The 225,565-nt window shown below is 69.1% G+C and carries 216 protein-coding genes, 6 tRNA genes, 1 other RNA gene and 1 pseudogene (2 of these 224 only partly in view); 152 read left to right on the top strand and 72 right to left on the bottom strand.

Going from position 1 to position 225,565, the window contains the following annotated elements:
* A protein-coding gene (locus SK224_RS10810; RefSeq protein WP_320434665.1) for an ATP-binding cassette domain-containing protein crosses the window boundary here: on the bottom strand, positions 1–200 show its 5' end (the start). The gene continues 724 nt to the left of window position 1, outside the view; the window shows 200 of its 924 coding nt (coding positions 1–200); the start codon lies at positions 198–200; its stop codon lies off the left edge, out of view.
* A gap of 83 nt (positions 201–283) precedes the next feature.
* On the opposite strand from SK224_RS10810, the gene SK224_RS10805 reads away from it, so the two are divergent.
* The 6 genes from SK224_RS10805 (at position 284) to SK224_RS10780 (ending at position 6,246) form a co-directional block, all read left to right on the top strand.
* A complete protein-coding gene (locus tag SK224_RS10805) occupies positions 284–940 on the top strand; it encodes a TetR/AcrR family transcriptional regulator (RefSeq protein ID WP_320434664.1) in 657 nt (218 codons plus the stop codon).
* Positions 937–1,452, top strand: a complete 516-nt coding sequence (locus tag SK224_RS10800; protein WP_320434663.1) for a hypothetical protein — start codon at positions 937–939, stop codon at positions 1,450–1,452. The genes SK224_RS10805 and SK224_RS10800 overlap by 4 nt, the downstream gene beginning before the upstream one ends.
* Before the next feature lie 47 nt (positions 1,453–1,499).
* Entirely contained in the window at positions 1,500–2,621 is a 1,122-nt protein-coding gene (locus tag SK224_RS10795; protein ID WP_320434662.1) for a VanZ family protein, read from the top strand.
* A gap of 145 nt (positions 2,622–2,766) precedes the next feature.
* Positions 2,767–4,383 (top strand): ATP-binding protein, encoded by a 1,617-nt coding sequence (locus SK224_RS10790; protein ID WP_320434661.1) that lies wholly within the window; start codon positions 2,767–2,769, stop codon positions 4,381–4,383.
* A gap of 95 nt (positions 4,384–4,478) precedes the next feature.
* A complete protein-coding gene (locus SK224_RS10785) occupies positions 4,479–5,459 on the top strand; it encodes a phosphotransferase family protein (RefSeq protein WP_320434660.1) in 981 nt (326 codons plus the stop codon).
* A gap of 136 nt (positions 5,460–5,595) precedes the next feature.
* The gene (locus SK224_RS10780; RefSeq protein WP_320434659.1) at positions 5,596–6,246 is read left to right on the top strand and encodes an NAD(P)-dependent oxidoreductase; all 651 of its coding nucleotides are present in this window, start codon (positions 5,596–5,598) and stop codon (positions 6,244–6,246) included.
* 15 nt (positions 6,247–6,261) lie between these two features.
* Here SK224_RS10780 and SK224_RS10775 read toward each other — a convergent pair whose 3' ends face one another.
* The 3 genes from SK224_RS10775 to SK224_RS10765 form a co-directional block, all read right to left on the bottom strand.
* Positions 6,262–7,035 carry an alpha/beta hydrolase gene (locus SK224_RS10775; RefSeq protein WP_320434658.1) on the bottom strand — a complete coding sequence of 258 codons (774 nt, stop codon included), beginning with the start codon at positions 7,033–7,035 and terminating at the stop codon, positions 6,262–6,264.
* Positions 7,036–7,127: 92 nt separating this feature from the next.
* Positions 7,128–7,352, bottom strand: coding sequence for a hypothetical protein (locus SK224_RS10770; protein ID WP_320434657.1), 225 nt, complete (start codon positions 7,350–7,352; stop codon positions 7,128–7,130).
* On the bottom strand, positions 7,346–8,827 hold the full coding sequence (locus tag SK224_RS10765) for an SDR family NAD(P)-dependent oxidoreductase (protein WP_320434656.1): 1,482 nt from the start codon (positions 8,825–8,827) through the stop codon (positions 7,346–7,348). The genes SK224_RS10770 and SK224_RS10765 overlap by 7 nt, the downstream gene beginning before the upstream one ends.
* 47 nt (positions 8,828–8,874) lie before the next feature.
* On the opposite strand from SK224_RS10765, the gene SK224_RS10760 reads away from it, so the two are divergent.
* Entirely contained in the window at positions 8,875–9,273 is a 399-nt protein-coding gene (locus SK224_RS10760) for an NUDIX domain-containing protein (RefSeq protein ID WP_320434655.1), read from the top strand.
* A 46-nt stretch (positions 9,274–9,319) separates the two neighbouring features.
* Here SK224_RS10760 and gnd read toward each other — a convergent pair whose 3' ends face one another.
* Positions 9,320–10,381, bottom strand: coding sequence for a phosphogluconate dehydrogenase (NAD(+)-dependent, decarboxylating) (gene gnd / locus SK224_RS10755; protein WP_320434654.1), 1,062 nt, complete (start codon positions 10,379–10,381; stop codon positions 9,320–9,322).
* Positions 10,382–10,485: 104 nt separating this feature from the next.
* A complete protein-coding gene (locus SK224_RS10750; RefSeq protein WP_320434653.1) occupies positions 10,486–10,920 on the bottom strand; it encodes a ribonucleotide reductase stimulatory protein in 435 nt (144 codons plus the stop codon).
* Positions 10,921–11,002: 82 nt separating this feature from the next.
* On the opposite strand from SK224_RS10750, the gene SK224_RS10745 reads away from it, so the two are divergent.
* The 9 genes from SK224_RS10745 (at position 11,003) to SK224_RS10705 (ending at position 17,426) form a co-directional block, all read left to right on the top strand.
* Positions 11,003–11,674, top strand: a complete 672-nt coding sequence (locus SK224_RS10745) for a GTP cyclohydrolase II (RefSeq protein ID WP_320434652.1) — start codon at positions 11,003–11,005, stop codon at positions 11,672–11,674.
* Between the two features lie 59 nt (positions 11,675–11,733).
* Entirely contained in the window at positions 11,734–12,162 is a 429-nt protein-coding gene (locus SK224_RS10740; protein WP_320434651.1) for a MarR family winged helix-turn-helix transcriptional regulator, read from the top strand.
* 149 nt (positions 12,163–12,311) lie between these two features.
* Positions 12,312–13,337: an FUSC family protein gene (locus SK224_RS10735; protein WP_320434650.1), complete on the top strand. Its 1,026-nt coding sequence runs from the start codon at positions 12,312–12,314 to the stop codon at positions 13,335–13,337.
* A gap of 10 nt (positions 13,338–13,347) precedes the next feature.
* Positions 13,348–14,340: an aldo/keto reductase gene (locus SK224_RS10730; protein WP_320434649.1), complete on the top strand. Its 993-nt coding sequence runs from the start codon at positions 13,348–13,350 to the stop codon at positions 14,338–14,340.
* Entirely contained in the window at positions 14,337–14,744 is a 408-nt protein-coding gene (locus tag SK224_RS10725; protein ID WP_320434648.1) for a DUF2809 domain-containing protein, read from the top strand. Before SK224_RS10730 ends, SK224_RS10725 begins: the two co-directional genes overlap by 4 nt.
* Positions 14,745–14,749: 5 nt before the next feature.
* The gene (locus tag SK224_RS10720) at positions 14,750–15,535 is read left to right on the top strand and encodes a glycosyltransferase family 2 protein (RefSeq protein ID WP_320434647.1); all 786 of its coding nucleotides are present in this window, start codon (positions 14,750–14,752) and stop codon (positions 15,533–15,535) included.
* Positions 15,535–15,834 carry a DUF1905 domain-containing protein gene (locus tag SK224_RS10715; protein WP_320434646.1) on the top strand — a complete coding sequence of 100 codons (300 nt, stop codon included), beginning with the start codon at positions 15,535–15,537 and terminating at the stop codon, positions 15,832–15,834. The genes SK224_RS10720 and SK224_RS10715 overlap by 1 nt, the downstream gene beginning before the upstream one ends.
* Before the next feature lies 1 nt (position 15,835).
* Positions 15,836–16,315 (top strand): A24 family peptidase, encoded by a 480-nt coding sequence (locus SK224_RS10710; RefSeq protein WP_320434645.1) that lies wholly within the window; start codon positions 15,836–15,838, stop codon positions 16,313–16,315.
* Between the two features lie 61 nt (positions 16,316–16,376).
* Positions 16,377–17,426, top strand: coding sequence for a YihY/virulence factor BrkB family protein (locus SK224_RS10705; protein WP_320434644.1), 1,050 nt, complete (start codon positions 16,377–16,379; stop codon positions 17,424–17,426).
* Here SK224_RS10705 and SK224_RS10700 read toward each other — a convergent pair.
* Positions 17,414–18,145: a glutamine amidotransferase gene (locus tag SK224_RS10700; RefSeq protein ID WP_320434643.1), complete on the bottom strand. Its 732-nt coding sequence runs from the start codon at positions 18,143–18,145 to the stop codon at positions 17,414–17,416. The two genes, SK224_RS10705 and SK224_RS10700, sit on opposite strands and share 13 nt — an antisense overlap.
* A 66-nt stretch (positions 18,146–18,211) precedes the next feature.
* Here SK224_RS10700 and SK224_RS10695 point away from each other — a divergent pair, with 66 nt between their 5' ends.
* Together SK224_RS10695 and SK224_RS10690 are read left to right on the top strand one after the other, a co-directional pair.
* On the top strand, positions 18,212–18,430 hold the full coding sequence (locus SK224_RS10695) for a response regulator (protein WP_320434642.1): 219 nt from the start codon (positions 18,212–18,214) through the stop codon (positions 18,428–18,430).
* Entirely contained in the window at positions 18,427–19,053 is a 627-nt protein-coding gene (locus SK224_RS10690; RefSeq protein ID WP_320434641.1) for a CYTH domain-containing protein, read from the top strand. Before SK224_RS10695 ends, SK224_RS10690 begins: the two co-directional genes overlap by 4 nt.
* A 60-nt stretch (positions 19,054–19,113) precedes the next feature.
* Here SK224_RS10690 and lpdA (SK224_RS10685) read toward each other — a convergent pair whose 3' ends face one another.
* Entirely contained in the window at positions 19,114–20,514 is a 1,401-nt protein-coding gene (lpdA, locus tag SK224_RS10685) for a dihydrolipoyl dehydrogenase (protein ID WP_320434640.1), read from the bottom strand.
* Positions 20,515–20,523: 9 nt separating this feature from the next.
* The gene (locus SK224_RS10680; protein ID WP_320434639.1) at positions 20,524–21,183 is read right to left on the bottom strand and encodes a copper resistance protein CopC; all 660 of its coding nucleotides are present in this window, start codon (positions 21,181–21,183) and stop codon (positions 20,524–20,526) included.
* Between the two features lie 148 nt (positions 21,184–21,331).
* Between SK224_RS10680 and SK224_RS10675 the strand changes: the two genes are divergently transcribed.
* From SK224_RS10675 to SK224_RS10665, 3 genes are all read left to right on the top strand, one after another.
* The gene (locus tag SK224_RS10675; protein ID WP_137416707.1) at positions 21,332–21,820 is read left to right on the top strand and encodes an FHA domain-containing protein; all 489 of its coding nucleotides are present in this window, start codon (positions 21,332–21,334) and stop codon (positions 21,818–21,820) included.
* Positions 21,820–22,512: a MerR family transcriptional regulator gene (locus SK224_RS10670; protein ID WP_320434638.1), complete on the top strand. Its 693-nt coding sequence runs from the start codon at positions 21,820–21,822 to the stop codon at positions 22,510–22,512. Before SK224_RS10675 ends, SK224_RS10670 begins: the two co-directional genes overlap by 1 nt.
* Positions 22,513–22,609: 97 nt before the next feature.
* The gene (locus SK224_RS10665; RefSeq protein ID WP_137416709.1) at positions 22,610–23,155 is read left to right on the top strand and encodes a MerR family transcriptional regulator; all 546 of its coding nucleotides are present in this window, start codon (positions 22,610–22,612) and stop codon (positions 23,153–23,155) included.
* Between the two features lie 108 nt (positions 23,156–23,263).
* On the opposite strand, the gene SK224_RS10660 is transcribed toward SK224_RS10665, so the two are convergent.
* Positions 23,264–24,076 (bottom strand): ParA family protein, encoded by an 813-nt coding sequence (locus SK224_RS10660; protein WP_307318734.1) that lies wholly within the window; start codon positions 24,074–24,076, stop codon positions 23,264–23,266.
* Positions 24,077–24,182: 106 nt separating this feature from the next.
* Between SK224_RS10660 and SK224_RS10655 the strand changes: the two genes are divergently transcribed.
* The 3 genes from SK224_RS10655 to def (SK224_RS10645) are packed head-to-tail and all read left to right on the top strand — an operon-like array spanning position 24,183 to position 29,609.
* The gene (locus SK224_RS10655; RefSeq protein ID WP_320434637.1) at positions 24,183–27,590 is read left to right on the top strand and encodes a pyruvate carboxylase; all 3,408 of its coding nucleotides are present in this window, start codon (positions 24,183–24,185) and stop codon (positions 27,588–27,590) included.
* A 49-nt stretch (positions 27,591–27,639) separates the two neighbouring features.
* Complete coding sequence (locus SK224_RS10650) at positions 27,640–29,121, top strand: MinD/ParA family protein (RefSeq protein WP_320434636.1); 1,482 nt, start codon at positions 27,640–27,642, stop codon at positions 29,119–29,121.
* Positions 29,118–29,609 carry a peptide deformylase gene (gene def / locus SK224_RS10645; protein ID WP_320434635.1) on the top strand — a complete coding sequence of 164 codons (492 nt, stop codon included), beginning with the start codon at positions 29,118–29,120 and terminating at the stop codon, positions 29,607–29,609. The genes SK224_RS10650 and def (SK224_RS10645) overlap by 4 nt, the downstream gene beginning before the upstream one ends.
* A gap of 54 nt (positions 29,610–29,663) precedes the next feature.
* Here the strand turns inward: def (SK224_RS10645) and SK224_RS10640 are convergent, their stop codons facing one another.
* On the bottom strand, positions 29,664–31,499 hold the full coding sequence (locus SK224_RS10640; RefSeq protein WP_320434634.1) for an AMP-dependent synthetase/ligase: 1,836 nt from the start codon (positions 31,497–31,499) through the stop codon (positions 29,664–29,666).
* A 171-nt stretch (positions 31,500–31,670) separates the two neighbouring features.
* On the opposite strand from SK224_RS10640, the gene SK224_RS10635 reads away from it, so the two are divergent.
* From SK224_RS10635 to SK224_RS10625, 3 genes are read left to right on the top strand one after another with little or no spacing between them, the layout of a single operon-like run.
* Positions 31,671–32,621, top strand: coding sequence for an ROK family glucokinase (locus SK224_RS10635; RefSeq protein ID WP_320434633.1), 951 nt, complete (start codon positions 31,671–31,673; stop codon positions 32,619–32,621).
* A 2-nt stretch (positions 32,622–32,623) separates the two neighbouring features.
* The gene (locus SK224_RS10630; protein WP_320434632.1) at positions 32,624–33,346 is read left to right on the top strand and encodes a lysophospholipid acyltransferase family protein; all 723 of its coding nucleotides are present in this window, start codon (positions 32,624–32,626) and stop codon (positions 33,344–33,346) included.
* Between the two features lie 4 nt (positions 33,347–33,350).
* The gene (locus tag SK224_RS10625) at positions 33,351–34,688 is read left to right on the top strand and encodes a class II 3-deoxy-7-phosphoheptulonate synthase (protein WP_137416717.1); all 1,338 of its coding nucleotides are present in this window, start codon (positions 33,351–33,353) and stop codon (positions 34,686–34,688) included.
* A gap of 72 nt (positions 34,689–34,760) precedes the next feature.
* On the opposite strand, the gene pknB is transcribed toward SK224_RS10625, so the two are convergent.
* A complete protein-coding gene (gene pknB, locus SK224_RS10620; protein WP_320434631.1) occupies positions 34,761–36,701 on the bottom strand; it encodes a Stk1 family PASTA domain-containing Ser/Thr kinase in 1,941 nt (646 codons plus the stop codon).
* Positions 36,702–36,769: 68 nt separating this feature from the next.
* A complete protein-coding gene (locus tag SK224_RS10615; RefSeq protein ID WP_320434630.1) occupies positions 36,770–37,720 on the bottom strand; it encodes a LysM peptidoglycan-binding domain-containing protein in 951 nt (316 codons plus the stop codon).
* 153 nt (positions 37,721–37,873) lie between these two features.
* On the opposite strand from SK224_RS10615, the gene SK224_RS10610 reads away from it, so the two are divergent.
* Positions 37,874–38,218 (top strand): Rv2175c family DNA-binding protein, encoded by a 345-nt coding sequence (locus SK224_RS10610; RefSeq protein WP_320434629.1) that lies wholly within the window; start codon positions 37,874–37,876, stop codon positions 38,216–38,218.
* Between the two features lie 12 nt (positions 38,219–38,230).
* Here the strand turns inward: SK224_RS10610 and SK224_RS10605 are convergent, their stop codons facing one another.
* On the bottom strand, positions 38,231–39,319 hold the full coding sequence (locus SK224_RS10605) for a polyprenyl synthetase family protein (protein WP_320434628.1): 1,089 nt from the start codon (positions 39,317–39,319) through the stop codon (positions 38,231–38,233).
* Positions 39,320–39,384: 65 nt separating this feature from the next.
* On the opposite strand from SK224_RS10605, the gene SK224_RS10600 reads away from it, so the two are divergent.
* From SK224_RS10600 to SK224_RS10555, 10 genes are all read left to right on the top strand, one after another.
* Positions 39,385–39,750, top strand: a complete 366-nt coding sequence (locus SK224_RS10600; protein WP_320434627.1) for a DUF3040 domain-containing protein — start codon at positions 39,385–39,387, stop codon at positions 39,748–39,750.
* Between the two features lie 165 nt (positions 39,751–39,915).
* Entirely contained in the window at positions 39,916–40,347 is a 432-nt protein-coding gene (gene mraZ / locus SK224_RS10595; protein ID WP_234073091.1) for a division/cell wall cluster transcriptional repressor MraZ, read from the top strand.
* A gap of 100 nt (positions 40,348–40,447) precedes the next feature.
* On the top strand, positions 40,448–41,401 hold the full coding sequence (gene rsmH / locus SK224_RS10590) for a 16S rRNA (cytosine(1402)-N(4))-methyltransferase RsmH (protein ID WP_320434626.1): 954 nt from the start codon (positions 40,448–40,450) through the stop codon (positions 41,399–41,401).
* Positions 41,398–42,006, top strand: a complete 609-nt coding sequence (locus SK224_RS10585) for a hypothetical protein (RefSeq protein WP_320434625.1) — start codon at positions 41,398–41,400, stop codon at positions 42,004–42,006. The genes rsmH and SK224_RS10585 overlap by 4 nt, the downstream gene beginning before the upstream one ends.
* Before the next feature lie 4 nt (positions 42,007–42,010).
* Complete coding sequence (locus SK224_RS10580) at positions 42,011–43,792, top strand: penicillin-binding protein 2 (RefSeq protein WP_320434624.1); 1,782 nt, start codon at positions 42,011–42,013, stop codon at positions 43,790–43,792.
* A 17-nt stretch (positions 43,793–43,809) separates the two neighbouring features.
* On the top strand, positions 43,810–45,222 hold the full coding sequence (locus tag SK224_RS10575; RefSeq protein ID WP_320434623.1) for a UDP-N-acetylmuramoyl-tripeptide--D-alanyl-D-alanine ligase: 1,413 nt from the start codon (positions 43,810–43,812) through the stop codon (positions 45,220–45,222).
* Positions 45,219–46,328 carry a phospho-N-acetylmuramoyl-pentapeptide-transferase gene (mraY, locus tag SK224_RS10570; RefSeq protein WP_320434622.1) on the top strand — a complete coding sequence of 370 codons (1,110 nt, stop codon included), beginning with the start codon at positions 45,219–45,221 and terminating at the stop codon, positions 46,326–46,328. The genes SK224_RS10575 and mraY overlap by 4 nt, the downstream gene beginning before the upstream one ends.
* Positions 46,310–47,869, top strand: a complete 1,560-nt coding sequence (gene murD / locus SK224_RS10565) for a UDP-N-acetylmuramoyl-L-alanine--D-glutamate ligase (protein ID WP_413816780.1) — start codon at positions 46,310–46,312, stop codon at positions 47,867–47,869. Before mraY ends, murD begins: the two co-directional genes overlap by 19 nt.
* On the top strand, positions 47,820–49,064 hold the full coding sequence (gene ftsW, locus SK224_RS10560) for a putative lipid II flippase FtsW (protein WP_413816779.1): 1,245 nt from the start codon (positions 47,820–47,822) through the stop codon (positions 49,062–49,064). The genes murD and ftsW overlap by 50 nt, the downstream gene beginning before the upstream one ends.
* Positions 49,061–50,131: a UDP-N-acetylglucosamine--N-acetylmuramyl-(pentapeptide) pyrophosphoryl-undecaprenol N-acetylglucosamine transferase gene (locus tag SK224_RS10555; RefSeq protein WP_320434619.1), complete on the top strand. Its 1,071-nt coding sequence runs from the start codon at positions 49,061–49,063 to the stop codon at positions 50,129–50,131. Before ftsW ends, SK224_RS10555 begins: the two co-directional genes overlap by 4 nt.
* 5 nt (positions 50,132–50,136) lie before the next feature.
* Here SK224_RS10555 and SK224_RS10550 read toward each other — a convergent pair whose 3' ends face one another.
* Positions 50,137–50,502: a GntR family transcriptional regulator gene (locus tag SK224_RS10550; protein ID WP_320434618.1), complete on the bottom strand. Its 366-nt coding sequence runs from the start codon at positions 50,500–50,502 to the stop codon at positions 50,137–50,139.
* 104 nt (positions 50,503–50,606) lie between these two features.
* Here SK224_RS10550 and murC point away from each other — a divergent pair, with 104 nt between their 5' ends.
* The 9 genes from murC to SK224_RS10505 all read left to right on the top strand — a co-directional run bounded on the left by murC (position 50,607) and on the right by SK224_RS10505 (position 58,220).
* Positions 50,607–52,013, top strand: a complete 1,407-nt coding sequence (gene murC / locus SK224_RS10545; RefSeq protein WP_320434617.1) for a UDP-N-acetylmuramate--L-alanine ligase — start codon at positions 50,607–50,609, stop codon at positions 52,011–52,013.
* 2 nt (positions 52,014–52,015) lie between these two features.
* Positions 52,016–53,020 (top strand): FtsQ-type POTRA domain-containing protein, encoded by a 1,005-nt coding sequence (locus tag SK224_RS10540; protein WP_320434616.1) that lies wholly within the window; start codon positions 52,016–52,018, stop codon positions 53,018–53,020.
* 183 nt (positions 53,021–53,203) lie between these two features.
* A complete protein-coding gene (gene ftsZ / locus SK224_RS10535; RefSeq protein WP_320434615.1) occupies positions 53,204–54,373 on the top strand; it encodes a cell division protein FtsZ in 1,170 nt (389 codons plus the stop codon).
* Positions 54,374–54,438: 65 nt separating this feature from the next.
* Entirely contained in the window at positions 54,439–55,128 is a 690-nt protein-coding gene (locus tag SK224_RS10530; protein ID WP_320434614.1) for a YggS family pyridoxal phosphate-dependent enzyme, read from the top strand.
* 31 nt (positions 55,129–55,159) lie between these two features.
* Positions 55,160–55,630 carry a cell division protein SepF gene (locus SK224_RS10525; protein ID WP_137416736.1) on the top strand — a complete coding sequence of 157 codons (471 nt, stop codon included), beginning with the start codon at positions 55,160–55,162 and terminating at the stop codon, positions 55,628–55,630.
* Positions 55,631–55,636: 6 nt separating this feature from the next.
* Positions 55,637–55,936: a YggT family protein gene (locus tag SK224_RS10520; RefSeq protein ID WP_309732051.1), complete on the top strand. Its 300-nt coding sequence runs from the start codon at positions 55,637–55,639 to the stop codon at positions 55,934–55,936.
* A 93-nt stretch (positions 55,937–56,029) separates the two neighbouring features.
* On the top strand, positions 56,030–56,629 hold the full coding sequence (locus SK224_RS10515) for a DivIVA domain-containing protein (RefSeq protein ID WP_320434613.1): 600 nt from the start codon (positions 56,030–56,032) through the stop codon (positions 56,627–56,629).
* A gap of 8 nt (positions 56,630–56,637) precedes the next feature.
* On the top strand, positions 56,638–57,300 hold the full coding sequence (gene lspA, locus SK224_RS10510; protein WP_320434612.1) for a signal peptidase II: 663 nt from the start codon (positions 56,638–56,640) through the stop codon (positions 57,298–57,300).
* Positions 57,300–58,220, top strand: a complete 921-nt coding sequence (locus SK224_RS10505) for an RluA family pseudouridine synthase (protein WP_320434611.1) — start codon at positions 57,300–57,302, stop codon at positions 58,218–58,220. The genes lspA and SK224_RS10505 overlap by 1 nt, the downstream gene beginning before the upstream one ends.
* A 108-nt stretch (positions 58,221–58,328) precedes the next feature.
* Here the strand turns inward: SK224_RS10505 and SK224_RS10500 are convergent, their stop codons facing one another.
* Positions 58,329–58,916, bottom strand: a complete 588-nt coding sequence (locus SK224_RS10500; RefSeq protein ID WP_320434610.1) for a cyclodeaminase/cyclohydrolase family protein — start codon at positions 58,914–58,916, stop codon at positions 58,329–58,331.
* A gap of 17 nt (positions 58,917–58,933) precedes the next feature.
* Complete coding sequence (locus SK224_RS10495) at positions 58,934–59,404, bottom strand: NUDIX hydrolase (RefSeq protein WP_320434609.1); 471 nt, start codon at positions 59,402–59,404, stop codon at positions 58,934–58,936.
* Positions 59,405–59,515: 111 nt separating this feature from the next.
* On the opposite strand from SK224_RS10495, the gene dnaE reads away from it, so the two are divergent.
* The 5 genes from dnaE to SK224_RS10470 all read left to right on the top strand — a co-directional run bounded on the left by dnaE (position 59,516) and on the right by SK224_RS10470 (position 66,994).
* Entirely contained in the window at positions 59,516–62,986 is a 3,471-nt protein-coding gene (gene dnaE / locus SK224_RS10490; protein WP_413816786.1) for a DNA polymerase III subunit alpha, read from the top strand.
* Between the two features lie 87 nt (positions 62,987–63,073).
* Positions 63,074–64,072: a hypothetical protein gene (locus tag SK224_RS10485; RefSeq protein WP_320434607.1), complete on the top strand. Its 999-nt coding sequence runs from the start codon at positions 63,074–63,076 to the stop codon at positions 64,070–64,072.
* A gap of 42 nt (positions 64,073–64,114) precedes the next feature.
* A complete protein-coding gene (hisD, locus tag SK224_RS10480; protein ID WP_320434606.1) occupies positions 64,115–65,416 on the top strand; it encodes a histidinol dehydrogenase in 1,302 nt (433 codons plus the stop codon).
* Between the two features lie 12 nt (positions 65,417–65,428).
* Positions 65,429–65,914 carry a transcriptional regulator NrdR gene (nrdR, locus tag SK224_RS10475; RefSeq protein WP_234073071.1) on the top strand — a complete coding sequence of 162 codons (486 nt, stop codon included), beginning with the start codon at positions 65,429–65,431 and terminating at the stop codon, positions 65,912–65,914.
* Positions 65,915–65,956: 42 nt separating this feature from the next.
* Entirely contained in the window at positions 65,957–66,994 is a 1,038-nt protein-coding gene (locus SK224_RS10470) for a quinone-dependent dihydroorotate dehydrogenase (RefSeq protein ID WP_320434605.1), read from the top strand.
* A 47-nt stretch (positions 66,995–67,041) separates the two neighbouring features.
* Here SK224_RS10470 and SK224_RS10465 read toward each other — a convergent pair whose 3' ends face one another.
* Positions 67,042–67,608: a DUF3043 domain-containing protein gene (locus SK224_RS10465; RefSeq protein ID WP_137416748.1), complete on the bottom strand. Its 567-nt coding sequence runs from the start codon at positions 67,606–67,608 to the stop codon at positions 67,042–67,044.
* A 47-nt stretch (positions 67,609–67,655) separates the two neighbouring features.
* Here SK224_RS10465 and SK224_RS10460 point away from each other — a divergent pair, with 47 nt between their 5' ends.
* From SK224_RS10460 to SK224_RS10435, 6 genes are all read left to right on the top strand, one after another.
* Positions 67,656–69,047, top strand: a complete 1,392-nt coding sequence (locus SK224_RS10460) for a dipeptidase (RefSeq protein ID WP_320434604.1) — start codon at positions 67,656–67,658, stop codon at positions 69,045–69,047.
* 114 nt (positions 69,048–69,161) lie between these two features.
* Positions 69,162–69,527, top strand: coding sequence for an iron-sulfur cluster insertion protein ErpA (gene erpA / locus SK224_RS10455; RefSeq protein ID WP_307318652.1), 366 nt, complete (start codon positions 69,162–69,164; stop codon positions 69,525–69,527).
* Between the two features lie 154 nt (positions 69,528–69,681).
* Positions 69,682–70,575, top strand: a complete 894-nt coding sequence (gene coxB / locus SK224_RS10450) for a cytochrome c oxidase subunit II (protein ID WP_320434603.1) — start codon at positions 69,682–69,684, stop codon at positions 70,573–70,575.
* A 2-nt stretch (positions 70,576–70,577) separates the two neighbouring features.
* Entirely contained in the window at positions 70,578–72,338 is a 1,761-nt protein-coding gene (gene ctaD, locus SK224_RS10445) for a cytochrome c oxidase subunit I (protein WP_137416752.1), read from the top strand.
* Positions 72,339–72,773 carry a cytochrome c oxidase subunit 4 gene (locus SK224_RS10440; RefSeq protein ID WP_137416753.1) on the top strand — a complete coding sequence of 145 codons (435 nt, stop codon included), beginning with the start codon at positions 72,339–72,341 and terminating at the stop codon, positions 72,771–72,773.
* Between the two features lie 3 nt (positions 72,774–72,776).
* Positions 72,777–73,568, top strand: coding sequence for a PP2C family protein-serine/threonine phosphatase (locus SK224_RS10435; RefSeq protein WP_320434602.1), 792 nt, complete (start codon positions 72,777–72,779; stop codon positions 73,566–73,568).
* Between the two features lie 11 nt (positions 73,569–73,579).
* Here SK224_RS10435 and SK224_RS10430 read toward each other — a convergent pair whose 3' ends face one another.
* The 6 genes from SK224_RS10430 to SK224_RS10405 form a co-directional block, all read right to left on the bottom strand.
* Positions 73,580–73,987, bottom strand: a complete 408-nt coding sequence (locus SK224_RS10430) for a rhodanese-like domain-containing protein (protein WP_320434601.1) — start codon at positions 73,985–73,987, stop codon at positions 73,580–73,582.
* Positions 73,988–74,058: 71 nt separating this feature from the next.
* Positions 74,059–75,237 (bottom strand): FAD-dependent urate hydroxylase HpxO, encoded by a 1,179-nt coding sequence (gene hpxO / locus SK224_RS10425; protein ID WP_320434600.1) that lies wholly within the window; start codon positions 75,235–75,237, stop codon positions 74,059–74,061.
* Positions 75,238–75,353: 116 nt separating this feature from the next.
* The gene (locus tag SK224_RS10420; protein WP_320434752.1) at positions 75,354–77,138 is read right to left on the bottom strand and encodes a cytochrome bc complex cytochrome b subunit; all 1,785 of its coding nucleotides are present in this window, start codon (positions 77,136–77,138) and stop codon (positions 75,354–75,356) included.
* Positions 77,139–77,182: 44 nt separating this feature from the next.
* Complete coding sequence (locus tag SK224_RS10415; RefSeq protein WP_234073063.1) at positions 77,183–78,262, bottom strand: ubiquinol-cytochrome c reductase iron-sulfur subunit; 1,080 nt, start codon at positions 78,260–78,262, stop codon at positions 77,183–77,185.
* 37 nt (positions 78,263–78,299) lie between these two features.
* On the bottom strand, positions 78,300–79,103 hold the full coding sequence (locus tag SK224_RS10410; protein WP_320434599.1) for a cytochrome c: 804 nt from the start codon (positions 79,101–79,103) through the stop codon (positions 78,300–78,302).
* Between the two features lie 19 nt (positions 79,104–79,122).
* Positions 79,123–79,764: a heme-copper oxidase subunit III gene (locus SK224_RS10405; protein WP_137416759.1), complete on the bottom strand. Its 642-nt coding sequence runs from the start codon at positions 79,762–79,764 to the stop codon at positions 79,123–79,125.
* 176 nt (positions 79,765–79,940) lie between these two features.
* On the opposite strand from SK224_RS10405, the gene trpD reads away from it, so the two are divergent.
* From trpD to SK224_RS10390, 3 genes are all read left to right on the top strand, one after another.
* Complete coding sequence (gene trpD / locus SK224_RS10400; protein ID WP_320434598.1) at positions 79,941–81,005, top strand: anthranilate phosphoribosyltransferase; 1,065 nt, start codon at positions 79,941–79,943, stop codon at positions 81,003–81,005.
* A gap of 101 nt (positions 81,006–81,106) precedes the next feature.
* Entirely contained in the window at positions 81,107–81,595 is a 489-nt protein-coding gene (locus tag SK224_RS10395; RefSeq protein ID WP_320434597.1) for an aromatic ring-opening dioxygenase LigA, read from the top strand.
* Positions 81,596–81,650: 55 nt separating this feature from the next.
* Positions 81,651–82,952 carry a CynX/NimT family MFS transporter gene (locus SK224_RS10390; RefSeq protein ID WP_320434596.1) on the top strand — a complete coding sequence of 434 codons (1,302 nt, stop codon included), beginning with the start codon at positions 81,651–81,653 and terminating at the stop codon, positions 82,950–82,952.
* Here SK224_RS10390 and SK224_RS10385 read toward each other — a convergent pair.
* Positions 82,883–83,791 (bottom strand): 5'-3' exonuclease, encoded by a 909-nt coding sequence (locus SK224_RS10385; RefSeq protein ID WP_320434751.1) that lies wholly within the window; start codon positions 83,789–83,791, stop codon positions 82,883–82,885. The genes SK224_RS10390 and SK224_RS10385 overlap by 70 nt on opposite strands.
* An 87-nt stretch (positions 83,792–83,878) precedes the next feature.
* On the opposite strand from SK224_RS10385, the gene SK224_RS10380 reads away from it, so the two are divergent.
* Genes SK224_RS10380 through SK224_RS10365 form a run of 4 tightly spaced genes read left to right on the top strand, consistent with a single transcriptional unit; the run spans position 83,879 to position 86,340 of the window.
* A complete protein-coding gene (locus tag SK224_RS10380; RefSeq protein ID WP_320434595.1) occupies positions 83,879–84,874 on the top strand; it encodes a PHP domain-containing protein in 996 nt (331 codons plus the stop codon).
* Positions 84,875–84,919: 45 nt separating this feature from the next.
* Positions 84,920–85,510, top strand: coding sequence for a nucleoside deaminase (locus tag SK224_RS10375; RefSeq protein WP_320434594.1), 591 nt, complete (start codon positions 84,920–84,922; stop codon positions 85,508–85,510).
* Between the two features lie 52 nt (positions 85,511–85,562).
* Positions 85,563–85,970 carry a hypothetical protein gene (locus SK224_RS10370; RefSeq protein WP_320434593.1) on the top strand — a complete coding sequence of 136 codons (408 nt, stop codon included), beginning with the start codon at positions 85,563–85,565 and terminating at the stop codon, positions 85,968–85,970.
* A 4-nt stretch (positions 85,971–85,974) separates the two neighbouring features.
* Positions 85,975–86,340: a TraR/DksA family transcriptional regulator gene (locus tag SK224_RS10365; protein WP_320434592.1), complete on the top strand. Its 366-nt coding sequence runs from the start codon at positions 85,975–85,977 to the stop codon at positions 86,338–86,340.
* A 6-nt stretch (positions 86,341–86,346) separates the two neighbouring features.
* Here SK224_RS10365 and SK224_RS10360 read toward each other — a convergent pair whose 3' ends face one another.
* The 3 genes from SK224_RS10360 to SK224_RS10350 are packed head-to-tail and all read right to left on the bottom strand — an operon-like array spanning position 86,347 to position 88,822.
* On the bottom strand, positions 86,347–87,381 hold the full coding sequence (locus SK224_RS10360; RefSeq protein ID WP_320434591.1) for an FUSC family protein: 1,035 nt from the start codon (positions 87,379–87,381) through the stop codon (positions 86,347–86,349).
* Entirely contained in the window at positions 87,381–87,869 is a 489-nt protein-coding gene (locus SK224_RS10355) for a hypothetical protein (protein WP_320434590.1), read from the bottom strand. Before SK224_RS10355 ends, SK224_RS10360 begins: the two co-directional genes overlap by 1 nt.
* A gap of 29 nt (positions 87,870–87,898) precedes the next feature.
* Positions 87,899–88,822, bottom strand: coding sequence for a VOC family protein (locus tag SK224_RS10350; protein WP_320434589.1), 924 nt, complete (start codon positions 88,820–88,822; stop codon positions 87,899–87,901).
* 87 nt (positions 88,823–88,909) lie between these two features.
* Between SK224_RS10350 and SK224_RS10345 the strand changes: the two genes are divergently transcribed.
* From SK224_RS10345 to SK224_RS10330, 4 genes are all read left to right on the top strand, one after another.
* Positions 88,910–89,320 (top strand): YchJ family protein, encoded by a 411-nt coding sequence (locus tag SK224_RS10345; RefSeq protein WP_320434588.1) that lies wholly within the window; start codon positions 88,910–88,912, stop codon positions 89,318–89,320.
* A 35-nt stretch (positions 89,321–89,355) separates the two neighbouring features.
* A complete protein-coding gene (locus SK224_RS10340; protein ID WP_320434587.1) occupies positions 89,356–90,000 on the top strand; it encodes an NAD(P)H-binding protein in 645 nt (214 codons plus the stop codon).
* 38 nt (positions 90,001–90,038) lie between these two features.
* A complete protein-coding gene (locus SK224_RS10335) occupies positions 90,039–91,157 on the top strand; it encodes an NAD(P)-binding domain-containing protein (protein WP_320434586.1) in 1,119 nt (372 codons plus the stop codon).
* 61 nt (positions 91,158–91,218) lie between these two features.
* On the top strand, positions 91,219–91,800 hold the full coding sequence (locus SK224_RS10330) for a flavin reductase family protein (protein ID WP_320434585.1): 582 nt from the start codon (positions 91,219–91,221) through the stop codon (positions 91,798–91,800).
* A 61-nt stretch (positions 91,801–91,861) separates the two neighbouring features.
* Here SK224_RS10330 and SK224_RS10325 read toward each other — a convergent pair whose 3' ends face one another.
* Positions 91,862–92,347, bottom strand: coding sequence for a Dps family protein (locus tag SK224_RS10325; protein ID WP_274287956.1), 486 nt, complete (start codon positions 92,345–92,347; stop codon positions 91,862–91,864).
* 148 nt (positions 92,348–92,495) lie between these two features.
* Between SK224_RS10325 and SK224_RS10320 the strand changes: the two genes are divergently transcribed.
* The 3 genes from SK224_RS10320 (at position 92,496) to SK224_RS10310 (ending at position 97,651) form a co-directional block, all read left to right on the top strand.
* Positions 92,496–94,640 carry an acyltransferase family protein gene (locus tag SK224_RS10320; protein WP_320434584.1) on the top strand — a complete coding sequence of 715 codons (2,145 nt, stop codon included), beginning with the start codon at positions 92,496–92,498 and terminating at the stop codon, positions 94,638–94,640.
* A gap of 9 nt (positions 94,641–94,649) precedes the next feature.
* A complete protein-coding gene (locus SK224_RS10315) occupies positions 94,650–95,180 on the top strand; it encodes a gamma carbonic anhydrase family protein (RefSeq protein ID WP_320434583.1) in 531 nt (176 codons plus the stop codon).
* 152 nt (positions 95,181–95,332) lie between these two features.
* The gene (locus SK224_RS10310; protein ID WP_320434582.1) at positions 95,333–97,651 is read left to right on the top strand and encodes a DUF2510 domain-containing protein; all 2,319 of its coding nucleotides are present in this window, start codon (positions 95,333–95,335) and stop codon (positions 97,649–97,651) included.
* 114 nt (positions 97,652–97,765) lie between these two features.
* Here SK224_RS10310 and SK224_RS10305 read toward each other — a convergent pair whose 3' ends face one another.
* Both SK224_RS10305 and SK224_RS10300 read right to left on the bottom strand, forming a co-directional pair.
* Positions 97,766–99,139, bottom strand: a complete 1,374-nt coding sequence (locus SK224_RS10305) for an HNH endonuclease signature motif containing protein (protein ID WP_320434581.1) — start codon at positions 99,137–99,139, stop codon at positions 97,766–97,768.
* Between the two features lie 332 nt (positions 99,140–99,471).
* Positions 99,472–99,542: transfer RNA gene (locus SK224_RS10300), tRNA-Gly, on the bottom strand.
* A gap of 123 nt (positions 99,543–99,665) precedes the next feature.
* On the opposite strand from SK224_RS10300, the gene SK224_RS10295 reads away from it, so the two are divergent.
* The 7 genes from SK224_RS10295 to SK224_RS10265 all read left to right on the top strand — a co-directional run bounded on the left by SK224_RS10295 (position 99,666) and on the right by SK224_RS10265 (position 105,191).
* A tRNA-Pro gene (locus tag SK224_RS10295) sits at positions 99,666–99,739 on the top strand.
* A gap of 67 nt (positions 99,740–99,806) precedes the next feature.
* The gene (gene tig / locus SK224_RS10290) at positions 99,807–101,255 is read left to right on the top strand and encodes a trigger factor (RefSeq protein WP_320434580.1); all 1,449 of its coding nucleotides are present in this window, start codon (positions 99,807–99,809) and stop codon (positions 101,253–101,255) included.
* Positions 101,256–101,320: 65 nt separating this feature from the next.
* A complete protein-coding gene (locus SK224_RS10285) occupies positions 101,321–101,854 on the top strand; it encodes a tetratricopeptide repeat protein (RefSeq protein ID WP_320434579.1) in 534 nt (177 codons plus the stop codon).
* 33 nt (positions 101,855–101,887) lie between these two features.
* A complete protein-coding gene (locus SK224_RS10280) occupies positions 101,888–102,472 on the top strand; it encodes an ATP-dependent Clp protease proteolytic subunit (RefSeq protein ID WP_137416779.1) in 585 nt (194 codons plus the stop codon).
* A 28-nt stretch (positions 102,473–102,500) separates the two neighbouring features.
* On the top strand, positions 102,501–103,178 hold the full coding sequence (locus SK224_RS10275; RefSeq protein WP_137416780.1) for an ATP-dependent Clp protease proteolytic subunit: 678 nt from the start codon (positions 102,501–102,503) through the stop codon (positions 103,176–103,178).
* 146 nt (positions 103,179–103,324) lie between these two features.
* Positions 103,325–104,593, top strand: coding sequence for an ATP-dependent Clp protease ATP-binding subunit ClpX (gene clpX / locus SK224_RS10270; RefSeq protein ID WP_137416781.1), 1,269 nt, complete (start codon positions 103,325–103,327; stop codon positions 104,591–104,593).
* Between the two features lie 100 nt (positions 104,594–104,693).
* A complete protein-coding gene (locus SK224_RS10265) occupies positions 104,694–105,191 on the top strand; it encodes a hypothetical protein (RefSeq protein ID WP_320434578.1) in 498 nt (165 codons plus the stop codon).
* 4 nt (positions 105,192–105,195) lie between these two features.
* On the opposite strand, the gene SK224_RS10260 is transcribed toward SK224_RS10265, so the two are convergent.
* From SK224_RS10260 to SK224_RS10245, 4 genes are all read right to left on the bottom strand, one after another.
* Complete coding sequence (locus SK224_RS10260; RefSeq protein WP_320434577.1) at positions 105,196–107,232, bottom strand: M3 family metallopeptidase; 2,037 nt, start codon at positions 107,230–107,232, stop codon at positions 105,196–105,198.
* A 44-nt stretch (positions 107,233–107,276) separates the two neighbouring features.
* The gene (locus SK224_RS10255) at positions 107,277–107,528 is read right to left on the bottom strand and encodes a hypothetical protein (RefSeq protein WP_137416784.1); all 252 of its coding nucleotides are present in this window, start codon (positions 107,526–107,528) and stop codon (positions 107,277–107,279) included.
* 1 nt (position 107,529) lies between these two features.
* Positions 107,530–110,115, bottom strand: a complete 2,586-nt coding sequence (gene valS / locus SK224_RS10250) for a valine--tRNA ligase (protein WP_320434576.1) — start codon at positions 110,113–110,115, stop codon at positions 107,530–107,532.
* A gap of 133 nt (positions 110,116–110,248) precedes the next feature.
* A complete protein-coding gene (locus tag SK224_RS10245) occupies positions 110,249–110,617 on the bottom strand; it encodes a VOC family protein (RefSeq protein WP_320434575.1) in 369 nt (122 codons plus the stop codon).
* A 57-nt stretch (positions 110,618–110,674) separates the two neighbouring features.
* Between SK224_RS10245 and SK224_RS10240 the strand changes: the two genes are divergently transcribed.
* From SK224_RS10240 to ndk, 5 genes are all read left to right on the top strand, one after another.
* Positions 110,675–111,136, top strand: a complete 462-nt coding sequence (locus SK224_RS10240; protein ID WP_320434574.1) for a MarR family winged helix-turn-helix transcriptional regulator — start codon at positions 110,675–110,677, stop codon at positions 111,134–111,136.
* A gap of 411 nt (positions 111,137–111,547) precedes the next feature.
* Entirely contained in the window at positions 111,548–114,934 is a 3,387-nt protein-coding gene (gene ileS, locus SK224_RS10235; RefSeq protein WP_320434573.1) for an isoleucine--tRNA ligase, read from the top strand.
* The gene (locus SK224_RS10230) at positions 114,931–116,295 is read left to right on the top strand and encodes a folylpolyglutamate synthase/dihydrofolate synthase family protein (RefSeq protein ID WP_320434572.1); all 1,365 of its coding nucleotides are present in this window, start codon (positions 114,931–114,933) and stop codon (positions 116,293–116,295) included. The genes ileS and SK224_RS10230 overlap by 4 nt, the downstream gene beginning before the upstream one ends.
* Positions 116,292–116,699 carry a DUF4233 domain-containing protein gene (locus SK224_RS10225; RefSeq protein ID WP_320434571.1) on the top strand — a complete coding sequence of 136 codons (408 nt, stop codon included), beginning with the start codon at positions 116,292–116,294 and terminating at the stop codon, positions 116,697–116,699. Before SK224_RS10230 ends, SK224_RS10225 begins: the two co-directional genes overlap by 4 nt.
* A gap of 6 nt (positions 116,700–116,705) precedes the next feature.
* On the top strand, positions 116,706–117,122 hold the full coding sequence (gene ndk / locus SK224_RS10220; protein ID WP_243228034.1) for a nucleoside-diphosphate kinase: 417 nt from the start codon (positions 116,706–116,708) through the stop codon (positions 117,120–117,122).
* A gap of 63 nt (positions 117,123–117,185) precedes the next feature.
* On the opposite strand, the gene SK224_RS10215 is transcribed toward ndk, so the two are convergent.
* The 6 genes from SK224_RS10215 to SK224_RS10190 all read right to left on the bottom strand — a co-directional run bounded on the left by SK224_RS10215 (position 117,186) and on the right by SK224_RS10190 (position 120,945).
* The gene (locus tag SK224_RS10215) at positions 117,186–117,638 is read right to left on the bottom strand and encodes a hypothetical protein (RefSeq protein WP_320434570.1); all 453 of its coding nucleotides are present in this window, start codon (positions 117,636–117,638) and stop codon (positions 117,186–117,188) included.
* Positions 117,639–117,688: 50 nt separating this feature from the next.
* The gene (locus tag SK224_RS10210) at positions 117,689–119,245 is read right to left on the bottom strand and encodes a hypothetical protein (protein WP_320434569.1); all 1,557 of its coding nucleotides are present in this window, start codon (positions 119,243–119,245) and stop codon (positions 117,689–117,691) included.
* Positions 119,242–119,565: a hypothetical protein gene (locus SK224_RS10205; protein ID WP_320434568.1), complete on the bottom strand. Its 324-nt coding sequence runs from the start codon at positions 119,563–119,565 to the stop codon at positions 119,242–119,244. The genes SK224_RS10210 and SK224_RS10205 overlap by 4 nt, the downstream gene beginning before the upstream one ends.
* Positions 119,562–119,861: a WXG100 family type VII secretion target gene (locus SK224_RS10200; protein ID WP_320434567.1), complete on the bottom strand. Its 300-nt coding sequence runs from the start codon at positions 119,859–119,861 to the stop codon at positions 119,562–119,564. The genes SK224_RS10205 and SK224_RS10200 overlap by 4 nt, the downstream gene beginning before the upstream one ends.
* Positions 119,862–119,865: 4 nt before the next feature.
* Positions 119,866–120,264 carry a YbaB/EbfC family nucleoid-associated protein gene (locus tag SK224_RS10195; RefSeq protein ID WP_320434566.1) on the bottom strand — a complete coding sequence of 133 codons (399 nt, stop codon included), beginning with the start codon at positions 120,262–120,264 and terminating at the stop codon, positions 119,866–119,868.
* 78 nt (positions 120,265–120,342) lie between these two features.
* Positions 120,343–120,945, bottom strand: a complete 603-nt coding sequence (locus SK224_RS10190; protein ID WP_320434565.1) for a vitamin K epoxide reductase family protein — start codon at positions 120,943–120,945, stop codon at positions 120,343–120,345.
* Positions 120,946–121,225: 280 nt separating this feature from the next.
* Between SK224_RS10190 and SK224_RS10185 the strand changes: the two genes are divergently transcribed.
* Positions 121,226–123,688: an Rne/Rng family ribonuclease gene (locus SK224_RS10185; RefSeq protein ID WP_413816778.1), complete on the top strand. Its 2,463-nt coding sequence runs from the start codon at positions 121,226–121,228 to the stop codon at positions 123,686–123,688.
* Positions 123,689–123,696: 8 nt separating this feature from the next.
* On the opposite strand, the gene SK224_RS10180 is transcribed toward SK224_RS10185, so the two are convergent.
* Complete coding sequence (locus tag SK224_RS10180) at positions 123,697–123,969, bottom strand: DUF4031 domain-containing protein (protein ID WP_320434564.1); 273 nt, start codon at positions 123,967–123,969, stop codon at positions 123,697–123,699.
* A 231-nt stretch (positions 123,970–124,200) separates the two neighbouring features.
* On the opposite strand from SK224_RS10180, the gene rplU reads away from it, so the two are divergent.
* The 17 genes from rplU (at position 124,201) to SK224_RS10095 (ending at position 141,334) form a co-directional block, all read left to right on the top strand.
* Positions 124,201–124,509, top strand: a complete 309-nt coding sequence (rplU, locus tag SK224_RS10175; protein WP_320434563.1) for a 50S ribosomal protein L21 — start codon at positions 124,201–124,203, stop codon at positions 124,507–124,509.
* Positions 124,510–124,529: 20 nt separating this feature from the next.
* Entirely contained in the window at positions 124,530–124,787 is a 258-nt protein-coding gene (rpmA, locus tag SK224_RS10170) for a 50S ribosomal protein L27 (RefSeq protein WP_137416800.1), read from the top strand.
* A 75-nt stretch (positions 124,788–124,862) separates the two neighbouring features.
* On the top strand, positions 124,863–126,353 hold the full coding sequence (gene obgE / locus SK224_RS10165) for a GTPase ObgE (RefSeq protein ID WP_320434562.1): 1,491 nt from the start codon (positions 124,863–124,865) through the stop codon (positions 126,351–126,353).
* A complete protein-coding gene (gene proB / locus SK224_RS10160) occupies positions 126,350–127,177 on the top strand; it encodes a glutamate 5-kinase (protein WP_320434561.1) in 828 nt (275 codons plus the stop codon). The genes obgE and proB overlap by 4 nt, the downstream gene beginning before the upstream one ends.
* A gap of 9 nt (positions 127,178–127,186) precedes the next feature.
* Positions 127,187–128,446, top strand: a complete 1,260-nt coding sequence (locus SK224_RS10155) for a glutamate-5-semialdehyde dehydrogenase (RefSeq protein ID WP_320434560.1) — start codon at positions 127,187–127,189, stop codon at positions 128,444–128,446.
* 50 nt (positions 128,447–128,496) lie between these two features.
* Positions 128,497–128,721 (top strand): hypothetical protein, encoded by a 225-nt coding sequence (locus SK224_RS10150; RefSeq protein WP_307318542.1) that lies wholly within the window; start codon positions 128,497–128,499, stop codon positions 128,719–128,721.
* An 11-nt stretch (positions 128,722–128,732) separates the two neighbouring features.
* Positions 128,733–129,329, top strand: a complete 597-nt coding sequence (nadD, locus tag SK224_RS10145) for a nicotinate-nucleotide adenylyltransferase (protein ID WP_234073027.1) — start codon at positions 128,733–128,735, stop codon at positions 129,327–129,329.
* The gene (locus SK224_RS10140; RefSeq protein WP_320434559.1) at positions 129,326–130,282 is read left to right on the top strand and encodes a hypothetical protein; all 957 of its coding nucleotides are present in this window, start codon (positions 129,326–129,328) and stop codon (positions 130,280–130,282) included. Before nadD ends, SK224_RS10140 begins: the two co-directional genes overlap by 4 nt.
* Positions 130,279–130,656, top strand: a complete 378-nt coding sequence (gene rsfS, locus SK224_RS10135; protein WP_137416807.1) for a ribosome silencing factor — start codon at positions 130,279–130,281, stop codon at positions 130,654–130,656. Before SK224_RS10140 ends, rsfS begins: the two co-directional genes overlap by 4 nt.
* A gap of 67 nt (positions 130,657–130,723) precedes the next feature.
* A tRNA-Ala gene (locus SK224_RS10130) sits at positions 130,724–130,796 on the top strand.
* Positions 130,797–131,021: 225 nt separating this feature from the next.
* The gene (locus SK224_RS10125) at positions 131,022–133,928 is read left to right on the top strand and encodes a glycoside hydrolase family 3 protein (RefSeq protein ID WP_320434558.1); all 2,907 of its coding nucleotides are present in this window, start codon (positions 131,022–131,024) and stop codon (positions 133,926–133,928) included.
* A 97-nt stretch (positions 133,929–134,025) separates the two neighbouring features.
* Positions 134,026–136,440, top strand: a complete 2,415-nt coding sequence (locus SK224_RS10120; RefSeq protein ID WP_320434557.1) for a glycoside hydrolase family 3 C-terminal domain-containing protein — start codon at positions 134,026–134,028, stop codon at positions 136,438–136,440.
* Positions 136,437–137,072 carry a hypothetical protein gene (locus SK224_RS10115; protein WP_320434556.1) on the top strand — a complete coding sequence of 212 codons (636 nt, stop codon included), beginning with the start codon at positions 136,437–136,439 and terminating at the stop codon, positions 137,070–137,072. The genes SK224_RS10120 and SK224_RS10115 overlap by 4 nt, the downstream gene beginning before the upstream one ends.
* Positions 137,069–138,109: a glycosyltransferase family A protein gene (locus SK224_RS10110; RefSeq protein WP_320434555.1), complete on the top strand. Its 1,041-nt coding sequence runs from the start codon at positions 137,069–137,071 to the stop codon at positions 138,107–138,109. Before SK224_RS10115 ends, SK224_RS10110 begins: the two co-directional genes overlap by 4 nt.
* Before the next feature lie 141 nt (positions 138,110–138,250).
* Entirely contained in the window at positions 138,251–139,282 is a 1,032-nt protein-coding gene (locus tag SK224_RS10105; RefSeq protein WP_320434554.1) for a glycosyltransferase family A protein, read from the top strand.
* A gap of 25 nt (positions 139,283–139,307) precedes the next feature.
* Positions 139,308–140,030 carry a LytTR family DNA-binding domain-containing protein gene (locus SK224_RS10100; RefSeq protein WP_320434553.1) on the top strand — a complete coding sequence of 241 codons (723 nt, stop codon included), beginning with the start codon at positions 139,308–139,310 and terminating at the stop codon, positions 140,028–140,030.
* Positions 140,027–141,334, top strand: a complete 1,308-nt coding sequence (locus SK224_RS10095; RefSeq protein WP_320434552.1) for an ATP-binding protein — start codon at positions 140,027–140,029, stop codon at positions 141,332–141,334. The genes SK224_RS10100 and SK224_RS10095 overlap by 4 nt, the downstream gene beginning before the upstream one ends.
* A 10-nt stretch (positions 141,335–141,344) precedes the next feature.
* Here SK224_RS10095 and SK224_RS10090 read toward each other — a convergent pair whose 3' ends face one another.
* The 4 genes from SK224_RS10090 to SK224_RS10075 are packed head-to-tail and all read right to left on the bottom strand — an operon-like array spanning position 141,345 to position 144,670.
* A complete protein-coding gene (locus tag SK224_RS10090; protein ID WP_320434551.1) occupies positions 141,345–142,235 on the bottom strand; it encodes a 3-methyladenine DNA glycosylase in 891 nt (296 codons plus the stop codon).
* On the bottom strand, positions 142,232–142,939 hold the full coding sequence (locus SK224_RS10085; RefSeq protein ID WP_320434550.1) for an SOS response-associated peptidase: 708 nt from the start codon (positions 142,937–142,939) through the stop codon (positions 142,232–142,234). The genes SK224_RS10090 and SK224_RS10085 overlap by 4 nt, the downstream gene beginning before the upstream one ends.
* Positions 142,940–142,944: 5 nt before the next feature.
* Positions 142,945–143,985, bottom strand: coding sequence for an App1 family protein (locus tag SK224_RS10080; RefSeq protein ID WP_320434549.1), 1,041 nt, complete (start codon positions 143,983–143,985; stop codon positions 142,945–142,947).
* Between the two features lie 4 nt (positions 143,986–143,989).
* On the bottom strand, positions 143,990–144,670 hold the full coding sequence (locus SK224_RS10075; RefSeq protein ID WP_320434548.1) for a DedA family protein: 681 nt from the start codon (positions 144,668–144,670) through the stop codon (positions 143,990–143,992).
* Between the two features lie 42 nt (positions 144,671–144,712).
* Between SK224_RS10075 and SK224_RS10070 the strand changes: the two genes are divergently transcribed.
* From SK224_RS10070 to holA, 5 genes are all read left to right on the top strand, one after another.
* Positions 144,713–145,996 (top strand): anthranilate synthase component I family protein, encoded by a 1,284-nt coding sequence (locus SK224_RS10070; protein ID WP_320434547.1) that lies wholly within the window; start codon positions 144,713–144,715, stop codon positions 145,994–145,996.
* Positions 145,997–146,059: 63 nt separating this feature from the next.
* The gene (leuS, locus tag SK224_RS10065; protein WP_320434546.1) at positions 146,060–148,648 is read left to right on the top strand and encodes a leucine--tRNA ligase; all 2,589 of its coding nucleotides are present in this window, start codon (positions 146,060–146,062) and stop codon (positions 148,646–148,648) included.
* 95 nt (positions 148,649–148,743) lie between these two features.
* Entirely contained in the window at positions 148,744–149,331 is a 588-nt protein-coding gene (locus SK224_RS10060) for a ComEA family DNA-binding protein (RefSeq protein WP_320434545.1), read from the top strand.
* Positions 149,331–151,733 (top strand): ComEC/Rec2 family competence protein, encoded by a 2,403-nt coding sequence (locus SK224_RS10055; RefSeq protein ID WP_320434544.1) that lies wholly within the window; start codon positions 149,331–149,333, stop codon positions 151,731–151,733. The genes SK224_RS10060 and SK224_RS10055 overlap by 1 nt, the downstream gene beginning before the upstream one ends.
* Positions 151,649–152,674, top strand: a complete 1,026-nt coding sequence (gene holA, locus SK224_RS10050) for a DNA polymerase III subunit delta (RefSeq protein WP_320434543.1) — start codon at positions 151,649–151,651, stop codon at positions 152,672–152,674. The genes SK224_RS10055 and holA overlap by 85 nt, the downstream gene beginning before the upstream one ends.
* A gap of 64 nt (positions 152,675–152,738) precedes the next feature.
* Here the strand turns inward: holA and rpsT are convergent, their stop codons facing one another.
* Positions 152,739–152,999, bottom strand: a complete 261-nt coding sequence (gene rpsT, locus SK224_RS10045; RefSeq protein ID WP_137416832.1) for a 30S ribosomal protein S20 — start codon at positions 152,997–152,999, stop codon at positions 152,739–152,741.
* Between the two features lie 117 nt (positions 153,000–153,116).
* The gene (locus tag SK224_RS10040; RefSeq protein WP_320434542.1) at positions 153,117–153,854 is read right to left on the bottom strand and encodes an alpha/beta hydrolase; all 738 of its coding nucleotides are present in this window, start codon (positions 153,852–153,854) and stop codon (positions 153,117–153,119) included.
* Between the two features lie 52 nt (positions 153,855–153,906).
* On the opposite strand from SK224_RS10040, the gene lepA reads away from it, so the two are divergent.
* Genes lepA through hemW form a run of 3 tightly spaced genes read left to right on the top strand, consistent with a single transcriptional unit; the run spans position 153,907 to position 157,667 of the window.
* Positions 153,907–155,751 carry a translation elongation factor 4 gene (lepA, locus tag SK224_RS10035; protein ID WP_320434541.1) on the top strand — a complete coding sequence of 615 codons (1,845 nt, stop codon included), beginning with the start codon at positions 153,907–153,909 and terminating at the stop codon, positions 155,749–155,751.
* A gap of 51 nt (positions 155,752–155,802) precedes the next feature.
* On the top strand, positions 155,803–156,453 hold the full coding sequence (locus tag SK224_RS10030) for a DUF1990 family protein (protein ID WP_309731880.1): 651 nt from the start codon (positions 155,803–155,805) through the stop codon (positions 156,451–156,453).
* Positions 156,453–157,667, top strand: a complete 1,215-nt coding sequence (gene hemW, locus SK224_RS10025; protein ID WP_320434540.1) for a radical SAM family heme chaperone HemW — start codon at positions 156,453–156,455, stop codon at positions 157,665–157,667. Before SK224_RS10030 ends, hemW begins: the two co-directional genes overlap by 1 nt.
* 1 nt (position 157,668) lies before the next feature.
* Here hemW and SK224_RS10020 read toward each other — a convergent pair whose 3' ends face one another.
* Positions 157,669–159,084 carry a carboxylesterase/lipase family protein gene (locus tag SK224_RS10020; RefSeq protein ID WP_320434539.1) on the bottom strand — a complete coding sequence of 472 codons (1,416 nt, stop codon included), beginning with the start codon at positions 159,082–159,084 and terminating at the stop codon, positions 157,669–157,671.
* Between the two features lie 102 nt (positions 159,085–159,186).
* On the opposite strand from SK224_RS10020, the gene hrcA reads away from it, so the two are divergent.
* The 9 genes from hrcA to leuA all read left to right on the top strand — a co-directional run bounded on the left by hrcA (position 159,187) and on the right by leuA (position 168,117).
* The gene (hrcA, locus tag SK224_RS10015; protein ID WP_320434538.1) at positions 159,187–160,224 is read left to right on the top strand and encodes a heat-inducible transcriptional repressor HrcA; all 1,038 of its coding nucleotides are present in this window, start codon (positions 159,187–159,189) and stop codon (positions 160,222–160,224) included.
* Positions 160,225–160,268: 44 nt separating this feature from the next.
* Positions 160,269–161,378 (top strand): molecular chaperone DnaJ, encoded by a 1,110-nt coding sequence (gene dnaJ / locus SK224_RS10010; RefSeq protein ID WP_320434537.1) that lies wholly within the window; start codon positions 160,269–160,271, stop codon positions 161,376–161,378.
* 4 nt (positions 161,379–161,382) lie between these two features.
* Entirely contained in the window at positions 161,383–162,120 is a 738-nt protein-coding gene (locus SK224_RS10005; RefSeq protein ID WP_320434536.1) for a 16S rRNA (uracil(1498)-N(3))-methyltransferase, read from the top strand.
* 23 nt (positions 162,121–162,143) lie between these two features.
* On the top strand, positions 162,144–162,491 hold the full coding sequence (locus SK224_RS10000) for an HIT domain-containing protein (RefSeq protein ID WP_320434535.1): 348 nt from the start codon (positions 162,144–162,146) through the stop codon (positions 162,489–162,491).
* A gap of 31 nt (positions 162,492–162,522) precedes the next feature.
* Positions 162,523–163,554, top strand: coding sequence for a PhoH family protein (locus tag SK224_RS09995; protein ID WP_320434749.1), 1,032 nt, complete (start codon positions 162,523–162,525; stop codon positions 163,552–163,554).
* Complete coding sequence (ybeY, locus tag SK224_RS09990) at positions 163,551–164,027, top strand: rRNA maturation RNase YbeY (protein WP_320434534.1); 477 nt, start codon at positions 163,551–163,553, stop codon at positions 164,025–164,027. Before SK224_RS09995 ends, ybeY begins: the two co-directional genes overlap by 4 nt.
* A complete protein-coding gene (locus SK224_RS09985) occupies positions 164,024–165,334 on the top strand; it encodes a hemolysin family protein (protein ID WP_320434533.1) in 1,311 nt (436 codons plus the stop codon). Before ybeY ends, SK224_RS09985 begins: the two co-directional genes overlap by 4 nt.
* Positions 165,331–166,227, top strand: a complete 897-nt coding sequence (gene era, locus SK224_RS09980; RefSeq protein WP_309731868.1) for a GTPase Era — start codon at positions 165,331–165,333, stop codon at positions 166,225–166,227. The genes SK224_RS09985 and era overlap by 4 nt, the downstream gene beginning before the upstream one ends.
* Positions 166,228–166,359: 132 nt before the next feature.
* Positions 166,360–168,117, top strand: a complete 1,758-nt coding sequence (gene leuA, locus SK224_RS09975) for a 2-isopropylmalate synthase (RefSeq protein ID WP_320434532.1) — start codon at positions 166,360–166,362, stop codon at positions 168,115–168,117.
* Between the two features lie 91 nt (positions 168,118–168,208).
* On the opposite strand, the gene SK224_RS09970 is transcribed toward leuA, so the two are convergent.
* Positions 168,209–168,910 (bottom strand): trimeric intracellular cation channel family protein, encoded by a 702-nt coding sequence (locus SK224_RS09970; RefSeq protein WP_137416846.1) that lies wholly within the window; start codon positions 168,908–168,910, stop codon positions 168,209–168,211.
* Between the two features lie 35 nt (positions 168,911–168,945).
* Between SK224_RS09970 and recO the strand changes: the two genes are divergently transcribed.
* Positions 168,946–169,674, top strand: coding sequence for a DNA repair protein RecO (recO, locus tag SK224_RS09965; RefSeq protein WP_320434531.1), 729 nt, complete (start codon positions 168,946–168,948; stop codon positions 169,672–169,674).
* Positions 169,671–170,474, top strand: coding sequence for an isoprenyl transferase (locus SK224_RS09960; RefSeq protein ID WP_320434530.1), 804 nt, complete (start codon positions 169,671–169,673; stop codon positions 170,472–170,474). The genes recO and SK224_RS09960 overlap by 4 nt, the downstream gene beginning before the upstream one ends.
* A gap of 7 nt (positions 170,475–170,481) precedes the next feature.
* On the opposite strand, the gene SK224_RS09955 is transcribed toward SK224_RS09960, so the two are convergent.
* On the bottom strand, positions 170,482–171,516 hold the full coding sequence (locus SK224_RS09955) for a PIG-L family deacetylase (protein ID WP_320434529.1): 1,035 nt from the start codon (positions 171,514–171,516) through the stop codon (positions 170,482–170,484).
* Positions 171,517–171,752: 236 nt separating this feature from the next.
* Here SK224_RS09955 and SK224_RS09950 point away from each other — a divergent pair, with 236 nt between their 5' ends.
* Entirely contained in the window at positions 171,753–172,427 is a 675-nt protein-coding gene (locus tag SK224_RS09950; protein WP_320434528.1) for a DsbA family oxidoreductase, read from the top strand.
* Between the two features lies 1 nt (position 172,428).
* Here the strand turns inward: SK224_RS09950 and SK224_RS09945 are convergent, their stop codons facing one another.
* Complete coding sequence (locus tag SK224_RS09945; RefSeq protein ID WP_320434527.1) at positions 172,429–172,932, bottom strand: glutathione peroxidase; 504 nt, start codon at positions 172,930–172,932, stop codon at positions 172,429–172,431.
* A 51-nt stretch (positions 172,933–172,983) separates the two neighbouring features.
* Between SK224_RS09945 and dusB the strand changes: the two genes are divergently transcribed.
* The 6 genes from dusB (at position 172,984) to SK224_RS09915 (ending at position 179,873) form a co-directional block, all read left to right on the top strand.
* On the top strand, positions 172,984–174,144 hold the full coding sequence (gene dusB, locus SK224_RS09940) for a tRNA dihydrouridine synthase DusB (RefSeq protein WP_320434526.1): 1,161 nt from the start codon (positions 172,984–172,986) through the stop codon (positions 174,142–174,144).
* Positions 174,116–175,495 carry a deoxyguanosinetriphosphate triphosphohydrolase gene (locus SK224_RS09935; RefSeq protein ID WP_413816777.1) on the top strand — a complete coding sequence of 460 codons (1,380 nt, stop codon included), beginning with the start codon at positions 174,116–174,118 and terminating at the stop codon, positions 175,493–175,495. Before dusB ends, SK224_RS09935 begins: the two co-directional genes overlap by 29 nt.
* On the top strand, positions 175,495–177,348 hold the full coding sequence (gene dnaG, locus SK224_RS09930) for a DNA primase (RefSeq protein ID WP_320434524.1): 1,854 nt from the start codon (positions 175,495–175,497) through the stop codon (positions 177,346–177,348). The genes SK224_RS09935 and dnaG overlap by 1 nt, the downstream gene beginning before the upstream one ends.
* A 32-nt stretch (positions 177,349–177,380) precedes the next feature.
* Positions 177,381–178,151: an ATP-binding cassette domain-containing protein gene (locus SK224_RS09925; RefSeq protein ID WP_320434523.1), complete on the top strand. Its 771-nt coding sequence runs from the start codon at positions 177,381–177,383 to the stop codon at positions 178,149–178,151.
* 52 nt (positions 178,152–178,203) lie between these two features.
* Positions 178,204–178,276, top strand: a tRNA-Asn gene (locus SK224_RS09920).
* A 190-nt stretch (positions 178,277–178,466) separates the two neighbouring features.
* Positions 178,467–179,873: an SPFH domain-containing protein gene (locus tag SK224_RS09915; RefSeq protein WP_320434522.1), complete on the top strand. Its 1,407-nt coding sequence runs from the start codon at positions 178,467–178,469 to the stop codon at positions 179,871–179,873.
* A 3-nt stretch (positions 179,874–179,876) separates the two neighbouring features.
* On the opposite strand, the gene def (SK224_RS09910) is transcribed toward SK224_RS09915, so the two are convergent.
* Positions 179,877–180,443, bottom strand: a complete 567-nt coding sequence (def, locus tag SK224_RS09910) for a peptide deformylase (protein ID WP_320434521.1) — start codon at positions 180,441–180,443, stop codon at positions 179,877–179,879.
* 44 nt (positions 180,444–180,487) lie between these two features.
* Between def (SK224_RS09910) and SK224_RS09905 the strand changes: the two genes are divergently transcribed.
* From SK224_RS09905 to SK224_RS09890, 4 genes are all read left to right on the top strand, one after another.
* Positions 180,488–181,483, top strand: a complete 996-nt coding sequence (locus SK224_RS09905) for a DMT family transporter (RefSeq protein WP_320434520.1) — start codon at positions 180,488–180,490, stop codon at positions 181,481–181,483.
* 14 nt (positions 181,484–181,497) lie between these two features.
* Positions 181,498–181,571, top strand: a tRNA-Ile gene (locus SK224_RS09900).
* An 80-nt stretch (positions 181,572–181,651) separates the two neighbouring features.
* The gene (gene alr / locus SK224_RS09895; protein ID WP_320434519.1) at positions 181,652–182,809 is read left to right on the top strand and encodes an alanine racemase; all 1,158 of its coding nucleotides are present in this window, start codon (positions 181,652–181,654) and stop codon (positions 182,807–182,809) included.
* Positions 182,806–183,765: a D-alanine--D-alanine ligase gene (locus SK224_RS09890; RefSeq protein ID WP_320434518.1), complete on the top strand. Its 960-nt coding sequence runs from the start codon at positions 182,806–182,808 to the stop codon at positions 183,763–183,765. The genes alr and SK224_RS09890 overlap by 4 nt, the downstream gene beginning before the upstream one ends.
* Before the next feature lie 51 nt (positions 183,766–183,816).
* On the opposite strand, the gene SK224_RS09885 is transcribed toward SK224_RS09890, so the two are convergent.
* A complete protein-coding gene (locus SK224_RS09885; protein ID WP_320434517.1) occupies positions 183,817–185,439 on the bottom strand; it encodes an MFS transporter in 1,623 nt (540 codons plus the stop codon).
* Between the two features lie 241 nt (positions 185,440–185,680).
* Here SK224_RS09885 and SK224_RS09880 point away from each other — a divergent pair, with 241 nt between their 5' ends.
* Entirely contained in the window at positions 185,681–186,184 is a 504-nt protein-coding gene (locus tag SK224_RS09880) for a DUF3145 domain-containing protein (RefSeq protein WP_320434516.1), read from the top strand.
* 134 nt (positions 186,185–186,318) lie between these two features.
* Here the strand turns inward: SK224_RS09880 and SK224_RS09875 are convergent, their stop codons facing one another.
* From SK224_RS09875 to aceE, 6 genes are all read right to left on the bottom strand, one after another.
* On the bottom strand, positions 186,319–187,557 hold the full coding sequence (locus SK224_RS09875) for a beta-ketoacyl-[acyl-carrier-protein] synthase family protein (RefSeq protein WP_320434515.1): 1,239 nt from the start codon (positions 187,555–187,557) through the stop codon (positions 186,319–186,321).
* Positions 187,558–187,612: 55 nt separating this feature from the next.
* Positions 187,613–187,861, bottom strand: coding sequence for an acyl carrier protein (locus SK224_RS09870; protein WP_019182110.1), 249 nt, complete (start codon positions 187,859–187,861; stop codon positions 187,613–187,615).
* 68 nt (positions 187,862–187,929) lie between these two features.
* Complete coding sequence (locus SK224_RS09865) at positions 187,930–188,934, bottom strand: beta-ketoacyl-ACP synthase III (RefSeq protein WP_320434514.1); 1,005 nt, start codon at positions 188,932–188,934, stop codon at positions 187,930–187,932.
* Positions 188,931–189,851 carry an ACP S-malonyltransferase gene (locus SK224_RS09860; protein ID WP_320434513.1) on the bottom strand — a complete coding sequence of 307 codons (921 nt, stop codon included), beginning with the start codon at positions 189,849–189,851 and terminating at the stop codon, positions 188,931–188,933. The genes SK224_RS09865 and SK224_RS09860 overlap by 4 nt, the downstream gene beginning before the upstream one ends.
* An 85-nt stretch (positions 189,852–189,936) precedes the next feature.
* Entirely contained in the window at positions 189,937–191,160 is a 1,224-nt protein-coding gene (locus tag SK224_RS09855; protein ID WP_137416865.1) for a PucR family transcriptional regulator, read from the bottom strand.
* Between the two features lie 2 nt (positions 191,161–191,162).
* Positions 191,163–193,889: a pyruvate dehydrogenase (acetyl-transferring), homodimeric type gene (gene aceE / locus SK224_RS09850; RefSeq protein WP_320434512.1), complete on the bottom strand. Its 2,727-nt coding sequence runs from the start codon at positions 193,887–193,889 to the stop codon at positions 191,163–191,165.
* Positions 193,890–194,059: 170 nt separating this feature from the next.
* On the opposite strand from aceE, the gene SK224_RS09845 reads away from it, so the two are divergent.
* Positions 194,060–194,132, top strand: a tRNA-Val gene (locus SK224_RS09845).
* Between the two features lie 94 nt (positions 194,133–194,226).
* Here SK224_RS09845 and SK224_RS09840 read toward each other — a convergent pair.
* From SK224_RS09840 to SK224_RS09820, 5 genes are all read right to left on the bottom strand, one after another.
* On the bottom strand, positions 194,227–194,760 hold the full coding sequence (locus SK224_RS09840; protein ID WP_320434511.1) for a PKD domain-containing protein: 534 nt from the start codon (positions 194,758–194,760) through the stop codon (positions 194,227–194,229).
* 596 nt (positions 194,761–195,356) lie between these two features.
* Positions 195,357–195,518: a hypothetical protein gene (locus tag SK224_RS09835; protein WP_320434510.1), complete on the bottom strand. Its 162-nt coding sequence runs from the start codon at positions 195,516–195,518 to the stop codon at positions 195,357–195,359.
* Between the two features lie 239 nt (positions 195,519–195,757).
* Entirely contained in the window at positions 195,758–196,576 is an 819-nt protein-coding gene (locus tag SK224_RS09830; protein WP_320434509.1) for an ABC transporter permease, read from the bottom strand.
* A 28-nt stretch (positions 196,577–196,604) separates the two neighbouring features.
* On the bottom strand, positions 196,605–197,609 hold the full coding sequence (locus SK224_RS09825; RefSeq protein ID WP_320434508.1) for an aliphatic sulfonate ABC transporter substrate-binding protein: 1,005 nt from the start codon (positions 197,607–197,609) through the stop codon (positions 196,605–196,607).
* Positions 197,610–197,658: 49 nt separating this feature from the next.
* On the bottom strand, positions 197,659–198,465 hold the full coding sequence (locus tag SK224_RS09820) for an ABC transporter ATP-binding protein (RefSeq protein WP_320434507.1): 807 nt from the start codon (positions 198,463–198,465) through the stop codon (positions 197,659–197,661).
* Between the two features lie 143 nt (positions 198,466–198,608).
* On the opposite strand from SK224_RS09820, the gene SK224_RS09815 reads away from it, so the two are divergent.
* The 3 genes and pseudogenes from SK224_RS09815 (at position 198,609) to rnpB (ending at position 201,383) form a co-directional block, all read left to right on the top strand.
* Positions 198,609–199,340, top strand: coding sequence for a zinc ribbon domain-containing protein (locus SK224_RS09815; protein ID WP_320434506.1), 732 nt, complete (start codon positions 198,609–198,611; stop codon positions 199,338–199,340).
* Positions 199,276–200,913: pseudogene (locus SK224_RS09810) on the top strand (bifunctional 3'-5' exonuclease/DNA polymerase); the annotation flags it as partial. The gene SK224_RS09815 and the pseudogene SK224_RS09810, both read left to right, overlap by 65 nt.
* Before the next feature lie 109 nt (positions 200,914–201,022).
* Positions 201,023–201,383: RNase P RNA component class A (gene rnpB / locus SK224_RS09805), an RNA gene on the top strand.
* A gap of 17 nt (positions 201,384–201,400) precedes the next feature.
* Here rnpB and SK224_RS09800 read toward each other — a convergent pair.
* Entirely contained in the window at positions 201,401–201,688 is a 288-nt protein-coding gene (locus SK224_RS09800; RefSeq protein ID WP_320434505.1) for a DUF6966 domain-containing protein, read from the bottom strand.
* Between the two features lie 15 nt (positions 201,689–201,703).
* Positions 201,704–202,501 carry a polyphosphate--glucose phosphotransferase gene (gene ppgK, locus SK224_RS09795; RefSeq protein ID WP_320434504.1) on the bottom strand — a complete coding sequence of 266 codons (798 nt, stop codon included), beginning with the start codon at positions 202,499–202,501 and terminating at the stop codon, positions 201,704–201,706.
* A gap of 68 nt (positions 202,502–202,569) precedes the next feature.
* Here ppgK and SK224_RS09790 point away from each other — a divergent pair, with 68 nt between their 5' ends.
* The 9 genes from SK224_RS09790 to SK224_RS09750 all read left to right on the top strand — a co-directional run bounded on the left by SK224_RS09790 (position 202,570) and on the right by SK224_RS09750 (position 212,731).
* The gene (locus SK224_RS09790; RefSeq protein WP_320434503.1) at positions 202,570–202,755 is read left to right on the top strand and encodes an SPOR domain-containing protein; all 186 of its coding nucleotides are present in this window, start codon (positions 202,570–202,572) and stop codon (positions 202,753–202,755) included.
* A 61-nt stretch (positions 202,756–202,816) separates the two neighbouring features.
* Positions 202,817–204,154: a glutamine synthetase family protein gene (locus SK224_RS09785; protein ID WP_320434502.1), complete on the top strand. Its 1,338-nt coding sequence runs from the start codon at positions 202,817–202,819 to the stop codon at positions 204,152–204,154.
* Positions 204,155–204,161: 7 nt separating this feature from the next.
* On the top strand, positions 204,162–207,161 hold the full coding sequence (locus SK224_RS09780) for a bifunctional [glutamine synthetase] adenylyltransferase/[glutamine synthetase]-adenylyl-L-tyrosine phosphorylase (RefSeq protein ID WP_320434501.1): 3,000 nt from the start codon (positions 204,162–204,164) through the stop codon (positions 207,159–207,161).
* Between the two features lie 48 nt (positions 207,162–207,209).
* Positions 207,210–207,827: a hypothetical protein gene (locus tag SK224_RS09775; protein WP_320434500.1), complete on the top strand. Its 618-nt coding sequence runs from the start codon at positions 207,210–207,212 to the stop codon at positions 207,825–207,827.
* A 107-nt stretch (positions 207,828–207,934) separates the two neighbouring features.
* The gene (locus tag SK224_RS09770; protein ID WP_320434499.1) at positions 207,935–208,531 is read left to right on the top strand and encodes a copper resistance protein CopC; all 597 of its coding nucleotides are present in this window, start codon (positions 207,935–207,937) and stop codon (positions 208,529–208,531) included.
* 34 nt (positions 208,532–208,565) lie between these two features.
* Positions 208,566–209,108: a copper chaperone PCu(A)C gene (locus tag SK224_RS09765; protein WP_320434498.1), complete on the top strand. Its 543-nt coding sequence runs from the start codon at positions 208,566–208,568 to the stop codon at positions 209,106–209,108.
* Positions 209,108–210,334 (top strand): Dyp-type peroxidase, encoded by a 1,227-nt coding sequence (locus SK224_RS09760; protein WP_320434497.1) that lies wholly within the window; start codon positions 209,108–209,110, stop codon positions 210,332–210,334. Before SK224_RS09765 ends, SK224_RS09760 begins: the two co-directional genes overlap by 1 nt.
* Positions 210,331–211,764 carry a PepSY-associated TM helix domain-containing protein gene (locus SK224_RS09755; RefSeq protein WP_413816776.1) on the top strand — a complete coding sequence of 478 codons (1,434 nt, stop codon included), beginning with the start codon at positions 210,331–210,333 and terminating at the stop codon, positions 211,762–211,764. The genes SK224_RS09760 and SK224_RS09755 overlap by 4 nt, the downstream gene beginning before the upstream one ends.
* Before the next feature lie 151 nt (positions 211,765–211,915).
* Positions 211,916–212,731 (top strand): hypothetical protein, encoded by an 816-nt coding sequence (locus SK224_RS09750; RefSeq protein WP_320434496.1) that lies wholly within the window; start codon positions 211,916–211,918, stop codon positions 212,729–212,731.
* 71 nt (positions 212,732–212,802) lie between these two features.
* On the opposite strand, the gene glnA is transcribed toward SK224_RS09750, so the two are convergent.
* The gene (glnA, locus tag SK224_RS09745; RefSeq protein WP_137416890.1) at positions 212,803–214,227 is read right to left on the bottom strand and encodes a type I glutamate--ammonia ligase; all 1,425 of its coding nucleotides are present in this window, start codon (positions 214,225–214,227) and stop codon (positions 212,803–212,805) included.
* Positions 214,228–214,362: 135 nt separating this feature from the next.
* Here glnA and SK224_RS09740 point away from each other — a divergent pair, with 135 nt between their 5' ends.
* Positions 214,363–214,797 carry an RDD family protein gene (locus SK224_RS09740; RefSeq protein WP_320434495.1) on the top strand — a complete coding sequence of 145 codons (435 nt, stop codon included), beginning with the start codon at positions 214,363–214,365 and terminating at the stop codon, positions 214,795–214,797.
* A gap of 3 nt (positions 214,798–214,800) precedes the next feature.
* On the opposite strand, the gene SK224_RS09735 is transcribed toward SK224_RS09740, so the two are convergent.
* Positions 214,801–215,511, bottom strand: a complete 711-nt coding sequence (locus SK224_RS09735) for a DUF4191 domain-containing protein (RefSeq protein WP_320434494.1) — start codon at positions 215,509–215,511, stop codon at positions 214,801–214,803.
* A gap of 118 nt (positions 215,512–215,629) precedes the next feature.
* Here SK224_RS09735 and SK224_RS09730 point away from each other — a divergent pair, with 118 nt between their 5' ends.
* Positions 215,630–216,895 (top strand): hypothetical protein, encoded by a 1,266-nt coding sequence (locus tag SK224_RS09730; RefSeq protein WP_320434493.1) that lies wholly within the window; start codon positions 215,630–215,632, stop codon positions 216,893–216,895.
* 12 nt (positions 216,896–216,907) lie between these two features.
* Here the strand turns inward: SK224_RS09730 and sucB are convergent, their stop codons facing one another.
* From sucB to SK224_RS09715, 3 genes are read right to left on the bottom strand one after another with little or no spacing between them, the layout of a single operon-like run.
* Positions 216,908–218,578 (bottom strand): 2-oxoglutarate dehydrogenase, E2 component, dihydrolipoamide succinyltransferase, encoded by a 1,671-nt coding sequence (sucB, locus tag SK224_RS09725; protein WP_320434492.1) that lies wholly within the window; start codon positions 218,576–218,578, stop codon positions 216,908–216,910.
* Positions 218,579–218,633: 55 nt separating this feature from the next.
* Positions 218,634–220,004: a dihydrolipoyl dehydrogenase gene (gene lpdA / locus SK224_RS09720; RefSeq protein WP_320434491.1), complete on the bottom strand. Its 1,371-nt coding sequence runs from the start codon at positions 220,002–220,004 to the stop codon at positions 218,634–218,636.
* Positions 220,001–221,470 carry a leucyl aminopeptidase gene (locus SK224_RS09715; protein ID WP_320434490.1) on the bottom strand — a complete coding sequence of 490 codons (1,470 nt, stop codon included), beginning with the start codon at positions 221,468–221,470 and terminating at the stop codon, positions 220,001–220,003. Before SK224_RS09715 ends, lpdA (SK224_RS09720) begins: the two co-directional genes overlap by 4 nt.
* 81 nt (positions 221,471–221,551) lie before the next feature.
* Between SK224_RS09715 and SK224_RS09710 the strand changes: the two genes are divergently transcribed.
* The 4 genes from SK224_RS09710 to SK224_RS09695 all read left to right on the top strand — a co-directional run.
* Positions 221,552–222,481 carry a PAC2 family protein gene (locus SK224_RS09710; RefSeq protein WP_320434489.1) on the top strand — a complete coding sequence of 310 codons (930 nt, stop codon included), beginning with the start codon at positions 221,552–221,554 and terminating at the stop codon, positions 222,479–222,481.
* Between the two features lie 200 nt (positions 222,482–222,681).
* Positions 222,682–224,025 carry an RNA polymerase sigma factor gene (locus SK224_RS09705; protein WP_320434488.1) on the top strand — a complete coding sequence of 448 codons (1,344 nt, stop codon included), beginning with the start codon at positions 222,682–222,684 and terminating at the stop codon, positions 224,023–224,025.
* A 7-nt stretch (positions 224,026–224,032) separates the two neighbouring features.
* The gene (locus tag SK224_RS09700; RefSeq protein ID WP_320434487.1) at positions 224,033–225,328 is read left to right on the top strand and encodes a MurT ligase domain-containing protein; all 1,296 of its coding nucleotides are present in this window, start codon (positions 224,033–224,035) and stop codon (positions 225,326–225,328) included.
* On the top strand, positions 225,325–225,565 hold the 5' portion of the coding sequence (locus SK224_RS09695; RefSeq protein WP_320434486.1) for a glutamine amidotransferase. Its footprint extends 506 nt past the window's final position; 241 of the gene's 747 nt are visible here — the first part of the coding sequence; it begins with the start codon at positions 225,325–225,327; the stop codon falls past the right edge of the window. The genes SK224_RS09700 and SK224_RS09695 overlap by 4 nt, the downstream gene beginning before the upstream one ends.

Below are 225,565 nucleotides of genomic sequence, written 5' to 3'. Positions count from 1 at the left end.
ATGGTCGCTGCTCCCGATGACGGTCGATCGAGCCCGAGGAACATGCGCAAGGTCGTGGACTTTCCGGCGCCGTTCGGGCCGAGGAAGCCGGTCACGACGCCAGGTCTGACCTCGAACGACAGAGCGTCCACGGCGGTGATTGCGCCGTGGCGCTTGGTGAGGGCATGAGCCTGAAGGGAGAGAGGAGAGCTGAGGACCATGAGTGGCACACTACACCGTGTGGTGTAGCTTCTACACTCATCAGTGTAGAGTTGACGGCGCCGTCACAGGAAGGGGCCGCCGAATGTCCGATGCCCAGGTCAAGCCGGTTCGGGAGGGTCAGGCCCACAAGCGCTCCGCTATCGTCACCGCCGCCCGTGAGCTCTTCGTGCGCGACGGCGTCGAGCGCACCAGCATGGACGCGGTGGCGGCGCGCGCGGGTGTATCCAAGCGCACCGTCTACGACTACTACGGAGACAAGCGACGACTTCTGCTGGGCGTCGTCGAGCAGGCGGGCGAGGCGGCTCTGATCACCCTCCGCCTGCTGATCGAACGTCACCTTCCGGCGGCGCTCGCCGACGCCGACCGGGCCGGGGTCGAGCGCGCGCTGACCGCTTTCGCCCTCGACCTCGGCCGCTCCCAGCTCGCAGCCTCCGATTACGCCGCCGCCGTGCGGCTCATCACCGAGAACGAGACGCTGCTTCCAGAACTCGACGATCACCCGCTCGAAGTGGCGCACAACGGGGCGCTCGCCGAACGCCTCGACCTGTTGTCGCGAGCCGGCCTCCTCGACGCCCCCGATCCCGAACTCGCCGCCGATCACTTCCATGCCCTCACGACCCTGCGAGTGCTGAACGAGCACGGAGCGCGCCGCGCCGATCTCGAACGCGTGGACCGGATCATGGCGGACGGCGCGCGCGCCTTCCTGCGCGCCTACGCGTCGAGCGGGAACCGGGGATGACGAACGACCGGAACGACGACGCGCAGACGCGCGTCAGGCGCGCCGCATCCCTCAAGGAACGGATCTACGTGGCCTTCACCGCCCTCGCGGTGATCATCGCGTTGCGCGCTCATGAGGAGCATCCGGATGCGGGTCTCGCGCTCGCAACGCTCGCGATCACCGTCGCTGCGACCGTGTGCGCGGTCTATGTCGCCGACCTCCTCAGCCACATGGTGGTGCACTCGCGTGTGCCTGCGCGTGCCGAGCATCGGCACATGGTGACCGGCACCCTGGGCGCGGCGACCGTCGCACTCCCGCCTCTCGTGTGCATCGGGCTCGCGGCGCTCGGGTTCTATGGCGGCTCGACGGGTCTGCTGGCGGCGATGCTCATCACGACCGCCACCCTCGTCGCGATCGGTCTGCTGGCCGTGCGACGGCTCGCCGTTCCCCGGATGCAGCGCGTCGTGATCCTCGCGGGCGAAGCCGTGCTCGCGGTCGGGGTCATCGCGCTGGAACTGCTCTCCCACGGCTGAGTGCGACGCGCCGGGAAGCGCGCGGTGTGCCTCCTAGGATGAACCGGATGACCGGGTGGACGTGGCAGGCGTGGTTCGGCCTCATCGGGGGCTCGCTGATGTTCTTCGCCGTCCTCGGCCCCATGCTCCTGATCCAGATCCGCCGCTACGGCCGGCTCTCGTTCCCGAGGCTTCTGGGCGCGGCGGCGACGAGCGTCTACGCGGTGGCGCTCGTCGCCTACACGCTGCTGCCGCTGCCCGACGTCACGGCGAACTGCGGGATGAGCAGCGCGGGCATCGAGCTCGTCCCCGGTCACTCCGTCGGCGACATCCTGCGTGAGACGCAGGGCCTGTCGTTCGTCTCCGCCCTGACGAGTCGCGCCACGTTGCAGGTCGCGTTGAACGTCGCGCTCTTCGTCCCGTTCGGCATCATCGCGCGTCGCTACTGGAACCGCGGTCCCGTCGTGTCCATCGTGCTCGGTGCCGCGCTGTCGCTGCTGATCGAGACCACGCAGTTGACGGGGGTCTGGGGACTCTACGACTGCGCGTATCGCGTCGCCGACATCGACGATCTGATCACGAACACCGCCGGCGCCGCGATCGGCGTGCTCCTCGCCCCACTCCTGCTGTCCTGGATGCCGAGCTCCGGCGCTCTGCGCCGGGACCGTTCCCTGCCGCGACCCGTCACCGTCTGGAGACGCTGGTTCGGGATGGTGCTCGACGCTGTGGCCGTCAATGTGGTGAGCGGACTGCTCTCGCTGACGCTCTTCGTGCCGCAGCTGGCACTCGGAGGCGGTCGTGAGCCCTCGGAGGCCGTCGCGATCGCGAGCGTGGTCTTCGTCGGCGTGGGCACGATCTCGCTCGTCGTGGTGCTGCCCGCGGTGCGGGGTTCGGGAGCGTCCATCGGGCAGCGGCTGGTGTGGCTGACGCCGGCGTGGCCGCCGGGCCGCTCCGGATGGTGGCCGCGAGTGCATCGTGCATCGGTTGTGGCATTGCCCTACACGATCGCCACCGTTTTCGACCAACTGCCCGGCGCCGACACCGGACCGATGCAGACCGCGGTGGGCTTCGTCGGCATCGTCAGCGGGATCATCGTGCTGGTCGCCGTGGTGTCCGTGCCCTTCAGCCGTGGACGCCGCGGCCTCTCTCTCGTTCTCTCCGGCGGCGAGCTGCGCGACGTCAGGTCCTGAATACCGCGCTCTCGTCGCGCTGTCGTGAGAGCGGTTCCGGTGGATACCGTTGAGGCGTCCCTGAGATCTCGGGCACCCCGGAGGGCGCCTCTCCCGTCGTGACAGGGCATCTCGTCATCGGCCCACCCGAGGAGCGCAGAACCCCATGACGGATTTCATCGTCGATCTCGTAGCCAAGTCCTTGCTGTGGGTGCAGGGCCTCGTGCTGGCCGGACTCATCGCCGGTCTCATCGTGTACGACGTCCAGTTCGGACGCTCGCTGTCTGGCGCGCTCTGGGTCGTGATCGCGCTTCTGCTCGCCGCGGGCTGGCTCGCGGCGGCACTGGCGCGCCGGGTGACGCAGACCTGGGTGGTCGCCTCGGCGCTGAGCGTGAACGTCGTCGTGTTCGCCGCGCTGCGGCAGGAACTCCTGCCCCAGACGTCGCTCACCGTCTTCGTGGTGGCGGTGCCGGTACTGGGGTTGGCGTTGCTTCCACGCCCCTGGCCGACGGCGTCGGTCCTGTTGATGGTGCTCTTCGTCGTCGTCCCCTGCGTGATCACGGGGATCTGGCCGTCGACCCTCGCCGATGTGTTCTTCGACTACGGAACGCTCGTGGCGATGTTCCTCGTCATCGTCGTGGCAGCCTTCGGCACCCGAGCCCTGCGCCGTCACGCCGCCCGCCTGACCGCTGCGCACGGGGCGCGCGAGCAGGCGCTCGCCCGTGTCACCGACGGCAAGATGCTGGTGGACGCGGTCATCGGCACGGTCCCGACCGCGATCGCCGTCTATGACCCGGAAGGGGCGTTGCTGCTCGCCAACCCGCGCGCTCACGAGGTCGCCTGCCACGAGGGCTACGAGCTCGCGAGCCCGACCGAGCCGATCAACTCCGGTGGTGTCTTCGCCGCCGATCGCACGACACCCCTGCGCCGCAGCGATCGGATGCTGCAGGCCGTGGTCGACGGCACCGAGCTCGCGCCGACGCTCGCCTGGGTCGGCCCTCCGGGGCATCAGCGCGCCTACATCCGCTCGTCATCGAAGATCGCGCGCCCCGACGGCTCGGCGCTCGGCACACTCGTCGTTGCGGAGGACGTCACCGAGGTGCTGCACTCCGAGCAGATGCGGGACGACTTCCTGCACACCGTGTCGCACGAGTTGCGCACGCCCATGACGCCGCTGATCGGTCATCTCGACCTGCTGAGCGAGCGTGTCGCAGAGACCGACCCCGGTGCTCAAGAGCGGATCGCCATCATCATGCGCAGCGTCGATCGGATCATGACCCGCGTATCGGAGCTGTTGACCGCGGCCGACATCCGGATGGAGCTGCAGCTCAAGCCGACGGATGTCGCCGGCCTTGTCCGTGAGTGCGTGCGCATCGCGCGCCCCGTCGCAGCCGAGCGCGACCTGACGATCCGCGCCGAGGTCGCCGACGCCGCGGTCGCCATGGCGGATGCGGGCCGCATCCGACAGGCGGTAGCGGAACTGCTTTCGAACGCCGTGAAGTTCGCCGTGGAGGGCACGGAGGTGCTCGCGCAGTGCGATCGCGTCGACGACGAGATCCGGATCCGCGTCAGCGACGATGGCCCCGGCATGAGCGAGGTCGAACAGCACCGGGCGTTCGACCGCTTCTATCGCGCACCCATGGCGCATCGAGACGCGGTGCAGGGATTCGGGTTGGGGCTGTCCGTCGTGCACAACATCGTGACCGCACACGCGGGGGTGGCTTCGCTCGCACGGAGCGCGGCCGGCGGAACAGAGGTCACGATCCGCATCCCGGCCCTCTGACCGGCATCGCACCGTTGCGGACGCTAGCGTGAGAAGGCCCGGCGTCTCGTGGACGCCGGCTGCTCCACCGGAAAGGTCCGCCGCCTGTGCCACCGATGTCGCTCACTCCCGCGCAGCTCGCCGCCGTTCTCGCACCGATCGGGGAGATCGCGCACATCGAACCGCTGACCGGCGGAACGTTCGCCGCCACGTCGGCCGTGACCCTCACCGATGGTGCTCGCATCATCGTGAAGGCGACCCCGACCGATCCGCGGGGGCTCTGCCGCTACGAACGTGGGATCGCCGCATCCGAGGCGCTGGTCTACGGGATGCTCGCCGGTCACGCTCCCGTGCCCGAGGTACTGGTGACCGACTTCACCCAGTCGGTCGTCGCCGCGGACATCGTCGTCACCCGTCACCTGCCAGGGCGCGTGTGGAACGAGCTCGAACTCGACGACGCGGCCACCGCCCGCGCACGCCACGCCCTGGGCGCCCTGATGGCCGAGCTCCACCGCGTGCCCGCGCCCGCGTTCGGATACCCTGCGCCGGAGACGGGCATGCGGCGCGACGAGTGGCGCTCGGCGGTCACCGCCATGTTCGACGGCATCCTCCAGGACGCGGCCGAGTCCGGTGCCGCGCTGCCGGCGCAACGGATTCGTGCTGCGCTCTCGCGCCACGGGCACGCACTCGAGGCGGTCACTGATCCGGTCGTCGTGCACAACGATCTCTGGCCCGCGAACATCTTCCTCGACGAAGAGCTGCGGATCGTGGGTCTGATCGACACCGAGCGCGTTGTATGGGGCGATCCGCTCTTCGATCTGGTCGGGGCGAATCAGCTGGCGGAGGAGGGGGTCCAGGAGCAGATCATCGCGGGCGACACGGATGCCGGGGGAGTCCTCGCCGCCGAACTCGTCTCGCCGACGGGCTCGATCCGCCTCGCCCTCTACCGGCTGTACTACACGCTCGTCCTCGCCACGGAGATCGACATCCGCGGCTTCGAGGGCGAGTGGCTCCCGCAGTACCGGGCTTCGGTCGCTCGCCTGCTCGACGACGCCCTGCGCGATCTGGGGACGGCGGTACCGGTGGGCACGCGATGAATCGGCGATGCGTGCGCGACCGCGGGAATCGTCGGGCGAGTGGGGTGGTTGGACGCTGGTGAGCGGGCCGCGCACGAGCCACGGCCTGATGCAGAAGGCTCGGCCGAGGCCGACGCGGAGGAAAGGAAGCACGTCGATGGCACGAATCACGGTTCTCGGTGGGAGCGGCTATGCGGGCGCAGCAGTCGTCGCGGAAGCGCAGCGGCGCGGGCACTCGGTCACCTCGCTCAGCCGGACGTCGCCGACAGACCCCGTCGACGGCGTCGAAGACGTTCAGGGCTCGGTCATCGATGACGATGTGCGAGAGAGCGTGATCGCCGACCGTGACGTCGTGGTGGTGGCGCTGTCCCCGCGCGGCGACATGGCGGGCAAGGTCGAGGGCGTCGTCGCGTCGCTCATCGAGCGCCTGGCCGGCACCGCCACGCGCCTCGGTTACGTCGGCGGCGCCTCCTCTCTCCTCGTCGAGGAGGGTGGCCCGCGCCTGTGGGACATCACCCAGGAGCACATGCCGGCCGAGGTGAAGCCGGAGGTGCAGACCGGGCTCAACGCTCTCGAACTGCTCGCCGACAGCCCCGACGGGCTCGACTGGTTCTACGTCAGCCCGCCGGAGGAGTTCGGCTCCTGGCTCGGCACGGCATCGACGGGCCGGTACACGCTCGGCGGCGACGTGCTCCTGCGGGCCGCGGACGGTACCTCGACCATCTCCGCCGCAGACCTCGCGCTGGCCATCCTCGACGAGATCGAGACGCCCGCTCACCACCGGCGGCGCTTCACCGCCATCGGTTGACCCGGACGGCCGGTCTCATCCGACGGCGGAGGGACCGGCCTCGGCGAGCACGCGGCGGATCTCCGTCACGATGAGCTCCGGCTGGTCGAAGGGCACGTTGTGCCCCGAACGGCGCGCCGGCACGAGGCGGCCGCCCAGCTGCCGCGCCGTTGCGGCGTGCGCCCGGTTGATCTCCCGCCGACGGCCGCGTTCGCCGACTCCGGCGCGTGTGCCGGTGATGACGCTCGCGCCGATGCCGTGGAGCGCCTCGGCATGTGCCGGATCCTCGCGCAGTGCGGACAACGAGGGGAGGAAGTGCCCCAGCTCGGGCGCCATCGTGTGCTCCAGGGCGGCGAGATCGCGTCGCAGCTGCGCCTTCACCGCTGCCGGCTGCGCCCGAAGCGCCCGGCGACGTAGCAGAGCGATGCTGGCACGCGCGCTGAGGGAGGAGAACCGGGGAGGCCGCGCCGCCATCTGCTCGGCAAGAGCGGGGGTGAAGTAGGAGTCGATGTGCTCGTCGGTCTGATCGACGAGCACGAGAGCGCGCACATCGAGCACGCGCCGTGCGGCGAGCGTGCGCACGATGGGCCCGCCCCAGCTGTGTCCGACCAGGATCAGGGGGCGCCTCTCAGGAGCCAGCAGAGCGCCCAGATCATCGGCCAACCGGTCGAGGGTGCGCGGTGCCGCATCCGCCTCGCTCTCGCCGATCCCGGCTCGGTCGTAGCAGATCGTCCTCGCGACGCGGGAGACGGCGGGAAGCACGCGACCCCACGCGGCGCTCGAGAAGCCCATGCCGGATTCGAAGACCACGGTCGACGGTCCCGAACCCGCGCGACGGAGTGTGAGCGACCGGCCATCGGACAGGAGGCGCGTGTCCGGCTCTCCGAGCGGATGCGCGTCGCTCATGCACCGGGTGAGGGGCGGCGGAGGCGGGGAGCGGGCGGAGGCGGCACCGGTTTCGCGGCGACGATGTCGACACGGCGGATGCGCTCCACGCCGCGTTTGCCGTCGACCACGACCACGTCCTCGTCGGCGCTGAGCAGCTCGCCCAGCGCATCCGTCGCCTGGCCGGTCGGGAGCAGATAGCGCACGACGACGCGTGCGCCGGGCTCGGGGAGTCTCACCATGCGCCGGGCGCGTAATCCTTGAGGAACACGCCGAAGAGGTCCTCGCCGGCCTCGCCGCGCACGATCGGGTCGTACACGCGTGCCGCGCCGTCGACGAGATCCAGGGGAGCGTGGAACCCCTCTTCGGCCAGCCGCACCTTCGTGGGATGCGGCCGCTCGTCCGTGATCCACCCGGTGTCCACGCTCGTCATGAGGATGCGGTCGCTCTCGAACATCTCCCGGGCGCTCGTGCGGGTCAGCATGTTGACGGCGGCCTTGGCCATGTTCGTGTGCGGATGCCCGGGACCCTTGTAGCCGCGGTTGAACACGCCCTCCATGGCGCTCACGTTCACGATGTACGTGCGACGGGCCCTGCTGGCCGCCAGCGCGGGTCGCAGCTTCGAGATGAGCAGGAACGGCGCTGTCGTGTTCGCCAGCTGCACCTCGAGCATCTCGAGCGGATCGACGTCCTCCACCCGCTGCGTCCAGGAGTTGACGTGGTCGAGGTCGGGGATGAGCCCGCCCGCGTCGATCGCCGTGCCCGCTGCCAGGCGCTCGAGCGAGCTTGATCCGGCCGCCATGGCCTGTTCCGTCAGCTCCTCGGCGCGGGCGGCGGCGGCCGCGAGGATCGGGTGCGCGCTGACCGAGCGTTCGAGCGCCTGCGGGTGCTGGTCGTTCGTGTGCCCGAAGGTGACCAGTTCGGGAAGCGGGCCATCGGGCAGCGGCGCCAGCTCCGCATCGACGAGCGGCTGGTAGGCGCCGGGGGAGCGTCGCACGGTCTGGGTCGCGTTGTTGATGAGGATGTCCAGGGTCCCTGCCGCGGCCACGTCCTCGGCGAGCCCGATCACCTGGGCGGGGTCTCGTAGATCGATGCCCACGATCTTCAGCCGGTCGATCCAGTCCGCCGCATCCGGAAGGCTGCTGAAGCGGCGTACGGCATCACGGGGGAAGCGCGTGGTGATCGTGGTGTGCGCGCCATCGCGCAGCAGACGCAGCGCGATGTACATCCCGATCTTCGCCCGCCCGCCGGTCAGCAGGGCCCGCTTGCCAGTGAGATCGGTGCGCGCGTCGCGCTTCGCGTGACTCATCGCGGCGCATTCGGGGCAGAGCTGGTGATAGAACGCGTCGACGACCGTGTACGGCTTTTTGCAGATGTAGCAGCCGCGCGCCTTGAGCAGCGTCCCCGCGGTGGGGGTCGTGGTCGACGTGCTGATCGGGATGCCACGCGTCTCGTCGTCGATGCGATCGGGTGCCCCCGTCGCCGTCGCGTGCACCACCGCGCGGTCCGCGGCGGCGATCGCATCGCGGATCTCGCGGCGCCGCACCTTCTTGGTGGCCTTGAACATCGCGGCGGTCGCACGCCGGACCGTGACGTAGTCCGGGTGGGCCTGGTCCACCTGTGCGAGCTCCTCCAGCACACGCAGAGTGGTGGCGAGATCGTCGGGATCGATCCCGCTGGGCTGCGGATCGGTGTGGGCAGAGGTCGCGTCGGGCACACGAGATTCTACGTCGCGCGCCTGCGCGGGGCTGTTAGCGTGCCAGAGTGACCCTCGCCGAACCTCGCCGCATCCACGTGTCCGCCGCGGTGATCCGCGACGCCGACGGGAAGCTCCTGCTCGTGCGCAAGAGCGGTACGACCGCGTTCATGCAACCCGGCGGCAAGCCGGAGCGCGGCGAGGATGCGGCCACGACGCTCGTCCGGGAGATCCGGGAAGAGCTGGGGCTCCGGCTGGATGCCGCAGACCTCGCGCCGCTGGGTTCGTTCGCGGCGGCGGCCGCTAACGAACCGGGATTCGAGGTCGTGGCGGAGGTGTTCGCCGCCGACATCCGCGACCAGACGCCGGTCGCGTCGGCGGAGATCGCCGAACTGCGCTGGGTCGGGTCCGACGAGATCGATCAGCTGGAGGTCGCGCCGCTCGCGCGCCAGTACTTCCTGAGCTGAGCCTCGTCGGCCACGCGCCCCGAGCGGGCGACCGACGAGGGAGCCCTCACGCCTGAGAGCTGTCGGCCTTCTGTCCGCCGGCTTCGAGCACGTCACCGGCGGGCAGCTCCTGGTGGCCGCCGAACTGCAGGCGCATCGCGGAGAGCACCTGATTGGCGAAGTGATCCTCGCCGCGCGAGGCGAAGCGTTCGAAGAGGGATGCGGCGAGCACCGGCGCGGGCACGCCGGTGTCGACGGCCGCCTTCACCGTCCAGCGTCCCTCGCCCGAGTCGGACACCCGTCCGGCCAGGCCGTCGAGCGTCGGGTTCGCCTCGAGCGCCGCCGCCGTCAGATCGAGCAGCCACGACGAGATCACCGATCCGCGGCGCCAGAGCTCGGACACCTTCGCGGTGTCGATGTCGAACTGGTAGAACTCGGGCTCTTCCAGCGGCGCGACCTCGGCGGAGTGATTGGCCTCGCGCGTTCCCGCATCCGCGTTGTGGAGGATGTTCAGTCCTTCGGCGAGCGCGGCCATGATGCCGTACTCGATCCCGTTGTGCACCATCTTCACGAAGTGGCCGGCGCCGGAAGGGCCGCAGTGGAGGTAGCCGCGCTCTTCGGGGGCGAGGTCGCCGGAGCGTCCGGGGGTGCGCTCGACGTCGCCGACGCCGGGCGCGATGGTCTTCAGGATCGGCTCGATGTGGGCGAACGCCTCATCGGGGCCGCCGACCATGAGGCAGTAGCCGCGCTCGAGGCCGAACACGCCGCCGCTCGTGCCCACGTCGACGTAGTGGATCCCGGTGTCCTTGAGGGCCGCAGCGCGGCGGACGTCGTCGCGGTAGTTCGAGTTGCCGCCGTCGATGATGATGTCCCCGGGCTCGAGCACCTCCGCGAGCTGGTCGACGACGCCGCCCGTGAGGCCCGCCGGGATCATGAGCCACACCGTGCGCGGCGTCTGGAGCTGGGAGGCGAGTTCGGCGAGCGAGCCCGCACCCGTCGCGCCTTCGGACTCGAGGCCGGCGACCGCATCCTGGTTGACGTCGTAGACGACGCAGTCGTGGCCGTCCTTCATCAGTCGGCGCACGATGTTCGCGCCCATTCGACCCAGTCCGATCATCGCGAGCTGCATGGTGTTCCTCGTTCTCTTCCGGCGAGCGCGCCGGCGACGGCCGGCCCTATCGAGAGTCTAGGGATGCAGGCGATGGCGGGCGCCGATCGCGCGTCGAAGGCGCATCAGTCGTTCGCCGAATCGAGCGCCTCGTCGACGTCGCGCAGGATCGCGGCGCAACGAGTGACATCTTCGGGGGTCCCGGAGAGCTCGAACTCGAAGAGCACGGGGCGCCCGCTGATCTGGGCGAGCTCCCGCGCCGCCGCCTGGTAGTGAGCGCCGAAGTTCCGATTGCCCGATCCGATGATGCCGACCAGGCGACGTCGGTTGACCGCGGAGCGCAGGAAGGCGCGGACCGGGGCGGGCAGGGTCGCCTCGTCGGCGTTGCCCGCCTTGTAGGAAGGGGTCAGCAGAACCCAACGCCCCGGAGCCTCGCTGCGTCGTACCTCCGGATCTGCCAGGTCTCTGACGGCGCGGCCGTCGCGAGCGGCCAGGTGCTCGGCGAAGCGGCGTGTCAGGTTGGACACCGAGGAGTAGTAGTAGACCGGGATCTGGGCCATGCCCCCAGTGTCTCCGCGGACGTGCATGAGTCTTTCTCACGGCGCCGGGAATACTCCACCGACCATCGGGATTGAGCACCATATGGTTGAGAATTCACGCATCTTCGTGGCCCCGGTCCCCGTGGCGGAGATCCGGGTTCAGGTGCAGGTGCCGCTCCGCTTCTCGGACGGCTACACGACCGGTGCCGACGTGCTGACCTTCGACGGCCTCGTCGACGGCAAGGAGCATCTGCTGCTCGGTCTCGGCGACTGGCGGGGTGCCCTCGAGCGCAGCACCGCCGGGGGCGACGCGCCGCTGGTGCGCCCGCACAGCGAATGCCTGACCGGCGACCTTTTCGGCTCCGAGCGCTGCGACTGCGGTCCGCAGTTGCGCGAGGCAGTGGAGCGGATCGCCGTCGACGGCGGGTTCCTGCTCTACCTCCGTCAGGAGGGGCGAGGCATCGGCCTGTACGCGAAGCTCGACGCGTATGCGCTTCAGGACGCGGGCCTGGACACGTACGAGGCGAACCTGGCGCTCGGGCGGGGCGAGGACGAGCGCGACTACACCGTGGCCGCGCAGATGCTCCGGGCCGTCGGGGCGGAGCGCATCCGGCTCCTCAGCAACAATCCCGACAAGGCGGCGCAGCTCGAGGGCCTGGGGATCCGGGTCACCGACCGCGTGCGCACGGCGGTGCACCTCTCGGCGTCGAACGCGCGCTACCTGGCGGCCAAGCGCGACCACACCGCCCACGCCATCGACCTGCCTGCGGCGTGATGGAGACGGCGACCCCATCCGACGCGACGCGTCCCACACGGACGCTGACGGACGATGAGATGGCGGCGTGGCTTCCGCTGATCCGGCTCGTCCAGCTCCTGCCGCAGGCACTCGATCGCCGGCTGCGCGACGAGGGCGGAATCAACCACGCGCACTACGCGATCCTCGTGACCCTCGCCGGAAGCTTCGCGCAGCCCGCCACGATGACCGACCTCGCTCGCATCGCCGGTCTCAGCCGGTCGAGGCTCAGCCACGCCATCGACGCTCTCGAACGCCGCGGTTGGGTCGAGCGCACCACGTGCGGCGGTGACGGGCGCACCCAGTCCGCCCGGCTGACCGACGCCGGCTGGGACGTCCTGCGCCAGGCGGCGCCTGCCCACGTCGAGCAGATCCGCTCGTTGGTTCTCGACCGGCTCGACGATTCGGAGCGCACCGCCCTCGCCACGATCGCCGCGAAGCTCGTGCCCGGCATCGAAGACGCGCTCTAGCCACGCCGGGCAGCCTCGACGCGGCACCTCCAGCCCGGCGCAGAGCAGTCGGGCGGCGGATGTTCGGCGACTCCGGCGCGCATCGGCAGCCGGACGATCGGGGAGGTCGAGCTCCACGTGGCGCCGTCGCTCGGGCGTAGCCTGGAGGGATGCGTGAGCGGATGCGGGAGGTGGGCGTCCGCTTCGTGAAGGTGTCGCCGCGGCAGGGCGAGCATCGTGTCGCCGTGAGGGTCGCCGTCTCCGTGGCCGTCCCGCTCCTGGTGCTCTGGGCGATCGGCCGGCTCGATCTGAGCGTCTACGCCAGCTTCGGTGCCTTCGCGTCGCTCTACGGTCGGCTCGATGGCTATCGCGACCGCATCCTGATGCAGCTCGCCGCGGGCTGCGTCCAGGTGACGGCGATGCTTCTCGGAACGACGCTCTCGGTCATCGACGCACCGGATGCCGTGCGAGTGATCGTCGTTGCGGCGCTCGCCGCCGGCGTCACGCTGGTTGCGCACGCGTACCGGTGGCATCCGCCGGGCGCGCTGTTCGCGGTCTTCGCCGCGGGGGCGTGCGCGACGCTCCCGGCGAGCGGGCGCACGCTCGTCGAGGGCGCGGTCGTCGGCGCCGGCGGTGCCGCGTTCGCGGTGGCGGTGACGGTGCTGATCGCCGTCGTCCGTCGGCGCTTGCCGTCAGCTCCCGCGCCGAGGCCGGACGCCCGGCGAAACGTCGCCGCCGAGATGGCGGTGACGGTGGGTGTGGGATCGCTCTTCGCCGGAATCGTCGGTCTCGCGCTGGTGGGCACCCACTGGTACTGGGCGATGGTGGCGGCCGTCGCCGCGCTCGGGGGAGCGGGGACGACCGCCCGGATCGTGCGCGGCGCCCAGCGGTTGATCGGCACCTGTGCCGGCATCCTCCTGGCGGCAGCGCTGCTCATGTTGCCGCTGCCGCCGCTGGCGGTGCTCGCGGTCGCCATCGCCCTCCAGGTGTGCGCGGAGCTCTTCGTGGGACGCAACTACGGACTCGCGATGGTGTTCATCACCCCGCTCGCCCTTCTCATGATCGAACTGGCCGTGCCCGTCGAGCCGGGCCCGCTCCTGCGAGACCGGCTGGTGGACACGCTTCTCGGCGTGGCCGTCGGAACGGCGGTCGCGGTCGTCTCCGCGACGGTTCGCCGACGGCGAGCCGACGCCTAGGCTGGAGCGCATGCAGCAGCGTCCGCTTGGCAACACCGGCAGGTCCGTCTCGGCGTTGGGACTGGGTACGTGGCAACTGGGAGCAGACTGGGGCGAGGTCGATGAGACCGACGCGCTGGCCGTGCTGAGCACGGCGGCGGATGCCGGCGTCACCCTCTTCGACACCGCCGATGTCTACGGCGACGGACGTTCCGAGCAACTGATCGGCCGGTTCCTCCGCGACCGGGGCGGGCATGAGATCACGGTCGCGACCAAGATGGGGCGGCGTCTGCCGCAAGAGAGGGCGAACTACTCGCCCGAGAACTTCCGCGCCTGGACCGACCGCTCCCGCCGCAATCTCGGCGTAGACACGCTCGATCTGGTGCAGCTGCACTGCCCGCCCTCCAGCGTGATCGACGATGCGTCGACCTACGACGAGTTGGACCGACTCGTCGACGGCGGCGCCATCGCGGCGTACGGCGTCTCCGTGGAGACGAGCGCCCAGGCGCTCAGCGCGATCTCCCGACCCGGGGTCACCAACGTCCAGATCATCCTCAACCCCTTCCGGCTGAAGCCGCTCGACGAGGTGCTGCCCGCGGCCGCGGATGCGGGGGTCGCGATCTTCGCGCGCGTGCCGCTGGCATCCGGCCTGCTCAGCGGTCGCTACACGAGCCAGACGAGATTCGCGGCGAACGACCACCGCAGCTACAACCGCCACGGTGAAGCGTTCGACCGGGGCGAGACGTTCTCCGGTGTCGACTACGAGACCGGGCTCGCGGCCGCCCACGAACTCGCCGCAGCGCTGGGGGATGGCATCTCGCTCCCGGCGGCCGTGCTCGCGTGGATCGCGGCGCTTCCTGGCGTCACGAGCGTCATCCCGGGCGCGCGCACATCCGCGCAGGCGCGGTCCAACGCGGACGCTGCGAGGCTTCTCGACGGCGGATTCGATCTGGACGCCTTCGACGCCGTCGTCCGCGACGTCTACGACCGGCGCCTGCGGGCCGACATCCACCCGCATTGGTGACCCTCGACCGACGGCGCATCGTTGCGGCCGTCGCCGCCGCGGTCACGGTGGTGGTCGGGCTCGGGGTGCACCGCTTCGCGCCCGACGGCGCGGTGAGCGACATCGCCGGAGACGCGCTGTACGCACTGCTGGTGTACCTGCTCGCCGTCGTGATCGTCCCGCGACGTGCCCTCTGGGTTCCGGCGCTCGGCGCCTGGGTGTGGTGCGCGGCGATCGAGCTGTTCCAGCTCACCGGCCTGCCGCTCTCGTGGGGTGACGGCTTCCCGCCGATCATGCTCGTGCTCGGCACGGTGTTCGACGTCCGAGATCTCGTCGTCTACACGGTGACCGTGCTCGCCGCAGCCACGGTCGACCGCCTCTCCGGCGCGGCGCGCGGTCGGGCGCGGGCCGAGCGCGGAGCATGACGGGTATGGGGACGCGGATCGCTGTGGTCATCCCGTGCCGCGACGATGCCGAGATGCTCGCCGCGTGTCTGAAAGCGCTCACCCTGCAGCAGCGTCCGGCTGACCGGATCATCGTCGTCGACAACGCGAGCAGCGACGACTCCGCGGCGCTCGCGCGCGCCGCGGGCGTCGAGGTGATCGTCGAGACCGTGGTCGGCATCTGGCCGGCGGCCGCCGCGGGCTACGACGCCGCTTCGACCGATGCCGACGTGATCGCACGGCTGGATGCGGACTCGCGCCCCCATCCGGACTGGCTGCTGCGCATCGAGCGCGCCTTCGCCGCCGACGCGGATCTGGGTGTGCTCACGGGGGGCGCAGAGTTCTACGGGTCCACTCGTCTCGTGCACTACCTCGGCGAGCACTGGTACATCGGTGGGGGGCGCTTCTGGATCAAGCTCTGGCTCGGCATCCCCCTGGTGTTCGGGTCCAACTTCGCGATGCGCGCCGGCGTCTGGCAGCGCGTACGCGACAAGGTGCGTCGCGACGATGCGCGCGTCCACGACGACTTGGACCTGACGATCCACCTCCGCCGCTCCGACGGTGTTCGCTGGGATCGCCAGTTGCGCATGCCCGTCTCCTCGCGTCCGCTCGTGCACCCGCGGGGGCTCGCCGAGCGACTGGGCAAGGTGCTCACCACCTTCGCCGCGAGCTGGCCGCGCGGTCGGTTCCGCGCAGCGGTCCGCCCGCCGGTGCGCTCGCGGCGCCTGGGGAAAGACGCCGACGTGACGGGCTCCGGTTCTACGCTGGGCTGATGCACTTCACGTTCCGGGCGCCGCTGTTCCGGTGGGAGGCGCGCCGGGACGCGGACTGGTTCTTCGTCGCGCTGCCCCAGGATGCGAGCGAGATGATCCGCGAGGTGCCGCGTGCGCCGAGCGGCTTCGGTGCGGTGCGGGTGGCCGTCGAGGTCGCCGGCGTCTCCTGGCGCACGTCCGTCTTCCCGGATGCGGCCAGCGCGACCTACCACCTGCCGGTCAAGCGCGCCGTGCGCGAGGCCGCCGCGGCCGGCGAGGGCGACGAGATCTCGGTCGAGCTGACGGTCCTGGACGCGTGAGATGGACCCCGCCGGACTCGCGCTGCTGGTCGCCTACGGCGCTCTCGCGGTCCTGAGCGTGGTGCTCGCGGTGATCGATGTGCGCACGCACCGGCTCCCGAACGCGCTCGTGCTGCCGGCGTATCCGTTCCTGCTCGCGGCTCTGGCTCTCGCCTCCATCGGGCGCGCAGACATGGTCCCGTTCCTCCAGGCGGTCGCGGGTGGCGCGATCGCCTTCGTGTTCTACCTCCTGCTGCGCCTCGTGCAGCCTCGCGGAATGGGCGGCGGCGATGTGAAGCTGGCGGGTCTGCTCGGAATCGCGCTCGGGTATCTCGGGTGGGGCGCGCTGCTGCTGGGACTGTTCGCCGGGTTCCTGCTCGGCGGCGTCTTCAGCGTGGGTCTGCTGCTCTCGCGTCGCGGCGGGCGTCGAACCCGCATCCCCTTCGGGCCGTGGATGCTGCTCGGCGCCTGGATCGTCATCGGCCTCAGCGCCCTGACCTAAGCAAGCGCGCGGCGCCTGTCAACCGAGCGGCGCAGACGAGCGCGGACGCTAGCCTGGCGCGATGAGCAGCATCTCCGCCTCCCCGCAGCCGCTCTTGGCTCGCGCGACAGCCTGGGCACTGCGCAGGACCCTGGTCCGCGCCTTCCTGCGCTACAGCGAGCGCCGCGGCGCGCAGCTCGCCGACAGCGTCACGTATCGCGCGTTGTTCAGCATCTTCGCCGCCGTGCTGCTCGGCTTCTCGATCGCAGCGATGTGGTTGGCGGGCAATCCGGCCGCGCTGAGTTCTCTCGCGGATGCGGTGAACTCCGCCGTCCCCGGGCTCGTCGGAACCGACGGCGACGGGCTGATCGACCTGTCGGAGATCAAGGCGCCCGCCGGTCTGACGATCGCGGGCGTGATCTCGCTCGTCGGTCTGATCGGCGCCTCGATCGGCGCCATCGGATCGCTCCGGATGGCCGTGCGCACGATCGCCGACACGTCGGGCGAAGACGTGTTCTTCCTCTGGGTGCTGCTGCGCAACCTCGGCCTCGCCGTCGCGATCGCCGTCCTGCTCGTGCTGTCGGCCGCGGCCACCTTCGTCGGGTCGCTGTCGGTGACCACGGTGCTGTCGTGGCTCGGGGTCGCAGAGGACTCCACCGCGGCGCAGATCGGCACCCGCGCCGTCGGCGTGCTGGTCGTCTTCGTGCTCGATGCGCTCGTGGTGCTGCTGATGTTCTGGACGATGTCGGGTGTCACGGCGCCGCGTCGCGCACTTCTGGCCGGCGCGGCCCTGGGCGGTGCGGGTCTGACGGTGCTGCAGGAACTGTCGAGCCTGTTCGTCGGGGGAGCGAGCTCGAACCCGCTGCTGGCCTCGTTCGCGTCGATCGTGGCCTTGCTGCTCTGGGTGAATCTGTCCGCCCAGGTGATGTTGATCTCCGCCTCGGTCATCGTCACGATGACGCGCGAGGGGGACGATCGGATGCGGGAGCGTTTCGGAGCGTCCACCTTCGCCGAGCGTCGGCGTCAACGCGCCGAGGATGCGGTGCGCATCGCTGCCGACGAACTCCAGCGCGCCCAGGTCGCGGTCCAGTCGGAGCACGACAAGGCGCTCGAGAAGGCTCAGCGCGCGTAGCGCTCGACGAACGTCCGCAGCATGCGTGACGGGTGCGTGACAGGGGCTCGGCGCACGGCGGCGAGCGTGGCGTCGAGCTCGCCGTCGGCGAAGTAGCCGTAGCCGGCGTAGGCGCGGATGCGGGTCGAGATGCCCGCGACATCGAGTTCCGGATGGAACTGCGTCGCGTAGACGTTGGCCCCGACGCGGAAGGCCTGCACGGGACACGCGGGCGAGGTGGCCAGCAGCGTCACATGCTCGGGGAGATGACGCACAGCCTCTTTATGGCCGACGAACGCCCCGAAGGTGTCGGGCATCCCCGCGAAGAGGGGATCGTCACGGCCCTCTGCGGTGAGGGAGACGGGGACGACGGAGATCGGTTCGGCGTACGTACGATCGATCGTCGCGCCCTGGTGCACACCGAGGGTCCCGACCCCGTAGCAGGCGCCCAGGAACGGCATGTCGCAGGCGACGACGTCGTCGAGCAAGGTCGACATCTCCTGTTCCACACGCGCCTGCACCGACGACTTCCGCTCCGGCGGATCCGAGGCGTTGAAGGGGCCGCCGCCGACGATGATGCCCGAGAGCTCGTCGAGGTCGAGGCGCGGCATCGGCTCCGCCTCGAGGCGCACCCGTCGAAGCTCGGCGGGTGCGAGGCGCGAGTATCGGAGCATGAGCGCGTACTCCTCGTCGGCGGGGCCGTCCTCGGCCCGGGTCGCGAGCAGCACGAAGGGTTTCACGTCGGGATTCTAGGCCACCGTGCGCGGCGGGTGGGCGGCGTCTCGCCGAGGTCTAGGCTGGGCGGCATGGCTATCGCACGACTGACCGGAGGCCCCCTCGACGGGCAGGTCATCCCTCTGGAAGACGGCGTCGACGACGCGCTCATCGTTCCCTACGGCGAGGGGCAGCTGGTCTACCAGCGCCAGGCGGCCGACGCCGACGCCGACGGGCCGCAGCAGGAGGTCTTCAACTTCGTCGAGACGACCGAACCGGTCAATCCCGACGAAGAAGACCGCAACGAGTGAGCGCACCCCAGGAGCCGACCCGCTCGGTCGAGATCGAGCGCACCTACGACGCCGAGGCGGACACACCGCTGCCCGACTGGTCGACCCTGCCCGATGTGGCGAGCATCGACGCCGCGGAGCAGCGTGACCTCGATGCCAGGTACTTCGACACCACGGCCCTGGACCTCGCCCGCGCGAGGGTGGCCATCCGCCGCCGGACCGGCGGTCACGACGCCGGCTGGCACGTGAAGTCGAGCGCGGCGGAAGGGCGTCACGAGTGGGGCTGGCCGATCGTGGACGACGAGTTGGTCGTGCCGGACGCGGTCGCGGATGCGGTCGCGAACTGGGCCTCCGGACCCTTCGTGCAGATCGCCCGCATCCGCAACAGTCGCACGGCGTACCTGCTTCGCGACGCCGACGGAGGTGTCGTCGCGGAGGTCGTGGACGATCGCGTGCGCGCGAGCGAGGCCGCGACCGGTGCCGAGAGGGTGTGGCGGGAATGGGAGGTGGAGCTCGGGCCGGCGGCTCCTGCCGACTCCGCCTGGCGGGCGACGTTCTTCGCCGCCGCCGACGCGCTCGTCACCGCCGCGGGCGGCACGGTGTCCGCATCCGATTCCAAACTCGGGCGCGCCCTCGGGCGCTGACCCATCGAATGCAGAAGGCGCCCTCCGCGAGGAGGGCCCCTTCTGCATTCGATCTGAGGATCAGAAGTTGATCATGTGACCCGCGAGGCCGTGGAAGGCCTCCTGCAGCGCCTCGGACAGCGTCGGGTGCGTGTGCACGTTGCGCGCCAGCTCGAGTGCGGTGAGGTCCCACTTCTGCGCCAGCGTCAGCTCGGGCAGCAGCTCCGACACGTCCGGTCCGATCATGTGCCCGCCGAGCAGTTCGAGGTGCTCCGCATCGGCGATCAGCTTGACGAAGCCGACGGGCTCACCGAGTCCGTGCGCCTTGCCGTTCGCCATGAACGGGAAGGTCGCGACCTTGATCTCGCGACCGGTCTCGCGCGCCTGCGCCTCGGTGAGGCCGAAGGATGCGACCTGCGGCGAGCAGAACGTCGCGCGGGGCATCATCCGGTAGTCGCCCAGCGCCATGGTCTCCGCCTTGCCGATCGTCTCGGCCGCAACGACCCCCTGTGCCTCGGCGACGTGGGCGAGCTGCAGCTTGGCGGTGACGTCGCCGATGGCGTAGATGTGCGGCACGTTCGTGCGCATGTAGTCATCGATCGCGATGGCGCCGCGGTCGGTGAGGGCGACGCCGGTCTTCTCGAGGCCGAAGCCCTCGACGCGCGGGGCGAAGCCGATCGACATGAGCACCTTGTCGGACTCGATCGAGCTCTGCGCACCGCTCTTGTTGTCGGTGTAGGTCACGGTGACCTTGTCACCGGAGTCGACGACCGACTCGACCTTGGTGGAGGTCAGGATGTCGATGCCGTAGTTGCGGTACTGCTTCTGGATCTCCTTCGACACATCGGCGTCCTCGTTGGGAAGCGCGCGGTCGAGGAACTCGATGATCGTGACCTTCACGCCGTAGTTCGACATGACGTACGCGAACTCCATGCCGATCGCACCGGCGCCGACGATGACGATCGAGGACGGGAGCTCGCGGGAGAGGATCTGCTCCTCGTAGGTCACGACGTTCTCGCTGAGGGTCACACCGGGAAGCAGGCGCACCGTGGAGCCCGTGGCGATGATGACGTTGTCGAAGGTGACGCGCTCGGTGGAGCCGTCGCTCTTCGCGACGTCGATGGAGTGGTCGTCGACGAAGGTCCCGCGGCCGTCGTACTCGGTGACCTTGTTCTTCTTCATCAGGTAGTGGATGCCCTTGACGCGGCCGTCCGCCACGTCACGACTGCGGTCGAACGCCACGCCGTAATCGAAGTTCACCTCGCCGGTGATGCCGAACAGCTTGGCCTTGTGGGCGAAGGTGTGGGCGAGCTCCGCGTTCTTGAGAAGCGCCTTGGAGGGGATGCAGCCGACGTTGAGGCACACACCGCCCCAGTACTTCTCTTCGATGACGGCGGTGGAGAGGCCGAGCTGTGCGCTGCGCACGGCCGCGACGTACCCGCCGGGGCCCGCGCCGAGGATGACGACGTCGTAATGAGGCATGGGTCAAGCCTATCGCTCGGTGGAGTTCGAACGGCCTGCCGTCCGCTCGCTCGCGGCCTGCTTCTGCTGGCGCGCCCTGGCACCCAGAAGCCACACAACGAGGCCGATCGCGATGAGTACGACGACGGCTCCGACGATCCACGGCCAGACCGGCGCGGACGAGTCGGAAGTCGTCGGAGCGGTGAGGGTCGTCATCTCGGGCTCGGGCGTGGCAGTGGTCTCCGGCGTCGCGGCCGTCTCCGTCGGGGTCGGGGTCGCCGTCGGGACCGCGTTCGAGGTGAACGCGAACTCGCCGGAGATCGGGTGACCGTCGCTGGAGACGACGCGCCACGCCACCGAGACGGTGCCGCTGGCCGAACCGGTCAGGGGCTGGGTGACGACGTTGGCGCTGACGGTCGGTGCCCCGTCGGCCAGCGACGTTCCGGCGGCATCCGTGACCTGGACGACGGTGGTGGATGCGTCGGAGAGCAGGTCCCCGCTGAAGGTGAGGGTGAGCGCCGCGGGCAGCGCGTCGACCGTGGAACCCGATGCGGGGTCAGAGGAGACGAGCTCATCGTGGGCGAACGCGGGCGCTGTGCCCAGCAGCACCCCGCCCGAAGCGATCAGGAGCGTGGCGAGAGCAGCGACGAGTGCGCGCACAGGACGGCGGCGGGAAGTCTGGGAAGTCACGGCGACGAGCCTAACGCCGCGTGCCTTCGACCCGCTGTGCGTGGCGGGACGCGCGATCGCGGCGATGCATGCCGCGCGCAGAATCCGCTCCCCTCGGCGATGTCGGGCAGAGGGTCCGATCGGTTAGGCTGGGTGAGAGGAGGACGACGTGGACGAGCAGTACAGGCCCCGCCCGGACAGCATCCGTCGCGAAAGCGACCGAGCCGTGCCGGCGCACGACACCACGCAGACCTTCGGGCACGACTCGGACCTGTCGTTCGTGCCGTTCGGCAGTGAGCTGAGTGAACCCGAGCTCGAGGCGATCGAAGCGCTCCCTTCGGGTGCCGCACTGTTCATCGTCCGTTCCGGCCCGACCGCGGGAGCCCGCTATCTGCTGGACACCGACGTCACGACGGTCGGCCGGCATCCGGACGCCGATATCTTCTTCGACGACGTCACCGTCTCACGTCGTCACGCCGAGATCACCCGTGTCGGGCGGGCGTTCGAGATCGTCGACCAGCGTTCGCTCAACGGCACCTACGTCAACGGTGAGCGTGTCGACCGCGACACGCTCAGCAACGGCGCCGAGGTGCGCATCGGCAAGTTCCGTCTCAACTTCTTCGTCTCGCCCGCCGACCTTCCGGCAGTCGAAGGCTGATGGCGGCGGTCTCCGCCCGCGGCCGCAGTGAGGCCACGGGCCTGCTCAGCATCGGGCAGGTGCTGGCACGGCTGACCCCCGAGTTCCCCGCCCTGACCTCATCGAAGCTGCGCTTCCTCGAGGTGCAGGGCATCGTCACCCCGCGACGTACCGAGACCGGGTACCGCAAGTTCACGCCGAAGGATCTCGAGCGTCTGCGTCTGGCGCTCACCCTGCAGCGCGACCACTACCTGCCTCTCTTGGTCATCCGCGAATACCTCGACGACCTGGATGCGGGGCGCGATCCCGCGTCTCCTGCGGGCGGCGTGCCGCGATCCATCGTCCCCGCCGCTCGGCGCTACCGACGTGACGAGTTGCTGCGGACGGCGGGGGCGGGGACTCAGCTGCTCAACGACGCACTCAGCACGGGACTCATCGTCGGCGGCGAGACCTACGACGAGCAGGCGCTCGCGATGCTGCGCGCGCTCGTCGCCCTCGACCGTCACGGCATCGAACCGCGCCACCTGCGTGCGGTGAAGCAGAGCGCCGATCGTGATGTCTCGCTCGTGGAATCGGCGCTCGCGCCGCTGCGTCGGCGAACGGATGCAGCGTCGCGCGGTCGCGCAGCGGAGACCGCTCCAGAGCTCGCCAGGCGCATCGCCGACGTTCGCGAGGCGCTTGTGCGCGCCTCGCTCGAGCGGCTCGACGGATGATCGCGCGACACGCCGAATCTTCGAGGCGGATGTCATTGCCGGAGGGGGAGGCCTCCTCTAGCGTGGAAGTAACCCGTGACACGAAGGAGGCGCCCGCATGACCGCTGGCGAACCGCTCGGCGAGATCCCCCTCGCTGCCGACCTCCTCTTCACCGACGGTTTGCCGCAGATGGACGACGAGGTCGGATATCGTGGCGCGGTCGCAGCGCGCGCAGCAGGTATCACCTACCGCCAGCTCGACTACTGGGCACGCACCGAGCTCGTCGAGCCGACGGTCCGCGGTGCGTCGGGCTCGGGATCGCAGCGCCTGTACGGCTTTCGCGACATCCTCGTACTCAAGCTCGTCAAGCGCCTCCTCGACACCGGCATCTCGCTGCAGCAGATCCGCACCGCGGTCGAGCAGTTGCGCGTCGCCGGCATCCGTGATCTCACCGGCACCACTCTCATGAGCGACGGCGCGTCGGTGTACCTCTGTACGTCCAACGACGAGGTCATCGACCTCGTCAGTCGCGGTCAGGGCGTCTTCGGGATCGCGGTCGGCAAGGTCCTGCGCGAGGTCGAGTCCACGCTCGTCTCGTTCGATCCGCAGGTGCCGGACCCCTCCGACGAGCTCGCTGCCCGCCGCACACGCCGCACGGCCTGACCGCTTCCTCCACCTGCGCCCGTCATCTCAGGCGCGCGGCGCGCTCGGAGACACCTCACATAGAGGCAAGCGCCGTCGACCTTTCGGTCGACGGCGCTCACACGGCGGTCACTGTGCCGGGACGTCCTCGGGGGTCGCGATACGCCCCGTGCGCATGATCCGGTCCAGCAGCGCGTCGAAGTCGGCCGCAAGCTCCTGGGCCGAGTCTCCGGGCCAGATGTGCAGCGGCTTGGCCGCACCCTGCGCCTGCTGCAGTGACGTGCGCTCGGGCAGCTGGGGGGAGAGCACGAGCGGACCGAACATGTCGCGCAGCTCCTTGATGCGGAACTGGTGCTCGATCGACTGGGGCCGAACGCGGTTCACGACGATGCCCAGGGGCTGGAGCCGTGGCGACAGGCCGCGGCGGATCTCCTCGATCGCGCGGAGGGCGCGGTCAGCGGCGGCGACGGAGAACAGGCCGGGCTCGGTGATCACGACGACGCGGTCGCTCGCCGCCCAGGCCGTGCGGGTGAGCGCGTTCAAGGAGGGCGCGCAGTCGATGAGGACGAGGTCGTAGTCCGCCTCGACCGTGGCGAGGGCCTCTTCGAGCTTCCACACGTCGCGCACGCTCGGGTGCGGTCCGTCGAAGTTGATGGCGGACGGGCTGCCGATCATGACGTCGATCGTGCCCGGGTGCACCTTCGTCCAGCCGCTGGAGGTGATCGCCTGCTTGACGACCTTGTCCTTGGGGTTGGCGAGGACATCGGCCACGTTGAGACGGCCGGCGACCTGGATGTCCATGCCGGTGGAGACATCGGATTGCGGGTCGAGGTCCACGACGAGGGTCCGCACGCCGCGCGCGAAGGCCGCCGAGGCGAGACCGAGTGTCACGGTCGTCTTACCGACGCCGCCTTTGAGGGAACTGACGGAAAGGACGTGCACGCTTCCCTACGTTACCGTCCCCTAGGCTGTGAGCACACTCAACGATGTGTGAGGCGGCGAACCCGGCCGCCGGACACCCCCGCCTCACGACGGATGCGAGGTCCCCATGTTCCGGAAGATCCTGGTCGCCAACCGCGGCGAGATCGCGATCCGCGCCTTCCGCGCGGCGTTCGAAGTCGGGGCCCGCACGGTAGCCATCTATCCCTACGAGGACAGGTTCTCCCTGCACCGGCTGAAGGCCGACGAGGCCTACCAGATCGGCACGAAAGGCGCCCCGGTTCGGGCGTACCTCGACGTCGAGGAAATCATCCGCGTCGCCGTCGAGTCCGGCGCGGACGCCATCTACCCGGGCTACGGCTTCCTCTCTGAGAACCCGGAGCTCGCCGCACGTGCGGCCCAGGAGGGGATCGCTTTCATCGGTCCGCCGGCCCGCGTACTCGCGATGGCCGGTAACAAGGTCACCGCCAAGCAGCACGCGCGGGACGCGGGTGTGCCGGTGCTCCGCTCGAGCGAGGCGTCCGACGACGTGGACGCGCTGCTCGCGGCGGCGGAGGAGATCGGGTTCCCGCTCTTCGCGAAGGCCGTCGCCGGCGGCGGCGGGCGCGGGATGCGGCGCGTCGAGTCCGCCGCCGAGCTCGGCCCCGCACTCGCCGAGGCGATGCGGGAAGCGCAGAGCGCGTTCGGCGACCCACGGATGTTCCTGGAGCAGGCCGTGCAGCGCCCGCGGCACATCGAGGTGCAGGTGCTCGCCGACCGGGCGGGGGAGACTGTTCATCTCTACGAACGCGACTGCTCGGTGCAGCGCCGCCACCAGAAGGTCATCGAGATCGCGCCGGCGCCCAACCTCGACGACAGTGTGCGCGCCGACCTGCACCGCTATGCCGTCGCCTTCGCCCGATCGATCGGCTACGAGAACGCCGGCACGGTGGAATTCCTCCTGGAGACCGCCGGCCCTCGCGCCGGCGAGGTCGTCTTCATCGAGATGAACCCCCGCATCCAGGTGGAGCACACCGTCACCGAGGAGGTCACGGACGTCGACCTGGTGCAGGCCCAGATGCGGATCGCCGCGGGAGCCACGTTGGGGGAGCTGGGTCTCACGCAGCCCGAGATCCCACTGCGCGGCGCGGCTCTGCAGTGCCGATTGACGACCGAGGACCCGACGCAGGGGTTCCGGCCCGACACCGGCAAGATCACGACGTACCGGTCGCCGGGCGGCGCCGGCATCCGGCTCGACGGTGGCACCACGGCGGCGGGCTCGCAGATCAGTCCGCATTTCGACTCGATGCTGGCCAAGCTGACGTGCCGCGGTCGCGACTTCCCGGCGGCCGTGGCCAGGGCGCGCCGCGCGCTGGCGGAGTTCCGCATCCGCGGCGTCTCTACCAACATCCCCTTCCTGCAGGCGGTGCTGGACGACCCGGCGTTCGAGGCCGGAGATATCAGCACCTCCTTCATCGACGAGCGTCCCGAGCTGCTGCGCGGGCGGGAATCGAAAGACCGCGGATCGAAGATCCTGAACTGGCTCGTCGACGTCACGGTCAACCAGCCGCACGGGGCGCGTCCGGTGACGGCGTCACCGACGGCGAAGTTGCCGCACGTCGACCTGCGCGCCCCCGCGCCGGCTGGGTCCCGCCAGCGCCTGCAGGAGCTGGGGCCGGCTCGCTTCTCTGCGGACCTGCGCGCCCAGACGCGGCTCGCGGTCACCGACACGACCTTCCGCGACGCGCATCAGTCGCTGCTGGCGACGCGGGTGCGCACGAAGGATCTCGCCGCCGTCGCTCCCTATGTCGCCCGGCTGACCCCGCAGCTGCTCTCCGTGGAGGCCTGGGGCGGCGCCACCTACGACGTCGCGCTGCGCTTCCTCGGCGAGGACCCGTGGGAGCGTCTCGACGCGCTGCGGCAGGGCCTGCCGAACATCGCTATCCAGATGCTGCTGCGTGGACGCAACACGGTCGGCTACACGCCGTACCCGGCCGCGGTGACCGACGCCTTCGTCGCGGAGGCTGCCGCATCCGGGGTCGACATCTTCCGTATCTTCGATGCCCTCAACGACGTGACGCAGATGCGCCCGGCGATCGACGCCGTTCTCGCCACGGGCACGGCCGTCGCCGAGGCGGCGCTCTGCTACACGGGCGACATGCTCGATCCGGGCGAGGATCTGTACACGCTCGACTACTACCTGCGCCTGGCCGACGAGATGGTCTCCGCCGGAGCGCACATCATCGGCATCAAGGACATGGCGGGTCTGCTGCGTCCCGCGGCCGGAGCACGTCTGGTCAGCGCCCTCCGGGAGCGCTTCGACGTGCCCGTCCACGTGCACACCCACGACACGGCCGGCGGCCAACTGGCGACGCTCCTCGCTGTCAGCGCGGCAGGAGCCGACGCGGTGGACGCCGCGGCCGCGCCGATGTCGGGCACCACGAGCCAACCGTCGCTCTCGGCGCTGGTGGCCGCCCTCGCCCACACCGAGCGCGACACCGGCATCCCTCTCGCCGCGGTCGCCGACCTCGAGCCCTACTGGGAGGCGGTACGCCACCTTTACCACCCGTTCGAGTCGGGACTGCCCGGCCCGACGGGACGTGTGTACCGGCACGAGATCCCCGGCGGGCAGCTGTCGAACTTGCGTCAGCAGGCCATCGCCCTCGGGCTCGCGGAGGACTTCGAGCTGATCGAGGACATGTACGCGGCGGCGAACGACATCCTCGGACGCGTTCCCAAGGTGACCCCGTCATCGAAGGTGGTCGGCGACCTCGCGCTGCACCTGGCCGCGGTCCGCGCCGATCCCGCCGACTTCGCGGAGAACCCGCAGAACTACGACATCCCGGACTCGGTCGTGTCGTTCATGGCGGGTCAGCTGGGCGACCTGCCGGGAGGCTGGCCCGAGCCGTTCCGCACGAAGGTGCTCGCCGGCCGCACGGTCACCGATGCCGCAGGAGCCCTCGACGAGACGGATGCGGCGACGCTGGTCGAGCCCGGCCCGGCCCGGCGCACGACCCTCAACCGGCTGCTGTTTCCCGGCCCCACCCGCACGTTCCACGAGGCCCGCGACGCCTACGGCGATCTGGCCGTCCTCGACACGGCGGACTACCTGTACGGGTTGACTCCGGGCGGCGAGCACGTCGTGGAGATCGAGCGGGGCGTGCAGCTGTGGGTCGGCCTCGAGGCCATCGGCGAGCCCGATGACAAGGGTATGCGCACCGTCATGACGACGCTCAACGGTCAGCTGCGGCCGGTGTTCGTGCGGGATCGCTCCATCGTGGTGGAGGCGGCCCCCGCGGAGAAGGCCGACACCTCCAAGGCCGGTCAGATCGCGGCGCCGTTCTCCGGCGTGGTCACGCTGAAGGTGACGCCGGGGGCAAAGGTGCGGGCGGGAGAGGCGGTCGCGTCGATCGAGGCGATGAAGATGGAGGCGGCCATCACCAGCCCGATCGACGGCCTCGTCGAAAGGCTCGCGATCGGGGCGACCCAGCAGGTCGAAGCGGGCGACCTTTTGGTCGTCGTCAAAGGCGCGCATTAGCCTGAGGTGGGCGCCGGCTCTCCGGCGGCCCGTTGGGAGTACCTAAGCCATGCCTGATCGTGACGATCAGATGACCGGCCACGACGACGACATCCTGGACCAACCGGTCCGCGTCGACGCGGCCGGCATCGACATTCTCGGAACCCAGACCGCGCAGGTCGCGGTGACTCTGCCCCTCGCCGATGACGACGACGGACTCGACGACGACGTCATCGCCGACGAGACGGTGCCTGCGGCCGAGCCCGTCGTCATCGCAACCCTGGAGGACACGGGCGAGTTCTCGCCCGTGCGCACGTCCGACCTCGACATCCATGACGCGGAGATCGAGCCTCCGGTGAACGAAGAGCCCCCGGTCGCGGTGGTGCGCGCGCCCGAGCCCGCGACGGTGACTGCGACCACGCGGGTGCGTGTGCCCGTAGCGGCAGCCGAGCCTGTGGCGTCGCCGGCGCCTGCTGCGCCCACGGTCGCGACGCGATCCGAACCGACGGTCGCAACGCGATCCGAGCCGACTCCCGTCTCGCCCGTTGACGCCACGCCCGCCCCCGTCACCCTTGCGGCACGACGCGTCGATCAGGAGGAGTCCAAGCGCGAGAGCGCCGACCTGCTGACGGCCGACCGGCTGCTGGAGATCGACCGGCTGCCCAGGCGCGAGCCCGAGGGGGCGTGGCCGAACCTGGTCTACACCCTCAGCGGCGGCCGCGTGCGCCTGGGCGACAGCCGCCGCTCCCGCGAGCGGCGTGCGCTCGATGAGCGGATCGCCGCGCCCCTCGACGGCGGCGCACGCTTCGTGGCGGTCCTCTCGCGCAAGGGCGGTGTGGGCAAGACGACGGTGACCGCGCTGCTCGGGATGGCGCTCGCGGATGCCCGCGACGACCGGGTCATCGCGCTGGATGCGAACCCCGACCGCGGCACGCTCGCCGAGCGCGTGGGTCGCCCGAGCGGCAAGACCGTGCGCGATCTCGCCAGCCAGGCGGCACCGATCCACGGCTTCAACGAGATCTCGGCGATCGTCGCCCGCGACGACACGCGCCTGGACGTGCTCGCCTCCGACACCGATCCACATGTGTCCGAGGCGTTCGACGACGCGGACTATCGAGAGGTCGCCGCTCTCGCCGCGCACTACTACTCCATCGTGTTGACCGACACCGGGACCGGCATCGTGCACTCGGTGATGGATGCGACGCTGGAAGCCGCCGATGCACTCGTCATCGTGTCCGGGCTCAGCGTCGACGAGGCGCGGCTGGCCTCCGAGACGCTCACCTGGCTGGAGACGAACGGCTATACAGCTCTGGCACGCTCGGCTGTCGTGGTTCTGAACGCGTCGCGCCCGGGGGCGCCGCTGGTGCGCCTGGACGAGTTGGAGGAGCACTTCCGCTCGCGCGTGCGGCAGGTCGTACGTGTGCCGTACGACGCGCGCATCGCCACAGGCAGCGCGATCTCGTTCCGTGACCTCCAGCCCGCCACGCGCGCCGCGGCGCGCCAGCTCGCCGCCGTCGCCGTCGAGGGTCTGCGCGTGGCGGCCGCATCATGACGGTACGGGCCATCCGACTGTTCGGCGACCCCGTACTCAAGAGCCGCGCGAGCGAGATCATCGATGTCGATGAGGGTGTGCGCGCGCTCGTGCGCGACCTCGTCGAGACCGTCGAACTGCCGGGCCGAGCAGGGGTCGCCGCCCCGCAGATCGGCGTGGGCCTGCGGGCGTTCAGCTACAACGTCGACGGCGAGATCGGATACATCCTGAATCCGGTGCTCGTCGAGGTCTCGGGTGAGCCGCAGCTGACGGGCGAGGGGTGTCTCTCGGTGCCCGGCCTCTGGCACGACGTGATGCGTTACCCGCATGCGAAGGTCGTCGGGATCGACCTCGACGGCAACGAGCTCGTGCTGGAGGGCGAGGGCCTCATGGCGCAGGCGCTGCAGCACGAGACCGACCACCTCGACGGGATGCTGTACCTCGACCGGCTCGATAAGGAGCGCCGGCGCGTGGCCTTGCGCGAGGTGCGCGAGAGCGACTGGTTCTGAGTCACGCAGAAGGGGCCCGCATCCGATATCGGATGCGGGCCCCTTCTCGCTCGCTCAGGGGAGCGGGACGTTCTGCGTGGTCTCCTCGGGCGCCCGGTACAGCTGCTCGACGTCGTCGGCGAAGTCCGCGAGGATCACGTTGCGCTTGATCGACAGCTTCGGTGTGAGGTGGCCGCTGGCCTCCGTCCACTCCGTGGGCAGGATGACGAACTTGCGGATCGACTCCGCGCGGGAGACGCCGGCGTTCGCCTTGTCGATGGCCTGCTGCACCTCGGCGCGGACGGCGGGGTCGTGGGCCGCCTGGGCGAGGGTGAGGTCCTTGGGGCGGCCATTGTTCTCCAGCCAGGTCGGCAGCATCTCGGGGTCCAGGGTGACCAGGGCCGAGATGAACGGCTTCTGATCGCCCACGACGACGACCTGTCCGATGATCGGGTTGGCCCGGATCGGATCCTCGAGGGCGGCGGGCGCGACGTTCTTGCCGCCCGCGGTGACGATGATCTCCTTCTTGCGGCCGGTGATCGTCAGGTAGCCGTCGTCGTCGAGCGAACCGAGATCTCCGGTCTTGAACCAGTCTCCGTCGAACGCCGCGGTCGTCGCCTCCGGGTTCTGCCAGTACTCCTTGAATACGTTCACGCCGCGCACCTGGATCTCGCCGTCCTCCGCGAGACGGATGCCGACACCGGGGATCGCGGGGCCGACGGTGCCGATCTTGGACCGTGTGGCGAGGTTCACGGTGGCGGGCGCGGTGGTCTCGGTCAGGCCGTAGCCCTCGAGGATGTGCACGCCGAGGCTGTGGAAGAAGTGGCCGAGGCGCGGGCCGAGGGGCGCGGAACCGGACACGGCGTAGCGCACCTGGCCACCCATCGCGTCGCGCAGCTTGCTGTACACGAGCTTGTCGAACAGGGCGAACTTGATCTTCATCCCGAGGGGGATGCGCCGCCCGTCCTGCAGGTAGGCGGAGTGATCGATCGCGACCTGCGCGGCCGAGCGGAAGATCCTGCCCTTGCCGCCGGCCTCTGCCTTCTGCTCCGCGGAGTTGTAGACCTTCTCGAACACGCGCGGGACGGCGAGCAGGAAGGTCGGCTTGAAGGAGCCGAGAGCGGCCAGGAGCTGCTTGGTGTCGGGCTGGTGGCCCGTTTTCACGCCCGCGTGGATGTTGAGGATCGAGATGAAGCGGGCGAACACGTGGGCGGTCGTGATGAACAGGACGGTGGAGGCGCCGGGGGTGTTGACGACCTCCTTCAGCGAGGTCGCGGAGTTGCGCGCGAGTTCGACGAAGTTGCCGTGCGTCAGCACGCACCCCTTGGGGCGACCGGTCGATCCCGACGTGTAGATGAGCGTGGCGATATCGGAGGATTCGGCGAGAGCGCGTCGGCGCTCGATCTCCTCGTCGGGCACGGCCGAGCCGGCGGTGATCATCGTGTCCAGGTCGCCGGCGAACATCTGCCACGAGGAGCGCACGAGGGGGAGCCTGTCGCGCACCTCGGCGAGGCGGGCCGCGTGCTCGGCCGTCTCGACGAGGCAGGCCACCGCGCCGGAGTCGGACAGGATCCATTCGATCTGGCTGGGCGAGCTCGTCTCGTAGATCGGCACCATGACGGCGCCCGCGTAGAAGAGCGCGAAGTCGACCAGGGTCCAGTCGTAGGTCGTGCGGGCGAGGAAGCCCACCTTGTCGCCGGGAGCCACGCCCGCCGAGACGAAGCCCTTCGCAAGCGAGACGACCTGGCGCTCGAACTCCCGTGCCGTGATGTCGCGCCAACCGTCTCCGTCGGGGACGGCGAACAGAGGACGGTCGGGAGTCGCGCGCACACGCTCCACGAGCAGGTCGCCCACGTTGGCGTGCGGATCGGCGGGGACGATCGCGGGCACTTCGAACACTGTTGCGCTCATGTCGGCAGCTCCTTCGGTACCGGACGGGTTGCTATGAGACGCAAGTCTACGCATGCGTGGAACTGAGTCCCACCGTCGCGATCGTCGCGACGACTTGTTCCGGCCCTGCGGAAGGCGATCTGCCGTGCGCCGACTAAGCTTCTGGAGGCCTTACCGGACGAAGGGACGACAGTGTTCGCAGTGGGAATCGACATCGGCGGAACGAAGATCGCCGGTGGCGTGGTCGACGAGCACGGCGCCATCGTCCGCAGGGCGCGTGTCGCGACCCCCGCGGATGTGACGGGCATCGAGGTCGCCGTGGCGCAGATGATCACGGAGCTCTCGGCCGGCGAGCAGCTCGTGGCAGGCGTCGCGGCCGCAGGCTTCATCGACCGGGAGCGTTCGACGGTCTACTTCGCTCCCAACATCGCCTGGCGCGACGAACCCCTTCGCGAGCGCATCGAACAGCGCACCGGTGCGCGCGTGCACATCGAGAACGACGCCAACGCGGCGGGCTGGGCGGAGTACCGGTTCGGTGCTGGAGAGGATCTGCGCGACGTCGTCATGCTGACGCTCGGCACGGGCGTCGGCGGCGCTGTCGTGGTCGACGGCAATCTGCTCTCCGGCGGTCACGGCGTGGCCGCCGAGCTCGGGCACATGCGCCTCGTCCCCGAGGGACGCACCTGCGGATGCGGCCAGCGCGGCTGCCTCGAGGTCTACGGATCGGGCCGTGCTCTCCAGCTCGAGGCGCGTGAGATCGCCGTCGACGCGGAGTTCGGCATCGGAGCGCGCCTGGCGGCGGCCTCACGTGAGGAAGGCGGGCTCACCGGATCCGCCATCTCACGGCTCGTCCAAGACGGTGACCCCGGCGCGCTCGAAGCGCTGCGTCGCATCGCGGTGGCCGTCGGTACGGCGTGCGGCGGGCTGGCCGCCATCCTCGACCCGGAGCGCTTCGTCATCGGCGGGGGAGTGTCCCAGCTCGGCGACGTGCTGCTGGAGCCGATGCGGGAGGCTTTCGCTGCCGCGATGCCCGCGTATGGTTATCGTCCGGTCGCCGATTTCCAGGTGGCCCGTCTCACGAACGATGCCGGCGTCATCGGCGTCGCGGATCTGGCACGACGTCGGGCGGTCGCAGGGGGCTGACAATGTTCTACTGGCTGATGAAGTACATCGTGATCGGACCGATCGTGAAAGCGATCTTCCGGCCGTGGATCGTGGGCCGGCGCAACATCCCCGCAAACGGTGCGGCCATCCTCGCCAGCAACCATCTGTCCTTCGCCGACTCGATCTTCCTGCCGCTGATGATCGACCGGCCGATGACCTTCCTCGCCAAGAGCGACTACTTCACCGGCCGCGGTATCAAGGGCTGGGCGACGCGCGTGTTCTTCAAGGCGACGGGGCAGATCCCGATCGACCGCTCGGGCGGCAAGGCCTCGGAGGGCTCGCTCAACACGGGACTGCAGGTGCTCGGGCGGGGTGACCTGCTGGGCATCTACCCGGAGGGCACCCGCAGCCCCGACGGACGCCTGTATCGTGGGCGCACGGGCATCGCGCGCATGGCGTTGGAGGCCCGCGTCCCCGTCATCCCGGTCGTGATGGTCGACACCGACACCGTGATGCCGATCGGTCAGCGTGTTCCGCGCATCGGTCGCGTCGGCATCGTCATCGGCGAGCCGCTGGACTTCTCCCGGTTCGCGGGGATGGAGGGCGACCGCTACGTCCTCCGGTCGGTCACCGACGAGATCATGGTCGCTCTGCAGCGCCTGGGCGCGCAGCGTTACGACGACGTCTACGCCTCCACGGTCAAGGACCGGCTGGCGACGTCCTCGTCGCACGGGCTCGACACGCCCGCGGCGTCGCTAGACTGAGCGAATGCCCCACAGCTTGGACCCGCTCGATCACTGGCGCTCACTGCCGATCAAGCAGCAGCCCTCCTGGCCCGACGCCGACGCTGTCGCGGCCGTCTCCGCCGAACTCGCCACCCTTCCGCCGCTCGTCTTCGCGGGAGAGGTCGACCGTCTTCGCGACCGCCTCGCGACCGCGGCTTCCGGGCGGGCCTTCCTCCTGCAGGGCGGTGACTGCGCCGAAACGTTCGCCGGTGCGACGGCCGAGCAGATCCGCAACCGCATCAAAACGCTGCTGCAGATGGCGGTGGTGCTGACGTACGGTGCGTCGATGCCGGTCGTGAAGATGGGGCGCATGGCGGGGCAGTTCGCCAAGCCGCGTTCGAGCGACACCGAGACGCGTGGCGACGTCACGCTGCCGGCGTACCGCGGCGACATCGTGAACGGCTACGACTTCACGGAGGGTTCGCGTACCGCCGACCCTCGACGGCTCGAGAAGGCGTACCACACGGCCGCCTCGACGCTGAACCTCATCCGCGCGTTCACGCAGGGCGGCTTCGCCGACCTCCGCGAGGTCCACAGTTGGAACCGCGGCTTCGCCGAGAACCCGGCCAACCAGCGCTACGAGGGCCTGGCGGCGGAGATCGATCGCGCCATCAAGTTCATGGAGGCGGCGGGAGCCGACTTCGACGAGCTCCGCCACGTCGAGTTCTACACCGGCCATGAAGGCCTGCTCATGGACTACGAGCGGCCGCTGACCCGCATCGACTCCCGCACGGGAACGCCGTACAACACCTCGGCTCACTTCCTGTGGATCGGGGAGCGCACGCGAGATCTCGACGGCGCGCACGTGGATTACTTCTCCAAGATCCGCAACCCCATCGGCGTGAAGCTCGGTCCTTCGACGACCCCCGAGACCGCGCTGGCGCTCATCGACAAGCTCGACCCCGAGCGCGAGCCCGGCCGCCTCACTTTCATCACCCGGATGGGTGCGGGCAAGATCCGCGACGCACTGCCGCCCCTGCTGGAGGCCGTGAAGGATGCGGGCGCGACGCCGCTGTGGGTCACCGACCCGATGCACGGCAACGGCATCACGACACCCACCGGTTACAAGACGCGTCGCTTCGACGACGTGGTCGACGAGGTGCGCGGCTTCTTCGAGGCGCACCGCGCCACGGGCACCCACCCGGGCGGCATCCACGTCGAACTCACCGGCGACGACGTGACCGAGTGCCTGGGCGGTTCGGAGATGATCGACGAGGCCACCCTCGCGACCCGCTACGAGAGCCTGTGCGACCCGCGCCTGAACCACATGCAGAGCCTGGAGCTCGCCTTCCTCGTGGCGGAGGAGCTCGAGAAGCGCTGAGCCTTGAACGTCGAGAGCCGCCCCGCATCCGTGCGGGGCGGCTCTCGCGTTACGTGCGAGCCGCGGCGCGGTTCAGCCGGTCAGACTGAGGACGAGGCTGACGTTCGCGTTCTTGCGGATCTTGTCCTCGTCGGTGGGATCCTGCGAGACGACCTTCGCGACGTTCGGCGCGGCATCCCAGTAGCCCGCGTACTTCGCCTTGAACCCGGCTGCCTCGAGCGTCTTCTTCGCCTCGCTCAGCGTCATCCCGACGACGTTGGGGACGGGGAACAGGGGAGGGCCGTCCGAGACGATGAGCTGCACGGTGTCATTCGGGCGCCAGTCTCCGCCGCCCTCGCGGGCAGAGATCCCGATCACGCGACCCTCATCGATGGTCTCGCTCGTCTGCGACGCGCTATCGCCGGACACCGCCAACCCGAGCGCGGCGAGTGTCTTCGTCGCGTCCGAGACGCTCATTCCCGCCACGTCGGGAACCGGGCCACGGGAGACGGTGAAGCTCGCGCTGTCGCCCTCGTGCAGAGTGCAGCCGTTCGAACAGTCGATCGCGTCGCCGCCGGCGGCAGGCGAGACGGCCGCGGCGACGACGGTGCCATCGGCCGCGTCGGTGAACACGTACTGCGGATCGCCGACGGAGACGCGCACCTGCTGCATCGTGGCTGTCGCCGCATCCAGCGTCATCCCGGCCAACGCGCCGACGTCGTGCGGCTGGGGTCCCTGGGACATCACCACCCGCACGAGCGAGTCCTTCTCGACGCGTTCGCCGCTTCCGGGCTCGGTGCGGATCACGGCGCCCGCGGCGACGTCGAAGCTGTACTCGTCCGCCCGTTCCACCCGCAGACCGCGATCCACGATCTCCGCCTGGGCGGCTTCGAAGCTCTGCCCCTCCAGCGCGGGTACCGCCACCAGCGAGCCGGGCCCTGAGCCGAACCACCAGCCGATCCCGCCCGCGAGTGCTGCCAGCAGCACGACCAGCGTCAGCAGCCACGCACCCTTGGCCGATCGCCGACGTGCGCGCCGGCGCAGCAGCGTGGCGTTGTCGACGTCCTCGGCGGCGGCCGTGGGGCCAGTGGCTCCGAGCGGGAGCGCCTTGGTCAGTTCACCGGAGTCGAGGCGGTCGTCGCTCACGGCCGTGCCGACCGCGAGCGTGCGCGCAACCTGCGGCGCGATGCCGAGCTCGCGCTCGATCGCGCGCAGACGCTGCAGCATCTGATCCGCGTCCACCGGCCGGGCGTCGGGGGAGCGTTCCGTCGCCCACAGCACCAGCTCGTCGAGCTGCTCGGGCACCGCCGGGTTCTTCACGCTCGGGCGGGGAACCGAATCGGTGGCGTGCTGATACGCGATCTGCATGGGCTGCTCGCCCTTGTACGGCTGCTCGCCGGTGAGCATCTCGTAGAGCAGGATGCCGAGGGCGTAGATGTCGCTACGGGCATCGGCGCTGCCGCGCGTGACCAGCTCGGGTGCGAGATACGCGATCGTTCCGAGGAGCATCTGCCCGCTCGCCGTGTTCGCTGTGGTCGCGCGCGCGAGACCGAAATCGCCGATCTTGATGCGGCCGTCCTCGGCGAGGAGCACGTTCTCGGGCTTGACGTCGCGGTGCACGATGCCGGCGCGGTGCGCGGCGGCGAGGCCCGACAACACCGCATCCATGATCGTGATGGTCTGCGGGACCGGGATGCGGCGCTGCTCCTTCATGAGCTCGCGCAGCGTGATGCCCGGCAGGTACTCCATGACGAGATACGCCATGTCGCTGTCCTGGCCCTGGTCGAACACGTTGACCACGTGTGGGTCGGCGAGGCGTGCGGCCGCGCGTGCCTCTTGGATGAAGCGACTCTGGAAGACGGTGTCGTCGCTGAGATGGCCGTGCATGACCTTCAGGGCCACGCGCCGTTCCAGGCGCAGATCGGTCGCGACGTAGACGGTGGCCATGCCGCCGCGGGCGATGCGGGAGCGCACGCGGTATCGGCCGTCGACGAGACGGCCGATCAGCGGGTCGGTGCGCTGGCTCGTGCTCACGGTGAGAGTCTACGGAGCGGTCGCTGTGAGCTCCGGCAGCGGCTCACCGCTGATCCTGCCCTCCGGTCCTACCCCAGGGCGGCCAGCCAGGCGAGAGAAGGCTCCTCCCACCGGGCATAACGATCCGGATACGCCGAGATCTGCACCGCCTGCGCGGCATCCGCATAGGACATCGACTCCCACCCCGCGATGTCGAGGAGGCCGCGCGTGCGGCTGCCGTTGGGGTCGGTGGGCCCGCCGAAGAACGCGCGGGTGGCGCGCTCCGCGTCGCGCACCTCCTCCACCGTGCCCCACCCCGTGGAGGGGCGCTGCTGAAACAGTCCCTGCGAATCGCGGTCGCCCCAGTCGAGGTTGCGCAGCCACGACTCCTGCATAGCGGTGCCCAGTGCGATGGCGATCCCGGGCTCGGGAACGCCCATCTCACGCCCGATTCGGATGATGGTGCGTGCGTTCTGGGCCTGCTCGGCGTCCAGCTCCAGGCCGATCGGAGCCACGGCAGCCGGTGCCGGTACAGGCGCGGCAGCCGGTGCTGGGGCGGCGGGCACGGAGATCGTCTGACCCGGGTAGATGATCGAGTCCCAGGTGAGGCCGTTGGCGGCCAGGACGGCCCCCGCCGTCGAGCCGTGACGCCCGGCGATGCCGCTGATGGTGTCGCCGGCGACCACGGTGTAGGACGTGCCGGCGGGTGCGGTTGCGGGTGCCGGAGCCGGCGCGGTGGGAGCGACCAGAGACAGCACCCGACCGGGACGGATGAGCGAGTTCTCCCACGACAGGCCGTTCCACGAGAGCACATCGGCTGTCGCGAGTCCGTAGCGCGCGGCGATGGCGGCGACGGACTCACCGGCTGCAACGGTGTGCGTGGCCGGCGGCGGGGTCTGGGCGGGGCGAGGAACGCCCTGACGTGGCGGTTCCACCGTCGACGCGTGCGCGGGCGCGGCCATGAGGGTGAGCGCGACCGTGCTCACGAGAGCGGAGGCGCCGATGACGGCGCGCGGGTGGGGGGAGACGTCCACGAGCATGGTCGTCCTCTCTTTCACATCCGGGGGTTCCGCCACCCTGACACGCGTGTGTACCGAGGTCAACGGAAGTGACGGGTGTGACAGATGAGATCTCTCCCATCTTTCGATCCGCGCGCGGCGCGGTGCGCCGCGCGCGGATGAGAACATGGACGGGTGAGTTCCGACACCCCCGTCCCCACCGAATGGCTTGCGCTGCCCGATCTGGTCGAGCTGACCGGTGAGTCACTGAGCCGTGTCCGGCGTCTGCTCGACGAGGGCTATCTCATCGGCTCGCGTCGTGAGGGCTCGTTCCGCGTGCCGAGCGTCTTCCTCGTCGACGGTGCGCCCTTGTCGTCGCTGCGCGGCACGATCTTCGCGCTCCGGGATGCGGGGCTGACGGATGATGAGGCCATCGACTGGCTCCTGGCCTTCGAGGACTCGATCGGGCAGGCGCCGATCATGTCGCTGCTTCAGGGGCGCAAGAGCGAAGTGCGCCGCGTCGCTCGCGCCCTCGGCTGAGCCCGGTCGCCGTCAGGAGCGTCGCTGGGTCGCCGCCCGGGCGAGGTCCCGCAGCTCGCTGACCGTCGCGTTCGCGAGGGGAGCGGCGGACAGGGCTCGATCGGCCTCGCGCACATAATCGGTGATGAGCCGCTCGACGCGGTCGAGGGCACCGCTGTCGATGATCGTTCGCTGCAGCGCCGCGATCTGCTGTTCGGCGAGGTCCGGGTCGCCCAAGAGTTCGTCGAGGGTGCGTCGCGCGCCCGGACCGAGCGCCTCGCGGGCGTAGGCGATGAGCACCGTGCGCTTTCCTTCGCGCAGATCGTCGCCGGACGGCTTACCGGTCTCGGCGGCGTCGCCGAAGACTCCGAGGATGTCGTCGCGAAGCTGGAAGGCCATGCCGACCGGATGTCCGAACGCGCTCAGCGCGTCGAGCTGAGTGGGATCGGCGCCGGCCAGGGCCGCGCCGATCCGCAGCGGCTGCTCCACGCTGTAGCGGGCGGACTTGAGCGAAGCCACGCGCAGCGCACGATCGGCGTGCGTCGCATCGTCGGCCACCGCGAAGGCCGATTCCTCGGCGATGTCGAGGTACTGCCCGACGGTGACGTCGCGCCGCATCCGGGCGTACTCGGCGCGCGCCGCCGCCGCATGATCCGTCAGAGCGAGCCCCTCCTCGAGGAGGTCGTCGCTGAAGGCCACCAGCAGATCCCCGCCGAGGAGGGCAGCCGAACGGCCGAAGCCGGCGGCGTCGCCCGCCCAGGATCGCGCGGAGTGCTGCGCCTGGAGGGCGCGGTGCAGGGAGGGGCGTCCGCGGCGGGTGTCCGAGTTGTCGATCAGATCGTCGTGGACGAGGGCCGCTGCCTGGAAGATCTCCAACGCCGCGGCCGTCGCGACGACGGCCGCGGGCGGCGTCGCTCCGGGCGCGACGCGCTCTGCGACGGCTCGCCAGCCCGTCACGCAGAACCGCGCGCGCAGGCGCTTGCCGCCGGTGACGGTGCCGCGCACATCCTCGACGAAGGCGAGAGCGTCGGGTCCCATCGCCCGCGCGGCGTGCTCCTGCGATCCGAAGAACGTATCCAGTCGCTGGGAAACCGCTTCGATCGCGTCTGTGGTCCTCGACACGGGCCTAGCCTAGTTCGACAGGCGGCGCGTAGAATCCAAGCATCGCCGTGACCCTAGGGGGACGAATGCCTCTCTCCGAACAAGAGCAGCGCCTGCTCGACGAGATGGAACGCCATCTCATGAGCAATGACGCCGACGTCGTCAGCGCGCCGCAGGGCGGCCGCGCGCTCAGCTACCGCAACATCGTGTACGGGACGATCCTCGTGCTCATGGGGCTGGGCGGCCTGATCGTCGGACTCTCCACGCAGTTGATCGTGGTGGGCGTCATCGGCTTCATCGTCATGCTCGGAGGCGTGATCTTCGCGCTCACCCCGTCGAAGACCGCTCGTCCGAGCGCCGCCCCCCGCGCCGGCGGCTCGCCGTCGCGGTCCTCCGCCGGATTCATGGACCGCATGAACGACCGATGGGACCGCCGCCAAGAAGGCCGCTGACCCACCGCTTCTCACAAAGCGCCGACCCTCCGGGGTCGGCGCTTTTTTCGTGTCCGGGGAGCATCCGCCCAGATACGCGCCCGAATGTGTAGTGAAGTGGAGGGAAGTGGAGTAAAGTGGTGATCACCTCACACGTGGGCCGGACGAAGGAGGGGGGATGCGCGAATGCTGCTCGGCACGCACACCCCCAAGCTCGACGACAAAGGGCGGGTCATCCTCCCGGCCAAGTTCCGCGACGACCTCGGCGGTGGCGTCGTGATCACGCGCGGTCAGGACCGCTGTCTCTACGTCTTCGCGACCGAAGAGTTCGAGAAGGTGCACGAGCGCATCCGTGAGGCACCGCTGACCAACAAGCAGGCGCGCGACTTCCTGCGCATGTTCCTCTCGGGCGCGAGCGCCGAGAAGCCGGACGGCCAGAACCGCATCACGATCCCGCCGGCCCTGCGCACGTATGCCGGTCTCGAGCGCGAGCTCGTCGTCACCGGCGTCGGCGCGCACGCGGAGATCTGGGACGCCGAGGCGTGGAACTCCTATGCCGAGAGCAACGAAGAGACGTACTCCGAGATGGAGCAGGAGGTGATCCCGGGCCTGTTCTGAGCCCTCGACCCCGATTCCCAGCCGCTCGAGCCCTGACGCACTTCCCCGGTGTCAGGTCGGAGCGGATGGGGATCAGGATCGAGGGACCCGGCCCCGCATCATGGACTTCCGCGACATCCACACCCCCGTCCTGCTCGAGCGCTGCGTGGAGCTGCTGGCGCCTGCCCTCGATCGCGAGGGCGCCGTCTTCGTCGATGCGACCCTCGGCATGGGAGGCCACAGCGAGGCGTTCCTCGAGCGGTTCGACGACCTCCGGTTGATCGGCCTCGACCGTGACACCGACGCCCTGCGCATCGCGGGGGAGAGGCTGGCACGGTTCGGCGACCGAACAACCCTCGTGCACACCGTCTACGACGGCATCCGAGCCGCCGTCGCGTCGGCGGGCGTCGACCGCATCGACGGCATCCTCTTCGATCTGGGGGTCTCCTCACTGCAGTTGGACGAGGCAGAGCGCGGCTTCGCCTACGCCAAGGACGCGCCGCTGGACATGCGTATGGATCAGTCCGCCGGTGTGACCGCCGCGGACGTGGTCGCCACCTACGGCGAGGGCGATCTTCGTCGCATCTTCGAGCGCTACGGTGAGGAGAAGCTCGCGGCACGGTACGCGCGCGCGATCATCGCCGCCCGCCAGGCGGAGCCCATCGTCCGCTCGGGCCGTCTCGTCGAGATCCTCGACGCCGCGACGCCCGCGGCGCTGCGCAACGCGGGGCATCCGGCCAAACGGGTGTTCCAGGCGCTGCGCATCGAAGTCAATGCGGAACTCGCCGCCCTCGAGCAGGCGCTTCCCGCGGCCCTCGAGCTGCTCGCGGTGGGTGGTCGCATCGTCGTGCTCAGCTACCAGTCCCTCGAGGACCGCTTCGTCAAGCGCGAGCTCGCCCGTGCGAGCAGTTCCACCGCCCCCGCGGGGCTGCCCGTCGAGCTGCCCGAGCACGCGCCGCAGTTCCGCCTGCTGGTCAAGGGGGCCGAACTCGCCTCCGACGCCGAGCGCGAGTCGAATCCGCGCGCCACCCCGGTACGACTTCGTGCCGCCGAACGAGTCCGGGAGATCGTATGAGCACCACCACGAGCGCAGCCTGGGCCATCGAGCCTCTCGAGCAGCGACCCGAGACCGGACGCCGGACCGAGCGCACCCTGCGCCCCGTCGATGCACCGGCCCGTCGGCGTCGGCCGCGACTGGTCTACGGCATCATCGCCGTCGCGGGGGCGCTCGCGATCGCGGGTGCGCAGATGGTGCTGTCGGTCCTGTCGACGCAGAGCTCCTTCGAGCTCGCGAGCCTGACTCAGCAGCAGCGCGATCTGACGGTGCAGAAGCAGATCCTCTACGACCAGGTCGCCGGCCTCAGCTCGCCCCAGTACCTCGCCGCGAACGCGGCAGCGCTGGGCATGGTCATCAACGAGTCTCCGAGCTACCTCCGCCTCAGCGACGGCGCGGTGCTGGGGGCGCAGCAGGCATCCGTCTACACGTCGACGATCGACCCGCTGGGGCGCGGCGCCGTGTCGAACGCGCTCATCACCCAGACGCCGCTCGTCACCGCTCCGGATGCCACGATCAACGGCGTGCAGGCACCGCCGGCGGCCGAGACCGAGACGGGCACGGGCGCCGATCCGGCGACACCCCCCGCGCTGACCGACGGACTGCCCACCCCTGCCACACACTGAGACCATGACGACGAGAAGCACGCGAACCCCCCGTCGCCGCACCGTCATCGCCCTGGCCGTGGTGCTGGCCGTCCTCGTCGCCTTCGTGGTGCGCCTGGTCGACATCCAGGTCGTGAACGCCGGAGAGCACATCGACGACTCCCTGCGCATCGCCATGGGCGGCAAGACCACCCTGTACGGCACGCGCGGATCGATCGTCGACGAGAACGGCAACGTCCTGGCGGGCAGCATCCTCACCTACGACGCGGAACTCGATCCCAGCAATGTGGGACCGATCGAGCGCACGGACTCCTCGGGCGACGAGATCGAGGTCGATTGGCCGACCGTCGCCGGTGAGATCGCCCAGATCACCGGTCAGAGCGCCGAGGACGTGCAGAAGATCGTCGCCGACGCCCTCGCCGTCAACCCGAAGTCGCAGTACGCATCGCTCAAGAACGGCCTCTCGACCGAGAAGTACCAGCAGTTGCTGGATCTGCGGATCCCGTATCTCACGATGAGACCGCATCCAGCCAGGACGTATCCCGACGGTGCCGTCGCCGGCAACCTCGTCGGCTTCGTGGGCTCCGACGGGAAGCCGTTGGAAGGTCTCGAGTCCGCCCAGGACTCGTGCCTCGCACCGACCGAGGGCGAGCGCGTCTTCCAGCGCGGCAAGGACGGCGTGATCATCCCCGGCACCGAGCAGGTCACCCCCGCCGTCGACGGCGGCACGCTCACCCTCACGATCGATCGCGACCTGCAGTACTACCTGCAGCAGCTGATCGCGGAGCAGGCCACCAACCAGGGTGCTCAGCACGGGCAGATCATGGTCGTCGAGGCCAAGACCGGCAAGATCCGCGCGGCGGCGGAGTGGCCGACGGTCGATCCGAACAATGTCTCTGCGACCGCTCCGGAGGATCGCTCCAGCCGGATCTTCCGCGGCACGTTCGAGCCCGGTTCGACGTTCAAGGCGCTGTCGGCGGCGACCGTCATCGACACCGGCGCCGCGACGCCGACCTCGACCGTCACCGCATCCGGTCGCGAGACCTTCCCGAACGGCGCCCGCGTGCAGGACGCGATCCCGCACGGCGCGTTGAACTACACGCTCGCGGGTGTGCTCATCGACTCATCCAACGTCGGCATCTCGAAGTTCGCCGAGATGGTCCCCGCCCAGACGCGCTACGACTACCTGCAGAAGTTCGGCATCGGACAGATCAGCGGCGTGGACTTCCCGGGCGAGGCGAAGGGGACGCTGCGTCCCGTCGACCAGTGGGACAACCAGACCTTCTACAACACGTCGTTCGGTCAGGGCGTCGCGACCACGCTGCCTCAGCTGATGGGTGCGTACCAGGCGATCGCGAACGACGGCACGAAAGTGCCGCTCTCGCTCGTGGAATCGTGCACGAACGCCGACGGCACCGTCCAAGACTCGGATGCCGGCGCGAGCACGCAGGTCGTGAGCGCGAGCACGGCGACGCAGGTGCGCGAGCTGCTCGAGAACGTCGCGGTGCAGGGCGGCAACGCCAAGGCCACGGCCATCAGCGGTTACCGGGTGGGACTCAAGACCGGAACGGGTGAGATCTCCGACGGCTCCGGCTACAAGAGCGGCGTCTACTTCACGACGATGATCGGCATGGCGCCGGTGGATGACCCGCAGTACATCGTCGCCGTCACCCTCGATCAGCCCACTGCGGTACGCTCGTCTGCGGCCAACGCTGCGGCCTTCCAGAAGGCGATGACCCAGGTGCTGAAGACCTACCGGGTCCTGCCCTCCGACTCGCAGCCCGAGCTGCTGCCGAAGATCGGCTGAGCGGCGCCCTCCAGGACATGATCGCACTCACACTCTCCCGCATCGCCGAGATCCTCGGCGGAACGCTGCTCCCCGCAGGCGCCGACGACGCCGACACCGTCGTCTCCGGCGACGTCGACACCGACTCGCGTCAGATGCGCCCCGGTGGCATCTTCGTCGCCAAGCCCGGCGAGGCGACCGACGGGCACCTGTTCGTCGACGCCGCGGTCTCTCTCGGCGCCGTCCTCGCGATCGTCGAGCGTCCGGTCGACACCGCGGTGTCCCAGATCGTCGTGCCCGACGCCGTCGCCGCCCTCGCCGCCCTCGCGCGCGCCGTCGTCGCCGAAGTGCGCGCCGGCGGACGCCTGCGGATCGTGGGGATCACCGGCTCCAACGGCAAGACGACCACGAAGAACCTCCTCGCCCGCGTCCTGGAGCCGGAGGGCGAGACCGTCGCTCCCCGCGCCTCGTTCAACAACGAGGTGGGCGCCCCGCTCACGATGCTGCGCGTCACCCACGACACGCGCTTCCTGGTGAGCGAATTCGGGGCGAGCGCCCCGGGCGCGATCGCGCAGCTGGCAGGGCTCGTCGAACCCGACATGGGCGTCGTTCTGATGGTGGGCATGGCCCACGCCGGCGGCTTCGGCGGCATCGAGGCCACCTTCCATGCCAAGAGCGAGCTCGTGCGGGCGCTGCGCCCGGGCGGACTCGCCGTGCTCAACGTCGACGACACGCGCGTACGGGCCATGGCCCCGATCGCGGCCGAACAGTCCGTCGACGTGCGCTGGTTCGGTCTCGGCGAGGATGCCGCCGTGCGCGGCAGCGACGTCGAAGTCACCGCATCCGGGACCCGCTTCGTCCTCACGATCGAGGGTGAGAGCCGCCCGGTGGCCCTGCGCGTCCTCGGCGCCCACCACGTGATGAACGCCCTCGCCGCGGCCGCGGCCGCGACCGCCCTGGGGGTCACGATCGACGATGTCGTGACCCGCTTGGAGTCAGTGCAACTCGCCGAGCGCTGGCGCATGCAGCCGTTGGGCTCCGATCGCGTGCGCATCATCAACGATGCGTACAACGCGAGCCCCGACTCGATGGTTGCGGCGCTGCGGACGCTGGCGCAGATCACCGCGCCGGACGAGCGCATGGTCGCCGTCCTCGGCGCGATGAGCGAGCTCGGCGAGTACGCGGGGGAGGAGCACGACCGAATCGGCGAGCTCGCCGTCCGTCTGCGCATCCCGCGCATCGTGATCATCGGACAGGCCGCCCGGCGCATGTACCTCGCCGCGGTCGCCGAGGGCTCGTGGAGTGACGAGGCCGTGTTCTTCGACGACGCGGATGCGGCGTACGCCTACCTCATGGGGGAGCTGCGCGACGGCGACCGTGTGCTCGTGAAGTCGTCCAACTCCGCCGGGCTCCGCTTCCTCGGCGACCGTCTGGGAGAATCGTTCACGTGAGATCACTCCTGACAGCCGCCGCGATCTCGCTCGCTTTCACCCTGTTCCTGACGCCCGTCTTCCTGCGGTTGTTCCGGGCGTGGGGTTGGGGTCAGGTGATCCGCACCCCGGAGAACGAGCACAACCCGAGCCACGGCGCGAAGCGCGGCACGGTCACGATGGGCGGCACGATCTTCATCGTGGGCAGCCTCGTCGGGTACTTCATCGGTACGTACGCCGGTGGCAACCCGCCCACGATCTCCGGTCTGCTGGTCATCTGGATGATGGTCGGCTTCGGCGTCGTCGGGTTCATCGACGACTTCATGAAGGTGCGTCGCCAGAACAGTCTCGGACTCTCCGGCTGGCGGAAGATCATCGGCCAGATCCTGGTCGTCGTTCCGTTCGGCATCGTCGGCCTCAGCTTCCCGAACACTGACGGGCAGACGCCGGCGAGCCCCTTCGTCTCGCTCTTCCGCGACATCCCGGTGCTCTCCTTCATGGCGCTGGGCGCCATCGTGGGGTGGGTGCTCTACCTGGCGTGGATCGCCTTCCTCGGCGTCGCCGCCTCGAACTCGGTCAACGTCGCCGACGGGCTCGACGGGCTCGCCGCCGGTTCCGGGATCTTCGTCACGAGCGCCCTCGCGCTGATCTCCTTCTGGCAGTTCAAGCAGCCGTGCGACCTCGACGCGATCAGTCGTGGACTCCAGAACGCCTGCTACCAGACACGCGATCCCTTCGATCTCGCGATCATCGCCGCATCCTTCATCGGCGCGCTCGTGGGCTTCCTCTGGTGGAACGCACCCAAGGCGCGGGTGTTCATGGGCGATGTAGGATCCATGTCGATCGGCGGCGTGATCGTCGCCCTCGCGATCCTGACCCGCACGGAGATCCTGCTCGCGGTCATCGCCGGCGTCTACGTCATCGCGTCGGGATCCGTCATCCTGCAGCGCTTCTACTTCAAGCTCACGCGGGGCAAGCGCCTGTTCCTCATGAGCCCGCTGCACCACCATCTCGAGATGCGCGGCTGGCCCGAGATCACGATCGTGGTGCGGATGTGGATCATCGCGGGTCTGCTCGCGCTGACGGGTGTCGGCCTCTTCTACGTGGAATGGCTCGTGCGATCGTGACCGACGCTCGTCTGGACGCGCTGAACAGCTGGCATGCCGACTGGAAGGGGCTGCGCGTCGTCGTGCTCGGGCTGTCGATGACCGGCTTCTCGGTCGCCGACACCCTGGCCGAGCTCGGCGCCGACGTGCTCGTGATCAGCGAGAGCGCCGACGAGGAGTACGCCCGGCTGCTGCCCGTCATCGGCGCAGGTCTGTGGACCGGGCCGCTGGACACGGTCCCGGAGGCGCTGATCGCGCACCGCCCCGACCTCGTCGTGGCCTCGCCCGGCTTCGCCCCGCATCACCCGGTGATCTCCTGGACACGGTCCGAGGGCGTCGCGCTCTGGGGCGACCTGGAGCTGGCCTGGCGCGTGCGCGACAAGGTGCGACGGCCGGACGGCTCCCCGCACGAGTGGATCCTCGTCACGGGCACCAACGGCAAGACGACGACCACGCGACTGACCGCGACGATGCTGCAGACCGCGGGATACCGCGTCGCCCCCGTCGGCAACATCGGGGTGCCGGTGCTGGATGCGGTGCGCGACCCCGCCGGCTTCGACGTTCTCGTGGTCGAGGTGTCAAGCCATCAGCTCTGGTATCTGTCGCTGCAGACGGGGCCTGAACCGGTGTCGCCCTGGGCCAGCGTGTGCCTCAACCTCGCCGACGACCACCTGCAGTGGCACGGATCGTTCGCCGCGTACCGTGATGCGAAGGCCGTCGTCTACTCCCACACGCGCACGGCATGCGTGTACAACAAGGCCGATGAGGCCACGCGGTTGATGGTCGAGGAGGCCGACGTCGTGGAAGGCGCACGCGCCATCGGCTTCGATCTCGGGATGCCGGGACCCAGTGACCTCGGCGTCGTGGAGGGCATCCTCGTCGATCGGGCCTTCCTCGACGACCGTCGCAACAGCGCCCTCGAACTCACGACTCTCGAGGAGCTGTCCCGCCAGCAGCTCGCCGCGCCGCACATGGTCGCCAACGTCCTCGCCGCCGCCGCGCTCGCCCGGTCGGTGGGCGCCGAGCCCGCCGCGATCCGCGAAGCGCTCTCGCAGTTCCGTCTCGATCCCCACCGCATCGAGGTCGTTGCCACATCGACAGGTGTGACCTGGGTCGATGACTCCAAAGCCACGAACCCGCACGCCGCCGCATCCTCGCTCGCGGCCTACCCCGGCGCCATCTGGATCGTCGGCGGTCAGTTGAAGGGCGTGGACATCTCGGATCTCGTCGCCACGCGCGGCATCCTGGCGAAAGCCGCCCTCGTCATCGGCGTCGACCGCACCGAGGTGCTGGCGGCGTTCGCGCGACACGCGCCCGCGGTTCCCGTGTTCGAGGTCGTTGACACGGAGACTGAAGACGTCATGGCGCAGGTCGTCGAGCTGGCGACGAAGATCGCGTCCGACGGGGACGTGGTTCTGCTCGCCCCCGCCGCCGCATCCTTCGATCAGTTCACGTCCTATGCGGACCGCGGGACGCGCTTCGCGGACGCCGTGCGCACGAGGATCGGAAGGGATGCGGGTGGTCGACACGACGAGGACCAGGCCCCTCCCGCCGGAGCCTGAGCCCGCGAAGCGGGGACTGGCCGCACGGGTCTCTCTCGGACGCGTCTTCGCTCCGGTTCCCAGCGAATTCCTCCTCATCGCGTCGACGGCGCTGATCCTCACCGGATTCGGGCTCGTGATGGTGCTCTCCGCCACGTCGGCGACGAGCGAGGATGCAGGCGGCGGTCCCTACGACGCCGTCATCAAGCAGGGCGTGTTCGCGGTCATCGGCATCCCGCTCATGTTCCTGGCCTCTCGCATGCCTCTGCGGTTCTGGAAGCGCATGGCGTGGCCGGCTCTCATCGGGGCGACGGTCTTCCAGCTGCTGGTGTTCACACCGCTGGGCATCACGAACGACGGCAACCAGAACTGGATCCGCATCGCGGGCCTGCAGGCGCAGCCGTCGGAGTTCCTGAAGGTCACGCTCGCCATCTGGCTGGGGTACATCCTCTATCGCAAGCGAACGCTGCTCGCCGATTGGCGCCACGTCTTCATCCCCGCCGTTCCGGTGGGCATCGCCGTCATCGGCACCGTCATGGCCGGCCACGACCTCGGCACCGCGATCATCCTCGTGCTCATCATGCTCGCGGGTCTGTTCTTCTCCGGTGTGAAGCTGCGGGTCTTCCTGCTTCCGCTCCTGCTCTTCGCGGGCGGCGTCGCCTACTTCGCCATCTCGAGCCCCGACCGCATGCGTCGATACATGAGCTTCCTCTCCAACGACTGCCTCGCCGACTACTACGGCGACTGCTACCAGCCGCTGCACGGCATCTGGGGGCTCGCCGGAGGCGGCGTGTTCGGCGTGGGCCTGGGCAACTCGAAAGAGAAGTACAGCTGGCTGCCCGCGGCGGCGAACGACTACATCTTCGCGATCGTCGGCGAGGAGCTGGGACTGATCGGCTGCATCGTCGTGCTCATGCTCTTCGCGATCTTCGCGGTCGGCGCCTTCCACATCGTGCGTAAGACCGATGATCCGTTCGTGCGGATCGCCGCCGGTGCCATCACCGTCTGGATCATCGGCCAGGCGTTGCTCAACATCGGCGTCGTGCTGCGACTGCTGCCCGTCTTCGGCGTCCCCTTACCCTTCCTGTCGCAGGGCGGGACCTCGCTCATGTCCGTGCTCATAGCCTGCGGCGTGCTCCTCTCGTTCGCTCGGACCATTCCGCCCAAGGCGCGCTCAGCGGCATCCCCGTCGCAGCGTGGCACAATCACCCGGTGACGACGTATCTTCTCGCCGGCGGTGGCACCGCCGGGCATGTGAACCCCCTGCTCGCGGTCGCCGACGGGCTGCGCGAGCGCGAGCCGGACGCGCAGATCCTCGTGCTGGGTACCCGCGAGGGGCTCGAGTCCCGGCTGGTCCCGGCGCGCGGCTACGAGCTCCTCATCGTCGACAAGGTGCCCTTCCCACGCCGCCCGAACGGCGCGGCGCTGCGTTTTCCCGCCCGGTGGCGGCGCGCCGTGGCGCAGGTGCGCGGCTACATCCGCGACCGCGGCGTCGATGTCGTGGTCGGATTCGGCGGTTACGCCGCAGCTCCCGCGTACGTCGCCGCCCGCCGCGCGCGCGTTCCCGTCGTCGTCCACGAGGCGAACGCGAAGCCGGGTCTGGCGAACGTCCTCGGTGCGCGCCGCGCCGCCGCCGTGGGGGTGGCCTTCGAGGGGACCCCGCTGCGCCGCTCCGAGGTTGTCGGGATGCCGTTGCGCCGTGAGATCGTGTCGCTGGACACCGCGGCGCTGCGGCCTCAGGCAGCCGCGTCGTTCGGCCTCGACCCCGCTCGTCCGACGCTCCTCGTCTTCGGCGGCTCCCTCGGCGCTCAGCGGCTCAACGACGCCTTCGGCGCCGCCTACCAGGACGTGCTCGCCGCGGGCTGGCAGCTGCTGCACATCACGGGGGAGCGGTCGGAGCTGCCCGACCCCGCGGTGCGCGGCTACGTCGTGCGGCGCTACATCGACCGGATGGACTACGCCTTCGCGGTCGCCGATGCGATCGTCTCCCGCTCGGGAGCGGCGACGGTCAGCGAGATCAGCGCGCTCGGCATCCCCGCCGTGTACGTGCCGTATGCGGTCGGCAACGGCGAGCAGAGTCTGAATGCCGCATCCGCCGTCGCCGCGGGAGCGGCGGTGCTGATCCCGGATGCCGAACTGGACGCCGAACGCGTGCGCTCCGATGTCCTGCCGCTCATCTCGGATCGCACCCGCATCGCGCGGATGCGGGAGGCGTCGGTCGGTGTCGGCACCCGACACGGCACCGAGAACGTCATCGCGCTGATCGACCGCGCGCGGGTCTGAGCGGCTCAGCGCGTCGCGCGCAGTGCGTCGGTCACCAGCGTGACCGCCTCCTCGTCGCTGATACCGAGCGAACGGACCTGGGCGGCGTACGCCGTCGCCGCCTGCTGGGCCTGGCGGCGCAGCGGGTCGTCCGCGAACGACACGAACGTCCCCGCACGGCCACGTGTCTCGATCACGCCGTCCGCTTCGAGCTCCTTGTAGGACCGGGCCACCGTCCCGGGCGCGACGCCGAGCTGGTCTGCGAGCGCTCGCACCGTGGGCAGCTTCGCGCCCGGGAGGAGCGAGCCCGCGGAGATCGCGCCGACGATCTGCGCGCGCAACTGCGCGTAGGGAGGTTCGGCAAGGGTCGCATCGACGTGCAGCGAGAGCATGTTCTCCTTCGTAGCGTCGGGGCTGGGCGTCGTCAATGCGGACCGGTCCCGTCCGCGCGCGCCGGAGCCGTGCCCCGACGGGGCGAACGTAGACTTTGACGGTCATGATCAGACCCGACCTGAGCCTTCCCCTGCCCGCCGACATCACGGCGGCCCATTTCATCGGCATCGGCGGATCCGGGATGTCCGGACTCGCGAAGATGTTCCTCGAGCGCGGGATCCGCGTGTCCGGTTCAGACCGGTCCGATTCCCGTGCGCTGCGCGAGCTCGCCGCGGCCGGCGCCGAGGTGCACGTGGGCCACGACGCCGCCCACCTCGGGGATGCGGACACCGTGGTGCACACCGGTGCCATCTGGCCGGAGAACCCGGAGTTCGTCACAGCCAAGGAGCGCGGGCTGAGTGTCATCCACCGCTCGCAGGCGTTGCACTGGCTCATGGGATCCCGCCCCGTGGTGGCCGTCGCGGGAGCACACGGCAAGACGACCTCGACCGGGATGATCGTCACGGCGCTGCGCTCGCTCGGCGCCGACCCGAATTACGTCAACGGCGGCGTCATCGCACAGCTCGGCACCTCCAGCGGCTCCGGCGCCGACGACCTCTTCGTCATCGAGGCGGACGAGTCCGACGGCACGTTCCTGCTCTACGACACCTCGATCGCGCTCATCACGAACGTGGACCCCGATCACCTCGACCACTGGGGGAGTCGCGAGGCGTTCTTCGACGGTTTCGTGCGCTTCGCCGACGACGCCTCCGAGGCCGTCGTGATCTCATCCGACGATCCGGGTGCCCGCGACGTGCGCGCCCGCATCCGCCACGAGAACGTGCTGACGTTCGGCCTGGACGAGAGCGCGGATGTGCGGGTCACGGGCATCGACGCCGGCGCGGAGGTGTCGTTCGCCGTGAGTTTCCAGGGGCAGGCGGAGCGCGTGTCGCTCTCGGTTCCGGGGGAGCACAACGCCATCAACGCCGCCGGCGCGATCGCCGTCCTCCTTGCGCTGGGGTACGCCTTCGCCGAGGCGTTGCGCGCCGTCACCGGGTTCTCGGGGACGGTGCGCCGGTTCGAGCTCCACGGTGTCGAACGCGGCGTGAGCGTCTACGACGACTACGCGCATCACCCCACCGAGGTGCAGGCCGCACTGAGCGCCGCGCGCACGGTCGTGGGGTCGGGGCGGTTGATCGCGGTCCACCAGCCGCACACGTACTCGCGCACGCAGCTGATGTCGGGCGAGTTCGCCCGCGTGCTCGAGGAGCTCGCCGATCACACGGTCGTGCTCGACGTCTACGGAGCGCGAGAGGATCCGATCCCCGGCGTGACGGGGGAGCTCGTCAGTGACGCGTTCGTGGATTCGGCGCGCGTTCACTACGTCGCCGACTGGCAGGAGGCCGCCGACTACACCGCTGAGATCGCCCGTGAGGGCGACTTCGTCATCACGCTCGGCTGCGGCAACGTCTACCAGATCATCCCGCAAGTGCTCAGCGCTCTCTCCGCCTCGGCGACGCCCGAGGACTGAGGATGCGTCGTCCCTCGCCGTTGCCGCCACAAGGCGGGAAGCCCGCCGACGCGCCGCTGCGTGCTCGCGCGGCGACGCCGCCGCGCGAGGAGTCCCCGCGCCCGGCCGTGGATGAGGATCTCCAGGAGACGGCGCCGATCGCGCCGCTGTTCATGCCGGGTGCGGGACCCTCGACGCTGAGAGACGACTCGGCCTCGGCCGCCCAGACCGCGAGCGTCGAACACGCCGACACCGACACTGCGCCCGTCGGCTGGCGCGATGTGTGGCGCGCCGCCCGCTCCCGGCGGAAGGCGCTGCGCGCCGAGGTTCGGCGGTTCACGGTCCGCCAACGCCGTCGGCGCATCATCTGGTTGAGCGCCGCCGTCTCCCTCGTGCTCGTCACGATCGCCACGGTCGGTGCGGCGTACAGTCCGTTGTTCGCGGTGCAGAAGATCAGCATCTTGGGCACGTCGCAGCTGGCTGCCGCCGACGTCGAGGCTGCCCTCGACGGCCAGCGCGGCACCCCGCTCGCCGCGATCGACGCGTCCTCGATCAAGGCGGCTCTGGTGGCCTTCCCGCTCGTGGAGAGCTACACGCTGGAAGCGCGTCCGCCGCACGAGCTCGTGGTGCGCATCGTGGAGCGGACGCCGATCGGCGTGCTCTCCGGTGCAGCCGGCTACACCCTCGTGGATGCGGCGGGCGTCGCGCTCTCGACCTCGCCGACACCCCCCGCGGGCTACCCCCTCCTCGACGCCGCGGGCGGCGAGGACGGGGTCGCGTTCGCCGCGATAGGCAGGACGATGCGTGCCCTGCCCGCCGACCTGCGTGCGCAAGTGACGAAGGTCGAGGCGAAGACCGCCGACGATGTGACCCTGACCCTCGGCGGGACGAACACCCGCGTGGTGTGGGGGAGCGCGGAGGAGTCCGCCCTGAAGGCCCTCGTGCTGCAGAAGCTGACGGCGACGCGCCCACCGGACGGCGTGGCCGTCTACGACGTCTCCTCGCCCGAGGTCCCCGTCATCCGCTGACGTCTCCGGCGACGAATCCCGCAGGACTTGGGCGACACGCCCGCGCGCCTGCGGGCGCCACGGCGTGCGGCGCATACCTTCGATTCAGGAATTGCATACCGGGCAATACTTTAACCCTTTACGTGAGGTTTAAGGTTCAACGCTTCGGTAGGGACGTCGGTTCAACGAGACGAAAGGGCTGGGATGAGCCAGAACCAGAACTACCTCGCGGTCATCAAGGTCGTCGGGGTGGGTGGCGGCGGAGTCAACGCCGTCAATCGGATGATCGAGCTGGGTCTGCGCGGAGTGGAGTTCATCGCGGTGAACACCGACGCCCAGGCGCTGCTGATGAGCGACGCGGACGTCAAGCTCGACGTCGGTCGCGAACTCACGCGCGGTCTCGGAGCAGGAGCGGATCCTGAGGTCGGACGACGTGCCGCCGAGGATCACGCCGAGGAGATCGAGGAGGCGCTGGCCGGCGCCGACATGGTCTTTGTGACCGCCGGCGAAGGCGGCGGGACCGGTACGGGCGGCGCGCCGGTGGTGGCACGCATCGCCAAGTCGATCGGCGCCCTCACGATCGGTGTCGTCACCAAGCCGTTCTCCTTCGAAGGTCGCCGTCGGCAGAGCCAGGCCGAGGCCGGTGTGGCGAAGCTGAAGGAAGAGGTCGACACCCTCATCGTCGTCCCCAACGACCGTCTGCTGGAGATCAGCGACCGGGGCATCTCCATGATCGAGGCCTTCGCCACAGCTGACCAGGTGCTGCTCGCCGGTGTGCAGGGCATCACGGACCTCATCACGACCCCTGGTCTCATCAACCTCGACTTCGCCGACGTGAAGTCCGTCATGCAGGGGGCCGGCTCTGCCCTCATGGGCATCGGATCCTCTCGCGGCGCGGACCGGGCCATCAAGGCGGCCGAGCTGGCCGTCGAGTCGCCCCTGCTGGAAGCCTCGATCGAGGGTGCGCACGGTGTGCTGCTGTCTATCCAGGGCGGTTCCAACCTCGGCATCTTCGAGATCAACGATGCGGCGCAGCTCGTGAAGGAAGCGGCACATCCCGAGGCCAACATCATCTTCGGTACGGTCATCGACGACACCCTCGGCGACGAGGTGCGCGTGACCGTGATCGCGGCGGGATTCGACGGCGGCGAGCCCAGCCCGCGGCTCGAGCCCGTCACCGCGACGCGACCCGCGGTCAATCCGCTGACGACGCCGGCCGCGCCGGCCGTCGCCGCCGAGGAAGCCGCCTCCGCCCCCGTGCCCGCGGCGGAGGAGTCGCCGGCCGTGCCGGTCACCGCAGGAGTGTCGGAGTCCTCCTCGTATGACTCCGCCTTCGGCGATGACGACCTCGACATCCCCGACTTCCTGAAGTAAGCCACGCGCAACGGGCGGGTCGCGGACATCCGCGACCCGCCCGTTCCCAGTCTCCTGGAGGACGAGTGGGCGACACCCTCGCATCCCGTCTGGCATCGATCGACGAGCGCATCGCGGATGCGGCGCGAGCCGCGGGCCGAGACGCGACCGACATCACCCGGATCGTCGTCACGAAGTTCCATCCCGCGGCTCTCGTGCGTGAGCTGCACGCGCTCGGCGTGCGGCAGCTGGGGGAGAACCGTCAGCAGGAGCTGTCGACCAAGCGTGAGGAGACGTCCGAGCTCGCGGATCTCGTCTGGCACTTCATCGGGCAGGCCCAGACCAACAAGGCGCGCGCCATCCGCGATGCCGCATCCGCGGTGCACACGGTCGACCGCGCGCGCCTCGCCGATGCGCTTCAGCGCGCGGCCGTCGAGGGTGAAGCCGCGCTCGACGTGCTGGTGCAGATCAACCTCACCGACGATCCGGGACGCGGGGGAGTCGCCCCGGACGATCTCGAGGCGCTGGTAGAGCACGTCCTCGGATGCGACACGCTGCGCCTGCGCGGCGTGATGGCGGTGGCGCCCCTGGACGAAGAACCCGCCGCCGCCTTCGCCCGCGTCGCCGAATACGCCGCGCGCGTGCGCGGACTCGAGCCCGCGGCGAGCTGGATCTCTGCCGGGATGACCGGTGATTTCGTCGAAGCGATCGCCGCAGGCGCGACACACCTGCGGATCGGGTCGGCAATCACGGGTCCGCGCCCGCTACACGGTTAGCCTCGAAGAGGACGAGCAAACGGAGGATGCGATGTCGAACCCGCTGAAGAAGACCATGGTCTACCTGGGCCTCGCTGACGAGGAAGAGGTCTACGAGGAGCAGCCTGCTCCGGTGCGCGAGCGCCGCAGCAAGCCCGAGCAGGTCGTCGAGAAAGCCGCGCCCGTGACCCCCATCCACCGCCCTGCGGTCGTCCGTCAGCCGTCCGTCGGCGCGGTGACCGAGATCCTCACCGTGCACCCCAAGCAGTACCGCGATGCGCAGATCATCGCCGAGAACTTCCGCGAGGGCGTGCCGGTCATCATCAACCTGTCGCAGATGAGCGACGCCGACGCGCGCCGTCTCATCGACTTCGCGAGCGGGCTCTCGCTGGGACTCTACGGCCGTATCGAGCGCGTGACGAGCAAGGTGTTCCTGCTCTCGCCGGAGAACGTCGCCGTCTCGGGCGACGGTGCCGTGGCGCAGGCCGACCCCGAAGCGACGCCGTTCGCTGCACAGCAGTAACGCGTCGTGGAGGTCGTCCGCCTCGTCGCCTCGATCGCGAACATCCTGCTGCTGCTCTATCTGCTGGTGCTGTTTGCGCGGTTGGTGCTGGATTACATCCCCATCTTCAACCGCGAGTGGCGCCCGCGTGGCGCGGGTCTGGTGGCCGCTGAGCTCGTCTACACGGTCACGGACCCGCCCATCAAGCTGTTCCGTCGTTTCATCCCCCCGCTGCGCGTCGGCCCGATCGCGATCGACTTCGCCTTCACGCTGACGATGCTGCTCTGTTTCATCCTGCTGTCGGTCACCGGTTCCCTCGCAAGGTGATTCACGGCCGACTATGCTTGGCTGAAGCGGCCCGTCCGCGGGCATCATCCCCCTGAAATCGGCACGCCGCCACGCCCCGAAAGAGGAATCATCATGGCATTGACTCCGGATGACGTCGTCACCAAGCAGTTCCAGCACGTCCGGTTCAAGGAGGGCTTCGACCCGGACGAGGTCGACGACTTCCTCGACGAGATCGTCGTCGAATGGCGCAAGACCATCGCCGAGAACGACGAGCTGAAGGCGAAGGTAGCGGCTCTCGAGTCCGGCGCCCCCGCCGCTCCCTCCGCCGCGGAGACCGTCGTCGAGGAGCCCGTCGCAGAGACTCCCGCTCCCGCTCCGGTCCCCGCGCCGGCTCCCGCCGAGGGCGCCGCTGCCACCGCCGGCATCATCGAGCTCGCGCAGCGTCTGCACGACGAGCACGTCGCCGAGGGCAAGGCCCAGCGCGACCAGCTCATCGCCGACGCCCAGGCACAGGCCGCGACCATCGTCGCCGAGGCCGAGGCCAAGGGACGCGACGAAATCGCGCGCCAGGAGAAGGAGCGCAAGGCGCTCGAGGCCCGCATCACCGAGCTCCGCCAGTTCGAGCGCGACTACCGCGCTGAGCTGCGCAGCTTCATCGAGGGCAAGCTCCGCGACCTCGAGACCTCGCCCAGCGGTTCGTCCAGCACGCCCGTCTCGGCCATCGGTCTCTGAGTAAGGCCTTGTCGGACCGACGACCCCTGCGTCAGGCGGCGGCCGGCATCATCATCGCGTCTCTCGCGGTGCTGGTGCTGGCCGCCGACCAGTTTGCGAAGCTCCTCGCGATCGCCCAGCTGCCCCCGGAGCAGCCGGTGCCCGTCATCGGGGACTTCCTGATCTTCTACCTCGTGAGAAATCCCGGCGCGGCGTTCTCACTCGGCGAGGGTGTGACCTGGATCTTCACCATCGCGATGGCGGCTGTCGCCGTGGCCATCGTGGTCATCGCTCGCCGCATCCGCTCTCGGATCTGGGCGGTCGTTCTGGGTCTGCTGCTCGGCGGCGTCCTGGGTAACCTGACCGACCGCCTGTTCCGCGAGCCCGGATTCGCGGTCGGCCACGTGATCGATTACATCTCCACGCCGTGGATGATGCCCGCCATCTACAACGTCGCCGACATCTTCATCGTGACGATGATGATCTCCGTCGCCCTGCTCGTTCTCGTCGGCCTCCGCTTCGACGGGACGCGCGAGCGTCGCTCGAGCGCCGTCGAGCCGACGGGGGATGCGTCCGAGCCGGGCGATGCGACGCCGCTCGGCACCGGTGAGCTGCGCGATCCGCTGTTCCCCACGGCAGACCCCGACGCGGGCGCTCCGCCGGCAGCGGGTGACGGCCGCCGCGAGAGCTGATGGAGTCGCGCAGCCTGCCCGTTCCCGACGGGCTCGACGGCGTCCGCGTCGACGCCGCGCTCGCCAAGATGCTCGGCTTCTCGCGGACGTTCGCTGCAGAGATCGCCGACGCGGACGGCGTGGAGCTCGACGGCCGGATCGTCGGACGCTCGGACCGTCTGCGCGCGGGCGGTTGGCTCTCGGTGAGCTGGGAGCCCAAGCGCGAGCCAGAGATCGTTCCCGTCGAGGTGCCGGATCTCGGCATCGTCCACGACGACGATGACATCGTTGTGGTCGACAAGCCCGCCGGTGTGGCGGCGCATCCCTCACTCGGGTGGGACGGTCCGACCGTGCTCGGCGCTCTCGCGGCCGGCGGCTATCGGATCGCGACGACCGGTGCCGCAGAACGGCAGGGCGTCGTGCATCGCCTGGATGTGGGCACCAGCGGGCTGATGGTGGTCGCGAAGACGGAAAGCGCCTACACCGCGCTCAAGCGCGCCTTCAAGGAGCGCGAGGTCGAGAAGATCTACCACACCGTGGTGCAGGGCCACCCCGACCCCCTCGCGGGCACCATCGACGCACCGATCGGGCGGCATCCCTCGCACTCCTGGAAGTTCGCAGTCCGCCCCGAGGGCAAGGATTCGGTCACCCACTACGAGACGCTGGAGGCTTTCCCCGGCGCATCCTTGCTGGAAGTGCACCTCGAGACCGGCCGCACGCACCAGATCCGCGTGCACATGGCCGCGCATCGGCATCCGTGCGTCGGCGACCCGCTCTACGGCGCCGATCCGACGATGTCGGCGCGCCTCGGTCTCACCCGCCAGTGGCTCCATGCCCGCGAACTCTCGTTCACGCATCCGCTGACCGGGGAATGGGTCACGTTCACCTCGGAGTACGCGCCGGATCTTGCCGCCGCCCTCGCGATCCTCCGCCGCGACTGATCCGCGGCTTCGTCCGCCTTCTTACCCGCGAGACTGCATCCCCTTCACGAGATCACGGTATTTACCCGTGATCTCGTGCGGGAAATGCAGTCTCGCGGGGAGGAGGGGTCAGGGCTCGCCGAGGCGGTCGGCCAGAGCGCGGGTGTCGGCGCGGGCGGCGAGCAGCGCGTCGACCAGCGAACGGTGCGCGGCCTCGAGCGCCGTGGGGTCCCCGTGCGCGGCGGCCAGCTCGAGCCCCCCGCGGAGGTTCGTCGCGGCGGCGCCGAGGCCCGCGGCAGCGATGTCGGCCGCAACGGCCAGATCCGACATGAGGTGGCGGTTGCCCACATCCGCCACCGTCCGAAGCTCTCGCGCCAGGCCGAGCGCGAGCTCGCCCAGAGCAGCGGATGCGGCGCAGGCATCCGTCGCGGCGTCGAACACCGTCGGTGAGCGGTCCGGGGCATCGGGCAGCGCGAGCGCCGCGCCCAGCCTCTCCGAGGCCTCCGCGTCGGCCTCGGCACCCGCGACGAGGCGATCGCCCAGCAGGTCGAGGGCGAGCGCGCGTTCGCGTGCGCGGGGCTCATCGGGCGTGTAGTTGCACACCATGGTCCCGAGCGCCGCGCCGATCGCCGCCGCGACACCTCCTGCGGCCCCGCCGCCCGGGTTCCCGCTCGCCCGTCGCAGCCCCCGGATGAACCCGTCGAGCGTGCGCGTCATCAACGCGTCCGTCGCCATCACCGGCCGCCGGCGAAGCGCGTCGGCCCGTCCTCGAGAGCCGCGGCGACGCGCGCGCGCATCTCATCGTCCAGCTCCGAGAGGTCGTCGAGGGGATACCAGCCCACTTCGGTCATCTCGCCGTCGGCGGGGTACGGGTCGCCGTCGAGCCATGTGCACCGGAAGGTGAGGTCGAGGTAGTCCGTCTGGTCGCCGTTCGCGTAGACCACGCGCGGGATCTGGTGCACCCAGGCGAGACGCTCGACCCGGATCCGGACGCCCGCCTCCTCTTCGGCCTCCCGGCGCGCGGCGTCGGCGGGCTCCTCGTGCGGGTCGACGATGCCCGTGATCGGGGTGAGCGCGCCGTTGTCGCTGCGCCGCCCGAGCAGGATGCGTCCCTCGTGCACGATCACCGCCGTGACGCCGGTGAGGGTGAGCGGATGCGTGCCGACCATGCGGCGCAGTTCGAGGATGAACTCGGGGGTGGCCATGCCGCAACGCTAGTCGAAGGCGCCGACCGGGCGTCCGATGTCGGGGGCTGCGCGTACCCTGGACAGGTGGCAGACTCCTTCGTTCACCTCCATGTGCACAGCGAGTACTCGATGCTCGACGGCGCCGCCAAGATCGGAGCGATGACGCAGGCGGCGTCCGAGTACGGGATGCCCGCGATCGCCGTCACCGACCACGGCAACACCTTCGCGGCGTTCGAGTTCTACCGCGCCGCGCAGGGCGCGGGTGTGAAGCCGATCATCGGGCTCGAGGCCTACGTGACCCCCGGAACGCACCGCAGCGACAAGTCGCGCGTGGCCTGGGGATCGCCCGACCAGAAGAGCGACGACGTCTCCGGCTCGGGCGCCTACACCCACATGACGATGTGGAGTCAGACCACCGAGGGCATGCACAACCTCTTCCGGCTGAGTTCGCTGTCGAGCATGGAGGGGTACTACTTCAAGCCGCGCATGGACCGCGAGCTCCTGCAGACCTACGGCAAGGGGCTCATCGCGACGACGGGCTGCCCGTCGGGCGAGGTGCAGACGCGTCTGCGTCTCGGGCAGTACGACGCGGCGCGCGCGGCCGCGGCGGAGTTCCAGGACATCTTCGGCAAGGAGAACTACTTCGCCGAGATCATGGACCACGGGCTCTCCATCGAGCGGCGGGTCATGAGCGATCTGATCCGCCTGTCGAAGGATCTCGACATCCCGCTCGTCGCGACCAACGACTCGCACTACACCCACCAGCACGAGGCGGATGCGCACGAGGCCCTGCTGTGCGTGCAGTCCGGGTCCACCCTGGACGACCCCAACCGCTTCAAGTTCGACGGCGACGGCTACTACATCAAGACCGCGCAGGAGATGCGTCAGCTCTTCCGCGATCACCCGGAGGCGTGCGACAACACGCTGCTGATCGCCGAGCGCTGCGAGGTCGAGTTCAACACCTCGGCCAACTACATGCCGCGCTTCCCCGTGCCCGATGGTGAGACCGAGGACAGCTGGCTCGTCAAAGAGGTCGAGAAGGGGCTGCACTACCGCTACCCGCAGGGCATCCCCGACAAGGTGCGCAAGCAGGCCGAGTACGAGACCGGCATCATTCTGCAGATGGGGTTCCCCGGCTACTTCCTCGTGGTCGCCGACTTCATCAACTGGGCGAAGGACAACGGCATCCGCGTCGGTCCCGGCCGCGGCTCCGGCGCCGGATCGATGGTCGCCTACGCGATGAAGATCACCGATCTCGACCCCCTCGAGCACGGGCTCATCTTCGAGCGGTTCCTCAACCCCGACCGCGTTTCCATGCCCGACTTCGACGTCGACTTCGACGACCGTCGCCGCGGCGAGGTGATCGAGTACGTCACCGAGAAGTACGGTTCCGAGCGCGTCGCGCAGATCGTGACGTACGGCACGATCAAGTCGAAGCAGGCGCTCAAGGACGCGGGCCGGGTGCTCGGCTTCCCGTTCTCCATGGGGGAGAAGCTCACCAAGGCCATGCCCCCCGCCGTCATGGGCAAGGACATGGAGCTCGGCGGCATGTTCAACAAGGAGCATCCGCGGTACAAGGAGGCCAGCGAGTTCCGCACGCTCATCGAGACCGACCCCGAGGCGAAGACGGTCTTCGACCGCGCGTTGGGGCTCGAAGGCCTGAAGCGTCAGTGGGGGGTGCACGCGGCCGGTGTCATCATGTCGTCGGAACCGCTGCTGGACATCATCCCGATCATGCGCCGCGAACAGGACGGCCAGATCGTCACGCAGTTCGACTACCCGTCGTGCGAGACGCTCGGGCTGATCAAGATGGACTTCCTGGGGCTGCGAAACCTCACGATCATCTCCGACGCGCTCGACAACATCCGCAGCAACCGCGGCGAAGAGCTCGACCTCGAGCATCTGGCGTTGGACGACCGGCCCGCCTACGACCTGCTGACCCGCGGCGACACGCTCGGCGTGTTCCAGCTCGACGGCGGGCCCATGCGGTCGCTGCTGCGACTCATGAAGCCCGACAACTTCGAGGACATCTCGGCTGTCATCGCGCTGTACCGGCCGGGTCCCATGGGGGCGAACTCGCACACCAACTACGCCCTGCGTAAGAACGGCCTGCAGCCGATCACCCCGATCCATCCTGAGCTCGAAGAGCCGCTGCGAGACATCCTCGACACGACCTACGGCCTGATCATCTATCAGGAGCAGGTCATGGCGATCGCGCAGAAGGTGGCCGGCTTCTCGCTCGGCCAAGCAGACATCCTGCGCCGTGCGATGGGCAAAAAGAAGAAGTCCGAGCTCGACAAGCAGTACGAGGGCTTTTCGGGCGGAATGAAGGAACGCGGGTTCGGCGACGGCGCGGTCAAGGCGCTGTGGGACATCCTGCTGCCCTTCTCGGACTACGCCTTCAACAAAGCGCACTCCGCGGCCTACGGGCTGGTGTCCTACTGGACGGCCTATCTGAAGGCGCATTACCCCGCCGAGTACATGGCAGCGCTGCTGACCAGCGTCGGCGACTCCAAGGACAAGATGGCGATCTACCTGAACGAGTGCCGCCGCATGGGGATCCGGGTGCTGCCGCCGGATGTGGGGGAGTCGATCAACTTCTTCGCCGCCGTCGGCGACGACATCCGCTTCGGGCTCGGAGCGGTGCGCAACGTCGGATCGAACGTCGTGGACGGGATCGTCGCCTCCCGCGAGAAGGAGGGCTTCGCCTCGTTCCACGACTTCCTCGCGAAGGTGCCGATGCACGTCGCGAACAAGCGCACCGTCGAGTCGCTGATCAAGGCCGGCGCGTTCGACTCCATGGGTCACACCCGGCGGGCGTTGCTGGAGATCCACGAGGACGCCACCGAACAGGCAGTCCTCGACAAGCGCCGCGAGGCCAACGGCGAAGTCGGGTTCGACTTCGACAGCCTGTGGGGAGACGACGAGCCGCAGCAGGTCTCGAAGGTCCCGGAGCGGCCCGAGTGGACCAAGAAGGACAAGCTGGCCTTCGAGCGGGAGATGCTCGGACTGTATGTGTCCGATCATCCCCTCGCCGGTCTTGAGATCCCGCTCGCGAAGCATGCCTCGACCTCGATCCACGACCTGCTCTCCTCGGAGAGCGTGCAGGACGGCGATCAGGTCACGGTGGCGGGTCTGGTGACGAGCGTCCAGCATCGAGTGGCCAAGCAGAGCGGTAATCCGTACGGCATGATCACCGTCGAGGATTTCAACGGCGAGGTCACCGTGATGTTCATGGGCCGCACGTACACGGAGTTCCAGTCGGTGCTGCAGGCGGATTCGATCCTGGTCGTGCGCGGACGCGTCTCGCGCCGCGACGACGGGTTGAACCTGCACGCCCAGAGCTGCTTCAGCCCTGACCTGGGAGCTGTGGATGCCACGTCCGCCCTCGTGCTGGTGGTTCCGGAGCAGAAGGCGACCCAGTCGGTGGTGGAGGAGCTGGCCGCCGTGCTGCACCGTCACCCCGGCGAGACCGAGGTGACGCTGAAGCTGCACCGGGCGGGCACCGCGAAGGTGTTCGAGGTGCCGCATCCGGTCACGATCAGCGCCGATCTGTTCGGTGACCTCAAGGGTCTGCTCGGTCCCAGCTGCCTGGGTTGACCGTCCGGTGAACGCTCTGACCGCTCATAGCCGTCGCCGTTAGGATCGACTCGCACTTTCCCCCTGCCCGCGCCGAGAGGATGCGACATGACCGATGAGAACCCCGTCGTGACCGGTGACGACGAGTTCGTCGACGCCGTCGAGGACGACCAGTTCGACGCGTCCGACGATGACGACGCGCAGGCGGCGCCCCCGCAGTACGGGGTCTGGCCGTTCTCGATCCGGGAAATCGTGCTCCTCGGGATCTGGGCCCTCGCGTTCATCGTCTCCTTCTTCTCCCTGAGTTACTTCGCCCCCGTCTCGGTGTGGACGATGGGCATCGCCTGGGTGCTGACGATCGGCCTGCCCACCGTGGCCGTGTTCCTGATCGTGCTGCGCCGACTTTCACCGCAGGGCATCCGTCGGGTGGGATCGCTCGGGATCGATCAGTTCGCCTCCGTCGCGTTCGCGGTTTCGGCGGTCGTGTGGGTGCAGATGGTCTGGGAGTCCTTCGCGCTTCCGGGCCTCGGCAGCTGGGTCCACTGGGTCGAGCTCGTGCTCATGGCCGCCGGCGTCGTGTTCACGGCGATCGCCCCCTTCATCCCCGGCCTCAAGGACGACTTCGAGTTCCGCGAGGAGACCGTCTCCCATCGCGTCGCGCGGGGTGCCCGCCCCATCGCGCAGCGTCCGGCACCCGAGCCCGTCGCTCACGCTGCTGCGCCCGCCGCGACCTACCCGGTGACGCACTCCGAGGCTGGATGGGTGCAGCCCGCACAGTCCGCTGAACCCGCCCGCGACGAGGCGGCCGCGCTGTTCGCCACCACGGGCGACGTGTATGCCGACCCCCACGCGCAGACCGCAGCCTACGACCAGGGCTTCACTGCCGCGGCGGAGCCGGCCACTGAGCAGATTCCGGTCTCGCAGGCGTTCTGGGCGCTCGTGCCCGAGGAGCGCGAGGTGCTCGACGAGATGGGCGTGCCGATCTTCCGCGTGGACGCGACGGCGTGGGCGCTCGTCATCGAGGACCGCGGCGAGGTCTTCGTGGTGCGCCACGAGGATGGTCGCATCGGCTACCTGCACGACGTCTCCGGCGTCACTCGCGGCTGACGTCCGCGCGGAGTCGGGTGCTCGAGACGGTAGCCTGAAGGGATGCTTCAGACGATCGACCTGCGCGGTCGCACGCTCACCGCGAGCGAGCTCCTGGCCGCTGTCCCGCGTGCGGAGATGGCGCGCGAAGCGGCTCTGACAGCGGCAGCGCAGATCGTCCATGATGTCGCCGCGCGTGGCGAGCAGGCTCTGCGCGAGCAGGCGGAGCGTTTCGACGGCGTCGCCGACCACGCGGTGCGGGTTCCGGCATCCCATCTCGACGAGGCCCTGGCGGAGCTCGCTCCCGAGGTGCGCGCGGCGCTCGACGAGGCGATCATCCGGGTGCGGACCGCGTCCGCGGCCCAGGTCCCTCCCCCCATGACGACCGAGCTGGCCCCCGGGGCGCGGGTGGTCCAGCGGTGGCAGCCGGTTCGACGCGTCGGCGTGTACGTCCCCGGTGGGAAGGCCGTCTACCCCTCCAGCGTCGTCATGAATGTGGTGCCCGCACAGGTGGCGGGCGTGTCGGTGGTGGCGCTCGCGTCGCCCCCGCAGCGGGAGTTCGGCGGCCGCATCCACCCCGTGATCCTCGCGGCGGCGCGGTTGTTGGGCGTCGACGAGGTCTACGCGATGGGCGGTGCCGGCGCGATCGGTGCCCTCGCCTACGGCGTACCCTCGCTCGATCTCGACCCGGTCGATGTGGTGACCGGCCCCGGCAACAACTTCGTCGCTGCGGCCAAACGTGCCGTGGCGGGACTCGTCGGGACGGATGCGGAGGCCGGCGCGACCGAGATCCTCATCGTCGCCGACGACTCGGCGCAGCCCGCGCTCGTGGCCGCCGACCTCATCAGTCAGGCCGAGCACGATGAACAGGCCTCGGCCGTGCTGGTCACCCCATCCGCCGACCTCGCCGAGCGGGTGAGCGCCGAGCTCACCATCCGCCAGCCGCGCACACGGCACGCGGAGCGGGTCGCTGCGGCGCTGTCCGGCCCGCAGTCGGCGATCGTGCTCGTCGACGGCATCGACCAGGCGATCGCCTTCAGTAACGCCTATGCGCCCGAGCACCTCGAGATCCACCTGTCCGAGCCGCGTGTCGACGAGTTCGTCAACGCCGGTGCGGTCTTCGTGGGCGATCACGCGCCCGTCAGCCTCGGCGACTACCTCGCCGGGAGCAACCACGTCCTGCCCACCGGCGGTCAGGCGCGGTACGCGGCGGGACTGTCCGCATCGACGTTCCTCCGCCCGCAGCAGGTCATCGAGTACGACCGCGCCGCCCTGGCCGAGGTGCGCGATGCGATCGTCACGCTCGCCCGCGCCGAAGCGCTGCCCGCGCACGGCGAGGCCGTCGAGGCCCGTTTCGAGGACTAATCTGGCCTGGTCATGCATTGCCCGTTCTGCCGCCACCCCGATTCCCGCGTCATCGACTCCCGCACGACCGATGACGGACTCAGCATCCGTCGTCGTCGCCAGTGTCCCGAGTGCGGCGGGCGTTTCTCGACCGTCGAGACGGCGAGCCTGAATGTCATCAAACGTTCGGGGGTCATCGAGCCCTTCAGTCGCGACAAGGTGGTCTCGGGGGTGCGCAAGGCCTGCCAGGGGCGCCCGGTCACCGACGGCGATCTGGCGCTGCTGGCCCAGCGCGTGGAGGAGATCCTGCGGCGCACCGGCAGCTCGCAGATCGACACGAACGAGATCGGGCTGGCGATCCTCGATCCGCTGCGCGAACTGGACGAAGTCGCCTACCTGCGGTTCGCGAGCGTCTATCAGGCCTTCGAGTCGCTGGAGGACTTCGAGTCGTCGATCGCGCAGCTGCGCGCCGATCACGAGCTGCGCGCGGCCGCCGCTTCGGAGCCTGCCGCCGACTGACGGTGCGCGAGGCCGGTCTCGGCAGCGATAGCCTGGCTGTCGATGTATGACCTGCTCTTTCGCCGCGTTCTTGCCCGTATGGATCCTGAGACGGCGCACCACGCCGCCATGCTCGTCATCCGGGCGCTGGGTGTGCGTCCGCTCACGCCGATCGCGCGCGCATTGACCCGCCCGGCCCCGCAATCGAGGGTTCGCGCCCTCGGGCTGCAATTCGATTCGCCCTTCGGTGTCGCCGCGGGCTTCGACAAGAACGCGGTCGCGGCCGCCGGTCTGTACGCGCTCGGATTCGGACACGTCGAGGTGGGCACGGTGACCGCCGTGCCCCAGCACGGCAATCCGCGCCCGCGCCTGTTCCGACTGATCCCCGACCGCGCCGTGATCAATCGCATGGGCTTCAACAACGCCGGGGCGGATGCGGCGGCCGCACGTCTGCGCCGACTGCGTCGGCGGCGCAAGCGACCCGTCCTGGGCGTCAACATCGGGAAGAGCCGCGTCGTCGACGTCGCAGACGCGGTCGACGACTACGTCCGCAGCGCGCGCCTGCTGGCACCCCTGGCCGACTACCTGGTCGTCAACGTGTCATCGCCCAACACGCCGGGGCTGCGCGGTCTGCAGGAGATCGACACGCTCCGACCCCTGCTGCAGGCGGTGCGTGCCGCATCCGGCGCGACGCCGCTACTGGTCAAGTTCGCTCCCGACCTCTCCGACGACGGCATCCGCGCCGTGGCGCGCCTTGCTGTGCAGCTCGGGCTCGACGGCGTCATCGCCACCAACACCACGGTCTCCCGCGAGGGGCTGCGCACAGCCCCTGAGATCGTCGACGCCGCGGGCGCCGGGGGCCTGTCGGGAGCTCCGTTGCGCGAGCGTGCGATCCAGGCGCTGCGGATCGTCCGCGAAGAGGTGCCCTCGGACTTCTGCGTGATCGCCGCCGGGGGCATCGAGACCGCGCAGGATGTCCAAGACCGATTGGACGCCGGCGCGACCCTGACGCAGGGGTACACCGGGTTCCTGTATCGCGGACCGTTCTGGGCGCGCCAGATCAACAGGGGACTCGCCGCGGCACCGTCGCGCGTGCGCTGAGACGAGAGAGCGGCCGGTCCCCGAGGGGCCGGCCGCTTCTGGATTGATCAGGCGGGACGCTGTCCGCGCTTCACCTGGGGCTTGGGCAGGCGCATGAAGCGCATCTGGACCGTTCGCATGGCGCCGTAGAAGCCGAGGCCCTTCTCGATGCGGTCCTCGCCGAACTTCGCGCGGGCGGCGCGCTTGACGCGGATCGATGTGATCACCATGTCGAGCACCGCCACGATGATGAAGGCCCACAGCACCAGGTATGCGTAGACCTGGATCGCTGGGATGCCGACGAACATGAGCAGGAGCACCGCGACCATGATCGGCATCACGAGCTCGGCGACGTGCCACGTGGAGTCGACCCAGTCGCGCACGAAGCGGCGCTGCGGACCCTTGTCGCGGGCCTGCAGGTAGCGATCGTCGCCGTTGGCCATGCCGATGCGCGCCTTCTCCTGCCGCTCTCGCAGCTCGGCGCGGGCGCGAGCCTTCGCCTCCTTCGTGTCGGCGACGAGGGGGCGCTTGCGCGCGGCCTCACGCTCGGCACGGGTGGGCGTCGCGCGCCCCTTGCCGGTCGTCGGAGTGCTCGGCGCGTCGTGCGCGGCGGAGTCGGCAGAGGTCTTGGCCACGATGGTCCTCAAAAGAACGGGGAAGGGTGCGCCTTAAGATTACCCGCATGACCTCCGAGAATCCCAGGAACGGGGCCGTTCACGAAGCGGCCGCCGCAGGCATCCCCGTCGCCCTCGCCGATCTGGGTGCGCTCGTGCGCATCCCTTCGATCGCATGGCCCGCCTTCGATCAGGACGCGCTCGTGCGCAGCGCCGAGGCGATCGCCGCCCTCGCGGAGGGGATCGGGATCTTCGATTCAGTGGAGATCACCCGCTCGGCCGTGCCCGGGACGGACGAGATGGGTCAGCCCGCCATTCTCGCCACGCGCGCCGCGCGGAACGGTGCGCCGACTGTGCTCCTCTACGCGCATCATGACGTGCAGCCGCCGGGAGACGACGCTCTCTGGGAAACGCCCCCCTTCGAACCCACGGTGCGCGACGGTCGCCTGTACGGACGCGGCGCCGCCGACGACAAGGCAGGGGTGATGGCGCACATCGCCGCCTTGCGCGCGATCCACGAGGTGTACGGCGACGACCTCGCCCTCGGCATCGCCCTGTTCATCGAGGGGGAGGAGGAGTACGGTTCGCGGTCCTTCGCGCAGTTCCTCTCCGATCACCGCGATCAGTTGCGATCCGATGTGATCGTCGTCGCGGACTCGGGCAACTGGGATGCGGTGACCCCCGCGCTGACGGTGTCGCTCCGCGGCAACGCCCGCTTCACGCTCACGGTGCGCACGCTCGAGCACGCCTCGCACTCGGGGATGTTCGGCGGTGCCGTTCCCGACGCCACCACGGCGGCGATCAAGCTGCTCGCGACGCTCTGGGACGACGACGGCGCGGTGGCTGTCGAGGGTCTCGCCGAGCGCGACGCGTCCACACCGGCCTACACGGAAGAGACCCTGCGCTCGGAGGCGGGTCTTCCGGCCGGGGTCACGCCCATCGGACGTGGCACGATCCTGTCGCGCATCTGGAACAAGCCCTCGGTGACGGTGACCGGCATCGACGCGACGAGCGTCGCTGCCGCATCCAACACGTTGGCGCCGGAGATCTCGGTCGTCGTGAGCGCGCGTGTGGCGCCGGGGCAATCGGCGAGCGAGGCATACGCCGCGATCGAGGACCACCTGCGCCGTCACGCTCCGTTCGGCGCAGAGCTGACCTTCTCCGACATCGACCTCGGCGACGGTTTCCTCGTCGACACCGAGGGTTGGGCCGTCGAGGTGGCCCGCACGAGCCTCGCCACCGGCTACGGGGTCGACCCGGTCGATGTCGGCGTGGGCGGGTCGATCCCGTTCATCGCGGATCTCGTGGAGCAGTTCCCCGGTGCGCAGATCCTCGTGACCGGCGTGGAGGACCCGCATTCGCGAGCGCACAGCCCGAACGAGTCCCTGCACCTGGACACCTTCCGGCACGCCGTGCTGGCCGAGGCATCGCTGCTGGAGTCGTTGAACGAACGGCGCTGAACCCGCCCTCGATGCGGATCGGCGGCGTAGAATCGGCGTGATCCGTCGCCCTGCGGGCGCACCGCCTCGCATCCGACGTCATCGCACCGTACCCCGCAGTACACGAGGAGAGTCATGACCGACACCGCCCTGTCGAACGAAGCGACGGCCCGCGCACACGGCGTGGCCCTCACCGACGACGCCGCCGCCAAGGTGAAGAACCTGCTCGAGCAGGAAGGCCGCGACGATCTGCGCCTGCGCGTGGCTGTGCAGCCCGGTGGATGCAGCGGACTGATCTACCAGCTCTACTTCGACGAGCGGCTGCTCGACGGCGACCAGACGGTCGACTTCGACGGCGTCGAGGTCGTCGTGGACGACATGAGCGTCCCGTACCTCGATGGCGCGAAGATCGACTTCAAGGACACCATCTCGGAGCAGGGGTTCACCATCGACAACCCCAACGCGGCGGGATCCTGCGCCTGCGGCGACAGCTTCCACTGACCCCGTGACACGCCGTCAATCGGCGCGGTCGGGTTCGCTTTCACGCGATCCGGCCGCGCCGATTCGTCGTTCCGGGCTGGACGCGTGGCCTGAATCAGGTGTGAGCTTGCTCTAGACTGAAGGAAGCTTTATTCGTGACCTGGAAAGGTGCACCGTGCCTTCGAAACGTCGAATCCGACTAGCCGTTCTTCCGCTGGGGATCGCGACGGCTGCCATCCTCGCTGGATGCAGCCCGACCCAGCAGCACGGCTTCCTTCCCGGATTCACCGAAGACGGCCAGGCTGCGACGAACCACACCGACATGGTCGCCGGTCTGTGGGTCAACTCCTGGATCGTCCTGCTCGCCGTCGGCGTGATCACGTGGGGTCTGATGCTGTGGGCGATGATCGCCTACCGTCGTCGTCGCGGACAGACGGGCCTGCCGGTCCAGCTGCGCTACAACATGCCGATCGAGATCTTCTACACGATCGTGCCGCTGATCCTCGTGGTCGGCTTCTTCGCCTTCACCGCGCGCGACCAGGCGACCCTCGAGACCCAGACCGACGACCCCGACGTGTCGATCGTCGCGATCGGCAAGCAGTGGGCGTGGGACTTCCAGTACAACGGCGAGGAAGCCTCCGGCGACGACGCCGTGTGGTCCATGGGCATCCAGGCTCAGACCGACGCCGCGGGAAACGTCGACCAGTCGCAGCTGCCGACGCTGTACCTGCCCGTCGACAAGAGCGTCAAGATCAAGCTCGAGTCCCGCGATGTCATCCATTCCTTCTGGATTATCGACTTCCTGTACAAGAAGGACATGTACATCGGCCGTGACAATTACTGGTCGTTCACGCCGACGCGTGAGGGCACGTACTCCGGCAAGTGCGCCGAGCTGTGCGGCGAGTATCACTCGATGATGCTCTTCAACGTCAAGGTCGTGAGCGACGCCGAGTACGAGCAGTACCTCGAGAGCCTGCGCGACAAGGGTCAGACCGGCGACATCCAGGACGCCTACGACCGACTGGGCAACCTGCCGGGCACCGGCGCAACCGCCAAGGGAGACGAGTGATCATGGCGACGACAGTCCCGCTTCAGGAAGCGCCTTCCCGCCCCACGACCCTGCCGCCGCGTCAGGCAGCTCTGCTGAGCTCCTCGCGGATCGAGCAGAAGGGCAACATCATCGTCAAGTGGATCACCTCCACTGACCACAAGACCATCGGGTACATGTACCTGATCGCGTCGTTCCTGTTCTTCCTGCTGGGCGGCGTGATGGCGCTGATCATCCGCGCCGAGCTGTTCGAGCCCGGGATGCAGATCATCCCGACGAAAGAGCAGTACAACCAGCTGTTCACGATGCACGGCACGATCATGCTGCTCATGTTCGCGACGCCGTTGTTCGCGGGCTTCGCGAACGCGATCCTTCCGCTGCAGATCGGTGCCCCCGATGTCGCGTTCCCGCGACTGAACGCCTTCGCCTTCTGGCTGTTCCTCTTCGGCTCCACGATCGCCGTCGCCGGCTTCCTCACGCCGGCGGGCGCCGCTTCCTTCGGCTGGTTCGCGTATCAGCCGCTCGCGAGCGCATCCTTCACACCGGGCGCCGGAGGAAACCTCTGGATGCTGGGTCTAGGCATCTCGGGCTTCGGCACGATCCTCGGTGCGGTGAACTTCATCACCACGATCGTCACGATGCGCGCCCCCGGCATGACCATGTGGCGCATGCCGATCTTCTCGTGGAACACGCTCGTCACGAGCATCCTGATCCTGCTCGCGTTCCCCGTTCTGGCTGCGGCGATCTTCGCCGCTGCTGCGGACCGCGTGCTCGGGGCCCACATCTACGATCCGCACAACGGCGGCGTTCTGCTGTGGCAGCACCTGTTCTGGTTCTTCGGTCACCCGGAGGTCTACATCATCGCGCTGCCGTTCTTCGGCATCGTGTCGGAGATCTTCCCGGTGTTCAGCCGCAAGCCGATCTTCGGATACAAGACGCTGATCTACGCCACCATCGCCATCGCCGTGCTGTCGGTCGCTGTCTGGGCCCACCACATGTACGTCACGGGCGCGGTGCTGCTGCCGTTCTTCGCCTTCATGACGATGCTCATCGCGGTACCGACCGGTGTGAAGATCTTCAACTGGATCGGGACGATGTGGCGAGGCTCGGTCACGTTCGAGACGCCGATGGTGTTCTCGCTCGGCTTCCTGGTGTCGTTCGTCTTCGGTGGTCTGACCGGCGTGATCCTCGCCTCGCCGCCGCTCGACTTCGCACTGAGCGACTCTTACTTCGTCGTCGCCCACTTCCACTACGTCGTCTTCGGAACCGTGGTCTTCGCGATGTTCGCCGGGTTCTACTTCTGGTGGCCGAAGTGGACCGGCAAGATGCTCAACGAGCGTCTCGGCTACATCCACTTCTGGATCCTGTTCATCGGTTTCCACATGACGTTCCTCATCCAGCACTGGCTGGGCGTCGACGGCATGGTCCGCCGCTACGCGGACTACTCGTCCGCCGACGGCTGGACCTGGCAGAACCAGGTGTCCACGATCGGCTCGATGATCCTGGCCGCCTCGGTCATCCCGTTCCTGCTGAACGTCTGGATCACCGCGCGCACGGCGCCCAAGGTCACCGTCAACGACCCGTGGGGCTACGGCGGATCGCTGGAGTGGGCCACGAGCTGCCCGCCCCCGCGCCACAACTTCACGTCCATCCCGCGCATCCGCTCCGAGCGTCCCGCCTTCGACCTGAACCACCCCGAGGCCGCTGTGCCCGTCGGCGTGGGCCCCGCGAAGGATGCCCCTGACGCCCCGGTCGTCGATGCGGCCGACGGAGAGGTCAAGTAAGTGCGCACCAATATCAACCTGTGGTGGATCCTGGTCGGGTTCTTCGTCTTCATCGACGTCGTCTACACCGGCTGGAACATCCTCGCCCACCCCGATCTCGCCTGGCACAACGCCATCGAGTGGGTCGGCTCGGTCGCTCTGCTGTTCGGTGCCTTCATGGCGCTCATGATCGGGTTCTACACGCACCGCGTCTACAAGGCGCAGCAGGGCGAGCTCCCCGAGGACACGCTGACGGCCGACATCGACGACGGAGACCCTGAACTCGGCGAGTTCAGCCCGTGGTCGTGGTGGCCGCTCGTTCTCGCAGCCTCCGCAGCAGTCGCGGCGATCGGTCTCGCGGTCGGCACCTGGATGCTCCCGATCGGTCTCGGCATCTTCGCCGTGGCGATCGTCGGCTGGGTGTACGAGTACTACCGCGGGTACTTCGCGCACTGATCCGTGCCGATCAGGCTCGACGCGGCCGCCGTCTCAGACATCGGCCGATATCGCACGTCCAACCAGGATGCGGCCTTCACCGCATCCTGGGGGGCTGCCGTCGCCGACGGCGTCGGGGGAGGTCCCTCGGGAGATCTCGCTTCGGCAGCCTTCGTGCACCGGCTCGTTCCCTCGCCGCTGACGGCGAGGGATGCGGAGCAGCTGCTGGTGCAGATCCGCGAGGCGAACTGGGACCTGCGTGCCCACGTGCAGCGTGATCCTTCGCTGCAGGGCATGGCGACGACCTTCACCGGTGTCTTCGTCGCACCCGAGGATCGGCTGCTGCTCGCCCACACGGGCGACTCCCGTGCGTATCTTCTCCGGCACGCGCAGCTGCGTCGTGAGACGCGAGACGACTCGTACGTGCAGGCGCTCGTCGACAGCGGCCTACTGACGCCCGAGGCCGCGGCATCGCACCCGCGCCGCAACATCATCACCGCGTCGCTCGGCGGCGGTGAGGAGGATGTCGTGTCGATCGCTGACCGCGACACGGTCATCGGCGATCGGTGGCTGCTGTGTAGCGACGGGGTCAGCGATTACCTGGACGACGAGGAGATCGGTCTGACACTGCTCCGCCATCGCACTGTCGCCGACGCAGCTGCCGCCCTCGTGACCCTCGCTCTGGACAGCGGCTCGCGGGACAACGTCACGGCCGTGGTCTGCGACGTCCTCGCGGGTGATGCGGCCGCGGAGCCGGCCGCCTTCGCAGGCTCGGCCGGTGAGCTCTTCCAGGAGAACCTGGACATCTCCGCCTGAGCGCCGGCGCCTCAGGGCGCGACGATCGACACGAGGGGGTCGCGGTGGCGCGGGAGAGGGCCGGAGGCGTCTTCCGCGGGATATCCCTCCCGCACCCAGTACTCGTATCCACCGATCATCTCTTTGACCTCGTAGCCGGCCTCGATGAAAGCGAGGGCGCCTTTCGTGCCCGCGTTGCAGCCGGGGCTCCAGCAGTAGACGACCACCGACGATCCGGTGGGAATCAACTCGGCGGCGCGCTCCGCGATGTCGCGGTACGGCAGGTGGATCGCGCCGGTGATGTGACCCTGATCCCACGCGGCGGCGCTGCGCACATCCACGAGCATCAGCTGCTCGCCGGCGCGCTGGGCCTCGTAGACGTCTGAGGCGTCGGTCTCGTGGGCGAGTTTGGCGGAGAAATAGCTGCGTGCATCCTGCATGGTTCGACTCTAGGGAGTGCGCCGTCGGATGACAGCGGTCGAACTGTCGCCGACCAGCGGGATCCTGCCTGTCAGGTCAGGAGCCCACCGATCGTCACGGGACTGTCGACGATATTGCCGACGATTCCACGGATGACATTCTCGCCGGTCTCCTGACGCAGCCCCGCGTACCAGGCGGCGGTCGTCTCGGGGTCGAAGCCGTGGGTCTCGGCCGCCCGTTTGCGCGCCCGGAGCACGAGGTCGCCGGCACGCGCCGTGCGGGCGGCCTCATATCGCCGGAGCGCGTCCGCGACGCCGAGGGTCGTGGTGGCGAAGACCAGACCGAGCACGAAGCTGTCCTCGAGGGCGGAACAAGCGCCCTGGCCGATGTCGGGAGCGGTGTTGTGTGCGGAGTCGCCGAGGAGGACGACGCGACCGCGCGTCCACGTGTGGAATGGATCGATGTCCCAGATCTCGACGCGGTTGAGCGACGTTGTCGGGTCGATCGCGTCGAGGAGCACCTGCACACCATCGGTCCACCCGGCGAACGCCTCTTTCAGTGGGGCGACGCCTTCGTTGCGGTCGTACGGAATTCCCGACGGTTGCGGTACGTCGAAGAAGAAGTAGAAGCGGTCGCCGGCGACCGGCATGACCGAGACGCGCTTGCCCTCACCGACGTACGTGGTCCACTGGTCGGTGGGGGAGATGCGGGCATCGACCGGGACGAGACCGTTGAAGTTGGTGTAGCCCGAGTAGCGGCGCTCGGTCGGAGCGCCCAGCACGTACTCGCGCGTCAGCGATCGTGCGCCGTCTGCGCCGATCACGAGATCGGCTCGGACGGTGCTGCCGTCTTCGAATGCGACGGTGACCTCGTCGTCGGCCTCCGAGATGCCGGTCATCCGCATCCCGAGGTGGATGCGGTCGGCACCCACCGTGTCCATGAGCAATGCCTGCAGATCGGCGCGGGCAACCGGGTAGGCGCGCTGACCCGTCTGCTGGGTCACGGGATCGAGGCTGAAGCGGCACATCTCGTCGCCGTCGAGCCCGTCGACGTAGGCCATGTAGTCCATGCGGCCGCCCAGCGCGGCCACCTCGTCGCCGAGGCCGAGCCAGTTGAGAACCTTGACGCCGTTCGGCCACAGCGACAGCGCGGCGCCGACGGGACGGTTCTCACGGATCTGGTCGTAGACGTGGACGTCGTGGCCGAGTCGGGCGAGCGCGATCGCCGCGCTCGTTCCGCCGATGCCTGCTCCGATGATGATGACTCGCACATCGTCACGGTAGCGAGGCGCTGTCACGGGAATGTTACAGACACCAACATCGATGTGCACAGATGATGAGAGGGCCCCGATCCGCGGATCGGGGCCCTCTCTTCATCTGGACGAGGTCACTTCTTGTCGTCGTCCGTCTCGGGCTTCTCAGCGCCCTCGAGGAACTTCGGTGCGGGGATCTCCACCTCAGCCTTGTCGTGCAGGGCGACCGTCGGGCGACCCTCGGCGGCGGCGCGCTCGGCGGCGCCTTCGAGCTCGGCCGTCTCCTCGGCGTCGATGTGGTCGAGCTCGTGGTGCTGGTGTGCGAGTGCGGCATCCACCTCGGCCTGCGTGACCGGCGTGAGGCGGTCCTCGAAGAACCAGCGCGAGAGCGAGGCCCGCATGTTCTGGTGCCACGGGATGCGGCCCTGAGCGTTGGGACGCACGACCAGCGGCTCGTTGACCTCGAAGTCCACCAGCTTCCAGCGCTCGTACTCGTCGACGGGCTGGTGCACCTCGATGTACTCGCCGCCGGGCAGGCGGACGATACGGCCGGACTCGTAGCCGTGCAGCGCGATCTCGCGGTCCTTCTTCTGCAGCGCGATGCATAGGCGCTTGGTCACGAAGTAGGCGATGATCGGGCCGACGATGAGTAGCGCCTGGAGCGTGTGGATCACTCCCTCCATCGTCAGATGGAAGTGCGTCGCGATGATGTCCGACGAAGCGGCGGCCCACAGCACGGCGTAGAACGTGACGCCCGCGGCGCCGATGGCCGTGCGGGTCGGCGCGTTGCGCGGACGCTGCGCGATGTGGTGCTCGCGCTTGTCGCCCGTGATCCACGCCTCGATGAACGGGTAGATCAGCACGAGGACGATGAACAGACCCAGGATGCCCAACGGCAGGAGGATGTTCCACGACCACGTGCGGTCGAGGAAGACGAACTCGAGGTGCGGCGGGACGAGGCGGAGCGCACCGTCGGCGAAGCCGATGTACCAGTCCGGCTGCGTACCTGCCGACACAGGGGAGGGGTCGTACGGACCGTAGTTCCAGATCGGGTTGATCGTGAACAGCGAGGCGATCAGGACGATCACGCCGAAGGTCAGGAAGAAGAACCCGCCCATCTTGGATGCGTACACCGGCACCATCGGGTAGCCCACCACGTTACTGTTCGTGCGGGCGGGCCCGGCGAACTGGGTGTGCTTGTTGATGATCATGAGCACGAGGTGCAGCGCCAGCAGCGCGATCAGAATCGCCGGAAGCAGCAGGATGTGCAGCGTGTAGAGGCGCCCGACGATGTCGGTGCCGGGGAACTCGCCGCCGAAGAGCAGGAACGAGATCCAGGTGCCGACGACCGGGATGCCCTTGACCATGCCGTCGATGATGCGCAGGCCGTTGCCGGAGAGCAGGTCGTCGGGGAGGGAGTAGCCGGTGAATCCTTCCGCCATCGCGAGGATGAACAGGATGAAGCCGATCACCCAGTTCAGCTCGCGCGGCTTGCGGAACGCGCCGGTGAAGAACACGCGCAGCATGTGGACGCCGATACCGGCGACGAACACGAGGGCCGCCCAGTGGTGGATCTGACGCACCAGCAGGCCGCCGCGCACATCGAACGAGATGTGCAGCGCGGACTCGAGGGCCGCGGACATCGCGATGCCGCGCATCGGCTCGTACGCGCCGTAGTAGTGCGTCTCGACCATGGATGCCTGGAAGAAGAACGTCAGGAACGTTCCGGACAGCAGCACGACGACGAAGCTCCACAGCGCGATCTCGCCGAGCATGAACGACCAGTGGTCGGGGAAGATCTTGCGGCCGAGCTCCTTGACGAGACCCGACAGGCTCGTGCGCTCATCCAGATAGTTCGCGGCGGCACCGACGAATCGACCGCCGAGAGGCTTGCTGCGCTCCGAGGAGCCTGCAGGCATCGCGGGTTCCGTCGTGACGTTCTCCGTGGGGTGGGTTGCGGTGCTCAATGGCGCTCCCAGAAGCTCGGACCGACGGGCTCGGTGAAGTCACTGCGGGCGACGAGGTAGCCCTCGTCGTCGACCGCGATGGGCAACTGCGGCAGCGGACGTGCGGCCGGGCCGAAGATGACCTTGGCGCCGTCAGAGACGTCGAACTGCGACTGGTGGCAGGGGCAGAGGAGGTGGTGCGTCTGCTGCTCGTAGAGGGCGACGGGGCATCCGACGTGGGTGCAGACCTTGGAGTAGGCGACGATGCCGTCGTACGACCAGTCCTTGCGGTCCTCAGCCTCGATCAGCACGTCCTGCGGCATGCGCATGAGCAGCACGATCGCCTTCGCCTTCTCCTCGAGGTAGCCGTCGTGGTGGCTGAGGGAGGCGAGCTCTTCCGGGATCACGTGGAACGCGGAGCCGAGGGTGACATCCGATGCCTTGATCGGGCGACCGCTCGGGTCGTGCGCGAGGCGCATGCCCTGCTTCCACATGGTGTGGCTGAGCAGGTGCACCGGGTCGCCGGCGTACGGGTTCTCCGGGCTCGACTCGGGAGCGAGACCCCGGAAGAGCACCACACCCGGGACGACGGAGGCGACGAGAGCGGCGAACAGCGAATTGCGGATCATCGCGCGACGCCCGAACCCGGACTCCTCGTTGGCGACCGTGAGCGCCTCGACGACCGCCTCACGGGTGGTGTCGCGGCCGCGCGTCGCGTGACGCGGCTCGATGAACTCCTTGTCGGACATGATCGCCTTCGACCAGTGGATCGCGCCCACGCCGATGGCCAGCAGCGCGAAGGCGATGCCGAGTCCGATGAAGAGGTTGTTGTCGCGGATCGCCGCGATGGAGCCGCTCTCGATGGGGAACACCATGTAGGCCACGACGGCCCACACCGAAGCCGCCACCGACAGGTAGAACAGCGTGTACACGGTGCGGACGGCGCGCTTCATCGCGGCGGGGTCCTTATCGGTCACGCGCTCGCGGTGGGGCGGCAGACCGGGGTTGTTCACCGGGTCGGACACCGTCACGGCGAGCCCGCTGGAGGGCTTCCAGGAAGCCCTCTCGTGCTCGAGCGCGTCGTCCTCGTGTGCCATGGTGCTCCTCGTACGTTCCGTCAGTTCGTCAAAAAGATCAGTTGGACTTCGCGGTGATCCACACCGTGATGGCGATCAGCGTGCCGATGCCGAAGATCCAGATGAACAGGCCCTCCGAGACGGGGCCGAGAGAGCCGAGCGAGAAGCCACCGGGGGACTCGGTCTTCTGCATGTACAGCAGTGCCGAGATGATGTCGCGCTTGTCCTCGGGGGTGAGGTTCATGTCGTTGAAGACCGGCATGTTCTGCGGCCCGGTGACCATGGCGGCGTACATGTTCAGCGCGCTGGTCGTGTGCAGGTCGGGGGCGTACTTGCCCTCCGTGAGCGCACCGCCGGCGCCGGCCACGTTGTGGCACATGGCGCAGTTGATGCGGAAGAGCTCTGCTCCGGCGGAGACATCACCCTCGCCGTCGAGGACCTCAGACGACGGGTAGGTCGGGCCGGGCGCGATCGACTGGACGAACTTGGCGATCGCCTCGGTCTGCTCGTCCGTGAACTGGACGGGCTTCTGCGGCGCCTGCGGTGCCTGGGCCTGCAGGGGCATACGTCCGGTCGAGACCTGGAAGTGCACCGACAGCTCGCCGACGCCGTAGAGCGACGGGCCGTTCGCCGTGCCCTGGAGGTCCATACCGTGACAGGTGGCGCAGTTCGCCTGGAACAGCTTCTTGCCGTCTTCCACGGTGAGCTGGGACGCGGCGGTCTGCGTCTCGGTCGTCGCGGCCATCGCGGCGGATGCGCCGGCGTAGATGCCGCCGGTCATCAGGAGGCCGATGCCGATCAGGGCTGCGGCGGCCAGGGGGCTTCGACGACCGGAGGTGCGCCGCTTCTTCTCACGTGCCATGGTGCTGGACTCCGGCTTCTTATTTCAGGAAGTAGATGACGAGGAACAGGGCGATCCAGACCACGTCGACGAAGTGCCAGTAGTAGGACACGACGATCGAGGTGGTCATCTCCTTGCGCCCGAAGTTCTTGACCGCGTAGGCGCGGCCGATCACGAGAAGGAACGCGACGAGACCGCCGGTGACGTGCAGGGCGTGGAACCCCGTCGTCAGGTAGAAGGCGGATGCGTAGGCGTTCGCCGAGATCGGCATTCCCTCGGTGACGAGCTGGGCGTATTCCCACACCTGGCCGGACACGAATACCGCGCCCATGAAGAAGGTGAGGAAGAACCACTCGACCATGCCCCAGCGGCGCAGGTTCCAGATCGAACCGGTGCGGTACGGCTGGAAGCGCTCTGCCGCGAAGACGCCGAACTGGCACGCGAAGCTGGACAGCACCAGGATCATGGTGTTGACGGCGGCGAACGGAACGTTCAGCAGCTCGGTCTCCTGAGCCCACAGGTCGGGGGAGGTGCTGCGGAGAGTGAAGTAGATCGCGAACAGGCCCGCGAAGAACATGACCTCACTGCCGAGCCAGACGATTGTCCCCACGGCGACCGGATCTGGCCGTTTGACCGAACGGAGGGCCTGGTTATATGTCGCTGGCGTCGTCACGCTCACCATTATGACCGATATTCACGGCCGACTCTTGCACCTCGCGCCCTCGAAGCGACCTTGTCGCAGCTTAGGGCGACCTAAGAGATTGGGGCGAGCCCGCCGTGAAGACGCTCGGGATACGGTGACCGCGCCCGCAGGGTCGTTTCCGTCGCCGTCGAACGCGCTCGGTAGGATCGGGAACCATGTTCCCCGCGCGCACCTGGTCCGACATCCTCACGGAGTTGCTCGGGGGTGCCGATCTGAGCGTCTCGGATGCAACGTGGGCGATGCAGCAGATCATGGCCGGTGAGGCGACACCCTCTCAGCTCGCCGGATTCCTCATCGCCCTCCGCGCCAAGGGTGAGACCGTGGACGAGATCGTGGGCTTCCGCGACGCGATCCTCGCGGCCGCCCTCCCGCTTCCCGTGCCCGCCGATGTGCTCGACATCGTCGGAACCGGCGGCGACCGCTTCGGCACCGTCAACATCTCGTCGACGGCCGCGATCGTCGCCGCATCCACCGGTGTTCCGGTCGTCAAGCACGGCAACAAGGCGGCAAGCTCCTCCTCCGGGTCCTCCGACGTGCTGCGCGAGCTGGGCATCGACCTCACCCTCAGCCCGGATGCGGTCGCGGCGACCCTCGAGCGCGCCGGCATCACGTTCGCCTTCGCCGCGGCGTTCCATCCGGGATTCCGTCACGCCGGTCCCACCCGGGCCGAACTCGGTGTTCCGACGGTTTTCAATTTCCTGGGGCCGCTGTGCAATCCAGCGCGTGCGGAGGCCAACGCGGTGGGCGTCGCGCATCTGGACCGTGTGCCGCTGATCACGGGCGTGTTCCGCACGCGCGGTGCGACGGCTCTCGTGTTCCGCGGCGATGACGGACTGGACGAGCTGACCACGACCGGGCACAGCCGGATCTGGGAGGTCTCCCGCGGCGACGTGCACGAGCACGACCTGGATCCGCGCGATCTCGACATCCCGCTCGCCGACATCTCGGAGCTCATCGGCGGCTCTCCCGCCCACAACGCCGAGGTCGTGCGCCGGGTGCTGGCGGGCGAGCCGGGTCCGGTGCGCGACATCGTGTTGCTCAACACGGCGGCCGGGCTCGTGTCGTACCGTCTCTCGCAGGATGCGGTCGAGGTGCAGCGTCCGATCCTCGAGCGCCTCGCCGAGGCGAAGGACGAGGCGGCAGCAGCGATCGACAGCGGCGCGGCCGAGCGCACGCTCGCGACGTGGGCGGCGACGACGCAGGAGCTCGCGGCGGGCTGAGCGTCCTGCCGGGCCGATATTCACGGCGCCCTGTCTTTCGGCGGCTCACAGCGCACCCCTAGGTTCGAAGCACCACCGTTCGAACCCACCGAGGAGCAGAGATGTCCACCGCCACCACCGCCGACACCATCGAGGCGCCCGCCAAGAAGGTCGGCTTCGTCAAAATCGCCGCAGTCCTGGGAATCCTGGGCGGCGTTGCCCTCATCGTCGTGGGCATCGCCGTCTGGGTCATGGTCTCGTCGCAGCTGCGCGCCGAGAACATCGTCGTCCCCGACGACGCGATGGCCTTCCAGGGGCAGGTCGTCGACGGCCCCTTCACCGCCTACGTGCAGGCCGACATCATCCAGCACCACGCGCTCGAGGCGTCCAACGGTGCCACCTACGCCGAACTCGACCGCGACGACCCGGTGCGCGCCACGATGATGAACGCCTCGTTCCTGCGCGCGTCGCTGTTCACCTCGGTCGTCTCCTTCGGAGTCGCCGCGTTCGCGATGGGTATCGGCGTGCTGTCGATCCTGTTCGGCGCGGCCATCTACCGGCTCGCCGCGGTTCCGGTCGTCGTTCGTCGCACGAACGTCTCCGGAGCCTGATCCGGTCGCGGGTCGGCGCAACGCCCGATCCGACCCGCGTTCATAGACTGGACGGATGAGCCCGCCCGCCCCGCCCCATGCTGGGGGTGCGGGGCGGGCATTTCCGTTTCTCGTGGTCATCGGTCTGCTCGTCGCGGCGCTGAGCCTGCGCGGCCCGATCGTGGCCCCGACACCGGTGATCCGTCAGATCGAGGACGACCTGGGCATCGGGGCTGCGTCCGCGGGCCTGCTGACCACCGCGCCGGTGCTCATGTTCGCGCTGCTCACCCCGATCGCCGCTCTCGTGATCCGCCGGGCGGGTGCCGAACTGGCGTTGCTGGTGACACTGAGCGGCGTTCTCCTCGGAACGGCGATCCGCGCACTGCCCGGCTATCCCGCGGTGCTGACGGGGATGATCGTCATCGGTGCCGCGATCACGATCGGAAACGTCGTGATCCCCGTCGTGATCCGTCGTGATGTGCCGCCCGAGCGCGTCGCGTTCGTGACCGCGTCCTACACCGCGACGCTCAACGCGGGCTCGTTGGTGACCTCGCTGCTGACCGCTCCGATCGCCGAAGTCGTCGGCTGGAATCTGGCGTTGGCGGGCTGGTCCGTGCTGACGTTCGCCGGGGTCGCCGTATGGAGCGTCCACCTCGCGCGGGAGCGTCGGCGTGGCGCCCTGTGGGGCGAACGCTTCTCCGGCGCGCCTTCGGCCGCGTCCGTCGGCACGACGCCGGTCGACGACGTCGCCGCCCTGACAGGACCGCTCCCGATCGTCTCCACGAGGGGCGGCGTCTTCCGGCGACCGGTGGTCTGGTTGCTGCTCGGGGCCTTCTCGCTCCAGGTCACCATCTACTACGCGCTCTCGACCTGGCTGCCCTCCATCGGCGCGGACGAGCTGGGGCTCGACCGATCCGGCGCGGGCGCCCTCGCCTCCATCTTCCAGGGTGTGGCGATCGCCGGATCGTTCCTCGTCCCCGTCCTCGCCCGCTACACGCCGCGCATCGTGGTTCCGCTGACCATCAGCGCGTGCTGGCTGACCCTGACGGCGGGCATGCTGTGGGCGCCCGAGCTCATGTGGCTGTGGTTGTCCTTCGGTGCGCTCGCACACGCGGGCGGATTCGTCGCGATCTTCTCGGCCGTCGTCACCGTGGCCCGCACGGATGCGGAGGCCACGACGATCTCCGCGCTCGTCCAGGGCGGCGGCTACGGCATCGGAGCGTTCGGCGCTCCGATCGCAGGTGCCCTGCACGAGGCGACCGGCGGATGGCAGGGACCGCTGGTGCTCATGCTGGTCGTCGCGGTCGGTTACGCGGTGGCGATCCTCGCGGCGATGGCTTTCGTGGCGCGGGCGAACGCTGCTCCCAGACCCCACTGATCGGCGAAGGCTGCGGCGTCGGGGGAGACCTCGCGAAGGGTCGCGTCGAACATCGGCAGATCGAGGTCCCGTACCACGCGCACCACGGTGGGGGCGACGGCGAGGTAGTCGGCGCCGGCGGCGACCTTTGCGCGCACCCCGGCGCTCATCCCCTCACCGGTCGCCGCGGCGGCGACGATGCCCGCGAGGTCGCCGTGTGCGCTGAGCAGCGTGGCCGCCGTCTTCTCCCCGATGCCCGCCACCCCCGGAAGACCGTCGGATGCATCGCCACGGAGCACGGCGAAGTCGGCGTACTGGTGCGGTGCGACGCCGTACTTCGTGCGCACGACGTCGTCCGTCACGATCTCGAGGTTGCTCATGCCGCGCGCCGTGTAGACCACGCGGACCGCGGCCGCGTCGTCGACGAGTTGGAAGAGGTCGCGGTCCCCGGTGACGATGTCGACGGGCATGCCCGCATCCGTCGCGAGAGTGCCGATGACGTCGTCGGCCTCGTGCTCGGCGGCACCGACGATCGGGATGCCGAGCAGGTCGAGGGACTCGCGGATCAGCGGGATCTGCGCCTCCAGCGGGTCGGGCATCTCCTCGACATCCGGGCCGGCCTCCACCTCGACGACCACGCGGTGGGTCTTGTAGCTCGGGATGAGCTGCACGCGCCACTCGGGGCGCCAGTCGTCGTCCCAGCACGCCACGATGTGCGTCGGCTCGTAGGTGCTGACGAGCTTGGCGATGATGTCGAGCAGTCCGCGAGCGGCGTTCACCGGCTGCCCGTCAGGCGCCTTCACCGAATCGGGGACGCCGTAGAACGCGCGGAAGTACAGCGACGCGGTGTCGAGGAGCATGAGGCGGGACACGCGCTCATCCTGCCACGCGAGACGGTTCTGGTGAGTGCCCCTAACGCGGATCGGGTGCCAGGGCAGACTGGGGCGATGGATCCCATCGACGCGCTCCGCGAGATCGCGACGCTGCTCGAGCGCGAGCGGGCGTCGCGATACCGGTCACAGGCTTTCCGCGCGGCGGCCGAGGCGGTGGCCGCGCTGCCGGCGGCCGCGAGGTCGGATCCGGAGACCCTGCGGCGCACGAAGGGGATCGGCAAGAGCTCGCTCGAGGTGATCCTGCAGGCGGTCTCGGGGGCGGTCCCCGACTACCTGGCGGAGCTGAGAGAGCGTGTCGCCCCAGAGGAGTCGAGCACGCTGTTCGCGCGGCTCCGCGGTGATCTCCACGCGCACTCGAACTGGTCCGACGGGCAGGCGCCCATCGCGGCGATGGCGGATGCGGCGCGTGCGATGGGCCGCGAGTACGTCGCCCTCACGGATCACTCGCCGCGGCTCCGGGTGGCGAACGGCCTCACGGCCGAAAGGCTCGCCCGCCAGCTCGAGGAGCTCCCGCGGTACTCGGGCGACGGGTTCACACTGCTGAGCGGCATCGAGGTCGACATTCTCGAGGACGGTGCCCTCGATCAGACGCCGGAGATGCTCGCGCGGCTGGACGTCGTCGTGGCGAGCGTGCACTCGAAGCTGAGGATGCCGGGCGCCGAGATGACCGCGCGGATGCTTCGCGCGGTGCGTGACGAGCACACGGATGTCCTCGGGCATTGCACGGGCCGCCTCGTGGAAGGCTCCCGCGGGACGCGGCCGCCGTCCGACTTCGACGCGGATCGCGTGTTCGCGGCCTGCGCCGAGAACGGCGTGGCGGTGGAGATCAACTCCCGACCCGAACGCCGGGACCCGCCGGATGAGCTGATCGCGATCGCGCTGGATGCGGGATGCCTGTTCGCGATCGACAGCGACGCCCACGCGCCGGGGCAGCTCTCGCTCCTCGACCACGGTGCGGCACGCGCCGAGCACGCGGGTGTGCCGGCGGAGCGGATCGTCACGACGTGGCCGCTCGACCGGCTCCAGTCGTGGCTGGCGCGAGAGCGGTGAGCGTCGTGTAACAGAGCCGACATGTGCCCCGGACAGGATGTCCTCATGCCTCTCGCTTCCTCGATCTCCGCCTCCTTGCCCGCCTGGCTCCTCAGCGAACTCGAATCGCTGCCCGAGGTGCTTCCCACCGCCGAGGAACGGATGGACCTCGTCAACGCCCTCGCCGACCGCAACTGGCGCGAGGGGAGCGGTGGCCCCTTCGCGGCGATCGTCGTCGAGGCCGGGAGCGGGCGTCTCGTCTCGGCGGGGGTCAACGTGGTGCTGGCTTCGGGCCTGACCTCGATGCACGCCGAGGTGACGACGCTGAGCCTCGCGCAGACCGCACTCGGGCGCTGGGACCTGGGCGCGGACGGCGCCGAGCTCGAGCTCGTGGTCAACTGGCGCCCGTGCGTCATGTGCTACGGCGCCACCATGTGGAGCGGGGTGCGTTCCCTCGTGGTCGCCGGCGAAGGTCCGCTCTTGGAGCAGCTCACGGGCTTCGACGAGGGACCCGTCGTGGACGACTGGGCCGAACAGTTCGAGCGGCGCGGCATCCGCGTCACGATCGGCATCCGTCACGACGAGGCTGTTGAGGTCTACCGGGCGTACGGGGCGAGCGACTCCGTCGTGTACAACGCTCGCGGCGCCGTCGACTGACTGTTGCGCGATTGTGACCGGCCACGGGCCGCCGTGCCAGGATACTGACCACATGAAGTTCAGCAGACTCGTGCTCGGTGCGGCCGTCGTCACCGCGTCCCTTCTGATGGCGGGATGCGCCGCCGCGGCGTCGTCGTCGCCGACCGGGGACTCAACACCGATCGGCGGCGACATCGTCGCGCCCGTGACCATGTCGGCGGGTGATCTCCAGGGAGAGAGCGTCGATCTGGTGGTGGGTCAGACCCTCAACATCAACACGGGTGACCTCGCGGTCGACAGTTATGCCGGCACCGTCGCCGACGGGGCTGTCGCCGAGTTCGTCGCGGGGAAAGACGACGGCAGCGCCACTTTCAACCCCGGAGTCCGGGCGTTGGCGGCGGGAACGACGAGTGTCACCATGACGAACAAGGACGGCGGAATCCAGCCCCTCGAGTTCACGGTGGTCGTCACGGCACGATGAGGCTGTGAACGAAGAGATCGATCGCGCTGTCTTCACCCAACTGCTGACGTCGGCGCGTCGGGACGCGTCGGCACGTCTGATCGCGCGGGGCGAGGCCATCCGAGGCGTGCAGGAAGCCCGCAACGATCCCGCCGGCGCCGATGACGAACACGACCCCGAGGGCGCCACGCTCAGCGACGAGTGGTCGCGGCTGGAGGGGCTTCGTCGGGCGGCGGGCGCTGAGATCGCCGAGATCGACGACGCCCTGCGCCGACTGGAGGACGGCGTGTTCGGTGTGTGCGCGTCGTGCGGCCGCGACATCCCGGTGGGTCGCCTTCTCGTGCGTCCGACGGCGACGCTGTGTGTGCCCTGCGCCGAGCGGGTGCGCTGAGCGTTCCTAGGCCTCCTCGCGTTCGACGAGGCTGTGGTGGATGCGGTGCAGATCCTCCAGCAGCGAGCCGATGAGCACCCAGTGTGCGGAGGGAGGCCGCGGGATCTGCAGCGGTGTGGTGAGCGCGGGCGGCTCGTCGACCGGTGCGGCCGCCGACGCGCGCGTACGCTCCACGTCGTGCGCGGCGCGGCGCATCTGCTCCGCGAGAGCCCGCACCTGCGGATCGGTGACGATCTCGGGCGCGTAATGGTCGTACACCGCGCGCGTCATTCCCGTGACCTGCGTCACGATCGGCGTGTAGAGATCCAGCCGGCCCCGGAGCTCCGCCAGTTCGGTGCGGTGGCGCCGGCTGCGGGGATTGAGTGCAAGCGACTCCGCTCCGCCGCCGATGGCGCGCTCCGCCGCATCCCGCATGGGTCGCAGGAGCCGCGCCTCGACCATCAACGCCTCCAGCTCGCCCGGGGAGCGTTGTGTCTCGAGAGCGTCGGCCAGACGGGTCAAGGATGCGGCGAGCTCTGCCGACAACCGGTCGGTCGCCTCGCGCGCCGGGGCGATCGCGACCGGCGGGACGATCGCGATGTTGACGACGAAGCCGATGGCCGCGCCCAGCAGGGTCTCCAGGATGCGATCGAGCGCGTAATCGGGAGTGGCCGGGCCCAGCGAGAGCACGAGGATCGCGCTGATCGCGATCTGCGTGGACGCGGTGGGGGACAGACGCAACGCCCAGGCGACCAGGAGTCCCGCGCACGCGGCCAGCAGGACGACCCACGTGCCGTTGCCGAAGGCGAGGCCGAGGGCGGAGGCGAGCAGGACTCCGGCGATGACGCCGACGGATCGCTCGATCGCGCGCGTGAACGACTGGTTCAGGCTCGGCTGGACGACCAGGACGGCGGCGATCGCCGCGAACACCGGCGGCGGGCCGGGGATGAGCCACTGCGAGAGCAGCCACGCCCCCACGGTCGCGACGGCGGACTTGACGACGAGTAGGAGCGGTGAGCGCTGCGTCGCGCGCACCGTGACAGGCAGTGACAGACGTGCCATCAGGGCTGGAGCGCGCGCAACGACCGAGCGGCCTCCGCCGGCGGACACCCGAGATCGTGCGCGGTGAAGGTCAGGTCGTAGCCGCCGCTGCGCTCCCGCTGCGCCCGCAGGCTCTCGCGTGTGTGGCTGTTGTGCGCGCCGGCGAGGAGGGCCTCGGTACGACGCATCCGGATGCCCAGCTCGCCCTTGGCCGTGGTGGCGATCCGATCGACGTCGCCCCACGGCGCCGCGCCCATGCGTGCGACGCGGATACCGTCGGCATCCGCGCGCAGCACGGTCCCGTTGCGGAACTGGCCGATCAGGGAGAAACCGCCGCCCAGACCGAAGATGCCCACGACCGCGACGCCGAGCAGGAGGCTGGGCGTGTTGTCGATGTTGAGGGCGATGATGACCGCGCCCATGGCGGTGATGACGGCGCACAGGGCGGCGAGCACGAGCAGGCGACCGCGCGGTGTGACGAAGCGGAGGGTATCGGTGTCGGAGGCCACCCGTTCAGGGTACGGGGCGCCGCGCCGCATCATCGTGTCAGCAGCTCGTCCGTACTGGTGCCGCCGATGGTCACCGTGACCCGCGTGCCCCACGGGTCGTTGGCTGTCACCGTGCGGCCGTCGTCGTCGAAGGGGACGCTCGCGCGGCGCAGCCGATCTGTCAGTGCGTCCAGTGCCGCGCGGTCGGGCACCGCCAGCGCCACCTCGCCGAGGCCGAGACTCGCTGCCCGAGGCCCCGCGCCCGCGCTGTTCCACGTGTTCATGGCGACGTGGTGGTGATACCCGCCGGCCGAGGCGAACAGCGCGGTCGGAATGCCGGTGAAGGAGGGGGCGAAGCCGAGGGCGTCGACGTAGAAGCGACGCGCGGGCGCGATGTCTCCCACCTGGAGATGGACGTGTCCGACCCGGCCGGGCTCGGCGGACACGCGATCGAAGGCGTCTTGCGTGAGGTGGGCGCGAAGGTAGTCGTTCGGGTCCAGGAACACCGTGTCCATCTGCACCTCTCCGTCGACGTGACGCCAGAGATCGCGCGACCGGTCGGTGTACAACTCGATGCCGTTGCCCTCGGGATCCGTAAAGTAGAACGCCTCGCTGACGAGATGATCGCTCGACCCCGTGAACCGGGCGCGGCCGTCCTGTGCCGTCCGGTAGACGGTGGCAGCGAGGGTCGCGGCGTCGTCGAAGAGGAACGCGGTGTGGAAGAGCCCGGCGGAGCCGGGAGCGGCGAGGGGGAGATCCGGCGTGTGCACCAGGCGCACCAGGGGAACATCGCCGCGCCCGAGCACGCGATGGACCTCGCGTCCGCGTGCGCGTTCCTCGAGGGGCTCCAGCGCGATCGCGGACCCGTAGAAGCCTGTCATCTTCTCCAGGTCGCCGACGCGCAGGGTCACTGCGTCCATGGCGGTCTCATCGGGCAGAAGCTCGCCGGCGGCAGGGTTTCGGGTGGTGTTCATGATGCTCGTTCCTGGATCGTCACAGACTGCAACGCCGACTCGGCGGCGAATATTGCGTCGGATCGGCCCGCGGGCGAGGATCGTCGGATGGAGAATCAGCCGTGCCCGTGCGGGAGTGGCCGCTCTTTCGGGGAGTGCTGCGGTCCCGCACTGGCGGGCACGCCGCCGACGACCGCCGAGGCGCTCATGCGTTCGCGGTACACGGCGTTCGTCCGTCTGAACGCCGACTATCTCATCGACACCTGGCATCCGGGCACGCGACCGTCGGAGCTGACCCTCGACCGTGACGTGCGCTGGCGAGGACTCAGCATCCTCGACACGGCCGGCGGCTCGCCCGACGACCGGAAGGGCACCGTGGAGTTCCGTGCCGCGTGGCGCGAGGGCTCGTCATCGGGTGTGCTGCACGAGCGCAGCCGGTTCGTGAAACAGAGCGCCAGGTGGTGGTATCTCGACGGCGTCCTCAATCCAGCCGGCCCCTCGTCGGAGCCCGGTACGTAGGCTGGAGACACGCTCACGACGCGAAAGGACGGACCATGTCTCGCATCCTCATCATCGGTGGACACGGCAAGATCGCTCTCCTGCTGGCGCCCCTGCTCGCGGCGCGGGGCGACGAGGTCACGTCCGTCGTGCGCAACCCCGATCACGTCGACGACGTTCACGCGGCGGGCGCGACCGCGCTGGTGCTGGACGTCGCTGCGGCGGACACCACGTCACTGTCCGAGGCCTTTGTGGGTTACGACGCGGTCGTGTGGTCGGCGGGGGCCGGCGGGGGCGACGCGGCTCGCACCTACGCGGTCGATCGCGACGCCGCCATCCGCGCGATGGATGCGGCGGAGGCGGCCGGCGCCTCGCGCTTCGTGATGGTGTCGTGGATCGGCTCTTCGCCGGATCACGGCATCGATCCCTCCGACTCCTTCTTCCCCTACGCCGACGCGAAGTTGGCGGCCGACGAGCACCTGCGGCGCAGCTCTCTCGAGTGGACAGTGCTCGGCCCCGGCGCACTGACCTCCGACGATGCGACCGGCCGCATCACCACCGAGCCGACGGGTCGAGGAGAGATCTCCCGGGCCGACGTCGCCCAGGTGATCGCGGCAACGCTCGGGGAGACCGCCACGATCCGTCGCACGATCCGCTTCGGCGCGGGCACGACGCCGATCAGCGAGGCACTGAGCGCCTGAGGCGGAATGCGCCGCACTCCGCGAGCGTTGACGACGGCATGACCGCATCCGATTCCGCTGTCGGCGTGCCCGTGGATGTCGTCGTGATCGGAGCCGGGCAGGCGGGCCTGTCGGCCGCCTACCACCTGCACCGTCGAGGGTTCCGTCCGCTCGATGCGCAGGCGTCCGATGCTGGGACGTTCGTGGTGCTCGACGCCGAGCCCGCGCCGGGCGGGGCCTGGCAGCACCGATGGGAGTCGCTGCGTATGGCGACGGTCAACGGCATCCACGAGCTTCCCGGCTTCCCGGTCCCGCCGGCGGATCCCGCGGCGTCGAGCCGCGACGTCCTTCCGCTGTACTTCGCCGCCTACGAGGAGCGCTTCGATCTTCGGGTGCGCCGCCCCGTGCGGGCGCGCGCGGTCTCGCGTGACGGTGACCGGTTGCGGGTCGAGACGGATGCAGGCACGTTCGCAGCGCGATACGTGATCAACGCGACGGGGACGTGGACGAGGCCGCATTGGCCCGCTGTGCGCGGGCGTGAGAGCTTCCGTGGCACGCAGCTGCACGTGCACGACTACGTCTCCGCCGAGCAGTTCGCCGGCAAGCGCGTGGTCATCGTCGGGGCCGGCGTGTCGGGCGTGCAGCTGCTCGAAGAGATCTCGCGGGTGACCGACACGTTCTGGGTCACCCGGCGGGAGCCGGAGTGGCGCGACGACGAGTTCGACATCCCGGCGCGCGTCGCCGCGATCGCGGGCGTCGAGGAACGGGTGCGCCAGGGGCTGCCGGCCGGCAGCGTCATCTCGGTCACGGGGATGCACTGGACCCCGTGGGCACGCGAAGCCGATCGACGAGGCGTGCTCGTGCGGCATCCGATGTTCCGCGCGATCGAACCCGATGGCGTACGGATGCCGGACGGCACCCTCGAGCGGGCCGATGTGATCCTCTGGGCGACAGGCTTCCGCCCCGCCCTCGACCACCTCGCGCCGCTCCGGCTGCGGACACCGGCCGGCGGCATCCGGGTCGAGGACTCACGCGCCCTCGACGAACCACGGCTGTTCCTCATCGGTTACGGACCCTCGCAGTCGACGGTCGGTGCCAACCGGGCCGGTCGATCCGCCGTGCGTCAGCTCGTGGCGGACGGTGTGCTCCGGGCGCCCGAGCTGGCGGTCGCTGGATGATGCGTTGCGCCGTGTGTCGCCCTGTGCCCTGCCCGAAACATGAAAGTCGTAGCGTCGACGTATGACCACTCCCGCACCTCTGCCGAACCCGCTCGACGAAAACGGCGCCGAACGCGACCGTTTCGCCGGCGCCTCGCTGTCGCCGGACGAGTTCAAGGCACTCTTCCGCGGTCATCCCGGTGGTGTCGCGGTCATCACGGCCGAGGGACCGGGCGGTCCGGTCGCTCTGACGGCAACCTCTGTCTCGTCGGTGAGCGCGGAGCCGCCGCTGCTGATCTTCTCGGTCTCGGCACTGTCGTCGGCGACACCCGCGATCCTCGCGGCCGACACGGTCGTCGTGCATCTCCTCGACAGCGACGACCTCGGTGTCGCCAAGCTCGCATCCACTAGCGGCATCGACCGTTTCGCCGACCCCGAGAGCTGGAGCCGCCTCGTTACCGGAGAGCCCGTCTACAACGGCGTCCGGGCCTGGGTGCGCTGCGCGATCATCGAGCGCATGAACGCGGGAGGATCGACCGTCATCGCCGCTCACGCCCTGCAGTCGGGTATCAACCGCGACGTGCAGCCCGGTGAGCACGGCGACGCGCTGGTCTACCACAACCGCTCGTGGCATCGGCTCGGCGACCACTCGCGGATCGACTGACCCTCACACCGAAAGGACCCCCGCCTCCTCGGAGGGCGGGGGTCCTTTCGGTGTGATCTGCTTACTCGGCGAGGTGGGCCGAGAGGAACCAGCGGTCCTTCTCGAGACCGGCACGGATGCCGATGACGATGTCCTGGCTCGTGAGATCGATCTCGTCCAGGCCGTCGATCGCCGTCTGGACGTCGACGATGATCGTGTCGATGTCGGCGACGATGTGGCGGATCATGTCGTCCCACTGCGTGAAGCCTGCGGGAACCGACGACGGGGCGACCTTGGCCGCGATCGTCGACAGGCGGGCGTCCACCGGCAGACCCAGGGCGACGATGCGCTCGGCGGTCTCGTCGGCCCAGCCCTGTGCGTGCTCGACGACCGAGTCGAGAAGTTCGTGGATGGCGATGAAGTTCGCACCGCGCACGTTCCAGTGCGCCTGCTTGCCGGTGACGGCGAGGGCCTGCAGGCCCAGCGTGACGGGGGTGAGGAACTGCGCGGCTCCGGCGGCGACGGTCGGGTCGGCAGCGCTGGCGGGGATGGTCTGGTTCTTCGTCATGACAAAGCCTTCCGTTCGGGCAGTCGCATCTGCTGAATCAAACGCTAGCCAGCCGGAGAAATTCCGCAAGCAAGATGAGGCTGGGCTCACACGATCGCTGGTCGTGCCGCAGACGGGATTCCGGGGAACCTGCGGCTAACGTCGGAGGGTGCCAGCCTCAGACCCCGCCCGGACTCCGCAGAATCTGGACGAGCCGGCGCGCCTGCGCCGTCGTCAGCCGACCGGTGCGTCGCCCGAGCACGCGGAACCCTCGCGCTTCATCCCGCACGTGCAGGGCCTGCGCGCGATCGCCGTGCTGCTGGTCGTGCTCTACCACTTCTGGCCGGGGCGGATCCCTGGGGGCTATGTCGGTGTCGATGTCTTCTTCGTGATCTCGGGCTTCCTGATCACGGGGCATCTGATGCGCGAGCTGACGGCGACCGGAACCGTGCGCCTGGCGCAGTTCTGGGCCCGTCGGGCGCGGCGCCTGCTGCCGGCCTCGCTTCTGGTCCTGCTCTTCTGCGCGATCGTCGCCGCATCCCCGTACCTCATGCCCATCTCGGGTCTGCAACGGGAGGTCAGCGAGATCATCGCGTCGACCTTCTACGTCGAGAACTGGTACCTCGCCGTCGCCTCCGTCGACTACCTCGGCAACTCCGGGGAAGCGGCGATGGTGCAGCACTACTGGTCGCTCTCGCTCGAGGAGCAGTTCTATGTGCTCTGGCCGCTCATCATGCTTCTTGCGGCATGGATCGGGGTGCGATTCTTCGCCGGCCGTCGCCGCCGCGCCGTCCTGATCGCGCTGGGTGCGGTGAGCGCCGCGTCGCTCGTGTTCTGCATCATCTTCACCCTCAACGACCCGGCGCCGGCGTACTTCGTCACCTTCGCGCGGATGTGGGAGTTCGGACTCGGTGCCATGATCGCGCTGGTGCCGGCGCTGCGTGTGCGTCACGCGGCGGCGAGCTTCGTGCTCGGCTGGGTCGGCATCATCGCCCTCGTCTACACGGCTTTCCGCTTCGACTCCTCGACGCCGTTCCCCGGCTATGCAGCCCTGCTTCCGGCGCTGGGTGCCGCCGCCGTGATCGCTGCTTCCAACTCCGCCCGATGGTGGTATCCGACCCGCATCCTGTCGATCGCGCCGATGCGCTTCACCGGTGACATCTCGTACTCGCTCTATCTCTGGCACTGGCCGCTGATCATCATCGCGCCCTCCGTGCCCTTCTGGGGACTGAGCATCTACCACCGCGTCGCGCTGCTGGCCATCTGCTTCGTGCTCGCCTGGCTCACCAAGAAGTTCGTGGAAGACCCGGCGCGCTCGTGGCGTGTGCTCACCTCCCGGCGCCCGCGTGTGACACTCTGGGCGTCCCTCGCGGCGATGGTGCTGGTCGCCGGCACCGCGGGCGGCGCGTGGGCGCTGAACGCGCCCGCGTACCGAGACGGCGTGGCGCAGCTCGAGCAGCTCCGCAGTGATCCGCCCTCGTGCTTCGGCGCGCAATCCGTGCTCGATCCGAACTGCGAGGACGAGCCCGCATCCGACGCCGTTCTCCCGGCGCCGGGATTCGCCGGGGTCGACAAGCCCGCCGACGAGCAGTGCTTCGTGCAGCTGAACGATGCGCGGCCCGTGAGCTGCACCTTCGGTTCCGATGCGGCGGATGCACCCACGGTGGCGCTGATCGGCGACAGCCACGCGTTCCAGCTGCTGTCGACGTTCGAGCGGATGGCGGACGAGAACGGATGGCGCCTGGTGACTTTCTTCAAGGGCGCGTGTCCGTGGAACGACACCCCGTTGTCGACGCCGGGAGCGTTCGGCGCGGCGTGCTCGGCGTGGCGCACCGCGGTCGATCAGGCGCTCGTGGACGCGAAGCCGGACGTGGTCTTCACCTCCGCCCTCGCGACGACGCCGTACGCGTCGGCCGGTCACGACTCGTCCTATGACGCCGCCGTGGCGGGCTACCGTTCGGCATGGTCGACGTTGACGGATGCGGGCGTGCCGGTGATCACCGTCGTCGACAACCCGGTCTGGGAGACCGACCCCAACAAATGCCTCCGCACCCGCGACGCGGCTGCGTGCGACGGCGCCCGATCGGACGTGCTCGTCGCCAAGGATCCGCTACGCGAGGCTGCGGAGGGTGCGCCGGGGGTCACGCTGCTCGACTTCACGGACGTGTACTGCGACGACTCGACATGCTTCCCTGTCGTGGGCGGTGCCGACGTCTATCGGGATCAGGACCACCTCACGGTGACCTTCGTCGACTCGCTCATGCCGCAGTACACCGAGGCGATCCGCTCCGCGCTGGAGCGGGCCGCCGGTTAGGGTCGGGGCATGACCGTCTCGGAATCCGCATCCGTGATCGCCCTCGGTGACATCGCGCCGGAGGTGCCGGCATCCGCTTTCGTGGCCGCCGGCGCTCGCCTGATCGGCGGGGTACGGCTGGGAGAGCGGGCGAGCGTCTGGTACAACGCCGTGTTGCGCGCCGACGGCGACATGATCACGGTCGGGGCCCGCAGCAACGTGCAGGACTCGGTGAGCGTGCACGTCGACGGTGGGCATCCGGTCGTGGTCGGCGAAGACGTGTCGATCGGGCACAACGCGGTCGTGCACGGCTGCACGATCGGCGACGGGAGTCTGATCGGCATGGGTGCGGTCGTCCTCAACGGTGCGCGCATCGGCGCCGGCTGCCTCATCGCCGGGGGAGCGGTCGTGCTCGAGGGCGCGGAGATCCCCGACGGCTCCCTCGTGGCGGGCGTGCCCGGAAAAGTGCGGCGCGCGCTGACGGATGAGGAGCGCGCGGGTCTGGTGCGCAACGCTGCGGCCTACCTGGCACACAGCGAGCGTCACGCCGCCGCGGGCTGACGAGCTGTCCACAGACGAGCCGTGGCGGCGCGGCAGCGGGCTGCGACTCCCTTAGCGTGGAACCCCCTGGTAGGCGCAAGGGTTACGGCGGAGTCTTCTCTGCTCGGTTAGCGTGTGCGAGGTCCCCGCAGCATCTCGAGAATCAGGGCGTCATGGCAGAAGCGACACCGGCCGGTTGGTACCCCGATCCCGCGGGCGGCGGTGGGCGACGTTACTGGGACGGCACCGCGTGGACCTCCCACGTGAGTCCCGATGCCCCGATGCAGCCCGCGCCCGCCGCGCCCGAGCGGGCCGCATCCGCTCCGATGCAGGCCGCATCAGCTCCCGGGCAGGCCGCGCCCGCATCCGCGCCGGAGTCGGGCGTGCGTCCCGCGCGCAAGCGCCGTAAGGGGCTCATCATCGGGCTCGGCGTGACCGGCGGTGTTGCGCTGATCGCGGTGGTGACGCTCGTGGTCGGGATGTTCACGTTCCTCCGTCCGATCGAGGGCGTGCCTGCCGCGCTGCACACCGACGTGTCCGAGCAGTACGACTACACCGACCCCATGCTGGATCTCGACCGTGATCACGAGTTCCGCTTCGATGTGGACTATCTCCTCGAGGACGTCAACGCGGCGAACAGCCCGAAGACCGAACAGTCGGGGTACGACGAGGGTCGTGCGGCGCCCGACTGGGCGTTCCAGGTCTACTACGACGCCGCGTTGACGCACGAGGCCGGCGCCACGGTGGTGCAGCCTGCCAGCTCGAAGTCGTACCCGTCGGATGATCGACGTGTCCGCGTCGTGCCCAACGACTCGACCTACGCGCGCACGGCAGACGACCAGCGCGATATCGCCGACTCGGCGATCCCGGAGTGGTCCCTGCACGACCAGTACTACCTCGTGCAGCGGGCTGACAAGGAGGGCAATCCTCTCGCGAAGCCGATCGTGACGATGTTCACGGTCAAGCGCGAACTGGCTACGCCGGTCGCGAGTCTCGGCACGCCCACCGGCGATGGAAGCCTCTCCTTGAACTGGCAGGCCGTCGACGGCGCGACCGAGTATCTCGTCGTCGCCTCCGAAGCTCAGATCACGGGTCCGCGGAGCTACACGCTTCTGGGCTCGACCTCCGACACCTCGTGGACCAGCGAGTCGGTTGTGACGGAGAGCGGCCTCCAGAACGAGCCCTGGCCCGAGCGTCAGAACGATGCACTGAAGGCGTACGAGGGATCGAGCGCTGACGAAGACGGCGCCGGATACCTGCCCGGACCGAACTACGGCACGTCGGGCTGGGACTTCGGCGTCATCGCCACCGACGGCAAGCGCTTCTCGCCGTACCAGAGCTTCGACACGATCGGTCAAGGCGTCGGCGCGCTGCCGTACCAGATCGCGACCGCCACGCTGCGGGGCGAGATCGGCACGTCGGTGCCGAGCGTCGCGGCTCTTCCGAAGACCATCCCGTTCACGTCGCTGGACGGTGCGACGCGCGCCGCTATCACGTACGTGGACGCGTCCAAGGCCCGCCCCTACCGCGAGTGGTACATGGTGCCGATGTTCGCGCGGGGGACGCAATTGGGCACGTGGACGTATGTGCCGCAGGCGGCGGTGACAGACCTGCAGGCGGAGGCTGATGCTTTCAACGCTGCGGCGCTTGCCGCAGCGCCGCCGACGGGAGCGGCGGGCTTCCAGCTGGTCTCGGCACCGGTCGATCCCAACATCGAGACGGTCGACACCTACCCCGACGTGGCGTATCCGGTGTTCGGTAGCACCGAGTTGACGCGGTTCATCGCGGCGCATCTGATCGCCGGGTCGAAGGCGGTGGACATCTCCGCATTGACCTCCGCGCCGGGGGCTCCGCAGGGTGACGACGCGCTGGACGAGGCCCTCGCTCAGAACCCCTATGCGCTCGGCGTGAAGGGGGTAGCCGTCTACGACAACAAGACGTTGTACGTCACCTACGACGAGGACCACTCCGCAGTCGAGGCGCAGCAGGCCGAGATCAAGACGGCGGTGGACGCGGCCGTCGCCGCGGTCACGACGCCGGAGATGTCCGCTCGGGATAAGGCGATCGCGCTCAACGACTGGTTGACGGCTCACGCCGAGTACGACCATGCGGCGCTCGAGGCGAAGAACGCGACGGGGGTCGAGGTCATTCCCGACGGTTATGAGGATGCGTGGACGGCGGCGGGTGTGCTGCTCAAGCAGACGGGTGTGTGCGCGAGCTACGCCGACGCGTATCACCTGCTCATGCAGGCGGCGGATGTGGACTCCGTCGTCGTCACCGGCACCGTGTACTCCGCCGGTCGGCACGCCTGGAACAAGGTGAACATCGATGGGGCGTGGCTGGCCGTCGACTCCACGTGGAACGACTCGCCGGACGCCAACCGTTTCCTCCTCATCCCCGACTCGGGCTTCCAAGGCAACGCGGCGCGCTCCGAGGAGGCGAGCTGGATGGTGGATTCGCTCATCAGCTCCTACGCGACCACGCCGCAGTGATCAAGGGGCGTTGGTCGCCCGTAGCGACGGAGAGTGTTTGTTCTGCACGACGGCGGTCGCTCCGGCGTCGACGATGGCGATCGCGTGCGGGGCTGACGATCGGCGTGTGACGGTCTAGAAGGGTGGTGGATCGGACCCGTTGCTCCCTGAGTCATCGGGAAATCCGACGAACTGTACGGGCGGCGGCGGGTCGTCGATGTAGGTGGCACCCAGCGGCGAGGTCCACTCGATGACACCGCCGGGCAACTGTCGGACGCGCCATGCCGTGAACTGCTTCATCGAGTGATGTCGCTGGCACAGACACTGCAGGTTGTCGAGGTGCGTCGCTCCACCGCGTGCCCAGTCGCGCACGTGGTCGATCTCACACCGGATGGCGGGAACGCGGCATCCGGGGAATCGGCAGTGCCGATCGCGTGCGTGGATGGTGCGACGCAACGCCGGCGGGACGCTCCGCCTGTCGACGGCCACGACCTGACCGGATGCAGCGTCGGTGAGGATGCGGTCCCAGCCGGTGCACGATCCTCCGGCGAGTACGCGGGCGGTCTCGGCATCGATCGGGCCGTGGCCGACGAGCTCGCCCACCTGGGCGTCGCGGCCCGTGAGCGCGCCGACCGGGACGACGACCTGTACGTGTGCGCGGATCGCGCCGAGGGTGCCTGGGCCGTCGTCGTCGCGTGTCGGGTCGGCGCCCGGCTGCGTCGTGAGGAGCATGTCTGCGAGGAGGTCGGCGCGGATCTGACCTGTCGTGCGGGTGTCGCTCGCGAGCAGGAGGTCGCCGGCATCCGGCTCGTCTCCGGCGCGGCGGGCTGCGTTGGCCCGGTCAGCGGCCTGCTTGCGGAGATCGATCAGGGTCTGTGCCTGTCGGGTGAGGCGGTCGTGGATCGCATCGGCGATGACGGCCGGCTGGATCGAAACGATCTCGCTCATTCCATGGGGGAGCGGTGTCGTGAACACACGTCGACCCTCGCGCGCGATGGCGTGGCGCTCGGTAAGGGTCGTCGGATGGTGCCGCTCGGCGAGGATCTCCACCCGCGAGCGTGCGCGACCCACCGTCTCGGTCTCGCAGACGGTGAGAGCACTCCGCTCGAACGCCGCTCGACGGTCGCGGGGGAGGTTCGCTCCGGCGTCGACGATGACGCGTGCGTGGCTCAGCTGGATGCGGCCCGCTGCAAGCGCCGCATGCGTCTGCGGATAGTCGTCGACGAGCTCGGCCGCCGCGCTCATCTGCCGCTGCACCGTCCTGTCGGCGAGGCGCGTCGCCGCGCTGATCTCGGAGGCGACGGCGCGCTGGGCCATGTCGTGCACGCGCACGTTCGCGCGCGAGTGGGAGGCCAGACGCCGTGCGAGGCGCTCAGCGTCTGCCAGCGCCGTCATGCGGCGAGCCTGCGCCGCGGCGATGTCGGCGTCGGCCTTGCGCACGGTGTCGACGGCCTCGGCCAGCGCCGCCGCATCCGCGTCGCTGAAGCCGATCATTCCGTCGTCTCGCATGGCCCATATCTCGTCGAGGCGCGCTCTCGCGCGACCTGTTTCGCCGGGGCACTCGGCGGGTGAATCAGCTCGGAACCAGGTGTTTCCGACCTGATATCAGTGTGGCATCGCCCTCGGACATCGCCGGAGGACGGCTGGCGCATGTGGGTCAGCTCTGCGCGCCGCGCGAGGGGATGACGGTCCTCACCGCCTCTCCACACGCCGCTGCGCGGCGCGCGGAGCCTTTGCAGCGTGGGCCCAATCGAAGACGCAGGCTGCGCCTGCTTTCGATTCCCGGCATTGCATGACATAAGCGTGAAGGCCCGGACGAGCCGGGCCTTCACGCTTATCGGAGGGGATGACGGGAATCGAACCCGCGTAATCAGTTTGGAAGACTGAGGCTCTACCATTGAGCTACATCCCCGGAGCGGCATCGGCCGCAACCTCAGCAAGCATAGCTGAGTTCTCAAGGTCGATTCGACGCGCGGGCAGCGTCGGCTAGACTTCTCGGGGCCGAATCCGGTGCACGCTCGCGTGCCCGCCCGCCCGGGGCGTAGCTCAGCTTGGTAGAGCGCCCGCTTTGGGAGCGGGAGGCCGCAGGTTCAAATCCTGTCGCCCCGACACGGCCCCCAAGACCCCAGACCTTCAGCCACCGTGCGTTGGCGCGGAACAGAGGAGAACAATAGGCATGGTCACTAGCACCGTCGAGAAGCTCACCCCGACACGGGTGAAGCTCGAGATCTCGGTCTCGCCCGAGGAGCTCAAGCCCTCGATCGCTCACGCGTACGAGCACATCGCTCAGGACGTGCAGATCCCCGGCTTCCGCAAGGGCAAGGTCCCGGCTCCGATCATCGATCAGCGCATCGGGCGCGGCGCCGTGCTCGAGCACGCCGTCAACGAGGGCCTCGACGGGTTCTACCGCGAAGCGGTCGCCGAGCAGGGTCTGCGCGTCGTGGGCCGTCCCGAGGCCGACATCGTCGCCCTCCCCGAGGTGAGCGACTTCTCCGGCGACCTGAAGGTCACCGTCGAGGTCGACGTGCGTCCCGACTTCGACCTCCCCGCCTACGAGGGCCTCGAGATCACCGTCGACGCGGTCGCCGCCGACGAGGCGGCCATCGACGCCGAGCTCGACAACCTCCGCGCCCGCTTCGGGACGCTCGTGACCGTCGAGCGTCCCGCTGCGAAGGGCGACTTCGTCGAGCTCGACCTGGTCGCCACCATCGACGGCGACGAGATCGATCGCGCCGAGGGCGTCTCCTACGAGGTCGGCTCGGGCGAGCTGCTCGAGGGCATCGACGAGGCCATCGAGTCCCTCACCGCCGGTGAGGACACCACATTCCGCTCGAAGCTGGTCGGTGGCGACCACGCCGGTGAAGAGGCCGAGGTCTCCGTCAGCGTCAAGGCCGTCAAGGAGCGCGAGCTGCCCGACGCCGACGACGACTTCGCCCAGATGGCGAGCGAGTTCGACACGATCGACGAGCTGCGCGCGAGCCTCTCCGAGCGCGTCGCCCAGCAGTCGAACTTCACTCAGGGTGCCGCCGCGCGCGACAAGCTCGTCGAGGTGCTGCTCGAGAAGGTCGACATCCCCGTGCCGCCGAAGCTGGTCGAGGACGAGGTCCACGCCCACCTCGAAGGCGAGGGTCGCCTCGAAGACGACGAGCACCGCGCCGAGGTCACCGAGGCCAGCGAGAAGCAGTTCCGCACGCAGGTGCTGCTCGACAAGATCGCCGAAGAGGCGAACGTGCAGGTCTCGCAGGACGAGCTGACCCAGTACCTGATCCAGTCGGCGGCGCAGTACGGCATGGCTCCGCAGGACTTCGTGAACGCGCTGCAGCAGGGCAACCAGCTGCCGGCTCTGATCGGTGAGGTCGCCCGCAACAAGGCCCTCGCGATCGCGCTCGGTCGCGTGAGCGTCGTCGACACCGACGGCAAGCCCGTCGACCTCACCGGCTTCATCGCCGTCGAGGACGAGCCGGCCGCTGAGGCCGACGTCGTTGAGGAGGCCGAGGAGATCGCCGACGCCGCCGCGGACGCCGAGACCGAAGCTGCCGCCGAGGAGGCCAAGCCCGCGAAGAAGGCTGCGGCCAAGAAGCCCGCTGCGAAGAAGGCTCCGGCCAAGAAGGCCGACGCCGAGTAACACACGCCAGGACGAAGGGCGGATGCGCAAGCATCCGCCCTTCGTCGTCCCGAAGGAGAACGACCATGACCGACTGGCAGACACGCGTCGACGCCGTATGGGACGACGAGTCGCTCAGCGACGAGGCCCGCATCGACGAGATCGAACGTCTGGCGACCGAACGGGACGCCGGAGACGCCGTCGCCCTGTTCGAGCGCGCCGGAGCCTACGACTCCGCGGGGCGCGAGACCGAGGCTGAACCGCTGTACCGCGCCGCGCTGGCTGCAGGGCTCGACCCCGAGCGGCGCACCCGGGCCGTCATCCAGCTCGCGAGCACCATCCGCAACCTCGGCAAGCTCGACGAGAGCCTGTCGCTGCTCGAGACGGAGTACCGCGCTACTCGCGCAGGCGGAATGAAGGATGCGGCGGCGGCCTTCTACGCGCTCGCGCTCGCGTCGTCGCACCGTGAGCGGGAGGGTCTCGCCGTCGTGCTCGAGGCGCTGGCCCCGCATCTTCCGCGGTACCAGCAATCGGTGCGCGGATACGCCGCCGAACTCGTTCATGCGCCGGAGCGTATGCCGACGGCGAACACGGGCGAGGGGTCCGAACCGCGCCGGTAGATTCGTTCTCACGATCACCGAACAGGAGTGAACATGGCCGACCCCCTTGTCGCGACAAGCGTCTTCGACAGGCTGCTGAAGGACCGCATCATCTGGCTCGGATCCGAGGTGCGGGATGAGAACGCCAACGAGATCTGCGCGAAGATCCTGCTGCTCGCCGCCGAGGACTCGCAGAAGGACATCTACCTCTACATCAACTCGCCCGGTGGCTCGATCACGGCCGGTATGGCCATCTACGACACCATGCAGTTCGTGCCCAACGACATCGTGACCGTCGGCATCGGCATGGCGGCCTCGATGGGTCAGCTGCTGCTGACCGCGGGAACCAAGGGCAAGCGCTACATCACGCCGAACGCCCGCGTGCTGCTCCACCAGCCGCACGGCGGATTCGGTGGTACCGCCAGCGACATCCAGACCCAGGCTCAGCTCATCGTGTCGATGAAGAACCGCCTGGCGGAGATCACCGCGGCGCAGACGGGCAAGTCCGTCGAGCAGATCAACGAAGACGGCGACCGTGACCGCTGGTTCACGGCCGACGAGGCGCTCGAGTACGGTTTCGTCGACCACATCCGCGAGTCCGCGACCGACGTCGTCGGCGGCGGCGGCACGGCCAACTGACGAGCGACGGCGAGAAGAGAGAACCCGAATGAACATCCCCACTTTCGGCGCCGCGGCCCACACGCCGCAGGGACTGCAGATGCCGTCGAGCCGCTACGTGCTGCCCCAGTTCGAGGAGCGCACGGCCTACGGCTACAAGCGCCAGGACCCGTACAACAAGCTGTTCGAGGACCGCGTCATCTTCCTGGGCGTCCAGGTCGACGACGCCTCGGCGGATGACGTGATGGCGCAGCTGCTCGTGCTGGAGTCCCAGGACCCCGACCGCGACATCATCATGTACATCAACTCGCCCGGCGGCTCCTTCACGGCCATGACCGCGATCTACGACACCATGCAGTACGTGTCGCCGCAGATCCAGACCGTCGTGCTCGGGCAGGCCGCCTCGGCCGCGGCCGTGCTGCTCGCCGCCGGCGCACCCGGCAAGCGTCTGGCGCTGCCGAACGCGCGCATCCTCATCCACCAGCCCGCCATGGGAGAGGCCGGCCACGGCCAGGCCTCCGACATCGAGATCCAGGCGGCGGAGATCCTCCGCATGCGCACCTGGCTCGAGGAGACCCTCGCGAAGCACTCGCACCGCACCAAGGAGGAGGTCAACCGCGACATCGACCGCGACAAGATCCTCTCCGCCGAGACTGCCGTCGAGTACGGCCTCGTCGACCAGGTGCTCACCACGCGCAAGCGCACGCCCGCCGCTCTCACGAGCTGACATCGTGCGACCCACGACGCCCCGGTCCGAGCGAGGACCGGGGCGTCGTGGCGTGTGCACACATCCTGACGCGCAATACGACCGTTGTCCCCGACTCCGGTTAGGCTCGATGTACCGCGCAGCTATCCGGGGGGAAGAGAGGCATCATGGCACGAATCGGTGAGAGCGCCGACCTGTTCAAGTGCTCCTTCTGCGGCAAGAGCCAGAAGCAGGTGCAGCAGCTCATCGCGGGGCCTGGTGTGTACATCTGCGACGAATGCGTCGAGCTGTGCAACGAGATCATCGAAGAGCGCATGGCCGAGCAGACGTCCGGTGAGGTCGCCGAGTTCGATCTGCCCAAGCCGCGCGAGATCTTCTCCTTCCTGGAGGACTACGTCGTCGGACAGGAGCAGGCCAAGCGCGCTCTGTCCGTCGCGGTCTACAACCACTACAAGCGCGTGCGCGCGCAGAGCACGATCATCTCCGCCGACCAGCGTGCCGACGAGGTCGACATCGCCAAGAGCAACATCCTCATGCTCGGCCCGACCGGATGCGGCAAGACCTATCTCGCCCAGACGCTGGCAAAGCGCCTCAACGTGCCTTTCGCCGTCGCCGATGCCACCGCGCTGACCGAGGCGGGCTACGTCGGCGAAGACGTCGAGAACATCCTGCTCAAGCTTCTGCAGGCCGCCGACTTCGACACGAAGCGCGCCGAGACGGGGATCATCTACATCGACGAAGTCGACAAGATCGCCCGCAAGGCCGAGAACCCCTCGATCACGCGTGACGTGTCGGGCGAAGGCGTGCAGCAGGCGCTCCTGAAGATCCTGGAGGGCACGGTCGCCTCCGTACCGCCGCAGGGCGGCCGCAAGCACCCGCACCAGGAGTTCATCCAGATCGACACGACGAACGTGCTGTTCATCGTGGCCGGTGCCTTCGCGGGTCTCGAAGAGATCATCTCCGCGCGCGTGGGCAAGCACGGCGTCGGCTTCGGCGCTCCGCTGCAGCGTAAAGACGACGCGCCCGACCTCTTCAGCGAGGTGCTGCCCGAAGACCTGCACAAGTTCGGCCTCATCCCCGAGTTCATCGGCCGCCTTCCCGTCGTGGCTGCAGTCTCGCCGCTCGACCGCGAGGCGCTCATGGAGATCCTGACGGAGCCCAAGAACGCCCTCGTGAAGCAGTACCAGCGCATGTTCGAGCTGGATGACGTGGAACTCGACTTCGAGCGCGACGCACTCGAGGCGATCGCCGAGCTGGCCGTCTCCCGCAAGACCGGCGCGCGTGGCCTCCGCGCGATCCTCGAGGACGTGCTCGGTCCGATCATGTTCGAGATCCCCTCGAGCGAGGACGTTGCGAAGGTCGTCGTCACACGAGCCGCCGTCGAAGAAGGGGCTGCACCCACGTTGGTGCTGCGCCAGAAGCGCAAGACCGCCTGACCCGCGTGCGCGGTTTGGGTCGGCGGTGAACGGCGTCTCCGGTCGCGGCGGGGATGCCCGGGTTCGTCCGCTGCGGTGGAACGGTCTGCCCGGACGCGCCGTGCGGTTTCTGATCCAGACGGATGCCGCGTCCGCGCTCGAGGTGGCGCGGTGCGACCTCGTGGCGCAAGGCTTCGCCGCCGGCGGCAGCGGATTCGGGGAGCGTGTGGCGCAGTCCGGCTCCGAGTGGATCGCGCACGACCTGTACCTCGGGGATGTGGGGATCTCGCGCAAGCGCGGTGTGCTCACCTGGCTCCTGGAGGACACGGGACTCGAGTTGATCGTCCCCTTCCGTCGCCCCGCGACGCCGACGCTGATCGTGGCATGTGCCCGGCCGACGCAAGGCGGTGCGGAACTCGTCATCGCCTCGCATGTGTCCGTGCGGGGTGCGTCCGAGAGCAACGACGCTGCGCCCCTGCTTCGTTCCGTGTGGAACAGGCTCGAGGAACGCTTTCGCGCGGAAGGCGTCCTCGTCTCGCGCGAGAAGCTCTGGCAGATCGAGAACGACGGCTCTCCCGCATCGCAGAAGGTCGTCCGAGACCTCCTCGGCTGGCGCTGAACCCTTAAGCGTCGAGGCCGCGCCGTCGCAGCAGCGGGGCGATCGCCGCGTCCCGGCCGCGGAAGTCGCGGTAGGCCTCGAGCGGGTCCTTCGCGCCGCCGACGCCGAGCAGCCGGCGGCGGAACCGCTCGCCCGCCGCACGATCGAGGCCGCCGTTCTCGCCGAACCACTCGACGGTGTCCGCGTCGAGGACCTCGCTCCAGATGTAGGAGTAGTAGCCCGCGCTGTAGCCGCCCGAGAAGATGTGGGCGAAGTAGGTCGTGGAGTACCGCGGGGGCACGGCGGGCTCGGTGAGTCCGATGTCCTCCAGGGCGCGCCGTTCGAACTCCACGACGTCGATCTCGGCCGACGCGTCATCGACGCTCAGCGAGTGCCAGGCGAGGTCGAGCCACGCGGCGGCGAGGTACTCGCTCGTCGCGAACCCCTGATCGAACGTTCCGGATGCGGTCAGCCGCTCGATCAGCTCCGAGGGCAGCGGCTCGTCGGTCTCGATGTGGCGGGCGTAGTTCTCGACGACGCCCGGGGCGAGCATCCACATCTCGTTGACCTGACTCGGGAACTCGACGAAGTCGCGGAAGACCGCCGTTCCCGCGAAGTGCGGGTACCGCGTGCGGGCGAACAGCCCGTGAAGCGCATGGCCGAACTCGTGGAAGAGCGTCGTGACCTCGTCGAGGGTCAGCAGGGTCGGCTGCCCCTCGCCGGGGTCCGACACGTTGAGGTTGTTCACCACGACGGGCGCGGATCGGCGCAGGTCGGACGGCGTCACGATGGAGTTCATCCACGCGCCCCCGCGCTTCGTGTCGCGCGTGTAGAGATCGAGGATGTAGAGCCCGAGACCCGTGCCGTCCTCTTCGAACACCTCGAAGACGCGGGCGCCGGGATGGTACGCCACGAGGTCGTGCCGCTCGGTGAAGGTGATGCCGTAGAGCGCGGTGGCGGCAGCGAAGACACCATCGCGCAACACCCGTTCCGCCTCGAACCAGGGACGCAGCCCTGCCGCGTCGATGTCCAGCTGCGTCGCGCGCACCTGCTCGGTGGCATACGCCCAATCGTGCGCCGCGAGGTCGGCAATGCCGGAGACCTCGGCGCGTTCCGCCTTCTCTGCAGCGGCGTTGCGGGATGCGGGCTCCGCCAGCCGGCGCAACAACCCAGCGACGGCCTCGGGGGAGCCGGCGGTCTGGTCGGCGGTGACGGCGGCCGCGTGCGTCGGAAAGCCGAGAAGCGCTGCCCGCTCCGCCCGTAGCCGCACGATCTCGCGCACCGTCGCGCTGTTGTCGTTGTCGCCGCCACGACCGCCCCGCGCGCGCGAGGCGTCCATGATGCGCTTGCGCAAGGGTCGGTCGGCGAGCGACGCCAGCCACGGGTGCCCCGTGAACAGCGGCAGCGTGATCAGCCAGCCGTCCAGACCGCGCTGCTCGGCCGCTCTGGCTGCGGCGGATCGTTCGCCTGCCGCGAGCCCCTCCAGTTCCCGCTCGTCGCTCACATGCACCGCGAGCTCATTCGTGTCGGAGAGCAGGTGCTTCTCGAACGTGGTCGTCAGCGTCGACAGCCGCGTGTTGATCTCGACGAGACGCCGCTTGTCATCGGGCGAGAGCCCGGCGCCCGCGAGAGTGAGTTCGCGGAAGGTGCGTGTCAGGAGTCGGAGCGACTCCGCATCCAGATCCAGCGTGTCGCGTACCTCGTGCAGTGAGCTCACCCGCGCATACAGCCGCTCGTCGAGACGAATCGCGTCGCCGTGAGCGGACAGAAGCGGCGCGAGCTCTTCCTCGATCGCCTGAATGGGGGGAGTGGCATCCGCCGACGAGACGGTGAAGAAGGTCCGACTCACGCGGTCGAGCGTCTCTCCCGCACCCTCGAGGGCGACAAGCGTGTTCTCGAACGTGGGAGGGGCCGTCTCGGACGCGATCCGCTCGACCTCCGCACGGTGCTCACGAAACGCCTCGTCGAACGCGGGCAGGTAGTGCTCGGGCTCGATCGCGGCGAAGTCGGGAAGCGCGTAAGGAAGAGCGGATGGGGAGAGCAGCGGATTGACGGACGCCATCCGCTCAGACTATCGGCGCTCGGAGCAGGGCCGAGAGTCTGCGCTCAGGCGAACTCGTCGTCGACGTCGTGGCGGACGACCGCTGTACCGTCGGCATCGAGCGACACGATGACGCCCGTGTCGAGTTCCGCGACCGGGCGCCCCTCGAGCCATGTCAGCGTCCACCGCGGTGTCGGTTGCGACGACCACTGCGACTCCGTGATGGCCGACTCCACGGCGGCGATCTGCTCACGGAGCGAGGCGGGGACCGAGGCGGGCGGCTCCGTCCGGGCGCTCCAACGCGTGCCGAGCTGCATGTCAGACCTCCTGCGGGGCGAACTCGATGTCGACGACCTGTACGGTCTCGGCGTCGACGATAGCGAGATCCGCGACGCGGCCCACGGCCTTGAGATCGCCCTCGGCACTCGCTAGGGCGGCAGCGATCGCCGACGGCGCCCCGAGGGTCAGGTGCGCGATCGGCGTCTTCTGCGAGGCCTTCGCCTCGGTCTTGGCCCGCCGGATGGCGATGAGCGCGGAACTCGCCGCGGCGAGGACGGCGGGGTCGCCAGCCTCGGTGTCACCGTCGTTCGGTGCGAGCGGCACGGGCCACGGTGCGGTGTGCACGGAGCCGTCCTCGAACCACGACCAGGCTTCCTCCGTCGCGAAGGAGAGCACCGGGGCGAGCAGGCGCAGCAGCGTCGACAGCGCCGTGCGCAGCGCCAACGCCGCCGATGCCTGTCCCACGTCGCCCTGATCGTAGGCGCGCTCCTTGACGAGTTCGAGGTAGTCGTCGCAGAAGGTCCAGAAGAACGACTCGGTGATCTCCAGCGCCCGCGCGTGGTCGTACGCCTCGAAAGCCGCCGTCGCGTCGCGCACGACACGATCGAGCGTGGCGAGCATCGCCGCATCCAGTGCATGGGTGACCTGGGCGCCCTCGGGGACGGGGAAGGACAGCACGAACTTCGCTGCGTTGAGCACCTTGATCGCCAGGCGCCGGCCGATCTTCACCTGGGTCGGGTTCTGCGGGTCGAATGCGGCGTCCGCGCCGAGCCGGCTGGATGCCGCCCAGTAGCGCACCGCGTCGGTGCCGTGCTGGTCCAGGATGTCGGCGGGCGTGACGACGTTGCCCTTCGACTTCGACATCTTCTTGCGGTCGGGATCGACGATGAAGCCGCTGATGGCGGCGTCCGTCCAGGGTGCGCGGTCGTCCTCGAGAGCGGAGCGCACCATCGTGGAGAACAGCCAGGTGCGGATGATGTCCTGGCCCTGCGGGCGCAGGTCGAACGGTGCGACGAGTTCCCACAGCTCCTCGTCGCGCTGCCAGCCGCCGGCCAGCTGCGGCGTGAGCGAGGAGGTCGCCCACGTGTCGAAGATGTCCTTCTCTCCCTCGAATCCGCCTGGGACGCCGCGCTGCGACTCGTCGTAGCCGGGAGCCGTGTCGGTGGTCGGGTCGACGGGAAGGGATGCGACGTCGGCCGTGATGACGCCGCCCTCGACCCGCTCGCCGTTCTCGTCCAGCGGATACCACACCGGGATGGGGACGCCGAAGAAGCGCTGGCGGCTGATGAGCCAGTCGCCCGTGAGCCCGTTGGTCCAGTTCTCATAGCGCACCCGCATGAAATCGGGATGCCACTGCATGCCCGCTCCGAGCGCGAGCAGCTTCTCGCGGAAGGCCTCGTCGCGGGCGCCGTTGCGCAGGTACCACTGACGCGTCGAGACGATCTCGAGGGCCCGGTCGCCCTTCTCGTAGAACTTCACCGGGTGGTTGAAGGGCTTCGAGACCTCGAGGAGCTCGCCGGAGGCCTCCAGAAGCTCGACCATCTTCTTCTTGGCGCTGAAGACCGTGAGCCCTGCCAGCTCCGCGTACGCGGCCTTCGCCGCATCCGTCTCGAGGGCTGCCGGTGCATCGGGGAGGATGCGGCCGTCCTTGCCGAGGATCGTGCGGTTCGGCAGATCCAGCTCCCGCCACCAGATGATGTCGGTGACGTCGCCGAAGGTGCAGACCATCGCGATGCCCGAGCCCTTGTCCTGCTGTGCCAGCGGGTGCGCGAGCACGGGCACCTCGACGCCGAACACGGGCGTGCGCACGGTCTGACCGAAGTACGGCTGGTACCGCTCGTCGTTGGGGTTGGCCACGAGGGCGACGCAGGCGGCCAGCAGCTCGGGGCGGGTGGTCTCGATCTGGATGTCGCCCGAGCCGTCGGTCTTGTGGAAGGCGAGGCGATGGTAGGACGCCTGCTGTTCGCGGTCCTCCAGCTCGGCCTGGGCGATGGCGGAGCGGAAATCGATGTCCCACAGCGTGGGCGCGAGCGCCTGGTACGCCTCGCCGCGCTCAAGGTTGCGGAGGAACGCCAGCTGGCTCGTGCGGATCGTGTCGTTCGAGATCGTGCGGTACGTCTGGGTCCAGTCGACGGAGAGCCCGAGCTGGCGGAAGACGGCCTCGAACGCCTTCTCGTCCTCGAGAGTCAGCTCTTCGCACAGGTCGATGAAGTTGCGGCGGCTGATCGGCACCTGGTCGGCGGGCTTCAGGCTCTTCGCGTCGCCGCGGAACGGGGGAGTGAAGTCGGGGTCGTAGGCCAGCGAGGTGTCGCAGCGCACGCCGTAGTAGTTCTGCACGCGTCGCTCGGTCGGCAGCCCGTTGTCGTCCCATCCCATGGGGTAGAACACCGTCTTGCCGCGCATCCGCTCGAAGCGCACCTTCACGTCGGTGTGCGTGTAGCTGAACACGTGACCGATGTGCAGCGAGCCGGATGCGGTCGGCGGAGGCGTGTCGACGGAGAAGACGCCGCCGCGGCCGGAGGTCTTCGCGGCCTCTCTATCGAAGAGGTACGTGCCCTCGGCGGACCAGGTCTGGTCCCACTTGGCTTCGAGGCCCTCGAGTGCGGGCTTGTCGGGAATGGCCATGGGTGTCTCCTCGATATGTGCGGCACCGTGTGAGCGTGCCTGAGTGTGCGGTGCGGCAAGTCTAACGGGACGCCGACGTGCCGCATCCGAGGAGGGATGCGGCACGTCGGTGCTGGGAGCACCGAGTCGTGTATCAGGCGCGATCGTGGAGGGTGATGTGGTAGCCGTCGGGGTCGGCGAAGGTGAAGGTGAGTCCGAACGGGCCTTCGACGAGTTCCGAGACGATGGTGTGTCCCGCGGCGACCAGAGCGTCGTGGATCTCCCGGACGCCGGTCGCGTGCAGCCAGACGGCCGTGCCGATGCCCGGTTGATCGACGCCCGAGAGGTCGGTGTCGGGGAGAAGATCGCGCAGTGCGAACGCGATGGGCGTCGTCGTGAACACCACCGCATGAGGGGGACCGGCGGGGGAGCGCACGAGTCCGAGGTGGGTTTCGTAGAAGGCTTGCGACGCATCGAGATCGCGCACCTGGAGGGAGATGAAGTCGGGGCCGGTGACGGGCATGGGAACTCCTCGCTGGATGTCAGATAACTGACACGCACTCTATGTCAGAATACTGACATGAGTCAATCCCGTCCGCAGGTCCACCTGGACACGTCTCTGGGCTATCTCCTGAAACAGGCGGCGAGCGCGCTGCGCACCGCGATGGAGGATGTGCTCCGGCCCCTCGGTATGACGATCACGCACTACTCATGCCTGGAACTGCTCGCCCAGCGGCCCGGCTCGACCAACTCGGAACTGGCCCGGGGCACGTTCGTGACCCGTCAGTCCATGAACGTGCTGCTGCAGGCGCTCGAGCGTGACGGCGAGGTCGTCCGTCCCGCCGATGCTGCCGTGGGCAAGGCGCTTCCTACTCGGTTGACCCCCTTGGGGAGGCGACGCCTCGATGAGGCCAGCGCGGCGGTGCGTTCGGTCGAGGCTCGGATGCTGTCGGGACTGACCGACGCCGAGCAGTCCGCCGCCTTCACCGCCTTGACGAGCATGGTGCGCTCTCTGCGGACCGCTCCCGACGCGTCTGCCTAGACCGTGGCTCGCGCCTCGCGCGATCGATCGCAAAGCCCAGGTGCGGCATGTCCACACCGCGGTCGTGCGTGGTGGAGGCGCGACGCACCCGCATCCCGAGCCGGATGGCGACGTTCATGGACGCGATGTTCGTGCTCCGGACCTTCGCCCAGACGGCGTCGACCCCGAGCCCGTCCATCTTCGTCGACCTGGATCCACCTCGCGGCGCGCTAGAATTGCAGGTACAAGCACGGATCCGGCCATCACCGGGGAGCTCTCGGAAGAACGGCGTTCGCGCCCAGTAGAACCGAGCGGGGCAGGCCCGTCATCGCCGCAGTGAAAGTGGTCGGGGTCGTTTCTCCGGCAAGCAGGGTGGTACCGCGGCTTCGGCCGTCCCGGCAGGAAGAGTTCTTCGACCCCTGCGAGATGACGATGACCTACCCCCGTTCCTCGGCCTTCGGGCCCGCTGCCGACGTCACGCCGAGCCCGCGCTTCCCCGAGATCGAGCGCGAGGTGCTCGACTTCTGGTCCGCCGACGACACCTTCCGTGCATCCATCGCTCAGCGTGAGGGCGCCGACGAATGGGTCTTCTACGACGGCCCGCCCTTCGCCAACGGTCTGCCGCACTACGGTCACCTGCTCACCGGGTACGCCAAGGACCTCTTCCCCCGCTTCCAGACCATGCGGGGCAAGAAGGTCGACCGCGTCTTCGGATGGGACACCCACGGACTCCCGGCCGAGCTGGAGGCGATGAAGCAGCTCGGGATCACCGAGAAGGACGAGATCGAGCGGATGGGAGTGGCGACCTTCAACGCGAAGGCCCGTGAATCCGTGCTGGCGTACACGCACGAGTGGCAGGACTACGTCACCCGCCAGGCGCGGTGGGTGGACTTCGAACGCGGGTACAAGACGCTCGACACCGGATACATGGAGTCCGTTCTCTGGGCGTTCAAGAGCCTGTGGGACAAGGGTCTCGCGTACGAGGGTTACCGGGTGCTGCCGTACTGCTGGCGCGACGAGACGCCGCTGTCGAGCCATGAGTTGCGCATGGACGACGACGTCTACAAGATGCGCCAGGATCCCTCGGTGACGGTCACGTTCCCGCTCGTGGGCGCGAAGGCCGAGGCGCTCGGGCTCACCGGTGTGCGCGCCCTCGCGTGGACGACGACGCCGTGGACGCTTCCCACCAACCTCGCGCTCGCGGTCGGTCCCGCCATCGAGTACGCCGTGCTGCCCGCCGGTCCCTCAGGCGCCGCCGACGTCCACCGGGCCCCCGATGGAACGCCCGACGATGCCCTCGAGACCAGCGCGCACCGTTACCTGCTCGCCGCGGACCTCGTCGGCGCCCACGCGAAGGATCTCGGCTACGAGTCGGCGGATGCGGCGCGCGACGCCGTGGAGCGCCGGATCGTCGGTGCGGAGCTGGCGGGTGTGTCCTACGACCGCCTGTTCGACTACTACGCGGACGCCGAGACGTGGGGAACCCAGGATGCCTGGCGCATCCTGGTCGACGACTACGTCACGACCACCGACGGCACCGGCATCGTCCACCAGGCGCCGGCCTACGGTGAGGACGACAAGCGTCTCGCGGATGCGGCAGGACTGCCGACCATCGTGAGCCTCGACGACGGCGGACGGTTCCTGCCGCAGGTCGCCGACGTCGCCGGCGAGCTGTGGCTCGATGCCAATCGCCCCCTCATCCGTCTGCTGCGCCAGGAGGGGCGTCTTCTGCGCGAGGCCAGCTACGAGCACTCCTACCCGCACTGCTGGCGCTGCCGTAACCCCCTGATCTACAAGGCCGTCTCCAGCTGGTTCGTGCGGGTCACCGACGTCAAGGAGCGCCTGGTCGAGCTCAACGAGCAGATCACGTGGGCTCCCGAGAACGTGAAGCACGGCCAGTTCGGCAAGTGGGTCGAAGGAGCGCGCGACTGGTCGATCAGCCGCAACCGTTACTGGGGTTCGCCCATCCCCGTGTGGAAGAGCGATGATCCCGCCTATCCGCGTATCGACGTGTACGGCTCGTTCGAGGAGCTCGAGCGCGACTTCGGACGACTGCCTCGCGACCCCGAGGGCAACGTCGACCTGCACCGCCCGTACATCGACGAGCTGACCCGCCCCAACCCGGACGACCCCACGGGAGCGTCGACCATGCGGCGGATCGAGGACGTGTTCGACGTCTGGTTCGACTCGGGCTCCATGCCCTACGCCCAGGTGCACTACCCGTTCGAGAACCGCGAGTGGTTCGACACCCACGCACCCGCCGACTTCATCGTCGAGTACATCGGGCAGACGCGCGGCTGGTTCTACGTCATGCACGTGCTCTCGGGCGCCCTTTTCGACCGTCCGGCCTTCACGGGTGTCTCCTGCCACGGCATCGTCCTCGGCAGCGACGGGCAGAAGATGTCGAAGTCGCTGCGCAACTACCCGGACGTCAGTGAGGTCTTCGACCGCGACGGCTCCGACGCCATGCGTTGGTTCCTCATGTCGAGCTCGGTGCTGCGCGGCGGCAACCTCGTGGTGACCGAGGAAGGCATCCGCGCGGGCGTACGCGAGTTCCTGCTGCCGCTGTGGAACACGTGGTACTTCTTCTCCACGTACGCCAACGCCGCGGGCGGGCCCGACGGTTCGGGGTACGAGGCGAGGTGGCGGACCGACTCGACCGATGTCCTGGACCGCTACATCCTCGCCCTCACCGGCGACCTCGTGCGCGATGTGGCCGCCGATCTCGAGGTGCTCGACTCGACGACGGCCGCCGCGCGCCTGCGCGACTTCGCGGAGGTGCTGACGAACTGGTACATCCGTCGCTCTCGAGACCGGTTCTGGGTCGGCGTCGGCGCCGATGCCCGCTCGACGGAGGCCTTCGACACGCTCTACACGGTGCTCGAGACCCTTACGCGCGTGGCGGCACCCCTCATCCCACTCGTGGCCGAGCGTGTCTGGCAGGGGCTCACGGGAGGTCGCAGCGTGCACCTGACCGACTGGCCTGACGCATCCGCCTTCGCCGACGCCGCCGATATCCGCGAGGCGATGGATGCGGTGCGCGAGGTCTCCTCGGTCGCCAACGCCCTGCGCAAGCGCGAGGGCAAGCGCGTGCGTCTGCCGCTGCCGCTGCTGACCGTCGTCGTGCCGCACGCCGGCGCTCTCGGGCAGTTCGACGACATCCTGCGCGACGAGCTCAACGTGAAGGCGATCGAACTGGTCGAGCTCGGTGAGCACACGGCGACGGAGTACGGCATCACGCATCGCCTCACGGTGAACGCGCGTGCCGCGGGCCCCCGCCTCGGAAAGCTCGTGCAGCAGGTCATCCGCGCCGCGAAGGACGGTGAGTGGTCCGAGCGCGACGGCATCGTGACGGCGGGCGGCATCGCGCTCGAGCCCGCGGAGTACGATCTCGTCTTCGAGACCAGTGGGCGCCCTGAGGGCGAGGCGCTGGCCGTGCTCGGTGGCGGCGGCTTCGTGCTGCTGGCGACGGCGACGACGCCTGCGCTCGAAGCCGAAGGCTTGGCACGCGACGTCATCCGCGCCGTGCAGGACACACGCAAGGCTGCCGGCTTCGAGGTCAGTGACCGCATCCGGCTCGTTCTGACGTTCGCGGATGCGGCCGACGCGGACGCCGTGGCGTCAGCGTTCGACGCGGCGGACGTGGCGGGGGAGACCCTGGCGGTTCAGGTGATGGTCGCGGGCGCTGACGGCGTCGAACGGATCCGACGAGCCGTCGACAGCGACGATGTCGAGCACACGGGGGAGGTTGCCGCGGGAGCGTACGCGAACACGGGTGCGTTCACGGTCGGCGTCGCACGGGTGGAGGTCGCACGATGAGCGGAACCGAGAACGAGCGCCACCGGGCCGACGCGGTCTACGCGGCGCTGCTGGAGCGGCAGGGCGAGCAGTGGGTGCAACCGCGCATCGAGCGCACCCGCCGCGTGCTCGAGTTGCTGGACGACCCGCAGCGGACATACCGCGTCGTCCACGTGACCGGCACCAACGGGAAGACATCCACGAGCCGGCTGATCGAAAGCCTGCTGCGGACCATGGGGCTGCGCACGGGGTTGTTCACGAGCCCGCACTTGGAGCGTTTCACCGAGCGCATCATGATCGACGGCGAACCGATCGCGGATGCCGCGGTCGTCGAGGCATGGGAGGAGATCCTCCCGTTCGTCGAGCTGGTGGATGCGGAGCTGATCGCCGAGGGCGGCGCCCGGCTCACCTTCTTCGAGGTGCTCACGGTGCTGGCGTTCGTGGCGTTCTCCGATGCCCCCGTCGATGTCGCCGTCATCGAGGTCGGCATGGGCGGCGAGTGGGACTCGACGAACACCGCCGACGGCGATGTCGCTGTCATCGCCCCCGTCGGGATGGACCACGCCGACCGACTCGGCGACACGATCGAGAAGATCGCCCGGGTGAAGGCGGGCATCATCAAGCAGGACGCCGCGGTCGTCTCCGCCGCGCAGGAGCCGGAGGTCGATCGCGTGCTGCGCGAGGCGGCAGCCGCTCGGGGGGCCACGATCGCGGTCGAGGGTACCGACTTCGCGCTGCGGTCCTATCGCCTCGCCGTCGGGGGACAGCTCCTGGACGTGCAGGGGCTGGCCGGCGAGTATGCGGAGCTGTACCTGCCGCTCTACGGCGAGCACCAGGGGCGCAACGCCGCCCTGGCGATCGCCGCCGTCGAATCCCTCGTCGGTGCCGGTTCCCAGGCGCTCGCACCTGACGTCGTGACCGACGGTCTCGGCCAGGCGACCTCGCCCGGACGCCTCCAGCTGGTGGGGGCGCATCCCACGGTCGTCGTCGATGCGGCGCACAACCCGCACGGGGCCGCGGCTCTCGTCGAGGCACTGCGCGGATCGTTCGACTTCGACGAGTGGGGCGTCGTGCTCGGAGTCCTCGGCGACAAGGACGCGGAGGGGATCGTCGCGACGCTCGCCCCCGTCGCGACCCACGTGTTCGCCACCGCTCCCGACTCCGAGCGGGCGAACGACGCGGACACGATCGCAGACCTCGTCGAGGCGCAGGGCCTGCGTGTGACCGTCCACACCGACCTCGCGGATGCGGCCGAGGCCGCCCGGGAGTGGGCGGCCGCATCCGATCGACGTGCCGTCGTCATCGCCGGCTCCGTCGTGTTGGCGGGAGAGGCGCTCGCCCTCGCCGAGGCCGAGGCCTGGAAGGACGGGTGGTCGGCGTGAACGCCAAGCGTCCGCCGCGGGTGCGGCGTCAGCGCGGCGCGCAGGAGTCGCTCGCGCAGGTCGTGCTCGGTTTCGAGACGATCGTGGTCTTTCTCGCGTGGCTCGTCATCTACGGCCTGAAGTCCACTCCCGACGGTGTCGAGCCGTGGTGGGCGATCGTGGTGGGTTCCGTCTTCGCCGTCGTGATGATCGCCGCGAGCGGTGTCGTGCGCTGGAGATGGGGAATCGCGCTGGGATGGGCGCTGCAGGTGCTCCTCGCCGCGTCGGCGATCCTCGAGCCCGCCATCCTGCTGGTCGCGTTCATTTTCGGTGGCATGTGGGCGTATGCGACGATCAAGGGAGCATCGCTGGACCGCCGCAACGCGCGTCTGGCCGCCGCATCCGCGACTGCGAACGGAGATTGACCCACCATGGCCATCGAAGAAACCCTCGTCCTCGTCAAGCCGGACGGTGTGGCCCGCGGGCTCACCGGCGCCATCCTCGCCCGTATCGAGGCGAAGGGATACGCGCTCGTCGACCTGCGCCTGGTCGAGCCCGACCGGGGGCGCCTCGAACAGCACTACGCCGAACACGAGGGCAAGCCGTTCTACGAGCCCCTCGTCGAGTTCATGATGTCGGGTCCGTCGGTAGCGATCCGCCTTGCCGGAGACCGCGTCATCGAGGGCTTCCGTTCCCTCGCCGGCACCACAGACCCGACCACCGCTGCTCCCGGCACGATCCGCGGCGACTTCGGCCGCGATTGGGGTCTCAAGGTGCAGCAGAACCTGGTGCACGGCAGCGACAGCCCCGAATCCGCCGCGCGCGAGCTCGGCATCTGGTTCGGCTGACCTTCTCACCATCACGACGAAGCCCGCCCCTTCAGCGAGGGGCGGGCTTCGTCGTGGGCGTGGTCAGCCGATGATGCCGTTCACCTGGTCCCAGTCGAGCACGATCCCCAGAGGTCCGTCGCTCGCACTCACGCGTGCCGGCGCTCCGAGAGACTGCGCCGGACCGTCTAGGTCTACGAAGGCGCTGTCGTCCGCGTTGCGCAACGAGAAGTCCAGCTTGTCGCCGCCGAGCGTGTTGTTGGACCGGATGATCTGGAGCATCTCCCGCAGGTCGTCCGGCGACACATCCTCGCGCGAGGACGTTCCGCCGACATTGAGCACGACGGCGAAGCCGTCCGTGCTCCGGCTCGCCCACACGTCGGAGAGTCCGAGATCTGCGGACTCCAGCGCCGCGGGGATCTTCTGCTCGTAGGACGAATCCGCCGCCGGCGCCGCGAAGCACCCTGTCAGCGCCGCGGGGACGGCGACGACTGCTGCTATGGCCGCCGTCACGCGGCGGAGAAACCTCGAGCGCATGGCGCCCCCCTCTCAGCGGCCGTCCGACCGGCCGTCGATGGTGAACCGTGTCATCGGCCCTCGGATGCGGTGAACATACTGTGCTCGACGACCTCTCCCGTGAGCAGGTCGAGTCCCGGAGGCGCCGTGCCGTAGATCTCGCGGTACTGCGCCTCCCATGCGGCCACGGAATTGGTGTAGTTGTCGTTGTTGTGCGCCTCGATGGGGTTGCTCATCGGGGGCAGGATCACGCGGTTGACGTTCGTCCCCGTCGCGCCGGACACGTTGCCGTCGAGCATCGGCACCGCGTCGTTGGCGTGTTGGAACGCGTAGACGGGGATGTTCGGCGGGATGTTGAACGTGTCGATCGGGGACCCGTTGGTCACGACGCCGACCGTGTTGTAGGGGAAGGTCGGGTCCGAGGCGAGGTTGGCCGCCATGATCCCGCCCTGGCTGAACCCGGTGAGCACGACGTCGTCGCCGGGGGAGATGCCCGCGTCCTTCATGGCTTCCAGCACAGCCCGCTCGTAGACGGTCTTGAACGCAGGATTGTCCATCATCAGTGCAACGTTCGAGTCGCGATCGTTGAGCGCGCCCGTATCTCCCATCAGCTGCCAATCCTGCGTGGAGGGCAGGGAGACGACCCAATGCTCCTTGCCGTCCGGGCCGACGACACGCTTGATATCGATGACGGATGCATCCTCGCCGCCCATGCGATCGGTCGTCCCGTTGACCGACACGAGGTCGGAGAGGGAGTCCAGCTTGCGGACGTCCTGGGCCTCCTCCCACGCCTTGCGCTGCTCCTCGGTCATGTTCGCCGGGTCGAGCTCCTCGACATCGGCGTCCTTCTGGAGGAAGTTCTCGCCGGCACCGCCCAGGATGGAGCCCACCAGACTGCCCCCGAGCGGACCCAGCGGGCCGAAGGCGGCTCCGAGAACGGACCCGATGGTGCCGCCGATGGCGGGCAGCATCTGCGCGATGATCTCTTTCAGCTCGGCCAGGGCCTCGGCCACCAGGGGCATGAGGCGCTGGATGAGGGACGCGAGCGCGAAGAGCGCTTCGAGCAGATCTGTGACGAGGCGGCTGCCGGCCTCGACGAGCTCGTAGGCGGCCTCGGCGAAGTTCTTGATCCGGTCGGCCGCCTCGAACGGGTTGAGCGTGAAGGAGAACAGCTCGTCCGCGAAGCGCGACAGGCGCACCAGCAGGTCGCAGACGAACGAGCGCGTGGCATCGACGATGCGGGCGGCGAGTCGGAGGGCACCGGCGGTCGCCGACGTCCACTCCGCCGCATCCGTCGCGATCACCGACAGATCTTCGTAGCGCTCGCGCAGAGCACGCACGGTGCGCCCGTCCAGTTCGGCGAGCGCGTTGCGAGCGCTCGTGAACTGCGGGGCCAGCTGTGCGAGCTCGTTGGCGGAGTCCTCCCAGTTGGCCGCGAACCCGGCCACTTCGGCCGAGTTGCCCAGGAGCTGGTCGAACAGCTCCCGCAACGGCTGGACGTACTGCAGCAGAAGCCCTGCGAAGCCCGGGATCTGCGCGCAGGCGTCGCCGCCGGGCCCGGATGCGGGAAGTCCGCCTGCCCAGCTTCCGCTGCGGATCTCGCCAGCGATGGCTGTTGCGCCGCTCACGAGTCATCTCCCTTGTTGAACGCGTCTGCCGCATCCTCTTCGAGTGACGAGAAGGCCTTGAGGGCGGTGTCGGTGCCGTCGGCCATCTTCTCGGTCAGCTCGCGTGCGGTGTTCACCAGTTCACGAGAGCGACCGGCGAGCGCCTGCACCGCGGGCACGAGGATGCCTTGGCTCAGCAGACCGAACGCGTCGCCCGACAGCGGGGAGTCGAGTTTGCCGGCCACGGAAGAGAAGGTGCTCGACGCCTCACGCAACGTGTTCACCTGGGATGTGAGGATGTCGCCGTCCAGGACGATCCGCTGGTTCGCAGCCCCCGTCATGATGCTGCTCCCAGCGCACGCGCACTCTCGAGGTCGATCTGCGAATAGCCGTCTGCGAGCGCAGACAACGCGGCGCAGATCTTGCGCACGGCCTCCGTGCGGCTCTCGAGCGCATCCGAGAAACGCAGGCGCGACGCGTCGAAGGCGATCTGCGCCTCCCCGGACCACTCGGCGCGAAGCGTCTTCGCTTCGTCATCGAGCCGTTCGAGGATGTCGTCGATGGCCTGCGCCGCGTCGCGGATGTTGGAGGCCGCGTCCGCGAGGCGGATAGGGGTGACGGTCAGCTGATCCAGCATGGTGTCACCGCAGATCCGTGCCGGCGCCGAACTGGGCCTGCACCTGCTCGCGCGTCTGTGCGAGAAGCGGCGAGTCCGCCCCCAGCGAGTCCGCCATGCGAGCCAGGGCGGACTCCGCCGCGGCACGCTGCGCCTCGCGCACGGTGTCGGTCACCAGCCGCGACAGTGTCCTGGCGTCGAGATCGAACGCCCCGTCGGCGATGTCGACCTGTTCGATCGCCCCACCCGCTCGCGCGGTGACGCTCACCTCGCGGCCGACCGAGTTGACGCTCGCCCGCGCGTCACGGACGTCATCGGCCATGCGGGCCGCGTCGTGGGCCGCCGTACGGGCCCGTTCCGTCTGTGCGATCACTCGCATCCGCGCCGCTTCGAGTGCGGCCAGGCTGTCTGCTTCCAGTGACATCGAGTTCCCTCCCCTGACTCGCCCTCACCCTAGCGAGCCGGAGAAGTTCGTCGGGAACCCTTGTGGACAGCGCCCCGATCAGACAAGCGTGGCGAGCACGTGCAGGCGGGTCTCGGCCAGCACGGCGATGATCGCGTAGGCCACGACCGCCATGAGCGGCACCCACGCCGCCAAGGAGCCCGCGACCTCGCGAACCCGCGCACTCACGGGGACGGAGCCGTTGCGCACCACGTGCAGGGTCACCGCGAAGAACGAGGGGATCGTCACCGACCAGGTGACCATGCACCAGGGGCAGAGAGTTCCGAGCGAGAAGATGCTCTGCGCGATCAGCCAGCAGACAAAGGCGAAGGCGAAGGCCATGCCGGCCCAGAACGCCAGCCAGAACCAGCGGTTGAAGCGCGCGCCCGCGAGCAGGGCAGCGCCGACCACGATGGGCGCGACCCAGCCGGTCAGTCCCAGAATCGGGTTGGGGAATCCGAACACGCTGCCCTGCCACGACTGCAGGTTGGCGGTGCACTGGACCAGCACACTGAAATCACAGGATGCGGTGGCGTTCGGGTCGGCGAGGAGGTGGAAGCGCTCGGTCGTGAGCGAGAACGCTGCGATCCAGCCGACGACTCCGGCGACCATGAGCCACACGGCCAGAGCGATCGGGCGTGCGGGGGCCTGGGAGTCGGACATGTTCGGATTATGGCACCGCGTTCTCATGCGCGCGCTGAGGGTGTCGACGGGCCGGCCATCGCGCCTGACGCGGATCGGCGCCGAAAGTGCGATAATGGCTCTCGATGCTCTGCGCGGCCGCGCTGCGCGGGTCATCGACGCAGACTTCGGGCAATGACCGCCCGCGCAGCCCGTGCCGTGTGCCGGCTGCAGACCGAATGAGCCGACGGCACCGCAGGTGCGGCGCCGCACGAGATTTTGCCGGGCGACGCGCGGTGTCGCCCCGGTGAGGAGTACGCCGGTGAAGGCCGATGACGCAAACCAGTCCGATGATCGCAATGAGCAGAGCGACGAACAGCTGACATTCCCCGTGGACGAGGCCGCCCCGACGGCGGAGGAGTCCGCGGTGGGCGAGCTCCCGCAGGACGCTGACGCGGTTGACGCGCCCGCCGCGCCCGAGGATGCGGCGCCGGTGGGCGACGCGGATGCGGATGCGCACGAGGTGGCCGAACCTGTGTCCGAGCAGCCGGCGGGGACGCCGGACGCGACGGCCGATGCGTCCCCCTCCGCTGACGACGCACCTGTCGACTCCGCGACGGATGAACCGACCGAGGCTGCGGCAGAGCCCGCATCCGACGAGCCGGTCGCCGCCGCCGAGGAGCCCGCCGCCGTCGTCGAACAGAAGCCTGAGGAACCCGCGGAGAAGCCCGGTCCCGTCACGGCCGTATCGCTGGGCCTGCTGCCCGAGGTCTTCGTGTCGGCCGTCTCCACCCAGCTGCACTTCTACGCTCCCGAGGTCGTCGCGCTGCCCGCCCTTCCCGAGCCGGAGGACGAGGACGCCCCGTCGTCATCGAGCCGCCGTCGCGGTCGCCGACGGGGATCCGACCGCGACAGCGCCGACAGTGCAGAATCCGCCCGCGCCCCGCGTCAGCGGGCCGTCGAAGTCATCACCGAGCCGCAGCGCATCAAGGGTTCGACCCGCCTCGAGGCCAAGAAGCAGCGCCGTCGCGACGGTCGTGACGCCGGACGGCGCCGCCCGGTGGTGACGGAGGCGGAGTTCCTCGCACGCCGCGAGGCCGTCGATCGTGTGATGGTCGTCCGCTCGAAGAACGGCCGCATCCAGATCGCCGTGCTCGAGGACAACGTCCTCGTCGAGCACTACGTGGCCCGCAACCAGGACGCGTCGCTCATCGGTAACGTCTACCTCGGTCGCGTGCAGAACGTGCTCCCGAGCATGGAAGCCGCCTTCGTCGACATCGGTCGTGGGCGCAACGCCGTCCTCTACTCGGGCGAGGTCGACTGGGATGCGGTGGAGACCGGCAACCAGCCGCGACGCATCGAGCTCGCGCTCAAGAGCGGCGACAAGGTGCTCGTGCAGGTGACGAAGGACCCCGTCGGGCACAAGGGTGCTCGCCTCACCAGCCAGATCTCGCTGCCGGGCCGGTACCTCGTGTACGTGCCCGGGGGCGCGATGAACGGCATCTCCCGCAAGCTGCCCGACACTGAGCGTGCGCGCCTCAAGCGCATCCTCAAGGAAGTGCTCCCGGAGTCCGCCGGCGTCATCGTCCGTACCGCGGCCGAAGGCGCGACCGAGGAGCAGCTGACGCGCGACGTGCAGCGCCTCACCGCACAGTGGGAGCACATCAGTCGTCAGAACGAGTCGGTTCAGGCCCCGGCGCTGCTGCACTCCGAGCCCGACCTGCTCGTGAAGATCGTGCGCGACGTGTTCAACGAGGACTTCACGAAGATGCTCATCCAGGGCGAGGAGGCGCAGCACACCATCGAGGGTTACCTCGAGGCCGTCGCCCCCGACCTTCTGGAGCGTGTCGAGCGGTACGAGGGCGGGGGAGACCCGTTCGACGACTTCCGCGTCACGGAACAGATCGAGAAGGCGCTCGACCGCAAGGTCTGGCTGCCCTCCGGCGGTTCGCTCGTGATCGACCGCACGGAGGCCATGACGGTCGTCGACGTCAATACCGGGAAGTTCGTCGGCTCCGGCGGAAACCTCGAGGAGACCGTCACCAAGAACAACCTCGAGGCCGCGGAGGAGATCGTCCGCCAGCTGCGCCTGCGCGACATCGGCGGCATCATCGTCGTCGACTTCATCGACATGGTGCTGGAGTCCAACCGCGACCTCGTGCTGCGCCGCCTGATCGAGTGCCTGAGTCGCGACCGCACGAAGCACCAGGTCGCCGAGGTCACCTCTCTCGGGCTCGTACAGATGACCCGCAAGAAGCTGGGCCTCGGCTTGCTCGAGACCTTCAGTGAAGCCTGCGAGGTGTGCGCCGGGCGCGGCGTCATCGTCCACCACGACCCTGTCGTCAAGCACCGCGGAGGCGCGGGCAACGGGAACGGCGGCGGCAACAACGGCGGCAACTCCGGCAACGGGCGCCGCTCGCGGCAGAACACACCGCCGCAGGCCCCGGCGGGCCAGGCGCACGTCATCACGGCAGGCGTGAAGTCTGCTCTGGCTCAGATCGCCGCATCCACGATCCACCCGGGCTCCGAGGAGGCGATCGTCTCCGACGTCGAGGTCTCGGTCGCAGCGGTGGAGGTCGTCGAGCAGGTAGAGGAGCGGCCGCGCGCCAAGCGCAAGAAGCCGCGCCACGAGGCGAAGCCCAAGTCGGAGAAGGAGCTGCTGCTCGACTCCGTCCTGGATGCGCTACCCGAGCCGAAGGCCCCGGGACAGGGCCGCGGACGTCGACGTGTGACCACCGCGGCCCTCACCGGCACGCCCGTCGTCCACGTCCCCGACGGCGAATGAGCCCGGTGTCACCGTCCGCGACGTTCGCGGGCGGTGACACGCAGCCCTGAGGCGATCAACGCGCGAACGAGCGTGTGGCCGTCGACGGCGTGCGCCCCGGCAGACACGAGGCGCTCGTGCGCATCGTCGGGGACGTCGTAGTGATCGAGATCGAAGCCCCGCCGGGGAATGCCGTTGGCGGCGGCGAAGGCGTGGAGTTCATCGAGATCGCTGTCGCTGATCAGATGCGACCACAGACGACCGTGCGCGGGCCAACGAGGGTCGTCGATGAGGATCGCCATCCGATGATCGTAGGGCGCCGCAGAAGACGTGCGGGTGCGCGCGACACGCGCTCCGGCTCCTTTTGCCACCTCGGCCCTCGATCGGGTAAACTCTTCCTTTGGTGCGTCGCCCTATCGCTGGGCACCCGGCTTGACGATGTGCGAGTCGATGCATCACCGGACTTCTCCGCCCCTGGCGGAGTCCCTCCAGACAATCGGAGCCGAGCGCTCCCAAGACGAAACAGGTGTGAAGTGGTTTACGCAGTTGTGCGCGCCGGCGGCCGGCAGGAAAAGGTCGAGGTCGGCACGATCGTCGTTCTCGACCGCCAGAAGGCGAAGATCGGCGAGACCCTCGAGCTGCCGGCCGTCCTGCTCGTCGACGGCGACGCGGTCACGACCGACGCGGCGAAGCTCGCCAAGGTGACGGTCACCGCCGAGGTCCTCGGTGAGGAGCGCGGCCCGAAGATCGTGATCCAGAAGTTCAAGAACAAGACCGGTTACAAGAAGCGCCAGGGTCACCGTCAGGACCTCACGCGCGTCAAGGTCACCGGCATCAAGTAAGTCCAGGAAGAGGCGAAGAAATGGCACACAAAAAGGGCGCGAGCTCGACTCGTAACGGTCGTGACTCGAACGCACAGCGCCTCGGCGTGAAGCGCTTCGGCGGCCAGGTCGTCAACGCGGGCGAGATCATCGTCCGTCAGCGCGGCACGCACTTCCACCCCGGCGCCAATGTCGGCCGCGGTGGCGACGACACGCTGTTCGCACTGTCGGCCGGCGCCGTGCAGTTCGGCACCAAGGGCGGCCGCAAGGTCGTCAACATCGTGGGCGCCGCGGAGTAATCCGCCGCACACGCAGACGTCGGCGAGGGGCGGGCTTCGGCCCGCCCCTCGCTTCATATCCAGGAGGGCGCACCCATGGTCACGTTCGTCGATCGAGTGACGCTTCACCTGCGCGCGGGCAAGGGCGGCAACGGCTGCGTGTCGGTGCGCCGTGAGAAGTTCAAGCCGCTTGCCGGCCCCGACGGCGGCAACGGCGGCAACGGGGGAGACATCATCCTCGTCGCCGACCCGCAGGTGACCACGCTCCTGTCGTATCACCACTCGCCGCACCGCACCGCCGAGAACGGCGGCTTCGGGATGGGCGACAACCGCTCCGGTGCGATGGGTGAGCCCGTCGAGTTGCCCGTGCCGGTCGGCACCGTCGTGAAGGATGAGGACGGCACCGTCCTGGCCGACATGGTCGAGCCCGGCATTCGCTTCGTCGTCGCGCCCGGCGGACGTGGGGGACTCGGCAATGCGGCGCTGGCCACCACCAAGCGAAAGGCTCCGGGCTTCGCGCTGCTGGGCACCCCGGGGTGGGAAGGCGACGTCCGTCTCGAGCTGAAGACCGTTGCCGACGTCGCGCTGGTGGGCTATCCCTCTGCCGGCAAGTCGAGCCTGATCGCCGCGGTGTCCGCCGCCCGCCCGAAGATCGCCGACTACCCGTTCACCACCCTGCATCCGAACCTCGGTGTCGTGCAGGCGGGGGATGTTCGCTTCACGGTCGCCGACGTGCCCGGGCTCATCGAGGGCGCGAGCGACGGTCGTGGGCTGGGGCTCGAGTTCCTGCGTCACGTCGAACGCTGCACCGCACTCGTCCACGTGCTCGACTGCGCCACGCTGGAGCCCGGCCGCGACCCGTTGTCCGATCTCGATGTCATCCTCGCCGAACTCGCCGCCTACGAGGTCCCGGAGGGCCAGGTTCCGCTCCTGGAGCGCCCGCAGGTCGTCGCGCTGAACAAGATCGACGTGCCAGAAGCGCGTGATCTCGCCGACCTGGTGCGGCCCGATCTCGAGGAGCGCGGCTACCGCGTGTTCGAGATCTCCACGGTCAGCCGCGCGGGTTTGCGAGAGCTCACCTTCGCGCTCGGCGAGATCGTCGAGAAGCACCGTGCCGAGGTCGCCGCCGAGCCCGCACCCGAACGCATCATCATTCGCCCCAAGGGTTCCGAGAAGGAGTTCTCGGTGCGCGTCGAGGGCGGCACGTACGGTCCTGTCTACCGCGTTCTCGGCGAGAAGCCCGTGCGGTGGGTGCAGCAGACCGACTTCCAGAACGAAGAGGCCGTCGGCTTCCTCGCCGACCGTCTCGACAAGCTCGGCGTCGAAGACGAGCTGTTCCGCGCCGGCGCGACCCCTGGCGCGACCGTCGTCATCGGCGAAGGTGACAGCGTCGTGTTCGACTGGCATCCGTCGCTGTCGTCGGCCGCTGAGCTCATGACGGCTCCTCGCGGCACCGACCCCCGCTTCAACCTCGACGGCCGCCGGACGACCAACCAGCGCCGCGAGCGCTACCACGAGCGCATGGACGCCAAGGCCGCCGCGCGCGCCGAGCTGGAGGCGGAGCGCATCCGCGAGGGCGAAGAGTGAGCGTGAGCTCGCGTGCCGACCTGCCCGCGGCCAGGCGCCTCGTCGTCAAGGTGGGCTCGTCGTCGATCAGCGGCGACAACGCGGCGAACATCCAGCCGCTCGTCGAGGCACTGGCCGCAGCGCACGGTCGTGGCACGGAGGTCGTCCTGGTCTCGTCGGGGGCGATCGCGACCGGAATGCCGTTCCTCGCGCTCGACGCCCGGCCCTCCGACCTGGCCACGCAGCAGGCTGCCGCAGCGGTGGGCCAGAACATCCTCGTGTATCGCTACCAGGAGGCTCTGCGCCCCTTCGCCGTGGTCGCGGGGCAGGTGCTGCTGACGGCGGGCGACCTCGAGAACCCGACCCACCGCTCCAACGCCCGCCGGGCCATGGAGCGCCTTCTCGGCCTCCGCATCCTGCCGATCGTCAACGAGAACGACACGGTCGCCACCCACGAGATCCGTTTCGGGGACAACGACCGTCTCGCCGCCCTCGTTGCCCAGCTCATCAGCGCCGACGCGCTCGTGCTGCTCAGCGACATCGCCTGCCTGTACACGCGGCCGCCGGACGAGCCCGGGGCGCGGCCGATCGCCGAGGTGCCGTACGGCGACGATCTCTCAGGCTACGAATTCGGTTCCGTCGTCGTGAACAGCGTCGGTACCGGGGGAGCGGCGACGAAGGTTTCGGCGGCGCGGCTCGCTGCGGCCGCCGGTGTGGCGGTGCTGGTGACGAGCATCGATCTCGTCGAGTCCGCTCTCGGCGGCGACGAGGTCGGCACGTGGTTCGCGCCGAACCCGCATCCGGTCGAGCATCCGTTGACCGGACCGGTCCTGACGCGTCGCTAAACTGAGCGGATGAGTCTGACGACCGTCACCGCAGGCGAGCGGATGCTGCTCGCGAAGACCGCTTCGCGCCAGATCGCACGGCTCTCGGACGCGCAGAAGAGCGGCCTGCTCGATGGCATCGCCGACGCGCTGGAGGCGGCGACGGACGAGATCGTCGCGGCCAACGGCGAGGACCTCGATCGCGGGCGCGAGCAGGGTCTCTCCGCCGCGCTGCTGGACCGGCTGAGCCTCGATGCCGCACGCGTGCACGCCCTGGCGCAGGCTGTTCGGGAGGTCGCGCAGCTGCCGGACCCGGTCGGACGCCTGCTCGAGGAGAAGACCCTCGAGAACGGGCTGAACCTTCAGAAGATCTCCGTCCCCTTCGGTGTGGTCGGCTCCATCTACGAAGCGCGGCCCAACGTGACCGTCGACATCGCTGCGCTCGCGCTGCGATCCGGCAACGCGGTCGTGTTGCGCGGCGGAACCGCCGCCGAGCTCAGCAATGCGGCCCTCGTGCGGGCCATGCGTGGCGCGCTGGCGGAGGAGGGCGTCGATCCGGAGGCGATCCAGACGCTCGACGCCTTCGGGCGCGCCGGAGCCACCGAGCTCATGCATGCCCGCGGCGTCGTGGACGTGCTCGTCCCCCGGGGCAGCGCGCAGCTCATCGAGACGGTCGTGACCGAGTCCACCGTGCCCGTCATCGAGACCGGTGCCGGCGTCGTGCACGTGTACCTCGACGAGAGCGCGCCGCTGGAGCGGGCCGAGACGATCGTGGTGAACGCCAAGGCGCAGCGTCCCAGCGTCTGCAACGCCGCCGAGACGGTGCTGGTGCACCGGGGCGCGGCGGAGCGTGTCGTCGGGCCTGTGGTGGCGGCCCTGCAGCAGGCCGGTGTGACGGTGCACGGTGACGAGACGGTGGCGCAGCTCGCGCCCGACGTCGTCCCCGCCGACGAGCAGGACTGGCAGACGGAGTATCTGAGTCTCGACATCGCGATGCGCGTGGTCGACGACCTGGATGCGGCACTCGACCACATCCGTCGCTACTCGACGCACCACACCGAGTCGATCATCACGGACGACGAGGTCAGCGCCGAGCGCTTCCTCGCCGAGGTGGATTCCGCGGTCGTGATGGCGAACGCATCCACGCGCTTCACCGACGGCGGGGAGTTCGGTTTCGGCGCGGAGGTGGGCATCTCCACCCAGAAGCTCCACGCCCGCGGACCCATGGGACTCCGGGAGCTCACGAGCTCCAAGTGGGTCGTCCGCGGCTCCGGGCAGGTACGCGGCTGACAGACTAAGCTGGGAGCGCCCGTGCGCCCCACCGATCGATCGGAGAACCGATGAGCCTCGCCCCCTTCCTCACCCTTGTCGCCGAGGAGGCCGAGCACCACGGTAACGTCGCCGCGGAGACCGTCGGATACGGGATCCTCGCGCTCCTCGTCTTCACCGCCCTCGCGCTCGTGACCCTGTCGTATCGCAACGTCGCCAACCGTCACGCGCACAAGGCCGAGGCGTACGCCAAGAAGCACGCCGCCGATCTCGAGCCGCGCGGACACGGCCACTGACTCTCGGGCAGATGAGTGCAGGTCGAGCGCCGCGCATCGGGGTGATGGGCGGCACCTTCGACCCGGTTCATCACGGACACCTTGTCGCGGCGAGCGAAGTCGCCGCATCCTTCGACCTCGACGAGGTCATCTTCGTCCCCACGGGCGAGCCATGGCAGAAGTCGCAGGTCACCGAGAGCGAGCATCGCTATCTCATGACGGTGATCGCGACCGCCTCGAACCCCGACTTCAGCGTGAGCAGGGTCGACATCGACCGCTCCGGGCCGACGTACACGATCGACACCCTCCGGGACCTGCAGGCGCAGCGTCCCGATGCCGAGCTCTTCTTCATCACGGGTGCCGACGCCGTGGCGCAGATTCTCAGCTGGAGGGACCATGATGAACTGTGGGACCTCGCCCATTTCGTGGCGGTCTCCCGGCCCGGGCACCCGTTATCGGCGGCTGGTCTGCCGAGCAAGAACGTGAGTCTGCTCGAGATCCCGGCCCTGGCCATCTCTTCGACGGACTGTCGGAACCGCGTGCACAACGGACAACCGGTGTGGTACCTCGTTCCGGACGGAGTCGTCCAGTACATTGCGAAGCACCACCTCTACCGGAGTAAGGCATGAGCAACCCTGACCAGCCCAGCACTCCGCCGCTGACCCGGCGCCAGATGCGCGACCTGCGCAACACCGGATCGACCCCGATCCAGAACCCGCAGGACGCTCCCGCGAGCGAACCCGAGCCGAAGCCGGAGCCGGCCGCCCCGCTTCCGCGCGCCGCCGCGCCGGCCGTCGTCCCGCCCGCCCCCCGCGCGGATGCCAGCGTCGACCTGGGCGTCTCGCCTCTCACCCGCCGTCAGGCGCGTGAGCAGGAGCGCATCCGCACCGCGTCGGTGCCGGTCATCACCCCCGACACCGCCGCGCAGGCACAGGCGCCGACCGTGAAGCCTGCCGACGAGGACTCGTCGGCTCCGGAGACCGGCGGCATGACGGCGCTGTTCACCCCCAGCGCGGATGAGCGGCCGGCCGACGAGACTCCGCTGGCCACGGCCGAGGCGGCCCTTGCGGACGAGCCCGCGCCCGTGGTGTCGCCGCAGCTCGGCTCCGCGCTGCTCGAAGGCGGTGTCCCCGACGTCGCGCTCCCTCCGTCCTTCGACCACCTTCTGACGCGGGAGGGCTCGACGGGCAGCATCGCGACGCCGAATGCCCTGATCCTCTCGCAGACGCCGTCGGCGGACGCGTTCACATCGCCCATCGCAGCGACCGGAGAGGTGCTCATCACCGGCACCTTCGCGTTGCCGGAGGGGCTCGGTTCGCGTGGACACGCGCCCGGGACCACCGACGGCAAGGAAGCCGACGCGGTTCTGGTGGACGGCGAACTGCCGCCCGCTTCTTCTCCCACTCCCATCGCGGCCAGCGCCGCGATCAGCACCATCAAGAGCGCGGACGAGATCATCCGTCCGCCGGCGCCCGAAAAGGGCAGTCGCCTCATGCTCGTGCTCGCCATCACTGCCGGTGCGCTTGCGCTCGCGCTGGTCGGCGTGCTGGTGTTCGCCGTATCGACAGGACTCTTCTCATGACCCTCACCGACGCATCCGTCGAGGTGCTGCAGATCGCTGCGCGCGCGGCCGACGCGAAGGGCGGCGAGGACCTCGTGGCTCTCGACGTCTCGGAGCCGCTGCCCCTCGTCGACATCTTTCTGCTCGTCACGGGGCGCAACGAGCGCAACGTGGCAGCGATCGCCGACGAGATCGAGGAGCAGCTGCTCGAGCACGGCGTCAAGCGTCTGCGCCGTGAGGGCCGCGAGGAGTCACGCTGGATCCTGCTCGACTTCGGCGACCTCGTCGTGCACGTCTTCCACGAGCAGGAGCGGGTGTTCTACGGCCTCGAGCGCCTGTGGAAGGACTGCCCGACCGTGCCCATCGACCTGCCGGTGCCGACGCGCCCGGAGTGACCGGGCTGATTTCGCTCACGACTCATCCGTGTTGTAAGCTGAATGAGTTGCCCGGACGGGTGACAGAGGGCCTGTGGCGCAGCTGGTAGCGCACCTGCATGGCATGCAGGGGGTCAGGGGTTCGAGTCCCCTCAGGTCCACCCTCAAGATGTGAAGGCCTCCGCGATGCGGGGGCCTTCCGTCGTCTTCCGCGCTCATCGACAGCCTCACGGTCCGGGTAGCGGACAGTTCGTGCGCCGAAAGCGACAGGTTGTGCGTGAGCGCGATGCGGGCTGTGCCGAGCGCGTGAAATAGGACTCGGCACCGGTGCGCTGACGCCCGGGCCGTCCTCCGATGACGGAGGTCTGCACACAGAGGAGAACACAGTGAGTTCAACGACGGCTCGGAAGCCGATGTCGAACAAGAGGTTCCTCGCGATCTGGATCCCGATCGTCGCCGTGGTGGCAATCATCGCCATCGGTGCGAACATCGCGATCGGGATGTATCGAGGAGCCATCGAGTCGTACATGGGCGCGGGAACCTACGCGATCAGCAACACGGCGGACGGCGACAAGCTTGACACCGAGTACTACACGGCCGACTACGCGACGAATGAAGAGGCCAAGAGCGCGTCGTCCGAACTCGTGGAGGAGATCGCGGGTGAGGGTATGACCCTCGTCAAGAACAACGGGACTCTGCCGTTGGCGGCCGGTGCCGTCACGCTGCTGGGCCGCGGCGCAGCCGACCCTGTCTACGGCGGCTCCGGTTCCGGAACGGCGGACACCCGCACCGCTGTGAACATCAAGGCCGGCATCGAGAACGGCGGCTTCACGGTCAACGGGACGGTCTACGACCAGCTCGCGGGGTTCGCCGAGGCGAACCCCGCGGCGGAGGGCGGCCGGACGAACATCGTCATGGACAAGCCCGAGGAGTCGAACTACAACATCGGTGAGATGCCGGTCGCCGACTATTCGCAGGCCTCGCGCGACAGCTTCGCGGAGTTCCCGGACGCCGCGATCGTCGTCATCGGCCGTGCCGGGGGCGAAGGCGGAGATCTCGCCACCAACATGGAGAAGTGGGACGAGCGCGCAGAGCCCGGTCAGCACCAGCTCGAGCTCAACGCAGATGAGAAGGACCTGCTCGAACTCGCCAAGAGCCAGTTCGAGAACGTCATCGTGGTCGTGAACGCATCGACGTCCATGGAGCTCGGTCCTCTCCAGGACGACGAGGGCATCGACGGCATCATCCTGGCAGGCTCTCCTGGAGTCAACGGATTCAACGCGCTGGGGCCGATCCTGAGCGGCGACATCAACCCCTCGGGGCGCACGGTCGACGTGTTCTCGCGCGACTTCACCGCTGATCCGACCTTCGTCAACTTCGGCGACTTCGCCTACACGAACGTCGACGACGCCTACTTCGTCGACTACGAAGAGGGCATCTACGTCGGCTACCGCTATTACGAGACCGCGGCTGTCGAAGGCTTCATCGACTATGACCAGGCCGTCGTCTATCCGTTCGGCTACGGGCTCAGCTACACGAGCTTCGACAAGGCGATCACCGGACAGCGCCTCGGCGATGTGGACGGCGACATCTCCGTCGACGTCAGCGTCACGAACACCGGCGCGGTCGCAGGCAAGGATGTCGTGCAGCTCTACTACACGGCGCCCTACACGCCGGGCGGGGTCGAGAAGTCCTCCGTCGTGCTCGGAGCGTTCGCGAAGACGAGCCTGCTCGAGCCCGGCGCGTCGGAGACGGTGACCCTCACCGTTCCCGTCGAGGAGATGGCGTCCTACGACAGCACCGGCGACGGGGCGTACGTGCTCGACGCCGGCGTCTACGAGATCAAGGTCCAGAACGACTCGCACACGGTCGCCGCGGGCACTGCTCCGATCACGTACACGGTCGACGAGAAGGTCACTTACACCGAGGGGCGCGCGAGCGACGAGACGGCGGCGACCAACCACTTCGAGGATGTCACCGCGGCCTTCTCCGAGGGCAAGGTGACTGCGCTGTCCCGTGCGGACTTCGCCGGGACGTTCCCGAAGGCGCCCGAAGGAGCCGACTTCGAGGGGAGTGAGGCGACGATCGCCGACTTCGCTCCGTACGATGCCGCCGCGGCCGCTGCGACAGACACGGACTCCGAGACGCCCGTCTGGGGCGCAGATGGCAACGTCTCACTCGTCGACATGCGCGGACTCGCGTACGACGACCCGAAGTGGGACGCCCTGCTTGACCAGCTCACGCTGGACGAGGTCGTCGACATGCTCACCTCGGGTGCGTACAACACGGCCGGTCTCCCGGACATCGGCAAGATCCGAACGAACGACCTCGACGGTCCTGCCGGATTCAGCTCGTTCATCAACCCCGATCTGTGGACCGGAACGGCCTTCCCGTCCGAGTACCTGCTCGGACAGACGTGGAACGTCGAACTCGCCAACGCGATGGGTGTCGCGATCGGCAACGAAGCGCTCACGATGGGGGCCAACGGCTGGTACGCACCTGCCGCGAACCTGCATCGCTCTCCGTTCGCCGGCCGCAACTTCGAGTACTACTCCGAGGACCCGGTGCTGTCCGGGGCTCTGGCCACGGCTGCTGTGGACGGCGCGCTCACGAAGGGCGTCTACTCGTTCACGAAGCACTTCGCGATGAACGACCAAGAGACGAACCGCGTCAACGGCAACGGCATCGCGACGTGGGCGACCGAGCAGACGATCCGTGAGATCTATCTGAAGCCCTTCGAGATGATCGCCAAGAACGCCAGCGGCGAGCTGTCGTACTACGACGCCGACGGCACGAAGCAGACCGCCGAGATCGGTGCCACCGCCATGATGAGCTCGTTCAACCGCATCGGCGGCACGTGGGCCGGTGGCTCCGCGGCGCTCATGCACGACGTGCTGCGCGGCGAGTGGGGCTTCACGGGCTTCGTGATCACCGACTTCAACCTCTATCCCTACATGTATGTCGATGAGGCGTGGGCCGCTCGCGGCACCGACCACATGCTGACCTTCGCGGGGATGAAGACGGTCGAAGACACGGAGAGTGCCTTCGCGCAGTCCAACATCCGCTACGCCGCCCACAACCTGCTGTACACCGTTGCGAACTCCAACGCGGTGAACGGGATGGCTCCGGGAGCGACGCTGACGTACCAGCCCGCATCGTGGGAGATCTGGATCACGGTCGGCACCGTCGTGCTGGCACTGCTGGTGGCCGCGGGAGTGGTGTGGATCATCGTCCGCGTCCGCCGTCATCGCAATCGCCCGGTGACGGTCAACGACGAGCTCGCTTCGTCCTGACACGGCACGTTCGGGGCCGGGCCGCCGCGCCCGGCCCCGAACAGCGATTGTCCTCCCGCGCTCGACGCGCGACGCGAACGACCAAGAAAGACCCATTGTGAAAGACACCCCCTCGCTCGTGGCGAGTCTCTCGCTGCTCGAGAAAGCGGCCCTGCTGAGCGGCGCCAACACGTGGCAGACGCGAGCGATCGAACGCGTCGCGCTGCCGCCGGTGTGGCTGGCTGACGGCCCTCACGGTGTGCGCAAGCAGGTCGGTTCCGCCGACCACCTCGGCATCAACGGCTCGGAACCCGCCACCTGCTTCCCGACCGCCGCCACGATCGCCGGCAGCTGGGACGACGAGCTGGCCGAGCAGATCGGTGCGGCTCTCGGCCGCGAAGCATCCTCGCAGGGCGTCGGCGTCCTGCTCGGACCGGGCCTCAACATCAAGCGCAGCCCCCTCGGAGGCCGCAGCTTCGAGTACTTCTCCGAGGATCCCGAACTGGCAGGCCGCCTGGCCGCCGCCTATGTGCGTGGCATCCAGTCCGAAGGCGTCGCCGCCACCCCCAAGCACTTCGCGGTCAACAGCCAGGAGCTGCGCCGCATGGTCAGCGACTCCGTCGTCGACGAGCGCACGCTGCGCGAGATCTACCTGACCGCTTTCGAGATCGTCGTCCGCGACGCGGCCCCCTGGGCGATCATGTCCTCGTACAACCTCGTCAACGGCGTCTACGCCCACGAGAACGCGCACCTGCTGACCGAGATCCTGCGCGACGAGTGGGGCTTCGACGGTGCGGTGATCTCCGATTGGGGCGGCTCCAACGACGCGGTCGCCGCGGTCGCCGCCGGCGCCGCACTGGAGATGCCCTCGCCGGGCTTCGACTCCGCGCGCGAGATCGTGGCTGCGGTGGAGTCCGGCCGGCTCGCGGTGGCAGACCTCGACGCCCGCGTCGCGGAGCTGATCGACCTGGTGCGAAGCGTGACGGCGCGCGCGGCCGCGATCATCGATCTTCCCGCGCATCACGCGCTCGCTCGCCGGGCCGCCGCAGAGTCCACCGTGCTGCTGCGCAATGAAGGCGACCTGCTGCCGCTCGCGGCCGGCACCACGGTGGCCCTCGTCGGTGCGTTCGCCACCGCGCCCCGTTACCAGGGCGCCGGATCCTCGCTGGTGAACCCCACCATGCTGCCGACACTCGCCGACGTCCTGCCGGACTCGACCCTCGACGTCGTGGGCGTCGCGGAAGGGTTCCGCCGCGATGGCCGCGCAGACCAGGCGTTGCGTGCGGAGGCCCTGACGCTCGCCGGACGTGCGGATGTCGTGGTGCTGAGCCTCGGGCTCCCCGAGATCGCCGAGTCGGAGGGGATGGACCGCGCGACGCTGGATCTGCCACGAGAGCAGGTTCGCCTGCTGCGCGACGTGCACCGAGTGAACCCGCGGACGGTCGTGCTGATCAGCGCCGGAGGCGTGGTCTCAACGCCGTGGGCGACGGATGCGGCCGCGCTGCTGCACACCTACCTCGGGGGCCAGGCAGGAGCCGAGGCCGTCATGGATGTGCTCACCGGCACGGTCGACCCGGGCGGGCGGCTGGCAGAGACGATGCCTCGAGCTCTCGAGGACACCCCCACGGCCGACACGTTCCCGAGCTCTGCTCGCACCGCGGAGTATCGCGAAGGACCGTTCGTCGGCTACCGGCACTATGACACGGCCGGCATTCCTGTCGCCTTCCCGTTCGGCTACGGCTTGAGTTACACGAGGTTCGCCTACGCGGATCTCGCGGTGGATGCCGACGGCGCCGAGGTCACGGTCACGAACACCGGCTCCCGTGCCGGGAGCGACGTGGTCCAGATGTATGTCGGACGCGTCGGAGACAGCGCCCTGGCGCGTCCTCGTCGCGAGCTGAAGGGCTACGCGAAGGTGCGGCTGGAGCCGGGGGAGTCGCGCCGCGTCGCACTTGCGTTCGGTGACCGCACGTTCCGCGTCTTCGACGCCGCGACCAACACCTGGGTCGTCGAGCGCGGCACGTACGAGATCGCGGTCGGCGCACACGTGGGCGCACTGGATCTCATAGCGACCGTCGAGCGCGACGGTGTGGCGCTCGCGCCCTCGCCTCGTACCGGTGTCGCTCCGACAGATGCGGAGTTCGCTGTGCTTCTGGGGCGTGAGATCCCCGACCCGCAGTGGCCGAACGGACCGCTCGGGGAGAACGACCCGATGGATCGTCTCGCCGAGTCGCGCAGCCCCCTCGGCCGACTCGGATTCCGCATCCTCGACGGCCGGCGTCGCAAAGCAGACGCGGCCGGCACCCCCGACCTGAACGTGCTGTTCCTGCTGAACGGCCCGTTCCGGGTCATCTCCAAGATGAGCGGCGGGCTCGCCACCCGCCGGCTCACCGGAGCCGTGCTGACGCTGGTGAACGGGCAGACGCTGCGTGGCCTCGGGCGTGTGATCGTCGCCTACTTCGGCGGTCGACGCGATGAGAAGGCGACGAAGAAGGCGTTCGACGCCGCCGCAGGGAACAGGAGCGCACGATGATCACCGCCATCTCGAAGTGGTGGGGTCGATTCCAGACCTCACGTCCGGAACTGTCGAAGTTCATCATGTTCCTGCTGCTGTCCAACGGCGTCACTGTGCTGCAGCTGGCGCTCATGCCGATTTTCCGGTGGGCTTTCGCGAGCTTCACGGGACTCACGGACGTCGGCTTCCAGGTGCTCCCCGTCGGTTCGAACGTCGACGGCAGCCAGTACTACATGTTCGACTACGCGGCGGGCGCGCTGCCCGCCGGCGGCGGCGGGCTGGCGTACTTCCTGGCGGTGCAGATCACGTTGCTGATCGCGCAGGTCATCAACTTCTTCCTGCAGCGCAACATCACGTTCAAGTCCAACACCTCCGTGTGGGTCGCGGCCGGCTGGTACACGGTGGCCTATGTGGCGATCACCTTCATCGCCGCCGCCGCGCAGGGCTTCTACAAGGCGCCCATCTACGACTTCTTCATGGTGACCCTCGGATGGGGCTCGAGCGGATCGGTCGTGGCGGACGTGCTGACGATGATCATCAACGCGGCCATCTCGTTCTGGGTGTTCTATCCGATCTTCAAGGTGATCTTCCGCCAGGTGCCGACCGAGGTCGAGGTGGTGGCGGAGCCCGGCGACAAGGTCGAGCGATGACGCACCGCCCGCAGGTCGGGCCGGCACTGTCCATCGTGGTTCCGGCCTTCAACGCCGAGGGCTACCTGGGGCGCGCCCTGTCGGAGCTCGACGCGGTCGCCGGCGTCGAGGTGATCGTCGTCGACGACGGCTCGACGGATGCCACCGGGTTGCTCGCGGATGAGTGGGCCGCGCGGCGGCCCGCATCCCGGCGGGTGATCCACCAGCCCAACCGCGGGCACGGCGGTGCCATCACGACGGGGCTGTCCGACGCGTGCGGCAGGTTCGTGAAGATCCTGGATGCGGACGACTGGCTCGACATCGCCTCGCTCGCCACCCTGGTGCGCGAGCTCGTCGCTCTCGAGGATGCGGATGTGGACGCGGTCTTCACGGACTTCGTGCATGAACGGGTCGGCAAATCCGCGCGGCCGGCTCGTTTCGACTCGGTGTTCCCCTCCGACGGCGTGTTCGAGTGGGCGGACACGGAACGGTTCGGACGCCGTCAGGTGCTGATGATGCACGCCATCGTGTACCGGACGGAACTGGTGCGCGCGAGCGGACTGCGCCTGCCCGAGCACACCTTCTACGTCGACAACCTCTACGTCGTGACGCCGTTGGCGAGGGTGCGCCGGATGCGGTACCTGCCGATCCCGCTCTATCGCTACCACGTGGGCCGGCCCGGGCAGTCGGTTGCGCCGGAGGTCATGGTGCGGAGGGTGGAGCAGCAGCTGCGGGTGAACAGGCTGGCTCTCGCCGCGCTTCCCTCCCCGCACGCGGTCGCTCGCGGTGAGGTGCCGGCGCAGCTGTACCGGGCCCTTCTGCACCACGTGGAGGGGGTGTGCGCGGTCACGAGCGCGACCCTGGCCCGTGCCGGGACCGCGGGCCACCTCGTCGAGCGCGACCGCTTCTGGCGAGAGGTGCGCGCGGAGAACCCCTGGCTGTACACGCGGATGCGACGCAGCCTTCTCGGAGCGGTGAGCAACCTCCCCGGCCAGGCCGGGCGCCGCGCGACGAGTCTCGCCTACGACTGGGCTCGTCGCGTCGTCGGGTTCAGCTGAGACGAGTCGAGGTTTCCGCACGTGAACGGCGTCCCGTCTACGATCGAGGTGGAGACCGGTCGACCCCGCGACCGGCTCGTCATCATCGCCGTGCGTGCAGCCTCCTATCGCCGCGCGCGGCGCCGGACGGAGGGTGCCCCGGTGTCATCGCCCCTGCTGACGGTGGCCGTGCCCGCCTACAACTGCGCAGAGTTCCTCGGTCGCGCTCTCGCCGCGCTCTGTGCGAGCGACGCGCGCGTCGAGGTGGTCATCGTGAATGACGGCTCGACGGACGCCACCGGGTTGCTCGCCGCGTCATATGCGCATACCCACCCCGACCGGATCCGCGTGGTGAACCAGGCAAACGGCGGGCACGGAGCGGCGATCGACGCCGGTGTCGCCCACGCGCGCGGTCGCTACCTCAAGGTGCTCGACGCCGACGATTGGCTGTCGTCCGCCGCTCTCGCTCGAGTGCTCGACGTTCTCGAACGGCTGGAGGAGACCGGGGGAGTCGATGCGTTCCTCACCGACTTCGTGCACGATCGCGTCGGCAAGCCTTCGCGCGCGACGCGTTTCGACACCGTCTTCCCGGTCGATCGCGTCTTCGGTTGGGAAGACACGCAGCGCTTCGCGCGTCGGCAGTACCTCATGATGCACGCGGTCATCTACCGCACAGCTCTGCTGCGGGAGGTGGGTCTGCACCTCCCGCGTCACACGTTCTACGTCGACAGCCTGTACGTCCTGCGTCCGCTCGCACGCGTGCGCCGCATGTACTACCTGCCTGTTCCGCTGTACCACTACTACATCGGTCGTGCCGGCCAATCGGTCGCTCCGGAGGTCATGCTGGCTCGTGTCGATCAGCAGCTGCGGGTGAACCGGCTCGCGCTCGAGACCCTGCCGAGCGTCGAGGACGTGCGTGCCGGACGGGTCCCGCCACAGCTCTACGCCGCGCAGCTGCATTACGTCCGCGCGCTGTGCGCCACCGTGAGCGCCACACTCGCGCTCGGCGGCACTGCACAGCACCTCGCGGTGCGCCGAGCCTTCTGGCGGGAGGTCAAGCGCGACCGTCCCCGCATCCACGGTCATCTGCGGCGAAGCCTCGTGTGCGCGGGAAGCAACCTGCCGGGATACGCGGGACGGCACGTGACGCGGGCCGCGTACCACCTCGCCCGCCGCTACGTCGGCTTCAGTTGAGAACAGACCAGGAAGGAGACAGAGCATGATCCGCATCGGCGTCGTCGAAGACGATCCGGCCAGCATCGACCGCCTGCTGTCGCACCTGGACCGGTTCCAGCGTGAGCACGGCGATCGCTTCCACATCGGGGCGTTCCGCGACGGACGCGACATCATCGAGGACTACCGCCCCGACTGGGACATCCTGCTGCTGGACATCCAGATGGCGCGTGTGGACGGTATGACGGCCGCGCGACGCATCCGCGAGGTCGACAGCGAAGTGCTCATCGTCTTCGTGACCGCATCCCCGCAGTACGCGGTCAGCGGTTACGAGGTGGATGCGCTGAGCTATCTGCTCAAGCCCGTCTCCTACCCTGTCTTCGCCCAGGAGCTCGGCCGCTGTCTCGTGCGTCTGCGCAGGCGCGAACGCCGGCAGATGCTGTTCACCGCGGCCGACGGCGACAGGCACCGCCTCGACATCGCCGACGTCCTTTACCTGGAGAGCGCCAAGCACAACGTCCTGATCCACACGCTGGACGGCGACTACACCGTGGCGACGTCGCTGAAGGCGATGGAGGGAGACCTGGAGGGCGAGGACTTCTTCCGCTGCAACAGCGGCTACCTCGTGAACCTCCGCCACGTGACCGGGGTGGAGGGCAACGACTGCCGCATCCGAGGTGGGGTGCGGCTGCAGGTCAGCCGGCCGCGCAAGAAGGACTTCCTCGCCGCCCTGGCCGGCTACATCGGCACGCGCGGGATCACGGCATGAACGAGTTGTACGTCGCGGACATCCCTCGCAGCTTCACCGCCATCGCGGAGTGGGGTGCCTGTTTCGTCTTCGTGCTGATCGTCGCGCGGCGGGCCGGTTGGTGGATCACGGCGGCGGCGTCCGCCGTGGGGCTGCTCGCGCTGCTCGCGGTGCAGGAAGCAGCGGGGCGCCTCTCGCTCGCGTTATGGATCCCCGGGATGCTGGCCGCCGTGCTGGTGATGTTCGCGATGCTGTACACGACGCTGCGGGTCTCGCCGGTGACCGCGGGCTACCTCACCGCGCGGGCGTTCGTGCTGGCGGAGCTCACCGCATCCATCCACTGGCAGCTCGACCGCTTCTACCTGGATGCGCCTGCCGAGGTGAAGGCCACGATGATGGTGGTGGTCTACGGCGGGATGCTGGGGCTCGCCTGGCTCGCCGAGCGGCGTCACCTGGTGCGGGGCGAGGTCTTCGAGGTGGGCTACGCCGATCTCGTCGCCGCGCTCTCGATCGCGACCGCCACGTTCATCATCTCGAACCTCAGCTTCGTGACCACCGCGACGCCGTTCAGCGGCCGCATCGGTCACGAGATCCTCTACATCCGCACGCTCGTCGATCTCTGCGGCTACATCGCGCTCTACGTGCAGCACGAGGTGCGCCGTGGTTTCCAGGCGCGCCGCGAGGCCGACGCGATGGCCAGGCTGCTGACCAGCCAGCACCAGCAGTACGAGATGTCGCGCCGCACGATCGACGAGGTCAACCGCAAGTACCACGACATGAAGCACCACCTCGATGCGATCCGCGCCGAGCAGGATCCGCAGTCGCGCCTGCGCATCCTCGACGATCTGGAGACGTCGATCCGCGACTACGCGACGCAGGTGCGCACGGGCAACGACGTGCTCGACGCTGTGCTGACAGCCAAGCTCATGTACGCCAGAGAACAGAGCATCCACGTCGCCACCGTCGCCGACGGGCGGCTGTTGGCGCGGTTGCGGCCGCTGGACATCACCGCGATCGCGGGCAACGCCCTCGACAACGCCTTCGAAGCCACCGCGCGGCTTCCCGAGTCGCAGCGGATGGTGAAGTTCTCCCTCTTCGCGCACGACGACTTCGTGATGCTACGGGTGGAGAACACGTTCGACGGGCACCTGCGTCGGCGCGACGGTCGCATCCTCACGCGCAAGGTCGGCGACGGGCACGGGTACGGGCTGCGCAACATCGAGGCGGCGGCGGAGACCTACGGCGGGTCGGTGTCGGTCGACGGCGGCGCCGAGTGGTTCTCGCTCCGGGTGCTGCTTCCCCGGGACGTCGCCGCCGTGCGCTGAGCCGGCCCGTTCAAGCGGCCAACGCCCAGCGGACGTGGGCCAGCAGCTGCTCGCGCAGCGGCTCGGCCCGGCGCGTGAACGCCCTCTGCTCGGCGACGTAGACGGCCTTGCCCTCCGCCGTCTCCACAGTGACGGGCTCGTAGCCCCAGTCGCGCAGATCATACGGCGAGGCCCGCATGTCCAGCGTCCGGATGTCGCGGGCGAGCTCGAACGTGTCGAGCAGGGTGACGCCGGGCACGAGCGGACCGAGCTTGACCGCCCACTTGTAGAGGTCCATGCCCGCGTGCAGGCAGCCCGGTTGCTCATGGGCGGCCTGGGTGCCGCGCGCGAGCAGCGCACGATTGCGGGACACCGCATCGTCGGTGAAGAAGCGGAAGGCGTCGTAGTGCGTGCACCTCAGCTCGTGAGACTCGACCACGGCGTCCGTGCCCGCCGATCCCAGCCGCAGCGGCACAGCGTGGCGGGACGTCGGGGAGTGATAGAGCATGGCCCACTCGTGCATCCCGAAGCAGCCGTACTGCGCGCTGCGCCCGCGGGTGGATTCCAGGATCGCGGTGACACCGGTTAGCAGCAACCGCTTCTCGGCAGCGAAGGCGCGTGCATCGACACGCACGGAGTCGTTCTCTCCGCGCACATACCAGCGCCAGCCGGCACGAGCCTCGTGCCCCGCATCCGCCAGCGCGTACGACGTACCCGGATGCCAGCGACGCAGGAGCGCGGGCTTGTAGCCGTAGTAGGTGAACAGGAAATCCTCGACCGGATGGGTCCGGCCCCGAGCGGCTCGGGCGCGACGTCCGGCGGTGAGCGCATCGGCCCGCTCGGTGTGACTGCGCTCGCGGGACTTCCAGTCGTCGCGGGTGAGAACGCACTCCGATGCGCGAAGGGGCGTCGCGGCGCTCACGCGGGTTCGATCAGCGCGGGCGAGTCGTTGTGCACGTTGCCGACGGCGGAGGAGACGACCCGGGTGTCGAGGGTCTGGGCGAGCTCGGGAGCCGCGTCGATCGCGGCATCCAGGATGTCGCCGACGTTCTCCGTGTCGGTGTCGAGCCACGCATCGGCGAAGTCGGCGTCGAGGAACAGGGGCATCCGGTCGTGGATCGAACCGAGAGCGCCGATCGCGTCGCGGGTGAGGATGGTGAAGCTCAGCAGCCAGCGGTCGGGGTCGTCATCGCCCTTGCTCGGGTCCTTCCACCACTCGTACAGCCCCGCGAGGAACAATGGCGAGTCGTCGGCCGGGTGGATGAAGTGCGGCTCTTTGCCGTCGGCGAGCTGCTTCCACTCGTAGTAGCCGGTCGTCGGGATGACGGCACGGCGCTTGATGAGAGCACCGCGGAACATGGGCTTGTCCTCGAGCTCCTCCGCGCGGGCGTTGAAGGCGCGGGCACCGATCTTCGGATCCTTCGCCCACGCGGGAACCAGACCCCATCTCGCGGGCTCGAGTCGCCGCGTCGGCGGTTCGGTCTTGGCGGAGTCGAGCACGATGGCCGCCGTGCTCATCGGGGCGATGTTGTACGACGGCGCGGGGAGCGAGGGGTTGATCGTGTCGACGCGGAGAACGCCGACGAGCTCCGACGCGACGTTGGCGACGACGAACCGACCACACATGCGGGTCAGCCTACGCCGGGGCGTACGACACCGGCCTCTTCCAGCCGGTCGAGCAGTTCTGCTCCGTCGTCGCCGCTGACCCATGGCACGCTGGCGGCGGAGTGGTCGTTGACGGCCGTGCGGCCACCGGCGAGCACGGCCTCGGCCGGGGTCAGGCGGCGGATGGCGACCGCGGCGACGTTGCCGGGATGCGCGCCGGCGAACTCGGTGTAGATCGCATCGTCGGCCTGTCCGTCGTCTCCGATCAGGAGCCAGCGGATGTCCGGGAACTCCTGCGCCAGCCGGTTGAGGTTGGTCGACTTGTGGGCGGGCCCGCTGCGGAACCACCGGTCGTGGGTCGGCCCCCAGTCGGTCAGCAGCATGGCGCCTGGAGGGAACAGATGGCGGCGTAGGAAACGGGTGAGCGTCGGCGCGACGTTCCACGAGCCCGTGGAGAGGTAGACGAGGGGAGCACCGGGATTCTCGCGCGTCACGCGCTCGAGCAGCACCGACATTCCCGGCACCGGCTGCCGCGCGTGCTCATTGAGGACGAAGGAGTTCCAAGCGGCGAGCATCGGACGGGGGATGGCGGTGACCATCACCGTGTCGTCGATGTCGCTCACGACACCGAACCTGGCGCCGTCGGAGACGATGAACACGCGCAAGGTGGTGATCTGACCGCCCTCGACCTGCGCCGTGAGTGTCTGCCACCCGGGCTCCAGACTCACCGGGAGCACCACATCCACGACACCCCCGCGGTCGGCGACGACGTCATGCGTCTCTCCGCCCACAGTGACCCGCACCTGACCGTACGCGACCGGGATCGCGGCGAAGCTGCGCCATCCGCGGATCCCCGCGTACTCACCCTTGTCTCGGCCGACGGGAGGGATCACGACGCGTGCGAGCACCCGCACCCAGCGCTGCGAACCGTAGCCGGGAAAGGCGGCCACCGACGGCGTGCGCCCGCGACGACGGGCGCCCCGTTCACGCCACGCGTGAAATCGGCGCTCGAGTCGGGCGATCCAGAGGATCTTGTCGGAACGGGTCGGACGACGGGATTCGGCCACGCCCTCAGTCTTCCACGTCCGTCGCGCGGGGCTCCGGGGTGGACGCGGGCTCGGCCATGTGCCGACGCTCGATCCGTTCGATGATCTTCTTGCCGATGAACACGAGCACGACGAACACCACCATGATGGCGACGAAGATGTAGCCCGCGTAGTGGATGCGCTCTGACAGCTCGCGGTACGTGCCCGCCGCGGCCGCCGCGACACCGATGTAGAGGCTCGCCCAGATGATGCATGCGGGGGCAGTCCAGGCGAGGAACCGACGGTAGGGGAAGCGCGCCATGCCGACCGTCAACGGCACGAGCGAGTGAAGCACGGGCAGGAAGCGGGACAGGAAGATGGCGGGCCCGCCCCGACGTTCCAGGTAGCGCTCCGACCTGGCCCAGTTCTCCTCGCCGATGCGGCGTCCGAGGCGCGACCGGCGCAGCCACGGCCCCAGATAACGGCCCAGGACATATCCGAGTGTCTCGCCCAGCAGCGACCCGAGCACGACGGCAGCGCCGAGGAGAACGCCTTCCAGGGGGGTGGCGACGGCGGTTCCCGCGACGATCACGATCGTGTCGCCCGGAACGATGAGCCCCACCAGGACACTCGTCTCGAGCATGATGGCGACGCCGGCGAGAATGACGCGCAGCACCGGATCCACCTCGCGCACGGCGTCGAGAATCGCGGTGAGCAGATCGTTCACGCCGTCGAGCCTAGAGGCTCGCGGTATCGCTAGCCTGGGAGCGTGCCCGCTGCTCCTGTCCGCGTGCACGGCGCGAAAGATCCCGCAGCCGTCCACGCACTCTTCGCCGAGAGCGACCACACGTTCTGGCTCGATGCAGGCCCCGGTGCCCGCGCCGGCTACAGCTGGATCGGATGCGGCATCCCCGTCGACGGCGCAGAAGTCCGAGCGGTGCAGGTCGTCGCGGACGATGCCGCGCCGCATCCCGCCGGGCCGTTCCGGAGCGGCTGGGTGGGATGGCTCTCGTATGAGAGCGGTGCGGATGCGGCGGGCGCCCCGGTCGCCGCCGACGATATGCCGCGCGAGAACTGGATGAGGGTGCGCACGCTGGTGACCTTCGATCACGCCGCCGGCGCGACGTGGATCAGCGGGGAGGATGCTGAAACATGGGCGGAACGCATCGTGTCGGCGTCTCCGGCTGCTCCGGCTGCGGTGCCCGATCGAGGCGCGGCGATCGCGCGGGTCGATGCGCTCCGCTACGCCGAGGACATCCGTACCGCCATCGCGGCGATCGGTCGCGGGGACGCATACCTGCTGTGCCTCACGACGCGCTTCGACGTGACCGGCGAGGTCGATGCGCTCGGCGCCTATGCGGCGCTGCGATCGGACACCCCCTCGCATCACGGACTCCTGCTCCGAAGCGGCGGGATCGCGCTGGCGGGTGCGAGTCCGGAGCGCTTCCTGCACGCGCGCGACGGACGCGTCAGCACGCATCCGATCAAAGGCACGCGTCCGCGCGGGGCCACCCCCGAGGCGGACGCCGCCCTCGCCGCCGAGCTCGCGGCCGACCCGAAGGAGCGCGCCGAGAACGTCATGATCGTCGACCTCATGCGCAACGACCTGGCGCGCGTGTGCGACCCGGCGACGGTGAGCGTCGACCGTCTTCTGGAAGTCGAGACGTATCCGCGCGTGCATCAGCTCGTCAGCTCTGTCAGCGGGGTGCCGCATCCGGGCGTGACGCTGGGCGAGATGCTGGGGGCCGTCTTTCCCGCGGGCAGCATGACGGGTGCGCCGAAACTGTCGGCGATGACGCTGCTGCACGACATCGAAGGGGCTCCCCGGGGCGCCTTCTCCGGCTGTGCCGGCTGGGTGGGAGATGACGGTGCGTTCGATCTGGCGATGACGATCCGCACCCTCGTCGTGCACCCCGGGGGTGCGTACGTGGGCGCGGGCGGCGGGATCACTTGGTCCTCGGACGTCGCCGCCGAGGTCGCGGAGGTCGCGCTCAAGGCGACGGCGCCGCTGCGGGCCGCGGGGGCGAGGCTCCCGGCCGACTGGGGTGGTTAGGGGTCGGGTATCCTGAAATTTGCGCCTTGCGCACCTTCCCGACACTCCACGATTGGTCCCTCTGTGTCTACGACCTCGACCGACACCGCAGGCGCGTCCGCCGACGGCGGCTTCGACGCCCACGCCATCCAGGACAAGTGGCAGCAGCGCTGGGCGGAGAGCGATCCGTTCCGCGCCGGCGGCGAGAACGACACGCGCCCGCGCAAGTACGTGCTCGCAATGTTCCCGTACCCTTCCGGCGACCTGCACATGGGGCACGCCGAGAACTACCTCTACTCGGACATCGTGGCGCGGTTCTGGCGTCACCGCGGGTACAACGTGCTGCACCCGATCGGATGGGACTCCTTCGGCCTCCCGGCCGAGAACGCGGCCATCAAGCGCGGCGCGAACCCGGTCACCTGGACGTACGACAACATCGCCCAGCAGAAGGAGAGCCTCAAGGCCTACGGCGTGTCCTTCGACTGGAGCCGTGTCCTGCACACGAGCGACCCGGAGTACTACCGCTGGAACCAGTGGCTGTTCCAGAAGCTCTACGAGCGGGGTCTGGCGTACCGCAAGGAGAGCCCGGTCAACTGGTGCACGCACGATCAGACCGTGCTCGCCAACGAGCAGGTCATCGACGGGCACTGCGAGCGCTGCGGCGCCCTGGTCGTCAAGAAGAAGCTGACCCAGTGGTACTTCCGGATCACCGATTACGCCGACCGGCTTCTCGACGACCTCAACCAGCTCGAGGGCTTCTGGCCGCACAAGGTCATCCAGATGCAGCGCAACTGGATCGGCCGCTCGATCGGTGCCGACATCGACTTCGAGATCGAGGGGCGCGCCGAGAAGGTCACCGTCTTCTCGACGCGTCCGGACACGCTGCACGGCGCCACCTTCATGGTGGTCGCGCCTGACTCCGATCTGGCCGCGGAGCTCGCCGCCGGCGCCGGCCCGGAAGCGCGTGAGCGTTTCCAGACGTATCTGTCGCAGGTGCAGCAGGCGACGGATGTGGAGCGCCAGAACGCCGACCGCCCGAAGACGGGCGTGTTCCTCGACCGTTACGCGATCAACCCGATCAACGGGGAGCGCCTGCCGATCTGGGCGGCCGACTACGTCCTGGCCGACTACGGTCACGGTGCGGTCATGGCCGTGCCCGCGCACGACCAGCGCGACCTCGACTTCGCGCGTGCGTTCGATCTGCCGGTGAAGATCGTCGTCGACACGACGGCTCCCATCACGGGTGCCGTGCCAGTCATCGAGCTGGACGCCGACGGCAACCCGATCGACCCGTTCGAGGGCGCCGACACCCTCGACGACATCGACCCGGTGCGCACCGGTGTCGCGCTCAGCGGAGACGGTCGCCTCATCAACTCGGGCAGCCTCAACGGTCTCAGCAAGCGCAACGCGATCGCGCGCGCGATCGAGGAGCTGACGGCGGCGGGGACGGGCCGCGCGGCCAAGACCTATCGCCTGCGCGACTGGCTGATCTCGCGTCAGCGGTTCTGGGGCACCCCCATCCCGATGCTGCACGGAGACGACGGCCGTATCGTTCCGGTACCGGACGACCAGCTGCCGGTGCGTCTTCCCGACCCGGAGGGGCTCAATCTGCTGCCGCAGGGCACCTCGCCACTGGGAGGCGCGACCGAGTGGGTGCAGGCGAGTGATCCGGAGACCGGCGAGCCCATGCGTCGCGACCCCGACACGATGGACACCTTCGTCGACAGCTCCTGGTACTACCTGCGCTTCCTGTCGCCGGGCGACCCCGACGCCGCCTTCTCGGGCCGTGAGGCCTCCAAGTGGGCGCCGGTGGACTTCTACATCGGCGGCGTCGAGCACGCGATCCTGCACCTGCTGTATGCCCGGTTCATCGTCAAGGCCCTCTACGACATGGGCTACGTCGACTTCACCGAGCCGTTCTCCAGCCTGATCAACCAGGGCATGGTCATCCTCGACGGCGCGAAGATGTCCAAGAGCAAGGGCAACCTCGTGCTGTTCCAGGACGAGCTCGACGCCCACGGTGCCGACGCGCTGCGCGTCGGGCTGGCGTTCGCCGGTCCCGTGGAGGACGACAAGGACTGGAAGGACGTCTCGACGACCGGCGCGACGAAGTTCCTCGCGCGTGCGCTGCGCATCGCCGGGGAGGTCTCCAGCCCCACGGATGCGGTGTGGGCCGAGGGCGATGTGGCGCTTCGTCGCGTCACGCACAGGCTGTGGGCCGACGCGCCCTCTCTCATCGAGCAGACGAAGTTCAACGTCGTCGTCGCGCGCCTCATGGAGCTCGTCAACGCCACGCGCAAGACGATCGACTCCGGTACGGGCGCAGCGGACCCGGCTGTTCGTGAGGCCGCCGAGGCCACCGCGATGATCCTCGACCTGTTCGCGCCGCACACGGCGGAGGAGATGTGGTCCCAGTTGGGCTACGAGCCCTCGGTCGGCCTCGCATCCTGGCGTCAGGCGGACGGCACCCTGCTGGTGGAGGACACCGTCACCGCCGTCGTCCAGATCGATGGCAAGGTGCGCGCGACGCTGGAGGTGTCGGCCAAGATCGGCGGCGAGGAGCTCGAGCGACTCGCCCGTGAGGACGTCCGGGTGCAGCGTGCGCTCGGTGAGCGCGCGATCGTGCGGGCGATCGTGCGCCCGCCCAAGGTCGTGAGCTTCAGCACGCGCTGAGCGAACTGCTCTCCCCATCGGACGAACCCCCGCGGTGCATGCACACCGCGGGGGTTCTCCCGTCGGCGGCGCACGCGGGTTCCTAGCGTGGGCGTGTGAAGCCCGCATCCGATGCCGCAGGACGTGTGCGCCTGGGTGTCGGCGCCGTCATCGTGCTGGCATTGCTCGTGTTAGCCGTGACGGTCGTGGTGGGGGTTCTCCGAAGCGCGGCGGTCCCGCCGCCAGCGCCGGTGGCGACGCCCACGGCGGCAGTCGAGGACACCGAGGTCTACGTGCATGTCTCCGGCGCGGTGACGGAGCCCGGGCTCTATGTCCTTGCGTCGGGTTCGCGGGTGGCCGACGCGATCTCGGCGGCCGGCGGGTTCGGTGAGAACGCCGACACCGCCGCGGTGAACCTCGCCCGGCCACTCAGTGATGGCGAGCAGCTCGTCGTGCTGGAGCTGGGGCAGGCGCCCCCAGCTGGCGCGGCCGGGGGCGAGAGCGGCGGCGGCGGTCCGATCAACCTCAATACCGCTGGGGTGGAACAACTCGATGAGCTGCCGCGCGTCGGACCGGCCATCGCGCAGCGGATCGTGGACTGGCGGGAGCAGAACGGCCGGTTCACGAGTGTGGACGATCTGCTCGGTGTGCCGGGGATCGGCGAGAAGATGCTCGCCGGGCTCCGCGATCTCGTGACGGTGTGATGGATCGGCGCGCGTGGCGGCTGGTGCCCGCTGCTGTTCTTTCCTGGGCCGTCGCCGCTCTCGCGATCACGCAGTCGACGGCGGCGCCGGTGCTGGCTCTGCTCTGCGGCGGTGGTGCAGTGGCGACTGCGCTGACGGCGGTGTTGATCGGGCGATCGGGGCGGGCGCGCATGTGGATTCTCGTGACGCTCGCCCTGCTGATGGGGGCGATGCCAGCGATGTCGGTGGCCGTGCAGGGCCCGGCCCGCGCCGCCGCGATCGAGGTGGGCGATGGCCACCAGGTCGGCGGTGAGTTCTCGATCGTCGGCAAGATCGAGACGACCTCTCTCGGCTATCGAACGGATGCGGTCACGGTGTCGGCGTCTGCCGGACGCGAGCCCTTGCCCGGCGGTGTGCCGGTGACGGTGTTGATGTCGGAGCGTCCCGACGGGGCCGAGGTCGGTGCCGTCGTGCGGATCGATGGCGGGGCCTTCGCGGCGGAGCCCGGTGATCGTTCCGTGCTCGTCGTGCGTGCCGAGCGGGTCGAACTGGTACGGCCGCCGGAAGGGGCGGCGGCCGCATCCGCGTGGCTGCGTGAACGTCTCGGCGCGTCGACCGAGGGGCTGCCCGCACCCGGCGCGGGTCTCATCCCCGGCCTGGCGGTCGGAGACACCGGGGGCGTAGATGCCGAGCTGGAGCAGCAGATGCGTGCGGCATCCCTCACCCACCTGACCGCCGTCTCTGGCGCGAACTGCGCCATCGTCGTCGGGCTCGCCTTCCTCCTCGGGGCCCGGTGCGGTCTCGGTCGCGCGGGTCGCGTGGTCGCCGGACTGTCGGCGCTCGCGGGGTTCGTCGTGCTGGTGACGCCCGAGCCCAGCGTCGTCCGCGCGGCGACGATGTCCGCGGTCGCGATGCTCGCGTTGCTGCTCGGACGCCGGGGGCGCGGACTCGCCCTGCTCGCCCTCGCCGTGTGCGTGCTGCTGGCTGCCGATCCGTGGCTGGCTCTGTCGCTGGGGTTCGCTCTGTCGGTCGCGGCGACGGGAGCACTCCTCGTGCTGGCACCGCCGCTTGCCCGGGGGCTGGGCAGGTTCCTGCCCGCGTCGCTCGCTCTCGCGCTGGCCGTCCCGCTGTCGGCGCAGCTCGTGTGCGGCCCTCTCATCGTGCTCGTCAGCCCCGGTGTCGCCGTCTACGGGGTGCCCGCGAACCTCCTCGCAGCACCCGCCGCGCCGGTCGCCACCGTGCTCGGGCTGGCAGCGTGCCTCGCGGGGCCCGTGCCCGTGCTGCAGGCGGGGCTCACCGCGCTCACGTGGCTGCCCGCGGCGTGGATCGCCGGGATCGCGGGTGTCGTAGACGCGCTGCCCGCGCGGACCCTCCCGTGGGCGGAGGGCCTGCCCGGGCTCGTCGGCCTGGTCATGGTGACGGCCGCCGGGACGGTCCTGCTGCTCCCACCGGGACGAACACGTGTCGCTCGCCTCGGCCGCGCAGTCTCGGGCGTGATGACCGCCGCCGTTGCCGCGGCAATGGCGGGGATTCTCGTGGTCGAGTCCGTCGTCGTTCCGATGACGACGCCGCAGGACTGGAGCATCGCCATGTGCGACGTCGGTCAGGGGGACGCGGTCGTGGTCCGCTCCGCCGGCGCGGTCATGCTCGTGGACACCGGTCCCGAACCCGAGGCGCTCGCCTCCTGTCTCGCGAGGTTGGGGATCACGCGGATCGACCTGTTGGTGCTCACCCACTTCGACATCGACCACGTGGGCGGGCTCGACGGCGTTCCGGCGCCCGTGGGTCTCCTACTGCACGGTCCGGCCGACGAGCGCGACACCGCACGGGTGCTCTCGGCCGGCGCGCAGGATGTCGTGGCCGCAACGGCGGGAATGGGCGGCGCGTTGGGGGCTGCGCGATGGCGGATCCTGTGGCCGTCTGCGGATGCCGTGACACCGGGTAATGACGCGAGCATCGTCGTGGAGGTCGGGGGTGGCGATGTGCCGCGCGCGCTCCTGCTCGGGGATCTCGGTGCCGACGCTCAGCGGGCGCTCCGCGCGAGCGGAGAGCTGCGCGGGCCCTACGACGTCCTCAAGGTCGCGCATCACGGCTCCGCAGATCAGGATGCGGGACTGCAGCGTCAGGTCGCTCCGTCTCTCGCGCTGATCGGCGTGGGGGCCGACAACGACTACGGGCACCCGCGAGCGGAGATCCTCGACATCCTGGCGGCTCAGGGCGCGACCGTGGCGCGCTCGGATCTGGACGGGCTCATCCTGGTGGGGATGAGCGACGGGCGTGCGACGCTGTGGCGCGAGCGGGCGGAGGCGGCGTCGGCCGCCCTCGGTAGGCTGGGGGGATGGCGACCCGAAAGCCCACCCCGACGCGCAGCGCGATCCCGCAGCAGTCGTGGCGGACCCCGGAGCCGGCGCCGATCGTTCTGATCTCGGGCCCCGAGGAGGTCTGCGCGGAGCGGGCGACCGCGAGGCTCCGCGACTACCTGCGCGCCGAAGACCCGAGCCTCGAGATCTCCGACATCGACGCCTCCGACTACACCGCCGGAACGCTTCTGGCCGTCAGTGCGCCCTCGCTGTTCGGGGAGCCGCGACTTGTCCGCATCCGCAGTGTCGAGAAGTGCTCCGATGCCTTCCTCGCGGAAGCTCTGGCCTACCTCGAGAACCCGCAGGACGGAGCGACGGTCGTGCTGCGGCACACCGGCGCGAGCGTGCGGGGCAAGAAGCTGCTCGAAGCCATCCGCGCCGGATCCGGCGCCGGAGTCGAAGTGGCGTGCCCGGCGATCAAACGCGACTCCGACCGCTACGACTTCGCCGCGAGCGAGTTCCGCGAGGCGGGCAGGCGCATCGCTCCCGCCGCACTGCGCGCCCTCGTCGGTGCGTTCTCCGACGATCTGACCGAGCTCGCTGCGGCCTGCCAGCAGCTGGTCAACGACGTCGAGGGTGACATCACGGAGCCGATCGTCGAGCGCTACTACGGCGGTCGCGTCGAGACCTCCGCCTTCACCGTCGCAGACACCGCGATCGCCGGTCGCTACGGCGAGGCGCTACTCGCACTGCGCCAGGCGCTCGACTCGGGCGCCGACCCGGTTCCGATGGTCGCGGCGATCGCGATGAAGCTGCGCACGATGGCCCGGGTGGCCGGCACGCGTGAGCCGTCGCGGCAGCTCGCGACGCGGCTGGGCATGAAGGATTGGCAGGTCGACCGGGCCCGTCGAGACCTGTCGGGATGGACCCAGGAGTCGCTGGGCCTCGCGATCCAGGCGACCGCGCGCGCCGACGCCGAGGTCAAGGGCGGCTCCCGCGACGCGGTGTTCGCGCTCGAGCGGCTCGTCACCGTCATCGCCACGCGCGCTCCTTACGCGGCCTGAGTCCCGCCCCCGACAACGACGAAGGCCCGCCGCTACAGCGACGGGCCTTCGAGGAGGAAGCGGCTCAGAGAGCGGAGACCTGCTTCGCGATCGCGGACTTGCGGTTCGCGGCCTGGTTCTTGTGGATGACGCCCTTGCTGACGGCCTTGTCGAGCTTCTTGGTAGCCGTGACGAGCGCCTTCTCGGCGGCGGCCTTGTCGCCACCGGCGACGGCCTCGCGGGTGCGACGCACCGCGGTCTTCAGCTCGCTCTTGACGGCCTTGTTGCGCTCGTGCGCCTTCTCGTTGGTCTTGTTGCGCTTGATCTGCGACTTGATGTTTGCCACGTGTCGTGAACTTTCGTTTCGGAGTCTGCTCGGAAGTTGCCGGTCAGCGGTAGAGGGGCGCTTCACGGCGGTCGTGAAGAGCGGGAAAACCCTTCACGCGCAAGCCAAACATGGAGTCTACCAGACCGGGTCCTTCGCACCCGCCTCGATCGTGGCGACGGCGAGCGCGAGCACGGCATCGAAGACCTCGGGGCGCATGGCGGAGACGAGGTGACTCGTGCGGGGGATGACGATGAGCTCGGCGTGGGGAGCGACGCGCTGGAAGAGTCGCTCGCTGACCCGCAGCTGATCGTACTGTCCGTTGACGAACCACAGGGGGACGCGGATGCGGGCGAGCGCCGTCAACACGTCGAGCCGCGCGAGTTGAGCGAGCGCGCCGTCCTGGGCGTCGAGGGCGTATCCCCCCGCGCCGAAGTCCGAGCGCGTGTGCTCGGGAAGCGTACGGGCAAGCACGTAGTTCGTCAGCCCCATCCCGCGATCGGGGAGAGCGTCGAAGCCTCGCGCTAGCGTCCGATAGGTACGTAGAGCGAGTCCCCGCGGCACCGCGGTGCAGGATGCGGCGACGAACCCGGCGACGGGTGGGGGTGCGGTCTGGCCGGCGTACTCGATGCACAGCAGGCCGCCCATGGAATGGCCGACCAGCAGCACCGGCCCGCGTTCGGCGGCCGTGCGCACCGCGCGGTCGATCGTGGCGAAGGCCTCGTCGAGAGTGAACGGCTCCGACATTCGGGTGCCGTGGCCGGGAAGATCGACGGCGATGACGCCGATACCCGCCGCATCGAGGGTCTCGCGCTGGGCGCGCCACATGGACGCGGACGTGCGGATCCCGTGGACGAAGACCACCTGCACCGCCATCACCCCAGCCTAGGCTCGGGCGCGCGGTCGCTCACCGTAGAATCGACGGAACATGTCACCGCGCGCCCTCAAGCCCCTGCAGCCGTCCGCGACTCCGCCCGAGCTGATCCGCAACTTCTGCATCATCGCCCACATCGACCACGGCAAGTCCACGCTGGCCGACCGGATGCTGCAGATCACCGGCGTCGTCTCCGACCGCGACATGCGGGCGCAGTACCTCGACCGCATGGACATCGAGCGCGAGCGTGGCATCACGATCAAGAGCCAGGCCGTGCGGATGCCGTGGTCCGACGCGAACGGCACGTACGCGCTCAACATGATCGACACCCCCGGGCACGTCGACTTCACCTACGAGGTGAGCAGATCGCTCGCCGCGTGCGAGGGGGCCATCCTCCTGGTGGATGCGGCCCAGGGCATCGAGGCGCAGACGCTCGCGAACCTGTACCTCGCGCTCGAGAACGACCTCACGATCATCCCGGTGCTGAACAAGATCGACCTGCCCGCGGCGGATCCCGAGAAGTACGCCGCCGAACTCGCGGGCCTGATCGGCGGCGACCCCGAGGACGTGCTCCGCGTCAGCGGCAAGACCGGCATCGGCGTCGAAGCGCTGCTGGATCGGATCGTCGAGCGCATCCCCGCTCCCGTCGGAGACCCCGCGGCGCCGGCGCGCGCGATGATCTTCGACTCCGTCTACGACGCGTACCGCGGCGTTGTCACCTACGTCCGCATGGTCGACGGCAAGCTCGAGCCGCGTGAGCGGATCCAGATGATGTCGACGAAGGCCACCCACGAACTGCTCGAGATCGGTGTCTCCAGCCCCGAGCCCGTCCCCACCAAGGGCCTGGGCGTCGGCGAGGTCGGATACCTGATCACCGGTGTGAAGGACGTGCGTCAGTCGAAGGTCGGCGACACGATCACGAACCACCGCAAGCCCGCCACCGACGCGCTGCCCGGTTACACCGACCCCAAGCCGATGGTCTTCTCCGGCATCTACCCGATCGACGGCAGCGACTACGCGGAGCTGCGCGAAGCACTCGACAAGCTGAAGCTCTCCGACGCCTCCCTGCAGTACGAGCCGGAGACCTCGGTCGCCCTCGGCTTCGGATTCCGCTGCGGGTTCCTGGGGCTGCTCCACCTCGAGATCATCACCGAGCGCCTCTCGCGAGAGTTCGGCCTCGACCTGATCACCACCGCGCCCTCGGTGACGTACGAGGTCATGACGGACACGGGGGAGACGGTCACCGTCACCAACCCGAGCGAGTACCCCGACGGTCGGGTCGCCGAGGTCTCCGAGCCGGTGGTCAAGGTCGGCATCCTGCTGCCCAAGGACTACGTCGGCACCGTGATGGAGCTCTGCCAGTCGCGCCGCGGAACGCTGCTGGGCATGGACTACCTCAGCGAAGACCGCGTCGAGCTGCGCTACAACATGCCGCTGGGTGAGATCGTCTTCGACTTCTTCGACCACCTCAAGAGCCGCACGCAGGGCTACGCGAGCCTGGACTACGAACCCGCGGGATCCCAGACGGCCGACCTCGTCAAGGTCGACATCCTCCTGCAGGGCGAGAAGGTCGATGCCTTCAGCTCGATCGTGCACCGCGAGAAGGCGTACGCCTACGGCACGATGATGACCGAGCGGCTGCGCAAGCTCATCCCTCGTCAGCAGTTCGAGGTTCCGATCCAGGCCGCCATCGGCGCGCGGATCATCGCCCGCGAGAACATCCGCGCCATCCGCAAGGACGTGCTCGCCAAGTGCTACGGCGGTGACATCACGCGTAAGCGCAAGCTGCTCGAGAAGCAGAAGGAGGGCAAGAAGCGCATGAAGATGGTCGGACGTGTCGAGGTGCCCCAGGAGGCGTTCATCGCCGCGCTGTCGGGCGACGTCGAGACGAAGAAGTAGGGGATTCACATTCGGATCGTGCGTCCAGGCCGGCTCGGTACGCTGGAGACCATGCGCCGTGGGACCTTCCGGGACGAGACCGTCGACTACGCCGCCGTCGGGGCGACGCAGGCTCCCGACCTCCTCCAGTACCCGCCGGAGAAGAGCATCCCTGCACAGGAGTCGTGGAAGCTCGGCAGCGGCGAGGAGCGCTTCCGTTCGGCGGGCGACGCGTTGCTCTCCTGGAGCGCCCTCCGCGACGGCGGTATCTCGATCGCCGAGGTGCGCCCCGCATCCGATCCGAGCTACTCGGGTGTCTCGTTCGATGACGAGGGTCAGCCCATCGCGCCCAGCCGCCTCGACGCCGACCAGCGCTTCGACGCCGACGGAACGCCGTACGTGGCCGCGGGATCGTCGGTGCATGTGCGCGGGCGCGTCGGCGGCTACCGCGTCGACGCCGAGCTGCGCGTGATCTTCGTCGTGGAGGAGAAGCGTCGCATCGGGTTCGCGCTGGGCACGGTGCGCGACTCGGTGGTCAGCGGTGAGGAGTCGTTCATGATCGAGTGGCGCGGCGACGACGAGGTCTGGTTCACCGTTCGCGCGTTCGACCGCCCGGTGGCCCCGCTCTACCGCCTGCTCCCCGCCCTCGTGCGCCGTCGCCGCCGCGAGCTGTTCGGCCGGTACCTGCGCGCGATCTCGCCCATGTACACGACGCCCGCCTGATGGCCCCATCCGTTCTTCCCGACGGCGACATCGCACCCGCCGACGGGGCTCTCCCCGAGGGCACGGTGGTGGATCCCGGCACGGACTTCGGGGTCTACATCCACGTCCCCTACTGCCGTGTGCGCTGCGGATACTGCGACTTCAACACCTACACGGCCGATGAGCTGCGCGGCCACCGACGCGACGACTACCCCGACGACCTGAGCCGCGAGATCGCACTGGCGACCCGGGTGCTGGCAGACGCCCCGCGTCCGGCGCAGACCGTCTTCTTCGGCGGGGGCACGCCGACCCTGCTGTCGTCGGCGGCGCTGGGCGGGATGCTGCACGCCGTCCGCGAAGGCTTCGGCATCGCCGAGGGCGCCGAGATCACTGTCGAGGCCAATCCCGACTCGGTGACTCCCGCGTCCCTCGCCGAACTCGCCGAGGCGGGCGTGACCCGCGTCTCGATCGGCATGCAGTCGAGCGTCCCGCACGTGCTCGCCGCCCTCGATCGCACGCACGATCCCCTCAACGTCGACACGGCCGTCGCGGGCGCACGGGCGGCCGGGCTCGACGTGAGCGTCGATCTGATCTACGGCGCACCGGGGGAGTCCCTCTCCGATTGGCGCGCGTCGGTCGATGCCGCTCTCGCGCTGGAGCCGGATCACCTCTCCGCCTACGCGCTCATCATCGAGGACGGCACGAAGCTCGCCCGCCGCATCCGCTCGGGTGACGTGCCCGCGCCGGATGACGACCTGCAGGCAGAGATGTACGAGCTCGTCGACGACGCGATGGCGGATGCGGGCTACGACTGGTACGAGGTGTCGAACTGGGCCCGCGGCGCCGACCACCGCTCGCGCCACAACCTCGCCTACTGGCGCGGAACGGACTGGTGGGGGTTCGGTCCGGGCGCGCACAGTCACGTCGCCGGCGTGCGTTGGTGGAACGTGAAGCACCCGGCCGCGTACGCGCAGCGGCTCTCGCTGGGATCATCACCGGCAGCGGCCAGGGAGGTCCCCGACCAGGAGGCCCGCACGCTCGAGCGCATCCTGCTGGAGTCCCGCATCCGAGAGGGGCTGCCGATCGAGGTCGTTCCGAGCGATCGGCGCAGCGCCGTGGCCGGGCTCATCGCCGACGGCCTGGTGGAGGGTGCTGTCGCGCTGCGCGGCCGCATCGTGCTGACGCGCCGTGGCCGTCTGCTCGCCGACGCGGTCGTGCGGGCACTGACCGACTGACTCAGCGGGTGAGCGCCGCGAGCGCTTCCGCACGCGGCAGCGGGACCTCTTGGGTCACGGTGTCGTAGCGGCGCACGAGCGAGCGGTCGCGGAAAGCGGGCCAGCCCGGGTCGCCGGTCTCGGCGAAACGGATCCAGTCGGCGTGCATGCGCGTGGCCAGCTGCTGCGGGGCCTCAGTGCCGCCCATCGTGATCGTTCCCTCGTCGCCCAGTGCGTCGAAGACGAAGCCGAGCTCGAGGGCGTGCGCGGCGCGGAGATCACGGATCGGGCTCGGCCAGGCGAACTCGTAGACGAAGGTGGGTGCGCGGCGCGCACGCGCGACCTCGATCGCCGGCCGTCGTACGGCTACATCGGTCAGGACCTGTCCGATGATCTCTCCCGCTGAGGCGTTGGGGAACGCCGCTCGGTACGCGCGCCAGACGCCGCGCGGAAGACGCTTCGCGAGAGCGAGGAGGGCGTACGTGCGCCGCGAGAGCTTCGCGAGCGCCTCGGGCGGATACCAGAGGCGGTACTCATCGGTGTTGGTGCCGATGAGTACCGGAACGTCGGCATCGAGGAGCGCGAGCCGAGGATTCTCGGGCAGCGTCGTCGGATCGACGGTGGCGTTGTATCCCGGCGCCGCCTTGAGAAGGGTCGATGCCGCCGAGAGCTCGTCCCTCGCCGCGACGAGACGCTCCGGCGGCATCCGGCGGAACTCCTCGGCGGTGGCGGGGATTCCGAGCCGGCGAGCGATGTCGCGCGCCGGACGGGCGGCGCGCTCCGGCGTCGCGGTGTCCAGCGGCCCCGACTCGATGATCGCCCCCGCGATGAGCGGACGCAGGTCCGCGCGGGCCAGAAGCGCGGCGACGACGGCGCCGCCGGCAGACTCGCCGAAGATCGTGATCCGCGAGGGGTCGCCCCCGAAGCGGGCGATGTTTCGGTGGGTCCACCGCAGTGCTTCGGCAGCATCCGCCAGTCCGATGTTCCGCGGGGCGTCGGGCAGGACCGAGAACCCCTCGGCGCCCAGACGGTAGTTCGCCGAGACGAAGACGACGCCGTCGCGGGCGAAGGGGGTGCCGTCGTACGTGCTGATCGCCGCCGTGCCGCGCTCGAGCGCTCCACCGTGGAACCAGAGCATGACCGCGGCGCCGTCCGCATCCGCCGGTCGCCACACGTTGACCGTCAGGATGTCGTCGCCGGGAATGAGGGTCGAGGGGAGGAGCTTGCCGATCTCGCCCGGGTAGGGCGACTGCGGCGATGTGGGCCCGAACGCCGTGGCGTCTCGCACGCCCTCCCAGGCCGCGACGGGCTCGGGCAGAGTGAATCGCCGTGCTCCGACCGGAGGTTCCGCGTAAGGGATGCCGAGGTAGCGCTCGATCCCCTCGAAGCGGGTCCCGGAAACGGCTCCGGTCTCGGTGTGGACGACGGGATGCGACATGCGACCTCCTCTCGAGAGTCTACGGGTGGCCCTCCGGCGACTTCCCTCGTGAGCGCGCTAGAATTGGCACTCCCAGACCTCGAGTGCCAGGAGGGAGTGCGCATGGTCAGCGATCGGGGACTCGACGTGCTTCGGGCGATCGTCCAGGACTACGTCGAGACGCGCGAACCCGTCGGCAGCAAGTCGATCGTCGAACGCCATTCTTTCGGCGTGTCCGCGGCGACGATCCGCAACGACATGGCACTGCTCGAGGATGAGGAGCTCATCACCGCACCGCACACCTCGTCCGGCCGTGTGCCGACCGACAAGGGCTACCGCGTCTTCGTCAACCACCTCGCCGAGCTCCGCCCGCTCACGAGTGCCCAGCGCTCGGCGATCACGGCGTTCCTCGGGGCTCCGGCAGACCTCGACGACATGCTCGGGCGCACGGTTCGCGCTCTGACCCAGCTCACCGGTCAGGTCGCCCTCGTGCAGTACCCGTCGTTCGAGCGCGCGAGCATCACGCACGTCGAACTCGTCCACCTCGGCGGCTCGCGTCTGGTCGTCGTGCTCGTCACCGACACCGGTCGGGTGTCGCAGCGTCTGATGGCGGGGCCCGAGCCGCTCGAGGAGACGGATGTGGCGACGCTCCGCGTGCAGGTCTCGGTCCTCGTGACCGGGCGACCCGTGCGCGAGGGCACGCAACGCGTTGCGCAGGCGCTGGCCGAGACGTTGACCGACAGCCGAGCCGACCGCGCCCTCGGCGCCCTCCTGCGCACCGTCGGCGAGGAGCTCGACGAGTTCCGGCAGGACCGACTGGTCATGGCGGGAACCGCCAACCTCGCCCGGGCCGAAGGTGACTTCCGCGGCAGCATCTACCCGCTGCTGGAAGCCATCGAGGAACAGGTCACGCTGCTACGTCTGATGGGCGAGATGGTGGCCGACGAGCAGGGGCTCGCCGCATCTATCGGACGCGAGAACGAGGCGTTCGGACTCGTCGAGGCGTCGGTCGTGGCCAGCGATTACGACACCACCGGGGGGCAGGCGCGCGTGGGCGTGCTCGGACCCACTCGGATGGACTACTCCAGCAACCTCGCGGCCGTCCGTGCCGTGGCTCACTACCTGGGCCGTCTGCTGGAAGAAGACGAACGCGCGCGCTGAGCGCGTGCGAGACGATTCCGCGGTATGCGGACGGGAAGGCTGAAGTGGCAGACCACTACGAAGTACTCGGGGTGCCTCGCGACGCATCGCAGGACGACATCAAGAAGGCGTACCGCAAGCTCGCGCGCCAGCTGCATCCCGATGTGAACCCCGGTGAGGATGCGGCAGAGCGCTTCAAGCTCGTCACGCACGCCTACGACGTGCTGAGCGACAGCGAGCAGCGTCGCCGGTACGACATGGGCGGCGACAGCGGCGGGTTCGGCGGCGCGCAGGGCTTCGGCGGGTTCAGCGACATCTTCGACACGTTCTTCGGCGGCGGCGGTGCGGGACGGGTGCGCCCGCGTTCGCGCACCGAACGCGGCCAGGACGCCCTCGTTCGCGTCACGCTGGAGCTGCGGGAGGTGATCTTCGGCGCCCATCGCGACATCGAGGTGGACACCGCCGTGCTGTGCGAGACGTGCGAGGGCGGGTGCTGCCAGCCCGGGACGTCGCCGGTCACGTGCGACATCTGCCACGGCAGCGGCCACGTGCAGCGGACGGTCCGGAGCCTGCTGGGCAACGTCGTCACCAACCAGCCGTGCGCGACGTGCCAGGGATACGGCACCACCATCCCGTACCCGTGCGCGACGTGCCAGGGGCAGGGTCGGGTGCGTGCGCGCCGTACGGTCTCGGTCGACATCCCCGCGGGCGTGGAGACGGGCCTGCGGCTGCAGCTTCCCGGCTCGGGCGAAGTGGGTCCGGCGGGCGGCCCCCACGGCGACCTGTATCTGGAGATCACGGTGGCCGCCGACGAGGTCTTCAGTCGCGACGGCGACGACCTGCTCGCGACACTCGACGTCTCGATGCCCGACGCGATCCTCGGCACCACCACCAGGATCGAGGCGCTGGACGGCCCGGTCGATCTCGAGCTGCGTGCCGGAGTCCAGGCCGGCGACGTGCTGACGATCAAGGGACGCGGCATCACGCCGCTTCGCGGCAATCAGCGCGGCGACCTGAGGATCGGGGTACACGTGGTCACCCCGACCCGCCTCGATCACAAGGAACGGGCTCTCATCGAGGAGTTCGCCAAGAAGACGAAGGCGCCGGCTCCCCGCCTGTCGGAGTTCCAGCAGGGCCTGTTCGCCAAGCTGCGCGACCGCTTCCGCAACGGGTGATCCGGTGGCGCTGCACTTCCTCGTCGACGACACCTCCGACGCGCGTCCCGGCCGCACGGTCGTGCTGACCGGAGCCGAGGCGCACCACGCCGCCACCGTACGGCGTGTGCGCGTCGGCGAGGAGGTCACGGTCGGTGACGGACGAGGCGTCTGGGCCACCGGAACGTGCGTCAGCGTCGCGCCGCGCGAGGTGGCGATCGAGATCGGGCGGCGCGAGGACGTCCCCGCCCCTGCGCCGCGCATGGTCCTCGTCCAAGCGCTGGCGAAGGGCGACCGCGACGAGATGGCGGTGCAGGCGGCGACGGAGCTCGGCGTCGCCGAGGTCGTGCCCTGGCAGGCCGCGCGCAGCGTCTCGCGCTGGGATGCGGCCAAGGCGGTCAAAGGCCGCGCCCGCTGGACACAGATCGTCCGCGAGGCCGCCAAGCAGGCCCACCGCGCGTGGGTGCCGGAGGTGAGCGAGGTCCGCACGAGCGCGCAGATCGCGCAGCGCGCCGCCACCGTCCCGACGCTCGTGCTGGAGCCCGGCGCATCCGAGTCGCTCAGCGCCAGGATGCGGGAGCTGCACGATGCGCCGGAGATCCTGCTGGTCGTGGGGCCCGAAGGAGGGATCGACGCGGGCGAGCTCGATACATTCGCCGCGGCGGGCGCGCACCCGGTCCGGCTCGGAAGCGGAGTTCTGCGCACCTCCACGGCGGGACCCGCCGCCCTCGCCGCCATCGAGGCCCTCCTGGGTCGGTGGTGAACGCGCGCGCATAGACTGGAGGAATGAGCGAGCCGTCCGTGTTCACCCGCATCCTGCAGGGCGAGATCCCCGCGGAGATCCTCGTCGAGACCGAGCGCGTCTTCGTCATCCGTGACATCGCGCCCCAGGCTCCCGTCCACCTCCTGGTGATCCCGAAGACTCCGGAGTACCGCGACGTCGTGTCGCTCGCGGCGCAGGCGCCCGATCTGCTCGCCGAGATGGTCGAGGTCGCAGGCAAGGCGGCCGCGCAGCACGCGGACGGCGACTTCCGCCTCGTCTTCAACTCCGGTGCCGGCGCCGGTCAGACCGTCTTCCACGTGCACGCGCACGTCCTCGCCGGCGACCTTTCGGAGGGGAGCGTCGGTGCCTGAGCAGCCCCAGCCCGAAGCCGTCGAGAAGCTGATGGCCGACGGCATCGCCATGGTGCAGCTTCTCGGACCGCAGGACCGCCTCCTGCGCGTGGTCGAGCGCGAGCATCCGGACGTCGACGTGCACGTGCGCGGCAACGAGATCACCCTCTCCGGTTCGACCGCCGAGGTCGCCGCGGCGAAGACGCTTGTGGAGGAGCTGCTGGTCATGACCCGCCGCGGACAGAACCTCGGCCCTGCCGACGTCGCGTCCTCGCGCCGCATCCTCGACACCGACGGCGGGATGCGTCCGTCCGAGGTCATGGGCGAGGCGATCCTGTCGTCGCGCGGCAAGGTCATCCGCCCGAAGACGCTCGGGCAGAAGGCCTACGTCGACGCGATAGAAGAGAACACGATCGTGTTCGGTATCGGTCCGGCCGGCACAGGCAAGACCTACCTGGCGATGGCGAAGGCCGTTCAGGCGCTCCAGCGCAAGGAGGTCAGTCGTATCATCCTCAGCCGGCCGGCGATCGAAGCGGGGGAGCGCCTCGGATTCCTCCCCGGCTCGCTGACCGACAAGATCGATCCGTATCTGCGGCCGCTCTACGACGCGCTCAACGAGATGCTCGACCCCGAGCTCGTGCCCAAGCTCATGGCGAGTGGGACCATCGAGGTCGCGCCGCTCGCCTACATGCGCGGACGCACGCTCAATGACTCGTTCGTGGTGCTGGACGAGGCGCAGAACACGACGCCCGAGCAGATGAAGATGTTCCTCACCCGCCTGGGTTTCGGAACACGCATGGTCGTCACCGGTGACATCACGCAGATCGACCTGCCGCAGGGAGCGTCTGGCCTGCGCCTGGTGACGCGGGTGCTCAAAGACATCGACGACATCCATTTCTCCTACCTCACCAGCGACGACGTGGTGCGCCACACCCTCGTCGGCAAGATCGTCGACGCCTACACCGAGTTCGACGAGCGACGCCTCGCCTCCCGACGCGAGCGGGATGAGGCCAGCGAACTCGCCAATCGTGCCCAGAGGCGCGGTGGTGCGCGCGACCACCTTCCGAAGCGAGGACGCTCATGACGATCGAGATCACCAACGAGTCCGGAATCGACGTCGACGAGACCGTCCTGCTGCGACTCATGGAGAGCAACTTCTCCGAGCTCCACATCAGCCCGGACGCCGATGTCGCGATTCTGCTGGTCGACGAGGGCGCCATGGAGGCGCTGCACGTGCAGTGGATGGATGAGCCGGGACCGACCGACGTGCTGAGCTTCCCGATGGACGAGCTGCGGTCCGGCTCCGAAGAGGCCCCGACGCCTCCCGGGCTCCTGGGCGACATCGTGCTGTGTCCGCAGGTCGCCGAGACTCAGGCGCGTGAGGCGAAGCCGCCGCATCCGATGCAGGACGAGCTGATCATGCTCACCACGCACGGGCTGCTGCACCTGCTCGGCTTCGATCACGCTGAGCCCGATGACGCTGCCGAGATGTTCGGCCTGCAACGCGATCTCATCGTCGCCTTCACCCTCGCCGAGCGGCGCAGGGCGCGGGGATGACCGCTGCGCTGCTGCTGACCGCGGCCGTTCTGCTCATCGCGTTCGGCGCTCTCATGGCCGCGATCGACGCGGCGTTCGGCGTCACCTCCCGACAGGACCTCGTCGATCTCTCGGGGTCCGGGCGCAACGCCGTGCCGCTCGGTCGCATCAGCGCAGACCCGGAGGCGCACGCCAACGCGGTGGCTTTCATCCGCGTCCTGGCGGAGACCGGTGCCGCTGTGCTCGTGACCGCCGCCTTCGACCAGCTGTTCGACAACGTCTGGTGGGCGATTCTGGCGGCCGTCGTGCTCATGACGGGCCTCTCGTTCGTCGCTGTCGGCGTCAGCCCCCGCTCGGTGGGCCGTCGCCACGCCGAGGGTCTGTTGCGCGGAGCCGCGCCGGTGATCCGGGGCGTCCGCATCCTCCTCGGCCCGCTCGCGCACGGCCTCGTCGCGCTGAGCAGTCGGGTGACACCGGGCGGTGCGCGCGGGGCGTCCTTCGACACCGAGGAACAGCTGCTCAGCATGGTCGACGAAGCCGCAATGCACGACCTGATCGAAGAGGACGACCGCGAGCTCATCCACTCCGTCTTCGAGTTCACCGGCACCTACGTGCGCGCCGTCATGGTGCCGCGCACCGACCTGGTCACGCTCGCTGAGGACGACACGGCCCGAGAGGCGTTGCGGATCTTCCTCGACACGGGAGTCTCCCGCATCCCCGTCCTCACCGCCGACGGCGAAGACGTCAGCGGGATCCTCTACCTCAAGGACCTCGTGCGTCGCGCGTTCCGTGACGAGCAGGACTGGGGCGCGCAGTCGGTGGCGCAGCTGGCACGCGTCCCCGTCTTCGTGCCCGAGTCGATGCGGGTCGAGCCGTTGCTGCAGCAGATGCAGCGCGACGCGGTGCACGTGTGCATGGTCGTCGATGAGTACGGCGGCATCGCGGGCCTCGTGACCCTCGAGGACGTCATCGAGGAGCTCGTGGGGGAGATCGCCGACGAGTACGACGCCCCGGCGACGGAGGTCGTCGAGCTCGGCCCGGACCGCTATCGGGTGAGCGCTCGCCTCGGCCTGGACGCGGTCGGCGAGCTGTTCGGCCTCGAGCTCGACGACGACGAGGTCGACTCCATCGGCGGGCTCCTCGGCAAGGTGTTGGGTCGCGTCCCGCAGCCCGGCGCCAGCGTCACATACGAGGGACTCACCCTGACAGGCGGCGCTTCGCGCGGACGAGGGCGCGGTCTCGCGACGATCCTCGTCGAACGCGCCCCGGAACCGCAGACGGATACCCGGACGGGGTCGATCCCCGTGCCGGTGAAGGGAGAACGATGACCGACGAGCACCGCAGCGGCTTCGTGACATTCGTGGGCCGCCCGAACGTCGGCAAGTCGACGCTCACCAACGCGCTCGTGGGCGAGAAGATCGCCATCACGAGCGAGAAGCCGCAGACGACGCGTCGCGCCATCCGCGGCATCGTGAATCGGCCGGCCGGTCAGCTCGTCGTCGTCGACACGCCGGGACTTCACCGACCCCGCACCCTGCTGGGCCAGCGCCTCAACGACCTGGTGGAGGACGTGCTCGGCGATGTCGACGTCATCGCGTTCTGCGCCCCGGCGACCGAGAAGGTCGGCCCCGGCGACCGCCGCATCGCCGAGTCGCTGAACGGCTACCCCCGCGCGCGCAAGGTCGCCGTCGTCACGAAGACGGATGCGGCATCCCGCGAGCAGATCACCGAACGGCTGATCGAGGTGGATTCCCTCCGCGAGGACTGGGATGCGGTCATCCCGCTCTCCGCGCTGACGGGAGAACAGCTGGGAGTGCTCTCCGACGAGCTGCTCGCGCTCATGCCCACCGGTCCCGCGCTCTACGACGCGGATGTGGTCACGGACGAAACCACGGAGGACCGCATCGCCGAGATCATCCGTGAAGCGGCCCTGGGTGATGCGCGCGAGGAACTCCCGCACTCCATCGCCGTCGTCGTGCAGGACATCTCCGAGCGTGAGGACTCCGACCTGACGGATGTGTTCGCCGACATCGTCGTCGAACGCGACAGTCAGAAGGCGATCATCATCGGACGCAAGGGTCAGCGCCTGCGCGATGTGGGCGCGGCTTCGCGCGCCGGGATCGAGCAGCTGCTCGGGCGCCGGGTGTACCTGTCGCTGCACGTGCGCGTCGCCAAGGAATGGCAGCGCGACCCCAAGCAGCTAGGGCGCCTCGGCTTCTGAGATGCCGGGTGTAAGCTGTCCGCATGCGCGCGGCCGTGCTTCTCCTTAGTCGCCGCGACGAGACCTCGATCTAGGGCCCTTCTCGTCGCGGAGCTCGTCGACGGCCCGCATCATCCGACGAGGAAAGCAGCCATGGAGAACACTCAGAAGCCGTCCGGCATGCCGACGCACAAGTACCGTCCGTTCCACGAGCAGATCCGCGTGGACCTGCCCGACCGCACCTGGCCTTCGAAGCGCATCACCGAGGCGCCGCGCTGGTGCGCGGTCGACCTGCGCGACGGCAACCAGGCGCTGATCGACCCGATGAGTCCCGAGCGCAAGCGCGTCATGTTCGACCTGCTCGTGCGCATGGGCTACAAGGAGATCGAGGTCGGCTTCCCGAGCGCGAGCCAGACGGACTTCGACTTCGTGCGGGAGTTGATCGAGAAGGACCTCATCCCCGACGACGTGACCATCCAGGTGCTGACGCAGGCGCGCCAGCATCTGATCGAGCGCACCTACGAGGCCATCGCCGGCGCCAAGCAGGCGATCGTCCACCTGTACAACTCCACGAGCGTGCTGCAGCGCGAGGTCGTGTTCCGCACCGACAAGCAGGGCATCATCGACATCGCGCTCGAGGGCGCGCGGCTGTGCCGCGAGTACGAGAAGCGCGTTCCCGAGACCGCGGTGTACTACGAGTACTCGCCCGAGAGCTACACGGGCACCGAGCTCGAGTTCGCGGCGGAGATCTGCAACGCCGTGCTCGAAGTCCTGGAGCCGACGCCCGAGCGCAAGGTCATCATCAACCTGCCCGCCACGGTCGAGATGGCGACCCCGAACGTCTACGCAGACTCGATCGAGTGGATGGGGCGCAACCTCAACCACCGTGAGAACGTCATCATCTCGCTGCATCCGCACAACGACCGCGGCACGGCCATCGCCGCGGCGGAGCTGGGCTACATGGCCGGCGCCGACCGCATCGAGGGCTGCTTGTTCGGCAACGGCGAGCGCACGGGCAATGTCGACCTGGTCGCTTTGGGGATCAACCTGTTCACGCAGGGCATCGACCCGCAAATCGACTTCAGCGACATCGACCAGGTCAAGCGCACGGCCGAGTACTGCAACCAGCTGCCGGTTCCTGAGCGCAGCCCGTGGGCCGGCGACCTCGTCTTCACGGCCTTCAGCGGCTCGCACCAGGACGCCATCAAGAAGGGCTTCGAGGCGATGGCCGCCGAGGCCGCTTCGCGCGGTGTCTCGGTGGATGAGATCGAGTGGGCCGTGCCGTACCTGCCGATCGACCCCAAGGATCTGGGGCGGTCCTACGAGGCGGTCATCCGGGTCAACTCGCAGTCGGGCAAGGGCGGGGTGGCATACCTGCTCAAGACCGACCACGCTCTGGATCTTCCCCGCAAGCTCCAGATCGAGTTCTCCGGGGTCGTGCAGGCCAAGACCGACGCCGAGGGCGGCGAGGTCACGAGCGACCAGATCTGGTCGGTCTTCTCCGACGAGTACCTGCCTTCCGAGTCGGAGGACGCCCGCTGGGGCCGTTTCGAGCTTCTCGGAACACGGACCTCGAGCGAGATGACCGGCGACGTCGAGCTGAACGTGCGCCTGCGCGACGGCGACAACGTCGAGGATGCGACCGCAAACGGCAACGGCCCCATCGCCGCCTTCCTCGAAGTACTGCGTTCCCGGGGGTTCGACATCTCGCTGTACGACTACGTCGAGCACACCATGAGCGCCGGCGGCGACGCGCAGGCGGCGGCCTACGTCGAACTGCAGGTCGACGGCGAGCGTCTCTGGGGCGTCGGCATCGACGGGGACATCTCCACGGCGAGCCTGAAGGCGGTCGTCTCGAGCGTCAACCGCGCGATCCGCACCCGCGAGCGCGAGCTGGTCGCCAGCGCCTGAGCCCGCATCCCTCCTCCGCGAGACTGCATCTCTCGCACGAGATCACGGGTATTACCCGTGATCTCGTGGCGAGAGTGCAGTCTCGCGGTGGTTACTCGGGCTCGGCGGCGGGGCGCACGATCGGGATGGCGGCGGTCTCCACCGCGACCTTGCGGCGGTACAGCATCCGCTGCTCCGGCAGGGAGAGGTCGAAGATCACAGCCAGGATGCGGATGGTGGTCGTCACGGCGATGCCGACGATCGCTGCGGCGACCAGGTTCACGCCGAACGCGTCGAGCGTGGCGAGGACGACGCATCCGGCGGCCGCAGCCACGGCGTAGAGCGACCCGACGTGCATGATGGCGACCGGCAGGCCCATGATCACGTCACGGAGCACCCCGCCGCCCACAGCCGCGCAGACGCCGACGAACACGGCGGGCACGACCGGAAGTCCCAGGGCGAGCGCCTTGCTCGTGCCGAAGGCGCCGAAGAGTCCGATGACGAACGCGTCGAGCGAGACGATGACCCGGTTCAGGCGCTGGAAGAGGCCCGCCAGCAGCATGCCGATGAGGGATGCCGCCATCGCCGTGAGCAGGTACCAGTCGCTCTGCAGGGTGGCGGGAGCGACGCCGAGCAGCAGATCGCGGATCAGACCGCCTCCCATGCCGAACAGGATGCCGATGATCGCGACCCCGAGCAGATCGAGACGCCGTTGCCCGCGGAAACCGGACGCGAAGAGCGCGCCCTGCACCCCTCCCAGGGCGACGGCGGTGAGATCGGCCCACAGGGGGATCACGAAGAGCGGCTCGGTCACGCATCCATTGTCTCTGCTCCGCGGGATAATCGAGTGTGCCCACCTATCGCGACGAGGTCGTGGTCCTGCGCACCCACAAGCTGGGTGAGGCGGATCGGATCGTCACCATGCTCGGGCGCCGCACCGGCAAGATCCGCGCCGTCGCGAAGGGCGTGCGCCGCACCTCGTCCCGACTGGGGGCGAGGTTGGAACCGTTCATGGTCGCCGACGTGCAGCTCTACGCGGGCCGCTCGCTCGACATCGTCCAGCAGGCCGAATCGCTGGGCACCTACGGCGCCGACATCGCCGCCGATTACGACAGCTACACGGCCGCGAGCGCGATGGCGGAGACGGCCGACCGGCTCGGCGACGCGGAAGCGTCCTCGTCGCATTATCTGCTGCTGGTGGGCGGCTTGCGTGCGCTCGCTCGCGCCGATCATGCGCCGCGCAGCATCCTCGACTCCTACCTCCTGCGCGCCCTGGCCCTCTCTGGCTGGGCTCCGGGCCTCGACGACTGCGCCAGATGCGGCACGCCCGGCCCGCATGGCGCGTTCGTCGCGCAGGCCGGTGGCATGGTGTGTCGCTCCTGCGCGCCCGCGGGATCGGCGCGCGTCGATCTCGAGACCACGGGCCACCTCCGCGCGCTGCTGACCGGCGACTGGGACAGCGTGGATGCGGCGACCGAGCGCACGCACGCCTCCGCCTCCGGACTCGTCGCCGCCTACGCCCAGTGGCACCTCGAGCGCGGCATCCGATCCCTGTCCCACGTGGAAAGAGCCCGATGAGTCCGAAGCCCTACACGCACCGGGATGCGGTGCCCTATCGTCCGGTCGACTGGACGGGCGAGTATCCGCCCGCGTACCAGCGCGGCACTGTGCCCCGTCATGTGGCGATCGTGATGGACGGCAACGGGCGGTGGGCGAACGGGCGCGGACTCACCCGTGTCGAGGGGCACAAGGCGGGTGAGGCGGCGCTCCTGGACGTGGTGGCCGGAGCCATCCAGGCTGGAGTCACCCATCTCTCCGTCTACGCGTTCTCGACGGAGAACTGGAGCCGTTCGCCCGACGAGGTGCGCTTTCTGATGGGCTTCAATCGCGACGTGCTGCACCGTCGCCGCGACCAGCTCAACGAGTGGGGCGTGCGCGTACGGTGGGCGGGGCGCAAACCGCGACTGTGGGGCTCGGTCATCAAAGAGCTCCAGTACGCCGAAGAGCTCACGCGCGACAACACGGTTCTGACGTTGACGATGTGCGTCAACTACGGCGGTCGGGTGGAGCTGGTCGACGCCATGCGGTCGATCGCCGACGATGTCGCCGCGGGGCGCCTGCGGCCCTCCGCCGTGACGGAGAAGCTCGTTCAGCGTCGGCTCTACCAGCCTGATATGCCGGATGTCGACCTGTTCGTCCGATCCAGCGGTGAGCAGCGCACCTCGAACTTCCTGCTGTGGGAGTCCGCATACGCCGAGTTCGTGTTCCTCGACACCCTGTGGCCCGACTTCGGCCGCCGCGATCTGTGGCGTGCGATCGACATGTACCTCGGCCGCGATCGCCGTTTCGGCGGCGCCGTCGACGCACCTCGCTCGTGACGCGGGTTCAGCCGATGCCGAGCTCCGCGTCCGTCTTCGGATAGGAGCGCTGCAGCCACGCGCCGAACCCCTTGCGGGCGAGGCAGGCGGTGTTGTCGGCACAGGCGATCACCGGGTCCTCCTTCGCATAGATACGGTATGTATCGACCTTTCGGTTGAGGAGGTCGCCGCTGAGGTTGGCAGGAAGATTCTGCGAGGGATATCCCACGAAGTATCGGATGGCGTCCATCGGGTATCCGACGCTCTGTGCCGCCGCCCGCACGATCGCGCCGGTCGCGCCGTGGTCGGGATGATCACCCTGTGTCAGCGGCGAGGTGGCGGGAATATGGGTGAACAGCCGGGTGGGTGCCCAGGCGGTGATGGCCTCGGCGACGGTCTGCTGCAGCACCGCCGCGCTGAGGGCCGGTGCGCCGTCGATGGGCGCGAGCGCCGGGATCGCGCCAGACTCCAGCTGCGGGATGCTGCTGTGGCCGGTCGCAGTGAACCCGCCCGCATCGAGGCCGCCGTCGGGGAGACGCAGGAATGCCACGCTCAGCTTGGGGTCGCCCTGGCGGGAGAACAACGTGACGTGTGCGCCCGACAGCATGGTGATGCTCGTTTCGTCCCAGAACGCCTGCGCGCCGCGCATCGTGTTGTAGGCGCGCAGGATGCCGAGCTCGCGCGAGCGCGAGTAATTCGTCCCCTTGCCGGCGTCTCCGGCGGTCAGGTAGAGCGTGCGGACGCATTCGCCGTTGCTCACGGCCTCCTGCAGCGACGGGTTCGCGAAGATCAGATCGTCGTCTTGGTGCGCCCACACCGACATCACGGATGTCGTGTCGCACCCGAGCGCGAGCGGAGAGACCGGCGCGGGCGGCGGCGGTGGCGGGATGTCGGGTGTCTGCACCGGGGTGGGCAGCGGTGCCGGATCCGGTGAGTGGATCTGCGAGGGTGATGCGCCGGGCGTGGGTTCGGCGGCGAACGGGAAGGACGGCGGCAGCTGCGGCAGGACCACGGCCGCTGCGGTGGTGGCACCCACTGCCAGAACGGCGATGAGCGAGCTCACCCAGATGATGGTGCGGCGTCGCCGCCGTCGTGCGTGGCGCGCGTCACGCGCCGGGGTTCGGGTCCCCACGTGCTTTCCCCATGTTGCTCAGGTGCCGGCATACCCCCACGGCAGCCCTCAGAAGTCTCGCACAGCGCGCCCCGGTTGCGCGGTCATTCTTCACACCTTCTCAGCGTTCGTCGCTCCCGTTCGCCGATCATCGGAATAGTGGGGGCCGAGCAGCCGTTGCTCCCGTCATGACAGACCCGATTCGTATCGACGTGTGGAGTGACATCGCGTGCCCGTGGTGTTACATCGGAAAGCGCAATCTCGAGGCCGGCTTGAAGGCCACCGCGGACGACGAGGACGCCCCGCTGGTGGAGGTGACCTTCCACTCGTACGAGCTCTCGCCCGATACGCCCGTCGACTTCCACGGGAACGAGGTCGACTTCCTTGCGGAGTACAAGGGGATGCCGCACGACCAGGTTCGGCAGATGCTGGACCGTGTCACCGGTGTGGCGGCCGAGGCCGGTCTGGACTACCACTTCGAGAAGCTGCAGCACACGAACACGGTGCTCGCTCATCAGCTGCTGCACTTCGCGAAGGAGCAGGGTCTGCAGCGGGAGATGACCGAGCGTCTGATGGCCGCCTACTTCGTGGAGGGGCACCACGTGGGTCGGGTGGACGATCTCGTGGCGCTGGCCTCGGAGGTCGGACTGGATGCGGATGCGGCGCGTGAGGCACTGCAGAGCAACCGCTACCTCGAGGCCGTCGAAGCCGACAAGGCGCAGGCGACGGCATACGGGATCAACGCCGTGCCGTTCTTCGTGATCGACGAGCGCTACGGAGTGAGCGGGGCCCAGCCGCCGGAGGCGTTCGCACAGATCGCCCGTCAGGTGTGGGCGGAGCGACAGGGCGCCGAGACGGCCTGAGTCAGGCGGGCAGGTTCCGCTCGATGACCTCGACGATCGCGGGATCGTCCGGCTTCGTCGTCGGGCGGAACCGGTGCACGTCTCCGGCCGGGGTGAGCACGAACTTCTCGAAGTTCCAGAGGATCGGGCCGTGCTTGCCCTCTTCGTCCTTCGCGCGCTTGAGGGCCTTGTAGAGCGGAGCGGCGCCGGGACCGTTGACCTTCACCTTGTCGTTCACGGGGAACGTGACGCCCCACGTCATCGAGCAGTACTCGAGGATCTCCTCGACGGATCCCGGTTCCTGGCCCATGAACTGGTTGCAGGGGAATCCGAGGACGGTGAAGCCTCGCTCGCCGTACGTGCGCTGCAACTCCTCGAGCTGCTCGTACTGCGGGGCAAGGCCGCAACGGGAGGCGACGTTGACGATCATCAGGACGTTCTGTCCGTACTCAGCGAGGGTCTTCTGGGTGCCATCCGCAGCGGTGAAGGGGATGCTGCGGAGGTCTTCGGCGGTGGTCGCGCTCATGAGGCTTACAGTACGCCGCCGCGCGGTCCCTCGGTCTGGGAGAATGATTTGGTGACCACGACAATCGCCCCCGCGCGCCCCTTGCGGCTCGGCCCCATCGAGGTCGAGGTGCCGGTGGTACTCGCGCCCATGGCGGGCATCACCAACACGGCGTTTCGCCGGTTGTGCCGCGAGTACGGTGCCGGCCTCTACGTGAGCGAGATGATCACCTCACGCGCCCTGGTGGAGCGCAACGACACGACCATGCGCCTCATCCGTCATCACGAGTCCGAGACGCCGCGCTCGGTGCAGCTCTACGGCGTGGACCCGGCGACGGTGGGCGCTGCCGCACGCCTGCTCGCAGACGAGGATCGCGCCGACCACATCGACCTGAATTTCGGCTGCCCGGTCCCCAAGGTCACTCGTAAGGGCGGGGGAGCGGCGCTGCCGTGGAAGAGCGGGCTGTTCGGCGAGATCGTCCGCGCGGCCGTCCGCGGCGCGGGCGACATCCCCGTGACCGTGAAGATGCGCAAAGGCATCGACGACGATCACCTCACCTACCTCGATGCCGCCCGCATCGCGGAGGATGCGGGGGTCGCGGCGATCGCGCTGCACGCGCGCACCGCGTCGCAGTTCTACTCGGGCAACGCCGACTGGGACGCGATCGGGACGCTGAAGCACACCATCACGAGCGTGCCGGTGCTGGGCAATGGCGACATCTGGTCGGCGGAGGATGCCGTGCGGATGGTCGAGCAGACCGGCTGCGACGGCGTCGTGGTGGGGCGCGGCTGCCTCGGTCGTCCGTGGCTGTTCGGCGATCTGGCCCGCGCGTTCGGCGGCGGTGCCGGTACGCAGCCCGTCGATGCGACGCTCGGTTTCGTGGCGGGCGCCTTCCGGCGTCACGCGGAGTTGCTGGTCGAGTTCTTCGAGGACGAGGATCGCGGATGCCGCGACATCCGCAAGCATGTGGCCTGGTACTTCAAGGGATATCCCGTCGGCGGCGACATCCGCGCGCGCCTGGCGACGGCGTCTTCGCTGCAGGAGATCGACGACCTCCTCGGCACGCTGGAGCTCGATGCGCCGTATCCGGGGGAAGCGGCCGAGGGCCAGCGCGGTCGAGCGGGAACCCCGAAGCGGCCGGCGCTTCCCGAGGGCTGGCTCGACAGCCGAGAGCTGGCGACCGACGCTGCCGGCGCACTGGCGGATGCGGAGCTCGACCACAGTGGCGGCTGAACACTCCCTGACGGGGACGCGCCCCGACGGGTACGAGACGAGCGACGCCGAACGCTTCTTCGCCGAGCAGCACCGCTCGCAGCGCGACGACTTCGCCCGCGATCGCGCTCGGGTGCTGCACTCGGCCTCGCTGCGCCGGCTCGCCGCCAAGACGCAGGTGCTCTCTCCGGCGAGCCCGGCCGATTTCGCCCGCAACCGGTTGACGCATTCGTTGGAGGTCGCGCAGGTAGGGCGCGAGCTGGCCACCGCTCTGCAGCTGGCGCCGGATGTCGTGGATACGGCGTGTCTGAGCCATGACCTCGGTCATCCGCCGTTCGGACACAACGGCGAGCGCGCCCTGAACGATTGGGCCGAGGACATCGGCGGGTTCGAGGGCAATGCCCAGACCCTCCGCATCCTGACCCGGCTCGAGTCGAAGGTGATCTCGGACGACGGGCGCAGCTACGGGCTCAATCTGACACGCGCCAGCCTCGATGCGACCTGCAAGTACCCGTGGACCATCGACAGTCCCGTGCCCGATCCAGGTGGACGGTTGAAGTTCGGCGTCTACCCGGACGACGAACCCGTGTTCCGCTGGATGCGTCAGGGCGCGCCGGGCCGGGTGCGCTGCATCGAGGCCGAGGTCATGGACCTCTCGGACGACATCGCCTACTCGGTGCACGACTTCGAGGACGCCGTCATCAACGGATACCTCGATCCCGGACGCCTCTCGGACCCGCGTCAGCACGTGGCACTCCTGAGCGCGATCCAGACGTGGGTCGGGTACGACTTCACGCGCGACGAGCTCGAGGATGCCCTCTACCGCCTGACCAGCCTGCCGGAGTGGATCGCCTCCTTCGACGGCACGCGTGCGGCGCACGCCAGGTTGAAGAACCTGACCTCCGACCTGATCGGCCGCTTCGCGCGTGCCGCGACCGCTGCGACACGCGAGGCATACGACGCACCGGCGCTGACTCGGTACAACGGCCACGTGGTCGTCCCGCGCGTCGTGGAGGCCGAGATGGCGGTGCTCAAGGGCACGATCGGAGCGTTCGTGGTCACGATCGAGGGGAGAAAGGGTCTCTACCGCGAGCAGCGACGCCTGCTGAAGCGGCTCGCGACCGCCCTGTGGGAGGCGCCGGAGCATCTCGATGCCCTGCACGCGGAGGATTTCGCCCGCGCGGAGAACGACGGCGCGCGTCGGCGCGTCATCGTCGACCAGGTGGCGAGTCTGACCGACCGTTTCGCGCTCGGCTGGCACCACCGCCTTGTCGGCGAGATCGACACCGAGACCCTCGACGTCTGGATGCCGGGAGGGCGAACCATCGCCCGCTCCCTGTACGCCCTTCCCGAGCCCCTCGAGGGGCTCTGATGCCGGGGCGCATCGCGCAGGCCGACGTCGAAGAGGTGAAGGCCCGCACGAACATCGCCGACATCGTGGGAGAACGCGTCGCGCTCAAATCCGCGGGCGTGGGATCCCTCAAGGGTCTGTGCCCCTTCCACGACGAGAAGAGTCCCAGCTTCCACGTGCGGCCGCAGGTGGGTTTCTACCATTGCTTCGGATGCGGCGAATCGGGCGACGTCTACACGTTCTTGCGGCGGATGGACCATCTGACGTTCACCGAGGCGGTCGAGCGCCTCGCAGGACGCATCGGCTACACGCTCCACTATGAGGAGGGCGGGGCGGCGCCGGAGACCTCCGGGCGCGCCCGACTCTACGCGGCGAACGCAGCGGCCGCCGAGTTCTTCCGGGCGCAGTTGCTGACACCCGAGGCGGAGGTGGGGCGCCGCTTCCTCGGCGAGCGAGGCTTCGACGCCGGTGCGGCCGCGCACTTCGGAGTGGGTTTCGCGCCGCCGGGATGGTCGGGGATGCTCGACGCCCTGACGGCGAAGGGCTTCACGAAAGAGGAGCTGCTGACAGCGGGACTCGTGTCTCAGGGACAGCGCGGCGTCTACGACAGATTCCGCGGTCGGCTGGTGTGGCCCATTCGCGACGTCACCGGTCAGGTGCTCGGATTCGGTGCGCGGCGTCTGCTCGAGGACGACAAGGGGCCGAAGTACCTCAACACGCCCGAAACGCCGATCTATCGCAAGTCGCAGGTGTTGTACGGCATCGATCTCGCCAAGCGCGACATCGCCCGCGGGGAGAAGCGCCGCGTGATCGTCGTCGAGGGGTATACCGATGTCATGGCGTGCCATCTGGCCGGGCTGACGACTGCGGTCGCGACCTGCGGGACGGCATTCGGCGCCGAGCACATGAAGGTGCTGCGTCGCATCATGGGCGATGACGCGGCCGCCGAGATCGTCTTCACCTTCGACCCGGATGCGGCGGGCCAGAAGGCCGCGGTGCGCGCTTTCGCCGAGACGCGCACGGCCAATGCGCAGAGCTTCGTGGCCGTGGGGCCCGCGGATCTCGATCCGTGCGATCTCCGGTTGGCGCGCGGTGATGGAGCGGTGCGCGCGCTGATGGACACCAAGGTTCCGATGTTCGAGTTCGTCATCGATCAGCGCCTCGCCGGCCTCGACCTGCGTACGGTCGAGGGCCGGCTCGCGGGTCTCAACCTCGCCGCCCCGCTGCTGGCGGAGATCCGTGACGAGCCGCTGCGGCGGCGATACGAGCACGTTCTCGCCCGACGACTCGGCGAAGATCTGAAGGACGTCCACCGCGAAGTGGCTCGCCAGCGCGCCCGCGCCGCCGGCGCACCGGCGCCTGCAGCCGCGCCGGCGAACCCGCCCGATGCCCCGCAACCGCCGGCCGTGCGCGTCACGCTCGCCTCGCTGCCTCGCTCGGCCGACCTGGAGCGCGACGCGGTGATGGGCTTCCTGCAATACGGACACCGTCTCGATCCTGCAGAGCTGCGCGCAGCGCTGGATGAGACCTTCCAGCATCCGGCCCTCGAGGCGGTGCGCTCGAGCATCGCCGCGGTTGCGGATCACTCCCGTCCGGGATGGGCGGCCGCGGCGGTCGATGCCGTGAGGGAGCCGTACCGATCGCTTGCGGCCGAACTGCTCACGGGCGATTTTCCGGCGCGCGACGAAGAGCACGCGGTGATCTCCGCCCGTGACCTGGCGCTGCGCATCCGACTGCGTGCCATCGACCGCCAGAAACAGGAGCTGGTGGGAGACATCCAGCGGCTCGCACCCGATTCTCCGGAGGGGCGCGAGGTCCGGCTGCGCCTGCGCGAACTGGATGCGGCGCGACTGCGCCTGACGCTCGATCAGTAGCGATTCGAACGCTCAGCGTGCAGGATGACTGCATGGATCAGGCCGCGCTCAGCATCGATTGCAGCGACATCTCGCTCGCTCACGCAGGCAGCGAGGAGCGGGTGATCGACGGGATCTCCTTCCGCCTGGAGCGCGGAGCCGCCCTCATCCTGGTCGGTTCGACGGGATCGGGAAAGTCGACCCTCGCCGCCGTCCTGGCAGGCCATGCGGATGACGGCGTCCAGGTCGTCGGCGGCGATGCGGTGGTCGAGGGGGTGTCCGTGCGGCGCGGCGGGCGGCGTCGTCGCGCCCTCCCCGTCTTCGCGGGCTACCTCGGACAGCAGGACGGTGCCCAGCTGCCGCCCCGGCTGACGGTGGCGGAGATCGTGGCAGAACCGGTGACGAGTCGTGCGCGGCGGGTGAACGCTCGTGCCCTCGAGCTGCGGGTGGTGACGCTGCTCGACGAACTCGGCCTCAGCATCGGCGCGGCGTCGAAATTCCCGTACGAGCTGAGTTCGGGAATGCGTCAGCGTGTCGCGATCGCCCGCGCACTCGTGCTCGATCCCCAGTTGGTGGTCGCCGACGAGCCCATGGCGAATCTCGACGTCGAAGGGCGTGAACTGGTGCGAACCGCCTTCGAGACTCGGCGCCGGGAACGGGGTACATCGCTGTTGCTCGTGGCGAACGAGGCCGAGACGCTCGCGAGCTTCGACGCCGATGTGCTCGTGATGCAGGGCGGTCATGCGGTCGGATTCGGGCACGGCGTGAAGAAGATGCAGTGGACGCCCTCGGCGTCGGCCGATCGTCGTCTCGTGTCGTCGTGAGCCCGCGGAGTTTGCTACGATAGTCGGGTTGCCTTCGCGAGAAGGACAGCATTCCTCGGTAGCTCAATTGGCAGAGCAATCGGCTGTTAACCGATAGGTTCTTGGTTCGAGTCCAAGCCGGGGAGCGAGAGTACTGCGTCATCTACCGCAGCTCTCACCTGAGACCCGGGCTTCCACCCCGGGTCTTTTTTCATTCCTGCGTATCGGGTCGGTGTGCTCGTCCACAACCGGGTCGGCACGGACATAGCCGGTCGATAGGGTGAGGGGGAGACGCTTCGGGGTGAGGCGTCCGTCGTCGCGACCGGAAGGATGCACATGGATATCGCCGCACTCGGAGCAATGGGGCTACTGGCCATCGTCGGCGGAATCGTGCTCGTCGTCGTTCTGATCATCGTGCTGATCCTGATCCGCGCCTGGTACCGGGTGGCGAAGGCCGACGAGGCGCTCGTGATCGTCGGTAAGAAGCAGCGCAGCAGCAGCGGGGACTCGCGGATCACCGTGATCACCGGCGGCGGCGCGATCGTGAACCCGCTCACCCAGCGCGGCGAGATGATCTCCCTCCGCGCGCGTCAGATCAAGATGGAGCCGACGGCGCAGTCGTCCAATGGCGTCACGGTCAACGTCAGCGGTGTCGCACTCGTCAAGATCGGTTCCGACCCCGAGTCCGTCCGTCGCGCGGCCGAGCGCTTCGCCTCGCAGGACAAGGCGATCGAGCAGTTCACGACCGAACAGCTCGAGGGTGCGCTCCGCGGCGTCGTCGCGACGCTGACGGTCGAGGAACTCATGCGCGACCGCCAGCGGCTGTCTGACCAGATCGCCGAAGGCATCAAAAGCGACCTGTCGTCGCAGGGTCTGATCCTCGATTCGTTCCAGATCCAGGGCATCACCGACCAGAACGGCTACATCTCGGCTCTCGGCGCGACCGAGGTCGAGCGCGTGAAGCGTGAAGCGGAGGTCGCCAAGATCAACGCGGAGCGCGAGATCCGGGCGCGTCAGATCGCCACGCAGGAAGCGAACCTGATCGAGCAGACGGCGCTCGACAAGAACACGGCAGCCGCGCAGGCCGAGGTCGGCCGGGCCAACGCCGAGGCCGAGCAGGCCGAGGCCCTCGCCCGCGCCGAGCGTCAGCAGGCTGTTCTGCTGCAGGAAGCCGAGAACAAGCAGGCTCGACTGGATGCCGACATCAAGAAGGTCGCCGACGCCAACCTCTACGAGCGCGAGCGCGCCGCCGACGCCGACGCGTACGCCAAGGTCAAGGCGGCGCAGGCGCAGGCGCAGATCGCCGAGCAGGATGCGGCCGCCACACGTCTGCGTGCGAACGCCGAAGCCGACGCCGTCCGCGCCGAGGGCGAGGCGCGCGCTGCGGCGATCCAGGCGGAGGCGGAGGCGCTGAGCCGCAACCAGCAGGCGTTGCTCGCCCAGCGCGCTCTCGAGGCGCTCGTTCCGATGATGACCGAGTTCGCCAAGGGTTACGACAAGGTCGGCTCCATCACGGTGCTCGGCGGCGAGGGTGCGAGCAGCCACCTCGCGACGGAGTCCGCGCAGGGTCTGCGGGCCACCTTCGACGCGGTCAAGGTCGCAACGGGCCTCGACCTCGCCGAGATCATTCAGGGCCGTGTCGTCGGTCAGGCGATGGGGGAGCAGCTTCAGGCTGCTGCGGTGCAGACGCAGCACACGCCGCCCGCACCGCCGGCAGCGGCGCAGCCCGCCGAAGGAGTCTGAGCCTCAGCCTTCGAGGTCGTCGACGCCCGGGAGCCAGGACGCTCCCGGGCGTCCCCATCCGCGCTTGCGGGCGATCTTCTGCGTCGTCTTCCAGTCCGAGTCGCTGAGGCGATCGATGTAGAGGATGCCGTCGAGGTGATCGAACTCGTGCTGCAGGATGCGGGCGCGCCAGCCGTCGACCTCGATCGACACCGGACGGCCTTCGAGGTCGGTTCCCGTCACGCGGACCCGTTCCGAGCGGCGCAGCGGAAAGCGTTCGCCGGGAAAGGAGAGGCAGCCCTCGGACTCTTCGTCCTCGTCCGGATCCCCGGGGATGAGAGGTGTCATCCACAGCTCGGGGTTGATGATCTCGCCGCGCCACTCGGCGCCCTCGTCGTCCTGATACGTGTAGGTGAAGATGCGCAGGCCCACACCGACCTGGGGTGCGGCGAGACCGACGCCGGGTGCCGCGTCCATGGTCTCGAACATGTCGGCGACCAGGGTGCGGATCTCGTCGGTCACCTCCTCGACGGGCGCGGCGGGGGAGTGGAGGACGGGATCGCCCATGATGCGAATCGGAAGGACAGCCACGTGTCTGAGCCTACCCAGCGCACGCCGGAGGTTAGGGTCATAGGGTGCTCCCAGCGGAAGTGATCCTGAACGATGTCGCCAACGACCTCGTCGGTGTCTTCCGTGACCCGGGCATTCTCATCGGCATCCCGATCGCCTTGCTCGGCGCGGTGTTCATGTCGCTCGGCGCGCAGTACCAGCACCGCGGTGTCGTCAAGGTCGAGCGCCTGGCGAACGCATCGGGTGCCAGCGGACTCAGCGGAGGGCAGCTCCTCCAACTCCTGCGGCGGCCGTCGTGGGTCGCCGGCACCGTGATGCTCGGGTTGGGCATCACCTGTCAGTTGACGGCTCTCGCCTTCGCGCCCTTGATCCTCGTACAGCCTCTCGGGGCGGTGTCTCTCGTGATCACGACGCTGCTGAATGCGAGGATCTCCGGACACAAACCCACCAAGGCGTCGGTGCGTTCGATCATCGCGTGCGTGGGAGGAATCCTCATCTTCGTCACCATCGCCGCGTTCGTCGCGACGGAGCAGCCGATCTCGCAGTCGGAGCTCTTGACGATCCTCGGACTGCTCGCGGTCGTGGTCGTGCTGACCGCTCTCGCCTGGTGGCTGTGGATGCGTAAGCACGCGCGCCCTCTCTTCTACATCGTCGCGGCGGGGGTGCTCTACGCGTTCGTCGCCACCCTTGCGAAGGTCGTGATCAAGAACATCCAGGAAGGCGACTTCGGTTGGCTCTCGATCCTGTGCATTGTGGGTCTGCTCGTGGCGGTCACGCTCGGTGCGTACTTCGTCCAGACGGCGTACTCGGTGGGACCGCCCGACCTGGTCATCGCGGGGCTCACGGTCATCGATCCCATCGTCGCCGTCGTGATCGGCCTCGTCATCCTTCAGGAGGCGGCTACCGCGGGAGCCTGGGCCATCGCAGGCTTCGTCGTGGCGGGTCTGATCGCGGTCTACGGTGTGTTCTCACTGACGCGGAACCACCCGCAGGTCATCAGCGACAGCCAGGAGCTGCCCCTGCAGCGAGGCAGTCGCGGAGACACAGCGCCGCCGCGATAGGCTTTTCGCCACAGGGGGCGGTGGCCAAGCTGGTCAAGGCAGCGGGCTCATAACCCGACGATCGTGGGTTCAAGTCCCACCCGCCCTACAGAAACCGAGCCACGCATATCGCGGATGTATCGGAAACTCCATACGACGCTGTGACGGCCGTATGGATTGACTCTGAGGGTGCCGTACGCTTCATTACCCCGCGCTCATGCGCACAGATCCGGTGCGGAACTGCACGTGCACGAGGACGCGATCCGAGCCAACGCGCGGCACTTCTCCCGTCTCACGCGTGGTCGTCTGATGGCGGTGATGAAAGCAGACGCGTTCGGGCACGGTCCCGTCGCGTCTGCCGTGATCGAGGAGGGTGCGACCGCCCTCGGGGCCGCATCGATCGACGAGGGGCTCGCCCTTCGTCGTAGCGGTCTCGACGTTCCCATCCTGAGCTGGCTGAATCCGATCGATGCCGACTTCGCGTCGGCTGTGTCGGAGCGCATAGACCTCGGCGTGGCGGGTGCGGATCTGCTGCATGCCATCGTGCGCGTCGCCCGTCGTCTCGGTTGCCCGGCGCGTCTGCACCTGCATGCCGATCTGGGCATGAGTCGCGACGGCGCACCCGCAGCCGAGTGGCGCACCCTGTGCGAACTCGCCCGGATGGCGGAATGCCGGGGGCACGCGCAGGTCGTCGGGATCATGGGCCACATGTCGTGCGCAGATCGCCCTGATGACCCGCAGAACCTCCGCGAGCGCCTGCGCTTCGATGCGGCTGTCTGCAGCGCTCGGCATCGGGGGCTGTCTCCTGCCGTCACGCATCTCGCGGCGACATCGGCGACGCTGGCCGGAGTCGGTGGCGAGCACGATCTTCACCGCGTGGGAGCAGGGCTCTACGGCATCGATCCCTCACACACGTCGCACGAGCTGCGCTTCGCCCTCTCGCTGCGCGCTCCGGTCATCAGTGCGAGGCAGGTGGGCGCGGGCGTCGGCGTCGGTTACGGTGCCCGCTTCACCACCGACCGCCCCACGCACCTCGCCCTGCTTCCGCTGGGATACGCGGACGGGTTGCCGCGTGCGGCCTCTCATCGGGCCGAGGTCTTCGTGCGGGGTCGTCGTCGTCCCATCGTCGGTGTGATCTCCATGGACATGGCGGTGGTCGACACCGGGGACGACGTGCTGATCCCGGGGGAGATCGTGACGTTCTTCGGTCCGGGCAAAGAGGGAGAGCCCACCGTGGCCGACTGGGCGAGCTGGTCGGACACCATCGAGCACGAGATCGTCACCCGGATCGGCGCACGCGTCTCCCGCGTGCACCGATCGACACACATCGAAAGGACCCCCGAATGACGACACTCCGGCGGCGAAGGGTCGCGGTTATCGGCGGCGGAGCGAACGACGAGCATGATGTGTCGCTCGCATCGGCGGCCGCGGTGGCGCGCGGGGCGCGAGAGCTCGGTGACGACGTCTGCGAGCTGACCATCGAGCGCGGCGGACACTGGCGCTGCGCGGAGGGGTCGCTCACCTCCGGCGAGGCGGTTCGTCTCCTGGACGGCTGCGACGTCGTCTTCCCGGCGCTGCACGGCGTGAACGGCGAGGACGGGGCTGTCGCCGGCCTCCTCACGATGCTGGGTGTCCCGTTCGCCGGCTCGCCGGTGCGGGCGGGGGCGCTGGCGATGGACAAATGGGCGATGAAACTCGTCGCGGGTGCTTTGGGAGTGGCGACGGCCCCGGGGATCCTGATCGAGCCCGGTGATGCGATGTCCGTTGTTCCCCTCGCCGCTCCCTTCGTGGTGAAGCCGACCACGGGCGGCTCGAGTAATGGCGTCTCCTTGGTCTCGGACGCATCGGATCTGGCGGTTGCGATCGAACGGGCGCGTTGCGCGGGCAACAGCGTGCTGGTGGAGCCCTTCATCACCGGGCGCGAGGTGGACATCGCGGTCTTCCGCGGACCCGCCGGCGCCTTGCGGGTCGGTGAGCCGCTGGAGATCGCCGTCGCGGAGCGGGCCGTGTTCGATCATGCCGCGAAGTACGACGGCAGCGCACCGTTCATCATCCCCGCGCGCGTCACGTCGGACGAGCTGGAGGTCCTGGAGCGGGATGCGGTGCGTCTCTACGACGCGCTCGGATGCGCCGGTGTCGCACGGTTCGACTTCTTCGTCACCGGGCGTGGCGTCGTGCTCAACGAGGTGAACACCACGCCGGGGATGACCGAGCACTCGCAAGTGCCGCGCATGTTCGCGGCCGTCGGGCTCAGCTATGCGGCGCTGATCGACGAGCTGCTGAAAGCTGCCGTCGCGCGGTGAACGGGCGACGGCCGGCTCCGCCGCGCGAGGCGTGAGAGGTGCGCCTCGTGCTCACGCGGATCGCGCCGCCGGATCGGTGGCTATCAGGTGCTCGGTGTCGACGGACAGAGCGAGTATCTGCGCGTCGTGAATCACTTTCTGGTCGTATCCCGTGAGCCGCTCGGCATGCTGGCTCAGGTGCTCGCGCCAGCTGCCGACGTCGAACGCCTCCACGAGCACGCCAGGCTGTTCCCGATCGGCGTAGAGCGCCCAGCTGCGCGCCCCGGTGCGCCGTCGGCTGTGCTCGACGAGCTGCATCCGAGTGAGGAAGTCCGCCCGATGCTCGTCGTCGACCCGGTAGCGCACGAGAACGAGTGTCTGCGCGTTCTCATCGATGTCCGCGTCCGATTCGAGCTCGGGCAGGGGGAGCTCACCGCGACCGCGCGCGATGTGCCCCGTCGCCGCGAGAGGAAGCGCGAGCTGGGTCAGGGCCACGAGGACGACGAGGAGACCCGCCACCAGGCAGGCTGTGACCGATCCGACCCAGCCGGCCACGGCGCCGGCGAGCGCGGAGCCCGCTGCGGTCGAGCCGAACAGCACCATCTGATAGATCGAGAGTCCGCGCGTGCGCACCCAGGCGGGGAGGAAGGACTGGACGGCGCCGTTGAGGGTCGCGATCACTCCGATCCACCCGGCACCGCCCACGGCCAGGATCACGACGCTGAGCGCGGCCCACGAAGACACGGCGGTCCCGACCATGCTCGCTCCGAACGCGAGGGCGCACAGCAGCACGGTGCGGTTCACCCCGATCGTGTCCCGCACGCGCGGCATCGTGAAGGCACCCACGATGGAACCCACCCCGACCCCGGCGAGAAGCACGCCGTAGCCGGTCGCATCGAGACCGAGCCGTTCGGTCGCGAGCAGCGGGAGAAGCGCATACAGCGCCGATGCGGGAACGATGAACAGTCCCAGGCGCAGATAGAGGGCGCGGATGATCCCGGCGTTGCGAACGTAGCGCACGCCCGCACGTGTGGCATCGAGGAAGGGTTCGAATCCGTGCGGCGAGGGGCGATAACCCCGCCACGCCAGCAGTACCACCAGAAACACCGCGAAGGATGCGGCGTTCAGCGCGAAGACGAACGCCACGCCGAGCAGCGAGACCAGGGCTCCTGCGATGGCGGGACCGATCGCCCGTGCGACGTTGACCGATATCGAGCTGAGGGACGCCGCGTTGGGGATGAAGGCCGTCGGCACGATCTCGGCGGAGATCGCGCCGTACGCGGGCAGCTGCACGGCCGAGGCCGCCCCGAGAACGAGGGTCAGGGCGAGCAGCAGATAGGGCGACATCTCGCCCGTCATCGTGAGAACGACGAGCACGCCCCCGATGACGACCTGCGTGGCCTGCACCCAGATGAGCAGGGTGCGTCGATTCAGGAGCTCGCCGATCACGCCGGCGGGGATTCCGAGCAGCAGGACGGGTGCGGCACTCGCCGTCTGGACCAGGGCGATGAGCAGAGGGGAACTGTGCTGCTCGACGAGGAACCACTGCGCCCCGACCGTCTGCATCCAGCTGCCGATGTTGCTGATCAGGGCCGCGATCCACAGGGCGCGGAATGCGGGCACGGTGAGCGGCGCGAGTGCGCCCACGCGTGTGGGCGCGGCGGGGACGGCTGCAGGGTCGGATGCCTCGATCATGTGTCTCCCTCTCATCGCCCGACGACAGACGCGCTCTCCAGCAAAGCGCGTCCTGCCGCCGGACCGGCAGGACAGCTGACGGAAAAACGCTCGACACGCTCGACGGGGCGACGACATCCAGAGAGTTACAGACTTGTGATTCTCAGGTGGGCCGGAGATAATGGCCGGGACAACCGCATATCCGCAGCTCGTTCGCCGAGTCAGGTCGTAGGGGAAGACGCACCTGATGATCGGAGAGAGAATGGCTGCACACATGGCGCGCGGAGTGGTGTTCATCCACTCGGCGCCACGGGCGTTGTGTCCCCACCTCGAGTGGGCTGTCGGGCGTGTCCTCGGGCGGGCCGTGAACTTCGAGTGGTCTGATCAGCCGGTGCTGCCGGGCAGCCGCCGTGCCGAGTTCTATTGGGAGGCGCCCACTGGCACCGGAGCGGCGCTCGCCAGCGCGATGCACGGCTGGGAGCATTTGCGCTTCGAGGTTTCCGAGGATCCGAGCGCCCGCAGCGACGGCGGTCGGTGGATGCACACGCCGGACCTCGGCGTGCACTTCGCGCAGACGGACACCGCCGGCAACGTGGTGATCGGGGAGGACCGCATCCGCTACGCGGTGGAGATCGCGGCAGGGGATGCAGCGGAGCTGCAGCGCGAACTCAGCGTCGCCCTGGGCGGAGCATGGGACGAAGAGCTGGAGCCGTTCCGTCAGGCCGGCGACGATGCCCCGGTGGTCTGGCTGCACAAGGTCGGATGACCTAGACCTCGGGCGGCGGGAGCGCTGCTACCGGATGCCGGTCGACCTCGTCCCGGCGCTGGGAAGGCGCACTGCCGCCCGACACGACGAAGGCCCGGAGAGCGGTTGCTCTCCGGGCCTCTCGACGTCCTGGTTCAGACGTTCGAGAACGCGACGACGGCGTTGTGTCCGCCGAAGCCGAACGAGTTGCTGATCGCGAGCTGGTCGCCGGCGCCCAGCGACTGCACCGAACCGGACACACGGAAGGGCACGGCCGGATCCTGCTCGGTGATGTTGATCGTCGGCGGTGCCTGTCGCTCGCTGATCGCGAGGATCGTGAAGATCGCCTCGAGAGCGCCGGTGCCGCCGAGAAGGTGCCCGGTGGACGCCTTCGTCGCCGACACGGGGATGTCGTCGATGCGGTCGCCGAAGACCGCCTTGAGAGCGGTGTACTCGTTGGGGTCGCCGACGGGCGTCGAGGTGGCGTGCGCGTTGATGTGCGTCACGTCGTCCACGGACGCGTCGGCCATGGCGAGCGCGAGTCCCACCGCTCGTGCGGCGCCCGCACCTTCGGGGTCGTTGGCGGTGATGTGATACGAGTCGGCCGTGACGCCGCCACCGACGACGTACGCGTAGATCTTGGCGCCGCGCGCGCGTGCGTGTTCCTCGGTCTCGAGGATGAGCGCCGCGGCGCCCTCGCCCATGACGAAGCCGTCGCGGTCGATGCTGGTCGGGCGCGATGCGGTGGCCGGGTCGTCGTTGCGCTTGGAGAGCGCCTGCATGGAGGCGAACGAAGCGATCGTGATCGGGTGGATGGCCGATTCGGTTCCACCCGCGATCACGACGTCGGCGAGGCCGTCGCGCAGGTGCTCGACCGCGTTGACGATGGACTCCGTGCTGGAGGCGCACGCGCTCGCGACGGTGCGCGCGAACGCACGGGCACCGAAGTGCAGGGACAGGTTGCCGGCCGCCGCGTTGGGCATGAGCATCGGAACCGTCATCGGCATGACGCGACGGGGGCCCTTCTCTCGCAGGGCGTCCCACGCATCCAGGAGAGTCCACACGCCGCCGATACCGGTGGCGAAGTCGACGCCCAGACGTTCCGGGGCGACGTCGGGTGCTCCGGCATCCGCCCAGGCTTCCTTGGCCGCGATGAGGGCGAACTGCGAGGACGGGTCGAGACGCTTGGCGATCGGCCGCTCCAGCACCTCCTCCGGGCGGACCTTCGCCTCGGCGGCGAACGTCACCGGGAGGGAGTACTGCTCCACCCAGTCGTGCTCGAGAGTGCGGGTGCCGGACTCTCCGTTCAGCAGGGCGGACCAGCTCTCGGGGGCCGTTCCTCCGAGGGGGGAGGAGGCTCCGATGCCGGTGACGACGATGCGGGCGGTGCTCATGTTCGGTCTCCGAGTCGGGGTGGCGGTGGGGGCTGGGCGCCCCCACCGCAGGGGGTCACGCCTGGTTCGAGGTGATGTAGGTGACGGCGTCGCCGACGGTCTTGAGGTTCTTGACCTCGTCGTCGGGGATGGTGACGCCGAACTTCTCCTCGGCGTTGACGACGATCGTCATCATCGAGATCGAGTCGATGTCGAGGTCGTCGGTGAAGGACTTCTCGAGCGCGACCTCGTCGGCCGAGATTCCGGTCTCGTCGGTGATGAGCTCGGCGAGTCCGGCGAGGACCTCGTCAGTGGTGAAAGCCATGATGTCTCCTTGTTCGATATGGCTGGGGGCGTTGACCGCGAATCAGTCTAGAGGCGCGGGGTCTCGGCTCACGGGAGCACGACGACCTGTGCGCCGAACACGAGACCGGCACCGAAGCCGATCTGGAGCGCGAGGCCGCCGCTGAGTTCGGGGTGCTGTTCGAGCAAGCGGTGGGTGGCGAGCGGAACAGAGGCCGCAGAGGTGTTGCCCGTGGTCTCGATGTCGCGACCGATAAGAACCGTGTCGGGCAGACCCAACTGCTTGGCGAACTCGTCGATGATGCGCATGTTTGCCTGGTGGGGCACGAACGCGGCGAGATCGGATGCGGTGACGCCGGCCTCCTCGAGCGCCTGGCGTGCGACCTTCACCATCTCCCACACGGCCCACCGGAACACGGTCGGGCCTTCCTGGCGGAGCGTGGGCCAGGCAGAGGTGCCGTCGCGGAACTCGACGAGCGTGGCGTCCATGCCCACCGCATCCGCCTTGGAGCCGTCCGATCCCCAGATGGTGGGCCCGATCGCCGGAGTCTCGCTGGGGCCGATCACGACGGCGCCGGCGCCGTCGCCGAGCAGGAACGAGATCGTCCGGTCGGTGGGATCGACGACGTCGGAGAGCTTCTCCGCGCCGATCACGACAGCGTAGTGCGCGACGCCCGCGCGGATGAGCGCATCGGCCTGGGCGACACCGTAGGTGAATCCCGCACACGCGGCGTTGGAGTCGTACGCCGCCGCGGGGTTCGCCCCGATCCGGTCGGCGACGACGGCCGACATCGAGGGCGTCTGGCGGACGTTGCTGATCGTCGCGACGATGACGAGGTCGATCAGCTCGGGAGAGACACCGGAGCGCTCGACGGCTTCCTTCGCGGCGATCGTTGCGAGGTCGGTGGCACTCGTGGTCGCGTTGGCGCGCACGCGCGTGACGATGCCGGTGCGCTGGCGGATCCACTCGTCGCTCGAGTTGATCGGCTCGACGAGGTCGTCGTTGGGAACAGCGTTCTCGCCGCGCGCGGCACCGTAGGAGAGGATGCGCGTGTACTGCGGACCCGTGGTCTGGCGCAGAGTGGGGGCGGTCATGCGTTCTCCTCCGAGAGCAGTGCGACGGCCGCATCCAGGTCGTCGGGGGTCTTGACGGCGACGGCGGGAACGCCGCGCAGCCCGCGCTTGGCGAGGCCGGTGAGGGTTCCCGCGGGTGCGAACTCGATGAGGCCGGTGGCGCCCGCCTCAGCGAAGGCGGCCATGTCGAGATCCCAGCGCACGGGCGAGGCGACCTGGCCGACGAGCAGGTCCAGCGCGCTCGCGCCGTCGGTGACCTCCGAGCCGTCCTTGTTCGTCCAGAGGGTGAGTGTCGGGTCGGATGCAGTGAGCTCCGCCGCAGCGGCCGCGAGCTCCTCGACGGCCGGCTGCATGTAGCGCGTGTGGAACGCGCCCGCGACCTGCAGCGCAACGACACGCGTGCCGCGCGGGGCCTCCGCGGCGAGCTCGGCGAGTGCGCCGACGGCGCCGGCAGCGACGATCTGGCCGCCGCCGTTGTAGTTGGCGGGGGTGAGGTCCAGCTCCGCCAGACGGGCGAGGACGGCTTCTTCGTCGCCGCCGAGGACGGCGCTCATACCCGTCTCGGCCTGCGCGGCCGCATCCGCCATGGCGCGTCCGCGTACACCGACCAGGCGCAGAGCGGAAACGTCGTCGATCACACCGGATGCGGCGAGGGCGGCGACCTCACCGACGGAGTGCCCGGCGACACCGGCGGGAAGGCCCGCGGCGCGTGCGACGAGTGCGTGCCAAGAGATCAGGCTGGCGGCGACGATCAGTGGCTGCGCCACCTTCGTGTCGCGGATCGCATCGGCGTCCCACTCCGTGCCCGCTGCGGCGAGATCGACCTGTGCCGCCTCGGAGAGCTCGTCGAGCCGGGTGGCCACGCCGTCCAGCTCCAGCCAGGGCGAGAGGAACCCGGGTGTTTGGGAACCCTGCCCGGGGAAGAGACCGATGATCACCGTTCTATCCTGCCAATCTCCCCGACCGGGGTATGGATGTCATGCGACAAGAAACGCGGGTTCCTTTGCAGATACCCGCCAATTATCAGCGCGGTCGGCGTGTCCCGGCCGCGCGGCGACGCGTGTTGTCCGTTCCGATGGCGCCCAGAACGAGCGCGGTCTGAAGAATCAGCGCTTCGCGCGGCCCCGTGGCGTCCCAGCCGATGACGTCGGACACGCGCTTCAGCCGGTATCGGACGGTGTTGGGATGCACGAAGAGCTCACGCGCCGTCGCCTCCAGCGAGCGGCCGTTGTCGAGGTAGCTCCACAGCGTCGTGACGAGGTCGGAGCTGTGTGCCTTGAGAGGACGATAGATGCGCTCGACGAGGGTGTGCTTGGCGAGAGGATCTCCCGCGAGCGCACGCTCGGGCAGGAGATCGTCGGCTTCGACCGGGCGGGGCGCGTTGCGCCAGGCGCGCGCCACCGCGAAGCCGGCGAGGGCGGCGCGGGCGCTCTGACCCGCGTCGACGAGGGCGGGAACGGTGGGGCCGAGCACGAGGTGGCCGGTGCCGAAACCGGGCTCGAGGCGTCGCGCGATCTCGGGGAAGGGCAGTTCGGACTGCTCGTCGCCGCCGGCGCGGTGGTCGGCGTCGGTACGACCGATCACGAGCACGAGACGGGATCCCTGTACGCCCACCAGGACGTCGACGCCGAGTTTGCGGGCCATGCGTCGCAGCTGGTCGACATCGAACTGCGGCGGGGTCGTGCCGACGAGCACGGAGACCTCGCCGTGACCGTGCCATCCCAGAGCGGCGATGCGGCTCGGGAGCTCTTCGTCCGCCTCGCCCGTGAGGATCGAGTCGACCACGAGAGCCTCGAGGCGTGCATCCCAGAGTCCGCGAGCCTCGGCAGCGCGCGCATAGACGTCGGCCGCTGTGAAGGCGAGCTCGCGGGAGTAGAGCAGGATCGCCTCGCGCAGATCCTCACCGCGGCCCGCGACGCGCTCCTCGGTGACCTCGACGGTCACGCGGATGAGCTGCAGCGTCTGCTGCAGACTCACCGACCGCAGCAGCTCGCGAGGAGCCGCGGCGAAGATGTCGGCCGCGATCCACGGCGTCGCCGTCGGATCGTCGTACCACTGGATGAACGAAGTGATGCCGGCCTGGGCCACGAGACCCACCGAGGAGCGCCTGGCCGGCGGCATGTCGGCATACCAGGGCAGGGTGTCCTCGAGGCGCTTGAGAGTGACCGTGGCCAGATCCCCGGAGATGCGTCGCAACCAGGCGAGTGTCTCCGTCTTGTCCGACGACGACTCCGGGGATCGGCTCATTCTCAGCTCTCGCCGCCGGCGTTGCCGGAGGTTCCGGCGTTCACGTCGTGCAGACGGTACTTCTCGATCGCCTGACCGATGACCGAGCGGTCGAGGCGACCCTCATCCACCAGGCCCTGCAGGGTGCGCACGACGATCGACGGACCGTCGATCTTGAAGAAGCGACGTGCGGCCGCACGGGTGTCCGAGAAGCCGAAACCGTCGGCGCCCAGGGTCAGGTAGCGTCCGGGGACCCACTGGCGGATCTGGTCCTGCACGGCGTGCATGAAGTCGCTGACACCGACCACCGGACCCTGCGCGTCGCGCAGCTTCTCGGTCAGGTACGCGGTGCGCGGCTCCGCCTCCGGGTGGAGGAAGTTGTGATCTTCGGCGGCGAGGCCGTCGTTGCGCAGCTCCGACCAGGAGGTCACCGACCATACGTCGGCGCTCACGCCCCAGTCCTCGCTCAGCAGCTTCTGTGCCTCGAGTGCCCACGGCACACCCACACCGGACGCGAGGATCTGCGCGCGGTGTCCGTCGCCCGAGCCTTCCGAGATGCGGTGGATGCCCCGCACGATGCCGTCGACGTCGACACCCTCCGGCTCAGCCGGCTGCACGATGGGCTCGTTGTAGACCGTGATGTAGTACATGACGTTCGGGTCGGGGTGGTTGCCGCCGTACATGCGGTCGATGCCCGAGCGCACGATGTGGGCGATCTCGTACCCGTAGGCCGGGTCGTAGGCGACGGTGGCCGGGTTCGTCGAGGCGAGCAGGTGCGAGTGACCGTCGGCGTGCTGCAGTCCCTCACCCGTCAGCGTCGTACGACCGGCGGTGGCGCCGATGATGAAACCGCGGCCCATCTGGTCGCCGACGGCCCACTGGGCGTCACCGGTGCGCTGGAAGCCGAACATCGAGTAGAAGATGTAGACCGGGATGAGCGGCTGGCCGTGCGTCGCATACGAGGTGCTCGTCGCGGTGAAAGCGGCCACCGCTCCTGCCTCGTTGATGCCGACGTGCATGATCTGGCCCTGCGGGCTCTCCTTGTACGCCAGGAGAAGCTCGCGGTCGACCGAGGTGTAGTTCTGGCCGTTCGGGTTGTAGATCTTCGCGGTCGGGAAGTACGCGTCCATCCCGAACGTGCGGGCCTCGTCCGGGATGATCGGGACGATCCGCTCGCCGAAGCCCTTGACGCGCAGCAGGTCCTTCAGAAGCCGGACGAACGCCATGGTCGTCGCGATCTCCTGCGTTCCCGAACCCTTCTTCGGCAGCGCATAGGCCTTGTCGTCCGGCAGCTCGAGACCGACGTGTGTGGTGCGGCGCTCGGGCAGGAAGCCGCCGAGCTTGCGGCGACGCTCCACCATGTACTGGATCGTCTCGTCCTGTGCTCCGGGGTTGTAGTACGGAGGCTGGTACGGGTTCTCCTCGAGCTGCGCGTCCGAGACCGGGATGTGCATCGCGTCGCGGAAGTGCTTGAGGTCGTCGAGGGTCATCTTCTTCATCTGGTGGGTCGCGTTGCGGCCCTCGAAGTGCGGACCCAGGCCGTAGCCCTTGATGGTGTGGGCGAGGATGACGGTCGGCTGCCCCTTGTGCTCGACGGCTGCCTTGAACGCCGCGTAGACCTTGCGGTAGTCGTGGCCGCCGCGCTTGAGGTTCCAGATCTGATCGTCGGTGTAGTCCTTGACCAGAGCGGCGGCGCGCTCGTCGCGACCGAAGAAGTTCTCGCGGATGTACGCGCCGTTCTCGGCCTTGTACGTCTGGAAGTCGCCGTCGGGGGTGACGTTCATGAGGTTGAGCAGTGCGCCCTGGTCGTCGTTGGCGAGCAGCGAATCCCACTCCCGGCCCCAGATGACCTTGATGACGTTCCAGCCGGCGCCACGGAAGAAGCTCTCCAGCTCCTGGATGATCTTGCCGTTGCCGCGGACGGGTCCGTCGAGGCGCTGCAGGTTGCAGTTGACGACGAAGGTCAGGTTGTCGAGACCCTCGTTCGCGGCCACCTGGAGCTGGCCACGGCTCTCGACCTCATCCATCTCGCCGTCGCCGAGGAAGGCCCAGACGTGCGAGTCGGACAGGTCCTTCATGCCGCGGTTGGTGAGGTACTTGTTCGTCATCGCCTGGTAGATGGCGTTGATGGGGCCGAGGCCCATCGAGACGGTGGGGAACTGCCAGTACTCGGGCAGCAGGCGCGGGTGCGGGTAAGAGGGAAGCCCGAGGGGCGCTGCCGACTTCTCCTGGCGGAACCCGTCCAGCTGCTGCTCGCTCAGGCGTCCCTCGAGGAAGGACCGTGCGTACATGCCGGGGGAGGCGTGGCCTTGGAAGAAGACCTGGTCGCCGCCGTTGGGGTCGTCGAGCCCGCGGAAGAAGTGGTTGAAGCCGACCTCGTAGAGGGCTGCCGAGGAGGCGTAGGTCGAGATGTGACCTCCGACGCCGATGCCCGGGCGCTGTGCGCGGTGCACGGTCATGGCCGCGTTCCAGCGGATCCATGCGCGATACCGGCGCTCGATCTCCTCGTCGCCGGGGAAGTCCGGCTCGTTCTCGGGGGCGATCGTGTTGATGTAGTCGGTGGTGGGAACCATCGGCACACCGAGGTGAAGCTCACGCGAGTCCTGAAGCAGGCTCAGCATGATCTCGCGACCGCGCCCGCGGCCCTTGGCCTGGACGAGCTGCTCCAGCGACTCGCGCCATTCCGCGGTCTCTTCCGGATCGCTGTCGAGGGGGCCCTGCGAGTACGGATCCTGTTGGTTGACAGTCACGAGACGCCTTTCATCACACGGCAGGTCTTGCCGGAAGGAACCATCGGGTTGGTGCGAGCCTTGTCGGCAGTGGACAAATGCACCGTCGTCCAGCTTAGCGAGTGTGTAGACGCCCCCGGGTGACATGGCGGCACGGGCCGTGGGTCGGCGCCGCCTAGACTGTTCACGAAGGGCCTTTAGCTCAGCTGGTAGAGCGCCACGTTTACACCGTGGATGTCGTCGGTTCGATCCCGGCAGGGCCCACCGAGTGAGGGGTCCCGCGCTTCGCGAAGGCGACGTGCGGGGTAGCAAGGGGGGGCAGCGAGTAAGCGGTCCCGCGCGACGCGAAGGCGACGAGTCAGCAGCCGGGGCCGCGCGGATTCTGTGCGCAGGTCTTGTCGACGAGGGCGGTGCGCGCTTCGAGGACGCGCAGCGTCTGCGGCGCCGCATCCGCGACCACGGTGCCGTTGACCGCTCGCGTCGTGACGCCGAAGTCGACGACGGCTGCGTAGGCCACGCTCACGGTGACGGTGTACTCGCCGGGGGAGGTGAAGGTATGGCTTGTGGGGGTCGGCGTGAACTGCGCTTGTCCGAGGGCGGCCCACGACGCGCCGCCGCTCGAGGACGTGCTGGTCGCGCCATCGCCGTAGTCGAAGCGGTACCCGACCGGGGTGAAGCGAACGGTGACCGGGCGTCCGAAGAGCGTGCCCGCGACCGTGTGCTCGGACGCTCCTGCGATGACGTTGGTGGGCAGCCCCGCCACGCCGAGCCCCGCGGGCTCGGCGGCGAAGGACGGCTGCCGCGGAGTGAACGCCGCGAGATCGGCGACTGTGACAGCGGGGATGTCTTCGGTGGGCTCGTCCTGCGGGATCTGTTCGTAGAGCAGATCCATTCCGAACGGGTTCTTCGGCTCCGCAGGCGCCGTCGCACCGTTTCCGGGTCCGCTCGTCGGGATCCACTCCGATCCGTCGCCGTTCGCTCCCGGCTGCGTTTGCGTCCCCTCCACAATGACCGACGTGCCGTCTGTGCTGGTCCAGCAACCCTCTCCAAAAGATGAAGCGCCGCCGCAAGTCCCAGGTGAAGTCGTAACTACCAACGAGAGAACGACTGCGCCGGTGTAAGTGAAGGCCGTTAACACTGCAGTGGCTCCCCGCTCAGACCGATCTGGATGAGCTTCTTCGCATCGTTGTCAATCCGGATGTCTAGCGACTGCACGTCGGGTCGGGTCGGCGAAACGGCCGAGGAGCCGTCCGCGGCGTTTAGTGCGACCTGCGAGACGTCGTAGCAGACTCGGATGACTGCGATCGGATCCATCCACTCGACAAGCTGCGCGTCGGTGACTACCGCCTCACCTTGCTTGACCCACTCGTCTGCGTGCATCTGCGAGAACGTCGTCCTGTCAAGTGCGTTCAGCTCCCCGACTGTCAGCTCATAGACAGGCTCGAAGGTGGCGGGGTCGCTGAGGTCGACGTTGTTGAGCGCATCGATCTACGCGCGGTACGTGGCCTCGGCCGCGGCGAAGGCTTCAGCTTCGGAGGCGAAGCCCGTCGGGGTGGGCGTCGGTTCGGGCGACGGCGTCGTGCAGCCGGACACGCTCAGCGTGACGAACAGGCCGATCATGGCCGCGATCGAGACGTGACGCCGGAACATGCCGACACGGTAGCCGCGAGCGGATGACGTCGGCAGGGCTTATCCACAGCAGGAGGACGCCCGCATCCGCTCGCCGTGCGCGCCGTCGGCGCCCCGAGCGTCGGAGATTGGCGCCGATGTCGGAGGATTCGGGCGCAAACCTCCGACGGAAGGCGGAATCTCCGATGGTTGTGCAACGGATGCGTGCACCGCACGCGCCGGGTGGGCGTCCCGCACGGCCGGGAGCGGGGGAGGAGAGGTCAGCCCCAGCGGCGTACAGCCCAGCGCTGCAGGACCGCGAGCAAGGAGTCGCTGAGTTTGCCGATGACCGCGAGCAGGATGATGGCGAGCACGATCTGATCGACACGGCCGTTGTTCTGGCCGCGCAGAAGCAGGAATCCGAGTCCCATCGATGCGCCGAGGAGCTCGGCGGCGACGAGGAAGAGCCACGCCTGCACGAGCGCCAGACGCAGCCCGGAGAAGAGCGCCGGCAGAACCGCGGGCAGCTGCACGGTGAAGAACAGGCGCAGGCCGGTGTAGCCGAACGAGCGACCCATTTCGACCAGCTGAGCGTCGACATGGCGCAGCGCGAGCGACACCGTCGTGAAGACGGGGAAGAACGCGCCGATGGCGATCAGGATGATCTTCGACTGCTCGCCGACCTGGAACCACACGATCAGCAGCGGGACCCACGCGAGGCTGGGCACAGCACGGATGACGCCGAGCGTGGGGGAGAGCAGCGCGTCCCAGAACCGCGACAGCCCGATCAACCCGCCGAGAGAGATGCCGAGCAGCGCTCCGACGGTGAATCCTATGACGACCCGCTGGAGCGAGATCGCGGTGAATTGCCACAGCTCTCCCCGCTGGGCGAGATCGATACCCGCGGTGACGACCGCCTCGGGGCTCGGGAACTTGTAGCTCGGCACGACGGGTGCCGCGGGGTTGGTGAGAAGGAACCACAGCGCGATGAGGACGACCGGCACCACCCAGCCCAGGAGGGTGCGCACGCTGCTGCGCGACAGCGGTCCGGGCGCGGATGCGGTCTGCGCCGCGCGCGGGGCGGTGCCGGTCGTGCTCATCGTCGTGTGGTCCTCTCGGATGCGGGACTCAGCCCTTGGCCTTCTCGGCGAACTCCGGTGCGAACAGGGTGTCGAGCGCCGTGTCCACCTTGTCCTGCGAGGTCACGTCGCCCAGTGAGACCTGGATCGCGCCGATGGGCGCGAGCACGGTCGCCAGCGCGGAGCCCGGCACGGGATCGACATCGAGGCCTTCGCGCTCGTCGATGACCTTCTGAGCGACGGCGGGGTCGATCGCCGCGGCGTCGGCGAGAATCTGCGCGGTCTTGTCGGGGTTCTCCAGGGCCCAGGCGCGCGCACGCTCGTAGGCATCGACGACGACCTGCACGACCTCGGGGTGGTCCTTGATGATCGATTCGGTGGCGTTCAGCACGCTGTACGAGTTGAAGTCGAGGTTGCGGTAGAGGAGCTTCGCCCCGCTTGCCTCCGCCGAGGCCATGATCGGGTCGAGTCCCGCCCACGCCTGCACGGAGCCGCCCTGGAGTGCGGCCCAGCCGTCGGCGTGGATGAGGTTCTGCACGGTGACGTCGTTGATCGACAGGCCCTCTGCCTCCAGCGCCTGCACGAGGAAGAAGTACGGGTCGGTGCCGAGGGCGGCTGCGACCGACGTGCCCTTCAGATCGGCGACGGAGGTGATGTCGGAGTCTGCCGGCACGACGAGCGCCGACCATTCGGGCTGCGCCACGACATCCACGATCTGCTGCGGAACGCCGTTGGCACGGGCAAGCAGCGCAGCGGAGCCGGCCGTGGACCCGAAGTCGATGGATCCAGCGCGCAGCGCCTCGTTGGCCTTCGATGAGCCCAGCGACTGCACCCACTCGACGTTGTAGCCGTCGGCCTCGAGCCACCCCTGGTCCTTGATGATGAGGCTGAGCGGGTTGTAGGTGGCCCAGTCGAGCTTGATGGTGACGTCGGATGCGGCCGCGCCGCCGCCCGCGTCAGCGGGAGCATCCTCTCCGGCGACACAGCCCGAGAGGGCCACGGCGGCGACGGCGAAGCCGGCGAAGGCACCGAGAAGACGGCGAGAGCGGGACATGGCAAGCCTTTCGATTGCTGTGGAGAGGGAGGGTGCGGGAAGGGATGGATCAGTGCGCGTGGCGATCGATGCCGAGCGCGCCGAGGAGATCGGCGCGGAGCTCAGCGAGCTCGGCTGAGCCGCGGTCGCGTGGCCGGGTTCCGGGAACCGTCACCAGGCGCTGGATGCGGGCGCCCGCTGATCCGGGCTCGACTCCGAGAACGATGACGCGGTCGGCGACCTGCAGAGCCTCGTCGACGTCGTGCGTGACCAGAAGCGTGGTCGTGGGCGCCTCATCCAGGATCGAGAGCAGGAGATCCTGCATCTTGAGCCGTGTGAGCGCGTCGAGGGCGCCGAACGGCTCGTCGAGCAGCAGCACGCCGGGGCGCCGCGCGAGCGCGCGGGCGAGCGAGGTGCGCTGCGCCATTCCGCCCGAGATCTCGCGAGGACGATGGTTGGCGAAGGCGGTGAGCCCGATGAGCTCGAGCAGCGATCCGATGCGCTGCGAGCGCTCGTCCCGCGAGAGGCCCGGAGGAAGCCCGAGGGCGATGTTCTCCGACACGGATCGCCACGGCAGCAGGCGCGGCTCCTGGAAGCCGATCGCGACGCGGGCATCATGTGCGGCGACAGACTCGTCGTCGATCGACACCGATCCCTCGCTGGCACGGTCGAGGCCGCCCGCGATGCGCAGCAGCGTCGACTTCCCAGAGCCGGAGGCGCCGAGGATGGCGACCAGCTCACCCGGCTCGACCGTGAGATCGATCCCGTCCAGCACGACGTGCCTGCCGAAGGTGCGACCCAGGCCGTCGAAGCGCAGACGGGATGCGGGCGCTCCCGCATCCGGGCGGACGCGGTCCGTGGCAATGGCGGTGCTCATGGCGGGCTCCTCGGGGCGGACGGGGGTCGAGTCCCGAAACTAACGAGCCGTGTCCGCCTGAGCACACCGGCCGACACGGGAGGTAACAAGCCGTCACCGATCCGCCCGCCGCGGTGCCCTGTGCGCTGGCGTAGGTTGGAGGGGTGAACGCCGCCCACGCTGACCAGTTGCGCCTGTTGGACCTCGCCGACATCGACGCCCGCCGTGCGCAGGCCGACCACGCCCGGCGCAATCCGCCGCAGGCCGCGCGGATCGGCGAACTCGTGAAAGTCAAGCAGCAGCTCGCTCAGGAGCTCGCCGCACGCCAGAACATCGTCGATGACGTCACCGTGGAGCTGCGGCGTGTGGAGGGCGATGTGGCGCTGGTCGTCGCGCGTCGTCAGCGCGATGAACAACTGCTGCAGAAGACCGTGAGCGCGAAGGATGCGGTCGGCCTCGAGCGGGAGCTGGCGTCGCTGACTCGTCGACAGGATGAGCTCGAAGAGGCGCAGCTGGAGCTCATGGAGCGGCTCGAAGCCGCCGAGGCTGCCGTTACCGAGCAGCAGCAGCTCGTGGCCGCGAACAACGACGAGGGATCGCGCCTCTCGGCGGAGGCGAAGGAGACGGTGGAGGCAGCGTCCGCTCTCGAGCAGCAGCTGGGTCGTGACCGCGCTGCTGTCGCCGGCGCCGTTCCCGAACAGCTGCTCGCCCTGTACGAGAAGCTGGCGACCCGCTCCGCGGGGGCAGCGCTCTTCCAGGCCCGCACCTGCGGCGGTTGCCACATGATGCTCTCCGGCACCGACCTCGCGGCTTTGCGGCAGGTGGCCGACGATGTTGTGGCGACGTGCCCGGAGTGCGGCTGCATCCTCGTTCGCACCGCCGAGTCGGGGTTGTGATCGACCGCGGTCGGATGAGATGACCGGCCGCGATGGCGCGCAGTCGTCGTGGCGCATCGTCGCAGCGGACGGCGTCCGCGATGTCTCCGACGACCCGCCGACGCCCACCCGCTGGGTGTGGGCCGACACCGGTGCCGGCTACCTCGAGATTCTCCGGGCGGGAGAACGCGTGGCGCGCGCGTGGGACCTGCGGCTGGCGCGCCGCATCCTGCGCCACAGCCCACTGAGTCCCGCGAGCGTGCCGTGGACCGCGAGCGACCGGTGGGATCTCGCTCCGACCGCGCCCGACGGGAGGGAGACGCTGTTCGCGTTCGACGACGTTCCCGCCTTCGGTCTCGATGAGGTCGAGGCCGAGTGGCGCGCCCAGCAGGGGGTGATCGCCGCATCCCACGACCCGGGACGATTGATGCTGCTCATCACCGCGGAGTCCGCCGGCGCACTGGTCGCCGCCGAGATGCATGCGGCGGGACTGCCTTGGCATCGCGCGTCGCATGAGCGGATCCTCGTCGACACGCTTGGCCGTCGCCCCATCGGCGGCGGGGTGCCCGACCGCATGCGTGAGGTCGGCGAACGGGTGCGCGAGGCATTGGGCGACCCGTCGCTGTCCCTGGACTCACCGCCGCGTGTGCTACGCGCCCTGCATCGTGCCGGGCTGACGGTGGGCTCGACGAGCAAATGGGAACTCGCGCACGTCGAGCATCCGGTCGTGGAGCCGCTGCTGGAGTACAAGAAGCTCGCGCGGCTGTACACGGCCAACGGGTGGGCGTGGCTCGACGAGTGGGTGCGCGACGACCGCTTCCGTCCCGTGTACGTGCCGGCGGGCGTCGTGACCGGCCGATGGGCGTCGAGCGGCGGGGGAGCGCTGCAGATTCCGCGACAACTGCGTCCGGCCGTGCGCCCCGATCCGGGGTGGGTCATCGTGGATGCGGATGTGGCCCAGCTGGAGCCGCGCGTGCTCGCCGCGATGTCGCGCGACACGCGGATGGCGGAGGCTGCGCGCGGGCGGGACCTGTACGAGGGGATCGTCGAGACGGGTGCGGTGGCGACGCGCGAAGAGGCCAAGTACGCGGTGCTCGGGGCGATGTACGGCGCGACGACGGGAGACAGCGGACGTCTCGTGCCGCGCCTGCGCCAGACGTTTCCGACGGCCATGGCGCTCGTGGACGCTGCCGCCGTGGCCGGTGAGGACGGCGGGGGCGTCGCCACCTGGCTCGGACGGGGGACGCCGGATGCTGAGGGGCCGTGGCTCGCGTTGCAGGCGCGTGCGAGCGAGGCGGATGCGGAGCCGGGCGTACGGGAGGGTGCGCTGCGCGCGGCCCGCGAGCGTGGCCGCTTCACCAGGAACTTCGTCGTCCAGGGGACGGCGGCGGAGTGGGCGTTGTGCTGGCTCGCCGAGATCCGGCGGCGCCTGGACGCGTTGCCGCCGGCCTCTGGAGCGCCCGCAGCCGCGTCCGGTCCAGCCTTCGCGGATCGCGCGCACCTCGTCCTCTTCCTCCACGATGAGGTGATGGTGCACGCGCCGGCCGAGCTGGCGGATGCGGTCGCGCAGGCGGTGGCCGAGGCCGCCGAGGCGGCCGGGCGCCTGCTGTTCGGCTCGTTCCCGATCGACTTCCCCTTGGATGTCGAGGTCATCCGGCACGAGCCGGAGGATGCGGCTCGCCCCGGTAGACTCGAGACGCGAATGGGTCGGCTGGACGGTCGCGTCGCGGGTAACCGCGCCGAGGAACGTCCGGGCTCCGTAGGGCAGGGCGGTGGGTAACACCCACCCGGAGCAATCCGCGAGACAGTGCCACAGAGAGCAGACCGCCCGGGTTTCGGCCCGGGTAAGGGTGAAAGGGTGGTGTAAGAGACCACCGGGGTCGTGGTGACACGACCCGCAAGGTAAACCTCGTCCGGAGCAAGGCCAGACAGGGGATGACGACGCGGCTCGCCGAGTCCCCGGGTAGGCCGCTGGAGCGGCACGGCAACGTGTCGCCGAGAGAGATGACCGTCCACGGGGCGAAAGCCCCCGGACAGAACCCGGCGTACAGGCCGGCCCATTCGCCCCCGCCCGCAGCGAGCTATACCGCCTGCGACTCGGCGTAGATCCTCTCGCGCAGCTCGTCGAGCCGTCGGTTCACCGCCGCGATCTGATCATCGGTCACGCTGTGCCCGTTGGCCGGATGGATGACCAGGTCGTTGACGCTGCCCATCCCGCCGAAGACGCCGCGCACATCGCCGGGGTCACCACCCGCGGCGATGCGGTCGGCGGCGCGCGCCGCCCACTGCGCCCAAAATGTCTCGCCGACCGAGGCGAGCAGCGCGTCGAGCTCCCGCAGCGACCGCTCCAGCGATGTGTCGCCCATCATGACGGTGCCGCCGGGTCACTGACCGGTGACGGTCTCCTCCAGGTCCGGCTCGACGCCCAGCGAGAGCGCCGCCGCGCCGATGATGCCGGCGTTGTTGCGGTGCACGGCGGGCACGATCGGCGTGCGGAGCTCGAGAAGGTGCAGGAACTTGTCCGCGTGCTTCGAGACGCCGCCGCCGACGATGAACAGGTCGGGGCTGAACAGGAACTCGACGTGCGAGTAGTACCACTGCAGGCGTTCCGCCCACGCCTCCCAGCTCAGTTCGTCGCGCTCCATCGCGGAGTAGGCGGCGTACGCCTCGGCGTCCTTACCGTGCTTCGCGCGCTGCAGGTGGCCGAGTTCGCTGTTGGGGATGAGAACGTTGTTGTAGATGACGGCCGAGCCGATGCCCGTGCCGAGCGTCGTGAGGATCGTGAGTCCGTCGACGCCCTTCGCGGCGCCGAAACGCATCTCGGCGACGCCTGCCACATCCGCGTCGTTGGCGAAGTGGATGTCGCGGCCGAGCCCTTGCTCGAAGAATTCCTCGGCGGGGAAGTCGATCCACTTGTCGGAGACGTTCGCGGCCGAGAGCGTGCGCCCGTTCTTCACGATCGCCGGGAAGGCGACGCCGAGCGGGTAGTCGGAGTCCGCGACCTCCAGCGTGTCGAGCACGCTGCGCACCGCATCCAGAACGTCCTTCGGCTCTGCGCCCGAAGGTGTGGACACCTTGATCCGGTCGCTGATCAGCTCGCCCTTCTCGAGGTCGACGATTCCACCCTTGATCCCGGTTCCGCCGATGTCGATACCCACCGCGCGAGACTTCTCTGCTGCCATGAGTTCAGCCTATCCAGCACACGGGTCGCGATCAGTAGGATCGTCTCGAGAGCGATGAGGAGTCCGCCGTGAGCGAAGACAGCGAGAAGTACTGGTACAACCTCACCACCGGCGAGGTGGAGCGAGGTTTCGAGTCCCCGGCGATCGACCGCGCCGGCCCGTTCGACACCGCTGAAGAGGCGGCGAACGCCCCCGAACTGATCAAGCAGCGCTCCGCGCAGTGGGCGGCAGACGACGCCCGCGAGAACGACTGACGCGCCGCTCGGAGCGCACCCCCACCACGTGATCGGGCCCCGCGGGGCCGGGAGGAAAAGCATGGACAAGCAGCGCGATTTCGTACTGCGCACGATCGAAGAGCGCGGCGTCAAGTTCATCCGTCTCTGGTTCACCGATGTGATCGGAACGCTGAAGTCGGTGGCGATCGCCCCCGCCGAGGTCGAGGGAGCCTTCACCGAGGGCCTCGGTTTCGACGGTTCCGCGATCGAGGGCCTCACGCGCACCTTCGAGTCCGACCTGCTCGCTCATCCGGATCCCACGACCTTCCAGATCCTGCCGTGGCGCGGTGAGATCGACCCGACCGCGCGCATGTTCTGCGACATCACGACGCCCGACGGCCAGCCCGCGGTCGCCGATCCGCGTCACGTCCTCAAGCGCACGCTGGCGAAGGCCTCGGATGCCGGATTCACCTTCTATACGCATCCCGAGATCGAGTTCTACCTGCTGAAGTCATCGACTTACGGCCCGGGCGGCCCCGAGCCGGTCGACTCCGCCGGCTACTTCGACAACGTGCCCGGCGGAACGGCGCACGACTTCCGTCGCCGCTCGGTACGGATGCTGGAAGACCTCGGTATCTCGGTGGAGTTCAGCCACCACGAGGGCGGTCCTGGGCAGAACGAGATCGACCTGCGCTACGCCGACGCGCTGGCCACCGCCGACAACATCATGACGTTCCGCACCGTCATCAAGGAGGTGGCGATCGAGCAGGGCGTCTACGCGACGTTCATGCCGAAGCCGCTCAGCGGGCAGCCGGGCAGTGGCATGCACACGCACATGTCGCTGTTCGAGGGGGACCACAACGCCTTCTACGAAGAGGGCGCCCAGTACCAGCTCTCCAAGGTCGGCCGTCAGTTCATCGCCGGCCTGCTGCGTCACGCCAACGAGATCTCGGCGGTGACGAACCAGTTCGTGAACTCGTACAAGCGTCTGTGGGGCGGCGATGAGGCGCCCAGCTTCATCAGCTGGGGCCACAACAACCGCTCGGCTCTCGTCCGCGTGCCGCTCTACAAGCCCAACAAGGGTGGCTCCTCGCGAGTGGAGTACCGCGCCCTCGACTCCGCCGCGAACCCGTACCTCGCGTACGCGCTCATGCTGGCCGCGGGCCTCAAAGGCATCGAGGAGGGCTACGAGCTGCCGCCCGAGGCCGAGGACAACGTGTGGTCGCTGACCGATTCCGAGCGCCGCGCGCTCGGATACGCGCCGCTTCCGGCGAGCCTCGATCAGGCCCTGCAGTACATGGAGGAGTCCGAGCTCGTCGCCGAGACGCTGGGCGAGACCGTCTTCACCTACGTGCTCGCCAACAAGCGGCGGGAGTGGGCGGGCTACCGTTCGCAGGTGACGCCTTTCGAGCTGCAGAGCAACCTCGAGATGCTCTGAGCCGGCGATGGCCGGCACGGAGCGCTCATCGAGCCGAACGGACCTCGTCCGGCTCGGACTCGGGGACCTCGAGGCGGCGGAGCAGGCGTTCGACGAGCTCGTCGAGCTGCTGGCGCTCGGTCGCGCCGAAGTGATCACCGATCTCGGCCTGGCGGCTGATCCCGACGGTGCGCTGCGCAGCGCGAGCAGGATCGCCCGCCGCAACCCCGATGCGGTCACGGCGACGCTGCGCGATCCGCACGCACGCCGGGTGTTCTGGCTGCTGCTCGGTGCGTCGGAAGGCTTCGGCGAGTTCTACCTGCGTCGCCCGGAAGAGCTCGCGGACCTCGCGACGGCGGGGGAGATCCTGCCGCGCGCGGATGAGATGCAGCGAGAGCTGCAGGAGTCGGTCGGGGCGCAGGACGGCTTCGCCGCATCCGGCGAAGAGTCCGCCTGGGTCGCACTGCGCGTGCGCTACCGCAGACTGCTCGCACGCATCGCGGCCTTCGACCTGCGGGCGCCGGACGCGATCGACGTGCTGCCCGAAGTTGCCGCTGCCCTCGCGGATGCGGCGGGCGCAGCTCTCGAGGCGTCGCTGAGCGTGGCCCGCACCCGGATCTCGCAGGGCAGACCCGGAGGTCTGTTCCCGCGAGAACAGGTCGCAGCAACGCGGCTCTCGATCATCGGCATGGGAAAGACCGGCGCCCGCGAGCTGAACTACGTCAGCGATGTCGACGTCATCTTCGTCTGCGGCGCCGCAGACGGCGCCGAGGAGGAGTGGGGCGCGAGTCGCCTGATCGACATCGCGACGCGCCTCGCCGTGCAGACGATGCAGGGGATCTCGGGGATCGAGATCGAACCTCCGCTGTGGGAGGTCGATGCGAACCTGCGGCCCGAGGGCAAGCAGGGCGCGCTCGTGCGCACCCTCGAGTCCCATCTCTCGTACTACGACAGATGGGCGGGCAGCTGGGAGTTCCAGGCGCTCCTGAAGGCGCGACCGCTCGCCGGCGACCTGGCACTCGGTCGCGACTACGTGGCCGCCGTGCAGCCCAAGGTGTGGACAAGCGCCGCCCGCGAGAACTTCGTCGACAGCGTGCAGCGCATGCGGGAGCGCGTCACCGACCACATCCCGGCACACGAGGTGCCGCTGCAGATCAAGCTGGGGCCCGGCGGCATCCGCGACATCGAGTTCACCGTGCAGCTGCTGCAGCTCGTGCACGGACTCACCGACGACCGCATCCGCCAGCGGGGCACACTGGACGCACTGGATGCGCTCGTCGCGGAGGGCTACATCGGGCGGGCGGAGGCTGCGGCGTTCGCCCGCGACTATCGGTTCCTGCGTGTGCTCGAGCATCGACTGCAGTTGCGCGGACTTCGTCGCACCCACCTCATGCCGGAGAATGACGACGACCGCCGCGTGCTCGCGCGCGCCAGCGGCGTCGCCGACAGCGCCGCCGGAATCACCGCCGAGTGGGAGCGGGTCAAGCGCGAGGTGCGCGACATCCACGTGCGTCTGTTCTACCGACCGCTCCTCTCCGCCGTGGCGGCCCTCCCGGAAGGCGAGCGCACCCTGTCAGCCGCGCAGGCGCACGATCGTCTGGCGGCCATCGGGTTCCAGGACCCGGCCGGGGCGCTCCGGCACATTGCGGCCCTGACGAGCGGCATCAGCCGGAAGGCGACGATCCAGCGCCACCTCATGCCGATCATGATCCGGTGGTTCGCCGACGGGGTCGACCCCGACTACGGGCTGCTTGCCTTCCGCCGCATCAGCGAGCGGCTGGGGGACACCCCGTGGTTCCTGCGTCTGCTGCGCGACTCGTCGGCGGCCGCCGAGAGCCTCACCCGCGTGCTGTCCGGCTCCCGTTACATCGGTGAGCTCATGGAGTGGATCCCCGAAGCGGCGGCCTGGCTCGACGACCCCGAGCTCCTCCGCCCGCGCAGCGGTGTCGCGCTGCAGACGGAGGCCCGCGCGATCCAGACGCGGCATGACAGCCTCGATGACGCGATGCCGTTCGTGCGCGCGCTACGACGACGTGAGCTCCTGCGCACCGCGATGGCCGCCGTTCTCGGTGTGCTCACGATCGAAGAGCTCGCCGACTCGCTCAGCACGATCACCGAGGTCACGATCCAGGCGACGCTCCGGGCCGTGCGTCGCGAGGTCGTGCCGCCCGAAGACGACGCACTCGACTTCTCGGTCATCGCGATGGGGCGCTTCGGCGGGCGAGAGCTCGGGTTCGGCTCGGATGCGGACGTGCTGTATGTCTATCGGGCGAACGGTGTCGACCCGGAACGCGCGCACGCGCTGTCGTTGAAGCTCGTCCAGGGGCTGCGCACCCATTCCGAGGATCACCGCGTTCCGCTCGACCTTGACGCGGACCTGCGCCCGGAGGGGCGCAACGGCCCCCTCGTGCGGTCGCTGGAGTCCTACGCGGAGTACTACGGTCGGTGGTCGCTGTCGTGGGAGGCGCAGGCCCTGCTGCGCGCCCGCGGCGTCGCGGGCAGTGTGAAGCTCATCGACGCGTTCACGGCGCTGGCCGACGGCGTGCGGTACCCGGTGCGGGCGGACCCGCAGGGCGTGCGCGAGATCAAGCGCATCAAGGCGCGTGTCGAGAGCGAGCGGCTTCCGCAGGGCGTCGCCCCCTCACGCCACCTCAAGCTCGGTCCCGGCGGCCTCAGCGATGTGGAGTGGCTCGTCCAGCTGCTGCAGCTGCAGCACGCTCATGCCGTGCCTGCGCTGCGCACGACCTCGACGACGGACGCTCTGCGCACCGCAGGAGAGGTGGGGCTTCTCCCCGAGAGCGCTGTGCCACGCCTTTACGAGGCCTGGCGGCTCGCCAGCCGCCTGCGCTCGGCCAACACCCTGCTGTCGGCGCAGACGAGCGACGTCCTGCCTGTCGATCGGCGCCGCCTTGACGGCATCGGACGATTGCTGGAGTACCCGCCGCGTTCGGCATCTCGGGTCGAAGAAGACTGGATGCGGGCGGCCCGCCTGTCGCGCCGCGTGTTCGAGAAGCAGTTCTACGGTTGATCGCCACCGTGAGACGAGGCATCTCTCACCGGCTGCAACAATAGGGTCGTGCGCCGTTCCCGTCTTCCCCGCCTTTTGCGCGGGACGACGTCTGCGGCCGTGGCGACCTTCGTCGCCCTCCTCTCGCACGTGAGCGCTGGCGGAGCGGTGCCGGGGTGGCTCGGGATCCTGATCCCGTTCGTGCTGTCGCTCGCCGTCTGTACGGTCCTCACGGGGCGTCGCCTCTCGGTGTGGCGCCTGTCGGCCGCCGTCGCGCTCAGCCAGGCTCTCTTTCACACGCTCTTCGTCCTCGGATCCTTCGCAGTGCCCGGGATGGGCCAAGAGCATCACGCGATGCACGGCATGGGCAGCACTCAGACGACCTCGAGCGTCGGGATGACCGACGCCCTGCACGGCGATCCGGCGATGTGGCTCGGTCACCTCGCCGCCGCCGTGGTGACGATCCTCGCGCTGCATCGCGGCGAACGATGCGTGCGTGCCCTGATCGAGCTGGCGCGCACACTGGTCGTGCGCCTCCGCATCCGCCTGGCGCTCGTCGTCGCGGACGTCGACGTCGAGGCTCCGCGCTTTCCCGCTGTCGCCTGCGCACGACAGCGTCCGCCCCGTCAGAGACTCTTCCTCCGAGACATCGCCCGCCGCGGCCCACCGCGACTTCACACGGTCTGATCACGCTGTCACGACGCGCTCGCGTCGTGTGCTGCGCTTCCGCCTGTCGCCGAGACAGGCGTCCGTGTGGTGCGGCGCCTGCGCGCGCCGCTGTCGAAAGGTGTCCCATGTCCCTGTCGCGACGTATCGTCGCGGGGATCGTGGTGGCGTTCGCCGCCGTCTTGGCGGTGGCCGCCCCCGCGTCCGCTCACGATGAACTTCTCTCCTCCACGCCCGAGACCGGGCAACGACTCACCGAGGCTCCGACGCAGGTCACGTTGACCTTCTCCGCCGACGTGCTCGACACCGGTGCGGCGGTGATCGTCGCCGATGCCGGAGGGCACGACTGGGTGGCCACCGAGCCGGTACTGGACGGCCCGACCGTCACCGTCGAGCTGCAGCCGGACATGCCGGCGGCAGGCTACGAGGTGCGGTGGCGCGTGGTGTCGTCGGACGGGCACCCGATCGCGGGCACCGTCCCGTTCACGATCGGCGATGGGACCCCTCTCGAGCACACGGCCCAGCCGACGACACCGAGTGCCGACGGCCAGGCTGCGCAGTCAGACGAGCCGACGGCCGATGAGGCCGGTCAGGAGAACGCCGGAGCGCTGCGCATCGCGTTCATCGGCGCCGCCGGTGCCGGCATCGCCGTCGCGCTCTTCGCACTCATCCTCTTCCTCCGCCGCCGCTCCGACGCGCGCGGCACGGACGACGCCGAGCACTGAGCTCGCCCGTCCCGCTTTTGAAAGGCACACCTCTGTGAACACTCCCACCACCCGCATCCGCTTCACCGCAGCGCTCGCTCTCGCCGCTCTCGCCCTCGCGGGCTGCGCCGCCCAGAGCCAGCCGACCTCGAGCTCCGTCACCGCTGCTGAGGCGATCTCCGTGTCCGACGCCTGGGTCAAGTCCGCCGACTCCGGAATGTCGGCCGCGTTCGGGGAACTGACCAACGACGGCGACACCGACGTCACGGTGACATCGGCGACGACACCCGCATCGTCCGCGGTCGAGCTCCACGAGACCGTCGAGAACGAGTCGGGGCAGATGGTCATGCGTCAGATCGAGGGCGGCTTCGTGATTCCCGCGCACGGCAGTCTCACCCTCGCCCCCGGCGGCAACCACATCATGCTCATGGATCTGACCGCGCCGCTCGTCGCGGGCGACGACGTCACCCTCACCCTCACGTACTCGGACGGCACGAGCTCCCAGATCACCGCTCCGGTCAAGGACTACGCCGGAGCGAACGAAAACTACGAGGGCGGCGACATGGACATGAGCGGCGACAGCGGGATGAGCCACTGATGTCACGGCGCGATCCCGACGACACCACGGTTCGGCATCGCGCCACCCGGCGACAGTTCCTCCTCGGAGGAGCTGTCGCCGGTGTCGGCGCGGCGGCCGCGATCGCGATGGATGCCGCATTCCAGACGGCGCCGCCCGCGGCGTCTGCCGTCCCACCCCTCAACGGCGACACCTCCGTGCCGTTCTACGGCGTGCATCAGGCCGGAATCGACACGGATGCACAGTCGCACGCGGTCTTCGTGGCCCTGGACCTGAGACCCGAGGTCGACCGCGACGGCCTGCGGCGGCTCATGCGCACGCTGAGCGACGACGCCGCTCGGATGACGCAGGGGGAGCCCGCCCTCGCCGACTCCGAGCCCGAGCTCGCGCTGGCACCCGCCCGCCTCACCGTGACGTTCGCGTTCGGGCCACGCTTCGTCGCGGTGGCGGGCGGGTCCGCGCCCGCGTGGCTGGCGCCTCTGCCGGCCTTCGGCATCGACCGCCTGCAGCCGGAGTACTGCGATGGGGACCTGCTGATCCAAGTGGCATCGGACGATCCCGTGACGCTCGCGCACGCGTCGAGGATGCTGCTCAAGGATGCGCGCAGCTTCGCGACCGTCCGGTGGACGCAGAACGGGTTCCGCCGTGCACACGGCACGGTGAAACCCGGCACCACGATGCGCAACCTCTTCGGACAGGTCGACGGCACGGCCAATCCCGAACCCGGAACGGCCGACTTCGACGAGCTCGTGTGGCATCAGCGCGGATGGCTGGCCGGCGGCACCGGGGTGGTCGTGCGCCGCATCGCGATGGACCTGGACAAGTGGGATCGACTGGACCGTCCCGGACGCGACGCGTCCGTCGGCCGCTACCAGTCGAACGGTGCGCCGCTGACGGGGAGCAACGAGCACGACGAGCCCGACTTCGAGGCGAAGACAGCCATCGGTTTCCCCGTCATCCCGGAGTTCTCGCACATGCGCCGAGCCCGCAGCGACGATCGTCGGGAGCGCATCTTCCGGCGCGGCTACAACTATGACGACACTCCCGCAGGCGGCGAGATCTCGCGTGCGGGGCTCGTCTTCGTCGCTTTCCAGGCGGATGTGGCGAGTCAGTTCGTGCCGCTGCAGCGGCGCCTCGACGAGCTCGATCTGCTGAACGAGTGGACGACACCCATCGGCTCGGCGGTGTTCGCGGCACCGCCCGGCTGCGCGCAGGGCGGGTTCATCGGCGAGACCCTGCTGTCGTGAGCAGCGAGACGATGACCGATACCCTCGTCCCTCCGTCACAGGCCCGCCCGCGCCCGGCCCGTTCCCGCGGTGGATGGTTCGGATCGCTGCTGCTGCGGCTCCACTTCTTCGCGGCGCTGCTCGTCGGTCCCTTCATCCTCGTCGCGGCGACGAGCGGGGCGCTGTACGCGATCGCCCCGACGCTCGATGAGCTCGTCTACGGGCACGAGCTCCATGCGCCGGCGACCGCCACGTCGCTGTCGCTGTCGGATCAGATCACGGCGGCGGAGGAGTACGTCGGCGAGAGTGCGGTGCTGACCGCCGTGCGACCGGCTCCAGAGCCGGGCGATACGACCCGGGTCATGTTCGCCGAGGACGACCTCGCGGCCAGCGAATCGCGCGCCGTCTTCGTCGACCCCGGAACGGGGGAGATCCGCGGCGACCTCACGGCGTACGGCACGAGCGGCTCCCTCCCGGTGCGCACGTGGATCTCCAACCTCCACCGCAATCTGCACCTCGGTGAACCCGGACGCCTGTACAGCGAGCTGGCCGCATCCTGGCTCGCGATCATCGTGCTCGCGGGTGCGGCGCTGTGGGTTCAGCGCATCCGCAAGGCGCGCGTCAAGCGGGAGTTCGTGGTGCCCGCGGTGCGACGAAGCGGATACCGGCGTCTGTTCAGCTGGCACGCTTCCGTCGGTATCTGGGTGCTTCTCGGTGCTCTCATGCTCTCGGCGACGGGGATCACCTGGTCGACCTATGCCGGTGCGAACGTCTCCGCGGCGCGCTCGGCGATCGATGGTGCGACGCCGGCACTGCAGACGGATCTCTCCGGTGCCGAGGAGGCGCCGGACGAGCACGCCGGTCATCACGGCGGTGCGGCGCCGATGCCGACGGGGGAGGCGAACCCGGCGACGTTTGACGCGGTCCTCGCGATCGCACGCCGGATCAACGTCAACACGGGCGAAGTGGAGATCAAACCCCCCGCGGCCTCCGCACAGGCGTGGACCGTCACGGAGATCAAGCGCTCGTTCCCCACGGAGGCAGACGCGGTGGCGATCGACGGTGCCACGATGCAGGTGGTCTCGCGCGTGGATTTCGCCGACTTCCCGTTGCTGGCCAAACTCGCCCGCTGGGGCATCGATCTGCACATGGGAGTCCTGTTCGGGTGGGTGAATCAGCTCGCGCTCCTGTTGATCGCCGTCGGCATCGGGACGCTCGTCGTGATCGGCTACGCGATGTGGTGGAAGCGCAGGCCGACACGCGGGGGAAGGCGGATGGGGTCTGCGCCGGCACGGGGTGCATTGCGCGCGGCGCCCTGGTGGGGCGTGCTCTCCGTCGTCGCGGCCGCGGGTGTGATCGGTTGGTGGCTCCCGCTGGTCGGGTATCCGCTCGTCGCATTCGTGGTCGTCGACATGCTGCTCGGCCTGTGGGCGCGACGGCCGGCTCGCTGAGGCGACCGTCAGCGTCTCTGGTGGTCGTGGAGCGAGCCCACGGCCACCAGAGAGACGTTCATCCCCATCTGCCCGCAAGGGCGGGTCCTCGCCGCATCCTCATCCGTATGCTGGACGGCAACCGCTGAGTGCGCTCGCGAGACTCGGCGCGATGCACAGCGACACGATGAAAACCGGGGGAACGATGTCCGATCCGCAGCAGCCGTCCGATCCGCACGTTCCCGCGCCCGACGCCGTGGCCCAGTCGTGGCCCGTTGCGAGCGAGCAGCCGGCGGCGCCGCAGTCGGGCGATGCTCCGCAGCCGCCCGCCGCAGCGGCACCCCAGCCGACCTATCCGTCGTACGGTGTCCCGCCGCAGCCCTACGGCGTTCCTCCGCAGCAGGGCTACTCCGGATACGTGCAGCCGCAGGCACCGGGTTACCCGACGGCCCCACAGGGATACAACCAACCGCCGGCTCCGGGCCACGCGCCGGCGCAGGGATACGCCGTACCGCCCCAGCAGGGCTATCCGCCGGTGCAGGGATACCAGGTGACGCAGGCGCCCGGGTACCCGCAGCAGCAGCCCGTCTACGCGCCGCATCCTGGTTACCAGCCTCCGGCGCCCGGACAGCAGTCGGCCGTGGCGTCGTCAACAGCGGGCGCAGCCCCGGTTGTCGCGGGCCCACCCACCAACAACCCCGCGCTGTGGTCGCTGATTCTCGGCGCGATCTCGGCCGCATCCCTGCTCAGCCTGCTGATCCCCTTCCTCGGATTCTTCATCGTGATCATGACGTTCCCGCTGAGCATCTGCTCGGTCGCACTCGGCTACGCAGGGCTCGCGAAGGCGAAGCGTACCGGCGGCGTGGGACGCACGCTCGCGATCATCGGCATGATCTTCGGTCATATCGTGCTGCTGCTCGCCGTCGCCGTCGGCGTCTTCCTCTTGGTCGCACTCGTCGCGGCCATGAGCAGCGGCTCCTTCGGCTGAGCCGTAGACACGAAGAACCGCCCCGGCGAGTGCCGGGGCGGTTCTTCATGGGGAGCGCGAGGCTCTGGTCGTCAGACGCCGAAGTAGAGCTCGTACTCGAAGGGGTGCGGGCGCTGAGCGATCGGCTGGATCTCGTTCTCGATCTTGTACTCGATCCAGGTCTCGATGAGCTCCTCGGTGAAAACGCCACCCTGCAGCAGGAACTCGTGGTCGGCGCGCAGCGCCTCGAGCGAGTCGAGCAGCGAGTTCGGCACCTGCGGGATGCCCTTGGCCTCCTCGGGGGGAAGCTCGTACAGGTCCTTGTCGACCGGCTCGTGCGGCTCGATGCGGTTCTTGATGCCGTCGAGACCGGCCATGAGCTGAGCGGCGAACGCGAGGTACGGGTTGCCCGAGGCGTCGGGCGCGCGGAACTCGATGCGCTTGGCCTTGGGGTTGGTGCCCGTGATCGGGATGCGGATGGCCGCCGAGCGGTTTCCGGCCGAGTAGACCAGGTTGACCGGAGCCTCGAAGCCCTTCACCAGGCGGTGGTAGCTGTTCAGCGTGGGGTTCGTGAAGGCCAGGACGGCCGGCGCGTGCGCCAGGATGCCGCCGATGTACCAGCGGGCGATGTCGGACAGGCCGCCGTAGCCCTTCTCGTCGTAGAACAGCGGCTTGCCGTCGTTCCACAGCGACTGGTGCGTGTGCATTCCGGAGCCGTTGTCGCCGAAGAGCGGCTTGGGCATGAAGGTCGCGACCTTGCCCCACTGCTCGGCGACGTTCTTGACGATGTACTTGAACTTCAGGATGTCGTCGGCCGCGTGCACCATGGTGTCGAAGCGGTAGTTGATCTCCTGCTGGCCGCCGGTGCCCACCTCGTGGTGCGCGCGCTCGAGGATGAGGCCGGCCTCGATGAGGCGCAGGCTGATGTCGTCGCGGAGGTCCGCCGTCTTGTCGACGGGGGAGACGGGGAAGTAGCCGCCCTTGTACGGGGTCTTGTTGGCCAGGTTGCCGCCCTCTTCGGCGCGGCCCGTGTTCCAGGCGCCCTCTTCGGAGTCGACCGAGTAGAAGCTCGAGTTCTGCTTCACCTCGTAGCGGACGTCGTCGAAGATGTAGAACTCGGCCTCGGGGGCGAAGAACGCGGTGTCGGCGATGCCGGTGGAGGCGAGGTACTTCTCGGCCTTCTTGGCGACCTGACGGGGGTCCTTCGAGTAGATCTCGCCGTTGCGCGGGTTGTAGATGTCGAAGACCATGACGAGCGTCTTCGCCTCGCGGAACGGGTCGAGGTACGCGGTCGACACGTCCGGGATGAGCTGCATGTCCGATTCGTGGATGTTCGCGAACCCGCGGATCGACGAGCCGTCGAACAGCTGACCGACGGTGAAGAACTCCTCGTCGACGGTGGAGGCGGGGATGTTGAAGTGCTGCTGCACACCAGGGAGATCCGTGAAGCGGATGTCGAGGAACTTGACGTCCTCGTCCTTGATGAACTTCAGCACCTCGGATGAATCACTGAACATGGAGACTCCAGAGGTAGGGCATTTCGGGAAGTTCCGCCCGCCACGGCGGGCTGATCCGACGCTATCGATCGGGCGTTGCTCGCCAGTGTCCCATATGTTTCCGGGATGTTACGGGTGCCCGATTAGGGTTGATGCATGCCCGAGACCCCCGTCGAATCCCGCTATCCCGGTGAGCGCCTCGGGCTGCCCCGTGCCGGATCGACCTCCGTCGCCCGTGTCGGACGACGCCTTCTCGCCCTGCTGATCGACTGGACCTGCGCCACGATCCTCGCCGTCGCGTTCCTCCGGTACGACCCCTGGGCTCTGCCGGCGGAAGCGGGGTTGTCGACCTTCGCGCCGATGCTCGTGTTCGCGCTCGTGCAGATCCTCTTCATCCCCCTGATCGGGGGAAGCCCGGGCCACCGCATCCTCGGGATGCGGTTGGTGCTCGTCCGCGGCGGATGGATCGGACTGTGGCGGCCGATCGTGCGCACCGTGCTGTTGCTGCTCGTCATCCCCGCGGTCGTCTGGGATGCCGACCAACGCGGCCTGCACGATCAGGCCGCGGGGAGCATCCTCATCCGATCCTGAGGATCAACGCGGGCGCTGAGCCCGCACGCGGTTGGGGTCGACGCCCTTCGGGATCGGCAGCGACGTCAGCGACTGCGACACCGAGTCGATCCGCTTGATGACGGCGGCCATCGTGGTGCGGTCGATCTTCTTCGGCAGAGCCTTGATCGTGCCCGCGAGCTTCGCGATCGGAACCTCGTCGTCGCCGTGGCCCACGTAGAACACGGTCACGGGTACGCCCGAGGCCACCCGCTGCGCCTTGGAGCGCTCGTCCGCGATGAGCCGGGTCAGACGACCGCGCGCGCCCTCGCCCACGAGAACGATGCCGCCGCGGCCGACGGCGCGGTAGACGGCCTCCTGTGTACGCGGGTTGATGCCGACGGGCATCTCGCTGGCCTGCCACCGGCGGCCGAGCGACACGGACATGACGCGTCCCGCCGCTCCCGGCATGCCGTCGATCTGCTTGTACATCGCGGTGGTCGACAGGCGGGTCGTCAGAATGAGCGAGCCCAGGATGCCGGCGAACAGGCCCGTGATGCCCCAGAGGATGACGCTCCAGATGGCGAACGGCGGGATGAGGAGGCCGACGCCCGCGCCGAGCGCGATGCCGAGCAGCACGATGCCGATGAGGGCGTACGGCAGCCAGGAGTACGCGTCCTTGGTGTAGCGGTACAGGGTCTTCAACTGCGAGAAGAATCCGGGGCGCTTCTCGGGTGCGGAATCGCGGGCTGCCATACCCTCCAGCCTACCGGTGCCGTCCGATCTCTTCTCCCCATCCGCGGGCTGCCCATCGAGTCTCCTTACATCGTGCGGCCGGAGCAGGACCCGCCGTTCCCGCGGAGACGATCGGAGCATGTCGTCGTCGCTCCTGCCCGCACCGTCGCCGTTGCGCCCGCTCCTGGAGCCGGTGGTGCTGCGCGCCGTCGCCGCCGATGCGGCCCCCTTCGACGGTCACGTCGTGGTCCACGAGGGCGAGCCGGCCCTCGCGGTCCCGGTGGCCACCGTCGAAGGCACGGGGATCTGGGCGGCCTCGGGTGAGCACGTCATGGCGCCACTGGACATCGTCACGACGATTCAGGGCCCGCTCGTTCTCCTCCCGGGGGTCCGCTGCCCCCTCGAGTCGCTGCTTCGTCGCCGGGTGACGGTGGATCCGGGTGAGGCCGTCACCATCGTCGTGAGCCTGCTCCGCGGCGTCGCGGCGGAGAACACCGCGCATCCACGGGGCAGTTGCGTCGGCGCCTGGTGGCTGGACAATGCCGGGACACCGCTGTTCGTCCACGCTCACGAGGGCTCCGCCGCAGCGGTGGGTGCCGCCGAACTGATGGCGATGCTCGACCCCGGTGATCATGAAGCCGCAGCACGCGCGATCACTGCGGCGGCGGGCGCGGTGATCGACACCGCGCGTATCGTCCGGGGGCTGCCTGCTCTGGAGGACGACCTGTTCGCCGCGGCGCGGCCCCAGGCAGTGCGCATCGACGGACCATCCGCCGGAGCGTCGATCACGCGCGCCCAGGCGCGCGCGGAGGCCAATCGGCCCACCGCGGCCTGGCGGCGCCTGACCGTGGCGATGGACGGTTCACTCAGCGACCTGGTCGCCGAGCGCGTAGACGCCCTCCGTCAGCGATGGCGTCGTCCCACCCCGGCGAAGAAGCACCGCTCCCGTCGACCCGTGCTGCTCGTCGGGATCGGGGTCGTGGGTCTGGTTCTCGCGGTGGGGCTGCTGTGGCCGGAACCCGACGACAGCGCACCCGTGCCGGCATCATCCCGGGCTTCCCTCGCCGCGGAGGCGGGGAGCTCGGCGCCGCCCGGGCAAGCTCCTGCCGCGGCGCAGGTGTCGGACGACCCCGTTGCTGCGGCACGCGGATTGCTCGCCGCATGGAACGCGTGCGGCGACGAGTCTTGTCGGCAGAAGCTGCAGGAGGCGCGGATCGAGGCCGACCCGGCAGGCGCGGCCGCGGTCGCCGACGCATCGCTGACGGTCATCGACGACCTCGGCGATCTCACCCTCCTACGTGCCGACGATCCGAGCGGTCGAGCGGTGTCGCAGATCGTGGCGATCGTGCGCCAGAACGACGAATGGGTGCTGCGCGGCATCCACGATGTCGCGCAGCACCCATAGGTGCGGGGAAGGTCAGATCCCGAGGTCTCCGGCGAAGTCGGCCGTCTCGAGGCGCGTCTTCATCGCCGACAGGAAGCGTGCCGCGTCGGCGCCGTCGATGATCCGGTGGTCATACGACAGAGCCAGGTACACGTAGGAGCGGACCGAGAACGCGTCCTTGCCGTCGACCGTCACGACGCCGGGGCGCTTGACGACGGTGCCCGTGCCGAGGATGGCGGACTGCGGCAGGAACACGACCGGGGTGTCGAACAGCGCCCCGCGGGAGCCCGTGTTCGTGACCGTGAAGGTGCCCCCGGCGAGCTCGTCGGGCTTCAGCTTGTTGTCGCGCGTGCGGGCCGCGAGGTCGGCGATGTCGTGAGCGATCTGGGCGAGGTTCTTGTCGCCCGCCTCGCGCACGACCGGCGTGAGCAGGCCACGCTCCGTGTCGACCGCGATCGAGATGTTCTCGCTCGACGGGTAGACGATCTGCTCGCCGTCGACGGTGGCGTTGATGACGGGATACGTCTTCAACGCCTCGGCGGCGGCCAGGACGAAGAACGGCAGGAAGGAGAGCTTGTCGCCCGTCTTCTGCTGGAACTCGTTCTTGACGCCGTCGCGGAACAGCGCGACCTTCGTCACGTCGACCTCGACCACGGTGGTGAGCTGCGCGGTGGCCTGCATCGACTCGACCGCGCGCTTGGCGAGCACCTTGCGCAGACGCGACATCGGCTGCGTCGTGCCGCGGAGCTCGGACACCTCGACGGGAGCCTTGGCCGCTGCCGGGGCTGCGGGTGCGGACGGAGCGGCGGGAGCGGCGGCGGCCTCGGCGGCCTTGAGCACGTCTTCCTTGCGGATGCGTCCGCCGACACCCGAGCCGGTCACGGTCGACAGGTCGACGCCCTGCTGGGCGGCGAGGCGGCGCACGAGCGGCGTCACGTAACCCGAGCCCTCGTCACCGGAGGTCTCGGCCGCGGGCGCCGGTGCCGCAGCAGCGGCGGGTGCCGGTGCCGCAGCGGGGGCCGGCGTTGCGGGGGCCTCGGCCTCGGCCTCTTCGACCTCGACGGGCTTCTCCGTGGACGGAGCCTCGGGAGCGGCCTCAGCGGCCGAAGCAGCGCCGTCGCCGATGCGGGCGAGCGGGCTTCCGACCGCGACCGTCTCGTCTTCCTGGACGAGGATGGCCTGCAACGTGCCGGCGAACGGCGCGGGGATCTCGGTGTCGACCTTGTCGGTGGAGATCTCGAGCAGCGGTTCGTCCACGGCGACCTCGTCGCCCACGGCCTTGAGCCAGCGGGTGACGGTGCCTTCGGTCACGCTCTCGCCGAGCTCCGGCAGGACGACATCGCGGCCACCGGATGCGGCGGGCGCGGCGTCTGCGGCAGGTGCCGGCTCGGCGGCCGGAGCCGCTTCGGCGGCGGGCTCGGGAGCGGCGGCCACCTCGGGCTCTGCGGCGGGAGCCGCAGCGGCGGAGCCGTCGCCGATCTTGGCGAGGACGGCGCCCACCTCGACGGTGTCGTCCTCCTGGAAGAAGATCTCTTCGATGACGCCGCTGACCGGCGAGGGGATCTCGGTGTCGACCTTGTCGGTGGAGATCTCGAGCAGACCCTCGTCCGCCTCCACCGTGTCACCCACATTCTTGAGCCAGCGGGTGACCGTTCCCTCGGTGACGCTCTCGCCGAGAGCGGGGAGGACAACGGAAGTGCTCATGGGATTTGCTCCTTCGAACTGCGATATCGGTGTCTAGCTTAGTGAAGCCGAAGCCTCATAGCGTGTGCAGGGGCTTGCCTGCCAGAGCCAGAAACGCTTCGGACAGCGCCTCGCTCTGAGTGGGGTGGGCGTGGATGAAGGGGACCACATCCTCGGGGTGTGCGTCCCAGCCGATCACCAGCTGCGCCTCGGTGATCAGCTCGCCCACCCGCGGACCCGCGAGATGGACGCCCACCACGGGCCCGTCGACGCGTCGGATCACCCGCGCGACACCGCCGCCACCCAGGATCTCGGTGCGCGCGTTGCCTGCCAGGTTGTAGTCGACGACGCGGATGCCGTCGGCGCCGTAACGCTCCTCGGCCGCCCGGCGCGTGATGCCCACCGACGCGAGTTCGGGCGAGCTGTACACCACGCGCGGCACGAGCTCGTCCGAGACGATCGTGGGGTCCTGGCCCGCGATCCGCTCGGCCACGGCGATGCCGTGTTGGAACCCGCGGTGCGCGAGTTGCGGGCCCGCAACGATGTCGCCGACGGCCCAGATCCCGGGAACGGTGGTGCGCAGCCGCTCATCGACGACGACGAAGCCGCGATCGAGGACGACCCCGGCCTCCTCGAGTCCGATGCCGTCGGCTGCGGGCTCACGCCCGACGGCCACCAGCAGGTATTCGCCGGTGACGACGCTTCCGTCCGCCAGCTCGACGCGCACATGCTGCTCATCCTGGGTGACGGCGACGAAGGGTGATCCGAGCCGGGTCTGGATGCCGCGGCGACGGAACGCGCGGGAGAGCTGCTGGCGCAGGATCTCGTCCTCCGCGGGGACGAGGCTGTCGGCGGCCTCGACGATCGTGACCTCGGCTCCGAGGGAGCGCCAGAGACTGGCGAACTCCACGCCGATGACGCCGCCGCCCAGCACGATCGCCTGCGACGGGACCTCGTCGAGCTCGAGCGCGGTCTCGCTGGAGAGGATGCGGCCGCCGAGCTCGATCCCCAGGGTGCGGGTGCGAGCCCCGGTGGCGACGATGATGTCGGTGGCCGCGATCGTCTCGCCGTCCACCGCCACGACGCCGGGTGACGCGATCCGGCCGCGGCCGGGCAGTATCTCCACGCCGCGTGCTGACAGCAGGCCCTGCAGACCCTTGTACTTCTTGGCGACCAGGTCGGTGCGGAACGCGTGCATCGCGGGGACGTCGATCGCCTCGAGCGTCGCCTTCACACCCAAAGAAGGGCCTTCACGGACCGCATCCGCCGTCTCGCCGACGTGTAGGAGCGCCTTGGTGGGGACGCATCCGCGATGCAGACACGTGCCGCCCATCTTGTCGGCTTCGATGACGACGACCTTCTTGCCCAGCTCCGCGGCGCGGAGAGCGGCCGCGTAGCCACCACTGCCGCCGCCGATGATGGCGACGTCCGTGCTGCGGGCGGTCACCGCGAGGATCCGGTGACGAGGTCGATCAGGCTGCGAACGGTGGCGGCGGTGGGCCCCTTGTCGGTGAAACCGTAGCCCGCGCCCTTGTTCATCCCGACTCCCGCGATGTCGAGGTGCACCCACGGGATGCGCGGCGAGTCGGGACCGTCGGTACGGCCGACGAACCGCTGCAGGAAGAGGCCGGCGAACAGGGAGCCTGCGGCGGGGTCGCCGATCTTCGCGTTGACCATATCGGCGATCGGGGAGTCGAGCTCCTCCTCCATGTGCGCCGGGAGGGGCAAACGCCACGAGAGCTCGGAGACCCGGTCGGCCGACGCGAGGTACTCGGCCACGGCGTCGTCGGAACCCATGACGCCGGTGAGGCGGTTGCCGAGCGCGACGGTGATGGCGCCCGTCAGGGTGGCGACATCGACGATCAGATCGGGGTGCTCACGGCTGGCCGCGACGAGGCCGTCGCCCAGGACGAGGCGGCCCTCCGCATCCGTGTTGAGCACCTCGACCGTTGTTCCGTCGGCCATGCGCAGGACATCGCCCGGGCGGGTCGCGCGGCCGGACGGCATGTTGTCGGCGATGCAGAGCCAGGCCGTCACGCGGACGTCCGCGGCGAGCTGCGCCGCCGCGCGAACGACGGCGAGGACGGTCGCGGCGCCGCACATGTCGTATTTCATCCCGACCATGGAGGCTGCGGGCTTGAGCGAGAGGCCGCCCGTGTCGAAGGTGATTCCCTTGCCGACGAGCGCGATGTGGCGCTTCGCATCGGCGGGGGAGTAATCGAGGCGGACGAGTCGCGGCGGACGGTCGGAGCCCTGCCCGACGCCGAGGATCCCGCCGAAGCCCTCCTCGAGAAGCCGCGCCTCGTCGTAGACCTCGACGGTGATCGGGAGATCGGCGACCAGCTCGGCGGCCTGATCCGCGAGATCGGCCGGCCCCAGCCACTCGGCGGGCGTGGATACGAGGTCCTTCACGACGGCGGCGGCGGATGCGGTCGCCCGCGCCGCGGCGAGGTCTGCTTCGGTACCGTCGGCGTGCACGGTCACCGACTCGGCGCGCGTCTTGCCCGCGGAGCTCTTGTAGCCCGCGAATCGATAACCACCGAGGCCCGCGCCCTCTGCGAGTTCGCGTGCCCCGCCGATCACGGAGGGTGCGGCGATCGACAACGAGCCGAAGCCGACGAGCGTGCGCACGCCCGCGCCCACGGCGAAGCGCAGCGCTGCGCCGTCGGGTGCGCCCCCGGTACCCACGACGGCGACGGGGACGGAGGGAAGCTCGGCCACTCCCGGAAGGACCACGCGCTGCACGGCCCCGGCGGCACCGGTGAAGCCGACCGCATCCAGCGAGTCGCGCATCGCCTGGCCGAGTCCGTCGTCGTAGAACGCGTCATCGAGGGGAGGCAGTGCCAGCAGCAGCGCGTCCGCGGTGCTGTCGGTGAGAGGGGCCGAGGTGAAGTGCAGATCCGGGAACGGCATGACTCCATCCTAAGGACGCCGAAGCGAGTAGAGACGGCCCACCGCGGCCGTTGCGTGTTCGCAGCCTCGTACCATGGAGGAATGTCCTGGACCCCGCCGCTGTACGTGAGCGTCGATGACGCGCCCGCGGTGCCCACCGGGCTGCCGCTCGTGATTCTGCTCACGGGTTTCACGGATGCGGGTTCCGCCGTGTCGCAGTCGATCGCGTATCTGCGCGATGAGGCGAGCCCCGCGGTACTGCTGCGCTTCGAGAACGACGTGCTGCTCGACTACCGTGCGCGCAGGCCCCAGATCACCTTCGACGCCGACCACCTCACCGATTACCGTCCGGCGCGTCTCGAACTCTCGCTGGCTTACGACGCCCTCTCCCGTCCGTTCCTTCTGCTGGCCGGTTACGAGCCCGATTTCGCGTGGGAGGCGTTCGTCAACGCCGTCGTGGGGGCGGCGACGGCGTTCGCCGTCTCGTCGGTCACGTGGGTGCACGCGATCGGCATGCCGGTGCCGCACACGCGCCCCTTGGGCACGACGGTATCGGGCAACCGCGCGGCGCTCACCGAGGCGCACTCGGTCTGGAAGCCGCACACGACCGTGCCCGCGACGGTAGGGCATCTGCTCGAGTACCGCTTCGTCGCCTCGGGCCACTCCGTCGCAGGCTTCGTCCTCTTGGTTCCGCACTATCTCAGCGACACCGAGTATCCGGCGTCCGCCATCACCGCGCTCGACAGCATCACGGCCGCCACAGGCCTCGTCTTCGCTGTCGACGACCTGCGGGAGCAGAACGAGGACTTTCTGTCGAAGGTGGGTGAGCAGGTGAGTGCGAGCGATGAACTCACCACGATGCTCACGGGCTTGGAAGAGCGATACGACGCCTACATGGCGGGCGCGACGATGGCGACACCGCTCCTGCATGAGGCGGATCTGCCCAGCGCGGACGAGATCGCGGCGGAGCTGGAACGCTTCCTCGCCAACGGCTCCCATGACGACGATCAACGGGGACCGAGTTTCGGCTGACGCCAGGCGTCGGGGGAATGCAGGGGGATCCGGGGGTGTTGTCAAGAAGAGCAGGCCGCGCGTGCAATGCCGCGGTCGGGGGTATGAGACAATAGAGCACCGGCCCGTTGTCGATCAAGGAGTTTCCCGCTCCGGACTTGACAAGGGTCTTACTCGTGTTCGAGAACGACCGGCGTGATCGCGTCGGTGAAAGGTGAACCGTGACTCCTGGCACGAAGACCGAATCCCGCTCGCGGAAGACCGCGACGCCGGGTGACGAGGAGGTCGTCGACACGGCGACCGAGACCGCGGCGCCGGCCAAGAAGGCGCCCGCGAAGAAGGCTCCGGCCAAGAAGGCTCCGGCGAAGAAGGCGCCCGCCAAGAAGAAGGCAGCCGGCGACGACGAGGAAGAGTTCGAGGACGACGTCGATGTGGACGTCGAGGTCGACGACAGCGACGACGCCGAAGAGGGCGACGAGCAGCAGGCTGCGGGCGAGAAGAAGGGCGCCAAGGCGTCCGACGACGATGCGGACGACGAAGACGGCGAGAACACCAAGCCGGCCTTCAGCGAGCCGCTTCCCACCGGCGCCATCGTCATCTCCTCGAACGACGAGGACGACGTTCCGGTCTACTCGACGCAGATCACCGGCGCCACCGCCGACCCGGTCAAGGACTACCTGAAGCAGATCGGTAAGGTACCGTTGCTGAACGCGGCCGAAGAGGTCGAGCTCGCCATGCGGATCGAGGCGGGTCTGTTCGCCGAGGAGAAGCTGTCGAAGATGTCGGCAGCCGAGAAGTCGACGCAGCTCGGTCTCGACCTGCAGTGGGTCGCACGCGACGGGCAGCGCGCCAAGAGCCACCTGCTGGGCGCGAACCTGCGCCTGGTCGTCTCGCTCGCGAAGCGCTACACCGGACGCGGCATGCAGTTCCTGGATCTGATCCAGGAGGGCAACCTCGGCCTGATCCGCGCGGTGGAGAAGTTCGACTACACCAAGGGCTTCAAGTTCTCGACCTATGCGACGTGGTGGATCCGTCAGGCCATCACTCGCGCCATGGCCGACCAGGCGCGCACCATCCGTATCCCGGTGCACATGGTCGAGGTCATCAACAAGCTGGCACGCGTGCAGCGCCAGATGCTCCAGGATCTGGGTCGTGAGCCCACGCCCGAGGAGCTCAGCCGCGAGCTCGACATGACCCCCGAGAAGGTCATCGAGGTGCAGAAGTACGGCCGTGAGCCGATCTCGCTGCACACGCCGCTGGGTGAAGACGGCGACAGCGAGTTCGGCGACCTCATCGAGGACACCGAGGCGGTGGTCCCCGCCGATGCGGTGGGCTTCACGATGCTGCAACGTCAGCTCGAGTCTCTCCTCGACTCGCTGAGCGAGCGCGAGGCAGGTGTCATCCGCATGCGTTTCGGTCTCGGCGACGGCCAGCCCAAGACCCTCGACCAGATCGGCGACACGTTCGGTGTGACCCGCGAGCGGATCCGCCAGATCGAGTCGAAGACCATGGCGAAGCTGCGGCACCCCAGCCGTTCGCAGTCGCTGCGCGACTACCTGGAGTGATCGGGGCGTGAGCGGCAGCATCCGTTATGTTCCCGCGGTGCTCGCAGGCAAGGCCGCCCGTTTCGCCACGCGTCTGCGTGGTGGCGGGTCGGCCTTCCCGGGCTACCTCGCCAACCGGCTCGCGCCGAGTCTGCTGAGCAGCCTCGCGGCGCAGTTCCCGTACGGCGTGGTCTTCGTCCTCGGCTCCAACGGGAAGACGACGACCACGCACATGGTCAGTGAGGTGCTGCGCGCCCACGGGCTGCGTGTGTTCACCAACCCGACCGGCGCCAATCTGCCGCAGGGCGTGACCAGCGCACTGCTGGCCGAAGCGACCCCCACCGGTAAGGTGCGGGCCGACGTGGCCGTGCTCGAGGTGGATGAGGGGTACGCGGCGGATCTCGCCGACATCCTCTCGCCTCGCGTCATCGTCGCGCTCAACGTGCAGGTCGACCAGCTCTACCGCTTCTACGAGACCGAGCGCGTCGCCGACATGATGCTGCACGCCGCGACCCGTGCGTCCGTGCGCGTGGTGGTCAACCGCGACGATCCGTACCTCAGCAAGATCGACACCTCGGAGCTGCGCTCTCCGGTGTCCTTCTTCGGTGCTTCCCCTGACGTCGTCGCCGCATCGGCACACGGACTGAACAACGCCGCCGACACTCGTAGCGGCACGGTCGGCGCTCTCGATCATCCGGCCGAGAGCGAGGTCACCTCGGTGACCGGGCGCAATGTCGAGATCACGCTCGACGGCCGGCCGATCGCCGTGGCGCTGCCGGCTCGCGGGCTGCACTACGCGGTGGACGCGGCAGCCGCTATCAGCACGGCACGCCACGTCCTGGGGGAGGCCTTCCGCGCCGACGCGGCCGCCGCCGGCTTCTCGCAGATGACGCCGGCCTACGGCCGCGGCGAGCTCGTGCCGCTACGCCGCGACCGCTCGGGTGAACAGGTCGAGTTCGTCATGTTCAAGAACGGCCCGAGTCTCCAGCTCAACGTCGACGCCCTGGACGGTGCTCCCGAGCGCGTCCTCATGGCGATCGATGAAGGCACTCCCGACGTGTCCTGGCTCTACGACGTCGACCTCAGTGCGTTCGACCACGTGGACGTCGTCACGGGGGAGAAGGCGCACCAGATCGCGACGCGACTCGCATACGCGGGCATCCCGATCGGAGTCGTCGAACCCGACATGGAGAAGGCCGTCGAACTCATGCGGGCCTTCGCTCCGACCGCGGCCGGCCGCCAGATCTGGTTCGTCAACTACGAGCTCATGATGATCGGTCGCCGCATCCTCGGCTACGGCGACCAGGAGGTGGCTCGACGATGACGATGCTGCGAATCGTTCAGCTCTACCCTGATCTGCTCGGTGTGACGGGCGATCGCGGAAACGTGGAAGTCCTCGCCGCACGTGCCTCGTTGGCCGGCCACGAGACGGAGGTGACTCTCGTCGGCCTCGGCGAGGACGCGCCGGTGGAGGCCGACCTCGTCGTGATCGGCAACGGTCCGCTTTCGGCACTGAGAGTGGTGCGAGACGACCTCGCGAGCCGTCGAGAGTGGCTCAGGG

It is taken from the genome of Microbacterium sp. BG28 (assembly GCF_034044005.1).
Taxonomy (GTDB): Bacteria; Actinomycetota; Actinomycetes; order Actinomycetales; family Microbacteriaceae; genus Microbacterium.
This window is presented reverse-complemented; position numbering and strand designations above follow the sequence as displayed.

What these genes read in the sequence shown, in the direction of transcription:
- SK224_RS10805 (WP_320434664.1), top strand. Translation starts at nt 284, where the DNA reads ATGTCCGATGCCCAGGTCAAGCCGGTTCGGGAGGGTCAGGCCCACAAG.
- SK224_RS10800 (WP_320434663.1), top strand. Translation starts at nt 937, where the DNA reads ATGACGAACGACCGGAACGACGACGCGCAGACGCGCGTCAGGCGCGCC.
- SK224_RS10795 (WP_320434662.1), top strand. Translation starts at nt 1,500, where the DNA reads ATGACCGGGTGGACGTGGCAGGCGTGGTTCGGCCTCATCGGGGGCTCG.
- SK224_RS10790 (WP_320434661.1), top strand. Translation starts at nt 2,767, where the DNA reads ATGACGGATTTCATCGTCGATCTCGTAGCCAAGTCCTTGCTGTGGGTG.
- SK224_RS10785 (WP_320434660.1), top strand. Translation starts at nt 4,479, where the DNA reads ATGTCGCTCACTCCCGCGCAGCTCGCCGCCGTTCTCGCACCGATCGGG.
- SK224_RS10780 (WP_320434659.1), top strand. Translation starts at nt 5,596, where the DNA reads ATGGCACGAATCACGGTTCTCGGTGGGAGCGGCTATGCGGGCGCAGCA.
- SK224_RS10770 (WP_320434657.1), bottom strand. Translation starts at nt 7,352, where the DNA reads ATGGTGAGACTCCCCGAGCCCGGCGCACGCGTCGTCGTGCGCTATCTG.
- gnd (WP_320434654.1), bottom strand. Translation starts at nt 10,381, where the DNA reads ATGCAGCTCGCGATGATCGGACTGGGTCGAATGGGCGCGAACATCGTG.
- SK224_RS10750 (WP_320434653.1), bottom strand. Translation starts at nt 10,920, where the DNA reads ATGGCCCAGATCCCGGTCTACTACTACTCCTCGGTGTCCAACCTGACA.
- SK224_RS10745 (WP_320434652.1), top strand. Translation starts at nt 11,003, where the DNA reads ATGGTTGAGAATTCACGCATCTTCGTGGCCCCGGTCCCCGTGGCGGAG.
- SK224_RS10740 (WP_320434651.1), top strand. Translation starts at nt 11,734, where the DNA reads ATGGCGGCGTGGCTTCCGCTGATCCGGCTCGTCCAGCTCCTGCCGCAG.
- SK224_RS10735 (WP_320434650.1), top strand. Translation starts at nt 12,312, where the DNA reads ATGCGTGAGCGGATGCGGGAGGTGGGCGTCCGCTTCGTGAAGGTGTCG.
- SK224_RS10730 (WP_320434649.1), top strand. Translation starts at nt 13,348, where the DNA reads ATGCAGCAGCGTCCGCTTGGCAACACCGGCAGGTCCGTCTCGGCGTTG.
- SK224_RS10720 (WP_320434647.1), top strand. Translation starts at nt 14,750, where the DNA reads ATGGGGACGCGGATCGCTGTGGTCATCCCGTGCCGCGACGATGCCGAG.
- SK224_RS10715 (WP_320434646.1), top strand. Translation starts at nt 15,535, where the DNA reads ATGCACTTCACGTTCCGGGCGCCGCTGTTCCGGTGGGAGGCGCGCCGG.
- SK224_RS10710 (WP_320434645.1), top strand. Translation starts at nt 15,836, where the DNA reads ATGGACCCCGCCGGACTCGCGCTGCTGGTCGCCTACGGCGCTCTCGCG.
- SK224_RS10705 (WP_320434644.1), top strand. Translation starts at nt 16,377, where the DNA reads ATGAGCAGCATCTCCGCCTCCCCGCAGCCGCTCTTGGCTCGCGCGACA.
- SK224_RS10695 (WP_320434642.1), top strand. Translation starts at nt 18,212, where the DNA reads ATGGCTATCGCACGACTGACCGGAGGCCCCCTCGACGGGCAGGTCATC.
- lpdA (WP_320434640.1), bottom strand. Translation starts at nt 20,514, where the DNA reads ATGCCTCATTACGACGTCGTCATCCTCGGCGCGGGCCCCGGCGGGTAC.
- SK224_RS10670 (WP_320434638.1), top strand. Translation starts at nt 21,820, where the DNA reads ATGGCGGCGGTCTCCGCCCGCGGCCGCAGTGAGGCCACGGGCCTGCTC.
- SK224_RS10665 (WP_137416709.1), top strand. Translation starts at nt 22,610, where the DNA reads ATGACCGCTGGCGAACCGCTCGGCGAGATCCCCCTCGCTGCCGACCTC.
- SK224_RS10655 (WP_320434637.1), top strand. Translation starts at nt 24,183, where the DNA reads ATGTTCCGGAAGATCCTGGTCGCCAACCGCGGCGAGATCGCGATCCGC.
- SK224_RS10650 (WP_320434636.1), top strand. Translation starts at nt 27,640, where the DNA reads ATGCCTGATCGTGACGATCAGATGACCGGCCACGACGACGACATCCTG.
- def (WP_320434635.1), top strand. Translation starts at nt 29,118, where the DNA reads ATGACGGTACGGGCCATCCGACTGTTCGGCGACCCCGTACTCAAGAGC.
- SK224_RS10640 (WP_320434634.1), bottom strand. Translation starts at nt 31,499, where the DNA reads ATGAGCGCAACAGTGTTCGAAGTGCCCGCGATCGTCCCCGCCGATCCG.
- SK224_RS10630 (WP_320434632.1), top strand. Translation starts at nt 32,624, where the DNA reads ATGTTCTACTGGCTGATGAAGTACATCGTGATCGGACCGATCGTGAAA.
- SK224_RS10625 (WP_137416717.1), top strand. Translation starts at nt 33,351, where the DNA reads ATGCCCCACAGCTTGGACCCGCTCGATCACTGGCGCTCACTGCCGATC.
- SK224_RS10615 (WP_320434630.1), bottom strand. Translation starts at nt 37,720, where the DNA reads ATGCTCGTGGACGTCTCCCCCCACCCGCGCGCCGTCATCGGCGCCTCC.
- SK224_RS10600 (WP_320434627.1), top strand. Translation starts at nt 39,385, where the DNA reads ATGCCTCTCTCCGAACAAGAGCAGCGCCTGCTCGACGAGATGGAACGC.
- mraZ (WP_234073091.1), top strand. Translation starts at nt 39,916, where the DNA reads ATGCTGCTCGGCACGCACACCCCCAAGCTCGACGACAAAGGGCGGGTC.
- rsmH (WP_320434626.1), top strand. Translation starts at nt 40,448, where the DNA reads ATGGACTTCCGCGACATCCACACCCCCGTCCTGCTCGAGCGCTGCGTG.
- SK224_RS10585 (WP_320434625.1), top strand. Translation starts at nt 41,398, where the DNA reads ATGAGCACCACCACGAGCGCAGCCTGGGCCATCGAGCCTCTCGAGCAG.
- SK224_RS10580 (WP_320434624.1), top strand. Translation starts at nt 42,011, where the DNA reads ATGACGACGAGAAGCACGCGAACCCCCCGTCGCCGCACCGTCATCGCC.
- SK224_RS10575 (WP_320434623.1), top strand. Translation starts at nt 43,810, where the DNA reads ATGATCGCACTCACACTCTCCCGCATCGCCGAGATCCTCGGCGGAACG.
- murD (WP_413816780.1), top strand. Translation starts at nt 46,310, where the DNA reads ATGGCTCGTGCGATCGTGACCGACGCTCGTCTGGACGCGCTGAACAGC.
- ftsW (WP_413816779.1), top strand. Translation starts at nt 47,820, where the DNA reads ATGCGGGTGGTCGACACGACGAGGACCAGGCCCCTCCCGCCGGAGCCT.
- SK224_RS10550 (WP_320434618.1), bottom strand. Translation starts at nt 50,502, where the DNA reads ATGCTCTCGCTGCACGTCGATGCGACCCTTGCCGAACCTCCCTACGCG.
- murC (WP_320434617.1), top strand. Translation starts at nt 50,607, where the DNA reads ATGATCAGACCCGACCTGAGCCTTCCCCTGCCCGCCGACATCACGGCG.
- SK224_RS10540 (WP_320434616.1), top strand. Translation starts at nt 52,016, where the DNA reads ATGCGTCGTCCCTCGCCGTTGCCGCCACAAGGCGGGAAGCCCGCCGAC.
- ftsZ (WP_320434615.1), top strand. Translation starts at nt 53,204, where the DNA reads ATGAGCCAGAACCAGAACTACCTCGCGGTCATCAAGGTCGTCGGGGTG.
- SK224_RS10525 (WP_137416736.1), top strand. Translation starts at nt 55,160, where the DNA reads ATGTCGAACCCGCTGAAGAAGACCATGGTCTACCTGGGCCTCGCTGAC.
- SK224_RS10515 (WP_320434613.1), top strand. Translation starts at nt 56,030, where the DNA reads ATGGCATTGACTCCGGATGACGTCGTCACCAAGCAGTTCCAGCACGTC.
- SK224_RS10505 (WP_320434611.1), top strand. Translation starts at nt 57,300, where the DNA reads ATGGAGTCGCGCAGCCTGCCCGTTCCCGACGGGCTCGACGGCGTCCGC.
- SK224_RS10500 (WP_320434610.1), bottom strand. Translation starts at nt 58,916, where the DNA reads ATGACGCGCACGCTCGACGGGTTCATCCGGGGGCTGCGACGGGCGAGC.
- SK224_RS10495 (WP_320434609.1), bottom strand. Translation starts at nt 59,404, where the DNA reads ATGGCCACCCCCGAGTTCATCCTCGAACTGCGCCGCATGGTCGGCACG.
- dnaE (WP_413816786.1), top strand. Translation starts at nt 59,516, where the DNA reads ATGCTCGACGGCGCCGCCAAGATCGGAGCGATGACGCAGGCGGCGTCC.
- SK224_RS10485 (WP_320434607.1), top strand. Translation starts at nt 63,074, where the DNA reads ATGACCGATGAGAACCCCGTCGTGACCGGTGACGACGAGTTCGTCGAC.
- hisD (WP_320434606.1), top strand. Translation starts at nt 64,115, where the DNA reads ATGCTTCAGACGATCGACCTGCGCGGTCGCACGCTCACCGCGAGCGAG.
- nrdR (WP_234073071.1), top strand. Translation starts at nt 65,429, where the DNA reads ATGCATTGCCCGTTCTGCCGCCACCCCGATTCCCGCGTCATCGACTCC.
- SK224_RS10470 (WP_320434605.1), top strand. Translation starts at nt 65,957, where the DNA reads ATGTATGACCTGCTCTTTCGCCGCGTTCTTGCCCGTATGGATCCTGAG.
- SK224_RS10460 (WP_320434604.1), top strand. Translation starts at nt 67,656, where the DNA reads ATGACCTCCGAGAATCCCAGGAACGGGGCCGTTCACGAAGCGGCCGCC.
- erpA (WP_307318652.1), top strand. Translation starts at nt 69,162, where the DNA reads ATGACCGACACCGCCCTGTCGAACGAAGCGACGGCCCGCGCACACGGC.
- ctaD (WP_137416752.1), top strand. Translation starts at nt 70,578, where the DNA reads ATGGCGACGACAGTCCCGCTTCAGGAAGCGCCTTCCCGCCCCACGACC.
- SK224_RS10430 (WP_320434601.1), bottom strand. Translation starts at nt 73,987, where the DNA reads ATGCAGGATGCACGCAGCTATTTCTCCGCCAAACTCGCCCACGAGACC.
- SK224_RS10420 (WP_320434752.1), bottom strand. Translation starts at nt 77,138, where the DNA reads ATGCCTGCAGGCTCCTCGGAGCGCAGCAAGCCTCTCGGCGGTCGATTC.
- SK224_RS10415 (WP_234073063.1), bottom strand. Translation starts at nt 78,262, where the DNA reads ATGGCACACGAGGACGACGCGCTCGAGCACGAGAGGGCTTCCTGGAAG.
- SK224_RS10410 (WP_320434599.1), bottom strand. Translation starts at nt 79,103, where the DNA reads ATGGCACGTGAGAAGAAGCGGCGCACCTCCGGTCGTCGAAGCCCCCTG.
- SK224_RS10405 (WP_137416759.1), bottom strand. Translation starts at nt 79,764, where the DNA reads ATGGTGAGCGTGACGACGCCAGCGACATATAACCAGGCCCTCCGTTCG.
- trpD (WP_320434598.1), top strand. Translation starts at nt 79,941, where the DNA reads ATGTTCCCCGCGCGCACCTGGTCCGACATCCTCACGGAGTTGCTCGGG.
- SK224_RS10395 (WP_320434597.1), top strand. Translation starts at nt 81,107, where the DNA reads ATGTCCACCGCCACCACCGCCGACACCATCGAGGCGCCCGCCAAGAAG.
- SK224_RS10390 (WP_320434596.1), top strand. Translation starts at nt 81,651, where the DNA reads ATGAGCCCGCCCGCCCCGCCCCATGCTGGGGGTGCGGGGCGGGCATTT.
- SK224_RS10385 (WP_320434751.1), bottom strand. Translation starts at nt 83,791, where the DNA reads ATGCTCCTCGACACCGCGTCGCTGTACTTCCGCGCGTTCTACGGCGTC.
- SK224_RS10380 (WP_320434595.1), top strand. Translation starts at nt 83,879, where the DNA reads ATGGATCCCATCGACGCGCTCCGCGAGATCGCGACGCTGCTCGAGCGC.
- SK224_RS10375 (WP_320434594.1), top strand. Translation starts at nt 84,920, where the DNA reads ATGCCTCTCGCTTCCTCGATCTCCGCCTCCTTGCCCGCCTGGCTCCTC.
- SK224_RS10370 (WP_320434593.1), top strand. Translation starts at nt 85,563, where the DNA reads ATGAAGTTCAGCAGACTCGTGCTCGGTGCGGCCGTCGTCACCGCGTCC.
- SK224_RS10360 (WP_320434591.1), bottom strand. Translation starts at nt 87,381, where the DNA reads ATGGCACGTCTGTCACTGCCTGTCACGGTGCGCGCGACGCAGCGCTCA.
- SK224_RS10350 (WP_320434589.1), bottom strand. Translation starts at nt 88,822, where the DNA reads ATGAACACCACCCGAAACCCTGCCGCCGGCGAGCTTCTGCCCGATGAG.
- SK224_RS10345 (WP_320434588.1), top strand. Translation starts at nt 88,910, where the DNA reads ATGGAGAATCAGCCGTGCCCGTGCGGGAGTGGCCGCTCTTTCGGGGAG.
- SK224_RS10340 (WP_320434587.1), top strand. Translation starts at nt 89,356, where the DNA reads ATGTCTCGCATCCTCATCATCGGTGGACACGGCAAGATCGCTCTCCTG.
- SK224_RS10335 (WP_320434586.1), top strand. Translation starts at nt 90,039, where the DNA reads ATGACCGCATCCGATTCCGCTGTCGGCGTGCCCGTGGATGTCGTCGTG.
- SK224_RS10330 (WP_320434585.1), top strand. Translation starts at nt 91,219, where the DNA reads ATGACCACTCCCGCACCTCTGCCGAACCCGCTCGACGAAAACGGCGCC.
- SK224_RS10325 (WP_274287956.1), bottom strand. Translation starts at nt 92,347, where the DNA reads ATGACGAAGAACCAGACCATCCCCGCCAGCGCTGCCGACCCGACCGTC.
- SK224_RS10315 (WP_320434583.1), top strand. Translation starts at nt 94,650, where the DNA reads ATGACCGTCTCGGAATCCGCATCCGTGATCGCCCTCGGTGACATCGCG.
- SK224_RS10310 (WP_320434582.1), top strand. Translation starts at nt 95,333, where the DNA reads ATGGCAGAAGCGACACCGGCCGGTTGGTACCCCGATCCCGCGGGCGGC.
- SK224_RS10305 (WP_320434581.1), bottom strand. Translation starts at nt 99,139, where the DNA reads ATGCGAGACGACGGAATGATCGGCTTCAGCGACGCGGATGCGGCGGCG.
- tig (WP_320434580.1), top strand. Translation starts at nt 99,807, where the DNA reads ATGGTCACTAGCACCGTCGAGAAGCTCACCCCGACACGGGTGAAGCTC.
- SK224_RS10285 (WP_320434579.1), top strand. Translation starts at nt 101,321, where the DNA reads ATGACCGACTGGCAGACACGCGTCGACGCCGTATGGGACGACGAGTCG.
- SK224_RS10280 (WP_137416779.1), top strand. Translation starts at nt 101,888, where the DNA reads ATGGCCGACCCCCTTGTCGCGACAAGCGTCTTCGACAGGCTGCTGAAG.
- SK224_RS10275 (WP_137416780.1), top strand. Translation starts at nt 102,501, where the DNA reads ATGAACATCCCCACTTTCGGCGCCGCGGCCCACACGCCGCAGGGACTG.
- clpX (WP_137416781.1), top strand. Translation starts at nt 103,325, where the DNA reads ATGGCACGAATCGGTGAGAGCGCCGACCTGTTCAAGTGCTCCTTCTGC.
- SK224_RS10260 (WP_320434577.1), bottom strand. Translation starts at nt 107,232, where the DNA reads ATGGCGTCCGTCAATCCGCTGCTCTCCCCATCCGCTCTTCCTTACGCG.
- SK224_RS10255 (WP_137416784.1), bottom strand. Translation starts at nt 107,528, where the DNA reads ATGCAGCTCGGCACGCGTTGGAGCGCCCGGACGGAGCCGCCCGCCTCG.
- valS (WP_320434576.1), bottom strand. Translation starts at nt 110,115, where the DNA reads ATGGCCATTCCCGACAAGCCCGCACTCGAGGGCCTCGAAGCCAAGTGG.
- SK224_RS10245 (WP_320434575.1), bottom strand. Translation starts at nt 110,617, where the DNA reads ATGCCCGTCACCGGCCCCGACTTCATCTCCCTCCAGGTGCGCGATCTC.
- SK224_RS10240 (WP_320434574.1), top strand. Translation starts at nt 110,675, where the DNA reads ATGAGTCAATCCCGTCCGCAGGTCCACCTGGACACGTCTCTGGGCTAT.
- ileS (WP_320434573.1), top strand. Translation starts at nt 111,548, where the DNA reads ATGACCTACCCCCGTTCCTCGGCCTTCGGGCCCGCTGCCGACGTCACG.
- SK224_RS10230 (WP_320434572.1), top strand. Translation starts at nt 114,931, where the DNA reads ATGAGCGGAACCGAGAACGAGCGCCACCGGGCCGACGCGGTCTACGCG.
- ndk (WP_243228034.1), top strand. Translation starts at nt 116,706, where the DNA reads ATGGCCATCGAAGAAACCCTCGTCCTCGTCAAGCCGGACGGTGTGGCC.
- SK224_RS10215 (WP_320434570.1), bottom strand. Translation starts at nt 117,638, where the DNA reads ATGCGCTCGAGGTTTCTCCGCCGCGTGACGGCGGCCATAGCAGCAGTC.
- SK224_RS10205 (WP_320434568.1), bottom strand. Translation starts at nt 119,565, where the DNA reads ATGACGGGGGCTGCGAACCAGCGGATCGTCCTGGACGGCGACATCCTC.
- SK224_RS10200 (WP_320434567.1), bottom strand. Translation starts at nt 119,861, where the DNA reads ATGCTGGATCAGCTGACCGTCACCCCTATCCGCCTCGCGGACGCGGCC.
- SK224_RS10195 (WP_320434566.1), bottom strand. Translation starts at nt 120,264, where the DNA reads ATGTCACTGGAAGCAGACAGCCTGGCCGCACTCGAAGCGGCGCGGATG.
- SK224_RS10190 (WP_320434565.1), bottom strand. Translation starts at nt 120,945, where the DNA reads ATGTCCGACTCCCAGGCCCCCGCACGCCCGATCGCTCTGGCCGTGTGG.
- SK224_RS10180 (WP_320434564.1), bottom strand. Translation starts at nt 123,969, where the DNA reads ATGGCGATCCTCATCGACGACCCTCGTTGGCCCGCGCACGGTCGTCTG.
- rpmA (WP_137416800.1), top strand. Translation starts at nt 124,530, where the DNA reads ATGGCACACAAAAAGGGCGCGAGCTCGACTCGTAACGGTCGTGACTCG.
- obgE (WP_320434562.1), top strand. Translation starts at nt 124,863, where the DNA reads ATGGTCACGTTCGTCGATCGAGTGACGCTTCACCTGCGCGCGGGCAAG.
- SK224_RS10155 (WP_320434560.1), top strand. Translation starts at nt 127,187, where the DNA reads ATGAGTCTGACGACCGTCACCGCAGGCGAGCGGATGCTGCTCGCGAAG.
- SK224_RS10150 (WP_307318542.1), top strand. Translation starts at nt 128,497, where the DNA reads ATGAGCCTCGCCCCCTTCCTCACCCTTGTCGCCGAGGAGGCCGAGCAC.
- nadD (WP_234073027.1), top strand. Translation starts at nt 128,733, where the DNA reads ATGAGTGCAGGTCGAGCGCCGCGCATCGGGGTGATGGGCGGCACCTTC.
- SK224_RS10140 (WP_320434559.1), top strand. Translation starts at nt 129,326, where the DNA reads ATGAGCAACCCTGACCAGCCCAGCACTCCGCCGCTGACCCGGCGCCAG.
- rsfS (WP_137416807.1), top strand. Translation starts at nt 130,279, where the DNA reads ATGACCCTCACCGACGCATCCGTCGAGGTGCTGCAGATCGCTGCGCGC.
- SK224_RS10115 (WP_320434556.1), top strand. Translation starts at nt 136,437, where the DNA reads ATGATCACCGCCATCTCGAAGTGGTGGGGTCGATTCCAGACCTCACGT.
- SK224_RS10110 (WP_320434555.1), top strand. Translation starts at nt 137,069, where the DNA reads ATGACGCACCGCCCGCAGGTCGGGCCGGCACTGTCCATCGTGGTTCCG.
- SK224_RS10100 (WP_320434553.1), top strand. Translation starts at nt 139,308, where the DNA reads ATGATCCGCATCGGCGTCGTCGAAGACGATCCGGCCAGCATCGACCGC.
- SK224_RS10095 (WP_320434552.1), top strand. Translation starts at nt 140,027, where the DNA reads ATGAACGAGTTGTACGTCGCGGACATCCCTCGCAGCTTCACCGCCATC.
- SK224_RS10085 (WP_320434550.1), bottom strand. Translation starts at nt 142,939, where the DNA reads ATGTGTGGTCGGTTCGTCGTCGCCAACGTCGCGTCGGAGCTCGTCGGC.
- SK224_RS10055 (WP_320434544.1), top strand. Translation starts at nt 149,331, where the DNA reads ATGGATCGGCGCGCGTGGCGGCTGGTGCCCGCTGCTGTTCTTTCCTGG.
- holA (WP_320434543.1), top strand. Translation starts at nt 151,649, where the DNA reads ATGGCGACCCGAAAGCCCACCCCGACGCGCAGCGCGATCCCGCAGCAG.
- SK224_RS10040 (WP_320434542.1), bottom strand. Translation starts at nt 153,854, where the DNA reads ATGGCGGTGCAGGTGGTCTTCGTCCACGGGATCCGCACGTCCGCGTCC.
- lepA (WP_320434541.1), top strand. Translation starts at nt 153,907, where the DNA reads ATGTCACCGCGCGCCCTCAAGCCCCTGCAGCCGTCCGCGACTCCGCCC.
- SK224_RS10030 (WP_309731880.1), top strand. Translation starts at nt 155,803, where the DNA reads ATGCGCCGTGGGACCTTCCGGGACGAGACCGTCGACTACGCCGCCGTC.
- hemW (WP_320434540.1), top strand. Translation starts at nt 156,453, where the DNA reads ATGGCCCCATCCGTTCTTCCCGACGGCGACATCGCACCCGCCGACGGG.
- SK224_RS10020 (WP_320434539.1), bottom strand. Translation starts at nt 159,084, where the DNA reads ATGTCGCATCCCGTCGTCCACACCGAGACCGGAGCCGTTTCCGGGACC.
- hrcA (WP_320434538.1), top strand. Translation starts at nt 159,187, where the DNA reads ATGGTCAGCGATCGGGGACTCGACGTGCTTCGGGCGATCGTCCAGGAC.
- SK224_RS10000 (WP_320434535.1), top strand. Translation starts at nt 162,144, where the DNA reads ATGAGCGAGCCGTCCGTGTTCACCCGCATCCTGCAGGGCGAGATCCCC.
- SK224_RS09995 (WP_320434749.1), top strand. Translation starts at nt 162,523, where the DNA reads ATGGCCGACGGCATCGCCATGGTGCAGCTTCTCGGACCGCAGGACCGC.
- ybeY (WP_320434534.1), top strand. Translation starts at nt 163,551, where the DNA reads ATGACGATCGAGATCACCAACGAGTCCGGAATCGACGTCGACGAGACC.
- SK224_RS09985 (WP_320434533.1), top strand. Translation starts at nt 164,024, where the DNA reads ATGACCGCTGCGCTGCTGCTGACCGCGGCCGTTCTGCTCATCGCGTTC.
- era (WP_309731868.1), top strand. Translation starts at nt 165,331, where the DNA reads ATGACCGACGAGCACCGCAGCGGCTTCGTGACATTCGTGGGCCGCCCG.
- leuA (WP_320434532.1), top strand. Translation starts at nt 166,360, where the DNA reads ATGGAGAACACTCAGAAGCCGTCCGGCATGCCGACGCACAAGTACCGT.
- SK224_RS09960 (WP_320434530.1), top strand. Translation starts at nt 169,671, where the DNA reads ATGAGTCCGAAGCCCTACACGCACCGGGATGCGGTGCCCTATCGTCCG.
- SK224_RS09950 (WP_320434528.1), top strand. Translation starts at nt 171,753, where the DNA reads ATGACAGACCCGATTCGTATCGACGTGTGGAGTGACATCGCGTGCCCG.
- SK224_RS09945 (WP_320434527.1), bottom strand. Translation starts at nt 172,932, where the DNA reads ATGAGCGCGACCACCGCCGAAGACCTCCGCAGCATCCCCTTCACCGCT.
- SK224_RS09935 (WP_413816777.1), top strand. Translation starts at nt 174,116, where the DNA reads ATGCGGAGCTCGACCACAGTGGCGGCTGAACACTCCCTGACGGGGACG.
- dnaG (WP_320434524.1), top strand. Translation starts at nt 175,495, where the DNA reads ATGCCGGGGCGCATCGCGCAGGCCGACGTCGAAGAGGTGAAGGCCCGC.
- SK224_RS09925 (WP_320434523.1), top strand. Translation starts at nt 177,381, where the DNA reads ATGGATCAGGCCGCGCTCAGCATCGATTGCAGCGACATCTCGCTCGCT.
- SK224_RS09915 (WP_320434522.1), top strand. Translation starts at nt 178,467, where the DNA reads ATGGATATCGCCGCACTCGGAGCAATGGGGCTACTGGCCATCGTCGGC.
- SK224_RS09890 (WP_320434518.1), top strand. Translation starts at nt 182,806, where the DNA reads ATGACGACACTCCGGCGGCGAAGGGTCGCGGTTATCGGCGGCGGAGCG.
- SK224_RS09885 (WP_320434517.1), bottom strand. Translation starts at nt 185,439, where the DNA reads ATGATCGAGGCATCCGACCCTGCAGCCGTCCCCGCCGCGCCCACACGC.
- SK224_RS09880 (WP_320434516.1), top strand. Translation starts at nt 185,681, where the DNA reads ATGGCTGCACACATGGCGCGCGGAGTGGTGTTCATCCACTCGGCGCCA.
- SK224_RS09875 (WP_320434515.1), bottom strand. Translation starts at nt 187,557, where the DNA reads ATGAGCACCGCCCGCATCGTCGTCACCGGCATCGGAGCCTCCTCCCCC.
- SK224_RS09870 (WP_019182110.1), bottom strand. Translation starts at nt 187,861, where the DNA reads ATGGCTTTCACCACTGACGAGGTCCTCGCCGGACTCGCCGAGCTCATC.
- SK224_RS09865 (WP_320434514.1), bottom strand. Translation starts at nt 188,934, where the DNA reads ATGACCGCCCCCACTCTGCGCCAGACCACGGGTCCGCAGTACACGCGC.
- SK224_RS09855 (WP_137416865.1), bottom strand. Translation starts at nt 191,160, where the DNA reads ATGAGCCGATCCCCGGAGTCGTCGTCGGACAAGACGGAGACACTCGCC.
- SK224_RS09840 (WP_320434511.1), bottom strand. Translation starts at nt 194,760, where the DNA reads ATGGATCTGCTCTACGAACAGATCCCGCAGGACGAGCCCACCGAAGAC.
- SK224_RS09835 (WP_320434510.1), bottom strand. Translation starts at nt 195,518, where the DNA reads ATGTTCCGGCGTCACGTCTCGATCGCGGCCATGATCGGCCTGTTCGTC.
- SK224_RS09830 (WP_320434509.1), bottom strand. Translation starts at nt 196,576, where the DNA reads ATGAGCACGACCGGCACCGCCCCGCGCGCGGCGCAGACCGCATCCGCG.
- SK224_RS09825 (WP_320434508.1), bottom strand. Translation starts at nt 197,609, where the DNA reads ATGTCCCGCTCTCGCCGTCTTCTCGGTGCCTTCGCCGGCTTCGCCGTC.
- SK224_RS09820 (WP_320434507.1), bottom strand. Translation starts at nt 198,465, where the DNA reads ATGAGCACCGCCATTGCCACGGACCGCGTCCGCCCGGATGCGGGAGCG.
- SK224_RS09800 (WP_320434505.1), bottom strand. Translation starts at nt 201,688, where the DNA reads ATGATGGGCGACACATCGCTGGAGCGGTCGCTGCGGGAGCTCGACGCG.
- ppgK (WP_320434504.1), bottom strand. Translation starts at nt 202,501, where the DNA reads ATGGCAGCAGAGAAGTCTCGCGCGGTGGGTATCGACATCGGCGGAACC.
- SK224_RS09785 (WP_320434502.1), top strand. Translation starts at nt 202,817, where the DNA reads ATGGACAAGCAGCGCGATTTCGTACTGCGCACGATCGAAGAGCGCGGC.
- SK224_RS09780 (WP_320434501.1), top strand. Translation starts at nt 204,162, where the DNA reads ATGGCCGGCACGGAGCGCTCATCGAGCCGAACGGACCTCGTCCGGCTC.
- SK224_RS09770 (WP_320434499.1), top strand. Translation starts at nt 207,935, where the DNA reads ATGTCCCTGTCGCGACGTATCGTCGCGGGGATCGTGGTGGCGTTCGCC.
- SK224_RS09760 (WP_320434497.1), top strand. Translation starts at nt 209,108, where the DNA reads ATGTCACGGCGCGATCCCGACGACACCACGGTTCGGCATCGCGCCACC.
- SK224_RS09750 (WP_320434496.1), top strand. Translation starts at nt 211,916, where the DNA reads ATGCACAGCGACACGATGAAAACCGGGGGAACGATGTCCGATCCGCAG.
- glnA (WP_137416890.1), bottom strand. Translation starts at nt 214,227, where the DNA reads ATGTTCAGTGATTCATCCGAGGTGCTGAAGTTCATCAAGGACGAGGAC.
- SK224_RS09740 (WP_320434495.1), top strand. Translation starts at nt 214,363, where the DNA reads ATGCCCGAGACCCCCGTCGAATCCCGCTATCCCGGTGAGCGCCTCGGG.
- SK224_RS09735 (WP_320434494.1), bottom strand. Translation starts at nt 215,511, where the DNA reads ATGGCAGCCCGCGATTCCGCACCCGAGAAGCGCCCCGGATTCTTCTCG.
- SK224_RS09730 (WP_320434493.1), top strand. Translation starts at nt 215,630, where the DNA reads ATGTCGTCGTCGCTCCTGCCCGCACCGTCGCCGTTGCGCCCGCTCCTG.
- sucB (WP_320434492.1), bottom strand. Translation starts at nt 218,578, where the DNA reads ATGAGCACTTCCGTTGTCCTCCCCGCTCTCGGCGAGAGCGTCACCGAG.
- SK224_RS09715 (WP_320434490.1), bottom strand. Translation starts at nt 221,470, where the DNA reads ATGCCGTTCCCGGATCTGCACTTCACCTCGGCCCCTCTCACCGACAGC.
- SK224_RS09710 (WP_320434489.1), top strand. Translation starts at nt 221,552, where the DNA reads ATGTCCTGGACCCCGCCGCTGTACGTGAGCGTCGATGACGCGCCCGCG.